Genomic DNA, 230,686 nt, shown 5'->3' with positions numbered 1-230,686 from the left:
CGACCGAGACTGTCTTTCAGCGTGAACTCCACTTTCGGGCCATAAAAGGCCCCTTCGCCCGGCAACAGCGACCAGGGTTTGCCATAGGCATCCAGCGCCGAGGCCAGTGCCTGCTCGGCACGATCCCAGTCTTCATCGTTACCGACGCGTTTTTCAGGGCGAGTCGACAGTTTCAGAATGACTTCATCGAACCCGAAGTCGTAATAGACCTCGTTCAACATTTCGATGAACTGAGCCACTTCTGACTGGATCTGGGATTCTGCGCAAAAAATGTGGCCATCGTCCTGGGTAAAGCCCCGTACGCGCATGATGCCGTGCAAAGCACCGGAGGCTTCGTTACGGTGGCAGCTGCCGAACTCAGCCAGTCGCAACGGCAGGTCGCGATAGCTTTTCAGACCCTGATTGAACACCTGAATGTGGCAGGGGCAGTTCATCGGCTTGACGGCGTTATCCCGGGATTCACTGTGGGTGGTGAACATGTCGTCACCGAATTTGTCCCAGTGGCCCGACTTCTCCCACAACGACCGGTCAACAATCTGCGGCGTGCGAATTTCCTGGTAGCCATGTTCGCGCTGTTTCTGGCGCATGTACTGCTCGATCACCTGATACAGCGTCCAGCCGTTGGCGTGCCAGAACACCATGCCGGGCGCTTCTTCCTGCAAGTGAAACAGGTCGAGCTTTTTGCCAATCTTGCGATGGTCGCGTTTGGCCGCCTCTTCCAGAAAATGCAGATGCGCTTTCAGTTGCTTCTTGTCGGCCCAGGCAGTGCCGTAGATCCGCTGCAGTTGGGCATTGTTGCTGTCGCCGCGCCAGTAAGCACCGGACACCCGCATCAATTTGAAATGGTGACAGAACTTCATGTTCGGCACGTGCGGACCGCGGCACATGTCGACGTATTCTTCATGGTGGTACAAGCCTGGCCGGTCATCCCGGGCGACGTTTTGCTCCAGAATCTCCAGCTTGTACGGCTCATTGCGTGCCTTGAAAGCGTCTACCGCTTCCTGCCAGCTGACCTTGTGGCGCACCACCGGGTAATTGGTCTTGGCCAATTCCAGCATGCGTTTTTCCAGCGCGACCAGATCGTCTTCGGTCAGACGGTGCTCCATATCGATGTCGTAATAGAAGCCGTTTTCAATGGTCGGGCCGATCGCCATGCGCGCATCCGGCCACAGCTGCTTGACGGCATGGCCAAGCAAGTGAGCGCAGGAGTGCCGGATAATTTCCAGACCGTCGTCGTCTTTCGGCGTAATGATCTCTACCGCTGCGTCACTGCTGACCACATCGACCAGATCAACACGGGCGCCATCAATACGGCCGGCTACCGCGTTTTTGGCAAGGCCAGGGCCGATGTCTTCGGCAATTTGCAGGATGCTGACGGGTTGTTCGAACGAGCGCTGGGAACCGTCTGGAAGGGTAATTACAGGCATTGTGGTGCTCCTTCAGTGGTGACCCCTACCATGGGCCACGTGTTGGATGTCAAAATCACCCGGCGGGTGAACAGGACACATACATTGAGTCGAACTGTTAACAGGCATCTCACCCGAACCTACCCCTACCAAGGGACCGTATTCGAGCGGGCGGCACGCGCCGCCAGCCAGCCAACAGAGCATCGCAGTCTACCGGAAAGCGAACGCCGGTCATACCACTGTCCCACCTGAAAATAGAGTGTTTGAGTAACATTCACCGGGTGCTTTTACCGAACATTGACCGGCCAGTGCACATTTACTTCACGATTGATGCGTAAACTCCGAGCCAATTACACAACAGGAACTGTCAGAATGTGGAAGAAAGCCGTGGTCGTTGTGGCCCTGTTAGCGATTGGTTTTGCCGGCTATCGCTGGATGAATGCACCGGAAGAATCAACGGCCAGCGAGCAACGCCGGGGCAACGCTGCCATGTCAATGCGTGCCGGCATTACCGGGTCGCGCTGGGGGCGCGACGGCGTAGACAGCTCGGCCATTCAGGTGGAAGCTCTGGACGCATCCAGAGCCGCCCATGCGCCACAGATCCCCCTGCTGGGAACCGTTCAGGCAAAGCGCCAGGAAACCATTACCGCCTCCCAGGAGGGCCGGGTCACTGACATTCTGGTCCGGTCGGGTGAGTCGGTCGCCGAAGGTCAGCCTCTATTACGTATTGACGCCCCAGCGATGGACTGGGCGCTGCGCCAGCAACAAGCCAACATCGACCAGCAACAGGCAGGCATTCGCATCGCCGAGCGTCAGCATGAACGCAACCTCGAAGCCCTGGCCATTGCCGAACGGGATCTGGTGCGCGAACAAAACCTGCTGGAACAGGGTTTTTCCAATGAGACCAATGTTGCCGCTGCCCGGCAAACCTGGCGCAGCGCTCAACTGACCGTTGCCAACTACGACGATGAGGCTGCCCAGCGCCAATCGCAACTGGAACAGGCGCTGATAGCACTTGAACAGGTGCAAGACCAGCAACAGGACCTCACCCCCACAGCGCCATTCAGCGCCGAGGTGGTGTCCATCGACACTGCGGTTCAGGTTCAGGTAGATGCCGGTGAAACCCTGCTCAACCTGGTCGACCGGTCTTCGCTGTTTGTGCGCACCCAGGTCCCCCTGCGGGTTTATAGAAGCATCACCGGGACCGACATTGAAGCTACGGCCTGGTTGAACAAGTCGCCCTACCCGCTGACCCTCGACAACCTGGCCGCAACGTCCAACACCGGATCGGTGGACCTGACACTGAACCTGCCAGACAACATTCCGGTGCTGATTAATGAAACCCTGGAAATCAGTCTGACGTTGCCTGCCGTCGAGAGTTTTGCCATTCCTCAGGATGCGGTTTATTACGGCGATCAGATTTACCAGATTACCGATGGCGTGTTGCAAGCCCTGCCCATTCGCATACTCGGTTACCAGCAACGCGATGGCGAACAATGGGCTCTGATTGACAGTGACGCGCTGGATACCGATGCCACCATTCTGACTACCCGACTGTCACAGCCGACCAACGGAACGCCGGTAACGGTGCTCGAACCAGGTGCAACAGCCGCCATCAGCAGCGGAGACAACAACTGATGAACGGTGTCTACGCTAAGCTGCTCGACCATCGCCTCGCGGCCAACCTATTGATGATGGTCGTCATCGGTGCCGGTATCTGGGGGTTACAACAGGTCCGCTCGCAACTGTTTCCCGATACCGAATTGCCCATAGTTCGCGCCAGTATCGACTGGCCGAATGCCGATGCCGAAGCGGTGCGCACCGGCATCGCCGAACCGCTGGATCGCGCCATACAGGATTCGCGGCGGTTCGATTTTGTGCGTTCAACGGCGCGCGAGGGTGGCGTCAGTCTGTTCGCCCGGGTGTCCGACAGCTACACCGCCGCTGAAGGCCTGACCGCCCTGGAAGAAGCCATCGATGGGCTGAATTTGCCCGACGGGGCCGAGGTGGATGACGTTGAAGCCATCGAGATTACTGAACCCGTCGCCAGTGTGTTGATATACGGCGATGTGCAACGCAGCGAACTCGCGGCTATCGGCTATGAAGCCCGACAGACGCTACTGAACCGGGGCATGGCGACGGTTGAGCTGGATGGTGTGCCCGGTCGCGAACGGCTGATCACCATTGACCTTGCCGCCCTGAACTCGCTCGGCATCACGCTGGACACCCTGGCCACCCGCCTAAGCACCCAGTTTGCCATCTCAACGGCAGGGTCAGTCACGGTCGGCCAGAACACCACAGCATTGGTCACCGACGCCCCCGATTGGACAGTCTCGGATTTACAAGATGCCATTGTTGCCCAGAATGCGGACGGTGGTGTGGTGCGCCTATCGCAAGTGGCCAGCGTAGAAGAGCGGTTCGACACCGCCGACATTCTGCGTTACCAGGGGGTGCCCGCCATCAAGCTCGAGATTGAACGCGTCGCCGGAGAAGATACGCTGGAAAACGCGGAACTGCTTGATCAATGGATGAGCGACTTCGCACTGGAACTGCCCTATGGCGTTGGTTTTCACGCCTACAACGAAGTCTGGCGCGTGGTCGAAGCTCAGTTGAACCTGGTGCTGACCAATGGCATCGGTGGCATGATTCTGGTCATACTGGTGTTGTTTGTTTTCCTGCGCACCCGCCTGGCTGTATGGGTCGCGGCGGGCATTCCCATTTCGTTCATGGGCACCCTGGCGTTTATGGGGTATACCGACACCACCATTAACACCATCAGCCTGTTCGGGTTCATCATCGCCATTGGCATTATCGTCGACGATGCCATTGTGGTGGCCGAAGACACGGCAGCACTGGAATCCGAAGGGCTGGCCCCCAGAGAGGCCGCCAAAACAGCAGCCCTGCGCATGATGCCCGCCGTGGTAGCGTCGAGCCTGACGACCATTGCGGCTTTTTTACCGCTGATGCTGATTGGCGGCAGCTTTGGCAACTTTCTGATCGACATTCCCATCGTCGTCACCGCCGCCATTGTCGCCTCGCTGATTGAGTGTTTCATCATTTTGCCCGGCCACCTGGGCCACCACAAACGCATGCGTGAACCCAGTGCCTGGCGGGCGGGGTTTGACGCAGCCTTCGGGAAATTCCGCGACGGCCCCTTTCGCACCCTGGTGGCCTTGTCGATCCGCAATGGCGCCGTTTTTATCGCGGCGCTGGCAATGATCAGCCTGTTCGCACTGGGGGCCGTCACCAGCGGCAAAATCGCTTTCGAGGCGTCGCCGTCTCTGGATCAGCCGACCATGAGCGTCTCGCTCGACCTGCTTGATGGCACCAGCCTCGCTGAGGCGGAGCAGGCACTGGATGAACTCGAAGCCGTAGTCAAGGACATCGACTCATCCGTCGGTGGCGGCCTGATCGATACTATGGTCCACGAGTACAACCAGCTCGATGTACCCAGTCGCGCCGAATTGAACATTTCGCTGACCAGTGACACCGATCGGCCACTGACCAACGCTGAGATACTGCAACGCGTACAGCAGAACTATGACTTGCCCGCCGTCGTGCGCAGCTTTTCCACAGGCCGGTCGTTTCGGGGTCCGGGCGGTGGTGGCGACCTGTCGATTCGACTTGAAGGCAACGACATTGACGAGCTGAAAGAAGCGTCACTATTGCTACAGGCTCAGCTGCAAACGCTGTCGAACCTCAGCGACGTGACCGATGACCTGCCCTTCGACGCCCAGCAGTACCAGCTAACGCGAACCCGCGCCGCTGAAGCCGCTGCCATTGAAATCAGCGATGTGGCGCATCAGGTTTCCTCTCAACTCTCCGGTCTCGAACTGTATACCGTAGAAACCGGCTTTGAACAAATCCCGGTTCGGCTGCAACTGGAGGATCGACAGCGTGAGAGCGAAAGCTGGTTACAATCGTTGCCGATTCAGGTGAGTGACGGCAGCACCCTGCCACTGGGTAGCCTGGTTGATTTTTCCTATCAGAAGGGGCTCGACCGGATCAGTGCCCGCAACGGTGTCCTGTCGGTTACCGTCTCCGGCAGTTACAGTGGCGATCAGTTATCGGATCTGTATGACGTACTGGAGTCCGACATCATGCCAATAGTAACGTCTCAGTTCCCGGTCGATTACGCCATCGAAGGCCAGGCCGAAGAACTGGATGCGTTTTTCAGCGACACCCTGGTCTCGGTACTGATATCCATCGTTCTCATTTATTTTATTCTGGCCTGGGTGTTTGAATCCTGGCTCTGGCCTTTTGCGGTGCTGATCACCGTGCCTTTCGGGTTGATTGGTGCGGTAGCCGGCCACTGGATCATGGACATGCCGTTATCTACGATTTCGATCTTCGGGTTGATCGGCCTCTCCGGCATTGTCATTAACGATTCGATTATTCTGGTAGCGGTGTTCCGTCGCTTGCACGCCCAGGGTCAGTCTCTTTACGAGGCCACCGTGGCGGCAGCAACGTCGCGCTTGCGTCCGGTCATCCTGACGTCGATCACCACCATGGCCGGCCTGTCACCACTGCTGTTCGAAACCAGCATCGATGCGGCCCTGCTCAAACCCATTGCCGTAGGGCTGGTGTTTGGTCTGGGTTTTGGCACCCTGCTGATTTTACTGATGGTGCCGGTGCTGCTTTATAAGATCGGGCAGCTCACCGATTGGGCCAGTAGCCGCAACGACGACCCGCCGGCAACCCGGGCGGTTAATGTCTGACAGGATGGTTACCGATCCAACTCCGCCTGAGCCAACTGTCCGGTTTGTACCTGCCACTGAGACCAGTAAGCACCCTCACCCGTCAGCAGACTGGCGTGGGTGCCCTGCTCCACAATGCGGCCGTGTTCGAGCACCACGATCTGATCGGCATGCACAATGGTCGACAGCCGGTGCGCGATCATAATAACGGTACGGTCTTCCGCGATGTGGGCGAGCGACCGTTGTATCGCTGCTTCGGTTTCGTTGTCGACCGCGCTGGTCGCTTCATCCAGCACCAGCACCGCCGGGTCTTTTAACAGGGCCCGCGCCAGCGATAAACGCTGACGCTGACCGCCGGACAGCTTGACCCCGCGTTCCCCCACCTGGGTATTGAACCGGTCGGGCAGTCGTTCAATAAATTCCAGCGCTTCGGCTGTTTCGGCAGCGGCCTGAATGTCGTCGAGGCTAGCATCGGGCCGGCCATAGGCAATGTTGTCGGCTATCGTGCCATCGAACAGGAACACATCCTGACTGACCAGGCCAATGTGGGTGCGCAGATCGCGCAATGACAGTTGGTGGATGGGTATGCCATCGAGTTCAATCTGCCCTTCGCGGGGTTCGTAAAAGCGCAGCAGCAGTTTCATCAGCGTCGACTTACCCGACCCGGTTGCCCCAACCAGGGCCAGAGTCTTACCGGCGGGCACCTCAATGCTGACGTCATGGACACCGGCACCACTCTGACCATACTCGAAAAAAACCTGCTTGAACTGAACCCGGCCCGCTACCGGGCCGTTGAATACCTGGTCGCCATCGTCCGGAACCGATACGTCGGTGTGAATCAGCACCAGAATGCGGCGGGTGCTGGCCATGGCACGTTCAAACAAATCAATGGTTTGTGCCAGTTCAGTCAGGGGCCATAGCAGACGCTGGGTCAGAAACACCAGCACACCATAGGCACCCACACCGAGCACGCCGTTCAAGACCTGAAAGCCACCGACAACAAAGGTAAACAAAAAGCCGGTTAAAATGGCCATGCGGATTATCGGAATAAATGCCGAACTGATGGCAATGGCCCGGCGGTTTGCTTCGGCATAGGCATCGCTGTCGGCGCGAATCTGTTTGGCTTCCCGCTCTTCAGCGGTAAAGGATTTGATGGTCGCCATGCCGCCAATGTTATTGCTCAGACGGGTCGCCAGCACACCGACCCGCTCACGCACATCCGCATACAGGGGCATGGCTTTTTTCTGAAAGTAGAACGCTCCCCAGATGATCAGCGGGATCGGCGTGAACGCGAGAAAGGCAATGAGCGGTGACAGCACGAAAAAAACCGCACCCACGGCGACAACGGTCACCAGCACCTGAATGATGTCGTTGGCGCCGCCGTCGAGAAACCGTTCCAATTGGTTGACGTCATCGTTCAAGACCGAAATTAATTGCCCACTGCTGCGCGATTCAAAGAAACTCATGTCCTGTCTTTGAATGTGCTCGTAGGCATCCTGCCGAATGTCAGCTTGAAGGTGCTGCGCGAGATTGCGCCACAGAATCATGTACAGATACTCGAACAGGGACTCCCCGGCCCAGATCACAAAAGTCAGCACCGCCAGCGCAATGATCTGCGACTGGGGTGTAACCAGCCCAAGCTGGGCGACAAAACTGGCTTCCTGATTCACCACCACATCGATGGCAATACCAATCAGAATTTCCGGTGCGATATCAAACAGCTTGTTCAGCGCGGAACACACCGTCGCGGCAATAATGCGTCGCCGGTAACCGCGCGCGTATTTCAACAGCCGAATGAGTGATTGAAAACTGGTTGCCGGTGCAATAAACGTCATGTGCGTCCTTAACAATTAAGTCGATGCCTGCTGAATGCGAGCGATGGAATCTTTCTCTTCAATGGGCCAGTGGAGCCAGGCAGCAATAAGGCCGAGCACAATACCCGCAATCCAGATGCCGTCGTAACTCTGATAGTTTTTATACAGCCAGCCCCCCAACCAAACGCCGCTGAAACTACCGACCTGGTGACTGAAAAACACAACACCGTACAGAAAGGTCATGTAACGCGTACCAAACAATACGGCAACCAGGCCTGAGGTCGGCGGTACCGTCGCCAGCCACAGGAAGCCCATGGTGGCACTGAACACCAGTATGGTTACCAGCGACACCGGAATCAGCAAAAAGGCGGTAATGGCCACCACCCGACCCAGGTATATAAATGCCAGAATGGTTCGTTTGGGGCGCAGGCTGCTTTGCACGCCGGCCACGTAAGCGCCGACGACGTTGCATAGGCCGATCAGACTGATACTCCAGGCACCGACCTTCGCATCGAAGCCAAGGTCAACCACATAGCCGGGCATGTGTACGGTAATAAAGGCAACGTGAAAACCACAAACGAAAAAGCCCAGCACCAGCAAGGTATAGGAGCGCACCTTCAACGCCCGCTTGAGAATGGTCCAGAGTGAAGCGTCGATTTTGGGGCTGGAGGTGTCGTTGGCACCCCCGTAAGGCGCCAGCGGCAACGCCAGTACGGCCATGATGAACGCCGATGCACTCAGCCATTGCAGGGCCCGGAACCAGCCAGCCAGATCGACCAGTTCCTGCATCAGCGGCACCACCAGAAACTGGCCAAAGCTGCCAGCCGCGGTACCAACCCCCAACGCCCAGCCCCGGCGGTCTTCCGGAACCGCGCGCGCCAGCGCCGGCAGGACAATGCCAAAGGCAGTACCCGCCACACCGGCACCCACTAATAGACCAGCGGTGGAGACCATGGCCAGCTCAGTGGTCGAATACGACATGCCCCACATGCCTGCGGCGTAACACAACACGCCGGCCAACAGCACCTTAAGATTGCCAAACCGGTCGGCCAGGCCACCGGCAAAAATGGCAATCACACCCCAGGCGAGGTTCTGTACCGCCAGCGCCAGTGACAGCACATCACGGCCCCAGCCCCGCGCTTCGGAAATGGGCTGCATAAAAAGTCCAAACCCGGCCCGATACCCGAACGACAACATCAACAGCAAACACGCACTGATCAGTACCGGCAACACCGGCATCAAACGACCTTTCATGACACGTCTCCGACAGGCACCAGACTGACAGATTGAAAGAAAACAGGCCCGGAACGATACTCCGACCCGGGAAGGAGAACAACGTTCAGAACGCTTCGTCCCAGTACGTCAGGCATCCCAACAAAACCGCCTCAGGCCTCCAAGTCCCAGGGATGGCGGGAAGAAAGACCGCACTGCCGTATATTGCTGGCGGGTTTCTTAATCGATATAGTCATTTGCCCGTCAGCGTCTTAGGGAGTCGACGGCCTGACCTGGTGTCTCCCCTGTTTTGGAGTGAAGCATGACCGACCGCCGCCGTTTGATTCTTATCTGCCTGTGCTTCATTGCCTTTATTTCGCTGGGCCTGCCCGACGGCTTGCTGGGCGTTGCCTGGCCCGGTATCCGGGCTGATTTCGAGCAGCCTCTGGATGCCCTGGGCTGGCTGCTGGTGGCGACCACAACCGGCTATATGATCAGCAGCTTTTTCAGCGGAGCGGTCAGTCGCTTTTTCGGCATCGGACGGCTGCTGGCCATCAGTTGCACGCTTACAGGCGCCGCCCTGCTGGCCTTTACAGTGGTTCCTGTCTGGGCCGCTTTCGTGATTCTTGGCACGCTGGTGGGTGTGGGCGCCGGAGCCATTGATGCCGGCCTGAATACTTACGTTGCCGAACATTACAGCGAGCGGCTGATGCAGTGGTTGCACGCCAGTTTTGGCGTAGGCATCACGTTGGGTCCGCTGATCATGACCGCCATGCTCAATCTGACCGGGCAGTGGTCGCCCGGCTATTGGCTGGTCGGCAGTGCCCAGATCTTTCTGGGCATCTGTTTCTTCGTCTCTGCGACGCTGTGGGAAGCACCCGCACCCACCAAAGCTGAGCCCAGCCTGACCGAGGACGCCGGTAAAGTCGCCTTGTCACACCCGGCAACAGACGCTGAACCGCATTCGGAAAGAACGTCCGCCAGTTTCGCCTCCTCCCTCGCAACACCGGCAGTTTGGCTAAGCATGGGCCTGTTTTTCGCCTATACCGGGCTGGAGCTGACACTGGGTTTGTGGGGGTATTCACTGCTGACCGAATCCCGCGGGGTAGAGGCTGCTGCCGCAGGTCTGTGGATCGCCATTTACTGGGGCATGTTTACGCTGGGCCGCATGGTTGCCGGTGTGTTTGCCAATCACCTGGGCAACCACCGCCTGGTCTCTTACAGCCTGATTCTGGCGCTGGCCGGTGCGGTTTTGCTTGCCTGGAACCCGGTGGCCTGGGTGGGTTTAATGGCCATTGGCGTGGTCGGTTTTGCCTTCGCTCCCGTGTTTCCCGGCCTGGTATCAGGCACGCGTTTGCGAGTTGGCGAGGCCCACCTCGCCAACACCATGGGCATGCAGATTGCCGCAGCGGGCATTGGCGCAGCCTGCCTGCCGGCCCTGGCCGGCGTATTGGCCGACCGCCTGTCGCTGGAAATTGTGCCCGCCTTTCTGATGGTCTTTATCGCCGTGTTGAGTTTGTTATACGGCGCCTCCCGGCGTCTCGGGCGGCGCCAGATCGACATCAACCCGATTGATCACTGAGGTTTTACTGCCCGAAAGCTTGATGACCGGCGTCTGCAGCATCAGCGAATTAGGGAAGGTCATCAAATCGCCCTTATCGTGCCGGATCATGACGTGAAAGGAGGATATCTCCTCGATCTCACCGGTCAGATCAAAATCGGCATTGAGAATTCGAACGCGGTCACCAATCCGGTACGGAAACTGGAAAAAGATGATCATGCTGGCGGTCAGATTACTGAGAATTGACCATTGGGCGAACATCGCAATGCCGATGACCGCAAACAGCGACGACAGAAATACCGTGAGCTCGCCGTATTCAATGCCAAACGTCAGCCCCACCGCGATCAGGTAGCTGACGGCATGCACCGTTCGCAGCAATTTGCGCACCAGCGCCTTGCGTTGCACCGGTACATCCTTGGTTTCGACCCAGCGACGGATGAAATAGTTCAGGGACTTGTGGGTGATGAAAAAGCCGACTAACAGCGCAAGAAAAACCACGTATTGCCAGGACACTTGCGAAGACTCCTTGCCAGAACGATGAGAGTTTACGACCTTCAGACCCGATATCGGGTGCCTCAGGCTCATGAATTGCTTACACTTTACCGCAAATCATCAGTACGTCGAGAGATAGGCTTTGACTCAGCAACCACAACGCGGCGGTTTTTTCAGTAATCTGCTGTTCAACATCATCATCCCCGTCGTGATACTCAGCAAATTCAGCGGGCCAGACCGGCTCGGCCCTGCCTGGAGCATCGTGGTCGCCCTGGCCTTCCCAATTGGTTATGGCCTCTGGGAAATGCGCCAGACGGGCAAACTGAACGCCATGTCGGTTATTGGTGTGATCAGTGTGTTTCTGACGGGTGGCATCAGCCTGCTGCAACTCGACCCGAAATACATAGCCATTAAAGAAGCCGCCATTCCCGGCCTGTTGGGCCTGGCCGTGCTGATTAGCCAGAAAACCCGGTGGCCGCTGGTGCGCACGCTTATTTTCAACGCTCAGTTGATTGCCATAGATCGCGTCAACCAGGCACTCGACCAACGCGGCACCCACCGGCAACTCGAACAAAGCCTGTCGCTGGTTTCCTATATTGTTGCCACCTCCTTCTTTTTGTCATCCGTACTGAATTATGTGCTGGCCAGAATAATTCTCGTCAGCCCGCCTGGAACCACGGCGTTCAGCGAAGAGCTGGGGAAAATGACGGCCCTGAGTTATCCGGTCATCGCGTTGCCCAGCACCGTTGTACTGATGATTGCTATCTTTTTTCTGCTTTACCGGCTCAAGAAACTGACCGGACTGGATCTCGAGTCTTTGCTGGTTGAACAACAGTCCGCCAAAGACAACGACAAAGAAGCGACAGAGCCCAAATAACCACAGCAACAGGCATAAAAAAGGCGGGGAATCCCCGCCTTGAGCGTATCGAATGTATGAGTGGCACTTACCGGTTAGCCATCAACCAGAGAACGCACCTCCTGACTCACTATCCCCTGACTCACTGCAGGTCGGTGGATATACCCCTCGATACTGATCTATCAGTGCAAGGTCGCACTGCCGACAACGCCGGCGCGACCGTATTCCTGTGTTGCTTCCTGGACAGCACGGAATCGCTCGATTTCGAGGTCTGCCGGGCCACCATTCTGCAAATGAAAATCGTACAGAGTGCTGATCAACGTTGATAACACGTCGTTGTTGTTCAACAACCCTTCTTCAATGCCCGAGGCCGACAGGATATCGGCAATAGGCTCCAGGTTAGCTTGCAATTCACCCTCCTCATCACGACTTATTTCCAGGGCGCCGAAATCAAACGATTCAGAAACGATCAGCTCGAACTGTCTTACATCATTCATAGCCTTACCTCGCTCTTAAGAGCCTCGATCGGAAGCAGCGTGCAGAACCACCCGAGGCTCTCAGGGTGGCTGCGTGGATAGACCGATTGCGAACGCAATCCCCTACACCATACTAGAAAGCGGCGCATCCGCCAAATAACGGGGCCTGGGGGCCTATCGCCCCGACACTCAATACTCTTCACAACCAGCAGATCATGGTTCACCTGCCGTTCAGTCAGTGGGGTCTACACTGAACTCAACGGTCTGCCAATGGAGTTGATTCATGATATTGACCCGCCTGCCAAAAGACGCCGGGGGCCTGGTTGCATGCCTGTTATTGACGGCTTGTGTCACCGCCGCAGACACCGGTATCACCACGACACCGGCCGAATCGACGATCGAGACCCGGCCAGCCGAATCGCAACCGGCACACCGGCTTATCAGCCGGGTCTTTCAGTGGCAATACAGCCTCAATGAAGACGGTTCCCGGGTGCAGCCGGACACCCCGAGCCGCTATCTGCTCCGGTTCAACAGCGAAGGGCGAATCAGCCTGAAAGCTGACTGCAATAACTATGCGGCCTCCGTTCGGCTGACCGACACGGTATTTTCAACCGGACCCATGATCGGTACACGCGCCCTATGCCCGAAAGGCAGCCTGGAGCGACCCTACGTTAACGCCATTGAATCGGCCGCACAGTGGTCATTCAACGGTGAACAGCTGATGCTCAGACAACCCCATGACGGTGGCGTAAGTGTTTTTATCGCTGTATCGGAGGAGGAAAGCGAGGGAAACGGCCAACGTAATTAGGCCCTTACCGGTCAGTCCAATAATAAAAAAAGGGCCCGTACAGGGCCCTTGAAACTGCTGTTGATCCAGCCTTTACTGGCGAACCAGATCCACCAGCACTGTTCCCAGATTTCCAGGGTTCGAGCCGTCGGTTCCAAGACTGAATGAGCCGTAATAGCGCTCACCCGCAACTGAGTCTGGCAGATTGAAGCCCAGGTCCACGCTGAAGGTTTCACCGGCAGGTACAGCGACGGGCACATCCACAGTGAGGTTACCCTCATCGCCCGTCACAGCGGCGGTGTGAATCGTCAGTGCCTGGGGCTCTGCATGCCCGGCTTCCCAGTTCTGCACGACCACCCACAGAGTGCCCGCAGGCGGGTTCTCAATGTTGATATACTCGAGCGCTGAGCCGGTGGCCGCATAGTCGATCAGGCTTCCAAAACCCGGAGAATCGCCAGAGCCCACGAAGACATCCAGGTCACCGGACTCAGACGCCGACACTTCGGCCACAAACCGCGTGGCGTTTTCAGGTACCTCCAGGGTGAAAAAGAAGGTGCCATCAACCGTGGGGTCAAACCCGTCGAAGGGGTTGTCGTTGGTTGGATCTGACACCAGGGCAGCCTCCGTGGCGGTCGATTGGGCCAGACCGGTCATGCTGACCTCGGCTGAGCTGATCTCCACCGCCTTCAACCCATCGAGACGGACGACATCACTGGCCAGCGGCGCGGTAATGGTAATGGCGCCGGGCAGATTGCTCAGCGCGGGTTGAATTGCCACCGGAAAATGGACGTCGGGCACATGACGAGTCAGCGATTCAAGCCCCATCTGGGCATACTGCCACTCACCGATCGGCGCGTCCGCTGCATCCGCTTCAATGGTCAGGACTTGGCTTTCGCCCGGAGCCAACCGAAAGCGTTGCGGAGAAACGGCAAGGCCTGGCTGTCGCTGGGCCCGCCAGTGTGTGCTCTGGTTCGATACGTTGGTTACCGTGCGAGTCCACTGGCAAGTCACCACGCACCTTGCCTGCCCGAGCCCGGTCAGGTTCAGCACTGAAGGCTCGCCACCTACGAACGGATCGGCTGCCAGAAAGGCATCGAGGTGCTCATCGAGAACCAGCGCAGCCTGAGCGGCTCGGGGCAAATCGATGCGGCCGCCACCCATGTCAAACGGATCGGCCTGACGCGTTCCATCCTCCTTAAGGTGCTCTTTAACGGCGGTTGTCATCATTGCAGACTGAATCTGCATCGGCGTCCAGTCCGGATGCAAGGCGGTCAGCAAGGCGCCCGCTCCGGCTATGTGCGGGCTCGACATCGAGGTACCTTGAATGACGTTGTAGTCCTGTTCGGCATCGCTGTAGCCCTCGTGAAAGGCCGCAAAAATGGCTCTGCCCGGAGCCGTGATATTCGGCTTAACCACACTGGGCACAGACGGGTTTACCCCACGCGAACTGAAATACGCCAGTACATCGGCCGTTTCCGGTTTATACACCATTTTGGTACCCGTCAGTCGGCCCTGGTGGTCATTCCCCGAAGCCAGCCACTCCCGCAGCAGAGTGGCATCGGTAAAGGTGATTTGAGTCGCGGGTAAGGCATGTGCATCCGTCTCCAGATAGCCCGATCCATCCGGCGTGGTAGGCTCCCGCGTGAGAATCATCGCACCGCCGCCGTTGGCGGCAACATGCTCACCTTTGGCAACCCGGCCGATTTCACCGGCTTCACACAGAACGATTTCACCGTTAAACCGGGCGCTGAACTCATCGGCCAGGCACAAAGGGTTGCCGAAATCAGCCGCGTCAATAATGGGCGCCGGACCGTACCCTGGTGAAACACCCTGCCCCACAATCTCCACCGGTGGCGATTCCAGTCCTCCACTCAGATCCACCAGGGTATTTTTGTAGAATAGGGGGTGCGCGCTGGCGGCAACCGAGGTGACCCAGGGCGCATCGGCCGGGTTACCCAGGGTCGCGAAATCCGGCCCGGAATTGCCGGCTGAGGTGGCGACAAATATCCCGGCGTCCATCGCAGCCAAAAAGGCCAGGGAATCCGGATCGCCCCAGGGGTCGGAGGCCCCACCGCCTATGGAATAGTTGATCACATCGACGCCGTCGGCGATGGCCTGGTTGATCGCGAACAGAATGGCACTGAGGTAACACCCGGCTTCTGCGCATACACTGTAGGCAACCACATTGGCGCGCGGCGCCACCCCGGCAATGTGTTTGGTCAGAGTGAATCCGGTAGGTGCGGTAACCGTTGCGTTGTACACCAGGTTACCCGCTGCGGTTCCTGCAGTATGTGAGCCGTGACCATCGGTATCGCGCGGGCTGCCCTCGTTGATCAGCTCATACCCCCAGGCGCCGATCAGCTTGCCGTTACAGGGAAAGTCGGGATCGTACACCCCTGAATCGGGATCACAGACGCCCAGATACCCGCTTTTCGGGTTGCGATGCCGGTAGCCGTCGCCATCGACCTCGGCAAAAGAATCACTGACCGGGTTGATGCCGGTATCAATAATACCGACCACCACGCCTTCACCCCGGGTACCGGCCTGGCCTGCCACACCGCGCCAGACTTCAGGTGCTCCAATCCAGGCAAACCCGCCTTCCCACAAGCACCCGGCAAGACCCAGAGTGGCCAGCAAGGAGGCGGTCAGGCCATGCCGACGATTCAGTCGCCCGGTTGCCAGCGCCCAGACCAGCGTTGCCAGCACCAGACTCAGCGTGACCACCACAGACCACCACAGCCAGCCTGTCGAATCGGTATTACCCGTATCGGGCAAGGCAAAACCAGACGCATCGCCGGGGGTTCGTGTCAGTTGTCGCAGTTCATCTTTGTGAATGCTGCGAATGCCCGGCAAGCTTGCCAGTTGGCTGGCCTCAGTGTCGGTCAATTCCACCACCACCGCGTTGACGGCGAGGTGGAACTGGTCGATGACCTCAACCGAACGACCTAGGCGCAGAGAGATTTGCTGCAGCAACTTGGCCTGCTGAGACGCCAGGTACTGCCCGTAGGCCCTCACTTCGGGGGTTTGCACATTCAGCGAAGCGCGGCCTTCCGGGCTGGTCGCCTGGTAGCCGGATACGTCACCGCGATACCGCGCCACGGCAGCGGCATCGCCGGTGATGATGTATCGGTTCAAGGGTTCGGCAAAGCGGCTGAATGGCTGAATGCCTGCTGCATTGCCCGATGCTGACGGGGGTGTTTTCTCCAGCACATTTCGCTGGCCTGAGAGGTTGCGTTCGGAAATTTCAGATTCGGCCAGGGCAGTTGCCGCGACCAGTGACAGGCAGAGCCCCGCTATCACTGCATACAGCGAGGCCCCAGACCATCTGCGACTGTGCCGCAGGGTAAATTGAGACAGGGTCATGTCAGTTCCTTGTTTGTCGAAGTTGAGAAACACGGAGCCCTTCCAGGAACACCGTATTCACAGGCCTGGAGACAACATGACCCAGCAATGCGCTGCCCTGGCGACCTTTTGGGGACCCAGATCAGTCGCGCGCTGGAGCGCCACCTTCCGACAAAACGCCTGCATCCTTGCCCGATTCACGCAACAATCCGTCAATGGATTGAAGACCGGCCGCAAAACGGATGCTTAAAGCACGCTAGCAGCTTGCAGTGGGTTGCGGAAACCTGAGTGGTGAAACTGAGACCGAATTAGCACAATAATTTGCTGGGTGATTTGTAAAGGGGCGCTTACAGAGAGGATTGATGACGCCCGTTGAACAGCGGCGTCATCGGTCGGCCGTTAAAACTGGCAGGACGTTCGCATCGGCTCAATGACCTCGGTAAAACCGGTCATATCAAACACCGCAGTAATGGGGCTGTAGTTATAGGGAGTGGTTCGAAACACCAGCGTGGCGTTGCCTGCCTCGGTTTCGGTCTCAAGTTGATTAACCAGTTCGACCTTGGAAAACCCCGCTGCAACGCCAGGAAAAATGGTGCGTTCACGGAAACGATCGGTTTCCCAGGTTCCGGTGACCGATTCACCCTGGCCAATACGGGTAGTCACCTCGGGCTCATTGCTGGGCAGGAACTCCCCCCAATTGAGCACGAGCTGGTAATCGCCTGGTTGAGTTGAATCACAGGTGAGCTCCAGTTCGATCGGGTTACGACGGCGGTTCAGGCCGCGATCCGACCGCAGGAACACTGAATGCTCGGTTTGCCCGGTGATGGGGTCAGAATTTGATTCGTAATCGAACTTGCCGATGTCACGCGATACGTTCTGCGCATCGGCCAGCACTTGCTCAGCGTCATCGTAACACTGGTAGCGTTGCTGCTGGTCGGTTAGTGAACGGCATTCCCGGATGGATTCGGCAAAGGTTTCAGCCTGGCTAGCGGTTGCGATTGTCAGGCCGCCGGTAGCCAAGCCCAGAATGAGGACGGTTTTGTGCGTATACGATACACCAACGGTCATGTGTGCATGAAACTCCTGTTATTCGGCATGGTACGACTGATATGGCAACCTGAGGCGGGCTGTCCTGGCGCTCAGCGTGTAAATCGACGCTCGTGGCACACGGAATGGCAAGCAACCAGGCCCCATCATGCCCGAGGGCCACTCAAAGCGAAACCGCCGTTTAGCCGGGCATCACTTTAAAGGCCTGTAACCCGCGCTGACGCCCCTGTCGGTGCGATTCATTCAAACAGGATTCTACGAACCCCAAATGCGTTTGCGATGCCTGCTGTGCTGCAGCCGCGTCACCACTCATAATAGCCTCAAGTAACCGCTGGTGCTGCTCCAGCAAACGATCGGCCGTATCCCCCTGACCGGCTATTTGAAAAACACTCTCAGCGATGGACGATGCCAACACTTTGAACAACGCTTTCATGTTATGCAACAGCACGGCGTTGTGACTTGCCTCGGCAATGGCCAGGTGAAATTCCGCGTCTGCTCTGGCTTGCTCTGCTGCGCTGCCTGCCTGATGGCTACGCTCCAGTTCGGTCGCACAGGCCTGAAGCTTGCCGCGGTCTGCATCAGTCGCTCGCAAGGCTGCGTACCAGGCAGCCATGCCTTCCAGAGCATTCCGGTATTCCAGAATATCGTATTGGTAGTCTCTGTCAGTACTGAGCAAGGCCAGTAACGGATCACTGATGCCATCGCCCAGGTGCTGGCAGACGCGATGCCCACCGCCCTGTCGACTCTCGAGCCAGCCTCGGGCGGCCAGAGTACCCAGCGCCTGTCGCAGCGTCGGGCGGGATACGCCCAGCTGGACGGCCAGTTCACGTTCAGGCGGTAACTGGCTCCCCACCGGGTAATGCCCTTCGGTGATGGCTTTTTCCACTAAACGGGCAACCTGATCCGACATGCGCTCTGCTTTCATGACACCCCGCTCACTTGACCGGCCCTCACATGGCGGATTGACAGCCCTGTGAAGTCGGCCTATTCTCACTGGAAATATTTGGTAAATTGGTATTACCAATTAAAAGAGCATCGTACCCCAGGCAGAGCAAACGATGCAACCGTGCACCCCCTTTTCAATGCCGAGGTTCCAATGTCACAGCCCGTTCTGCTCTACCCGAGCAAACCCGACAAGGTCTATTTGTTTGGTACCTGCCTGGTCGACCTGTTTTATCCGGAAGCCGGTCTCGCCGGGGTCGACCTGCTGGAGCGGGAGGGAATAGAGGTTATCTACCCTCAGGATCAAACTTGTTGCGGACAGCCGGCCTATACTTCGGGTCGCAACGACGAAGCCCGGGCCGTAGCGCAAGCCCAGCTGAATTTGTTCCCTGGAGACTGGCCAGTCGTCGTTCCCTCCGGTTCCTGCGCGGGCATGATGCGACACCACTACCCAAAGCTGTTTGAGGGCACAGAAGATGCTGAAAAAGCCCGCAAGCTGGCGGCCAGAGTCTGGGATCTGGCCGATTTTCTGGTGAACGTCTGCCAGATCAAGCTCACTGATACCGGTGAGCCTGTCACCATCGCCTTGCATACCTCTTGCTCATCACGCCGGGAGATGCGTGTTGCGGATAGCGGTCCGGCCCTCCTGCGGCAATTGAATAACGTCACCCTGGTCGAGCCGGCCAAGGTGACGGAATGCTGTGGATTCGGTGGTTCTTTTGCCGTGCGCCATGCCGATATTTCCGGTGCCATGGCCAACGATAAGGTAGCGGCTTTGGCGCAGACCGGTTGCGACCGTTTTCTGAGTACCGATTGCGGGTGTTTGATGAACCTCACCGGTGTGGCCGAAAAACAAAAGACGGGCCTGTCCGGTGAGCACCTGCTGAGCTTTCTTTGGCAACGCTCTCAGTCGAACCGGGAGGTTTAAACGATGTCCCAAACCCGAGAAGACACCTCGCAGCAGGGCCACAACAGCGCCATCAACTTTCAGCCACAGGTAACATCTGCACTGGCCAATAGCCAGTTGCGTGGCAACTTTGATAAAGCCATGACCGGCCTGATGCACAAGCGCAGCAGCGCCTTCGCCGACTGGGATCTGGACGCCCTGCGGGATCTGGGTCAGGCCATCCGGCAGCGGGCACTGCGGCAGTTACCCGATCTGCTGGAGCAATTGGAACGCCAGTGCCAGGCCAACGGTATCCAGGTGCACTGGGCCCGCGATGGCGACGAAGCCTGCCGGGTCATCACTGAAATCTGCCAGCAACGCCAGGCGAAAACGGTGATCAAGGGCAAGTCGATGGTGACCGAAGAGATGGAGCTGAACACCCATCTTGAGCAACGCGGTTACAGCGTGCTCGAATCGGACCTTGGCGAATACATTGTACAAATGGCCAAAGAAACACCGTCGCACATCATCATGCCGGCGATTCACAAGAACACCGCTGAAATCGCCGACTTGATGCACACCATGACCGGCGTCGAGCGGCGCGAAGATGCCCATTACCTGACCGACCAGGCCCGTCAACAATTGCGTGAAAAATTCATGCAGGCTGACGTAGGCATATCCGGCGTCAATTTTGCCGTTGCCGACAGCGGCACCCTGTGCCTGGTCGAAAACGAGGGTAATGGCCGCCTGACCACCACCACGCCGCCTTGCCACATCGCCGTGACGGGCATCGAAAAAGTGGTTCCCAGCCTTACCGATATCGCGCCCTTACTGAGCTTGCTGACCCGATCTGCCACTGGTCAATCGATCACCACCTACGTCAACATGATCAGCCGGCCGCGTCAGCCGGGTGAACAAGACGGTCCGGAAGCCGTGCATTTGGTACTGGTTGATAACGGCCGCTCCGATATCTACCAGGACGACGAACTGGCCCAGACCCTACAGTGCATTCGCTGTGGTGCCTGCATGAACCATTGCCCGGTCTATACGCGCATTGGTGGCCATGCCTACGGCACCACCTACCCCGGGCCCATTGGGCAGGTGCTAATGCCGCAATTGCTGGGGCTAGAGCAAACGCCAGACTTTGCCAGCGCTTCATCTCTGTGCGGCTCCTGCGGAGAAGTCTGTCCGGTGCGTATTCCACTGCCCAGTCTGTTGCTGCGGCTGCGTCGCGAAGCCGTCGATGGCGACAAGACTCGCCCCTCAACCGTACCCGGCCACGGCAGCAAACGTTCGGGGCTGGAATCACTGATTTGGAGGTTCTGGCGCATCGTGCATCGTCACCCGTTGCTCTACCGTCAGTCAACGCGCCTGGCCAGCCAGCTCAGGGCACTGAGCCCGAAACGACTGGGCGGCTGGACTCGCTATCGCAGTGCGCCAAAACTGGCCAAAACAACGCTGCATAGCGCCATGAACGCCCGCTCCGGGAGGCAACAACCATGACCCCTTCTGCCCGCCAAACCATTTTGAGCCGACTGCGTGAGCGCAAACCGCTTCCTGCAACGAGCCAGCCTGATTTTACAGTCATGCAACAACGTCGCTGGTCGCTGCAAGACGGCATCGAACGATTTATAGCCCAGCAAGCGGCCGTGCATGGCGAGGTTCACAGGGTGAGCCAGCCCGAACTGAGCCACGCTATATTGGCACGACTGACGCAGGCGGGCGCTCAACGGGTATTGATCGCGCCCGAGCACCCCGTGCATCACGAATTGACCCGCAACGCGCCCGACCTTCAATTCCACGGGTACGATCAGCCCGTTGAAGCCTGGCAAAGCGCGCTGTTTCACCAGACCGATGCCGCCATTACCGGCTGCCATGCGGGCCTGGCTGATACCGGCTCACTGGTTGTCATTCCCAGCCCCACTGAGCCCAGGCTGATGACTCTGGCACCGCCGCTGCATATCGCCATCCTGCCAGTCAGCCGACTGTTCAGCAGCTGGTACCAACTGATCACGGAGGAAGACTGGACAGGCCCCATGCCGACCAATACCCTGCTGATCTCCGGGCCCTCCAAGACAGCGGACATCGAGCAAACACTCGTCTACGGTGCCCACGGCCCCAAGGCGTTAACGGTTTTTTTGGTCGACGGTTGATGACAAACGGCTAATCTTGAAGGAACGCTGGCCGATAACGCCCCTATACTGCTTTTGGCCAGCTAATTCAGGAATCCGATTTTTATGCGCAACAATCAACCCGTCACTGATCGCGAATATGTCCTGGCGGACGACCAGCAACTGATATCCTCGACAGACCGGAAAGGCCGCATTCAGCATTGCAATCAGGCGTTTGTTGATGCCAGTGGTTATTCCCGGGACGAGCTGATTGGGCAGCCGCATAACCTGATCCGACACCCCGATATGCCACCGGCCGCCTTTGAGAACATGTGGGCCTACCTCAAGGCGGGTAGCCCCTGGATGGGTCTGGTCAAGAACCGGCGCAAAGACGGTGGGTATTACTGGGTCAACGCCTATGTGACGCCCATCACCAAAGGTGGCGAGGTGGTCGGTTATGAATCAGTCCGGGTAAAACCCCAGCGCGAAGACATAGACCGGGCGTTTCGCACCTATCAGCGCATCAACGCTGGCAAAGCAGGCATCGCCCCGCTTCGCCGATTCCGGGATGCCGCCTTTGCACTGGGCCCTGCCGCGGTATTGATTACTGCTATGATTGCAGTGGGAGCTTACAGCGGCCAATGGCTCGCGGCCATCTCCGGTGCCGGTGCCGTCGTTGCAGCGTCACTCTACGGCTGGCGGGTCCACAAGCAGTCACTGGCTACCGTTGCCGGTAAACTGGAAGGCCGTTTCAACGATGCTTTGATCGCCAGTACCTATTCCGATGCATCGCTGTCGGTGGCCCAGGTAGAACTTGCCGCCAGCGTCACCAGTGCGCATCTCAATACCGTCCTGACCCGCATAGACGATGCCGCGCGTCAGGTCTTTCAGCAATCGCAAAAAGCGCACGAACTGGCGGGCCAGTCCGAACACGCCATCGACGAACTGCAAAGCGAAACGACCCAGATTGCTGCGGCCATCAATGAGATGTCAGCAACCATTCATGAAGTGTCGGGTAATGTGCAGGTGACCGCCAACGAAGCCGATACCGCTCACGACCTGGCGGAAAAAGGCACCCGCACCGTTCAGCAGACGCGCGACGAAATACAACAACTGGCGCAAGCCGTGCAGTCGATTGGCGCCACGGTCAGCGAAGTGGTCGCTCAGACCGATTCCATCTCCAAGGCGGCCGAGCTCATTCAGAGTGTGACCGACCAGACCAACCTTCTGGCGCTGAACGCGGCGATTGAAGCTGCACGCGCCGGCGAACACGGCCGGGGATTTGCCGTTGTGGCCGATGAAGTGCGCTCCCTGGCCGTTCGTACCACTGAGACCACTCAACAAATCCAGAACATCATCGACAACCTGAAATCAAAAACCGGCGAAGCTGAATCGGCTGCAGACGCAGGCCGGCATATTGCCGAACAGGGTGTCGCGCGTGTGGAGGAAGCGGACCAGGCGCTGCACGAGATTGCCAGCGCGGTCAGCCGCATTACCGAAATGACGCACCAAATGGCCACCTCCATCGAGGAACAGAGCCAGGTGTCTGAAGAGATCAACCAGCAACTGACGCGCATCAGCGCCCTGGCTGATCACAGCCTCGAGCAGGCGCACAGCTCGGTCAGCGGTGCCCAGGCAATGAACAATCTGTCGACCGAGCTGCATGAACTGGTGGAACTGTTTAGAAAGTAGCCATTAAAAAAGGCCGTTGTAACTGACACCCCAGACCAGAAACACCCGGTTCAACGCGCCGGTGTCCCGCACCAACGGACTATCGGCAGCGTCGCCCTGGTATTGGTTAACGGACGTCAGCCAAATCGTCGACCAGCGTTCCGTATGCTGATAGGAGGCGATCAGACTGAGACTCAGATTCTTTAAACCCGCTGTGGGCTGATAAGCAGCAACACCGGTATCAGGCGTTGCCTCCACCCCAAAAAACGTCGTCATATGGGCCTCGGTTCCCCACTGACTGCCGAGTGAGCCGATCAGCGTCAATTGCTCCGTCACCGGACTGACCCAGCCTACCGAGGGTGCAAAGACAGCCGTCTCATGGCCGCCCGGCAAGGTCGTCACCACATCTGCCGATGCCGTCAGTACACCGGGCAATGGCACGCCAATTACCCGCCAGGGAATGCCAGAGCCGATGGTGACGCCAACCTCTGCAGAGGCGGGGATGTCAGCCTGCTGTTGATACTTTGCCGGCAATTCATCGCTCTCCCGACCGCCTGAATACCGCGCCAGCGGCCCCAGACTCAGTGCCCGGGAAGGCACCAGATCAGCCGCAAGACCCGGGCCCCGCGTGGCCAGCCGATAACCCTCGTACTCGACCGAAAAACTCGGCGCCGGCAGCGCTCGCCAACCTTGCCCAAAAGACTGCTCACTGGCCGTCACCCCAAGCCCCAGACTGAATGCGTTTTCCGCCAAGCTCAGGCCAGAGACCCCGAAACACCCCAAAACAACCAACACCTTTGCGGCCATGCGCATCGCTCACAGTTTCCTTATTCGTTCGTTGACAGTATCCGGACAGTGCCCCCCAGATGGAGGGCGCTGCGTCCACCCACCTGAAGCCCGTATCCTGATCACACACAAATACACAATCCAGCCCGACTTCTGGCGGCCACTAAGACTACCATTACGCAGTTGCCTTCGTTTTGTACCATACCCGAATTCCAACCAGACTGATCAGTGGTCAAATCCGCCCTTGGGTTTCGTGGCGACTGGCCGATAACGTATCATGCCACGGGCGTCCGAACTGTCGGGCGCCAAGACAGTTTCGCGAGGTTTTTATGAGCAGTAAGGCAAAGCATGCCCAAAAGTTACTCCTGTTTACACTGACGGGCCGCCAAACCTTTGCCATCGGCACCCTAAAAGTGCGGGAAATCATCCCGACCGCCAAGCTCACCAAAATGCCTCAGGACCATCCTTCAGTGCTGGGTGTGACGACCATCCGGGGTAAAACCATTCCAGTCATCGATATGGCTTACGCGGTCGGCTACCAGCCATTGTCGCCGGACGAAATTGCCTCGGCATCCATCATCATTACCGATTGCCAGCGCCGTGAAGTCGGCTTTCTGGTTCGAAAAATCGAACGCATTGTCGATACCAACTGGCGCGACATAAAAACGCCGCCCTCGATGCTGGGGCGCAATGCCTTCCTGACCGGTTTGCTGATGGACGAGAAACAGACCATTCAGTTACTGGATGTCGAACTGCTGCTGTCGATTGTCTACCCGGCGCCCGCCGACAAGAAGTTCACCGTACTGACCGACGTTCAGCGCGAAAAACTCAAACCACTGAACATCCTGCTGGTAGATGACTCTCACGTCGCCCGACGGCAATTGTCTGATGCACTCGATAACCTGAACATTACCTATCAGGTGACCAACAACGGCATGGAAGCACTGGAAATCCTAAAGGCCGAGGCCAGCAAGGGCCACCCCATTGACCTGCTGGTCAGTGACATCGAGATGCCCGGCCTCGACGGCTACGAACTGGCCTTCAATATTCGCGACAATCCCGACCTATCGGGTGCCTATATCATTCTGCACACCTCATTAAACAGCGAAATGAGCGTCAGCTATGCCAATCAGGTCGGCGCCAATGAAGCACTGACCAAATTCGATGCCGAAGAGTTGGTTCTGGCGATGCTACGAGGCGCTGAGTCAGTTCAAGCGTCGTAAACTTCATACCGACAGTTGGCAAACCCGAACGCTTCCACCATACTGTATGCATAAACAGTATTTTGGAGGAGTCGTTATGTCAGTACAACTGCTCGGCCGCTGTGAAACAGGCCCGCAACTGAATCTGCCACTTTTCGTCGAAGGCCAGTCCGTCGATGATGATGAAGGGCTCGATCACGATATACCGGGTATTGACCTGGCCAGCCTGTGCATCCGCAATCCGGAATCCAGCATCCTGGTGTCAGTACACAGCATGGCCATGGCCGAGGCTGGCATCATCGCGGGCGACACCCTGATCGTTGACCGCAGTGCCAGAGCCAGCCAGGGCGACATCATACTGGCTGGCTACAATGGCGAACTGATGGTGCGGGAACTGCAATTGACTCCGAGCCCAAGGTTGCTGCCGAGACACCCGGATTTTGACATTCTTATAGTGCCGGAACATGAAACCCTTAGCCTGATTGGCAAAGTGAGCCACATTATTCGGTCACTGTAAGCCTATTGCGGCAATTGAAAGCACTTGCGATATCGACTAATATTCCATCGGCGTTACTTGCCGCCTTTTCGCCGAACAAAGATTGTATTTGTACGATATTATTTCGCGGCGAATTGCATGTGGTTTAACCGCTATTCCCAACGCGGATATACAAGGGTTATTTGTAAACGTCGTTGAGAGAGTCGCGTTAACGGGTTACTGCAACCGCTGTAAACCCCCGCTGATTCAATGGTCAGTCATACAAGTCATAACGCACCGTTGATCCAGTCTGGCAAAGGCAACGGATATAGTCTCTCATTTCTGTTTTTTGCGTTATCCAGTGCACTAATAACCAAGGTGAAAGACAGGCCAGTGCCCGACTCTGGCAGTTACTGATGGCGCTACCAACCCAGTTCGAACCTGCTCAGGTGGTACTGGGTGTCACAAACACAAAGACTCAACGGGTTTGCCAGCAGATGGTCCGGCACTCCCATTACACTGTCACTACTGATAATAACCGTGAACATTGGAAGCCTATGACACAAACACACTCTGCTGTTCGCATCGACGCGCTAAACATTGATGCTGAAATTCAGAAATACGAATCCGAGCTTGAAAACCTGATTCGCCTAAAAGAAACCGCGTTAAAAAAAGAGGCTGGTTTTAACGCCTACATGGAATATCTGGCTACGCTGGAGCGCGAATACGGCATTACCGAAGAAGATTTGTTTTCCCGACGCAGTGTAAAAATCGGTGACTGGATTACCAAAACTCTGGTCCGCCAAAAACAATCCGCCTTGCTAAAACGGCTGTCCAGTTTTTTTGAAGAATACGCCAAAAAACAACCGAAAAAGGTAATAGGTAAAGGCCGTCCACAGCCAGCAAAAGCGCTGGAGCCCGGTGTTTATCGTCACCCAATGAGCCTGGAAACGGTAGAAAAGAAAACCCGTGCGCCCAAATTGCTGAATACCTGGATACTCGAAAATGGGTTGGAAAAGGTACAAGGCTGGCGCGTCAGCGAATAACCAATCCCGCTGCACTCATGCAAACCCCGATCACCCGATGCATGGTGTGATCCGGGTTTGCCCCCTGCATTGCCAACCTCTTGATTTCGATCAGTAAACTTCTAGTCTTCTGCTGATAGCCTACCCGTTCGGCCCGCTGCAAGGACCGCACAACGCAAAGGCCACTCCCATTGCACTTTCAAGAGGCACCACAATGACGTCGAAAGACAGCGACAGTGTATTCCAAAGCTATGGACGCGTTTGCAACAAAGACCGTTTTTTCGTCGATTTCTACGACCATTTCATGAGCAGCTCAGACGCCATTCGCGCGCAGTTTGTCGACACTGACATGAAACAACAGCGTCACCTGCTGCGAAACGGCATCATGCAACTGGTACTGCATGCCCGTGGCATGCCAGACACCAAGCTCAGAGCCCTGGGCAAAAGTCATGACCGGACCGGCTACAACATCAAACCGGAATGGTACGGCCTGTGGCTCGACGCCCTGATGCGTACGTTGAGAAAACACGACCCAGAATTTTCGGATGAGCTGGAAGCCAGCTGGCGCCGGGCCATAGAACCCGGTGTTCGCCTGATCAAAGAGGCCTATTGAACAGCCAGCTCAAGCCCCGCCAAACCCGGTAACTGGTTGAATCCGTTATCTTTTTGCCAAAAAAGGCTTGCACTGAAACCCGGTACAGGTATCATACGCCTCGTTCTTCAGGACTATAGCTCAGTTGGTTAGAGCGCTACCTTGACATGGTAGAGGTCTCCAGTTCGAATCTGGATAGTCCTACCAGATTAGATAACGAAAGAAGCCACCCTGGGGTGGCTTTTTTTGTTATGTCAGCCGGGAAACCCGGCTGCGAACGGTAAGTTCGACCCGAAGGGCCTACTCACCCCGCTTTCGCCGAACCGTGACGGACTCGCCGCCAATTCCCCAATTGTCGGTCTCGACCTCGTCGATAACGACCACGGTCGTCGCCGGGTTCTTACCCAGCACATCTCTCAGCAATTCAGTGGTGCCCTGTATCAATTGCTGCTTCTGCTCGGCTGTAGCACCCTCTCGGGTGATCTTGATGTTTACATAGGGCATGGTGTTTCCTCGGTTAGTCGTTCAGATGCAACCACTGCTCGATTTGGGTATTCACAACCGCTTCATCAGTCAGCGGCGCCATATGACCGCCCGGTGTGCTTAAGACCCTGGCCTCCGGCAACCAGTGTTTAAGCTGCTCTATCAGGGCGCGAGCGCTGGCCCGGGTATGCTCACCGTGCAGCAGCGTCAGCCGATCCGCGAGCGGTGCAAGGGCTTCTGCGGTGAAGGTTGGGTGCATCAGCGCCTGAAAATCAAGATCGACTTTCTTAACCTGATGAGTGAACAGCAGTTGCAGCCGTTCGGGCATGGCATCAAAGGCACCCGGGCCATTCCAGTATTCGATAAATCGCCGGGCCTGCTCCGTTGAGTCTGATGCGGTCGATGCATCGTCGAACACATGCAACACCGATTCAAGATCCTTCAAGCCTGCATGTCCACTCTCCAGAATGGAAAAACACACCGGTTCAAACAGCACGAGCCGCTCTACGCGATCAGGATGTTTTTGCGCAAAGGCCAGTGCGACAGCAGCACCGTAAGAGTGCCCTACCAGCCTTACTGTTCCCTGAATCTTCTCCTGCTCCAGCAAAGCTTCCAGCAACGCCACTTCATGCCACAGCGTGAATGGCTGCGTATTTTCAAGCGCTGGCATCGGCGTTTCGCCGTAACCGTATAAATCCATCGCCAGACACTGCGCACTACCCCGCAGTCGACGAATAAGATCACGCCACTGACCTGATGAACTCAGCGAACTGTGAAGCATCACTACCGTGGGGCCCTGCCCCACGCTTAAATATCCCGGCAGCATTGGATTCTCTGTCAGACTGATTTTAAATGTTCTTTGGCTTCCATCATCTCGTCGCGCAAGGCGGCCGCTTTTTCAAAGGCCATGTCTTTGGCCGCCCGGTGCATGTCGTCTTCCAGCCGGACGATCACTTTAGACAGTTCCGCCGCTGTCATGGTTGCGTAATCGCGAGCTTCGGCATCGATGCGTTCAACCTTCTTGCGGTTGCGTGCAATCTTGCCCTTGCGGCCCGGCGCCACTGCGCCTTCGAGGATGTCTTGCACGTCTTTGACCAGCGCCTGAGGCGTAATACCTTCGGCCAGGTTATGGGCTATCTGTTTCTCGCGACGCCGATCGGTTTCGCCAATGGCGCGCTCCATTGACCCGGTCATTCTGTCGGCGTACAGAATCGCTTTGCCGTTCAGGTTACGGGCCGCCCGGCCAATGGTTTGAATCAGCGACCGCTCGCTGCGCAAAAAGCCTTCCTTATCGGCATCCAGAATGGCCACCAACGACACTTCGGGCATATCGAGACCTTCACGCAGCAGGTTAATACCAACCAACACATCAAATTCGCCCAGTCGCAAGTCACGAATGATTTCTACCCGTTCCACGGTGTCGATGTCCGAGTGCAGGTAACGCACCTTGACGCCGTTTTCATTCAGGTAATCGGTTAAATCTTCCGCCATGCGCTTGGTCAGCGTGGTTACCAGAACTCGCTCGCCCACGTTTACTCGCAAATTAATCTCGTGCAGCAGATCATCCACCTGGGTGGTTGCCGGGCGGATCTCAATAACCGGGTCAACCAGACCCGTTGGTCGAACCAGTTGCTCAACTACCTGCTGGGTGTGTTCTTCCTCGTATTTACCCGGTGTGGCCGACACATAAATGCCCTGGGGCGCCAAGCGCTCCCATTCCTCAAACCGCATCGGCCGGTTATCGAGTGCCGAAGGCAAACGAAACCCGTACTCAACCAGAGTTTCCTTGCGTGATCGGTCCCCTTTATACATGGCACCCAGTTGCGGCAGGGTCGCGTGGGATTCATCGATAAACATCAGCGCGTCTTTGGGCAGGTACTCGTACAACGTCGGTGGTGGATCACCCGGGTTGCGGCCAGAGAGGTATCGCGAGTAGTTTTCAATGCCGTTGCAGTAACCCAGCTCGCGCATCATTTCAAGATCGTACTTGGTGCGCTGCTCCAGCCGCTGGGCTTCGACCAGGCGGCGGTTATCCTCCAGTACCGTCAGCCGTTCCTTGAGTTCAACGTCAATCTTATCGACGGCTGCCAGTATGGTTTCGCGAGGCGTTACATAGTGGGTTTTCGGATACACCGTATAGCGGGTGAGCTTTTGCAGTACTTCACCGGTGAGCGGATCAAACAGGCTGAGGTTTTCCACTTCGTCATCGAACAGTTCGATGCGCAAGGCTTCCAGTTCCGATTCGGCTGGAAACACATCAATGATATCGCCCCGGACTCTGTAGGTGCCCCGACCAAACTCGATGTCATTTCGGCTGTACTGCAATTCCGCCAAACGGCGCAGCACCTGTCGCTGATCAACGGCATCGCCACGCTTCAGATGCAGAATCATTTTCAGGTAGGATTCGGGCGAACCCAGACCGTAAATAGCCGACACCGTCGCGACAATGAGAACATCGCGGCGCTCCAGCAACGCCTTGGTGGCTGACAGCCGCATTTGTTCAATGTGTTCGTTCACCGACGCGTCTTTATCGATAAAGGTATCGGAAGACGGCACATAGGCTTCAGGCTGATAGTAGTCGTAATAGGAGACAAAATACTCGACGGCGTTTTCCGGGAAAAACTCCCGAAATTCGGAATATAACTGGGCTGCCAGCGTTTTATTGTGTGCCAGTACAATGGTCGGGCGTTGTACCGATTCAATGACCTTGGCCATAGTGTAGGTTTTGCCGGAGCCCGTCACCCCGAGCAGGGTCTGGGCGGTCAGGCCGGCGTTCAAGCCGGTTACCAGTTGGTCGATCGCCTTGGGCTGATCTCCCGCTGGCTGGTACCTGGAATGAACTTTAAAGGGTTTCATGGGCATCACTGGGCTGGGAGCTTGGTTTACCGTAGGGGAACAGAGCCGGTTTACCGGTTTGCTCCCCGCCCGGTCTGATTACAATACGTCGACGATGGCGTCACAGACGGCATTGATGTTGGCTTTCGACATGCCCGCGACATTGATGCGACCACTGCCGACCATATAAATGCCGTAGTCTTCACGCAATCGGTTGACCTGGTCGCCGGTCAGGCCAGAAAACGAAAACATGCCGTTCTGGCGCTGAATAAAGCTGAAATCGCGCTTAGCACCCTTGGCCTTGAGGGTTGCAACCAGGGCATCCCGCAATTCATGAATGTGATCGCGCATATCCGCGACTTCCTGAATCCACTCAGCACGCAAGGTGTCGTCCTTCAGAATGGCAGCAACCACCTTGGCACCGTGCGCCGGCGGATTGGAATAATTCCCGCGAATGATGGATTTCACCTGGCTGAAAGCGCTGTCGGCGGTTTCAGCCGAACTGGCCACCAATGTCATCGCACCCACTCGCTCGTTGTACAATCCAAAGTTCTTGGAGAACGAATTGGCAACAATCAACTCCGGTATCCGATCAACAAAGGCGCGCAAGCCGGCGGCGTCTTCATCCATGCCTTTGCCGAAGCCCTGGTAGGCAAAGTCGAACAGAACGACAAAACCCTTCCGTTTGGCCTGCTCGGCCAACTGTTGCCATTGCTCACCCGTCGGGTCGATACCGGTCGGGTTGTGGCAGCAGCCGTGATACAGCACGGCGTCACCGGCATCCACCTGTTCCAAATCAGCCAGCATGCCATCGAAATCAAGCCCTTGCTGTTCGGCATCGTAATACCGGTACTGGCTGATCCCGAGGCCAGCGCTTTCAAAAATATTGCCGTGGTTGGCCCAGGTTGGGTTGGACACGTGAATGCGGCTCACGCCTAATTGACGTTTCATGAATTCGGCCGCCGTGCGCAAGGCACCGGTACCACCGGGCGATTGTGCGGTGCGGGCTCGCTTCTCCAGGATCACCGGACTGTCAGCCCCGAACAACAGAGCCTGAACCTGACGGCCATACTCAACGTCGCCCGATATGGCCAGATAGCTCTTGGTGGTTTCGGAGTTCACCAGCTCGGCCTCGGCCTTTTTAACCGTGTTCAGAATCGGTGTCTGCCCTGCATCGTTCATGAACACCCCGACGCCCAAGTTAACCTTGTGCGGGCGCTTGTCGGCGGCAAAGGCGTCGTTTAACCCAAGTATGGGGTCGGCCGGGGCTGCTTGAACTCGTTCGAACATGACAGTCAGGATCCTTTTATTGTGTAGTCATTAGGTTGGGCTCGGTCACCACCGGTGACGGCCAATTATAGCGCGGTGCCACAATCCCAGCCACGAAAAGCCGGGGCGTTGCATGGGACATTACAACAACGAAAACACCTGCGTCTCTTTAGTAATTGGGCAGTCGAAGCGCATTTCAACCGCTTTCAATTTCAGGTTCTCGTGACTCTCGTTGTTTTTACCATACCGCGGATCGCCCATAACCGGATGGCCAATGCTGTCGAGGTGCCGGCGAATCTGGTGTTTGTTCCGGGTTGTTGGCCAGACATCCAATATCGACCGGTTCGGATGCGCTTCATAACGCTGCTTGCTGAACCGGGTCTGGGCGGGTTTGCCGTCCAGCGGGGTATCAATATTCCCGTCTTCTGGCGCATCGCCCGCCACTTCGACGCGAAATTGCTGGCTCACCGCATTGGGCGTATCAAACAGTTCGGTCAGCAGCGCTGCGGCCTTGCGGCTATGAGCGACAATCACCAGGCCAGAGGCCGCGCTATCAAGGCGCTGCACAACAAAGACTTCCCGGCGCGGTTTGAAGTAAAGCTCTACCAGCCGGATCAGCGATGCATGGTCGCCCCAGTCAGTCCCTTCTATCAGCAAGCCCGGCCCTTTATCCCATACGCTGTAGTGCGTCAGGTCCTGAACCAGACGGGGCAATGGCGGTCGCAACGACAGCAGATCTTCATCATAAAAGACCTCCAGCCGATCGCCGATTTTGAGATCGGTCATCGCCCGGCGCAGCCGCTGCCGGTTGTCTTTGGCATCGACGTGCCAGACCGCCCCCTTATTCATCATGTCTTTTAGGCGGGACTTCGACAACTCAATGTTATCGACCAGAAAATCGATGGCGATCAGTGAGTCGGATGCCTCTACCTCGAGTACTACATCTATGCGCATAGCCGGTTTCCGTTGTCAGGTCGAACCAGCAGCAAACCGGACCGACCTCAATATTTAAAAGCTGGGTAGCTTAAGATCTTCCAGCGCGTCTTCGGCGCGCCGGCGGGCTTCATCTTCGGCACGGCGGCGCTCGGCATCGGCCGCATTGCTTAGGCGGTCACGCTCATCCAGCAGTTCCTGCTCCAGTGCTTCCAGCCGGTCCATGACCTGCTGCTGGAACTCATCAGCCTGATCCCGGACTGCGTCGTCCTGGGCTTCAATTTCATCAAACCGTGCCCGCAAGGGCGCTGTCAGGGTTTCCACTTCAGCATCCAGTCGCGCTCTGGTGGCCTCCAACCAGCGGTTGTATTCCGCCTGCAAGGCCGCCGACAGTGCAGACCGGATCTGATTGTCCAGATCGGACGTCAATTGCAGTTCCGGCGCATCGATGTCGCCGGTGACCCGAATGCCGATATCGAACGCGGCAATGTTTTCAAGCGCATTGCCGAGCGTTGTTGCGATCCGGCCTTCACCGCGGGCTTCAAATTCTGAGCCGCTAAAGCTCAGTTCGATCAGGCCATCGACCTGATCACCGGTTACCGTGACTTCACCACCCAAATCAACCGTGCCGGGTGCCCAGTCGACATCGACGCCGCCCAGGTCCAACGACCGTGGCGAGAACGACAGGTCACGGCCAATCAATTCAAAGCGATCGACCGTGGTCGCTTGCCGGCGATCCAGCACCGCATCAATGCGCATGGCCTCATCACCGGCTTCGCCCCGCATTAATTGCAGTCGAACCGGCTCCCCGGTCAGGCGTTGCTGACCGGTTACCTGACTCATGATCAATGTCCAGGGCCAGTTATCCGCCTCAAAGCTGATCAGCCCCTGGCGCAACAGAAAGTTGGGCGTTGGGTTGGGTGTGTCAAACCGGACATAGCGGCCATCCAGTCGGGCTGGCGCAGCTTCCTCCTGCTCGCCACCCGAAGGCGCGAGTCTGCGTAGCCAGGGAGCGGCCTGAGTATAGTATTTACGGGCCTGATCGTAACGGTCGAATATGGCATCACCAAGCAACAACCGGCCGGCCCGAACCGCAGAGGCCTGGTTCAAGGGGTAGGCTTCGCGCAATGCAGCCCAGTCTTCAGCCGGTGCCGCTAACGCGGCTTCAAGCGCTTCCTGGCTGTCACTAACGGCCGCATTGGCCGCCTGGCGCGCCGCCGCTACTGACAGTTGGTCTTCCACGGCCTGACGCTGCAGTGCTTCCAGGTCTGAGCGGGCCGAGCGAATCGCGTCCAGAGAGTTCAGTGAGCGGCCACGCAGAGCTTCAATGCGTTCGTCGTATTGCGCAATGGACTCATCGGCCGGCAGGTTGTTCAGGGCACTGCCAACCTCAGAACGGGCACGCTCAAAGGTGGTGCTGGCCTGGTCTGTGGCTGACCGGGTTTGGGTCAGAGCCTGCTCGACCGCGTCAGCCGGTTCCGGTAATTCCGCACGAACCGATTCAGCTCTGCTGGCGGCCGCATCCCGGGCTCTCTGCCCCACGCCGGGCCCGGCGTCGCTGGTGTCCACCGGGACGATGCGACCGGGTTCATCACGCTCGGTCCCACTGCTCATGCCTGAGACAGTGAGGTCATCGATGCTGATTTTGCCAAGAAACAACTTGGGCAGATCCATCGCCAGTCGGGCGGTCCCCAGCTCAAACAGGTTGCGCTCGGGGTTTTCCTTGTCGGTGACCTGGACGCCGCGAATATCAAACCCAAGCGGGCTGAGCGACAGATCCACCGAGGCGACATTAACTTCCGCGCCGTGAACCCGGGTACCACCGGCCTCCAGGCCCGATTTAACCCAGTTGTCCAGAAACAGGGCGCCGATCACAATGATCAGTGACAGCACAACCACGAAAGCGATCAGGCCGCTCCATCGAAAAAGCTTCATCTGTGGCGCTCCTTTAGCTCACGCGTTCGTACAGGGAATAGACTTTGCTGGCCTTAACAATTTGCACCAGTTTCAGACGGTTCGCCCACGGCATCAGCCGGGCACGGTACTGCACCACCCCGTACCGCATGATCAGCACCACGGGCATAAACAGCAGCACCGAGACCACAAAGCTTGCGAGTGTAATGGTGTGATTGAATTTGATGATCTGCCAGACATCACTCTGGTACAGGCTCGTCCAGGTGGTGGTCAGGCCGGGATGCGTCAGCCAGGCGTAGCCCCAGGCGTCAAAGGCCGGGTCCAACAGGTAGGCAAACCCGGTGAATACCACCCAGAACACCAGGAAGGTGCCAAAATGCACCCGTAGAATGCAGGCCAGCAGAATGATCAGCAGGTTGTGCACCGACCACAAAGGCGTTAGCCCGATAATGAGCGCCAGACCCACGGCAAAAGACAATTGCCAGGGGCCGGCGTCTGAATTCAACGCTTTAAAAAACTTTAAAAACTGAGTCAGCATGGTGTCCCTCACGCATGGTTGTCTGGTAGCCAGTGTATCGCCCGGACGATGTTAACGACAGCCGCCTGAGACTTGGGAATCACCCGGCTTGATCGGCCGGGTTATCCTGGCGGTCTTTTACCTTCAGCAACTTGTCGACAAGCCGGCTTGCGGCCACCAGGCCGAAACTGGCGGTCACCATCACGGATGCGCCGAAGCCAGTGGCACAATCGAGACGCCGGCTACTGTCGTCGCCAGGCTTGGTGGCGCAGACTTCACCGTTGGCCTGGGGATACAGCAGTTGCTGGGTCGAATAAACACAGTCTACGCCAAATTTTCGTTTCGGATTGCGACTGAACCCATACTCCCGGCGCAACAACTGCCGGGTACGGGCGGCCAATGGGTCCTGCTCGGTGCGCGACAAGTCGGTAACCTGAATCTGCAGCGGATCCGTCTGGCCACCCGCGCCGCCGGTGGTCACCAAGGGAATTTTCTGCCGCTGACAATGATTGATCAGCGCCGCTTTAACGCGCACGCTGTCGATCGCATCGAGCACAGCCGAGGGTCGGGGTGTCAGATGCGAGACCAGGTTGTCCGGCGTCAGAAAATCATGCCGGGTCTCGACCTCACAGTCCGGGTTAATATCGCGCAAGCGCTGGGCCAGTACATCCACCTTCATCTGGCCAACCGTGCTGCTCATGGCGTGGGATTGACGATTGGTATTGGACACACAGACGTCGTCGAGATCGATCAGCGTTATGCGGCCGATGGCAGTGCGTACCAGGGCCTCTGCTGCCCAGCTACCAACACCACCTACACCCACAACAATCACATGCTGCTCACCGAGCCACCGAGTCTGGTCGATGCCATACAGCCGCTCTGTGCCCCCAAATCGTTCCGACGCCATTACTGGAATTACCCTCATGATTACTGTCAGGATCCGTCTTGCCCTGCTCCCGCCCCACTATGGGGCTGGCGGCGGAGTATAACAACTCACGTTTCGGAGTTCGCTATTCGCTATGTTGCCAATCGTCTGCACCGGCCAGCCGGTGCTTGCCACCGGCCAGAACATCGGGCAGCATTTATGACCAAACTGTTCTCTTTACCACCCCTCAGGATTCCCTCCCCGCCATGCCGTTTACTTTCGATACCATAGACCGCAGCGATACCCATGCCATCAAACACGAGCTGTACCGCAGCCAACCGGTACTGCCGATGTGGGTTGCCGATATGGATCTTGCCTCTCCGCCTTGCGTAATAGACGCGCTTCAGTCCAGGGCCGCTCATCCGGTATATGGTTACAGCCATCCCTGGCCGGGGCTAAACCAGGCCGTGGTTAACTGGTGCCAGCGCCAGTATGACTGGGCCATTGACCCGAGCTGGATCGTTTGGCTGCCGGGCGTGGTACCGAGCTTCAATCTGGTTATCGACACCTTTGCCCGGGGTGGCCGCGTGCTGGTGCAGGAACCCAATTATCCACCGCTGCGCAAAGCCGCTGAATTAAGGGGAGCCACCGCCGTTAAATTGCCAGTGTCTACCCGGTCGCCCGCCGGATGGGACTGGACGGCGCTGGAACAGGCGCTGGCAGACCCGGACTGCCATCTGATGATTCTGTGTAACCCGATGAACCCCCAGGGCCTTATGCTTGATCAGCATGCACTGCAGCGTCTGGCTGAGCTGTGCCGCGAACACCAGGTTATGCTGTGTTCGGATGAGATCCATTGCGACCTGATTCTGGAACCGGGAGTCCGCCACTGTCCGGCTGGTTCCCTGCCCGATATCGCCGACCAGAGCATTACGCTGATGGCAGCCAGCAAAACCTTTAATGTGGCGGGGCTGGGCTGTTCTTTCGCCATCATTCCCAATGGCGACCTGCGCCGGAAGCTAGAAGGAGAAGGTCAGGACCTGATGCCCCACCCCAATTTCATGGGGCTGGTCGCGACCGAAGCGGCCTTCAGTGAAGGACACGATTGGCTACTGGCGTTACGGGCTCATTTAAAGGCGAATCGGGACAGAGTGGCGTCAGTCATTGGCGAGCTGGACGGGCTGAACTACGCACCGGCCCCCGCTACCTTTCTGGCCTGGATTGAAAGCGACCTGGCGCCCGGCGAGGCCATGACCCGCTTTAAGGAAGCCGGTATCATGCCAAGCGACGGCAACGATTTCGGTGACCCGCGCAGCGTCAGGCTGAATTTTGGTACCGGTCGCGACACGCTCGATCTGGCGCTGGACCGCCTGGACACTCACTGGCGCCAGAACAGGCACAGTTCGTCCCGGTAAACCTGGTTCAACAACGGGGTCGGGCTGACGCTCGGCTCTGTGCCAGGGTAGCGCTGCCACCGCCCCCGGCTGCCACGGAAATACAGGCGCCAGGTTGCATCGCGCCAGTGCAATAACGCCATGGGCAGTAACACGGTCTCACCGGTTATCGGATGAGGTTGCTGCTCCTGAATCAACAGGGCGGTTTTCTGAAACCGCCCGCGGAACATTGCGGCAGATGACGATTTTTGCAAAAAGCGCTCAAGCGCAACCTGCGCCTGGCGTTGCACAAATTCAGGGAGTCCGTCACTGACGACTAACGAGGTTTCCACAGAATGTCCTTTCAACACGACGATTTGCTGGCACTGGCACGCACGGAAATGCCCTTCGGTAAATATAGCGGAAAACCGCTGATCCGGTTGCCCGAGGAATACTTGCTCTGGTTTCAGAACAAGGGATTCCCTCCTGGCAAGCTGGGCGAACTGATGGCGCTGGCACTGCTGATCCGATCCGAAGGGCTCGAATCCCTGATTGAACCGCTGATGCCTGGCAACCGCCGATGACCGAAACACTGAAGTGGTCGGGCGGTACCATTCCAGTAAGGCGTTCAACGCGTAAGACCGTGGCGTTGCATGTGCGGGACGGATCGCCCGAACTGCGTGCTCCCTGGCACTTGTCCGATACCGACCTGAAACGCTTTCTGGCCGACCGTGAAGACTGGTTAAACAAGGCCTTACACAGCCAGGCCGAGAAGCAACTGCAAAAACCCGACTTTAGCCAACAGTACCGCTGCCCGCTGATGGATGAGCAGTTAACGCTGAGCCTGCAACGTGGTACTCGGTCGCAATGGCGTCGTGAGCAAGACCGGCTGACGCTGGTCGCACCGTTGCTGGATAAACCCCACGTCCACCATGTACTGGCCGATTTTTATAAAACCCAGGCTAAGTATTATTTGTTTAAAAAAACCCGGCAGCTGGTGCTGGCTGAAGGCTGGGAAAATCGCTTGACCGATGTCTGCTTGCGTCGTACCAAAACCAAATGGGGGCACTGTACTGCCACCGGCCGCATTCAATACAACTGGCTGATCATGCTGGCACCAGAGCGTATTGTCGATTACCTGGTCGCCCACGAGACAGCTCACTTGCTGCACCCACACCACGGGGCAACATTCTGGGCCGAAGTGGGCAGATTGCACCCCGGCTGGCAGGCTGATCGACACTGGTTGCACTAAAACGGCCATCGCCTCTGGTTATAACGCAAAACCAGCGCCCGGCTACAACCGATAGCGCCGGATCAGCTCGCTCAACTGCTGCGCCATTTCATCAATGCGCTGTATGCCAGCGACCAGGTGCTGCGTCTCAGAAGCATTCGCTTCCGACAGATCGCTGATACGCACCACGTTGGTGTTCATGTCTTCGGCCACCTTGCTTTGCTCTTCAGAGGTCGTGGCAATCAACTCGTTCATGGATGAGATCGCCGATACTGAATCCAGAATGTGCTGCAGACCCTCGCCAATGGCAACGATTGTTTCTCCGTTACTTCGCACCACCTCGACGCTGTCGCGGGCAGAGCTGGCCGCAGCCTCACTGCGCGTTTGCAGCGAGCGGATGACACTCTCGATTTCCTGAGTGGACTGGGACGTCTTTACCGACAGGTTGCGGACTTCATCGGCCACGACCGCAAACCCCCGCCCCTGGTCTCCCGCGCGCGCCGCTTCAATGGCCGCATTCAATGCCAGCAAATTCGTCTGTTCGGCGATGTCGTTGATCGTTTTGACCACGGTGTTAATGGCATCGGACTGGTCTTTCAATTCCAGAATGTTGTCCGACAGGGTGCTCATCTGCCCCTGCATGGCCCGGGCAGAGCCGATAGCCTGTTCAATGTCCTGACGAGAATGACCGGCATGCTGGTTGGCATCCTGGGCACGGTGCGAGGTTTCTTCCGCGTTCTGTGCCACTTCCCGAATGGTCGCTGACATTTCCGTCATCGCCGTGGCAACTTGTTGCGTTTCCTCAGACTGGGCCTGAGAGCGTTCTGCATAATTGCGACTGGCCGCATTAAATTCACCGGACATGTTGTGTAACTCGGTCACCAGCTGCGAGACCTGCCCCAGCGTATCGGTCAGGCTCTGAGCCAGATGATTGAAATGCCGGGCCAGCTCACCAAATTCGTCTTTGGCATCTGCCTGGGCCCGAACGCCGAGGTCACCCTGTGCCACAGCGGCAAACGAACTGAGTAGATTACTCATGCCTCGCCGCAGTACCCCGCCCAGTGACCAGGCCACCCCCAGAAACACGATCAGGGATACCGCGGCAATGGCGGCAATCACATTGAGCACGGTGGACTGAACTGACTGAATCTGACCGTCAACGGTGGTAATGATGTGTTCGATCACTGCATCGGCATTGGGCTTGTAGGCATCCCAGGCAGCGATGGCCTGTTCCAGGTCCGGTGTAACCTCATCGCCGGGCGGGTGCGCGACGACCAGAGTCCGCAACCGGTCCAGCCGACTGACGATCTCATTGATCGGGCCGACCACCCGCTGATCTTCCTGGAAGGGCCCCTGACTTGTAGCAGCAGCCAGGCGCTCAGCTGTATCGCGCGCCTGAGCCTCGTAGCGGTCTACCGACGCCTGATCACCACTATAAACCGCTACCTGCAGCTCCTTGGCCGCTACCCGCATATCGTTGTACACCTGAATGGCGGGAATCAGGCTGCCGGAATAATAGTTGGCAAGACTGGCGACCACACGGGACCCAATAAACCCTGCCAGTGCCACAACGCACAACAGAACAAAAAGACCAGAGAGGGATAACCGGATACGGGATTGAATCGTCATGGGCGACTTCCTTTAATCAACAACACGACCACCGATTACTTGCGCATCAACGGCCATCTACCAAGGCTCATCGGCGGGTAATCGGGTGACTTTAATCTTAATCAGGATAGTCGCTTGCAAAAAGAGTGTCAGGGCGCCGCCGGCAAGACCAGCCGAAAACGGGCACCGCCCAGCGGGCTGTCGTCGATGCGCAGCGAAACGCCGTAACTGCCCAGAATATCGGTCACCATACTCAGGCCAATGCCCTGCCCCGGCTGCAAGGTATCGAGCCGCTGACCCCGGTTGAGTACCGCATTACGCCGTTCGAGATCGATGCCCGGGCCATCGTCATCGATGTCGACCACCCAGCAATCGGGAAATTCTGGCTGGCGCGCCACCGAAACGGTGATGACCGAGCGGGCGTACTTGAAGCCGTTTTCCAGCAGGTTGCCGAAGACTTCCAGCACGTCGTTGACGTCCATGGCCAGCGTCCATTCCTGATCGGGCTCGGGCAAATCCAGCACTTTGTCCTCGTGATGAAAGGCTTTGCCCAGCGCCCGGCCAAGCCGGTCGAGACTCTGGTTCAGTGAACTTCTCTGGCCCAGCACCGGGCCCTGCCGGGTTTCCGTGACAGCCCGCTGCAATTGGTAGCGCACGATCTGATCCATACGATGCACTTGCTCGTGCAACTCCCGGCTATCGGCTGGCTCCAACGTTCGAATGACCGCCAGTGGCGTTTTCAAGCTGTGCGCGAGGTCAGCCATGGCGGTTCGGTAGCGCTCACGCTGGCTTTGCTCGGCATCGAGCAGGCGGTTCAGGTTATCGGTCAGCGGCTGCAGTTCACTCGGGTAACGCCCCTGCAAACGCCCCTGTTCGCCGGTGCGAATCTTCTGAAGATTCTGCGCCAACTGATGCAGGGGCTTCAGCCCCCAACGGGCGACCAGCCAGAGCGCCATCAGCAAGGCCAGGGTAACCGCGGCCAGGCCACCCCATAATTGCTGGCGAAAGGTTTGAATAATCTGATTCAGGGGGGCAGCGGTTTCCAGCACCCAGAATTCATAGCGTTGTTCGCGCCCGTCTGCTGCTTCCCACAGCACCGCATAGCGCTCAAAGATATAATCGCCACGAAACCCGAAATCTTCCTGCCCGATGTCGATGTTGGCCTGGGCAACGACCCAGTCGAGCTGATCAAACCATTGGCTCGACAGGCTCTGCCAGACGACCTGGCGCTGTTCATCCAGCACCAGCGCGACCAGCCCCGACTCGGGAGAGTTATACCGCTCTTCCGCCAGGTAAGCAGGGAGCCAGAGTCCATCGGTTTGATATTCAGATTCGGCCAGTAACGTCAGAATACGCAAAAACAGGCGTTCCGACTGACCCGACATCTGGCTGCGTTCAAACGCCCGGTCCAGGGCGACACCGGTCACGCCCAGAAACACCAGAAGCACCAGGCTTGCCGACACCAGCAAGCGGCGACGCAGTGAGAACGTGGCTCCCGCTCTTGTTTTGCGTGCTGGGAACACAGACATCAGCCAGTCATTCAGCCACGGCGTCCGCGTTGAATCGATACCCCATACCCCGCTGGGTCGTGATCGGGTTGCGCTCGTTATCGGGATCCAGCTTCTTGCGCAGGCGGCGAATAAACACCTCGATGACGTTGCTGTCCCGATCAAAATCCTGCTCGTACAGATGATTGGTCAGCTCCGTTTTGGAGACGACTTTTTGCCGGTGCATCATCAGGTATTCCAGGGTGTTGTACTCGTAGCTGGTCAACTCGACATCCCGGCCATCGACTCGCACCCGGCGTGAAGCGGTGTCCAGTTCGTAGGGACCGACCGTCAACGTCGCGGTCGCCATGCCCACGCTGCGGCGCAGCAGTGCCTTCACCCGCGCCAGCAATTCGGCGAAGACAAATGGCTTGGCCAGATAATCATCGGCACCGGCTTCCAGGCCAGCGACTTTGTCCTGCCAGTGGCCGCGCGCCGTTAATATCAGTACCGGATACTGTTTATCGGCGGCTCGCAACTGACGAATCAGCTCGATGCCATCCAACCCGGGCAAACCGAGGTCGATGATGGCGACGTCGTAGTCGTTCTCAGTCGCCTGAAACAGGCCGTCGTTGCCATCGGCCGAGGTGTCGACCGCAAAGCCTTCTTTTTTGAATCCGCCGTGCAGGTGTTCGCGTAGACCGGCTTCATCTTCAACGATCAAGAGTTTCATTCACTTCCTCCAGCAGCGCCGGATTGGTCGGCATGCCCGATGTTCGATTCAAATCAACGGTTCGGACACGGCCACCATCGAGCAGCAAGCGCAATCGATAAGCCCAGTCGTTTCCGGCACTGACTCTGTCTACTTTGACCACACGGCCGTCAAACAGGCATTCAGCGGCTTGCACGACCTGACGCTCTGTCGACAGAGGGAGGCGTTCGCCGGTACAGGGATGAGCGCCACTCTCAGCCCGGGCAGCACCCGAGATCATCAGCATCAACAGAATTCCGGTGCCGATTCCCAGGCGCCCGAGGCGCACCGCAACATTGCTTGACATGAACGTGCCTCTTCAATTAACGGGGCGTCACCTCCACAGCAAGCTCGACATAGCGTCCGGGGTGACGGTCCATAAAGGTCATGAATTCTCGACCATTGTACCGGTAGCGCACTTCATAGCCTACCAGATCACTGCGCCGGTGACGGTATTCCACTTCGCACTCGCGCTCGGTCCGGTAGCGAACCGTGGTTTCACCACGACCGCCCAGTTCATGCCCAATCGCACCGCCGATGATACCCCCGGCAATGGCCCCGAATACCTGGGATTCCGGAGAGTTGCCGCTGTGCGAACCGACTGTGGCACCCACGGCACCGCCGATGAGTGTGGCGGCCGGGTTACCGCCGCGATGGCTACGGCTGACTTCCACATCGCGCGTGCGGCATATTTCATAACGGTGTTCGCTGTTGCCCCGGCTGTGCTCCCGGTAATAGTAGGTTTCATAGACGGGTTCTACCTGCACTACCCGGCCTTCCGCAAAAAACTGCTGACGATCACCGCGGTAACGATGATCATCATGATCGGCGACAGCCAGACCGGATGTCGCCATGCCAATGACCAGTGCCAGACCCATTGCTTTGTTCATATTGTGGCTCCTTTATGCGTTGCCAACGTTATTGCCATGGATCCACCTTACCGGCTCTGGCTGAACCATGCCTGAACCCCCTGATCCCGCTTCCCGATCAAAGTATTTCATGCCCGCTAAAAAGCGCCACCATATTGACTGTAAGGCTCGCATACACTCACGCCAGACGCGGCGAGGGCTGGCGCTGAGTGTCCACAAAAACTGTGGATATCTTTGTGAACAACCGCAATTGAACCGGCCCTAGCCGCCATTACTCTGGGCCTTCAACAGATTGATCATTTTTTAACCAACAAAATAAAACCTTTATTTTTCAATAAGTTATAAAGTTTTCTCAAGGAGTTCCACGCAAATTTTTGATCACACGACAAGAATTGAGGGCTGCAAGCGCTGGTTTTCACGACTGGGGATATATCGCCTAAACCCTTTTTCAAAAGTCATCAAGATGCGCCGACTTCTTATATTGTGTCTTTTTGTAAATTGTCATCCAAATGTCGTTTAAGTGTGTCTTTCCAGCGTGCATTGCCAGCCATTCAGGGGCTAATCGACAGCCAAAAAAAAGCCGACCTTAGGTCGGCTGTTTCAATCATTACATCTTATTCAGTGGCTTCCCGCCACTGAGCGACTTCTTCAATGCCAAACGCTTCGATCCACTCATCCAGAGTTTTGGGGTTACGACGCTTCTTCTCGATGCGCTCACCCGTGTTCGGATGCACATACACACCGATCTCCAGCTTAGGACCGGTCGATTTGGCGGGTTTGGCAGCCTTGCGTGAGCCTTTGCTGCCACTCTGGCGCCCAAAGTAGCTTTGCAGCTCCTCAAAGAAAGCAGGCTTGTCGGCTTTCTTGCCATGGGCTTTCAACCAGTCGACGATGGCCTTGGCACGAACATCGAAAATATCGTACTCGGAAATGCCATACTCATCGAAGAGGTTACGCACCTGTTCATGGTACAGGTCATACCCTTCCTGGCGCTTGGCTTGCGCCTCCTTCAACTGACGCAGTTCTTCGATTTTCTCTTCGTGTTCTTTGATCTTCAGATCCAGATCCTGGTCAAACATGCTGAGCTCCTGTTCACTCGCCCGACTGGCGAGGTTTCATATGGGGGAAGAGAATAACGTCCTTGATCGACGGTGAGTCGGTGAAGTACATCACCAACCGGTCAATGCCGATGCCCTCGCCGGCCGTTGGCGGCAGGCCGTATTCGAGCGCATTGATGTAGTCTTCATCGTAAAACATGGCTTCATCGTCACCGGCGTCTTTCTCGGCGACCTGGGCTTTAAAGCGCTCGGCCTGGTCAATCGGGTCGTTCAGCTCCGAGAAGCCGTTGGCGATCTCGCGACCACCGATGAAGAATTCAAAACGGTCGGTCACCTCGGGGTTGTCGTCGTTACGACGCGCCAGGGGTGAGATTTCTGCCGGGTAGGCGGTAATAAAGACCGGGTTACGCAGCTTTTCCTCGACCGTTTCTTCAAAAATCTCAGTCTGAATGCGACCCAGGCCCCAGTTGTCTTTTACCTGAATGCCCAAACCGGATGCCACTGCAGTGGCTGCCTCGCGGGTATCGATATCGGCTGCGGACAAGGTTGGGTTGTACTTAAGAATGGCATCGAACATGGTCACCCGTTCAAACGGCTGGCCGAGATCAAAGGTTTCGCCCTGGTACACCAGTTCGGTCGTGCCCAGCACGTCGCGCGCCAGAGTGCGCAACATGTCTTCGGTCAGGTCCATCAGTTGATGGTAGTCCGCGTAGGCCTGGTACCATTCCAGCATGGTGAATTCCGGGTTGTGCCGGGTGGATACGCCTTCGTTGCGAAAGTTCCGGTTAATTTCGAAGACTTTTTCGAAGCCGCCTACAACCAACCGCTTCAAATACAGCTCTGGCGCCACACGCAGGTACATGTCGATGTCCATGGCGTTGTGGTGGGTGGTGAACGGCCGTGCCGTGGCGCCACCGGGAATCACCTGCAGCATGGGTGTTTCGACTTCCATGAAGTCACGATCCGACAGGTAGCGACGAATGCCATTGATGATGCCGGCGCGAATCTGGAAGGTCCGGCGCGTGTCATCGCTGGTGATCAGGTCAACATAACGCTGGCGATACTTCATTTCCTGATCGGACAGTCCGTGGAATTTATCGGGCAGCGGGCGCAGTGATTTGGTCAGCAGCACCATGTCGTCAATGCTGGTTACTTCGACGTACAGCTCACCCTTTCCCGATTTGGACAGGGTGCCACGCACACCGACGATGTCGCCGATATCCAGCAGTTGCCAGTCTGTGCTTTCTTTCTGCAGGGCTTTGCCGAGGTAAAACTGAATGCGACCGCTGACGTCACGCAAACCGACAAAGGGGCCGCCCCGGCGCATGACCCGGCCGGCAACGCTGACTTCAACCTTCAGATCGACAATGGCTTCTTTTTCCAGCTCGCCGTACTGCGCCTGGAGGTCACCGGCCATCTGGTCGCGTTTGAAGTCGTTCGGGAACGCCTGTGGGCGGCTCTCGGCGAGGGTCGCGAGCTTTTGCTTGCGCTCGGTGATGATGTGGTTTTCATCGTGGTCGGTGTGCTTGTCGGTCATATACAGTCTGTCCAGTGTTGCTCAGCCGCTCTCGGCGGCTGCGGATTAATCGGTGCCCGGCCAAAGCCGAGCTGGCCAGGCTTAAAGGCCTTTTTTCAGCGAGGCTTCGATGAATGGGTCTAGCCCGCCTTCGAGCACGGCCTGGGTATTGCGCGTCTCAACGCCGGTACGCAGATCCTTGATGCGTGAATCATCCAGCACGTAGGAGCGAATCTGGCTGCCCCAGCCGATGTCTGACTTGGAGTCTTCAACCGCCTGTGCCGCTTCGTTCCGTTTTTGCATTTCGAACTCGTACAGTTTGGCCTTGAGCATTTTCATGGCCTGGTCTTTATTCTTGTGCTGGGAACGGTCATTCTGACACTGGGTAACGATGCCAGTCGGGTTGTGGGTAATCCGCACGGCCGATTCGGTCCGGTTCACGTGCTGGCCGCCGGCACCCGAGGCTCGGTAGACGTCGATGCGCAAATCGGCCGGGTTGATGTCGATTTCGATGTCATCGTCGACTTCGGGCGATACGAACACGGATGAAAACGAGGTATGGCGACGGTTGCCCGAATCAAACGGCGATTTACGGACCAGGCGATGTACACCGGTCTCAGTGCGCAACCAGCCGAAGGCGTATTCGCCTTCAAAGCGAACGGTGGCTGATTTAATGCCGGCCACTTCGCCTGCCGATGCTTCCATCAGTTCGGTTTTGAAGCCTTTCTCTTCGCCCCAGCGCAAGTACATGCGCAGCAGCATTTCAGCCCAGTCCTGGGCTTCGGTGCCGCCGGAACCGGCCTGAATATCAACATAGGCATTGGCCGGGTCCATTTCACCGCTGAACATGCGGCGGAATTCAAGCTTGGCCAACTGGGCGTCGAGGCCGTCCAGGTCGGCGATCACCTCGTTGACAGTCCCTTCGTCGTCTTCTGCGTCGGCCATTTCCAGTAAATCGGCCGCGTCGCGAACACCGTCGATCAGGTTGGTCAGTGTTTTAACAATGGTTTCCAGGGAGCTGCGCTCCTGCCCCAGTGCCTGCGCCCGTTCCGGGTCGTTCCAGACATTCGGTTCAGCCAGTTCCCGTTCAACTTCTGCCAGTTGTTCTATCTTCTGGTCGAAGTCAAAGATACCCCCTAAGCACGTCGGTGCGCGCTTTGAGGTCTTTTATCTGTTCTTTAATCGGATTAATTTCCACGTACCGCTCCTGTTCGTGTCTTGATCGTACAAACCCATGAAATTTAGCGGGGCGCGCATTTTAACGAAATTGATATGCCGGGGGTAGTGATATCCCAATAACCTTTTAAAAAACAATGCTTAAGTGGCTTTGGCCGATTTTGTGGCGCGGCTTTGGTGGCTGGGTTTGCTGTACTGCCTAGGGTTCGTGCTGTCCGCCGGGTAGGATTGTGCGGGGTCGGCGTTAACCCGTCCATGGGGCCTAGACCGCAGCATCCATGCTGCGGACTCCCCCGCACAAGCCTACCCGTCAACCACCACTTGCTAAGGTGGTAACGCCTGTCTCAGTGAATTCAATGTTGGAATACTGTCAGGTTTTAATAGCTGTTAATAACAGCCTATATCGTCTCAAGAGGTTTTATTGCATCAAATATAAGCTGCACGGTTTCCCGACCCCTGAATCGATTACAGGATAATTGATAAATACCAGATAAAGCCCTGTTTTGCGTTGGCCAGACATCAATATCAATATTAAAAGCGATGGCCTCAATGCTTTGGCCTTCCTTATCCGACAAACTCAGTTTTAAATGCCGTTCACCGACGATTTTTTGCTGCTCAATCCAGAATTCACCCTGAAAAACCGGTGCCGGAAAGCCCTGTCCGAACGGACCGGCCTGTTCCAGAGCCAGGGCCGTACCCAAATCGCGTTCTTTGGCGCTGAGCTCGCCATCCGTCATAACCGTTGGCTGCAGGGCTTCGGGCTCGCACAGTGTCTGAACCGCCTGTTCGAACCAGTGTTGCAATCGTCCCTCATTGCCCTCGGAAAGCGTCAGGCCGGCTGCCATGGCGTGGCCGCCGAAGGTAATCAGCAGTTCAGGGTCTTGCTTGGCGATCCAGTCGAGGGCGTCGCGAAGGTGAAAGCCGGGAATGGAGCGGGCCGAGCCTTTCAGTCGGCCGTTATCAGAGCCGGCCAGTGCGATGACGGGTCGGTGGGTTTGGTCCTTGATGCGGGAGGCCAAAATGCCGATCACCCCTTCATGCCAGTCGGCCTGGTACAGAACATGGCCGTTGCGGGGTGGTAAATCGCTGATCTGTTCCAGTGTTCGTTGGGCTTCGACCACCATGGAGCGCTCTATAGCCCTGCGCTCGCGGTTCAGGTCTTCCAATTGTGCCGCCAGCTGGCGTGCTTCTCCCGGGTTATTGGTCAGCAAGCAGCGCACACCAATGGCCATATCATCAAGGCGGCCAGCTGCGTTGAGCCGGGGTCCGACGACAAAGCCAAAGTCGGACGCCTGCGCCCTTTGCCATTCTCGCCCGGCGACTTCAAACAGAGCCTGAATGCCCGGTCGGGACTGACCGGCGCGGATTCGACCCAGGCCCTGGTTTACCAGGCGGCGATTGTTAGCGTCGAGCGGTACGACATCGGCGACGGTAGCCAGGGCCACCAGATCCAGCCATTGGGCCAGGTTGGGCGGTTGAACCGACTGTTGCTCGAACCAGCCACGGTCGCGCAGCTCAGCGCGCAAGGCAATCATCAGGTAAAACGCCACCGTGCAGCCGCAGGCGGCTTTACTGGCAAAGTCGCAGCCTGGCTGGTTGGGGTTAACAATGGCCTCAGCCGGTGGCAGGTCGGCACCTGGTAAGTGATGGTCCGTAATGAGCACGGCAACGCCAGCGGCCTGCGCCGCTGCGACGCCATCCAGGCTTGCGATGCCGTTGTCAACGGTGATGATCAGGTCGGGAGAGCGCGTCAGCGCCTGCTCTACGATGGCAGCCGAAAGGCCGTAACCGTACTCGAAACGATTGGGCAGCAGGTAATCCACCTGGGCGCCGAGGGCTCGCAATATCTGAACGACAAGAGCTGTACTGGTAGCGCCGTCGACGTCGTAATCGCCGATCACCAGAATGCGCTGACGGTCATCCAGCGCCTTGATCAACAGCTCAACTGCCGGCTCAATCCCTTTCATCGTCTGCCATGGCAACAAATGCTGCAGGGATGAGTCCAGTTCCTGCGGTGAGCGCACACCGCGAGACCGGTAGATCCGATCCAGCAACGGCTGCTCAGCGACGACGGCTCCGTCAGGAACGGGTCGGGCTTGAAGTTTGGGAAACGGAGCGGCCACGCCGCTCAGCTACCCTCGCCGAAGACGGCGTTGGCGACATAGGCCTGAACCCGGCCGAGCTCGTTGGGCAGAACGTCATAGCGCTCCGGCCGGTCGAACAGGTCGGTTAGGTGGTGCGGTAATTCTGGTGATGTCAGGCCAGCCTGTTTCACCGCATCGGCAAACTTCACCGGATGGGCGGTGCCCAGGGTGATCATCGGGTCGATGGCACTGCGCCGGGTTTCCCGGGCGGCTTTTACGCCGATGGCGGTGTGCGGATCAAGCAAATAGCCGGTTTCTTCGAAGACCTGCTTGATGGTGCTGACCGTGACGGCATCGTCTACGCCGTAGCTGTCGAACACTTCACGGGCTTTGGCCAGGCGGGTTTCGTCCAGGGTGACGGTCTCGGTGTTCATCTTGTTCATCAGGTCGGCCAGAACGGCACCGTCCCGATCGTAGAGGTCAAACAACAGGCGTTCGAAGTTGCTCGATACCACAATATCCATGGATGGAGACAGGGTATGCGCCAGCGGGTGCTTTTCGTAAACGTTGTTGCTCATCACCCGGTGCAGGATGTCGTTCTGGTTGGTGGCGACGATCAACTGGCTGATCGGCAGCCCCATCTTGCGCGCGAGATAGCCGGCGAAGATGTCGCCAAAGTTTCCGGTCGGTACTGAGAACGCCATGGAGCGGTCTGGCCCACCCAGGTTCAACGAGGCGTAAAAGTAGTAAACGATCTGGGCCATGATGCGTGCCCAGTTGATCGAGTTAACCGCAACCAGGCGGCGCTCGCCGCGCAGGAAGGATTGATCCCCAAAGCTGGCTTTGACCATGCTCTGGCAATCGTCAAAATTGCCGTCAACAGCCAGGTTGTAAATGTTGTCGCCGGTAATGGTGGTCATCTGGCGGCGCTGCACATCGGAGACGCGGTTGTGGGGGTGCAGGATGAAAATATCGATATTGCTGCAGCGCTTGCAGCCCTCAATGGCTGCCGAGCCGGTATCACCTGAGGTCGCACCCATGATGACGACTTTCTCGCCACGCTTTTCGAGCACATGGTCAAGCATGCGCCCGAGCAGCTGCAAAGCAAAGTCCTTGAACGCCAGGGTCGGCCCCTGAAACAGCTCCAGCACGTACTCGTTGTGGTCCAGCTGGGTCAGCGGCGCAATGGCCTTGTGGCCAAACACGCTGTAGGTGTCCTTCAGCATGGCCGCCAGTTCGTCGTCGGCGATGGCGCCATCGACAAAGGGCTTGATGATGTGAAAAGCCAGTTCGTGATACGGCAGGCCGCGCCATTGGCGAATCTCGTCCAGTGAGTACTCGGGCAAAGTTTCCGGCACGTAAAGGCCACCGTCTGAAGCCAGGCCGGTTAACAAAACATCTTCAAAACCCAGGGTTGGGGCCTGGCCCCGTGTGCTGATGTATTTCACGAATCAAGTCTCGTTAGAAAGGGTTCTGCCGGGTACAGGCCCGACGGGTGTTCAACTCAAGTTTCACAGTTGGCAACCAATTGAGTGTCAGGTGCCGGGGGTACCTATCCGGGGTAGTCTGCAGCAGGGACTAAAATGCCAGGAGCATTTTAGCACGAGCTCAGCGAGCCCGAAGGGTGAATCCCATGGATGGGATTCATATCCTGCAGTCTAGGCCCCATGGATGGGTTGAGTGGGCGGCATTCCGCCCGACCCCGGATAGGTACCCCCGGTGCCTGACACGGACTCATGGCACCAATGGACAACCAAACTCCGAAACTTGGGCTATAAAACCAATTTAGCCATCCAACTGTTCAACACGAATGCGAACGATCGGTTTGGTGACCGACTCCAGCGCCTGCATGGCACTGATGGCATCGTCCATCCTATGCTCACGTACCGGGTGCGTCAGAAGAATAAGTGGCACGACATCCGATTCATCTTCCGGCTCTTTCTGGATGATGGCCTCGATGTTGATACCCTTCTCGCTCATGATGCGCGCGATGTTGGCCATCTGGCCGATCTCATCCTTCACAGAAATACGCAGGTAATAAGCAGTGACAATCTCACTGACCGGCAATACCGGCATGTTCTCCGTTTCAGAGCTGTAACCCAGGTGCGGCACGTTACCGGCGTTGTCGATTTCACGGGCGATGTCGACGATATCCGCAATCACGGACGAGGCGGTCGCTTCCGAACCAGCGCCGGGGCCGTAATACATGGTTGGCCCAACCGCATCGCCTTCCACCAGTACCGCATTTAATACGCCATTCACATTGGCCAGCAGCCGCTTGGAGGGCACCAGGGTTGGGTGCACCCGCAGTTCGACACCTTCATTGGTTTTTCGGGTAAAGCCCAGATGCTTGATGCGGTACCCCAACTCTTCTGCGTATTGAACGTCTTCCCGGGTAATTTTGGTAATACCCTCGGTATAGACCTTATCGAACTGCAGCGGAATGCCGAAGGCAATGGACGCGAGAATGGTCAGTTTGTGAGCCGCATCGATGCCTTCTACATCAAAGGTCGGGTCGGCCTCGGCATAGCCCAGCGCCTGCGCTTCTTTCAGGACGTCATCAAAGGCACGGCCCTTTTCCTGCATTTCGGTCAGGATGAAGTTACCGGTGCCGTTGATGATGCCAGCCAGCCATTTGATGTCGTTGGCGACCAGGCCCTCGCGAATACCCTTGATGATCGGGATGCCGCCGGCAACGGCCGCTTCATAGGTCACCACCACGCCCTGGGCTTCGGCGGCCTTGAAAATCTCGTTGCCGTGTATCGCAATCATTGATTTGTTGGCGGTAACGACGTGCTTGCCATGTTTAATGGCTTCTAACACCAGTTCTTTGGCGACATCGTTGCCGCCGATCAGTTCCACCAGGATATGAATATCCGGGTCCCGTGCAACATCGAAGATATCGCGCGATACCTTGACGCTGCCCAGGTGACAGGCCGGATTATCCCGACGGGCACCAACGTGGGTAATTCGCACAGGCTTTCCGGCACGGCGCGCAATGTCTTCGAGGTTGCGCTGCATGACGTTGAAAGTACCACTGCCTACGGTGCCGAGACCGCATAATCCCACATTGACTGATTTCAAAACTGACCTCATTAACTGACTGGAATCCAACAACGGCCGGGCAAACGCCGACCGTACGGTAGGGAGTTCAAAACATACTGAGCACGCCGCTGGGTGTCAACGCGAAACCCGCGTCAAACGCGGACTTTGGCTCCCGCGACCGTGATATTTTCGCAACAGGCTGTTTCACGCGCTCAGACGCATCCGCGACGCCAATAAAAAAGGCAGCCGAGGCTGCCTTTTCAAGATCGTCACAGAGCGATAATCGCTCGGCGTATTAACGCTTGTGATCGATTTTTTCCTTGATGCGTGCAGACTTACCTGAACGCTCACGCAAGTAGTACAGCTTGGCCTGACGCACGTCACCACGACGCTTGACTTCCACACTGTCTACAACCGGTGAGAAGGACTGGAAGGTCCGCTCAACACCAACGCCGCTGGAGATTTTACGAACCGTGAAAGCTGAGTTCAGCCCGCGGTTACGCTTGCCGATCACGACGCCTTCAAAGGCCTGCAAACGCTCACGCTCGCCTTCTTTAACCTTAACCTGCACAACCACGGTATCACCCGGGCCGAAGGCAGGGATTTCTTTGTTCATCTGTTCAGCTTCGAGCTGCTGAATAATCAAATTTTTATTGCTCATCAAATCGCTCCTGATCCATTGCGCGAGTTCTGCTCATTGAGATACTCGTCCAAAAGCGCCTGCTGTTCTGCGGTCATTTCCCGGTCAGCCAACAGGTCTGATCTACGTTGCCAAGTGCGCCCCAGTGCCTGCTTAAGCCGCCACCGACGAATGTTATCGTGGTGACCACTGAGCAGTACCTCCGGCACACTCATTCCATCCAGTACTTCAGGTCGTGTGTAATGTGGACAGTCCAGCAATCCATCGGTGAATGAATCTTCAACCGCCGATGCCTCATGCCCCAGTACGCCGGGAACCTGCCGGCCAATGGCATCGATAAACGCCATGGCGGCCAACTCACCACCGCTGAGCACAAAGTCACCCAACGACCATTCTTCATCCACTTCGGTCTCGATCACACGTTCGTCGATGCCTTCATAACGGCCGCAAACGAATATCATGTGCCGATGCCGCGCCAAGCTCTGTACGCCGGCCTGATCCAGTCGTCTGCCCTGAGGCGACAAATAGATCACCCTGGCCTGGTTGCCGCTGGCGGCTTTCGCTGCCTGAATCGCATCCCGTAGGGGTTGCACCTTCATCAGCATGCCAGGCCCGCCCCCGAAGGGTCGGTCGTCCACGGTACGGTGCTTGTCGTGGGTGTAATCGCGCGGGTTCCAGAACCCGACATCAATCAACCCCTGTTTGGCCGCCCGCCCGATCACGCCCTGGTCCAAAAAGGACTCGAACATGTCCGGAAACAGACTCACCACACCGAACCACTGCTTGTGCTCAGGTTGAACAGCCATCTCGGCCCGCTCATCCTCTGACGGTATTGTCAAAACTCCGGATCCCAATCAACTCGAATCTGACCCGCTTCAAGGTCGACGTCTTTGATATAGATATCCGGTACGTACGGAATCAGGCGTTGCTGACGGTCAATACTGTCGGCACTGCCACTGACCACCAACACATCGTTGCTGGCCCCCGCACTCATCATATGATCCACTTTACCCAGTACGACACCTTGCTCATTCACAACGCGCAAGCCTTCCAGTTGATACCAGTAGAACTCGTCGTCAGGTAGCGTCGGCAATTGATCACTTGTTACCCCGATATCGGCACCGCAGTACTGCTTGGCCTGGTCACGGTCATCACACCCTTCAAAGTGTGCCACCATGCCCTTGCCGTGACTGCGCCCCTTATCAACGGTAATCGGTGTCCAGCGGCCGTTCATATTGAGCAACCAGTGACCGTAATCCAGAATCCGGTCCATCGGTTCGGTATAGGAGTAGATTTTCACCCAGCCCTGAATACCGTATACCGAGGAAACCCGGCCCAGCACGATCATTTCTTCCGGTTTTTCCGGCGTCATACATCAACCCTTGACTGGACGGATCAGCCTTGGGCTTTCCGGTACTCTTTAAGCAGCTGGGCGACACGGTCAGAAGTCTGCGCACCCTTGCTGGCCCAGTATTCGACGCGATCCAGAGAAACGCGCAAGCGCTCTTCCTGACCACGGGCGACCGGGTTAAAGAAACCAACACGCTCGATAAAACGCCCGTCACGGGCATTACGGCTGTCGGCTACGGAAATATGATAAAACGGGCGCTTCTTAGAACCGCCACGTGAGAGTCTAATGACTACCATCGCGTCCTCCTGTCTGGGCAAGCTTTGAAATCACCTGCCGTTTTGGATCTTCAGAGGGGTTACCCCTGATCATGAACCGGCTTCAGCAAGCTGAAACACGGGCTCACTAACCCAAAGTTATACCGAAAACCGGGCCCACCCCGGTTTTCAAGGCCGCGAAAGTATACGTATTAGGGGCTGTAAATCAAGTCGTAAGGGGTATGTCGGGCGCGGATGCCCAAGTTTCGGAGTTCGGGTTGGCTGGGTGGCTTGGGCCCGCACCGGGTACCGGGGTAGCCCTTGTGGGGTCGGCGTGAACCCGTCCGTGGGGCCTAGACCGCATAATATGAATCCCCTCCATGGGATTCACCCTTCGGGCTCGCTGCGCTCATGCTAAAACGCTCCTGGCGTTTTAGTCCATGTTGCGGACTTCCCCACAAGGGCTACCCCGGCACCCGCTGCTCGGTTCTCCGGCGAACTCCGAAACTTGAGCTAGATGGATTCCCCTATCAGCCGAAGGGGCCGCGTCCGCCACCGCCCGGGAAACCACCTGGCGGAAGGCCACCGCCGCCGCCCATCATGCCGCCCATGCCACGCATCATCTTGGACATGCCGCCTTTCTTGCCGACCTTCTTCATCATCTTGGACATCTGTTTGTGCTGCTTCAGCAAGCGGTTGATGTCCTGAATCTGGGTGCCAGAACCCATGGCGATGCGGCGCTTACGCGAGCCATTGATCTTGTCGGGGAAATGGCGTTCGGCCGGAGTCATCGAATCGATGATGGCTCCCATTTGCTTGAATTGCTTCTCGGCGCCTTGCATCTGGCTGGCCGCCTGGCCCATCTGGCCCATCCCCGGCAGTTTGTCGACCATGCCCATCAGTCCGCCCATGCTGTCCATCTGGCGCAGTTGGTCGCGGAAATCGGCCAAATCAAAGCCTTTGCCTTTTTTCAGCTTGGCTGCCAGCTGTTCAGCCTTGCCTTTATCGACCTTACGCTCGACTTCTTCAATCAGCGAAAGCACGTCGCCCATGTCGAGAATGCGCGAGGCAACCCGATCGGGGTGAAAGGCTTCAAGGGCATCGGTTTTTTCGCCCATACCCATGAACTTGATCGGCTTGCCGGTAATGTGTCGCACCGAAAGCGCCGCACCACCCCGGGCATCGCCGTCGGCCTTGGACAGCACAACACCGGTCAGCGGCAAAGCCTCGTTGAAGGCCTTGGCGGTATTGGCGGCATCCTGACCGGTCATGGCGTCAACCACGAACAGGGTTTCTATCGGGTTGATGGCCTTATGCAGCGACTGAATCTCGGCCATCATGGCTTCATCGATCGCCAATCGACCGGCGGTATCCACAAGAACGACATCTATGTACTGTTTGCGCGCCGCTGCGATGGCGGCTTCGGCGATGGCCACCGGTTTTTGAGACACATCACTCGGGAAAAACACGGCGCCGACTTCACCGGCCAGGGTTTCGAGCTGTTTAATCGCCGCCGGGCGGTAAACGTCGGCCGAAACCACCATGACCTTTTTCTTATCACGCTCGATCAGATAACGCGCCAGTTTGGCAACGGTCGTGGTTTTACCGGCCCCTTGCAGACCCGCCATCAAAATCACGGCCGGTGGTTGGGTGTTCAGATCAAGTGGCTCGCCCTGAGCGCCCATCACCTCGACCAGTTCAGACTGGACAACTTTCAGGAACTGCTGCCCCGGGTTAAGGGCGTTGCTGACTTCCTGACCAACGGCGCGATCACGCACCCGGTCAATAAAGGCTTTGACGACCGGCAAGGCGACATCGGCTTCCAGCAAGGCCATGCGCACTTCGCGCAAGGTGGCCTTGATGTTGTCTTCCGTCAGTTTGGACTGACCGGAGATCTGTTTCAGCGTCTGGGACAGACGTTCGGACAGGCTTTTAAACATCATGACTTCCGTGCAAGTGAGAATCGGGGCAGTATAACAGTGCGGCGCGCTCGTCTCTATGATGGCTTTTCGACCACCCTGAGCGTGCAGTCCGGTTGGGAATCGCTATCATTTATGCGACACTCAGCCACCCGACCCCGGTCGAACCCCAAACTACCCGATTCAAGGAACCCGAATGCTGATCTGGCTTGCCGTCTTGGGATACATCTTCAGTGGCGCCATCGCCCTGCGTGGCCTTTATCGGGTGGAGCTGCCACCCCGGGCCTGGGTATTCTGGCCTGCCGTTGTGGCGGTTCTTGCTCATCTGTCGACGCTGGCGTCCGAAGTCATTGTGCTCGGAGCGCTGCAAATCAGCCTGACCAACGCGGCCTCGGTCATTACATTTTTCATTGTGACGGTTCTGCTGATCAGTGGCTGGTCCAAGCCGTTGCACAGCTTCTTTGCCTTTGTATTGCCGGCCGCCGCCCTGATCATGATCGTTGTTGCAGTAACGCCGCAGGAATTTGCGCCCAGGCTTTATCAACCGGGCGTGGTATTGCATGTCTTTCTGTCCATGCTGGCTTACAGCGTCATCACCATTGCCACCCTGATCGCCCTCCTGCTGGGCATTCAAAACCGCCAGTTACACGAGCATCACCTGAGTGGCCGGCTGAACCGGTTTCTGCCGCCCTTACAGACCATGGAGCGCTTGCTGTTCGAATGGCTGATGATCGGCTTTATCCTGCTAACCGCAGCGATGATCTCTGGCGGGCTCTTTGTTGATAATCTGCTGACCCAGGATCTGGTGCACAAAACCGTGCTCACCTTTGTCGCCTGGCTGTTTTTTGCCGTGCTGCTGTTTGGTCATTTTTACCTCGGCTGGCGTGGTGCGCTGGCCAGCAAGCTTACGGTGTTTGGTTTCATTTTTCTGATGCTGGCCTTTTTCGGCTCCAAATTCGTGCTGGAATACCTGCTGCACCGCTATGGGTAGGGTTAAAATGTGCGCCAATTCCGGTTATTCCTTGACACTGAACCCCTCGCACCGCTAAAAAGCACACTTATTCGGTAATTTAGGTTCCCCACCTTGAACGATCTACCCATAGGCCTGCTGTTTCTTATGCTGGGCCTGCTGCTGCTATTCTCTGCATTTTTTTCCAGTTCAGAGACCAGTATGCTGTCTCTGAACCGTTATCGCCTCAAACACCTTGCCAATGAAGGCCATCGCGGCGCCACTCAGGCCCGTCGACTGCTCGATACCCCCGACCGGCTGATCAGTGCCATTCTGATCGGCAATAATCTGGTCAATATCGCGGCAGCCTCGCTGGCGACTCTCATTGCAATTCGACTGATGCCCGAACACCCGGACCTGGCGTTGGGCGTATCTACGGTCACGCTAACGCTGGTTGTACTGATCTTTTCCGAAGTCACCCCGAAAACCCTGGCTCAGCGCTACCCTGAGAAAATCGCTTTTCCTGCCTCCTATGTATTGCGTCCGCTTCTTGTCTTTCTGAAGCCTGCCATTTGGCTGGTTAATCTGATTGTGAAGGCCATATTCTGGCTGATGCGCGTAGGTCACTCGCATGCAGGCCAGGAAGCGTTGTCGGCAGAAGAATTGAAAACCATTGTGAACGAGTCTGGCGATAGCCTGCCAGCGCAGCGCCAAAACATGTTGCTCGGCATTCTGGAGCTGGAAAACGTCAGCGTGAACGACATCATGGTGCCCCGTAACGAGGTGTCGGGCATCGATATGGAAAACGACATCGACACCATTGCCGATCAGATCCGTCGCACCGAATACACGCGTTTCCCGCTCTACAAGGGCGATTTGGACAAAGTCATCGGCATTATGCACATTCGCGACGCTGCCGAATTCCTATACGCCGATGAGCCGAGTAAGGTCATGCTGACCAAGGCTGCCAAAGACCCCTATTTCGTGCCGGAAAACACGCCGCTGCACACTCAGTTGCTGAATTTCCAGGCACAACAGCTGCGCATGGGCCTGGTCGTCGATGAATATGGCGATATTCAGGGTCTGGTAACGCTGGAAGACTTGCTGGAAGAGATCGTCGGTGAATTCACGACCGATTTCGCCAACAGCAGCAAGGAGATTCACCCCCAGCGGGATGGCTCTTATGTAATTGACGGTACTGCCAACATCCGGGAAATCAACCGCGCACTGGGCTGGGAACTTCCCATCGATGGCCCCAAAACCCTAAATGGCCTGATTCTGGAACACATCGAAGACATCCCCGATGCCAACCTGAGCATCAAAATCGACCGCTATCTGATCGAAATCCTACAGATCCGGGACAACGCGGTCATCGCCGCCAGAACCCGAGAGTTGCCTGCCAAGCGCAAGTGAGACAGAAATCCGTATCAGCCACCGGGTAAGCTTGTACGGGGTCGGGCGGAATGCCGCCCACTCAATCCTTCCATGGAGCCTAGACCGCAGGATATGAATCCCTTCCATGGGACTCACCCTCCGGGCTCGCTGCGCTCGTGCTAAAACGCTCCCGGCGTTTTAGTCCCTGCTGCGGACTACCCCGTACAAGCTTACCCGGCAGCCGATACTAGCCCAGTGGTTACACCAGAACTGTTAGAAATAAAGTGCTCGTGATTTAAAACCAGCTATCCTTTCACTGCGTATCCAGTTGTACAAATACTGATCAGAGGGGAAGTGTGTCATGAAACGCTGGCTTGGAATCGCAATCATGAGCCTGGGTCTGGCCACCGCCGCCCTGGCCGAAGACACCACCCCGCCGGAGCAGTTTCAACCCCTGATTACCCAGCAACTGGGCGCGTTGCAAAATGGTGACGCTGATACGGCCTACGGCTTTGCCGATGCCGGCATCAAGCGCCAGTTTGGCTCACCCGATCGCTTCTATCGTATGGTCCAGCAAGGCTATCGCCCACTGATCGACTTCACCGTCATGCGCTTCGAAGAGGCGCGGGATGGGGGCGACGCCTGGATACAGCCGATCTGGTTGCGCGACCGTGAAGGCGACGAATACATGGCCTACTACGCCATGCGCCTGAACAGTGAAGACCAGTGGCGCATTGCGGGCGTGCAGCTTACGCCTTATCAGTCCCAGGCATTTTAGGCGTTGAGAGCCTGACCCTCCCCACCCTTTTCAGGTAAACTGCGCCTCTTTTATTTCCAGGGGGCGCTTACCCGTCATGGCCTTAAACATTCGCATTATCCTGATCCAGACCTGGCATCCCGGTAACATTGGCGCGGTGGCGCGAGCCATGAAGAATATGGGCTTGTCCGACCTGGTGCTGGTGAACCCGGTCGATTTTCCGAGTGATGAAGCCTACAGTCGCGCCGGTCAGGCAACGGATGTTCTGGACAACGCGCGTGTCGTGTCCTCGCTGGCAGAAGCGATCAGTGATTGCGTATTGGTGGTTGGTACCAGCGCTCGTGATCGCAGCATACGGTTGCCCGCTTACACGGCCGAGCAATGCGCCGAAGAAGCCGTTACGTTGCAGCAGCAAGCGCCGGTCGCCATTGTGTTTGGTCGTGAACGCATGGGTCTGCATAACGATGATATTCAACAGTGTCATGCCCAGTTGAACATAGATGCCAACCCGGACTACCCGGTGCTCAATCTCAGCCAGGCGGTACAGTTGGTGTGTTACGAAGTGTTTAAGGCAAGTCAGCGGCAAAACCAGCTGCTGCAAGTCGAAGAAGACTATCCGTTAAACGAGGATCTGAACCGGTTTTATGATCACCTGGCACAAACGCTGGATGAGATTGGTTTTACCAACACCAAAGCGCCCGGTCAGGCTTTAGACCACCTGAAGGCTCTGTATCGTCGGGCACGCCCTACGGCTAAAGAATTGCGATTGTTGCGCGGGGTGCTGAGCAAAGCTCAGGAAGCAGCGGATAAAAGCTGAGCACACGAATCTGGCTGTGTGTTCAGCTTTCTTATAAAATGCAAATCGGGCCAGAACTCTGGCCCGTCATTCTTTTGATCAGTCGCCCTTGATCACACCACGGCGAATCTGATCTTCCTCGATTGATTCAAACAAGGCCTTGAAATTCCCTTCGCCAAAGCCTTCATTGCCTTTGCGCTGAATGATTTCAAAAAACACCGGGCCGATAACGGTGTTGGTAAAAATCTGCAATAGAATACCGGAATCTTCCGGTGCACCATCGATGAGGATGCGCAAATCACGCAGCTGGTCGACAGGTTCCTTGTGGCCTTTTACGCGCTCATCAATCTTGTCGTAATAGGTATCCGGCGTTGACATGAATTTCATGCCGCGTTCGCGCATAGTTCGCACGGTCTCATAAATATCTGACGTCGCCAGTGCAATGTGTTGAATGCCTTCGCCTTTGTATTCGCGCAGGTACTCTTCGATCTGGGATTTGTCGTCGCTCGATTCGTTGATAGGAATACGAATCTTGCCACAGGGAGACGTCATGGCTTTGGATACCAGCCCGGTCAATTTACCTTCGATATCGAAGTAGCGAATCTCACGGAAATTACCGATGCGTTCATAAAAGCTGGCCCAAACGCCCATGTTGCCGCGCTGAACGTTGTGCGTAAGGTGATCGACAAATTCCAGACCAACGCTGTTCTCGGCCACTTTTTCTTCCCAGCCCGGATAAAATTCGAAATCGATGTCGTAAATCGACGAGCCGTCATAACGGTCGACAAAATAAAGCGTGCTTTCGCCAATACCAAATACACCCGGAATGTTCAGTTCCATCGGGCCTATTTTTCCAGTAAAGGGTTTGGCACCGGCCGCAACGGCCTGGTCCATAGCCTTAGCAGCATTTTTAACCCGCCAGGCCATGCCATTCACACTGGCGCCGTGCTGGTGTGCAAAGTTTTCGGCGTGCGAATTGGGTTCTGCATTCACGACGAAATTAATATCGCCCTGGCGATAAAGCCAGACGTTCTTGTTCTTGTGCTTGGCCACTTCGGCAAAACCAAGACCAAGAAACAGGTCTTTCAGATTCTGAATGCCCTGGGCATCGGGTGCGGTGTATTCGACAAATTCGAAACCGTCTGTGGCCAGCGGGTTGGCGGTGCCTTGTACCTGCATATCGGTCATGGTGCGTATCTCCAGTTAAGACAAAATCTGTTGTTATTGTCAGCGCTGTTCAACTGTCGGAAACGAAGAAAGCGCGCGCTGTTTTAGGCTGGAGAAACTGTGAACCTACCCGGGGCAGAACGCCAGAGAGTGCCATCAGGTTAGTTGAAGTGCGGTGTCAGCCAATTCCGTAAAGTCTGGCGGACGTTTTTTACAGAGGCCAATAAGTCTATTTATATCAATAGGTTACAGAACCATACTGCCTCTACCACCCTCTCTGAATGGACGCTTTCTAATACAGAGTGCAAACCGACAGGCAGCCGGTAGTTTTAAACTTAAGTTTCGGAGTTCACTTTAGATTAGCGACGGACTGCAGGGATGCTTTTGCGGGGGTATCTGAGGCATGGACTAAAACGCCAGGAGCGTTTTAGCACGAGCGTCGCGAGCCCCTAGGGTGAATCCCACGGATGGGATTCATATCCCGAAGCTAAGCCTACAGGGCGGTCCGACGCTTCGAGGTATTCACGGCGCCCCCGCAGGGGCATCCCTGCTATTCGTCGCGGGCTCAAGGCGCTGTAGCCCATTTGAACTCCGGAACTTAAGTTTCAATACACAGCCTATCGCTTGGCGTGTTTGCCGATGCCGTATTCCCGCAGCTTGTTGGCAATGGCAGTGTGTGAGACACCAAGCTTTTTGCCCAGTTGTCGGCTGCTTGGGTAGGCCGGATAGAGCCGCCGCAACAGGTCGGATTCGAAGCGTTTCATGGCTTCGTCAAGGGAGCCGTCAAAATTCTCCTCGGCATAGCCCCAGCCGCTGGTAAAACTCGGCAATTGCAAATGCTCCGGCTCGAGGATGTCGCCTTCGGCCAGGGAAACCGCTCGCAGCAGGGCGTTTTCCATCTGGCGGACATTACCGGGCCATGGGTATTGTTGCAGTGCGTTCTGGCAGGCTCTCGATAACTTGATGCGTCGCCGCTGGGGTTCGGCAAACCGGGCAATAAATCGCTCGGCCATGGGCAACACATCAGACTTGCGATCCCGCAGCGGCGGAATGTGCAGCGTCAGTACATTCAGCCGATAATAAAGGTCTTCGCGGAATTCACCTTTATGACCCATGTTCAACAGGTCTTTCTGGGTAGAACAGATGATGCGCACATCGGCCCGGTACTCTTTTTCGTCGCCGACCCGCCGGTAGGTGCCATCCTGCAACAGACGCAGAAACTTGCTTTGCAGCACCTTCGACATATCGCCAATTTCATCCAGGAACACGGTACCGCCTTCCGACAGCTCCAGAATGCCCTTTTTGGCCTGGGTAGCGCCCTCAAACGCGCCTGCTGCATAACCAAACAACTCGCTCTCCGCCACGTTATCCGGCAGGGCCGCGCAGTTGAGTACCAGAAAAGGTTTGTCTTTGCGCAGGCTGTGCTGATGACAGGACTTGGCCAGTAATTCCTTACCCGTGCCCGTCTCGCCAGTAATCAGCAACGGTGCATCGAGCCCTGACATCCGCTTGGCCTGGCGGATCACGCGCTTCATCGACTGGCTTTCGGCAATCAGCATTTCGAACTCACCGGTTTGCTGGTGATAAGCGGTCATCTGCCGGCCCAGACGCTCTGGGGATTTAAAGGTAATCACACCGCCTGCAAACAGCGTTTCACCACTTTCGGGGCCTTCACCCGGCAGCCAAATTGGGTAAATGTCGGCCAGAAACGTTCGGCCTTTTAACTGCATGTGGGTCGATTCAGTTGCGGGTTTTTTGCCGCCCAGCCATTTAGTGAAATTAAAACCCTTTACCCAGTTCTTGAGCAGTTTGTTGACTACGTCGGCATCAGGCAGTTGCAGGATATCCAGCGCTGCTTCGTTGGCGATCACCACATAGCCCTTGCTGTCGATTGAAATCACTGGCTCTGGCAAGGTTTTCAACAGAGTTCGCAGTTCCTGCTGCTCCCGCTCGGTGGGCATATAGGGGATCATCGAGACGTCGTGAATGCCAGGAATCAGCCGAATCTCAGGCATTAGGTGCTGAAATTCGTCGAATTCAACGGTAGGGAAATTCAGGTAGATCTCGCCGGTGGGGTCAATCTCGATACCGCGCAAATCGATCTGGTGATTCACCAGAATATCCAGCACCTCGGCACAGATACCAAGACGTTCTTCGCATTCAATTTTCAGCCGCATGCTGCTCTCCGTTATCTACCGTCTGTACGGTGATCTTGCCGGAGGCCTAAGCTGCCGCAGAAGCGATCTATTGTCAACTGTTCTTTACAGCGTTATTAACTCTCAAACAGGGGCGCTCACGGCACCCTGTCGTGGTTGTTGCTGCTCCTTATACCAGAGCATCGGTTTTGGCCGCACAGATAAAGTCATTGCGGTGCAGGCCTTTGATTTTGTGGGTCCACCAGGTCACCGTGGTTTTACCCCACTCAGTAACAATTTCCGGGTGATGGCCTTCGGATTCAGCCAACTCCCCAACCTGATTGGTAAAATCCAGAGCGGCGCGGAAGGTTTTAAACTTGAAACTGCGTTGTAACTGCAACATGCCGTCACGGGTGATCGGCTGCCAGTCAGGAATGTCTTTAATCAATTCCGCCAGTTCGTCGTCTGAAACCTGGGGCGCTCCGGCCTGGCAGGCCTCACAGTGTTCTGTTGCGAGAGTCATGCTGTCTCCTCATTCGATTATCTACCCCAAGTTCGGAGTTTGGGTTACCCGGGAGGTTATCGTCCGCAGCTCGCAGCTCGCAGCTCGCAGTGTGCAAACTCCGAAACTTGAGACTAAGCCACAAATCGCATTTGATTCACACCGCCTGCTTTTGCTCAAACCGCGGGGCAAACAAGCCCAGTCGCTTTGCCTCCTGAACGGCCCCCATAATATCCATGCGGGCAATGTCGTAGAGCTGATCTACCGACTCCAGACAGTAGTAAACCGGCTGCATGATGTCGATGCGATAGGGAGTACGCAGTACCGAGACCAGGTCAAACGGCAACCGCTCGGGCACCTCACTGTTAAAGGCATAATCGGTTTCACCCGGGGATGACAGAATACCGCCACCGTATATGGCCCGACTATCACCCGACTGCAACAACCCGAACTCGACGGTAAACCAGTACATTCTGGCCAGGAAGACGCGGTCTTCTTTCGAGGCGTTCAGGCCCAGCTCGCCGTACAGCTGGGTAAAGTCGGCAAAGGCCTGATGCGTCAGCATCGGGCAGTGGCCGAATATCTCGTGAAAAATGTCCGGTTCCTGCAGGTAATCGAGCTCCCGCTCGGAGCGAATAAAAGTCGCCACCGGAAACTGGCGGCTAGCCAGTAACCGGAAAAACTCGGAGAAATCGATCAGTGCCGGTACCGGGGCTGTCTTCCAGCCGGTGGCTTTGGTCAGCACCGCATCAATGTCGGCCAGTTGCGGTATCCGGTCTTCGGGCAGGTTCAGGTGCTCCAGGCCCTCCAGATACTCCTGGCAAGCCTTGCCGGGAATGGCCTTGTTCTGACGACGGACCAGCCGTTGCCATATATCGTGCTCAGCTGTTTGCCAGGCCACATGCCCCTGAGCATCGGGCTCATGCGCCACATAGCGGCTTGCCTTTGCCATTGTATTCACCCTTATCTTTTTTGTGTTCGGGATCGGAAACCCTGCTGGCCTGTTGGTCCAGTCATCGTTTCAACGACAATGATTGAGACCTCTGTTGTACCTCTGAACCCCTCGGGGCAACAATGGGGGCGTTGCTGGTCGCAGCCTGGGATGTTGTCAACACTGGTGGACGAACAGCCCGCAGAGCCAGTAATGGCAAGGGGCTGTCAATAGGGAATGGCGGTGGACCTAACAGGCGTCAGGCCGCCTGAATAGACTGAGGGGTACTGAATTGGACATCCTGCCAAAGTTCAGCGACCAAGTCGGCCACCGATCGGGTCGGATACTGCTGCAACCAGTCAACGATGGCCTCGGCCACGTTCGGGTAATTCACCAGTTGCCGCTCTCCGGTTGCCAGAAAATAGGCAATGGTCTCGGCGCTCAATTCTGGCATTACTTGCCCGAGACCCAGTTGCTCGAGTGCAGCAGCGTTGGACGATTGCTCCATTTGGCCGTGCAGGGGTTTAACCAGAATGCGTTTACCCAGAGCTAGCGCCTCGCTGGTCAGCTCGAAACCGGCGTTACAGACTACTGAGCCACACTGGTGCAAAGACACCTTGAATCCATCGCGGCTGAAGCCCCGAACCGTTACATTGCCGTATTGCCCGGGCGTGAGATCGCCACAGTGCATAACAAAACGGGTCCGCTTTAACGGTGCCAGCAATTCGATGATGTTGAGGCTGTTTTCAAACGGCAGATAGATCAGTACAGAATCCAGATCACCGGGCTCGGGCTGTGGTACCGGTTCGATGATCGGCGGCAGTATCTCATTGTCAAAATGATGCCAGTGTACGCCAAGCCCCAGCGTAACCGGCGCAAACCAGCGCATAATCGCTTCAGCCACCACTGAGTGCCCTGCCTTGGGAATATCATGCGCAAAGGCATACTGATGCCCAATGCCAATACAGGGCACACCGCGACGACGCGCTGCCCAGGCGACCACCGGTTCAAAATCGGTCAGTACCAGATCGTATTGTTCGGGTGACAGGGTTCGAATATCCCGCCACAAGTCGCTCATGGAGGCATCGTTCATGGTGCGGCGCATGTCAATTTTACCGTTGTGGACCTGAAAGGTCAGACCACGAAAGCAATGGAAGTCGCCAAAGCCTTCCATATCGAACAATTTTTCGCGCTCCCGGCCTGAAAAGACCCAGTCGACTTCGATACCGCGCGATGCCATTGCCTCGGCCATAACCCGTGCGCGGGTAATGTGCCCATTACCGGTTCCCTGAACGCCGTATAACACCTTCATCACAGCCACCCCTGCGTTGTGAACAAACCAAGCATGCCATAACCGACCAGACTGCCCAGGCACGCGCCGACCAGCGTATCCGTTGGGAAATGCACGCCGAGAAAAATACGGGAACCGGCAACGCCCACCGACCAAAGCAGCAGAAAGGGCAATAAGGCCGGTAGCTGGCTGGCTGCCAGAACCGTAAACAGGAACGCACCGGACGTGTGCCCTGATGGAAAACTGAACTTGTCGGAAGGAATGATAAAGCTGGTGAATTCGTCCAGCGCCTGTTGCGGACGATTGCGTCGGCAGGTGTTCTTCATGACCCAGTAGATACTGCGCTCCACACCATAGGCCCAGAATGCCAGCGTCGCCAGGGCAAGGCCGGAATCGCGTTGCACCAGGGCGTAGAAAGCAAAGAACAACAGGTACATCCAGCCATCGGCCGTTCTGGACACCGCCCGGCTCAACGCCGTCAATTGCTCGCGTCGACGCCTTGCCATGCACCAGTTAAACGTCTGGATGTCGAGATGCTGAATCGTCTGCAACCATTTCATAATAAACCTCCATCGTTCAGAGCCTTATTATTCAGTTTCAGATGTCAGCTATCTGACAATTGCGTGAACCTTCAATGACACCGAGCGGTGTCAGGCTGGCGGCAACTCAGCAGGCTTGAACGTGGAGGTTTCAAATGCGGCTTGCAATTGCTCTACCCGGTGACGCAACGCATGCCGGCTGTAGGCTTTGGGCGGCACAGCGCCCCAAACGGGGTTCGGCCAAGCGGCGTCGTCTTGCTTGCGCATCACATGGTGAATGTGCAATTGCGGTACGACATTCCCCAGCGCTGCGATGTTCATTTTATCGCCGTCGTAAGTAGCCATCAGGCGCTCGGCCACAAACGAACTTTCCCAGATCAACTGTTCCTGATCGTCGACATCCAACTGGTAGATCTCGCTGATACCCTCACGCTGCGGCACCAGAATCAGCCAGGGGTAATTGGCATCTTTCATCAGCAGAATGCGGCTGACCATTAGCGAGCCTACTTCCACACAATCATTTTGCAGTCGATAATCCAGTTCAAACATGATGTCCTCCTTCGACCGGTCATTCTACCTTAAGCGGCCCGGGCATTGCGATGTCGGCTTGGAACCTGTCTGGCTGTCCCTATAATAACCGCACGTTTTTTGGAAACCGATTATGCCAACCGTTACCTGGCACGCCCACTGGGCCGCTGCAAGCGGCACTCAGCACAACCCATTCCTGCGGTCTTCGTTTCTATCGACACTTGAGCAAACTGGCGTTTGCAGTGAAAACTCGGGTTGGCAGCCGGAACATCTGAGCCTCAATGAAGGCGACCAGCCCCTTTGGATGCCGATGTACGCTAAAACGCACTCCTGGGGCGAGTACGTTTTTGACTGGTCCTGGGCGCATGCCTATGAGCAGCACGGCCTGCCCTACTACCCAAAGCTAGTGGCGGCCATTCCCTATACCCCCTCTCAGGGACCGCGCGCTACCCAACCATTGACTGCAAGCCAGGTGATTACGCTGGCGGGCGCGATTGAAGACAGGGTTCGGGGCCAGGCTTACAGCGGTGCCCACCTGTTGTTTCCGGATACTGAAACGGCCGAACTCTGGCGTCAAACCGGCTGGGCAGAACGCTGTGATGTCCAGTTTCACTGGAAAAACCGGAATTACCGGGATTTCGACGATTTCCTGGACCGGTTCAGCTCACGTAAACGCAAAAATACCCGTAAGGAACGTCGCTCTATTACCGACCAGGGCCTCAATTTGCGCTGTTATGAAGGCACCGACATCAGCCTTGAGACGCTGCATCGCTTTTATGTGTTTTACCACGCCACCTATCTGAAACGGGGCCGTCAGGGTTACCTGAACCGGGCGTTTTTTGAACAATTGCTGGCCCGTCAACCTGAAACCCTGGTGCTTTTCATGGCCTATGAGGGTGAGGAAGCCGTGGCGGGTGCCCTCTGCTTTCGCGACGAGACCTCGCTCTATGGGCGTTACTGGGGGTGCCTGGCCGAATACAACAACCTGCACTTTGAAACCTGCTATTACCAGGGCATCGACTATTGCATTCGTAACGGCCTGCAGCGTTTCGATCCGGGCACCCAGGGCGAGCACAAGGTTGCGCGCGGCTTCGAGCCGACGCTGACCCACTCCTTTCACTGGCTGGCACACCCGGACTTCAAAGACGCGGTGCAACGCTTTTGTGACGAAGAAGCAGAGATGGTGGCAAACTACCGCCAGCAAATGATTGAAGCCCTACCCTTTAAAGCCACCGCGGACGGAGAATAACCTTGAAGTATCTGCATACCATGATTCGCGTCACCGACCTCGACGCCTCACTGCATTTCTACTGTGACCTGCTCGGCCTGCAGGAAATTCGCCGCAAAGACGTACCCGCCGGCAAATTCACCCTGGTATTTCTGGCCACCGAACCCGGCGAGCCGGAAGTTGAGCTGACCTACAATTGGGAGTCGGATGAAGTACTCGGCGGCGGCCGGAACTTTGGCCACTTGGCCTATCGGGTCGACGACATCTACGCCTTGTGCCAGCACCTGCAAGACAACGGCGTAGCCATTCTGCGCCCGCCCCGCGACGGCCACATGGCCTTCGTGCGCAGCCCGGACAACATCTCGATAGAGCTGCTGCAAAAAGGCGACGCCCTGCCCAGCCAAGAACCCTGGGCATCAATGCCCAACCAGGGCGAGTGGTAGCCTGACGGCTTGGCGGAAGGCGTCCGTGTCAGGCACCGGGTGTACCTATCCGGGGCCGGCGTAGACCCGTCCATGGGGCCTAGACTGCAGCATCCCTGCTGCAGACTTCCCCGGATAGGTACACCCGGAACCTGACACTCAGTTGGGTGCCAACTCCGAAACTTGGGCTTGTACTTATAACTCAAATTTTGGAGTTCGGTCGCAAAGCACTAGCACCGGATGCCAGGTAGGGCTATCGAGGGTGGTCCGCAGCAAGGACTAAAACGCCGGGAGCGTTTTAGCATGAGCGCAGCGAGCCCGAAGGGTGAATCCCATGGATGGGATTCATATCCTGCGGTCCAGGCCCCATGGATGGGTTGAGTGGGCGGCACTCCGCCCGACCCTCGATAGCCCTATCTGGTGGCCGGTGCGGACGACTGGCAACATAGCCAATCGCGAACTCCAAAATTTGAGTTATAAGGGCACCACTACACCTTCAGGCGTATTGTCCCTACAATACGCCGCCAACACTCATTGCAACCCAGAGATCTCCAATGCGCGCAAGCAAGTACCTGATCGCCACCGTCAAGGAAACCCCGGCCGATGCCGTTGTTGTCAGCCACAAACTGATGCTGCGGGCCGGCATGATTCGCAAACTGGCCTCGGGCCTGTACACCTGGTTGCCGACAGGGTTGCGGGTATTGCGCAAAGTAGAGCGTATCGTGCGCGAAGAAATGGACCGCTCAGGGGCTCAGGAAGTGCTGATGCCTTCCATCCAGCCCGCGGAACTGTGGCAGGAAAGTGGCCGCTTCGACGCCATGGACGGCCTGATGCTGCGCATGAAAGACCGCCATGAGCGAGACTTTGTGTTCGGCCCGACCCACGAAGAAGTCATCACCGACATCGCGCGTAATGAACTGACCAGCTACAAGCAATTGCCGGTTAATTTTTATCAGATTCAGACCAAGTTTCGCGACGAATTCCGGCCCCGCTTTGGCGTCATGCGCGCCCGCGAGTTCATCATGAAGGACGCCTACTCGTTTCACATCGAGCCGGAATCATTGCAGGCTGAATACGACAACATGTACGCCACCTACTGTCGGGTGTTTGACCGCCTGGGCCTCGACTACCGCCCGGTACTGGCCGACTCTGGCGCCATGGGCGGCGCAGCCTCGCATGAGTTTCAGGTTCTGGCCGACTCCGGTGAAGATTACATCGCTTTTTCCGACAGCAGCGATTTTGCCGCCAACATCGAAATGGCCGAAGCGCTGATGCCATCGGAACCCCGGGGCGAAGCCACAGAAGCATTACGCAAGGTCGATACTCCGGACACCAAGACCATTGAACACCTGGTCACACGCTTCAACCTGCCCATTGAGAAGACCATCAAAACACTGATCGTCGAAGCGGAAGAGGACATTGAGGGTGGCCTGATCGCGTTGATCGTCCGCGGTGACCACGAATTGAACGAGATCAAGGCCGAGAAACAGCCTGGTGTTAAGGCGCCGTTGACCATGGCCAGTGAGGAAGCCATTCGCGCGGCCGTAGGCGCTGGCCCGGGGTCACTGGGCCCGGTTGGCTTGCCGATTCCGATGATCATCGACCGCTCCGTCAGCGTCATGTCTGATTTTGGTGCCGGTGCGAATGAAGACGACAAGCACTGGTTTGGCGTCAACTGGGAGCGCGACGTCGCCCTGCCAACCGTTGCCGACTTGCGCAGCGTGGTCGAAGGCGATCCAAGCCCGGATGGCAAAGGCACCCTGCTGATAAAGAAAGGCATTGAAGTCGGCCACATTTTTCAGCTTGGCAAAAAATACGCCAAGGCATTGAACGCCACCGTGCTCGACCAGAACGGCAAGAGCCAGATCATGAACATGGGTTGCTATGGCATCGGCGTCAGCCGCATCGTCGCGGCCGCCATCGAGCAAAACCACGATGAGAACGGCATTATCTGGCCCAACGCCCTGGCACCATTCCAGGTCGGCATCGTGCCACTCAATGCGCACAAAACACCGGAGGTAATGGAAGTCGCCGAGCAACTCTACGCCGACCTGCAAGCAGCCGGTATCGAGGTATTGCTGGATGATCGTGACAAGAAAACCAGCCCGGGCGTCAAGTTCGCCGATATGGAGCTGATGGGCATTCCGCACCGCCTCGTTGTCAGCGACCGCGGCCTGGCCGATGGTGAGCTGGAATACAAGGCACGCGGCGCCGACGACAAAGTGGTGTTGAAGAAAGAAGACGCCATCGCACACATCCTGACCAGCTTGGGCCGCTGAATTTTACAGACGCTCGGCCGCCTACTAAGCTAATACCGGGTGTCTCTGACCTGGGCACCCGATCTGCGAAGCGCACCGGCATCGGCCGTTGCGCTTCCCGTTAGCCTGGAAGGAGAAGTCCATCATGAAGCAGGAGTCCCTCACCGTTGCTGACTGCATGACCCCGGCTTGGGTCACTATTCCGGCAACAGCAACCGTCACCGAAGCCGTCCAGAAATTGTTGAAAAACAAGATGCTCGGCGGTGCAGTGGTTGACGAGCACCACCATCTGGTTGGCTATATTTCCGAGCAGGATTGCCTGAAGCATCTGATTACCGACAGCTACTTTCGGGAAAACACCACCCTAGTCTCGGACATTATGCGCCATGATGTGCTCACCATGTCGGGTGAGATGAGCATCATCGATCTCGCCCAGATCATGACCCAGGACAAACCCAAAAAATACCCCGTCACCGATCACCGCAAACTCATCGGTGAAATCACCCGTACTGATGTGCTCGCCGCCCTGCTGCGGCTTCGGGCCTGGCACAAAGAAACGGCCTAGGGGAGCCGCTGGCCCAGAAACTCAAGAATCAGAGTTCGCTGCAATGACAAGCGGCGGGGGCCGGGGGTGCCTCAAAGGCAAGCCGAACTCTGATACTTGAGTTTCAGACCCGTGCTCCCCTAGCAACGTTAACCACCCTCAATTTACACCCTAGCGTCAACTGACCTCGAATTTGGCGGGTATTTCGTTAGAATACCCCCCGTCGTTGTCGCCAAGTGTCCCAGTTCATGATTCCACGCCTGAAAGATGTTTCACCGGTCCAGAGCCATTACCTTGCGTTTATCGATGCCCTTCGCAAAACCGGGTTTGAGGGTGAACTGAACCCGGATTACGCCAATCGCACCGTACTGGCGACCGACAACTCCATTTATCAGGTGTTGCCTCAGGCCGTGATCTATCCGCGCCATCGCGAAGATCTGCAGCGCCTGACCCGACTGCTCAGCCAGCCCGACTGGCACAGTATCGTTATCAGCCCGCGCGGCGGCGGTACCGGCACCAATGGCCAGTCGCTAACCGATGGCATCGTGGTCGACCTGTCACGCCATATGAACCGGATTCTGGAAATCAACGCGGAAGAAGGCTGGGTGCGGGTCGAAGGCGGCGCGGTTAAAGACCAGTTGAACGCTGCGCTGAAGCCCCACGGCCTGTTTTTCGCACCGGAGCTGTCGACCAGTAACCGGGCCACCATTGGCGGCATGATCAATACCGATGCCAGTGGTCAGGGTTCGGTCATGTATGGCAAAACCCGGGATCACGTGCTGAGTTTGAGTACCGTGCTTCTGGATGGCACTTTGCTGGAAACCGGACCGCTGGACGAAGACGGCCTCGCTGACGCGAAAGCACAGCCGGGCCTGGCCGGGCAAATTCACAAGACGGTCGACGATATCCATCAACGTCGCCAGCAAGACATCGAAGCCCGCTTTCCAAAACTGAACCGCTGTTTGACCGGCTACGACCTGGCCCATATTCGTGATGACCAGGGCCAATTCAACCTGAATAATATTCTATGCGGCTCGGAGGGAACCCTCGGCTTTATTGTCGAGGCCCGGCTGAATGTACTGCGCATTCCCAAGGTGTCTGCACTGGTCAACGTGCGCTATGACAGCTTTGAAACCTCACTGCGAGATGCACAGACATTGATGCAGGCTCAGCCTACGTCCATCGAAACGGTCGACAGCCGCGTGCTGGAGTTGGCCAAGGGCGACATCGTCTGGAACACCGTGGCCGAGTATTTCCCGTCGGCCGAGGGCGAAATCGTCAATGGCATCAACTTGGTCGAATTTACGGCCGACGACGATGCCACCCTGGAGGCTGGCGTAAAACGCCTGACCGACTCCCTCGATGCCTTGCAGGGGCAGCCTGGCAAGTGCAACGGCTACTCAGTAGCCTGGGGCAACAAAGCAGTCAATCAAATCTGGGGCATGCGCAAGAAGTCTGTTGGGTTGCTGGGCAATGCCCAGGGCGAGGCAAGGCCTGTACCTTTTGTGGAAGATACGGCAGTACCTCCCGAAAACCTGGCCGACTTCATCATGGCGTTCCGCAAGGTCCTCGACGACGAAGGCCTGACCTACGGCATGTTCGGCCATGTTGATGCCGGTGTCTTGCACGTACGGCCAGCGCTGGACATGAAAGACCCGGAGCAGGTCAAAACGGTGCGCCGGGTGACGGATGCTGTCGTTGAGCTGGTTCAACAATACGGCGGCCTGCTCTGGGGTGAGCATGGCAAGGGCGTGCGATCCGAGTTTGCACCGGCCTTCTTTGGCGATCTCTACCCGGAATTGCAGGCGATCAAACGCGCCTTCGACCCGCATAACCAGCTCAATCCCGGCAAAATTGCCACGACAGCACCTGAGCTTAAGTTACTGGCGATTGATGCAGTGACCCTACGCGGCGACTACGACCGCACCATCCCGGTAGAAAGCTGGTCTTATCAGTCGGAGGCTATGTACTGCAACGGTAACGGTGCCTGCTACAACTACGACCCCAACGACGCCATGTGCCCCTCCTGGAAAGGCACCCGTGAGCGCAAGCATTCGCCCAAAGGGCGTGCCTCTCTGGTACGCGAGTGGACACGACTGCTGGGCGAACAGGGGCAAAACACCCAGAGTCTGGCTGCAGCGGAAGCGCGTCGTGCGCCACTGTTGCACTGGCTACCACGCGCCTGGAATACCTGGCGCCGGGAACGGGGTGATTACGACTTCAGTAACGAAGTCTACGAGTCGATGTCTGGCTGCCTGGCCTGCAAATCCTGCACCGGTCAGTGCCCGATCAAAGTCGATGTGCCGGAGTTCCGTGCCAAGTTTCTGCACCTGTATTACGGTCGATATCTGCGTCCACTGAAGGATTACTTCATTGGCACCCTGGAATTCGTCATTCCCTGGCTGGCAAAGCGCCCCTTCAAATGGGTCTACAATGGCTTGATGGCGACAAGGCCGGTTCAGTGGTTTCTGGAACATGGAGCGGGCATGGTCGACAGCCCGCGCATCCACCGTCATCAGCTGGGCAGCCTGATGCACAAGTTGGGCATCGACTGGGCCGAGGCTGACATTCTTCAGGGGTTGCCAGCGGCCGAACGCAAGCGGTCTGTGGTGATCGTACAGGATGCCTTCTCCAGCTTTTTCGATACCGATACCGTGGCCGATATTCTACGCTGCCTGCAGCAACTGGGTTTCCGAGTCTGGGTCATGCCCTACCGGGCCAACGGCAAGCCCCTGCACGTTCACGGCTTTTTAAAGACCTTTACCTGGGTGGCCAAGCGGCGCCAGAGAGATTTTGCAGAGCTGGAAAAAAGCGGCATTCCACTGGTCGGTATCGACCCGTCAATGACCCTCGCTTACCGGTCGGAATACAAAAAGTACCTGGAAGGCGACGTAACGCCCGTGCTGTTGTTGCAGGAATTTTTGGGCCAACGACTGGCACAATTGGAATCACTGCAAAGCCGGTTTAAACCGGGTACGGTCAAATTGCTTGGCCATTGCACGGAAAAAACAAACGCTGCGGCCAGCATGAAAGACTGGCAATCGGTTTTTTCTGCCCTGGGGCTAACGCTTGAGCATGAAGCCGTGGGCTGCTGCGGCATGGCCGGAACCTATGGCCACGAAACCCGCAACAAAGGCACTTCAGCCACAATTTATGACCTTTCCTGGCGCCCCCTGCTGGAAAATCAGCCCGCCGACCAATGGGTAGCAACCGGCTATTCCTGTCGAAGCCAGGCACAACGTCAGCAGGGTGTTACGCTGAAGCACCCACTGCAGTATCTGGCCGGACGATTTACAGGCTGATGGTCTCCCCGGAAACGGGGCGATCATTACCAGAACAACGTCGGCGCATACCAGCATTGCCGAATCATCAATAGCAATCGTGAATCGATCGCATAAAATGCCATGACGTGAAAACTGCATCCATCAGGTTATGCTGAAACCTCACCCGCGAACCTAACCCGGAACTGAATCAAAGGACACCTCATGACATCCTGGAGCCCCGAATCCTGGCGCCAAAAAACCATACGCCAACTGCCCACCTACCCGGACCAGGAGGCATTGAACGCCGTTGAGTCCGAACTCGCCCACCAGCCCCCGCTGGTGTTTGCTGGCGAGGCCCGTGCCCTTAAAAAGCAATTGGCACGCGTCGCTAAGGGTGATGCGTTTTTACTGCAAGGCGGTGATTGCGCGGAAAGCTTCAAGGAGTTCAATTCGAACCAGATTCGCGACACCTTTAAAGTGCTGCTGCAAATGGCGGTTGTGCTGACCTTTGGCGGGCAAAGCCCGGTGGTCAAAATCGGCCGCATGGCCGGCCAGTTTGCCAAGCCACGCTCGGCCGATGATGAAACCATCGGCGGCGTCACCCTGCCGTCCTACCGCGGCGACATCATCAACGGCATCGATTTCGACGAAGCCAGCCGCGTTCCCGACCCGGCGAGAATGCTGAAGGCCTACCACCAGTCATCCTCAACCCTGAACCTGCTGCGCGCATTCGCCCAGGGTGGTCTCGCCGACCTGCACCAGGTGCACCAGTGGAACCTGAGTTTTGTCGACAAGAGCCCTCAGGGCGAACGGTACCAGCATCTGGCCGACATGATCGACGACACCCTGGCGTTCATGAGCGCCTGTGGGATCTCCCCGGACAACACGCCGCAGATCCGCGAGACCCAGTTTTTCACGTCTCACGAAGCGCTGTTGCTGCCCTACGAACAGGCCCTGACCCGTCAGGACAGCCTGACTGGCGACTGGTACGATTGCTCAGCTCACATGCTCTGGATCGGCGACCGCACCCGACAGCTCGACAGCGCCCACGTCGAATTCTGCCGTGGCATCCACAACCCGCTCGGGTTGAAAGCAGGCCCCAGCACAGACCCGGAAGACCTGATCCGCCTGATCGATATTCTCAACCCAAACAATGAACCAGGCCGACTGAACCTGATCGTGCGTATGGGCGCCGACAAAATCGCCGACCATTTTCCCGCCCTGTTACAGCGAGTAAAAGCGGAAGGTCGCCACGTGGTCTGGAGCAGTGACCCGATGCACGGCAACACCACCAAAACTGGCAACGGGTACAAAACGCGCGCCGTTGATTCGATTCTGTCTGAGGTAAAAGACTTCTTCCAGATTCACCGGGCCGAAGGCACACACGCCGGCGGGGTTCACTTTGAAATGACCGGCCGCAACGTAACCGAGTGCATTGGCGGTGCTTTCGAGATTACCGAGCACGACCTGGCAGAACGCTACCACAGCCACTGCGACCCAAGGCTGAATGCCGACCAGGCCCTGGAACTGTCATTTCTGATTGCTGATGCTGTTAAGCAGGCAAGAAAGGGATAAAGCCATTAGCTTCGGGTTCAAGCGGAAAACGTTGTGACCCAAGACAGAGTGTCTGCTGCCGGCTAGACCTACCCGGTAACTGACGCGGGCTCGTGACTCAAAATAGCCCCTGTCTCAGACACAAAAAAAGCGGGCTCAGCCCGCTTTCTTTAACATGTCTTGTGTCTCAAACAACCCGAATATGCCAAGGTTCATAGCGCACGCCGTACTCATTGTCGGTAGTGTAGCGAATCTTAACGAAACCCAGATCCTGGAGTCTCTTGAATTCATCCGTCTGGGCGAAATCGGCGGTGAAATTACTGAGCCCACCGTTGACCCGGCCTACGTCAAAGTCGCCAATGGCATGATAGGAATGGCCCGGGGGTGCCAGAGAGCGAGAGGCACGTGACAAATTCCCCTCCGCCTGTACTGCTTTAGCCATAAACAGGTGATATTGCTTGACCACACCGCGCACGCCGCTGGTCAACAACAGCGTATCCCCTACTTTCTCACGAACTTTATCGTAGAAGGCTTCCGAGTCGCCGCGCAGCAAATAGTGCCCGCTGCCGGGAATCTTGGAAATGTCATTTTCTGCGTAACTGTGTGTCAGATCGGAAATCACCCGCTCACCAAAAAAGCCCAGGCGTGAGACGTCGTCGTAAAAGAGTTTTTCCAGGTAATCGAGTTCTGCCGTTGTAAAATCGCCAATACGTGGCTGATAACGGGCATAACGCAGCATGTCATCGAACGACAACACATTGAAATGGCCATGACCGACATAGGACTGAACCCGATTTAAACGCTCCAGTGCCGACACCAGGGTGGTATATTCGGTGTCTGTCATCAGGACGTCATCCGAGAAGTCGTATTCGAAATGCTCGACTTTCTGTCGCACGCGCTCTGCTTCGTCTTCCACTTCAGCAACGTATACCGGGGCTTCAACCGCTGCGGCGGTTTCATCCAACACCGGCACTTCTTGCTGTGCGGGCGTCATGGTGGCGAAGTCGGGGGTCAGGGTGTCTGCAATGGCCGGTGGTGGTGACACAGCCGCTACTGCCTCGGACGAGGATGGTACTTTCAGGCCGGTAGCCTCATTCGGTGTTTCATAGCGTGGGCCCATCGATTGCATGGCCCTCGCCGGCTGGGCATAGCTGAGCCCCTCACGATCAGGCGCCGCCGCAAAGGGTGTCGCACTGTGTGACACCGCTTCATCAACCAGGGGAGCTCCTTTCAGAGCCTGTTCTACTGCAGCTTTTGCCTGCTCGGCCTCGGTCGGACCCCAAACCTTGGACGAACGCCGTATCATGTCAACGGAGGCATAGCCTGTTCCAACTAACACTGCCGATGCAGACAGCGTCTGGTACAGGAATTGTCTTCGATTCACGCATGTACTCCAGAAAATGATGTATCAGGCACATTAACCATGCTTGATGGCGGCCGGGGCACTCTAATCTTTAGTATGAGACTCCGGTCACAGCGCAGTATCGGTTGCCTTTGCGCCATTTGCAACGCACCGCTACCTATTGAAGTAATAAATTAAATACTTGATTCGAAACCGGGGTCGGGGTGTCAATAATTTGTCTGTTGTGGGGTCAATCTACCTCCATAGCCAAGTGCTTCGCCCTGATAAAGTGGCTATGGTGCAAATACAGGAGATCTGCCAAACGCCGGATCATGTGATCTTCGTGCTTGTCGATCACCCCATCGGCCAGAGCCGTGCGCCATAGATCGACCATAAGATCCATTTTTTCATCGACGCTCAACTGCTCATTCAGTAACTTGGTAAACTGATACAGATCGTGACTGTCTGCGTGGGTCTGCCGGGCCCGGGTAACCAGGGCCTGTATGTCATCGCGCGGCTCTCCGGTGCGTTCCATCAACTGGTCAATGATGGCCGCCTGTTCACGGTCGTCCGGGTCGTGATCGGACATCATGATCTCGACCATCAGGACGGTTATGGCTTCTTCCACGGTCAATTCGGGAATCGGCTCTTCGGGAGTATCAAACCAGGCCATGATTTTAGATAACATAGCGACCTCTTTGTCATTATTCACGTTTCTGGCCGGTGGCCTCCGGCCATCGCATTGGAACTGCTTACACGGGAGTCTAGCAAGCAGATGAATCTGACCACACCGGCTTTACTGTTTCCGGCCATTTCCCTGTTGTTACTGGCCTACACCAATCGTTTTCTGGTCATTGCCCAGCTGATTCGATCCCTCTACAAGCAAAATGCGGAACATCCGGACCGGGATTTGCGCGAACAAATCCTGCATCTGAAAGTCCGGATCATCGCCATTCGGCGCATGCAGGTACTGGGCATCATTGCGTTCATCTTTTGCGTTCTGTCGATGCTGCTGCTGTTTTTGCAGTTACCTGGCCCCGGCACCGTGCTGTTTGCGGCCTCACTGGTGTTGCTGGTGGCATCACTGGGTTTCAGCCTATACGAGGTACAGATCAGTGGCCAGGCACTGCAACTGCAGCTTAAAGGTCTGCAGGACCCTGCCGCTACGACGCAGCCGGGTCCGTCAGCAAATTCTCCATAATCGCCAGATACAGGTCTGTTAGAGTATCCAGATCGGCCATGGATACGCATTCGTTCACCTTATGAATGGTTGCGTTGACCGGGCCGAGTTCAACCACTTGCGCGCCGGTCGGGGCAATAAAGCGCCCGTCCGACGTGCCACCAGCCGTCGATAACTCGGTGGCAAACCCCTGCACCTGTTCAACGGCTGCGGTTGCGGCTTGAACCAAAGCACCCCGGTCGGTCAGGAACGGGTGCCCTTTTACTTCAAACCGCAGGTCATAGTCGAACCCCTGCTGATCGAGCAGTGCCCGGGTACGTTGCTGCAATTGCTCGACCGTGACTTCCGTGCTGAACCGGAAGCTGAACATGATCTCGGCATCACCCGGAATCACATTGGTGGCGCCGGTACCGGATTTGATGTTGGAAATCTGAAAGCTGGTCGCCGGAAAATAGTCATTGCCCTGGTCCCAGACTTCAGTGCTCAGCGCGGCAATCGCCGGGGCCACCAAATGCACCGGGTTCTTGGCCAGGTGCGGGTAAGCTACATGCCCCTGAACACCCTTTACCGTCAAATACCCCAGCATGGAACCACGCCGGCCGTTTTTAATGGTATCGCCCACCACAGCCGTGCTGGACGGCTCACCAACCACCGCCCAGTCAATCTGCTCTCCCCGTTCGGTCAGGGTTTCGACAACCCGGACGGTGCCGTTATAGGCATCGCCCTCTTCATCCGAGGTGATCAGAAACGCCAGCCGACCATGATGCGCGGGATGACGCGCTGCAAACCGCTCGGCAGCGACGACCATCGCGGCCAGACTGCCTTTCATGTCGGCCGCGCCGCGACCGTACAGCATGCCATCATGCTCTGTTGGTTCAAACGGCGGAAAGGTCCAATTAGCAGCCTCGCCGGTCGGTACAACATCGGTGTGGCCCGCAAACACCAGCAACGGCTGGCCGTCACCATGTACCGACCACAGGTTATCGACGTCTTCGAACCGCATTGACTCGTTCACGAACCCAACGGCTGCCAATCGTTCGGCCATTATCGCCTGACACCCCTTGTCGTCGGGGGTTACCGAGTCGCGTGAAATCAGTTCTTTTGCCAGAGTCAGCGTTGCAGAGGACATAGACGACCTTTTTACGAATAGAATGATGGCGCGTATGATACGGGTAAATGACCCGGGCGTTAACCGGCCCGTTCAACCCTGGGAGTACCGCACTCAGCAATGACAGCTCCACCTTCCCGGCGAACCCGATGGTATCATTGGCTGCAAGCCCGAACGCCCGAACCTGAGGTCGCGTTGAAACGCTTTACCACGGGTGGCTTTGTATTTTGTGCTGGCCTTATGGTGATATTGATGGCAGACGCCATGCTCACGCCCAGCCTGCAGCAGGAACTTACAACGCTGCTCGGCCTGTTTTTAGTGGGGCTGGGTTCCTTTTTCGCGCTGATGGGGTATCTGGCCATCAGCCTGTTACGCATACTGCTTTTCTTACTGGAGCCTTCGCATGACCGAAGCGACCGACATTGAAATATACATTGCGAGCACCTCCGCCGACGTTCTAAAAAGCTGGCTTGCAGAACATCTGGACAATGTTGAAGCAGCCGAACGTCAGCCGGGAATGCCCAAAAATGCCGCAGCGATGACCGGCTACTGGCACGGCCAGTCATTTTCCATTCTGGTGCTCGAACGGGTGGTTGGTCGGTTCACCAGCCTGTGGTTGAACAGCAGTCACCTTCCCTGGTCTGACGACGCAGCCTGTGCCCGCGCCGCCAGCAAACATTTCAATCAGGAAACCCGCATCGCCGCCGGCGGCTGGACGGAATCTGACGATCCCGATGCCTGGGTGCAAATCATGCCAGATGGCACAGAAGCCGCCATTACCTGGAAAACCGGCCAGGCATAAAACAGGCACAAAAAAGGCGGGTTTAACCCGCCTTTTTTGTGCCTGAATGCCGCGATTTATCGTTGTCGAACCACAGTAACATCTTCAGCCTGCAAACCTTTTGTACTCTCTACCACACCAAACTTCACGCGCTGACCTTCCTGCAGTGAACGGTGGCCGCGTCCGCGAATGGACCGGAAATGCACAAAGACGTCTTCCTGATTATCCCGAGTAATAAAACCAAACCCTTTGCTCACATTAAACCACTTGACGATGCCTTCTTCGCGATCGTCTTTTTCGGCTTGTCCCAACAACGGCTGAGCCATATATTGCGCCAGAAGGGCCAACACACACACCACAACCAACACCGCTGCAAAAGCCGACCACTCTGCCCCACTGATCTGGCTATCGGTCAGTTCGGCCAGGGTCATGCCGCCACCGACACCAGACAGAACCAGGGCAGCGGCCAGAATAACCGGTGCCGGAAGGGCTACCAGCAGCGCCACGCCGGCACGAATCAAAAATATTCTTGCGTTCATAATTACCACTCAACTGTTCGAATTGTTGTCATTTTTACGCTCAATCCCTGGATACGCTGTTATTATAAGTACATTACTTCTATCAACACCTGGCACCAAACTGATGGCAATGGCTACCCAGGCAGGTTCCAGTGCAAAACCGCCGTGACTGGGCTTCCTGCTCGATACCCCGGGCACACAAAAGCCCGTGATCTGTCACCGCAAAGCCCGTCATAATGCCAAAAATCACGCCAAAAACCAGCCCCGGACCACGATTATGAGCCAGCAAGACCGCCTGACAGACCTGGAAATACGTTTAACCCACCAGGACGACACGATTGACCAGTTGAACCAGGTCATCGCCGATCAGCAACAACGACTGACCCGCCTAGAGCTCGCCTTGCAACGCCTGGCTGCGGAACATCGGGACCTCAAAGACGGCCTGTCACCCGACATTGTCGACCAGCCGCCGCCACATTACTGAGTGCCGGGTAAGCGGGCGGTTCTGCGTTTTTGCCTGGGTTGAGGTAAACTAGCGCCACTACATTCTGGCAGGCAGGTGCCCCACTATGCGTTCGTTGCTCGATATGATCAGTCGCTGTGTTCAAAGCGTCTTGTTTTTATGGGTCAGAACCGACAACAAACCCGCCCGGGTAGACTTAAATGCCCTCACCCAGGCCACGCCAGTGGTTTATGTGCTGGAACAACAGTCCACCGCCGACGCCATGGTGCTCGACCATCAGTGCCGTAAGCTGGGGTTACCTGATCTGTCGCGACGCCTTAAATTACCGGGCCTTGAAGGCAGCCGACCGTTGATCTGCATTCATGCGCGGCGGTCTGTGCTGAGGCGACATCGCAGCGGTGTCGCACCGCTCATCCAGCCCATGCTGAATTACCTGACGGAAAACCCCGACGAGGATATTCTGCTGGTGCCAGTTGCCCTGTTCTGGGGCCGCGGTGCACGCAAAAGCGATAACCTGCTCAAGGTGCTGTTCAGCTCGAACTGGAATCTCGCCGGCCGCATTAGAAAGTTGTTTACCGTGCTGATTAACGGTCGCAACACCTATTTTGAAATTAATGAACCGGTGTCATTACGCCAACTGGTAAACGATGAACCAGATACCGATATTGCCAGCCGCAAGGTCGCCCGGGTATTACGCGTGCATTTTCGCCGTGTCCGCACGGCAGTCATCGGGCCAGACCTGTCTCACAAGCGCGTGCTGGTTAGTCACCTGCTGCATACGGCTCCGGTTCGAAAAGCCATCGAAAACCATGCAGCGGCCAAGGGCATCAGCCGTGAAAAAGCACAACGTTTGGCTCAGAAGCACGCCAATACCATCGCGGCTGACGTCTCCTACAACGTTATCCGTTTTCTCGATGTTATTCTGACCTGGCTGTGGAATAAAATTTTCAACGGTGTACAGGTCAATGGCCTTGACCCGGTCAAGAAGCTGGCTGAAGACCACGAGATCGTCTATGTGCCCTGCCACCGAAGCCATCTCGACTATCTGTTGTTGAGCTACACCCTCTATTATCAGGGCTTGAACGTGCCTCACATCGCGGCTGGCGAAAACCTGAACATGCCGGTTGTTGGCGCCTTGCTGCGACGTGGCGGGGCCTTTTTTATTCGTCGCAAATTCGGTGGTGACAAACTCTATACGGCCGTTTTCAACGAATACATGCACTCGGTGTTCTCCCGGGGCTATCCGGTAGAGTACTTTGTGGAAGGTGGCCGCTCACGCACTGGCCGGATGCGTTCTCCGGCGACGGGAACACTGGCAATGACCGTGCGTAGCCATTTGCGGGATCACAGCCGGCCCATCGTTTTTATTCCGATCTACATCGGCTACGAAAAAGTGTTCGAATCTCGTTCCTACCTCGGTGAACTGCAGGGTCAGGAAAAGAAAAAAGAAAATCTGTTTGATCTGGTCAAATCCGTGCGTCGACTGAAAAATTACGGACAGGTTTTCCTGAACATAGGTGAGCCACTGCACTTGAACACCCTGCTGTCCACGCTTCAGCCCGGTTGGGATCAACACAGCTACGGACCAGACGACCGGCCAAGCTGGATGGTGCCTTTTGTCGATGAGCTGTCTCGCACGGTGGTCACCCGCATCAATTCAGCCGCTGCTCTTAACCCGATCAACCTGGTTGCCCTGACACTGCTGGCCACCCCCCGACAAGCGATGGATGGAGAACTGTTACGGCAACAATTAACGTTGTTAACGGATCTGCAAAAACACCTGCCTTACGATACCCACATCACCCTACCGGAAGGCGATGCCAAACAATGGGTCGACTATACCGAGCAAATGGGCATGTTGCGCCGTATCCCCCAGAAACTGGGTGACCTGTTTGGCCTGGACAGTCAGAACGCTGTACTGATGGCCTACTACCGCAACAACGTCCAGCACCTCTACGCCATTCCGGCACTGGTTGCTGCGCTGCTCGGGCAGGGACAGGGCATCAGCCTCGACAAGCTCAGAGAGCGAGTGGGCCTGATTTACCCCTATTTGCAAAGCGAACTGTTTCTCGCACCCAGCGCCGAGGAAGCCCAGCATCAGGTGCCAGTCTGGATCGATTTCTTTCACCAGGCCGGCCTGATTCATTGCCAGGACGATCGCTGGTTTGCTTCCCTGATGGGCACCGCCAGCCGGCTGAAACTTGAACTGCTGGCCGCCATCATGGTGCCGACACTGGAGCGCTATCTGCTGACGTTGGCCGTACTGATTCGCGCCGGTTCGGGCGAGGCAACCAGTACCGAAGTGGAAAATCAATCGCAACAGATGGCACAGCGTCTGTCAGTACTCAATGGCTTGAATGCCCCAGAGTTTTTTGACAAGGCCCTGTTCAAAAATTTCCTGCAGACCCTGAAAGCCCGCCAGGCAATCACGGTCAATGATCAGCATTGTCTGGAATTCGATGACCGCATCCTGAACATTGTACTGGCCTCTGACAGCGTGGTGCCTGCTCAGGTGTTGTACTCAATCATGCAAGTAACCGGGCTGCGCGAAGGCGACGAAAAACGCAGCCATTAAGTCGCCGGGTCGTCGCCTTGCGCGATGGACCTGAGCGGGTAGATGTCGAAGCGACTGCTTTTACCGGCAAGCACCATTCCGGGAGCTTTTCCGGCCAGCGGAGGCGCAATCCTCGGGCGTTTTACCACCACCCGACGCTGCGCACAGGCCAAAGCGGGTGCCAGTAAGGCATCCGCATCCTCGTCGGCACCTACCAGGGAATGAAACAGCGCCATGTCTTTTTTAACCGCCGCTTTGCTGCGGCGTTCGGGAAACATCGGATCCAGATACACGACATCGGGAGATACCGTGTTCGCATGGCTATCCAGCGTGCCTGAGAGCAGGCTCATTCGGTCAAACAGGGGGTCGCCGCTGCTGCGAGCCCGTTCCAGACCGTCACTCAATAACAGCCGTACGACGGGGTGTCGCTCCAGCATCATAACCGTCGCGCCCAGGCTGGCGAGCACAAAGGCATCTCGACCGAGGCCCGCCGTGGCATCCAGAACCAGCAGATCTTTGCGCTGATGCAGGCCGACAGCTCGGGCGATGGCCTGAGACCGACCCCCTCCATATTGTTGACGATGCCGCGCTGCGCCACTGATAAAATCGACACTGACGGGATGCTGCTTTGGTGCTTCACCGCTGGCCAAGCCCAGGGCACCCTCAACAACGGTCAGATAAAGTCCGGTTGGTCGCGTCGTCACCGTTCGGCACAGGGCGGCCAGTTGAGGTTCCGTCTGCGGGGCCGCCAGCTTACCGGACTCACCCGCTTCGATGTAAAGGTCTATCCAGTGCGTGAGTTCGGTCATAGGTTATTGGCTGTACCGCTGCAGGTATCGAATCACAGTGAAAAATAGATAAAAAACAATACGCCGCCCAGCACAAAGCGATAAAGCACAAACGGGAAAAAGCCAATTCGCTCAATCCACGTCAGAAACAGCGCAATGCAGGCATAGGCACTGATAAAGGAGAGCACGGATCCTATGAACAGCTGGTTCCAGTACACCAGATCCGGTTGCTGAATCAAACTGACGGTTTTCAGCACACCAGCCGCAAAAATCAGCGGTATGGACAACAAAAAACTGAACCGGGCCGCGTCTTTTTTGCCATAACCGAGCGCCATGGCGGCAGTCATGGTGATACCGCTGCGCGACGTTCCCGGTATCAGCGCGACGGCCTGCGCCAATCCAATCAACAGCGTATGTTTCCAGTTCAACTGGCCTAGGGTTCGCGTCTCTGCCACGCCAACGTCCGACCACCACAAGGCTGCACCGAACAGACTGGTGGTGATGGCGATCACCAGAATACTGCGTAAGTGAGTCTCGATTTGGTCCTGAAACAGATAGCCAAATATCACCGCAGGAAGGGTTGCCAGAATAATCCACCAGGCCAGCGTCCGTTCGCTGGCATCGTGTGGGCGTCGCGCCAAATGCAAGCTCCAGTGCAACAGCATGCGGCCAACATCGGCGCGAAAATACCAGAGCACTGCCAGCAGAGAACCGACATGCACTGCGACATCGAAAGCCAACCCCTGATCGGGCCAACCCAGTAGCTGAGATGGTAATATCAGGTGAGCTGAGCTGGAAATGGGTAGAAACTCGGTAATTCCCTGAATCAGAGCCAGAACGATGATTTGCAGCTCAGACAACATGTATGCATCCCTAATGTGTTAAAGACCACCTCGAGCACCGAAGACGGTCGAAGCTAAAATAAAACCGGCTACTCGCCAACTTTGGGCTTGTTGTCCCAGGTTACTTTGTCGCGCAAATACACTGGCAGGGCAAGCTCAGGGGCAACGCTCACAGTGGGGTCTCGTTGCAGCAACGCCAAGGCCAGTTCAGCAGCCCAGATCGCTCTGGGTAATCTCAGGCTTTGCACTTGTTGCGCCAGGCAAGCTACCCAGGCATCGCTGAACCCATAGTCTGTTTGCCAGCCATTACCCGCCAAACGAAAAGCCGACCGGTTTTCCATGGCTGGTGGCTCGGGCAATTGGTCGGGCGACAACAGTGATTCGTCGCCCTGCAGCACAGGCAAGCCTTGCACTACCTGATAACGGGCAACATAAAGCTCGCGCATGCGCGCATCGAGCGCAACCCAGATCTGGCTGGCATCGGGTTCGGCAGAGGAAGCCTCCATGGCCAGTGTCTGCAACGTACTGACCGGAATGACGCCACAGTCGGCGCCCAGAGCAATGCCCTGAGCAATACCGGCTGCGATACGAATGCCGGTAAAAGAGCCGGGGCCACGCCCGTATACAACGGCATCCAGGCTGGTTCTCGCCCAACCGGATTCGGCAAATAATTGGTCGAGTAACGGCAGTACTTGGCGTGCATGCTGCCTTGGCAGATTCTGGTGACACTGTAAAACACGGTCTCCGTCTTTCAACGCCAGTGAACAGTAATCACCCGTCGTATCGATGGCCAGTAATCGTGTCATAGGATCGACCCCTGAAAAACCGGGAGTTTAACACAGTGAATAGCACCCTCAGAATACAAAAAAGCCACCTTACGGTGGCTTTTTCAGTCTTTCTTCAGGTCAGAAAGGCATCGCTGCTCAGCTTGCTGCAGCGGCTTTCGCCTTTGGCGGACGACCCGGACCTGGCCGACGACCGCGCTTTTTGGGGCCTGGCTTTTGCTTGGCCGCTTCTTTCTTGGCAAGTGACTTGACCTTTGCCTTGATTTTGCGTGCCGCTGCCTTGCTCTTGGCTTCTTCTTTGGCGCGGAAAGCTTTCAATTTCTTGGCATCCTTACGGACCCGTGCCTGGCGCCACTTGGACTCGAATTTGGCGATTTCTTTCGCCAGATCTTCTTCCTGCTTGGCAGTCAGATTCATCTCGAATTCGGCCGCTTTCAGTTCAACCTTGGCTTTCAGCTCTTCAGCCTGAGCTTCGATTTCAGCAACCTTATGATCGAACTTCGCCGCTTTTACGGCCTGCTTCAATTTGGCAACGGCTTCTTTAGCTGCCTTTTCCTGGGCTATGGCTGTATCCAGCGCACGCTTAGCCGCAGCAGACTTAACCGTTGCAACCTTGGTTTTAGCGGTGGCCTTTTTGGCTGCAGCTGCATCCAGTTTGGCTTGCGCTTTCACCAAATCGGCTTCGGCTTTATCGAGCTTCTTGGCGGCCGAGACAACGGCTGTATTGACTGCAGAGGCAGTGACCGTTGCTGCCGCACGAGGACGACCCGGCGCTTTCTTGGCCGCTGCTTTCTTGGCAGGTGCCTTTTTAGCAGTGGTTTTCTTGGCAGGTGTCTTACGCGCTACTGATTTTTTGGCAGTGCGTTTTGCACCGGGCTTTGGGCCACGCTTGGCGGCGGTTTTCTTTTTGGCAACAGCCATGGGTATCTCCTTCTCATTTATTACTTTGGCATCTGGAATGAAAACGCATTCCAAAAGAGCAATTCAATAACGCTAATTTAGTCAGATGCCCTTAAAGATGCAAACTATAATTTAACAAAAAGTGATATTAAGAACATTTTTTACCGCATAATTTTCGCAAAACCGGGAAAAACCATTTTAGTCAGTCTTAATTTCATCGCCTGTTAATTCGACAGCCTGTCCAATTACACCTTTATGGATTGTCGGGTTAAAGAAAGAATTGAATAACTCACTGCTTTATCCGATAAACGCGCCGGAGTAATTCACGTATAAAAACTATTCGACGTGACGATATCTATCGCATTGTCTTCCTTATATTTTGGGTTTACGTCAACGCTCAGGTTTCCGATAGCCGTCTATTTTTGCCGAATCGCAAAATGCCCTGAGGGAAAACGCTCGGTCAGCCATTCGAAGCCATGGCCAATCAAGCAACAAACCCGGTCGTCGCTGTCTCCTTTGCTCGCTCCCAACGACGGATCTACACCCCCACTGACTCGAATGTTTCTTCATCCCAGTTAGTTACAAAGATACACAAAGAGTCTGGCCAGAACGCTCAAGGCCTGCCCTGTGAGCATTCACTCACTCTGAGTTATTGACATCTTGTACACACCCTCTCCCCAAGGTTATGCATTGCCGGATGCCCAGCACCGGCGTAGCTTGACGGGTCGTTGAGTCGAAACAGGAGGCTGTCAATGACTGGTTACCATGCCGCGACCGAAGCGCCGGCGCCATCCCTCGTTTTTCTGCGCAGGCATCAGGTGGCCGATATGATCGTCAGCCTGGCATTTAACGAGTGCGCGCAGCGCCGCATGCCGGAAATGAAAGGCCTATTGATGGATGCACTGCATGAATTGCCACCGGAGTGCTTTATCGCGGATGACTGGTCAGATATTTTGGTTCAGGTCATCCAAGCCTTGCTGGCCGAGGAACCGACACTGAATGCGCTGTTGATGCCGACGGCATTAAAGGCGGCCATATTTCAGTTGAATCAGCGACTGTGTAAGGCCCACCCGGGTCACTGAACCGGAAAGGCGACCAGTTCATTCAATGTCCAGCCCTGCGCCAGCGGGTCCCATACCAGTTCAGCCGACCCCGGTATGGGCGTTTCCGCACTCGCTTTTATACGGGTCAGGCGTGCGTCGCTATCAAAAACCGGTGCCCATACCCACTCGGCGAGGTTGTCCACTTGCCAGGTAAAACTGATCCGAGCCTGAGTATCGCCTCCGGGTTGTGGGTCGAGCGTTATCTCCCCCAGGCGAAGCAGCTCTGCTTCGCCATAGCGGATGGTCGGATGCAACACCCCGGCGACCGGTAAATACTGTACCCCTGCTGTATTACGCGTTACCCACCCCTGGGTGGTTAATTCCCGTTGTTCAGCGACAACGGCTTCACGCTGCAATAGGCCCTCGGCAACCAGAACATCCAGCTGCTGTCGCAATCTCTGTGGTTCGGTATCGAGAATCACAAAGGGCAGATCGGGCACACTGACGGTCAGTGCCTGCCGGTTTAGGGCGGGCCGAATCAATTCGGACGCGAGCAGCCGCAATTGCTGGCTGGCGTGGCCGACGGTACCGTAACCGTGGCCAACAACGGGCATGACACCCAGCGCCAGAAAAACGGCAATGCCCGCTAATTTGCTCAGTTTAACCATGTATCCACCCTGTTATGACACAACCGTCTATGACGCGCCCCGGCAAATAGGTCGGTTGGTAGTTAAAAAGCTTAAGTTTAGAACGCATTAATTCTATATAAAGCCTGCGAATCCTGAGGCAGTCACTATACTTCAGAGACTGTTGGTAGCAGCAGTATGGTGACTACTCCCATGTGGGCCCAGCCCCATGTTTATACGGACATCTTCCCCGGTGTCCGTTTTTTTACGCTCACCTTTTGCGACGACCATAGTCGATTTCGAGCACTGCACCAACCAAACCGCCCGCTCATGAGCCTGTCCCTGGCCATCACTAGTTTGCTAAACTCTGCGTTTTTAAGGACCGATCACTTATGCACCCAAGCTGGCAACTGCTTGAACGGCACCAGACTCATTTCTCCGCGCTCAACGTTCTCTGGCTTGATGCGCCTGAGGGCAACGGACTGATCAAAACGTCCGATCAGGCTGTTTGTCTGGACCGCAGTGTGTTCAACACACCCGGGTTGAATACTTTGGCGGCCGACGATGACTGGCCAGAACAGACAGAAGGCATCGTTCTGTTCTATCCCAAAGCCAAAGAACGCCTGGCTTGGTGGCTGCATCGGATCGTCCGTTTCGTGAAGCAGCATCCTCATTGCCAGGTCTGGGTGGTCGGCGAGAACAAGGGTGGCATAAAAAGCCTGCCCAAGCGCGTGCTCGATTGGGCAGAAACCGAAAAATGGGACAGCGCCAGGCATTGCGTGCTGCACCAATTGCATATCACGCCCGGTGCCGCCTTGCCAGAGGCGCCTAACTGGACTGAATTTGACTATCAGGGCCAGCTGTTACAAGCCGCTCCCGGGGTATTCAGCCAGAACCGCCTCGACAAAGGCACCGACCTATTGCTGAGTGTTCTGCCCGTCATGAAAGGCCACTGTCTGGATTTTGGGTGTGGCAGTGGTGTCATTTCCCAGGCGCTGTTGGGCCGCTCTGAGCAAGTCACCGTCACGGCTCTGGATATCGACTGGCTGGCGGTTTGTTCCACCGAGCAAAACCTGGCCAGGGTGGCGACCGACGATCGCTACCGGGTGGTTTGGTCGGATGGGCTGGCACAACTGGATCGAACCCGTTTCAACGCCATCATCACCAACCCACCCTTCCATACCGGCATTCGCACGCACTACGAAGCCAGTGAAGCGTTATTCAGGGCCAGTGCCGACTGGTTGGTATCCGGTGGCACCCTCTGGTGGGTTGCCAATGAGTTTCTGGATTACCAGTCATGCCTGCCAGCGACGGTTGGCATGGTTGAAGAGATGGCCCACGGTCGCGGGTTCAAGGTGTACCGGGCGAAACGCAAGTAATCTGAAACCGGGTCAGTGCTTGAATACCTCCCCCACAAACAAATAACCTTTGCTGCGCACGGTTTTGATGCGGCGGGGGTGTTCGGGATCATCCCCGACTTTGGGGCGGATGCGCGATACGCGCACGTCCACCGACCGGTCCTGACCGTCGTATTCAATGCCACGCAAGCGGTTGAATATTTCTTCACGCGTTAGAATCTGCCCTGCGTGGCTGGAAAGCAGCCACAGCAGGTCGAATTCGGCACTGGTCAGGTCGATGGTGGAGCTGCCCAGCCAGGCTTCACGCATGGTGTTGTCGATGATCAGGTCGCCGAACTGAAGTCGCTCGGTCTTGGCGGGTATCTCGGCTACACGGGCACGATCCGAGCGTCGCATCAGGGCCTGGCAGCGCGCCAGAATTAACCGGTGCGAAGCCGACTTTAGCAGGTAATCATCGGCACCCAGGTCCAGCCCGAGTACCTGATCGAGTTCATCGGCCGTGTCGTTTAACAGGATAATGCCGCCTTTGAACTCCTTTCGGCTCAGCTTGCACACGGTGAGGCCACTGTCCCCATGCAAATCGACTTCGATCAGCACCACACTGGGTTGCTCGTCCCGTATTCGGCGCAAGGCGACGGATGAATCGGATTCCACATCAACATCGTATTCATTGCTCGCAAGGTAGTCCCTAAGCTTGCGTGCATAGTCGAGATTGTCGTCAACAATTAACAAACGCTGTTTTTGCATGATTTTAGCCCGATATCCCACAGCACTGACTCCGTCAGGCTGATATTAGGTGCCTGCCTCGTCCGGTGCCACCAACTGCCTCCGGCGAGGACTCGGCCTGCCACACCCCCTACTTTAGACTCTATTTCCAGTTTTGCAGCAAATTAAATGGTCATCACCGGTTTGGCAAGCCGTTCTCAGCGCGTCCCGAATATCTTGTCACCCGCATCGCCCAAGCCAGGAATAATATAACCCTGATCATTCAGGCGGTCATCTACGGAGGCCACATAGAGATCGATATCCGGGTGGGCGTTCAGAACGGTCTCAATGCCTTCCGGCGCCGCAACCAGGAACAAACCCATAATTCGCTTGCACCCTTTGGCTTTCAACAATTCAATCGTGGCAATCAATGTGCCCCCGGTTGCCAGCATGGGGTCAACAATCAATGCTGTCCGGTCTTCGACATCTTCGATGACCTTATCGAAATACGGCACCGGTTCCAGCGTTTCTTCATCCCGGTACAGCCCGACAACACTGACTTTGGCATTGGGAATAAGCTGCATAACCCCATCAAGCATGCCAAGCCCGGCTCGCAAAATAGGGACCACCGTAATTTTTTTGCCCTTAATCCGTTGCACCTTCAAGGGCAAACCGGTCCAGCTTTCGATTTCAACGGTCTCGGTTTCAAGCTCCCGTCCCGCTTCATAGGTCAGCAAATTGCCAACTTCACCGGCCAGTTCCCGGAAGTGCTTGGTACTGATGCCCGCTTCGCGCATCAAACCCAGTTTATGCTGAATCAGTGGGTGTGTAATTTCATGTATTGCCATTTATAGTTCCTTAGCCGCCTATTGCCGCTACCCGTTAAACCGCTGGACTGTATAGTAGTCAAACTTCGGAGTTCGAGGTTGACAATGTTGCCAGTCGCCCGCACCGGCTACCAGGTAGGGCTATCGAGGGTCGGCGTAAACCCATCCATGGGGCCTGGACCGCAGCATCCCTGCTGCGGACCACCCTCGATAGCCCTACCTGGCAACCGGTGCTAACCCTTTGCCAGCAAACTCCGAAACTTGAGTAACTAAAGTAAGGCGCCCAATCGGGTGGATTTACCGTAATATTCATTCAAATTTTGGAGCACGCAACCTAGTGAGTGCCAGGTGCCGGGTATACCCGGTGCCTGACACGGACTCCTGGCACCGAGGAACAATTGACCTCCGAACTTGCCTTATTTATTCAATGTCTGCCATGAAATCCAGTTCGGCCTGTTGCCGGATCACCTTGCGGTGGTTGGCCCAGAGTGTCCGGATTTTATCCTGATTGCATTTTTGCCGGTCGACCAGCACACGGGTATTCAATTGCCCTACCCGGTTACCCTGGGCCAGCGGCACCTTGGAGAATACAAACTGATTGGAAATCATGTCCATAAAGGGTCCGGATTTACTGGTCGGCATAATGAACAACAATTGCAATCCGAGGGATTCGGTCAGATAGCGAATGACCTCTTTGGATCTAGTTTCATCCATTTTGGAGAAAGCTTCATCCACCAGCACCATGCGCAGGTGCGAATCGCCTTCGTTAAAGCGGAAGGCCGAGGTGATGGCCGCCGACCGGATGATGTAGGCCGGGGTTTCCAGCTGACCGCCGGAGCCGGTGCCGTATTGGCTCAGCGCGATCGGTTGCTTGCCTTCCGGTTGCTTGTAGATTTCGTAATTACGGTAATTACGGTAATCGGATATCCGCTCCAGCTCGCGCAGGGCCCTTTGCTCATCGTCATCGAGCAACATCTCCATCAACTGGTCGCGGACCTGGGCTGAACGAGTGCTCAATTCGGTATCGAACAGGGTTTGCCCTTCGCCGAGCGATGGGCTTTTGATTACTTCATCGAAGAAGTGCCAGTACTCCCGGTATTCCGGCACCCAGTCCCAATCGAACCAGTAACGTTCGCGGTCGGCGCCAAACCGGTGGTGTTCAAGCTCGGCGTTCAGATCTTCAAGTACTCGCTTACCATCATTGATCGATTGATAAATGGCGTGGCACAGGTTGGTGACAAATGCATTGTTGAAGCTGTCTTTGAGCGCACCCAGGTTGTCGACTTTTTCGACCAGAATGTTGTTCTTCAGGCGGTTGTGCACCTGGTCGACCTGGCGGCGAAGCGACACGATGCCCTTGAAGAAATCGGCGCTGTGCAGTTCGCTGTAGTTCAGGTCGAGTGCGATGGCATCCTGTGGCTGACAATCCTGGTTGTGATCCTTAAGCAACTGTTCCAATTCGTGTGCGCGGGCATTGAGCTCACTTTCCAGTGATTTGCGCAGGTTTTCCTGGGTATCGGCATCGGCGGTCTCGGCCGCTGCATCGGCTTCTTCGAGCCGTGCTTCGACATCAAATTCAGGCCACACGCTGACCAGATCGCGCAGGTAATTTTCCTTACGCTCGCTGTGCAATTCCGTGGTTTCCTGCTGATCACTGAGGGCCTTGCACTGGCGCGACAGGGTCTCGATGCGCTCGCCCAAACTGCCCTTGCGTTCGATCAATTCGCGAATGCGCGCATCCAGTGCTTTCAGCTGTTCACTGACTTCCCGGTACTCGTCCTCCAGGCCCTGGGCGTCGCTCAGATCCAGTGAGGTCAGCGCCTGCTCGGCCATGCGCAAGGCACGCTGGGCTTCGAGCATGTCACGCATTAAATCGGCATGGTTCAGATGCGCCAGTTGGTTCACCGACTGGTAGAGCGCGCTGACTTCCTGCACCTGGGTTTGCCAGTCGTTGGCTTGCTGAGCCAGGGTCATCAGTTCGTCTTTCTTGGCGGCCATGGCGCGCTCGCGCGCACCCTGCCCGAACACCAGGTCCGAGACAGGCATGTCACAGCGATACATCGCGTAGGCGCCGCTGCCGAGGCCCTGATGAGTCACCCCGCGACGGGTCTTTTTCAACGCCTCGGCGTCTTCGCATTGCTCAACCAGGCCGTAGCTTGCGGTTAAGTAGGCGCGCGCTACGGAATGATCGAACTCCATCAGGTGGACCACCGAATTGGCGGGCAAGGTGACCCGTTCGGCATCCTGGCGGGCCTTGCTGCCCTGAATGACCCGGGCGCGGTTATCCTTGGGCAGGTTGCGCACAATTTGAATGGCGTCCGCCTCGTATTTGGCTTCTACCAGAATCGCAAAGCGGGCACCGCCAATATAACCTTCCAGTGCCGACTGCCATTTCGGGTCGCGAATCTCGACGTGGTCGCACAGCACACGCGGGTCGGCCTGGGGCAGTTCCCGACGAATCGCTTCCAGCGCGGTGCGCACGTGATAGGGGTAGTTCAGTTGCTGGCCTTCGAGGCTGTCGATGTCCTGCTGCTTGCGGCTGATCGACTGGCGGATCTGGGCGAGTTTCTGTTCCCGCCGGTCCTGCACGCGCTGTAACTGATCGCGCAGACTGACACCCGTACTCGACCAGCCATCGCTAAACCAGGCTTCACGCCACTGGTTCATCAGACTTTGCTGGGCAATGACATCGTCCAGATGCTGTTCCAGCGGCGACAAGTCAATCCAGTCGCGGTTCATCAGACTGCGAAAGTCGACGGGGCTGTCCGACTGTTGCATGACCGACTTGCTCAGTTGCCCGAGTTGTTTGCCAGCCAACTCCGGAAGCTCGGTCGCCAGGCTGGTTTTCAACAGGCTTTGCTGGATCTGGGCGCTGGCTTTCAGGCTACGTTGCAGAGCGTCGTCTTGCTTCAACAAGGGGGTTGCCAGTTGCGTTAGGGTTTTCTTGCACTGCTCGGCCTGGGTTTCAAACTTGTCTTTGTCCTGCAGCGCGCCCACGCCCCGACGCTGCGCTTCCAGCGACACCAGCTGCTCGTGTGACTGGTCCCGGCGCTGCTCGGCGACATCCAGATCAGACTGCACGGTATCGCGTTGCTGCAACAGATTTTGTTGCTCCTGCTTGGCGGTCAGGTAGCGTTTCTGGTCGTTCACAAAGCGGGATTTAGCGGCGATGTAATCGGCCAGGTTGTAGTCGAGCCACTGGTCGATGTAGCGGTCACTGTGAGCCCGCGACGTAGTCAGCCGGTCAATGGTATTTTTCAGTCGGTTGGCTTCGGCTTCCATGCCGCTGATGGTTTTCATCAGGTCGGACACAGTGCGAATGGCTTCACCCAGATCCTTTTGTTCCAGAATTTCCTGGGCTACAAAGGTGTTGATGCCTTTCACTGGTTTGTAGGCCATAAACCGGGAGAAAGCGCGTGCGGCGTTCATCGCTTCGCGTTCACTGACGGCATCGTTACGGCCTCTAATGGCGGCGTAAAAACGGCGTAGATATTGTTTTTTGGTGTCGTACTTTTCTATCGAAACGGTCTGTGCTTTTAAGCGGCCAACCAGGGCATCCAGCTTTACCACGCTGCGGCCCGTATCGCCTTCGATGACGAAATCTGACTGGCTCAGTTGCTCGCCCGGAGCAATCATATAGCTGATGTCGCCCAGCCGGGCGATCGGCTGACTGCCGGCTTTGTCGAGAAAGGCACTGGCACCGATTATGGCGGTAAAAGGCTCGGCCGGCTCACCCTCTGTGGGGTGAAACACGGCGGCCAGGTAGCCGACGGCACCATCCGGCCGAGCGTAGGAGCCGTCATCACATCCCAGCACATAAGAGGCTAGCGTGCGTACCTGTTTGCCGCGGCCGCGCTGCGTCGCCTCGTCTTGCCCCGGGTTAAAATGAAACAGTGTATCATGCGCGGCGGTCATGATGGTTTGCAGCGCATCGGCGGCCGTTGTCTTGCCGGAACCGTTACCGCCACTGAGCAGGTTGATTGGCCCGAAATCGAATTCCAGCAGCGGAATATTGCCCCAGTTTACGTAGATGAATTTTTTTAAAAACATGGTCAGTCCTGTGCAAAAACGGAGGCAGTGGGGTCAGTCACAGTAATGCGATCCAGGTGTTGAATGTCTTCATCTGCGTCGCTTTCTTCCGGGCTATTGTCAGCCGCCGATGGGCCGGCTGTGTCGGGCAATTCCGTTCCTTCAAGCAAAGCGCCGAGCACGTCATCGGAGACGTAGCTCATGATCATAGGGCGAATGCGCACCCAGAAGTCGCCGCTGTCTAAGGCGTCGTCCTGGCTCAGTTGAATCAATCGTAACTGGCGCAGACGCTTGAACAGGTGTTTGCGCTCGGTGACGTTGTCGGGCAGTGACCGCTTCAGCAGATTGCGCAAGGAGATAGTGATGTTTTCGAGCGAGGCCAGCACGCAGCCATTGTCGTCGACCTGGCCTTCACGCAGGGCGCGGTCGTAGAGGCTGCGCAATACCAACACCAGCGCCACCTCCTGTTGATTAAGGCGCACCCGGAACCCCTGGTTGAAGGGCCCTTCGCCGCTGTCGTCCAATCCAGGCACTTCGGCGCCGGGTGGGAACAGACGCACGAAGTTGAAGCGGCGATCGTGCTGAATTTGAACCCCGATCAGTTCCAGATAATCCTGCACCTGTCCTTCCAGACGCAAATAGCGATCGTACAGCTGCTGTTCAATCTGGCTTTCATCCCGGCAAATCACCCCATAATCGAGCAACCGAATCAGCAGTTCGCTGTATTCCTGACGACTGAAACCAGCGGTTTCGAGCCGGTGATCGAGATCATCAAACATGGTCTGACTCCTGTTCGGGAACATCGCTCGTGCGCTGGGGCTCGAGCCGGATGCTGAAGTTATCCTGGGATTCAAAGTATTCCGAGGCAACCGAATCACCGGTCCACTCGACGATAAAGCGATAATCGGACGACAGTGAGCTGGCTGCGCCGACTTCAATGGCGTGCGCCAATGCCAGCAAGTCGTCGGCCGTCTCAACGGGCAGATCGGCGGTGGAGACGGTTTCGCCCCGGCTGAGCTGGTTGATCAGATAGTTGCGAACCCGGTTGTCGTTGATCAGGAAAGCCTGGTCCAACACCTGCTGCACATAGAGTTCCTTGCGCGCTTCGGTGTCGAAGTCGTCCTGGTTGTCTTCGGTGACGTCCATGGCGAAGTGACGCCGGGTTCGGGCAGCGTGCATGCGCACACTCCCCGGGTCGATAAAGCCAACCCGGGTGACCGACATGGCGGCACCCGCCCGCGATAGGCCGGCATCCCGATCGGCGGCATCCAGCTGGCTCAGGCGCTGGCACACCTTGACCACGTCGTTATGTTGTTGGCTGGCCAGGTAGCTGATCTGGCGAATGATGATATCAGCCCGCTTGGTGAACCCCTGCAGAGCACGGCGCAGGGCCGGCACCATGATGTCGCTGGCGGCTTTTAGCCGGCTTTCGATGTTGTCGAGCACAGACCAGAGCAGGCTCTGCCCTTCCTGAACCTGATCGGGCAACAATTCGCGCAAGCGGCGCTCGGCACGGGCTTTGAAGCTGCGGTCCTGGGCGCGAATCTGGCGAATGCAGGTGGCGATATCGTCGCGGTACTTTTCGACGTTATCGGCGCTCAGCCGTATGGACAGGTCCGGCTGGAAGCGTTTTTCCATGAAGTCGAAAAAGTCCTGGCTGACGCGCTGGATCATGACCTGGCTTTCCATTTCCCGCACCAGCGCCCGCTTTCGCTCGTCTAGCTCGGCAATAATGTCGGTAAAATCGCTGATAATCCGCTCCGAGTACTCCCAGGCGTCGAGCACGTCGTACACTTCACCACGCTCCAAAAACGCCTGCAAGGCGTTACGGACGTTGCGGGTGTTGCGATGGCGGGTGCGAATCTGGTCCAAGTCCCCGGCAACAAACGGCTCGGTGAACTGGCGGCCGCGCCGGCTGAAGTTGAAGGTGCTCTGCAGGGTGGCTTCATCGACTTGTTTTTCCAGCCAGCCATGCTCGACCAGCGTGTTCAGCGACCAGACGGCCTGATCCCGGCTGGTGCGGAAGCGTCCCTCCCGGTCACCATCGTCGGTGGCCATCTCCGGCGCACGCACCAGTGCTCCCTGAAAAGTGTCGACCACATCATCCCGCGACAGAGCATGGCCATAGTCGGCACTGGAGCTGCTGTAGAGTCGCCGGTACAGCTCGGTCAGACATTCAACCAGCTGAGCCCGGTATTTACCGGTCATCGGTCGGAAAAACTGATTGCGTTCATTCTCGAAAAACATAAGAAAATCAATGCGTTGAAGGTGGCCTCACCGGGGCAGTGAGGATACCTTAAATCGGGCGGTTTCGACAGTCACAAACCGGGTCAAACACTGGGGAAGTCGGCCACTGGTTGAAGCCCTCTACTGAGGCCCTATTATTAGACTGTGGCTACGTATCTCACCCCACAGTAAGTGCCTGCAAGCCGTGCCAGCCACCGGGTCGACCTATCCAGGGTCGGGCGGGATGCCGCCCACTCAACCCAATCCACGGGGCCTAGACTGCAGCATCCATGCTGCAGACTTCCCCGGATAGGTCGACCCGGCAGCAGTCACTCAGTCCGTGGTTACTTCAGCCATGCGATGATTAACGAATCCATAGCACCAATTATCGGCGTATTAAATCCGATCTTATGCGCTACAAACCGGTATACGACTACAGGACATTCAACTATGAGCACCTTAAACCTCCCCAAAACCGGCGCCCCCGCGCCAGAGTTCACAACCGTTAACCAAAACGAAGAAACCGTGTCACTCAAGGATTATCGCGGCAAGAAGGTGATTCTGTATTTTTACCCCAAAGCGATGACTCCCGGCTGCACCACCCAGGCCTGCGGCCTGCGCGACAGCAAGGCAGAACTGGAAAAACGCAACGCCGTCGCCCTGGGCATCAGCCCGGATGCGCCCAAGCGACTGGTCAAGTTTATTGAAAAGGAATCCCTGAATTTCGATCTGCTCAGCGATGAAGACCACAGCATTGCCGACAAATTCGGTGTCTGGGGCCTGAAAAAATTCATGGGTCGAGAGTTCGATGGCATACACCGCATCACCTTTATCATTGATGAAGAAGGTAAACTGGCCCACGTGATGGAGAAGGTTAAGACTAAGAGCCATCACGATGATGTACTGGCTGTTCTGGACAGCCTTTGAGTCTGGCACATCGATAGCGCACTTCAATCATCCAAGGCCAGCAGACTGTCGTATACTGGCAGTCTGTATTTACTAGAGCGGTTACATGACTGACACCCTGCCCAAGCTATACCAAACCCTGATCAACGATCTCGGGGAAGATCCATCTCGCGATGGCCTGCTCGACACGCCGGAACGGGCGGCGAAAGCCATTCGATTTTTGACGGCTGGCTACTCTCTGGATCTCGACACTGTTACCAATGGCGCGGTTTTCACCGCGGATACCGATGAAATGGTGCTGGTACAGGATATCGAGTTCTATTCGCTGTGCGAGCACCACATGCTGCCCTTTTTTGGCAAGGCGCACATCGCCTACATTCCGCAGGGCAAGGTGCTGGGGTTAAGCAAGTTTGCGCGCATTACCGACATGTTTGCGCGCCGGTTGCAGATTCAGGAGCAACTGACCAAGCAGATCGCCAATGCCGTGCTCGAGGTAACCGGTGCGGCCGGTGTCGGTGTGGTTCTGGAGGCGCAGCATCTGTGCATGATGATGCGCGGCGTTGAGAAACAGCAGTCGAAAACCACGACATCGGTGATGCTGGGCAGTTTTCGCAAGTCGCAAAATACACGCAATGAATTCCTAACCTTGCTGGGACGTCGATGATGATTCACGAAAACACTGAAGCCTGTATCCGTATCAAGGATCTGCGTCTGCGCACCTATGTGGGCATCAAAGAAGAAGAAATAAAAAACAAGCAGGACATTCTGCTCAACATTACCATTCGATTCGACGCCAGCGATGCCATTCACTCGACCGAGATCGAAGACACGCTGAACTACCGGGTGATTACCAAGCAAATCATTGCCTTTGTTGAAGACAACCAGTTCCTGCTGCTCGAACGCATGACTCACGAGGTCCTGGCGCTGATCATGGAGCATAAGGAAGTCCGTTTCGCTGAGGTGGAGATCGACAAACCTCACGCCTTGCGGTTTGCCGAGTCGGTATCAATCTCACTTTCCGCCACCCGCCAGGCACAGTAGCCATCAGGGGGCTGCATTGCATTTGCAAGCCTCCCTGATCAATGGTTTGATAGCGCGTTTTTTTGAGGCAGCACCCCTCACTATCCACTGATCAGAGGCTTGGCAGGCATGGCGCATTACCTAATCATCAATACCGGTGGCACCATCGGTATGGCAGAAACTCCCTCGGGCCTGGCGCCTCAACCGGGGTTATTGAAATCCACACTGCTCAGTGATGATCGTCTGGTTGCCTGGCAAGAGCACAACCTGAGCTGGCAGGAATGGCAACCGCTGATCGACTCATCGGACATCCGCCCGGGCCACTGGTATGAGCTGCGCGATCAGATCATCAGTGCAGACTGTGACGGCGTGCTGATTATTCACGGTACCGACACCCTGGCCTACAGTGCCGCCGCACTGAGTTTTCTGCTGGCTGGAACGGGCAAAACGGTGGTCATCACCGGTGCCATGCGCCCTTTGATCCAGGCAAGCAGCGATGGCTTTGGCAACCTGACCCTGGCGCTCGATATTCTGACGCGACAACAGCCCGAAGTGTTTGTTGCATTCAACGGCCGCTGCCTGCCCGCCAGCCGGGTGAGCAAGGTCGATACCGCCGCCGACAGCGCCTTTATGACGCCCAACTGGTCCGACAGTCTCTGGTCACAACCACCCGGCACGAACAGCCTGGAACTTAACCGGCCGTGGCGCCCCTCGGCGCTGGGCGTTCAGACCCTGTTCCCGGGCATGCCGATGGATGGCCTGATGAGCATGGTCGACCGGAACTACCGCGCCCTGGTGCTGAACACCTACGGCAGTGGCAATGTGATGACCGATTCGGCGCTCGAGCGCATTCTGGAAAAAGCCAGCGATCAGTCCATACCCGTTTTTGTGCGCAGCCAGTGTCTGTTCGGAGAAGTACACCTGGGCCAGTATGCAGCCAGCGGCCTGCTCAGCAAGGTGGGGGCGGTCGCCTGCGGCAGCATGCCGCTGGAAGCGGTACTGGCCAAGTTGCAGATTCTCTGCTCCCAGTACAACAGTGCCAGCGACGTGGTCGAAGGATTTACTCAGCCCTGGGCGCGGGAGTGGCAGTCTCTGTAAGGTGATCCAAGGCTAGGGGGTGACCGCCTTCGGCAGCCAGTCTTAAATAATGGTCTGCCCGGCTGGCGTCGGCGGAGAAGCCAGGCACATTGCCATCGCGATAACACTGGTGCATTTGCCAGGCGGCTTTGGGCCGGTCAACACTGGCAACGCGGCTTAAATACCGTGCCCCGCTGGCCTTATGACCAACATCCGACCCCCGGTGCAGTAACAGAAAACCATAAAGCTCCTGGGCGTCGGCCAGATCCCGGTCGGCGTAATGGCGGAAACCGCGCATCAGCCGGTCGTGAACCCAGCGGTATCGGGTTAACCAGCGCTGATGAAAAACCTGTTTCAAGCACCAGAAACCCAGCTGATCACGTCGTATGTTCATTGTTTTCCCTCTTGAATCTACCCAATTAGATGGGGCCGCGCGCGGCGGGTTCAATTGGCCGGCTGCTGCGATATACTGCCACCCTCACCTTTTCTACGGAGCCTCTATGTCTCTTGGCACCTGGACACCCGATAATACCGCACCCCAACCCCCGGCCCGCGACACATTGATTCAGGCTGCAACGCTTGGGCAGGCTGACGCCGAATTTTTTCCGGCGCAGACCCCCGATGCCCTGAGCGAGTTGCAAGGGTGGATGAAACAACCCCAGTCCCAGTGGCAGCCGGAGCTGGAGCCGCTGGAAACCGAAACCCTGATTGCACTGGTCCGGTTTTTTACACTGGCCGAGCAGCACTGGGCTGGCTGGGAGGCGGGTGACAAAAACCCGGCTATCTGGATCTGCAAAACTCTTAAACCCCGGGGGGCGTTCCCCGACGTCGAGCTGACTCGCTGGGTCAAGGCTCACACCGATAACCGTTTTCTGCCCTATGGTAATCCGCTGGCATGAAGCCGGCTCTGCCTGTTGATGCCATTCGCGAAGACGTTGTAACGAGTTGGCAAACAGGCGGCTGTCTGGTGCAGTCGCCCCCAGGCTCGGGAAAAACGACCCGGCTGCCACTGTGGCTGCTGAAGGAGACCGGCCAGGAAATCCTGTTACTGCTGCCTCGTCGGCTGCCCGTCAAACTGGCCGCGCATCAGCTGGCCCGCCAACTGGATGAACCGGTTGGCCAGTCGGTAGGCGTCAGCCTGCGCGATGAGACCCGGCGTAGGGCCTCTACCCGCCTGACGGTCACCACCTATGGCGCCTTCCTGCGCCGCCTGACCCGTGACCCGGAACTGACCGGCGTCAGCACGGTCATTCTGGATGAATTCCATGAACGTCAGCTCGACCAGGATACCTGCCTGACTCTGCTACACAGCTGCAGAGCCTTGTTCCGGCCCGACCTGAAATTGCTGGTCATGTCGGCTACGCTGGCCATGGATACCCTCCACCAGCGGCTCTCCCTGCCAAAAGTTGAATCAGACGGGCAATTGCACCCACTGACCTTGCATTACCGGCCCGTTCGGACAAAAGACTGGCTGAGTGAGTTGCTCGGGGTCATTGATGAGGCCCGCCATCAGTGTAACGACCACATTCTGGTCTTTCTGCCCGGGTTGCGCGACATTGAACGCGTCAAACAGCGATTGCCAGCCGATTGCCTCAGCTACATCGTACACAGTCAGGTAAACAACGACGATCTGATCGATCAGCTGCGCTCCAGCAACGCCGCCGTGATTCTCAGCACCAACCTGGCGGAAAGCAGCGTAACCCTGCCTGGCGTGCGCTGCGTAATCGACCTGGGTCGTGAACGCTATGCCCGGGTCGACCCGCACACCGATCTGACGGAGCTGGTCACCCGGCGCATCAGCAAATCCAGTGCCGATCAGCGTGCCGGTCGTGCGGCTCGCGAGGGGCCAGGCCTGTGTTACAGACTCTGGTCGGAGTCCGAACACAATGCCCTGGCGCCCGATCAACCCGCTGAAATTACTCAGGCCGACCTTAAACCGCTGGTGTTGAATCTTGCTGACTGGGGCCTGCAACGCGAGGATGCCTTTTGGCTAACACCTCCCAACCCGGGCCGCTGGCAGGTCGCACTGAGTCAACTTCACGCCTGGCAGGCCGTCGACACCATTGGCGCGCAACTGACCGATCATGGCCGCACGCTGATTCGTGTCGGGCTTCCCCCAGCGGTGGCACACCTGGTCAGTCTGGCCACCGAGGCTGGACTGGTCAGCGACGCCCTTTGGTTTGCCGCCCTGCAGAGCCTGGAACAGCCTCTGCCTGAGCCGGTGCGAGATGCATTTTTCAGTTTGGTGGCACAGGGCGATGCGCGCCTGAAACAGGAAACCCGGCGACTGGCCCGCTCACTGGGTGTAACGCTCAACAATCAGGCCGACACCCTACCCGATGCCTTGCTGATCAGGGCATTTCCGCAACGCCTGGTCCGGGTAGATTCAGAAGGCAACGCCCGACTGGCCGCCGGCCGACAAGTCCGGAGCCGGGACCAGGCACCCAAACCCGGTTGGTATCTGCTGTTGCACGGTCAAGATCAGGGCTGCAGCGTTCTGGCCCATACTCTGTGGCCGCTGAATGAAACCGCCATCGAAGCCGCACTGCCTGAGACGGAAACCGTTCGTTACCGGCCCGAACAGGACCGGTTTGAAGCCGAGCAACGTCGCGGTGACTTCGTGATGTCTACCCGACCCACCCGGCCAGACGCCCGCCAAAAAGTCGAAGCCTGGCGGCAGTGTCTGATTCAGACACCCGTTGGGCAATGGCCTGACGCCGAATCGCTCGGTTACTGGATTGATCGCTATCAATTGGTACGCCATTACCTGCCGGATGACTGGCCCGAACTGCCGACTCCGGAGGTTCTCGTGCGCTGGGCGGAGCCCTATTTGAGCGCTCTGACGCGTTTGTCCGGGCTCAATACCCCCGAAGTACTCAACGCCTGGCTTGGTTACGACAGACTGCACCAATTGCATCGGCTGTGCCCGTCACGCTGGACAGCGCCCTCCGGCCGAGTAATTTCGCTGGTCTACGATGCGGATGCCAGCCGGGTATCTGCTGATCTGAAATTACAGGAAGCCTTTGGTTTGTCGGAATCACCCCGGTTGGTTGACGGCCATTTGACGCTGACACTCAACCTGCAGGCGCCCAACGGCCGCACGCTCGCCAGTGTCATCGATTTGCCACATTTCTGGGCTAGCGTTTACCCTGAAATCCGCAAGGAAATGCGCGGCCGCTATAACAAACACCCCTGGCCAACCGAGCCGATGGATGCGCCGGCAACACAGGCCACCAACCGCCAACTGGCCAAACAACGCACGTCATAACGAGGCAACTCCCACTATATGGACTCCTATTCACGCATCAGGGACCTTCGCAACCTGCCAGCCAGAGGCTTGCAACGCTGGATCAATGCCACCCGATACAGCTGGCAGGGGTTGCGCAGCGCGGTCAAGCACGAAGAGGCTTTCCGCCAGGAAACCATCGCGTTGTTCATCGGCCTACCCGCCGCTCTGTGGATAGCACCCACCCTGTGGCAAGCGGCCATTCTAATCGCGTCGCTGTTGCTGATTATGGTGGTAGAGATGATCAACAGTGCGCTCGAAGCTCTGGTTGACCGGGTCAGTACGGAATTTCATGAATTGTCGGGACGCACCAAGGACATGGGCTCCGCTGCGGTCTTGCTGACGATTTTCATCGCCATGGTTGTATGGGGCGCCGCCATCTGGCAAAAATGGCTGGCGGGCTGATCCTGTTTACTTCCTATCACTTAACGGATGAAGCCAGTCGTGGCGTCTGTCAGAAATCACTGAACGCCTGATAGGGCCATACCTGCGCCGGGCGATCTTCCACCCGCTCAATCAGCCCGTACTCGGCTTCCAGGCGCGCCATGATGGTCATCGCCAGTTCAAATTCTGCCTGCTCGCCAATGTCTTCTCCGGTAATGGCAAAGCACAGCTTCCGGTTGGACCGCATAAAGCCGCGTGTCGTTATTGCTTCCGTATTGAAGCGCTGAATAAAGCTCTTGATGGGTTCGCTCTGAGTATCAGGCGCCTGACTGAGTGTCAAGTTCCAGACACGCTCCCAGCAACGGGCAGCGAGTCGGATTCGGGGTGGCAATGGCGGCAGCTCACTTGAGCTGTACCGGGGTGCGTGCAGTCTGCTGACATTGGCATCAAGTCTGGGTTTTGCTTCGGTCATGTTCGCCCTGTCTGGTCAGTCGAATGGTACTGTAAAGCGACCGCATACCCTCCTGGGGTAGCCAGCCTGCCTGGTACACCTCGTCTTTCCGTGACTTGCAACGCTGAATAGTGTGGTCTTACCGGTCATCTTCTCCCTGACTAAAAAGTAACCTATACACTTTCACAGCAAAGTCAATTCCCCTGCCCCCAAACTGTGCTTCACAACGCAGTTAAAACGCAGGTTCCGGCCATGCTCGTCAAAATAACGTCGGCTTTCAACCCCGCAGGTTATTCGCAATAGAGCTTGTGCATCAGCCCAATGACCTGCTCTGCCTCGTCGCTGGCGATGCGGTAATAAACCGTTTGTGCCTGTTTGCGCACTTTCACCAGGTTATCGCGACGCAATCGCGCCAGGTGCTGCGATAACGCCGACTGACTTAGGTCAATGCGCAGATTCAGCTCGGAAACGGATTTTTCACCGTCGAGCAGATTGCACAGAATCAGCAACCGGCATTCGTTGCTTAATGCTTTCAGTAGCAGAGAGGCATCGTGTACGTTCTGCTCCATGTCATCAACGACCCGTTGCTTCCCGGTGGCCATTGCATCGCGCTCCTTGGTTAGGTGAACGCAAATGATAAACGACTACCCTCTACTTTCTCTACCGATAACTGTTCTTTTTTGCCCATCGACAGCCCCCGGGCCGCCGGTTGAATCTTGGCAAGCCACACGCATTGCATTACCCTGCCGACCGTTCCGATTGACAGGTACCCCCCATGACCGACGCTCTACCCCTCCGGCCCGCAGGACTGATCCGCCTGATTGGCAGCCTGATTTACGACTGGCTGGTGCTATTGGGCGTGCTGATGTTGCTTGGCTTTGTGGCTGTCGCGTTCAATAAATTCCTGACCGGCGCCGATGCCATTGCCCCCGGCAACCCCCTGTTCATACTCTGGAACCTGTTGATCATCTATTTCTATTTTGCCGGGTTCTGGGTCACCAAAACCCAGACCGTCGGCATGCGTGCCTGGCGCATTCACCTGGCCTCAACCAATCACCGGCCGTTGGGCTGGATGCACGCGACCTTGCGGCTACTGGCAGCCATTCCCGCCTGGGGACTGGCCGGCATGGGCGTCTTCTGGCGCTACACCAACCCGGACCGAGCCGGCTGGCAAGATCAGGCAAGCTGGACTCAGGTTTACTATCGGCCCAAGCGCTGACCGATCAGCGTTAGCTTCTGCTGACACCCCTACGGCAAAGAATTTTGCCCGTGCACCGCGCCAGCGCTGCCAACTGGTGGCTCCATTGGCTATGATGGGCCTAAGAACCGGGCCGCTACCCGGTCAATTCCAATTGTTCACCGCTTATTAGGTTGGAGATATCATGCAATTTACCGTTTCATCCGCCACACTCGGCGCTACCAGCACAGACGCCCTGGTTATTTTCCATTTTGAAGACACTGACAGCGCCGCCCTGACGGCGCTGACCGAAACGCACCCCAAGCTGATACAGTCGCTGCGCGACGCCAAACTGCTGTCTGCCAAAACCGGACAGGTCACCCCGCTGCTCGGTCACACCGATCTGCCGGCTGGTCAAGTCTTCGTTATCGGCGCTGGCAAACAGGCCGACTTCCGCGAAAACCAGTTCATTAAAGTCATTAAAGCGGCCATCAGCACGCTGAAAGGCACCCAGGCAAAAACCGCCAGCATCGCCCTCGACGACATTCAGGTCGCCGGGCGCACCCTGCCCTGGACGGCCCAGAAAGCAACCGAGGTCATTCTGACCGGCCTATACCAGTACGACACCACCAAATCCAAGAAAGCCGATGCCAGCACCCTGACAGCGCTGACTTTCCTGAGTAAAGACGATTCCCTCGAAGCACCGGTTCGCACCGGCAAGGCCCTGGCTCACGGTGTCAACGTTGCCCGCGAGCTGGGCAACCTGCCCGCCAACATCTGCAACCCACAATACCTGGCAGAGCAGGCCCAGAACCTGGCCGATGCTTACGATGAAATCAGCGTCGAGATTCTCAGCCAGAAAGAAATGGAAGCGCTCGGCATGGGCTCCTTCCTGGCTGTGACCCAGGGCAGCGCCAACCCACCCTACGTTCTGGTAATGAAATACCAGGGCGCGGCTGCCAGTGAGAAGCCCCACGTTCTGGTCGGCAAAGGCCTGACATTCGACACCGGCGGCATCTCGATCAAGCCGGCTCAGGGCATGGAAGACATGAAATTCGACATGCTGGGCGCTGCCTCGGTGTTCGGCACCCTGAACACCATTGCCGAACTGAAACCGGCACTCAACGTCATTGGCGTTGTAGCCGCCGCTGAAAACATGTGCTCGGGCACCGCCACACGCCCGGGCGACGTGGTCAGCAGCATGTCGGGCAAGACCATCGAGATCATCAACACCGACGCCGAAGGCCGTCTGGTACTCTGCGATGCCCTGACCTACGTTGAACGCTTCGACCCGGCCAGCGTCGTCGACATCGCCACCCTGACCGGCGCCATCGTCATCGGCCTGGGCCACCACCCGCTGGCGGTCTACGCCAACGACGACAGCCTGCAACAGGAACTGGTCAGCGCCGGCACCACGGCCTGGGACCGCGGCTGGCCAATGCCACTGTGGGACGACTACCGCGACGAACTAGACAGCCCCTACGCCGACCTGCGCAACATCGGACAGGGTCGCGCTGGCGGCTCCATCACCGCTGCGGTCTTCCTCTCCCAGTTCACCGAAAAATACAAATGGGCCCACCTGGACATTGCCGGCGCCGGCTGGACCTCCGCCAAAGAAGGCGCAACCGGCCGCCCGGTAGGCCTGCTAACCCACTATTTGCTGAGTAAGCTGAGCCAATAACCGGGCTTTGCCCGGCTATTGGCTCCTACTTCGGAGTTTCGATTTACTGTCGCGCTTCGAACCCGCGACAGATGGCTCGGCAGCTCCTGCGGGGGCGCCGTGAATACCTCCATGTAGGCTTAACTTCGGCATCCATGCCTCAGATACCCCCGCATGAGCTGCCGTGCCACCCGTCGCTAATCAACTGTGGTTTTCTTGACTGAGGTTTTAGCCTCAGGATTGATGGTTGCCTGGGAGACTAGCGGCGGGTACCGGGTGTGCCCCTGTGGGGTAGTCCGCAGCAGGGCTGCTGCGGCCTAGGCTCCATGGATGGATCCACGCCGACCCCACAGGGGCATACCCGGTATCCGACGCGGTCCAATGGCTGTATCTCTCTTCCTGCTGCCAGCCGCTTTAGGTACCATGGCGTTTTCGCGCTGATGAACCCGACTCATGACCCAGGTAGATTTCCATATTGTTCCGGTGCTGCAAGCCGCCGACCGCTATGCCTATGCCGCGCGTCTGGTCAATAAAGCGCGCAGTCACAAGCACCGGGTGCTGCTGGCTGTGGACGATGAAGCCATGGCCCGGTCCGTCAGCGAGATACTCTGGTCGACTCCGGTCGAAAGTTTTCTGGCGCACAGTTTACTCGTAGGCAGCGACGATGATGTGCAGATTGGCTGGCACGCAGAGCCGGGCCAGCATCATGATGTTCTGATCAATCTGGCCGCTGAGATTCCGGAGTACTTTTCCCGGTTCGAACGCGTCTTTGAAGTCGTCAGCCAGGACCCTGCCGTCCTGAACGCCACCCGGTCGCACTACAAGTTCTATCAGGACCGGGGCTATCCGCTGAAGCGGCACGACCTGCGAGACCGGGTATAAATGGATCAGAAGGATTCCAAACAAAGCCTGCTGCAGGATCTGGAAGACATTCGCCAGAGCCTCGACCGGGTTGCCCGGTCGGAATCGCAGATTCCGTTGCTCGACGAAATCGTCGACAAACGCAGCCCCACGCACGTCAACCCGGACAACCCTTTTCTGTCGAGTCAGTCGCTGTCCGAGCTGATTCGCATCCGCAATGAAGCCGAAGCCCGGGCGGCCGAAGAGCTGGCGTCACTGGCACCGCTGCGACCGATCACCGAGATCGTTCGCAAAGAGCAAGACGCGCCTGCCGCACCGGAACCACCCAAACCACCTCCGGGCCCCGATCCGGAACAGGTTCTGACACAACTGGAAACCGTCTTCGATCACTGGATCGAAGAAACCGTAACGGACTACCTGACGTTATTTGAACGTGACCTGCGCAACCGCCTGCAGCAGGATTTCCGGTCACTGGTCAGCCAGTGGTATGAAGACAACGACTTGCCGCTGCCAGAGTCTTTCAAACGCACCGACAGCGAAGATCCAGCCACACCGGACGATTAGTTTCGCACCTCTGACCATGTATAATGGCAAGCATCAGACTCCGGGGCCAAACCACAAATGCCCCCTTTTTTTCACCGTCAGCCAAGCGAGTTAAGAGCCCTCATGGAGAAGACGTACCAGCCGCAAGCGATTGAAGGCAAGCATTACCAGCGTTGGGAAAACAACGAATGGTTCAAACCCTCGGGTCAGGGCGACGCCTATTGCATCATGATTCCGCCGCCCAACGTCACCGGGTCGCTGCACATGGGTCACGCCTTTCAGCAAACCATTATGGACGCGCTTACCCGCTACCACCGCATGAAAGGTTGCAACACGCTCTGGCAAACCGGCAGTGATCATGCTGGCATCGCCACCCAGATGGTGGTGGAGCGTGAGCTGGCGCGCGAAGGTAAAACCCGCCACGATCTAGGCCGGGAAACCTTCATCGACCGCGTCTGGCAGTGGAAGGAGCAGTCGGGGGGTACCATCAGTTCGCAGATGCGCCGACTGGGCGATTCAGTCGATTGGACACGCGAACGCTTCACCATGGATGACGGCCTGTCCAACGCCGTGCGCGAAGTGTTCGTGCGCCTGTACGACGACAACCTGATTTACCGTGGCAAACGCCTGGTTAACTGGGACCCGGTATTTCACACGGCTATTTCCGATCTGGAAGTGGAAAACAAGGAAGAACAGGGCTCACTTTGGCACTTCCGCTATCCGCTGGCCGATGGCGCCACTACCGCCGAAGGCAAAGCCTACATTGTCGTGGCCACGACACGCCCGGAAACCATCTTGGGCGATACCGCTGTTGCGGTTAACCCCGACGACGAGCGCTATCAGTCCCTGGTCGGAAAATTCGTTGATTTGCCATTGCTTGGCCGTCGCATTCCCATCGTTGCCGACGATTATGTCGATTCGGAGTTCGGCAGCGGCTGCGTGAAAATCACGCCAGCCCACGATTTCAACGATTACGAAGTCGGTAAGCGCCACGGTGCCACCCTGGTCAATGTGCTCGATCAGGACGCCAAGATACTGCACGCCGCCGAAGCCTATACGTACGATGGCAAACCGATCGACGATTTCGATGGCGCTCTGCCTCAGGGGTATGGCGGACTCGACCGGTTCGATGCTCGCAAGAAAATCATTGCCGATTTCGACGCGCTGGGCCTGCTCGACTCGATTAAAGACCACAGCCTAATGGTGCCCCGTGGCGACCGTTCCGATGCCGTGATCGAACCCTGGCTCACCGATCAATGGTACGTCAGTGCCAAGCCACTGGCTGAACCAGCCATCAAGGCCGTGGAAAACGGCGATATCCAGTTCGTACCCAAGCAATGGGAAAACACCTACTTCTCCTGGATGCGCGATATTCAGGACTGGTGTATTTCGCGCCAGCTGTGGTGGGGCCACCAAATTCCCGCCTGGTACGACGCGGACGGTAACGTTTACGTTGGTCGCAGCGAAGCCGAGGTGCGCAGCAAGTACAACCTCGATGCCAACCTGACACTGACGCAGGACGAAGACGTACTGGATACCTGGTTCAGCTCTGCCCTTTGGACGTTTTCCACACTGGGCTGGCCGGAACGCGATGATCTGGTGAAAACCTTTCACCCGACCGACGTGCTGGTGACCGGTTTCGACATCATCTTTTTCTGGGTTGCCAGAATGATGATGATGACCCTGCACTTCATCAAGAATGACGATGGCACCCCTCAGGTTCCGTTCAAGAAGGTCTACGTCACCGGTCTGATTCGCGACGAGAACGGCCAGAAAATGTCGAAGTCGAAAGGCAACGTGATTGATCCGATCGACCTGATTGATGGCATTGACGTTGACGATCTGGTGGCCAAACGCACCAGCGGTTTAATGCAGCCGAAACTGGCGGCCAAAATTGAAAAGATGACTCGCAAGAGCTTCCCGGAGGGCATGGCTTCATCCGGTACCGACGCCTTGCGTTTCACCCTGGCGTCACTGGCCAGCCAGGGCCGGGACATCAATTTCGACGTCAAACGCCTTGAAGGGTATCGCAACTTCTGCAACAAAATCTGGAATGCGGCACGCTACGTGCTGATGAACACCGAAGGCCAGGATTGCGGCCAGAACGGTGGCGAGGTAGAGCTGAGTCTGGCCGACCGTTGGATCAGTTCACGCCTGCAGGGGCTGGAGCAGGATGTCGAGCGTCACTACACGAACTACCGCTTCGACCTGATGAGCCAGGCCTTGTACGAGTTTATCTGGAACGAATACTGCGACTGGTACCTGGAGCTGTCCAAGCCCGTGCTGTGGGATGAAAACGCCTCAGCCGAGGTTCAGCGCGGCACCCGGCGCACCCTGGTTCGCGTTCTGGAAGCCTTGCTGCGTCTGGCTCACCCGATCATGCCGTTCATTACTGAAGAGATCTGGCTGTCGATCCGGGATCTGGCGGCACGAGAAGGCGATACGGTAATGTTGCAACCCTTCCCCAAGGCCGACCCGGACAAAATTGACGCTGCTGCCGAAGCCGATATTGAATGGGTAAAGGGCGTTATTGTTGGCGTGCGTAATATTCGTGGCGAAATGAACATCGCCCCGGGCAAACCCTTGCCAGTGTTGTTCCAGAAAGGCAGCGATGAAGACAAACGCCGACTCAGCGAAAACGAAAACTTTCTCAAAACGCTGGCCAAGCTTGAAAGCGTTACCTGGCTGGAAGACGGTGATGAAGCGCCCGTATCAGCCACTCAGTTGGTGGGCCAACTCAAGGTGCTGGTACCCATGGCGGGGCTGATTGACGTCGCGGCCGAGCAAACACGCCTGACCAAGGCGCTGGAGAAAACCCGCAAGGAACTGGCCAAAGTTGAAGGCAAGCTGAACAACGAGAATTTTGTCTCCAAAGCGCCAGATGACGTCATCGCCAAAGAACGGGAAAAAGCTGATGGTTATGCTCACAGCGTTCGTGAGCTGGAGCAACAGCTGGAGCAACTGGCGGCGTTGAAATAACACCGCTATCCGATTCAGTAACGCCGCTTGCGATTATCCGGTTGCTTGGGGCGTTGCTGAGCCGGTTTGGCGGGCTTGGTCAGCGCTGCTTTCTTCTTGCCGGAAGGATCATTGGCATAATCTTTGTTGACCGGTATTTTCTTCTTGGGTTTGTGACGCCTGATCATGGCGTAGTGAATCCAACGCACGAACAATAGAAATACCAGGGCGCCTATGGCGATGCCACCCAGCCAGAGCCACTGAATGTTTTCAGCCGATTCATTCATAAACAGGGCCATGCCCTGCACCCGGTCACTCTGGTTGACACCACCCGACCAGGCCGGCAAAGCAGCGGGCAGTGCCAACGCGACGGCAACGGCCTTATGTAGTGGTTTTACCTGATTCATTATTTCGCCTGTTTCAACAGGGTTTTTATCCGGTTGTGCATGGTTTCGCGCAGATCGGCATCTTTCGAGTGCGTGACATCCAAGTCCTTTAGAATGCCGTTATCCAGACCGTAAATCCAGCCGTGTAACGACACAGCCTGTCCACGCTCCCAGGCGTTCTGAACAATGGTGGTTTCGGCCAGGTTCAGCACCTGCGCCATCACATTCACTTCACAGAGCCTGTTCAGTTTAGTCATTTCATCAGGCAATGCATCAAAATAGCGACGGTAGATTTTCAGCACATCCTGAATATGGCGAAGCCAGTTATCGATCAGCCCCAGCCGCTGATTGCTCAAAGCGGCCGCCACTCCGCCACACCCGTAGTGCCCGGTCACGATAATGTGTTTGACTTTTAACACATCGACGGCGAATTGAATAACCGAGAGACAATTCAAATCGGTATGTACCACCAGGTTGGCCACATTGCGGTGCACAAATACCTCACCCGGCATCAACCCCATAATTTCATTGGCCGGCACCCGACTGTCGGCACAACCGATCCATAACAACTCGGGCTTTTGCTGACGCGCCAGTTGCTTGAAAAAATCCGGCTGCTCAGCGGTAATTTGCTCTGCCCATTGGCGATTGCTTTCCAGCAAGTGATCCAGATTCAAACGGTTTCTCCCAGGGTTAAGTCGTTATGCGTCTTCATCCTTGAGAACACGGTCTATAAGATTCGATCGTATAAGCCAGAACAACAGAGTAGACGCTTAATTCGTTGGCTGCCGCGTACTTACAGCGGCTTTATGCCAGCCAGAAACCAAGCAGGAAAAAACGCGCCCCTTTGCCCAGCGTCAGCCAAAATGCAGACGCTGCCAGTGGCATGCGCAACCACCCGGCGGCCACCGGCAACACATCGCCCACAACCGGCAACCAGGCCATGGCCAGCAACGGTGTTCCCCAGCGTTGCAGGTAACGCTCTGTCGTCTGCGCCGGTTGCCAGCGTGATGATACGACACCCGACTGGCGCGCCCAGCGGGCCAACATCAGCATCAGCCAGGCACCCAGTACGTTACCGGCCGTTGCCACGAACCAGTAAGCAATAAACAGCTGGCCCGATTCCCGCACCAGGCCCATAAACAGCAATTCTGTGCCCATTGGCCACAGCGTGGCAGCCACAAAGGCAACGGCGAACAGCACCAGAAAAGACACCCTTTTCAGCCAGGCCGTTCAATGTCGAAGGTATCGCGTGTGGTGCTGTAGGTGTTGCCCGCCATACGGCCGACGGCATCCAGTTTATCGGCCAGAATGCGCCCCTCGTCGTAGAGCGGGTCGGCAACCTGTACATGCACAATGTCTCCCAGCACCAGCCGACCGGCCATGGGTTCATCACCAAAGCGCTGGATCTCACGCAACCGGCATTCAAAATGGATCAACGCTTCGGCGATGCGCGGTGGTTGGACGGTCAAAGCCGGTGTGGTCGACAACCCGGCGTAACCGATCTCGCTGTCACCCCTGGCCAGAGGTGCCGAGGTCTGGTTCATCTTTTCAACCACGGAATGGCTGACAATGTTCAAGGTGAATTCAGGACAGGTTTCCAGGTTTAGCACCGTGTCTTTTTCACTGCCATCGGGTTTACGCAACGGGGCAAAAGCAACAATCGGCGGGTTAACGCTGACCAGGGTAAAAAAGGAAAACGGTGCCAGGTTCAACACCCCTTGCTCGTTGCGGGTGCACACCCAGGCGATTGGGCGCGGTTGAATCGAGCCTACCATTAACTTGTAAATGGCGGTGGCATCCAGGTCGGCAATGGCCAGTTCCATGGGAGTATCCTGTAACGAAAAAGGTGTCGGCCCGGCTCATCACTCGGGCGTCGGAAAGCCGGCCAGTTTCAGGTCAGCCAGGTCGATTGGTCGAGCAGATGGCAAGATAGTCTTCAATAACTGCTGCCATGCCACGCTCTATGCACTCAACGGTCAGTACATGGCCAATCGATACCTCCAGAATACCCGGAATCGTCAGAAACGTCGGCAGGTTGTTAAGGTCGAGATCGTGACCGGCATTAACACCCAGCCCAAGGCGCCGGGCCAGTTCGGCCGCTTCCCGGTACTGCGCCAGCACGCTGCTTGCCGAGTCAGTGCCATGAGCGCTGGCAAAGCCTTCCGTATAGAGTTCAATGCGCTGGGCACTGGACTTTGCCGCGCGTTGTACCTGGTCGGTGTCGGGGTCAAGAAATACCGAGCTGCGCACGCCGGCGGTGTGTATGCGGGTCAGCACCGTTTCAAGAAACTCAGCGTGCTGGCTGAAATCCCAGCCATGGTCGGACGTCAGCTGGTTCGGTTCATCCGGCACCAGGGTGCATTGATGGGGTTTTACGGTGTCAATCAATGCCAGAAAATCTTCGGTCGGGTAGCCTTCAATATTCAGTTCTACATCCGGGTAGGCGGCCAGTGCGGCTTTCAAATCGTGCGCATCCTGTGCCGTGGCGTGGCGCGCATCCGGCCGCGGGTGGATCGTAATGCCGTGCGCACCCAGCGCGATAAACTTTTCGGCAAATGCCACCACACTCGGGAAATCACGACCACGGGAATTCCGCAGCAAGGCGATTTTATTTAGGTTAACACTCAATTGCGTCATTCAGATTCCTGCAGGCTCTTTCGACCGTTTGCCCTAGTGTATCAAAGTTTCCCGGCTTCAAACCGCTTCAGCATCAAACTGCCAGTAAAGCCCACTTGCCCCGGCTTCACTGCTAAAACCAGGCAAGGTTCTATCGAGATAGACAGCACTGGCAAACAAAGCAAAGAGCGTGTCGTTTTCAACCAGATCTTCATTGGCCAGAAACGCAGTCGGTGGTGGTTTAAAAGCCTCACAATACCGATACCAGAGCGCATCGAATTGTTCACAGACCTTTGCTGGAAGGTCGAACCACAGCGACCCGTGCTTGAGCATCCACACCCGGTGTACCCGGGGCTGCAAAAACAACTGGGTCAGGGTTACCTGCCTCGGCTTCATGCGTCGGCGGGCAGCAGCACCCGGTAGTCGCCCGTCAGCACGGCAACCACATCGCCTTCGGCATCACGGGCCGTCACTTCAACCAGTGCGCGCCAGTGCCCGCTTGGCCGCACATCTGGCAGCGCAGTAAAGTGAGCCTGGACGTCCAGATCGGAGCGGGCGGCCTTCGGGTAGCGTACCTGGCTGTCTTTGATGGCAACCTGTTCGGGCAAGTCGTTTAGGCCTGCCCAACGGGCGGTGTGGTACCAGCCCGCTATCACCAGAGCTGCGTACTGGCTGCCGGCAAACACGGTACCCTTGTCATTCCGATTGCCCTGCAAGGGAATCCGGAAACGAGTGGCATTGTCGTCACTGCCAACCCAGTCAATACCCAGCTTGGCCAGCGGCTCAATGCGGTCCAGCTGCATCATTGGGTGACCTCCGCGCCTGCGCCATCAAGCCAGCCTGGGAAGGCTTCCAGAGAGGTCAGTGTCGCGGCCAGCTGCCCCGCCCACTCAGGGTCAGTCGGCACCAGGTCCGGCACATGCAGTACATTGCAACCAGCGGCCAGCCCGGCCAGCACGCCATTTGGGCTGTCTTCAATCACCAGGGCGCTGGCTGGCGCTACGACCAGTCGGGTGCAACCGGCGAGATAGGGTTCGGGGTGCGGCTTGCCCCGGCTCACCTGGTCGCCGCCCAGCAACGATTCGAAATAACCCCGTAAGCCAACGCGCTCCAGTTTGGCCTCGGCCAGTTCGGTGCGAGTGCTGGTCACCACCATCTGGCGTCGGCCGCTCCGGGCTACGTGCTCAAGCGACTCGATCACGCCGGGTTTTAACACCAGGTCGGTCTTGGCTCGTTCGGTGTAACGGTCACCGGTCTGATTGATCCAGTAGACCGCGCTGTCCACGGAATCAACGTAGTTCAGAAACCATTCGATCAGACCGGCCTTGTTCAGGCCAATGGTTTCGAGATAGCGGCGCTCGGCGTCCGGCACTGGCCCACCATTGGCCATGACTTCGGTAAACACCGACCGCACCAGTCGTTCTGAATCCAGTAACACTCCGTCCATATCCCAGAGGACGGCCTCGTAATCAGGTACTGCCATCAGGCATCTCCCAGGCAAGCGGCCAAATCGCTGGCCAGTCGCAGCATCATATCAGCATAGAGTCCGGTACCGGGTTCGGATAATTGGCCCAGAGGGTCAATGGTACCCAATGTTGCCTTGTCGAGATTATCCACCAGCGGCATCAGCCAGCGCTCGCTGTACTGGGGTTCACGAAACAGACAGACGCGCTCGAGCGGTGCCGCCATATCACGCAGCCGGGCAATGGTTCTTGGCCCGGGCGGTATGTCCGGGTTCAGCACCAGGGCACCCAGCCCGTTCAGATCCTGGTCGTGCTCGAAATATTGAAAACCATCGTGAAACAGAATGTAGGGTGTGTCGCGGCTTGTGCTCAAGCGGTCATTCAGTTGTTCGCCCAGTGTGTCCAGACGGATTCGGGCCTGCTCGGCATTGCTCCGATACCGATCACGATTGTCCGGGTCCTGCTCAACCAGCCGGGCTTCCACGAAATCGACAAATCGCTGCGCATTGTCGAGTGACAGCCAGAAATGCGGGTCGATGTCGCCGTGGTCGTGGCCATGGTCATCACCGGTACCCGGCACCGAAAACAGCGTTTCGCGCATCGGCAGCAGCGTCATGCCGGCATCGAAGTCGTGCAATTCAAAGGCTTGAGCATTGTCTGAAAGCCGCGGCAGCAAGCGGGCAAGCGCTGTTTCAAGCTCAGGACCGATCCAGAACAGCACATCGGCCTCAACCACTGCTTTTAGCTGGCGCGGCGTCATGGCACTGGAATGGGGAGACTGACTGGCCTCATACACCAGCGCCGGCTCGGCCACGCCCTCCATCACCTGGGCGACCAGGCTGTGCAGCGGTGCAATCGACACCAGTACCCGGGGCGGTTCAGCCAAGGCCCGGGCCGGGCTTACCAGTAACACCAGCAGCGCCAGTGTCCAGGTCCGGCGGGTCAGGGTTTTCAACAACATAATCAACTCTTGCAATTGGGTTCTGGGAGAATCATCAATAGTTGGTATGATACACTGTAACTTCAAGCCTGTGTTGGCTCAGGCGGTATCGCCAGTCAATCCATCATCGCCCGACGGCCAGGAGACATAGCACCCGTGCCACGCACCCAACCTCTCATTGAAGCCCGACAACTGGGCGTTCGTCTCGGTGGTGAAACCATTATCCGCAACGTCAATCTCAGCGTCTTCGACGGTCAGATCGTAACCTTGATCGGCCCTAACGGCGCGGGAAAATCAACCCTGATCAAAACACTGCTCGGCGTGCACCGGGTCAGTGAAGGCCAGTTGACGCTGGCACCGTCACTGACCATCGGGTATATGCCGCAGCGCATCAGCATCGACGATTCTCTGCCCTTGTCGGTTTACCGGCTGATGACGCTGACCCATCGCGCCGCACGAACAGCGGTAATTGATGCGCTGCGCCTGACCGACGTTCCACACCTGATCGACCGGCCTGTCCAGCAACTCAGTGGCGGCGAATTTCAGCGGGTCATGCTGGCGCGTGCGCTGTTAAAGCAGCCCGATGTCCTGGTGCTCGACGAGCCGGTACAGGGCGTGGATTTCAACGGCGAGGTGGACTTGTACCGGCTGATTCAGCGCATACGCGACGAGCGGGGCTGCGCCATTCTAATGGTCTCACACGATCTGCACCTGGTCATGGCCGCAACCGACGAGGTTGTCTGTCTGAACGGTCATGTGTGCTGCACGGGTGCGCCGGAAACCATCACCCGCCAACCGGAATTTACCCAGTTGTTCGGGCACAAACATGCCGATGCTCTGGCCTTTTACAGCCACCATCACGATCACAACCACAGCCTGGCTGAGCAGGGAGGCCATGTTCATGATTGAAATGCTCTGGCCCGCCCTGCTCGCTGGTACCGGCATCGCGCTGCTTGCGGGCCCGCTGGGCAGTTTTATGGTGTGGCGCCGCATGGCCTATTTTGGCGATACCATGGCGCACTCCGGCCTGCTGGGGGTAACCCTGGCCGTGGTACTGAACCTGAATTTAACCGTCGGCATTGCTCTGGTCACCACCGCCCTGGCATTACTGCTGTTCGGCCTGCAACGCCAACGCCGTCTGCCGTCCGATACCTTGCTGGGCATTCTGTCGCACGGCTCACTGGCGATCGGCATGCTGGTTCTGGCGTTTTCCGAATCGGTTCGAATCGACCTGAGTGGCCTGCTGTTCGGGGATTTGCTGGCGGTCAACCGGGGCGATGTACTCTGGGTGGCGGCTATTCTGGTTGTGGCGTTACCCGTCATGGCAGTGATCTGGCGGCCCTTGCTTGCCATCACCGTGCACGAGGATCTGGCTCGGGCCGAAGGGATTGCCACCGAGCGCATTCGTATTGTCTATCTGATCCTGATTGCTCTGGTCATCGCCGTGGCGATGAAGATAGTCGGCATTCTGCTGATCACCGCCCTGATGATCATTCCAGCCGCCGCCGCTCGCTGGCTGTCCAAAACGCCCGAGCAAATGGCATTGGGCGCCTCTGTGCTGGGTGTCATCTGTGTCTGGGCCGGCTTGGGGGGCTCCTGGCTAACCAACGCCCCCAGTGGCCCGGCAATTGTGGTGACAGCGGTGATTGCCTTTGCTGTATTGCTGGCCGTCAGTCAGGTCAGGCAACGCTTGGCAAACCGGTGACCCGGGTACGGCGCGTACCGCCATTAAATACCCATACTGGCCAGTGATTCCAGAATGTTTCTGGCCACAGCCGCACTGCGCGGATGATCGACGCTTAGATCCTCGATCAGCATCTCCATCGATTCCCGCAGCGTGGGCTCTTCCGGGTCCGGTTCATCCGTGTTGTGGATGTGGTACTCAACCTTGGCCAGCAATTCCTGCTGCTGTGGGCTGATTTCGCCTTCATCCATTGTCGCTCGTAACCGCTCAAGCAAGGCTCGCAAATGGTCTTTTGGCATGATGGGACCCTTGTAGTGATGGAACACGTGAATATCCTGAGACCGGCTAGTCTGGTCGATACAGACCCGCTACAACCGTATACCCTAACTATAGCAGAGCCAGACCACTGCGCTGGTAAAAGCAGCCGGTTTAGGCTTGACATTCCCGGGGCTGGAAGGTCAAAACTGTGTGTTAACGCCCGGCCAACAGGGGGACATCATGTTGATTAAAGACGCCGCGATAGCATCCGGCTTACCGGCAAAAACAATTCGTTACTACGAAAGCCTGGGTCTGATTGAGTCCCGTCGGGCCAGTAATGGTTACCGCCAATACAGCAGCAAGGACATCGAACGGATGCAGTTCCTTGCTCGCTCAAGAACGCTGGGTTTCTCGCTGGACGAATGCCGCTCTCTGCTCGACTTGTATGATGACCCGACCCGGGCAAGTGCCTCCGTCAACGCGCTGGCCAGGCAGCATCTGGATGAGTTGAATGACAAGATTCGCGAGCTGACCGCGATGAAACAAACGCTGATTCATCTGGTTTCCCAGTGCCCGGGGGATGAGTCATCCGACTGCGCCATCCTGGAGTCACTGGCCCATGGGCAGACCAGCGAATAATCTGAAATCCAAGGCTTTGCTTTATTTAGCGTTAGCGATAGGCTAGATGGTATCCAAACCCTGAAGGAAGCCTGCACATGATCGACTGGATCGTCAATTTTTGGGTCGAAAACTCGCCCTTTATACTCAGCGTCGGCTATAACCTGCTATTGGTCATAGCGGTGTTCATTGTTGCCAGCATTGTCTCCAATGCCGTTAAGAAATCGATCCGCAACAGCGGCAAACGCATCAAACGCATGGACCCGACTCTGATTCCCCTGTTCGCCGGTATCGCCGGTTATGCGGTCTACATCGTCGCCGTGGTTATTGTGCTGGATATCTTCGGCGTTAATACCAATTCCATCGTCGCCTTATTGGGTGCCGCTGGCCTGGCTATTGGTCTGGCCTTGAAAGACACCCTGAGCAACATTGCCTCCGGCATCATGATGCTGATTCTGCGGCCCTTCCGGGTGGGAGACTACATCACCTTTAACGGCACCGGCGGTACGGTGGAAGAGATCAGCCTGTTTACAACCATTCTGAAGACGCCGGATGGCCAGTACATCTCAGCGCCCAATTCCAACGTCTGGAACGCTACCATCCAGAATTCCACCCGCAACGGTACCCGCCGGATGGATGTGGTTGTGGGCGTTGCCTACGACGATGATCTCGATGCCGGTTTCCGGGCACTGCAGCAACTGGTGGATGAAGAATCCCGTTTTCTCAAAGACCCAGCCCCCCAGGTTATGGTGCAGTCTCTGGGAGACAGCTCGGTGAACCTGCAAATTCGCGCCTGGGCAACGGTGGATGACTACTGGACAATCTGGTGGGAAATGCAGAAAAAAGTGAAAGTCGCCGTCGAAGCAGCCGGCCTCAGCATTCCGTTTCCGCAGCGGGATGTTCACCACTACAACGTGGACAACCTGCCTGCGCAAGCTGACAACGCACCCAAGTCGTAACGCAAGACAGGCCTAAAAAAACCGGGTTCAGCCCGGTTTCTTTTATTACCAGAATCGTAACCGCCGCAGTATCAGAAACTCGATGACGGCCACCACGCCCAGCCCAATGCAGGTGTACCAGAACGCCATGCTTTCATCGACGCCGGGCATCCCACCCACGTTAATCCCAAACAGACCGGTCAGGAACCCCAGCGGCAGGAAGATGCCGGCAATCACTGACAGCCAGTAGGTGTTGCGGTTCATTCGTTCGGCCAGTACTTGCTGCTGTTCATCTCGGACCAGTTGAATCTGCTGCAGTAGCATTTCAATGGTTTCCAGCATGCGCAGCGTCACATCACGCTGGTTGGCCAGCAACATAAGATCCCGATCAGACAGCCATTCACCGGCCTCGCCCGCCAACCGGTCAAGCGCGCCCATCTGAGGTCGGATAAACCGGTTCAGACGTAACAGGCGCTTGTGAAAATGCGTCAGATCCGACAAATACTGCTGCGGATTCACACTGCTGTCGCGACTTTCGAGACCTTCCAGTTCGCGCTCCGAGGCTTCCAGCAATTCACCAATTCGATCATTCAGTGCTTCGATGATTGTCACCAGCAAGGCACTGACTGACGCCGGGCCCTGCCCTTGCTCCAGCCGCTCTCGTACATTGGCGATGGCCTTGAATGGACGTTTGCGCAGTGTGATCAACCCATCCTTGTACCACAGCATGCGCAGGCTCAGCATGTCATCAGGCGCGGCACCCGGTGTCAGGTTGACGCCCCGCAAAATAAGCAAAAAGCCGTCCCCCACGGGTTCAAACCGGGGCCGGGTGTCTTCCGCCAACAAGGCCTGGCGCAACCCGCGACCAATATCCAGATGCGAAAGCCAGCCCGGCAATCCGGCATCGTCCCGCTGACAATGCACCCAGCGCCGACTTAGGTCATCGGGCGCACCCGACTGGGACTCAGGGGGCTGCACATCAAACCGCCAGTGGTCGATAACAAAGGAGTGATCTGAAGTGTTATTTGCCATATTGGTTGCTCACGCATAACCCTTTACTTCCGGGGTTAGGGGTTTTTTGGTTGCCGGGAGTTCGTACTGGTCACCGGGTAGGCTTGCTAGGGTGGTGCGACACTCGCTCGGCATGAACCCAACCATGGGGCCTAGACCGCATGATATGAATCCCATCCATGGGATTCACCCTTCGGGCTCGCTTCGCTCATGCTAAAACGCTCCTGGCTTTTTAGTCCCTGCTGCGGACTGCCCCTACCAGGCCTACCCGGCAACCAGCACTTAATGTGCTGCCAACCTAGCCTTTATTTCATTTAGTGCAACGCATCGCCTTTGGCATCCACGTCCAGCTCAGGTTCATCCAGGAACAGTACGTCCAGCGCCGTTGCGTGTTCAAGCACATTCAGGGTGCTCCCGGTCACTGCGCTGAGAAAGGCGTTGAAATAGGTCGGCGACAACTCGGCAGCGATCAGAATGCCGCTGATGACGAGACGGGGAATTTCGTCGTCATGAAGGTTCAGCGTTACCTTCACCAGCGGGTGCTCGAAATTCACCAGGTTCAGGCTGCCGTGCAAGGGCAATACGGCTGACGGGCGTATGGGCAGCTCGGTGGAAATGATGATCATGCCCTCGTCCAGAAAGACCCGGCTTTCCAGAACGCCCAGCTGTTCTTCCAGATCCGTCAGATGAATGCCTTCGCAATTCGGGCACAGGTAATGCCGGACCGACAGGTCCTTTAACCAGTTTTCCAGATGATCTCGTGTGAAATCGGACATGCAAGGGTCGCCTATCGGGGTCATACAAAAACGGAGGGGCATTGTACGGCCATTTTGCCCCGGTCTCCACCGGGTTCACAGCAACGGCAAAGGCCCCTGTTGCTTAACGGCCCGAATCGCAAAGCTGCTGTCGATGGTATTGACCGCCGGAACTTTCTGCAGGCGCCGCACCCATTGCTCGTAACCCGGCAAATCGGCCGTGACGACCTGCAACAGGTAATCGAATGCTCCGGACACCGTGTGGCAATCGATCACTTCGGGCATGTCCCGCAGGGTGTCCTCAAAGGCTTCGACCAGACTGTCCTGGTGTTGGTTGAGCCGTACGTGCACGAAGATGGTAATGCCCAGGTTGAGGCGCTGCCGGTCGAGATGCGCACGATAACCGCTGATGTAGCCTTCGTCTTCCAGCCGGCGTAGCCGCCTGGCACAGGGAGATGCCGACAACCCTACCCGCTCCGCCAGTTCCGCCGTGGTCAGGCGGGCATTGCGTTGTACCGCATCCAGCAGCCGCCGATCGATCCGGTCAAGCATCTTCGCCCACCCTTAGCAACAATCGTCATTAATTTCGGAAACCATAGCACAGCCAGCTAATTTTGGTGAAATGTCTGCACACCTTCACTCAAAACCACCCGAGCGATTAGGTCACACTATGCCCCTCCATTCGATTGCACAGCCAGCGGAGCAACGCGCATGACACACCAACTTCACAGCACAGCCACGGCCTCCCTGCCTCGCCGGGGCCTGACGGATGTGCTGCCACAATTGTCCACCCCTGGCTTGCGTCTGGCCGGTTATGCGGCAGCGCTGGCGACGGTGTTGATCTGGTCCTGCTATTTTCTGTCGCTTCGCTATGGTGCCCTGTCTGCGCTCGGCACCTTCGAGCTGACGCTGTTTCGCTTCGCTGTGCCGGGGCTGATTCTGCTTCCCTGGTTTATCCGCCGGCGCCACTCTATTCTGGCCGTCCATCCCGTTTGGCTGGCTGGCATTCTGGTTGGCGCGGGTTTGCCGTTTTTCCTGCTCAGCGCACACGCCATGGGGCTGGCACCGGTGGTTCAGGGCAGCACGCTGATTCCCGGCACGGCACCTCTGTTTGTGACCGCACTGGCGGTGGTTGTTTTCCGGCAGCCCCTGACCCTGGCACGCTTTGTTGGCCTGGGCAGCGTTGTTCTGGGCATTGTGCTTATGCTGGCGGCGACGGGACTGGATAGCGGTGGCGCAGTACTTCAGGGGCAACTGATGTTTCTGTTGTGCAGCCTGTGTTGGGCGTTGTTTACACTCAGTGTCCGCCAGAGTGGACTGGCCCCGCTGGAAACCGCCGCGGTGCTAACCGTACCCAGTGGCGCCTTGTTGATACTCTGGGGGCTCGCCAGCGGAACCGGAATAGACCTCGGCACCGTACCGCCCCGTGAGTGGCTGCTGCAACTGGTCGTTCAGGGGCTTGCCGTGGGCCTGGGAGCAGGTTTTCTATACGGCTATGCGATTCGCGCCCTCGGGGCTGAAATCACCTCGGCCATCGGCTCCCTGACCCCAGTATGCGCGACGGTACTGGCGGCGGTCTTTTTGCACGAAAGCGTCGAACTGATCACGCTGTTGGGGTTATCCTTGGTGACCCTGGGCGTAATCGCTGCCAGCGGGCTGATCCGGTCACGGTAACAGCCCGGCCCGAACCTGCCACCTTCTCTCATTTAGCGGAGTGATCGAATGTTTGAACGTCTCAATGCCCCAAAACAAGATCCGATTCTGGGGTTAACCCTCGCCATTATGGCCGATCAGCGCAGCGACAAGATGGACCTGGGCATTGGGGTTTATCGTAACGCCGAGGGTGCCACCCCAATCATGGCCGCGGTTCGACAAGCTCAACGCGAACAGGCCGAAAACCAGACCACCAAGAGTTACATTGGTCTGGCCGGCAATGAAACCTTCAATTCCGCGCTGATCGATTTGCTTCTTGCTGACACGGCTGCCCACAGCCGAGCCGCTGGTATTCAGACGCCGGGGGCCAGTGGCGCGCTGCGCATGCTGGCGGAACTGATCAAAAGCGCCCGGCCCGACGCCACCGTCTGGATCAGCAACCCCAGCTACGTGAACCATCGCCCCGTCATGGAAGCCGCGGGCCTGAAAGTTGCCGACTACACCTATTTCGATGTGGCCACCAAGCAAGTCAACGAAGCCGCCATGCTCGACCAAATCGCTACCCTGGGCGAACAGGATGTTCTTCTGTTACACGGTTGCTGCCATAACCCGACCGGGGCTGACATTTCCCTGCAAGCCTGGCAGCGCATCGCCGAGCTTGCCGAACAGCAGGGCTTTCTGCCCTTTGTCGACATCGCCTATCAGGGCTTTGGCGATGGGTTGATGGAGGATGCTGCCGGCTTGCGGCTGCTGGCCGACCGACTTCCCGAACTGATCATCGCCACCTCGTGTTCCAAGAATTTTGGCCTCTATCGCGAACGCACTGGCGCGGCCATCGTCGTGGGACATACCCTCGAAGAGAGCCTGAAAGCCAAGGGTCGCATTCTGGAAGTGGCCCGGGGCAGCTATACCATGCCACCCGATCACGGTGCAGCGCTGGTCGCTGCCATTCTGGGGCGGGACGATCTGAAAACGCTGTGGATGGATGAGCTGACGGTGATGAACCAGCGCATTAATCATCTTCGTGCCGAACTGGTGCGCCAGTTCCGTGACCGGAGCGACAGTGATCGCTTCGACTATTTTGGCGAGCACCGGGGTATGTTCTCGGTCACCGGGCTTGGCAATGAACACATCGATGCGCTGCGTGTTGAGCATGGTATTTATATGGTCGGTGGCGGCCGGATGAACGTCGCCGGTCTGGCTGAACGTGATATTCCCCGCCTGGTCGACTGCTTTCTGGCGGTGGGCGCCTGAGGTAAACCCACTGTGCGGTGTACATCAACGCCGCACACGGGCATAGTCTGCACTAGGGAGCCTTCTGCCGATGGCATTACCCTGCCACAGGACAAGGACGCTCCCAATCCGCAGCATTAACACTTGGCGCCTATGACCCCGACTCCGCTTCTGACACTCCTGAAACGCTGGTTTCTACCCGCCATCCTGGTGGCCTGCATTCCCTTTTTCTTCTACAGCGCTGGCCTTGGGCTGGAGTCGGAACTCGAACGTACCCTGCTCAATTTTGGGCACATTGTGTTTTTTGCCCTGGCCATTTTTGCACTGCGCAACAATCTCGACATGCGCACCTGGCCGCACTGGCTGGCGATCAGCATTGCCGTGTTTCTGGTCAGCATTATCGTCGAGTACATTCAACACAATACCGGCCGCACCCGCAGCTGGGAGGATGTTGAGCGCAATCTGATCGGTGCCTGGCTGGCCATGTTCTGGCTAAACCCGCCCAGCGCTCAAGTCTGGACTGGCCGGCTGATTGCCAGCGGCCTGTTTGTCAGCCAACTGGTGATGGTCAGCCAGGCCAGCATGACCGAGTACCGGCTACACAATACGCTTCCGATTGTGTCCGACTTCGAGAACGACTATGAAATTGACTGGTGGCAAGGCGATGTTACCCGAACAGACACACGTGCCTGGCATGGCCACCAGAGTATGGTGGTCCGCCTGACCACCCAGACGTATTCAGGCGCCCGGATGACACGCATGCCAAATGACTGGAGCGGCTACAGCAGCCTGAATTTTGCTGTCTACAACCCGAGCCTGCTGCCGATGCCCTTAACGCTGCGCATTAACGACAAAGCTCATGAGCGTTCCCTGTTGTATCAGGATCGTTTCAATAGCACCTTTATCGTCGAATATGGCTGGAACCTGATTGAATTCTCCCTGGAGGACGTGCGCAATGCGCCGTCCGGCCGTGACATGGACATGAGCAATATCAGTCATCTCGAGTTGTTCGCCTTCGAGCTCGACCGCCCCCGTGAGATTACCGTTGATTATCTGAGGCTGAAATAGCCACCCTTACCGGGCTTCACTGGAAATCAGTGCGCGCCGGTCTTGCCAGAACGCCTGGCAGACCTGAATGAAATCCCGCGTGACCGGGCTCAGCTCCCGGTCAGACCGGTAAAACACCCCGACCTGGCGTTCAATACTGGCAAAGTCAAACTCCAGCAACGGCCGGAAATGCTGGATCTGGGGGAGCTGTCGTGTCACCTCGGTACTGATGTACCCCACCGCCAGACCCTGATCGATCAAATTCAGGCGTACATTCAAACTGCTGATTTGCCAGATCATCTGAAAGCGGTCGCGCAGTTTTTCCTGATAAGGCCGCTGGTCGGGTTCATCAAGAGACGACACCACCAAAGGGATACGCCGCAAGTCGGCCAGCGTTAGGGCGCCGCTGTGTATCGGCTTGGTGGGATTAATCATCAACAGGCGTTTTTCCCGGTACAGGGGCACGCGTTCAAACCGGTCCATCCGGGTTTGAAAAGGCCCCAGCCCCAGTTCGACTTCACCGCTGATGACCGATTGCACAATGGTCCGCGAGGGCTGCTCGATAATGCGCAATCGCGCCTCGGGCCAGCGCCGGTTGAACACGGAAATCAGCTCGGCGCCAGCAAAGCGATTGTTGGTGCTGTCGATGGCAACCGTCAGCCGCTGGTCCAGCCCGCGGGACAGTCGGTTCAGATCGCTGAACACCTGCTGCTCCTGCTGACGCTGGTCATCGGCGTACCGATAGAGTCGTCGGCCGGCCGGGGTTAACCGGACCGGCCGCTCACGAATCAATAAAGGTACCCCCAGTTTGGTCTCGAGCTGCTTTACCGATTGGCTGACCGCCGATTGAGTCAGGTGCAAATCAGCGGCGGCCGAACGAAAACCACCGGTTCTGGCCACGCTCAAAAAGATACGCAGTTCACTGTTTTCGAAGCGCATGATTAGCCCTGCTTATCATAAATTAATAAAGTTTAATTAGATTAACCAAAACCGGGCGCGTTTAATAGCGCCCTCACAGCGTATTGAAGGTGATTTTATGACTACCGATATCAATTCAGGACTCGAAGGCGTCGTCGTCGGCGCAACCCGACTGTCCAATGTTGAGGGCGAAATCGGCCGTCTGACTTACCGGGGTGAAGTGGTTGAAGAGCTGGTAAAACAGCCATTCGCGGGCGTTGCCTACTGGTTGATGACCGGTGAACACCCGACCGAAGACGAGGTTGGTGCCCTGGATCTCTGGCTGGCGGCCGAATCTGAACTTACCGCCACAGAATTGCGCCTGCTGGAACAATTGCCGCGCACCCTGCACCCGATGGCGGTGCTGCAAAGTGTGGCCCCGGTTGCCAATCTGACACCCAACCAGCCCGCGCCCGACTTTGTCTCAGCTCAATGGCAGGATGGACTGGTATTGGCGGCCCGATTGAACGGTGTCGTTCGTGTCTGGCACAACCTCTGCACGCTGGGTCAGGTACGGGTACTGCCTGCCGGCCTGGGGTTTCTGGAAACGCTGTTGTACGGCATTCAGGGCCAGAAGCCCTCAGCCGAAGCGCTGGGTGCCATCAATGCCACCCAGATCCTGCAGTTGGACCACGGCTTTAATGCCGGAACCTTCGCCGGCCGCGTCATCGCCAGCACCCAGGGCAGCTTGCAAGCCAGCGTTGCCGGTAGCCTGGGTGCCCTCTCCGGTGCCTTGCACGGCGGTGCCGACGAAGCCGCGGTAATCATGGCGCAAACCATTGGTTCGCCGGACCAGGCTGACGCCTGGGTACGTGATGCACTGGCGAACAAAGTCAAGATCATGGGCATGGGCCATCGCGAATACAAAGCACTGGATCCGCGCGCCGCTATTCTGAAGCCGATGGCGCGCCAGTTCTGTGAAGGCACTGAATGGGAAAACCTGATGGAAACGCTGGTGGCAGTGGAAGACACCTGCCAGTCAGTCTTCAGCGAAAAAGGTAAGGAAATACACGCCAACCTGGAGTTCTACAAAGGCGCGGTTTACCTGGCGCTGGGCATTCCGGAGCAGTATTTTACGTCCTTCTTTGCCTGCAGCCGGGTCTTCGGCTGGGTCTCGCATTACCACGAGTTCCAGACCGATGCCCGACTGATTCGCCCACGCGCGCTTTACATCGGCGCCTGATCGGTTGCCGGCTTCGGCCGGCCAAACCGGATCAACCGGGTGGTGATGGCGGTCCCAAACAGGGTGATCGCCATCCCCAGCCAAACGGTCAGACTGATCGTCTCTCCAAGAAACACATACCCCCACCCCAGCGCACTGACCGGGACCAGAAAGGTCACAGTAGAGGTTGCCGTAGCCCCCGCGCTCGACAACAACTGGAAATACACCAGAAAGGCCAGCGCCGTACTGAACAGAGCCAATGCCAGGGTGTTCATCCAGGCCTGTGTCGAAGGCATGGTTTCCGGCCAAAGCAACAGACCCGGTATCAGCAGAATCAACGCCGACAAAGCGGTGCTGCCACCGGCGACCACCTGCACCGGCAAATGCGACAGACGTTGCTTGGTAAAATTACCGGCCACGCCATAGCACAGCGTTGCAGCCAACGCGGCCAAGATCGACCAGCCATCACCACCCACAGAGAAATCCAGCCGGTTCCCCGACAACACATAGACCCCGACAAAAGCGATGGCCAAGCCCAGATACTGTTGCCGGGTAACAGCCGTGGCGAAAAACATCATGCCAATCAGTGCGGTAAACAGAGGGGTCGTGGCGTTAATCAGCGAAGTGAATCCCGCTTCCAGACTCAGAGTCGCGTACGCCAGCAAGGAGAACGGCAGAACATGATTCGTCACCGACAATACAGTCAGTGGCGCCTTGTATTGCCAAACCAGTGCCAGGTGACGGCGGACCAGCAGCAACGGCGACAACAACAAAGCTGCCACACCCATCCGAATAAAAATGAGGCTGACCGCACCGAATTCCGGTGCCGCTACCCGCATGAAAATAAAGGACACACCCCATAGGGTAGACAGCGCCAGCAGGCGCAGTACATCTAACGGCAACATTCAGTGACTTCCTGATTAGGCAGCGGGCATTCCCGAGTTGGGGTCTGTGGTCAGCGTTACACCGTCGGGTGTCAGCTCATAAAAAAAACAATCGCGGCGGTTGGTGTGGCACGCCGGGCCTTGCTGATCAACCTGCAGCAACAGCGTATCGCCGTCGCAATCGAGCTTCATGCTGACCAGGCGCTGGCGGTGACCGGAACTTTCGCCCTTGCGCCAATAGGTCTGGCGTGAGCGGGACCAGTAGCAGACCTGACCTTCTGTCAGAGTCTCCTCGATCGAGGCCCGGTTCATCCAGGCCATCATCAACACTTCACCGGTATCGTGTTGCTGGGCAATCGCCGGAATTAGCCCGTCTTCATTGGTTTTCAATTCACTGAGAACTTCATCGAGACTCAGTTGGGTACCGCGGGGAGCCTGCTCCCATTGCTTGAACATGGTCCTGCCTTTTTGGAATTCGATTATCGAGGGGTTGGGCCGTCTGTTTCACACGACTTGTGCACTTAAAACACCGTGCTCCAGTTTACCTGAATCCGGGAGGGATACACGCCGTACTCATCCAAAATCCGGGGCTCATCATCAATGACCTCAGGCCGCTCCGCCAGGGCATGCATGAACGTCAGATCGAGTGTGCTGTTGTTGCCCATACTGCGACTGAACGCTCCGGTGAACAGGAGGCCACCATCACTGAGATTAACGGCTTGCCCGAGCGATGCCTGCCACAGTGGCGACAGCGGCTTCGACGCTTGCAGGCTGAGGTAGTGTCGCCCCCAGGGAGAGACCAGGCCGGTTTGATGCCAGCCGGAATTGCTTATCTCTGCGTAGTCCCCGTCGACACCCAGGCTGTTGAAATGGTATTCAGCGACCACGTAAACGTCGCCCAGAATCTGCTGATCCACCCCCAGGGTGGCCCGAAAGCCGGTACCACCATCAGGCTCCTGCTCAGTCGCAAGAAGCGCCATTTCCTGCCACAACCCCCAATCGCCCATCGAGGTTTGGGTACCCAGCCCCAGAACCTGGTGCTCCTGGTTTACTGTCAGCGCGGTGGCCTCCCAGGTAAAGCGACCGGCCTGCGTATAACCGCGGGCAAACACCACTGAATCGTCGCCAAACACCCAGCCTAGATCCAACTCGGACACTGCCCCCAAAGGCACCAGCCAGCGCACTGCATCAACACCCGCGCGATAATCAGGCTCCTGCGCCAGCAGTCCGGTCGGCAATATCACATCAACCGGCGAATACACTCGTGCAAGCCCAAAGCTGATGGGCTGACGCCCCAGCGTGATATCCCCCAAGCCGGGGTAGGCACGCACATAGGCGCGATCCAGGTTCTGGCGAATGCGAACCGGGTCGTCGTCAACCAGCGTGGCATCGAGGTCACGCCATCGAAAATTGGCCGGGTCCGATTCCAGCGCCCGCTGCAAGGCGTCGTCACCGTCCGCCTGGGCCAGCCGGGCCTGTTCAGCCAGGCCATAGTGCACCCCCACTTCCAACGAGGTCGTGGGATACCAGGCCAGATTCAAACGGCCGCTCAGGGTTTGATCCAGTGCCCAGCCCGGGGGTTGCGACTCGTCGGGCAAGCCCTTTATCTGGGGGTAAGCCACGGCTTCAGCGCCGGCGGATAAATCCCACCAAACATCCACTTCGGCCTGGGCACTACCCGCCAGCCCAACCAACGCAGCCACAACGCCATGCCCAATAAACCCCCTGGCAACCACGAGGCGGTTTCTGCCGTTACGCTTCACGTTCAGACTCGGAATCAATGCAGCCGTCCTTCAGCCGAATCAGCCGGCTGGCTCGTTCCATAATCATCGGATCGTGGGTGGAGAAAACAAACGTCATGCCTTCGTTGCGGTTCAAGTCGTGCATCATGTCGAGCAAATCCGACCCGGTTTGCGAATCCAGATTCGCCGTCGGTTCATCGGCCAGAATGATGTCTGGCCGGCTAACCATCGCTCGGGCCACCGCCACCCTCTGTTGTTGCCCGCCCGACAATTGATGCGGAAAACGCCCTTCCCGGCCCGCCAGCCCAACGCGCTCGAGCATGGCATAAACCCGCTCACGTCGCTCGGCCTCGGGAACCCCCTGCAACAGCATGATGTATTCACAATTCTCGGCAGCGGTTAACACCGGAATTAAATTGTAAGCCTGAAAAATAAAGCCAATGTGGTCGCGCCGAAAATCCGACAGTTCCCGTCCGGACATCTGCGTGATGTCCTTGTTCGCCAGATGCACCTGCCCGTGAGTCGGGTTGTCCAACCCACCCATCAACTGCAACAACGTCGACTTGCCCGAACCCGATGGCCCGACAATGGCGGTAAACTCACCCGGCGCAATGCCAAGGCTCACCCGGTCGAGCGCCTTGACCAGCGTATCGCCTTCACCGTAATGCTTGCTGACGTCCCGGGTTTCGATCACCGACGACATAACTGTCTCCCTTTGATAATTGCCCGATTACGAACCTTTGGGGTGTACGAAGCAAGCGTCGGATGCCAGTGATGCCTCTGTGGGGAAGTCCGCAGCATGGATGCTGCGGCCTAGGCTCCAGGGACGGATTCACGCCGACCCCGCAGAGGCATCACTGGTAGCCGACGCGAACCATGGCCACCAGTGATTTTGAAACCGTCGACCATGAAAGCGCCACCACTACAAACTCTTGTGCAGTGCCTTCGCAGGCACAATTCTCGCTGCGTGAATGGCCGGGTAAATACAGGCCACCAGGGTCATTACCAGCACCCAAAATGGCAAGGCACTGTATTGCATGAACCGGTGTTGTGGCCGGATGATTTCGGCCAGCGCAACGCCGGAGACTTCCATGGAGCCATAATCAATACCGACTGAGGCAGACCAGGTAATCAGCAAAACGCCAAGTATCAGGCCGATAACAATAGCTCCCAGCGCCAGAATAAGCCCTTCGGTCATAATCAGTTTAAACAGCTGGCGCCGGCGCGTGCCGATCGCCAGCAAGACACCGAATTCGTAGGTTCGCTCGTAGATCGACATAAACAGCCCGTTGATCACGCCGAGGCCCGCCAGAATAAACAGCACGATCCCGGCGATGATCGTGCTGCTGTTGGTCAGTTGCAGCATGGTCGCCAGTTGCGGCATCAGCTCTGTCCAGCCCTGGGCAACCCAGCGGTCATTGCTCAGACGCTGCCATAAGCCGAGGCTGGTATCCGTCGCCAGGGAAGCCGAGGTCAGGTTGAAGGCAATTTCATGCACAGCGCCGTCCAGCCCCATCATCGACTGGGCTTCGGGCAAGCGGATAAACGCCAGGTTTTCGTCCATGGCGCGGGCGTTAAGATGAAATATCCCGCTGACTCGAAACAATTGCTGCTCGGCGGCTTCAGAGAGCTGGTTGTTCACCGAGACCACGATGCGGTCACCCAGATCGGCTTCCAGCAGTTCGGCGAGTCGATCCCCAATCAGTAACTGAGTGACCGGCCCTGCTTCCGATAAATAGTCACCGGCGATCATCGCACCGGCAATTTTGGACACCCCGGCTTCAGCCTCCGGGTCGATGCCCACCACCTGCACGGCACGGTTGTTGGCCGCGCTCGATACCATGCCAAAGGCCAGCGTTCGGGCGGCGAAACCGGCCACCTCGGGCTCCCGGGCCAATTGCTCCAGCACGGCTTCCGGGTCATCGATCACCCGGCTTTCGTCCTGACGCGCCAGAAAATCGCGATGGTGAATTTGAGCGTCACCGGAATACAATCGTGTCGCTGACCGCACCATGGTGTCGGTCATGCCTTGTATCAGCGCGTCGGTAAACATCAGTGCAGTCAGGCTCAGGCTAATGATCATGGCGGTGAGCAAGGTACGTCGCCGGTTTCGTGCGAGGTTGCGCAATGCGAGTCGGCCAGTTATGCCCATACTAGAGGGTCCTCATGGCATCGACCGGCACAATGCGGGCTGCTCGAATACCCGGCATGAGGGCGATCAGCGCGGCAGCGATCAGTATCACCAGCATCGGAAAACCAAACACGTACGCCGACATCTGGCCCCGATAATGAGAGAACACGATACCGGAAATGTCCATCGGCTCTGCCAACGCAATGCCTTGCAGGGTGAACCAGAGGTTAATGGGTAACGCCACCAAGCCACCCAGCAAGCACGCAATCACCGCCAGCAACAAGGTCTCGAGCACAATCAACCAGAACAGTCGCGCGGGCGATGTCCCGATGGCTTTCAATACACCGAATTCGCCGGTACGCTCCAATACAGACATCAATACGGTATTGAGAACACCAATGCAGACCAGAAAGACAATCACGTAGAGGGTGATCATGCCGCCCTCTTTATCGGCGGTCATGGTTTCATGAAATTCCCTTGCCACCGTTTGCCAGGGGCTTGCACTCAGCTCCTGACCTGGCAACACCTCACCGATGCGTTCCGCCAATCGCGGCGCACTCCGATAATCAGCACCCAGAATGACCAGCCGGTGCACTTCGCCCGGCAACACGAAAAAGGCCTGAGCGGCGGCTAGCGGCATCACCACCCAGCGTTCTTCCGCATCACCGGGTTGCCCCAGAATACCCTGCACCCGGTAGAGATCATTGGCCAGAGAGCCATCTGCCCCCTGCGATACCAGTATCAGCTCTTCACCGACATCCAGTGACAATTGCCGCGCGACCTGTGCACCGATCATGACACCGGCGTAGCCCTGGCCATCGGGTTCACTGGTGAGATAGCGCCCGGCGCTGACCTTGTCGGCCAGATAAGACAGAGCCGCCTCACGTTCGGGGTCGACGCCTCTAACGCTTACCGGGAAACTGCGAGTGTCACCATAGCCCAGCGCGCTGCTTTCGATACGCGGCGCCGAGGCCTGAACACCGGGTACGGTGTCGATGGCGCGTTGCAGGTCGCCGGTTAAACGGAAGGCTTTGTAGAGCGTCGGCGTCTCTACAAAGCCGTCAACGGTCACCTGAACATGACCGGTGGTGTCGCGTGTGTAAAAATCGAGCACCTGATCATAACTGCCTTCAGTAACGGACAACTGCACAGAGACCAGCAAGTAGCCGCCAGCCATGCTCAGAACCGTCAGCAAGGTCCGCCGCCGGTTGCGCAGAATGTTCCGAAAGGCAAGCTTGAGCATCATCATGGGAGAGGCTCAGAACGGACGGCGCAGGTTATTGAGCGTGAAGAAATCCTCGGTAAGGTCTACGCCAAAATCCAGTTCCTGATAGGTTACGGTGGTTTGGTGTCCGGTCTTGTTCATCGGTGTCAGCGTCATGGTGGCAGGCAAGGTGATGTCACCGTAGTCGGTAATGTCGCTGAATTCCATGACGCGCATCAGGGTTCCGTCTTCATCGAAGTAGCGCTGGCGAACCGGAAGCAAGTCCTCTTTGCGGATTGTGATGTCGATGCCCCCCCAGACGGTTACGGTTTGCTCGCGGGGCGTTAAATCCAGCTGAAATTCCGCGTCTGTCTCGCTTAGCTGTACCCGATATTCCTCCACCAGGGAGACGTCTCGCATCAGGTCGTCGTTGGTGAAATCAGACCCCATCCAGCTGCCCATCATCATCGAGGGTGGCACTTTAACGACCTTGCGAATTTTGGGCAGATAATTCCACATTTCGTTGTCGCGTTGCAGTGTACTGACGCCTCGCTCGCGCTGCGGCTCAAGCACTCTGACCAGCGCGTAATCGAGCCCGAGCGACCAGGACTCCAGCGACAATGACCGTTCGAAATCCGGGGTAACAATGCTCATGGTCATGATGGCCCGTGCCGAATCTTGCTGGTAGAGAGTATCGATTCGCTCAAGCAATTCGATGGCCCGCGGGTCGGTATCGGTCGATTCAGCCCAGCATCCGGTAGCAAGTACCAACAATGACCACCGAGCCCAGATAACGCCGTGACGGATAAACACGTTCAGTTCCATTTATGCACCTTCCTTGAAGCCACAACGCCTGGCTGTGCCAGACGGGTCAGTCGGTATTGATCGGGCTCGCGCCATTTTCGCCACTGCCTTCCTCGTAGAAGAGGTTGTTCCAGCGCATCAGCAATACGGTCATCTGTTGCGCCTGGCGGGCCAGCGACTGCAGTTCTTCTTCGCTGTTTGGCGTGCCCCGGTACAGTTCCAGTTTGCGCATGTCACGGCTAATTACATGATTGGGTTGCTGCATGCGGTAGACTTCCAGCTTCCAGCGGGTGTTGGCCACCACCATGCGATAGAACAGAATTTTGGTGTGCCGGCGTACCCGGGTGTAGTCGTTCAGCTCTCCAAAACCGGTCCCATCGATGGTGACCAGTTTCACTTCACCGCCGCTGGGGTCAGCAACCAGTGTGGCGGTGCGATCAACGTTGCAGATCATTGCCAGCGCGCCGAACACATGCCCTGGCGTAATAATACTCAGCGGCTCGCCCTTAATATGATCGTCGTCCGGGTACACCAGCAATTGACCGCGCAACAGAAAATAAAAGCTGGGATCATGATCTCCATGGTGGATCACAATTTCACCGGGGTCGGCAGCCATTACCCGGGCATAAGTGGCCAGAAACTCGGCTTGTTTCGGGTCGACTTCGCGCAACTCCCGAAAGAATGAAATTCCGCCCAGCAAGTCATCGATTGAGACGGCTGATATGTCTTTGAGTGCCAGGGTCTTCATTTTATTTTAGGTACCTTATTAGGTGCTCAAATTGTAAACCGGCTGCGCTTTACAGCTTGCTTCAAACCTAATGCTAGCCCCTAAGGTCGCAACTGTGAATTCAATGCACTCACATTGACGTGGTTTCGACCAAAAGCCAGTACATCGTCACAGTTTTGACGGTTTCCATGGCTGTGTATCGATACAACGGCCACCCCTTGCTTAATTGCCATGGAAGCGCATTGGGGGGATAACCTAAAGCGGCTTTACACCACTCGACCACAGCATGACTTCAAAACCTCACCCAGTCTGGGCATTATGCGCACTGGCTTGTAATCCGTCGGACTCTTCTCGTAATGACGCCTACCGCTCCTGTTTTACGTTCCAGCGCCTCGCTGGCACTGTTATCGCTGTTCTCCGGCATCCTGCTACCTCTGTCACTAGCGCCATTCGGTTTCTGGCCTTTAGCCTGGCTCAGCCTGATTGGGTATTTTTGGGTGACGGAACGCGCTCAGTCGCCAAAGCAAGCCTTCTGGCTGGGCTGGTGTTACGGCGCTGGCTTGTTCGGACTGGGTATTTCCTGGGTCTATGGCAGTATGCGGACCGTGGCCACTCCGATCCCCCTGTCGGTTCTGATGACCACGGTATTTTGTCTGGCAATAGCCTTGCTACCAGGCCTTCAGGCCTGGTTGTATCATCGTTTTTTCAAGCAGGGCCGTGGCAGCCAGTGGCTCGCCGCGCCCCTGCTGTGGCTGGTGTTTGAATGGGTCAGAAGCTGGTTGTTTACCGGCATGCCCTGGCTGTTTGCTGGCTATGCGCTGACCGATACACCGGCCGGGCAGTTGGGGGCTGTGCTCAGCGTTTATGGCTTGAGTGCGATTATCGCGTTCTCCTCCGCTGCGCTGGCGATGGCCTTGCCTGCCCAACTGAACCGCTCCCTGCGCTGGGCACCCGGGCTGGGCGTGGCCATCATCGTATTGTCGATGGGACTGGGCGTTGTGCTGCCCGCCGAGCGCTGGACAACCGCTGTCGACAGTGCCGATGTCGTCGCCATTCAAAGCAACGTTGCTCAGGCGCAAAAGTGGCAAAGCAGCCAGGTACGGCCCACGCTGGAATTTTACAGTGAGCAGGCGCGCCGCTACGACAGCGCCGACCTGATGATCTGGCCCGAAGCAGCGCTGACGGTAAGGCCGGAGCGCATTCCAGCGTATCTTGAGGACCTGGAACGCGTTGGCAATGAGCGCCAGCAAGGCATCATCACCGGCATTGTCACTCAGCAGGAGGGTCGTTACTTCAATGCTCTGCTCGGGTTTGGCACAGCCGATGGCGAATACCGCAAACAGCATCTGGTGCCTTTTGGTGAATACCTGCCGTTTGAACAGCAATTGCGCGGCCTGATCAATTTTTTCAGTATCCCGATGTCGACGCTGACACCAGCGCCCGAGCCGCAAACACCCATGCCCTGGATGCACCGCGGCGAGGAACGCTACCTGGCACCGGTGATTTGTTATGAAGCGGCTTATCCGGGCCTGACGATGGCCCTGGCCCGGGAATCGGACCTGATGATCATGGTCAGCAATGATGCCTGGTTTGGTGATTCCCTGGCGCCACACCAGCATTTGCAGATTACCCGGATGCGGGCAATTGAAAACAGTCGGGCCATCGTGCGCTCGACGCAGAATGGCATCACCGCGCTGATTGACGCCAACGGTGAGATTCTGGAGCGCAGCAGACAGTTTGAAGTGGCTGCCGTCACCGGCAGTATCAATCTGAGGCAAGGCATGACCCCTTATCAACGCTGGGGTGGACCGTACTGGGCCCTGTTGCCGCTGGTCGGGTTGATGATGCTTGGCTGGCTCAGGCGGCGGGACGACTGATCACCCCCGGCCTGTAGCACCCTTGCCTGGCGTGCCTTTGACCGGATGGCGACGAATACGGAAAAAACCATCCTGAGGCACCTGCAACGCCGACATCAGATCAGGCATGACCTCTTCCAGCACCGCATCCAGGCCCCAGGGCGGGTTCAGGACCATCAGGCCGCTGGCGGTCATGCCATGTTCACGCGAATCCGGCGCGATGCCCAATTCAAAGACCTGCATTTCTGCCAGTCCGGTCAGTTGTCGCTCCAGCTTTCTGACCCGCTCACGCTGCACCACCGGAAACCAAACGGCGATGACGGCCGTCGACATCCGCTGCATGGCGCGTTTGACGGCGGTGGCAACGTCGTCGTATTCCGCTTTAACTTCGTAGGAAGGGTCAATCAGTACAAAAGCTCTGCGCTCCGGTACCGGTAATTCAGAAACCAGGCGCTCGAGGCCATTCTGGCGAGCCACTTTGACCGGCTTTTGCCGCTTGAATTGGGACTCCAGGGCGTCGTAATCCTTACTGTGCAACTCGGTCAGCACCAACCTGTCTTGCGGGCGCAAGCACTGCCGCGCGATCCAGGGTGAGCCCGGGTACAGGTTACCCGCTGCCGAGTCATTCGCCAGAGCGACCAGGCTCAAATACCGTTTGATCAGTGGATGATTACCAGGCTTGGCCTGTAATCGAACGATGCCTTCTGTGGCTTCACCGGTTTTTTGCGCTTGCGGTGCGGTGAGTGAGTACATGCCTGCGCCAGCATGGGTATCGATGTACCGCAGGGGCGAGTCCTTGCGCGTGAGATAATCGAGGCACTGAATCAGGACCAGGTGTTTGAGCACATCGGCATGGTTGCCTGCGTGGAAGGCGTGTCGGTAACTGAGCATGGGGTACGGCTTTATGGAAACGGGTCGCGCAGTATAGGGGACAGGGGACCGGGCTGTCATGCCACCGGTTAGCCATCCAACCCGATTGTCACGCTGACGCTACACGCGAACCTGCCCCTGTGGTTGAAAATACAGGCTGGGAGCCCTGATTTACCCGGCTTTCCTTTTGATTTTACAGGTGTACAAGGTAGAATCGCCGGGATTTTTTATCTTAGCCCCTTGCAATCGGGTAAGGTTGCGGGGCATCAAAACGACAAGAAGTGACCGGCCATGCCGTCAACACTTCGGGCGTCCTCACTGACGCAACGATCAACAATAAAAAATCAAACATTGATCGAGCTTCCAATTCTCGAGCGTGATCACGACCAGCCAGACGAACCGGGTACCAACAGGGTTGACCAATCTCTATCCCTGACTACCCGTTATTGTACAGCGGCTATCACCGACCGGAACCTTATCCCTCGGGCCGGCGGTGTGTTTACAGAATTGGACAGCGCGATCACTTGATGCGACCAGTTGCCGCAGAGTGACGGTTGAAGACTGAATGTGGGAGGGTTAATGGGATCCATCATCGAAGTACAGGGCGTATCGAAAGCCTTTGGCGGCTTGCACGTCATTAATGACTGCTCCATCGCCGTTGAAGAAGGTTCGATCACTGGCCTGATTGGCCCCAACGGGGCTGGTAAATCAACCTTGTTCAACCTGATCGCCGGTGCGTTTCCGGTTGACCAGGGCACCATCACGCTGGCGGGCGAAAACATCACCAACCTGCCGTCCAACGTCCTGTTTGAAAAAGGCCTGCTGCGAACGTTTCAGATTGCACAGGAATTCACGCACATGTCGGCGCTGGAGAACCTGATGATGGTGCCGCCCAATCAGCCGGGCGAGAACATCTTCAATACCTGGTTCCAGCCCGGCAAAGTGCGCGACTTTGAAACCGGCGTCCGCCAAAAAGCCATGGAAGTGATCGACTTCATCGGCCTGGATCATGTCAAGAACGAACTGGCTGGCAATCTCTCTGGCGGACAGAAAAAACTGCTGGAACTGGGCCGCACCATGATGGTTGATGCCAAGGTCGTACTGCTCGACGAAATTGCGGCCGGTGTAAACCGCACCCTTCTGCAAGACCTGGTGGGCAATATCAAGCGCCTGAACCAGGAAATGGGCTACACCTTTCTGGTGATTGAACACGACATGGACATGATCGCCGAGCTGTGTGACCCGGTAATCGTACTCGCCCAGGGCAGTGTCATGGTCGAGGGCACCATTGAGGAAATTCGCAATAATCCCCAGGTGATTGAAGCCTATTTTGGCAGTGATCCGAACGAGGCCGGAGCGTAATATGGCACTGATTGAATGCAAAAACATTCACGCCGGTTACGGCGGCATGAACATCCTCAATGGCGTCAACATGGCCATTGAATCCAGTGAGATTGGCGTGATCGTCGGCCCCAACGGCGCCGGTAAATCAACCACCCTGAAAGCCATTTTCGGCTTGCTCAACGTCAGTGAAGGCAGCATCGAACTGCGAGGCGACAACATCACCAACCTGTCTCCCGATAAACTGGTGCACAAGGGCATGGGTTTTGTCCCTCAGGAGCACAATGTCTTCGTCAGCATGACGGTAGAGGAAAACCTGGAAATGGGTGCCTTTATCCGGCGCGATGATTTCAACTACATGCTCGAACGCGTCTACAGCTTTTTCCCTGACCTGAAAGACAAACGCAGACAACCGGCCGGCGAATTGTCGGGCGGTCAGCGTCAGATGGTCGCCATGGGTCGCGCCTTAATGGTTGAACCCAGCCTGCTGTTGCTCGATGAACCGACGGCCGGTCTGTCCCCGCTGTACATGAACGAGATTTTCGAGCGGGTGATCGCCATCAATGAAAGCGGTGTTGGCGTGCTGATGGTGGAACAAAACGCCAAGCAAGCGTTGCGCATTGCACACAAGGGGTTCGTACTGGCAGCGGGCAAGAACCGCTTTACCGATACAGGCCAAAACCTGCTGAACGATCCGGAAGTGGCGAAAAGCTTCCTGGGTGGCTGACGGTTAATAGGAGTCCGTTGTGAACGAGTTTATTTTCTTTTTTAACAGTGTGGTTATCAACGGCGCAGTGATTGGCTCGATCTACGCCATGGGTGCCATTGGTGTCACCCTGGTGTTTGGCATTCTGCGCTTTGCCCATTTTGCCCATGCCGACATGATGACACTGGGCGCTTTTCTGGTATTGATCCTGACGGCGCTTTTCCCGGCCGTCGGCCCGGCTATCGGGTTACCCACCGCTTTTGTCATGATGCCCGTTGCCATGGTGGCTACGGCCTTTATCGCCGTGGGCATCGACAAGTTGTTCTACAAAAAGCTGCGGGAAAACAACGTCAAACCGGTCGTCATGGTGATGGCATCGGTTGGCGTTACGCTGATGCTGCAGGGGCTGATCCGCTTTTTCGCCGGTACCGGCACGCAGAGCCTCTACATTGATGATCGCAAGGCGATCTTCCGCATCGACCTGCCATTTGAATCGGCTTCGCGCAATCTGGTGGTCACCGAACCTCAATTGTTGCTGTTTCTGTTTCTGGCATTTGCCGTCATTGCGTTGCACCTGTTCCTGAATAAATCGCGGCTGGGCAAAGCCATGCGCGCCATGTCGGATAATCCGGATCTGGCTAAGGTCTCCGGCATCAACACCAACACCGTCGTCGGTGTCACCTGGATCATCGCCGGTGCACTGGCCTGTGCGGCTGGCACCTTGCTGTCACTGGACGTAACGTTGAAGCCTGACCTGAGTTTCATGATTTTGCTGCCCATATTTGCGGCGGCCATTGTTGGTGGCGTCGGCAGTCCTTACGGCGCATTGGCAGGCGGCTTTGTGGTTGGCCTGACGGAGACGCTGGCAGTATTCAACTGGACCTTCGTACTGCGCCCACTGGAGCGAGCCATCCCCGCGCTGGACTTGCCCAATACCCTGGCGTTTGTGCCCACCGAGTACAAAATCACCATTCCGTTTTTCATCCTGTTGGCGATTCTAATCTGGCGACCAACCGGCCTGTTTAAAGGGAAGATCATCTGATGCAACTGCCAAAGAAAGACATCATCCTGTTCAGCCTGTTGGCTGCTTTGATTCTGATCGTATTTGCCTCTCAGGGCTCTGCTTACAGTGTTCGGGTGCTAGCTGAAGCCAGCTGCTATGCCATTCTGGCCCTGGGCCTGACCATTCAATGGGGTTATGCCGGCCTGTTCAACGCGGGCATCATGGGGTTCGTCGCCCTCGGTGGCTTTATAACCATGTTGTTCAGCTTCCCGACCAACGACGACTTCTGGAGCACCGACCTGCCCGGCCAACTCGGCGGCGTTGGCCTCAAGGCGTTGCTGTCGATCGCCATCGTGTATGGCCTTACCCAACTGAAGCGTTTCGGCGTTAGCAAGAAGGTTCGCTTGCCGCTTATCATTATTGCTTCCGCGATTCTGTATCTTTGGGTCGTCACCTCACTGGGGCCAGTGGCCGAAGCCATTGAGTCCGAAGCCGGATTCATCGGCGGTTTTGGCTTGCCAGTCTGGGTCGGCTGGCTGGTTGGTGGTGCCATTGCAGGCGGTATTGCTTATTTCATCGGCCACATCTGCCTGGGCTTGCGCAGTGACTATCTTGCCATTGCGACGCTGGGTATTGCCGAAATCATCAAGGCGTTTCTCAAGAATGCCGACTGGCTGACCCGGGGTACACTGACGGTATCGCCCCTGCCCTGGCCAGTGCCACAAGCCGGAGACATCGGCTTTATTGCAGCCCGGGCAGCCTATCTGTCGGTCACCGCGGTAATGATTGCGGTCATCTACTTCCTGCTGTACCGCGCTTATAATGCCCCCTGGGGCCGCACCATGCGCGCCATCCGCGACAACGAGAACTCCTCGGCCGCCATGGGCAAAGACGTCAACCGTCGACGCCTGGAAGTCTTTATTCTGGGCTCCGTGCTGATGGGCATTGGCGGTGCTGCTCTGGTCACCTTTAACGGCATTTTTGACCCCAGTGGCTTCCTGCCTCTGAACCACACCTTTCTTGTCTGGGTGATGGTGATTCTGGGTGGCGCCGGCAACAATAAAGGCACCATTTTTGGCGCGGTGTTTATCTACATCATCTGGACCATGTCAGAACCCGCGGCGCTGTTCCTGATCGACATGGCGCGCCAGTTGGGCACCGCCTGGTTTGAGTGGCAGCCACCCGGTGACCTCGACAGCCGAGCGCTTCAGGCACGGGTATTCGTGATCGGACTGACCATCAGCCTGGTGCTGCGTTACGCCCCCAAAGGGCTGTTTCCAGAGAAAGTGGCGCATCACGCCTGATCTGATGAACGCAGGTCCTAAAGGGAGCTTTCAGCTCCCTTTTTTGTGTCCGCCTGTCAGAGTCACGTAAACTATTGCAGCCGAATAACAGACAACGCTACTGAGCACTCCATGACTCTCTCGAACTGGCCAAAAACCACAGGCGACATTTCCTTCTGGTATCAGGATATCGGTGGCTTCCCGCCATCCAGACCGGCGCTTGAGGGCGATACCACAGCCGATGTCTGTATTGTTGGCGCAGGCTACACCGGCTTGTGGACGGCCTATTACCTCAAGAAAGCCAAACCGGATTTGAATGTCATCATTCTCGAAGCCGAGTTCGCCGGATTTGGCGCATCAGGGCGTAACGGTGGCTGGCTGACAGGTGGCTTTGCCTGGGATCATGAAAGATACCTGAGTAACGGTGATGCAGCGGGTGTTCGGGCCATGGTTGATGCGATGGGGTCCAGCGTCGATGAAATTCTGTCTGTGGCATCGGCCGAGGGCATAGACGCCGATATCCATCGCACCTGCGAATTGCTGATCGCCACCAATCCGGCGCAGCTGCACCGCATGAACGCTGAAATTGAACACCGAAAGACCTGGGGCGAAGCGGGCCGGATTCGGGCACTGCGCCAGGAAGACGTTACCGCTCGAATCTCGATACCCGGCGCACTGGGCGCGATGGAAATCGATAACGTTGCCCGCATTCAACCTGCCAAACTGGTGCAGGGGCTGGCTCGGGTGGTTGAAGGTCTGGGTGTGCGAATCGCCGAGCAAACGAGGGTTAACGCTCTGGAGCCAGGCACCGCTGTAACCGACAAAGGACGCGTTACAGCACCCACCATTCTGCGAGCCACCGAAGGTTTTACGGCCACGTTGGCCGGCTCGGAACGGGACTGGCTGCCCCTCAATTCAGCCCAGATTGTCACCGAACCCTTACCGCCCGATGTTTGGGAACAGATTGGCTGGAACGGCCGTGAGATCGTAGGTGATTTCGCCAACGCCTACTGTTATTGCCAGCGCACTCGTGAAGGCCGAATCGCGGTTGGCGGCCGTGGCCTGCCCTATCGTCTGGGCAGTAAAATTGACCACCGCGGCACGCCTGACTCCGACACCATTCGCCACCTGATCCGAATTCTGAACCGGCACTTCCCGGCAGCCAGTAAGGCTCGTATTGACCACGCCTGGTGCGGTGTATTGGCGGTACCCCGCGACTGGTGTGCCACCGTCGGGCTGGACCCGAAGACCGGCCTCGGCTGGGCCGGCGGGTATGTCGGCGTGGGCGTCTCTACGTCTAACCTGGCCGGACGCACGCTCTGTGATCTCACTCTGGGCCGGGACACCGACCTGACCCGTCTACCCTGGGTTGGTCGCCGGGTTCGGCGATGGGAGCCAGAGCCTCTGCGTTGGCTCGGTGTCAGAGGCATGTACGCCCTCTACAATGCGGCCGATCACCACGAAGCCAAAGGCGGGCTGGCACCTTCAAAACTGGCGACGCTGGGCGACTGGCTCACCGGACACTAAACCGACTCGGGCACCGACTCGCGGCCGGGATACACCAGCCGCTCGAGACTCAGCGCCTCATCCAGTTCCGCCTTTTGCATCAACCCCTCGGCCAAAACCAGATCCCTGACGCTGTGTCCTGTGGCCAATGCCAGACTGGCCAGGCGGGTTGCATTGTCATAGCCGATGTAAGGGTTCAACGCGGTAATGACACCGATAGAAGCATTAACTTGCGCAAGGCAATGCGCCCGGTTGGCCGTAATGCCTTCGATGCACAGGGTGCGCAGCATATCCATGGCCCGACGCAGCAGGCGCATTGAATCGAACAGTTTATAGGCAATCAGCGGCTCCATCGCATTCAATTGCAACTGCCCGCTTTCGGCCGCCATGGTGATGGCCAGGTCATTGCCGATCACCTGATAAGCGACCTGGTTTACCGCCTCGGGAATCACCGGGTTTACCTTGCCGGGCATGATGGAGGAGCCTGGCTGACGGGCTGGCAGATTGATCTCACTGAACCCGGCCCGGGGGCCGCTCGACAACAGGCGCAAGTCGTTACACATCTTCGACAGCTTGATCGCCAGCCGTTTGGTCATGCCGGAAAACAACACGAATGCGCCCATATCCGAGGTGGCTTCAATCAGATCATTCGCCAGCCGCATCGGGTGCCCGCACAGTCGCGACAAATGGGCCACCGCCAGCAGCGCATAGTCCGGGTGGGCATTCAGACCGGTGCCGATGGCCGTGCCACCGAGGTTCACTTCCCGCAGCAGATCAAACAGGCCGGCAATGCGATCGATGTCTTCACCCAGGGTGGTGGCAAAGGCGCCAAATTCCTGGCCCAGTGTCATCGGTACCGCATCCTGTAACTGGGTACGGCCCATTTTCAGGACATCGGCAAACTCATCGCGCTTGTCGGCCAGCGCATCCCGCAGCAATGCCAGGCTATCGACCAGCTCTGCGTGCGACAATTGCAAGCCCACCCGAATCGCCGTGGGGTAGGCATCATTGGTCGACTGGGACGCATTGACGTCGTTATTGGGATGCAGGTGCTGGTATGCGCCTTTTGCATGACCGAGCCATTCCAACCCCAGATTGGCAATGACTTCGTTGGCGTTCATATTGGTGGACGTACCGGCACCGCCCTGAATCATATCGACAATGAACTGGTCATGATGCTGCCCGGCCACCAGTTGATCACAGGCCGCGCTGATCGCCTGAAACCGTCTCTCCTCAAGCAACCCGAGTTCCGCATTGGCCGCAGCGGCGGCTTTTTTAACCATGGCCAGCCCAATGATGAGCTTGGGGAAGTGAGCCAGTGTTACGCCCGACAGATCAAAGTTTTCGGCGGCGCGTAACGTCTGAATGCCATAGTAGGCCGCGGCCGGGACGGTCCGTTGACCAAGCAGGTCGCGTTCCAGGCGCGTTGGCTGAGGGGATTCAGGGGCAGTGCGAATGGCGGTGGTGTTCTGCGTTGGCAGCATGGTGGTTTTCTCTGTCCTCCGGTGTGTCCGGCTTGCCACATTGGCGACCGGAGAACGCATTGTGCCGCTTCGCAGGGTTCGCCGACCAATGCCGTTTTCAGCTATAGTATGCAAATATTGCATACCATGGAGCTGAGATGGACTTCGAAACACGCTGGCTGGAGGACTTTATTGCCCTGGCCGATACCCTGAGCTTTTCCCGCGCGGCGGAGCGACGCTTTGTGACTCAGCCAGCTTTCAGTCGACGCATTAAAGCGCTGGAAACCACACTGGCGGTTCCCCTGGTAGACCGTTCAACAACCCCGGTGCGCCTGACCGACGAAGGCCAGCTGTTTCTTCTGACGGCGCGAACCGTGATGTCTCAGTTGCGCGAAACCGTCAGCCGATTGCGCGGGCTGGATGCCAACCAGCAAGCCACGCTGCGTGTAGCCGCCGCACACTCCCTGGCCTTCTCTTTCTTCCCCGACTGGATGACCGAGCATCGGGATGTGATGAATAACCTGAACATGCGCCTGGTGGCAATGAACGTTGAAGAAGCCTTGCATGCCCTGCGCGAAGGCCAGTGCGATTTACTGCAAATCTATTACGACTCGTACGCCACTCTGCAACTCGACGCCAATACCTTTCCCTCCATTACCCTGGGCCACACACGCCTGGTTCCGGTGTCTGTCCCCTTGCCAGGCACCGACCAGCCACGCTATTCACTCGACCGTGAAGGCCAGGATGAAATTCCGTTGCTGGCCTATACACCCGGCGCGTTTCTGGGCCGCACACTGAGGCTGATGTTAAAACAGGATCCGATCCGATTGCGGCTAAAAACTGTCTACGACACGGCCATGGCGGAGGGACTAAAAGGCATGGCATTAACCGGCGCCGGCATCGCCTGGGTACCGGAGCTATGCATTCGACGGGAGTTGCGAGAGGGTGAACTGGTCATCTGCGGGGCAGAGCGCTGGCATGCGCCACTGGAGATCCGGCTGTATCGATGTGCGCTGGTTCGGAACCCATCGGTAAACCGGCTTTGGCAGCGATTGGCCGCCCAATAAAAAAACCGGCCAAAAAGCCGGTTTTAACGATCACAGTCGCTATTCGTGGAGCAGTAACCCGTTCGTTTTACTGGATTTCGCCCACTTCGACAAACGCACCGTTACGCACGGTCATTTCAACAATCACGCCAGGAACGTCACCGCTGTCATCGAATTCGTGCTGGCCGGTTGCGCCTTCGTAGTTGATGTCCTGACCCGCTGCCAGCAGACGCTTGGCTTTGCTCCACTCACCCGGCAGGATCACTTCGCCCGGCGCAGTCGCTACGCGGCGGACATGGTCGCTCAGGCCTTCACGGCTGTCTTCGCCCATTGATTCGATGGCCAGCGCAATAATGAAGGCGGCATCGTAAGACTGACCGGCAAAGGTCGCGTTCGGATCCAGCTCAACCGCTTCGGCCAACCCGGCAAACACAGCTGATCCTGGCAGATCCGGGGTGCCCGGCTTGGTAGCAATCATGCCTTCAAGCACATCGGCGCCCACAGCCCGGACCAGGCCGTCACCGACCATACCATCACCACCAACGTAAGTGACGAAGTTGCCACTCTCGTTCGCCTGACGCAGGATCGTCTGACCAGACCCGTCGGCATAGGCCAACACGACCAGGTTTTGTGAACCGGTAGACGCCAGAGAAGCAATTTCGGCACGGTAGTCGGCTTTGCCGTCTTCATGCGCTTCATTGGCCATGACCATGCCACCTTCGTTCTCATAGGCCGCCGCGAAGGCATCGGCCAGGCCCTTGCCATAGTCGTTGTTCACATAAGTGACCGCGGCATCGTTAATGCCTTTGGAGATCAGTAACCGTGCCAGAACTTCGCCCTGATAAGCGTCAGACGGCGGTGTACGGAAAACCTGATCATTATCATCCATCTCTGTAATCGCCGGCGAGGTGGACGCCGGTGAGATCATCACCACACTGGCAGGAATGCCTACGTTGTTGGCGGCGGCAATGGTCGCCCCTGAACACAGGGCACCGACGATCGCAGTCACATTTTCCGAGTTGATCAGTCGGTCGGCACCGTTGGTAGCGGCCGATGAGTCAACACAGGTGGTATCAGCGCTGGGCATGACCAGAATGTCACCATCCAGAATACCGCCCTGGCCGTTCACATGCCTGACGGCCAGACGCGCAGCGTCGTAAATGGGAGGTGTCAAACTTTCAATCGGGCCGGTAAAGCCACCCAGAAAGCCGATTTTTACTTCTTCAGCCTGTACGGCACCGACGAGTGCTGCAGCGGTTGCTACGCCCAAGAGTGTTTTTTTAATCATAGAGTTCTCTCTCGCTGTTATTATGTTTCCCAAAGGGACCACTTCATGTTGAGGATTTTTTGTCAGAAACACAAGCCTTCAAACGGCGCATAGGCCCGCATTGTCGGCTTTGTTCACTTTCTGTTCAGACATGACCTGCAATCCGGTGATCGCGTGAGCTGTGCACAGTGCCAGTCTTGTTCTTGTTGTTAGACGGTATTGTTTCACTGCGCCATCGCAGCTTCTCCTATTTTTCAAGCGACATCACCCCTGACCAAAGAAAAAGCTTTACGATGCATTGTAAAGCCACGGTTCCAACTCAGGGAAAGAAGCCATTGGTCAGGAAAAAGGCCACCCAGAACCGCACGTCCTCATCGTTCATGATGAAGGTATGACCTGCCTCTGCCAGACGGAAGCCATCGGCCTCGCTCAGGCGGGCACTGGCCACCGATACCTTGCCATCATGATCACCCTGAAACAGAACATTGAACCAGGGGTCGCTGGAGCGGGTTCCGGTGATCACGCCCACGGGCACATTAATGGGATCCAGCTGGTTCACCAGCGCCTCGTCATCGGTCGACAGTTCCAGCGCCGCAGGGCCCATAATCCACTGAAACCAGGCCTGGTCTCCCAGGGCATCGATCACTTCACTGCCGTGGTTGGGCGGGCTCAGCATCACTACCCGCCCCTGCCCCGGCAGATCCGCACGCTGCAGCCAGTAACGGGCCAGTATGCCGCCAAGTGAATGGGTCACCAGATGAACGGTGTCGTAACCCTGCCGGTTTACCCGCTCCACCGCGTTCGCAACGTAGGCCGACAACTCCGGGACGGTCTCCTTTCGGCTTGGGTATTCCTGATTACAGGTGGCAAAGCCTGCCTCCTGCAGAGCACCCGCCAGCCTGGCCATGGACCTATCGGTTCGGCCCAGTCCATGCACCAGTACCACAACCTGATCGCCCTCGCCTTCCACGGTGCACAATTCCTCCTGTTCCGGCACCATCAACCCGGCGTCGATGCGCACATCGGCCAGACTTACGCGCCAATCTAGATGCGGCCCGGTGCTGCGACCGGTTGTGCCCACCGCTGCGATCAATTCACCCTGTTCAACCTGATCGCCCACACTGACATGCACACCGGATAAATGCAGAAAGCTGGACGTCAGCCCCATACCGTGGTTCAGCAACACCGTGCCACCGCTGAAATACAAATCCGGTTCTGCCAGCGTCACAACGCCGGAGGCTGGCGCGTATACCGGTGTGCCAGTGGGTACCGCAACATCAATGCCCCAGTGCGGCGCTGAAGGCGTGCCGTTCAGAATACGCTGGCTGCCATAGACCCCGGAGATTCGCCCATAGGCGGGCCAGACAAAAGGCTCAAGCCAGCCTTCACTGTCGACCCGGCGAGCACGGGCTGCTTTGACGCGTTCCGCTTCGGCCAGTATGCGGGCAAGCTGTTCTTCAGGCGGGGTCACCCGCGACGGATCCAGACCATCGACGCGCTGAATTCGATAGTCCCGCCCTTCAATGTCCAGCTGAAACCGCTGCTCTGCCTGCCCGGGCACATTCACCGATAACGGGTACTCGCCCTCCATCATACGCTCGAAACCCAAAATGAAGCGGCCCTCAGCGTCGACCGGTACAGACTGTCCGGCGAACCTTATATGGCTTTCGGGCTCGGCCCGGCCGACAAAATAGCCACCGCCCTGCAGTACACCATACCCTTCCGGCAGGGCCCAGGCTGGCCTCGTCAGCAAGCAACACAGAGCGGCAGCAATCAATGGCAGGAGGCTGCGGCGAAGGCTTCGCCAGTCGATGCGCATCGGGACCTGATGCAGGTCATTACCCAAGGTAGCTCTCATCTTATATACTCATTTTCAGGTTCACGACTTGCCGAACTCCGGCATGCTAATGGCGCGCTGAATCTGCGTCAGTCTGTAGGCGTCAGCACGATCTATCTTACACACTATTGGCTCCCTGTTGGGCCCGCCATCAAACCGGTTAAGGATTCAACTCCATGGCTGTAGTTCCGGTGCTTGTTATTAATTCCGGCAGTTCATCGCTCAAATTTTCGCTGTTCGACATGACCACCGGCAACGACATTTTGTCGGGGTCAGTCGATCGACTCAACACGCGCAATGCCGAACTGAACTGGCATCAAGCCCAAAAAAAACACACCACTCCCCTGCCCGACCAGGGTCACTCGGGAGCCTTGCAGGCGGTCAACAACCTCGTCACCCGCCTTAGTTTGAAAGAGCCTCTGGCGGGCATCGGCCATCGGGTTGTACACGGTGGTGAAACCTTTACCGATTCTGCCCGGATCACCGAGGCTACCCTGCACGGCATCGAAACCTGCGCCAATCTTGCCCCCCTGCACAACCCGGCCAATGTGCTGGGCATTCAGGTGATGCAGGCCTTGTATCCATCGGTACCTCAGGTAGCTGTTTTTGATACGGCTTTTCACCAGTCGCTGGACCCGGAAGCCTTTCTCTATGCCGTGCCAATGAAACTCTACCGGGAGCAGGGCGTTCGACGTTACGGGTTTCATGGCACCAGTCACAAATACGTAGCGCAACAGGCGGTGCAACAACTGGCGTTGAACCCCGAGTCGCATGCCATTATCACGGCTCACCTGGGTAACGGCTGCAGTGCAACCGCAATTTCCGACGGGTTTTCGATTGACACCACCATGGGGATGACCCCCCTTGAAGGGCTGGTCATGGGCACGCGCAGTGGCGATATCGACCCAGGCTTGCATGAATACCTGAGTGAGCAACTCGGTTGGAGCATTGCCGATGTAACCCAGATGTTGAACCGCGACAGTGGCCTGCTGGGACTGTCGGAACTGTCGAACGACATGCGCACGCTTACCGAAGCGGCAGCCGGCGGGCACCGTCAGGCGCGTCAGGCCATCGACGTATTCTGTTTCCGCCTGGCCCGCCAGATTGGCGGCCTGGCAGCCTCGCTTGGCCGGCTGGATGCCCTGATCTTTACCGGAGGTATCGGTGAAAACGCGGCGGACATTCGCGCTAATGTACTGCAACGCCTGGGTGTATTCGGGTTTGAACTCGACCATGACCTGAACATGGCGCATGGTGACAGCCGGGGCCAAATTTCAACAAGCAAAGGCCCGGTTGCTGCCGTCATTCCCACCCGGGAAGAATGGATGATCGCGCAGGACACCCTGCGGCTGATCAACGAAACCCCGACTAACTGAGTACCAGGGAGCGCCTGTGCAACATACTTTTTTCATGACAGCCATCGGTGCCGGTACCGGTCTGACCTCTGTGTGTCTGGGCCTGGTTCGGGCCCTGGATCAACTCGGCATTCGGGTGGCGTTCTGCAAACCCATCGCCCAGCGTTATGGCACGGACCCGGGGCCGGAACGATCGACACACCTGATCAACGCCACGCTCGGCCTGCATCCAGCCGCGCCGATCAGCCTGGCGACAGCGCAGCAGGCGTTATCTCAGAACAAGACGGATGATTTAATGGAAGACGTCATCCAGCTGTTTCAGCAATCGGCAGGCGAGGCGGATGTCGTCATCGTCGAAGGGCTGGTGCCGCTGGGTGATGAAAGCTACATCGGCAAGCTGAACGTGAACATGGCCCGGGCACTGGATGCCGACGTCATTCTGGTGGCCGCCAAAAACGCAGAAAGTACGGCGCAGTTGAACGAACGCATTCAGGTCAGCGCCAGCCTGTTTGGCGGCATCGACAACGCCCGGGTGATCGGCTGCATACTCAACAAGATCGGGGCGCCAGAGCCCGACTACCAGCAAATATTACCGAGTGAAGACGGCGAACAGCATCTGGCTATTCCTACCGACCCCGACAAGATCATCGCCTCGCTTCCGGTCTTTTCGAAGCCGTCGTTCCGGTTTCTGGGGGGTATTCGCTGGAATCCGCTGCTGGTAGCCCCCCGCACCCGGGATGTTGCCGACCATCTGCAAGCAACACTGCTCAATCGTGGTGAGCTGGAGACCCGCAGAGTTCAGGCCATCACGGTCTGCGCGCGAACCATGCGCAATATGCTGCATACCCTGAAAGCTGGGACCCTGGTGGTGACCCCGGGCGATCGCGAAGACATCGTTCTGGCCAGCTGCATGGCCGCGCTGAACGGCGTGCCCCTGGCAGGCCTGGTACTGACGGGCGGACTGAAGCTTGATGACGCCGTGATCGATCTGTGCCAGGCCGCCTTCGCCACCGGCCTGCCGATGATGGAAGTCAGTTCCAATACCTTCGTGACCGCCCAGCGGTTGAATGCCATGAATACCGAAGTACCGGTCGACGATGTCGACCGCATGGATGCCGTCATGAACGCGGTTGCGGCAGACCTTGACGGGGACTGGCTGGCCCAACGCGCCCGGGTTGGCCTCGAACCGAGACTGTCGCCTCCAGCCTTTCGCCACCGGCTGGTCGGTCGAGCCCGGCAAGCCAAAAAGCGCATTGTGCTGCCTGAGGGGGATGAACCCAGAACCGTGCAGGCGGCCATTGCCTGCCAGCAACGTGGCATCGCTCACTGTGTGCTGCTGGGCAAGCGTGACGACATAGAGCGCGTCGCCGCCAGCCGCAACCTGACATTGCCGCCGGACCTTGAAATCATTGACCCGGACCGGGCCCGCCCGCGTTACATACAACCCATGGTTGCCCTGCGTCAGCACAAGGGTCTGACGGCGCCAATGGCCGAAGCACAACTGGAAGATACCGTGGTACTGGCCACCATGATGCTGGCTGAAGGCGATGTGGATGGCCTGGTGTCCGGTGCGGTGCACACGACCGCCAATACCATTCGCCCGGCGCTGCAGCTGATCAAGACCAAAGCGGATGCCAGCCTGGTGTCGTCGGTATTTTTCATGCTGCTGCCCGACCAGGCGGTGGTCTATGGCGACTGTGCCGTTAACCCGGACCCGAATGCCGAACAACTGGCCGACATTGCCATTCAAAGTGGCGACTCGGCCCTGGCGTTCGGCATAGAGCCACGCATCGCGATGATCAGTTATTCCACCGGCGAATCAGGCTCTGGCGACGATGTGGAAAAGGTACGAGCGGCGACCAAACTGGCACAGTCAAAACGCCCGGACCTGCTCATCGACGGGCCTTTACAGTACGACGCCGCTTCAACACCCTCAGTCGCTAACAGCAAAGCCCCGAACAGCAAGGTGGCCGGGAAGGCCACGGTATTCATCTTCCCGGATCTGAACACCGGCAACACCACCTACAAGGCAGTTCAGCGCAGCGCCAATGTGGTCAGCATCGGCCCCATGCTGCAGGGGTTGAGCAAGCCAGTGAATGATCTGTCGCGCGGCGCCACGGTCGACGACATCGTCTACACCATCGCCCTGACTGCCGTGCAGGCCAACCAGCCCGGCTGAACGAGTCACCGGTTTCAAGAAATTGGCCGAATTGCCATTACCTGATCTATAAATTAGGTAGCGGTCATTCAAATGCGAATGACCTGGTATTACTTTTCCTTGGAGCCCGACTCATGACGTCCTGGACTATTCGCACCCGCCTGATGGTCGGGGTGGCGCTCAGCGTACTGGTGCTGGTCGCCATCAACGGCATTTACAACTACCAGCAAGCCCGGTCAGCACTGGTTGAGTCGGTATCCGACACGGTGCAACGCAGCGGCACCGGCACCCGCCGCTTTGTCAGTACCTGGCTGACCAGCAAGGCACAGGTGGTCGAGTCAGCCGCCCAGGCCATTGCCAACGCCCCGGACCCAATTCCGGTGCTGACGCAAGGCAACAACGCGGGTAACTTTCTTTATATGTACCTGGGTACCCGGGCCGGTGACATGATCATGTTTCCGGCGGAATCCCTACCCGATGACTACGACCCCCGCACCCGGCCCTGGTTTATTCAAGCTCAGGAGGAACAACAACGCATTGTTACCGCCCCCTATATTGATGCGTCTTCTGGGGATCTGGTGATGAGTTTTGCCCAACCGGTGGGCGCTAATGTGCTCGCTGCCGACGTAGCCCTGACTGATATCGTTCAGGAAGTGCTGGGGGTTGAACTGGGCGAATCGGGTTATGCGGCACTGGTCGATGGCGCCAACCAGTTTCTGGTTCACCCAGACGAAAACCGGCTCGGAGAGAATCTCAATGACTTGATCGGCAATGCCCAACTGACTACAACCACCGCTGGGGTTTCCGTCAATGGTGAAGGCTGGCTCAGTGCCGCCTACCCGATTGAAGGCAGCGACTGGCAGGTCGTTTTAATGGTTAGAAGCAGTGAGGCCTTCGCCGGACTTGGCGCTCTGGCACTCAGCAACACCCTGGTATCTGCCCTGACCATCCTGATCGTGACCATCGTTTCCGGATTTCTGATTTCCTATCTGCTGCGACCCCTGGCCGGGCTCGATTCAGCCATGTCTGATATCGCCCAGGGCGAAGCCGACCTGACACGCCGGCTTACTGTGGTCCGCGACGATGAGATCGGCTCACTCAGCCAATCGTTCAATCAGTTCGTTGAATCGGTGCATCAACTGGTGTCGGAAAGCCTGGGCTATTCCCATGAGCTGGAAACCCTGTCGGATTCCTCACGCAGGAATGCCAAGGCCAATAACGATGCCATTCAGTTGCAGCAGAGCGAAATCAGTCAGGTAGCCGCTGCCATCAACGAAATGTCGTCGACCTCGGCCGAGGTGGCACAAAACGCCGGAGATACCGCCGAAGCGGCTCAGAAAGCCTCGACTGAAGGCCAGAACGGCATGGGAAATGCCGCCGAGAATCGCCAGCGCATGGGTAAGCTGACCGGGCAGATCGACACCGCCACCGGTGTTATCGGCAAACTGGACGAGCAGGCACTGGAGATCAACACCATTCTGTCGACCATTCAGAACATCGCCGAGCAAACCAACCTGCTGGCTCTGAATGCCGCCATTGAGGCGGCTCGCGCCGGAGAACAGGGGCGTGGTTTTGCCGTGGTTGCCGATGAAGTGCGGGCTCTGTCACAACGCACGCACCAGGCCACCGGCGAGATTCAGACCATGATTGAAACCCTGCAAGAGCAAACCCAACAAGCCGTATCAATCATGAACAGCAGCAAAACTCTGACCGACGAAACCGCCAGCAGCGCCCAGCAGGTAACCCACAGCCTGTCTGTTATTGCCGAATCGATAGAGGACATTTCTTCCCGGGCACAGAGCATTGCGGAGGCTTCTCGCGAGCAAAACATCGCGACAGAAGAGATCAGTCGCATCGCCACGGCCATTCAGGATGCCTCCAATCAATTGGCCGACAACGTCGATCAGGCAACCGCCCAGTCGGACGAGCTGCATGGCGTCAGCCGCAAAATCCGGCAGAATTTGTCGCGTTTCAAGGTTTAAGACTCAGAGTTGTCGGCTGAATAAAACGGAGCCGGTGCCTTCAAGGTGGGCACCGGTTCTCAGAATAGGGTACATTCAGAAGCACAGAGTCACCGCTGACGGAGCCCTCATGAAAGCCGTATTCCTCGACGCCGCCACCTTCCCCGACGAACTAACTCTGACACCACCAGACGCCGTAACCGACTGGCAAAGCTTCGACAAAACGTCACCCGAACAGCGCCTCGAACGCTTGCAGCAGGCCGACATCGCCCTGGTCAACAAGGTGGTGCTGGATGCGCCCCTGCTGGCGCAGCTTCCCGACCTCAAATGCATTGGCGTAACAGCCACCGGCACCAACAACGTTGATCTGGAGGTCTGCCGGGTCCGGGGCATTGCCGTGTTCAATGCCACCGGTTACGCCGTTGACGCTGTGGGTGAACATTGCATCATGATGATACTGGCATTGGCCCGAAACCTGAAGGCCTACCTCAGAGATGCCGACAACAAAGGCTGGAGCCAGAGCCCGTTTTTCTGCAACCGCATCGCTCCGATCAATACCCTGAGCGGCAAGCGCCTGGTGATTGTTGGCAAAGGTGACCTGGGTACGGCTGTTGCGACCCGGGCTCAAGCCCTCGGGCTCTCGGTGACTTACGCTGAACGGCCTGGGGCAGAGACGGTCAGGCCGGGTTATACCGCCTTCGAAACGGCGCTGTCGTTAGCCGACATACTGAGTTTGCATAGCCCGCTGACCGACCAGACCCGGGGCATGATCAACCAACACACGCTGAGCCTGATGCAGCCGCACGCCCTGCTCATCAACAGCGGCCGGGGCGATCTGGTGGTTGAATCCGATTTACTGGATGCCCTGACCCGGGGCGTCATTGGCGGGGCGGCGCTGGATGTGGCCAGCAGTGAACCACCCCCGCCAGACCACATCATCTGGCAAGTGGCGGCCCTGCCGAACGTCATTGTAACGCCCCATGTCGCCTGGTCTTCAGATGGCGCCATGGCCCGTCTGCTGCGCCAGTTGGAGGAAAAACTGAATCGCTGGGCCCGGCAGGAACCCGGCGCACTGGACGACTCGCTGACCCACGACAGTTAATAACTCAATTTCTGGAGTTCGGGAACCTTGGGTGCCTGTCGTTCGCGTCGGATACCGGTGGTGCCTCTGCGGGGTCGGCGTGAATCCATCCATGGAGCCTAGACCGCAGAGGCACCACCGGCACCCGCCGCTAGTACTGTGCGAACTCCGTAACTTGGGTTATGAATCAGGCTGCTTCTTGCTGGTGGCCATCTCCGGCTTGTGAGCCAGCTCACAGGCTGTAAAAAAAGCCCCATCAGTGACCTACATTCATCGCACTCATTTCCCTCCAGACTAAGCGATACGGGGGTTTTGGCGTATAATCCCTCTTATTACCGCTGGACCAGCCTCTGTGTGAAATGGATTCCCGGACATGAGTGTCATCGATTTAATCAAAGAAAAGAAAGAACGCCTGAGTCAGAACCAGGCGGAATTCAGGGAGCTTATTGCGCCGCAATGGCGCGAGTACTGGAACGAACTCTGGCAAAGCGCCCGCAATCACGAGTGGGTCAACTGGGTTCTGGACCAGGATCGCAAACCGGTCGATACCCCACAGGATTCACTGACAGAATGCGACAACCCGCGCGCTGAGGCCATGCGCCAGACCTTGCTGAGCCAGTTGGGTGATGTCGTCTATGAGGGCGAGTGGCTGACTCTGGAACAAGACCGTATCAACGCCTTTGCCGAGGTGACCGAAGACCAGCAGTGGATTCACACCGACCCGGCGCGGGCTGAACAGGAATCTCCGTTCAGGGCCACCATCGCCCATGGGTTTCTGACCCTGTCGATGATTCCCAAACTGACCAACTCGGTCGACCCGGCCAATCCGCCCTACCCTGGCGCGAAAATGGTGGTCAATCTCGGCCTGAACAAGGTGCGTTTTCCCTACCCGCTAAAAGCAGGCAGCCGGGTACGGGCTACCAAGAAGATCGTCGCGGTTGAAGTAGTGCGTCGCGGGCTGGAAGTCACGGAAGAAGTCACCGTCAATATCGAACACACCCGACGCCCAGCCTGTGTGGCTGAAACCGTGGTTCGCCTGGTCTACTAAGTCAAGTTCCGGAGTTGGGGACGTTGGGTGCCTGTGGTCCGCGCCGGTTACCGGTGGTGCCTCTGCGGGGCCGGCGTAAATCCGTCCATGGAGCCTAAACCGCAACATCCATGTTGCGGGCTTCCCCGCAGAGGCACCACCGGTAACCGGCACTCGCATTATGCGAACTCCAAAACTTAAATTAGTTAAAGACTCCACTGTCCAAAGCTAACCCGATCCCGGTTCCCCATATCCTGCACAGTTGCTACTGAGCCATAGCCTTGGCTTTCAAAACACGCTCTGACTGCCTTGCCCTGGGTCCAGCCATGCTCCAGAAACAACCAGCCACCTGGCGCGAGAACCCGTCGCCCCTGCTCAATCAGAATTCGAATATCGGCCAGTCCATCCTCGGCGGCAACCAGAGCAGACCGAGGTTCAAAGCGCACATCGCCTTGCTGCAAGTGAACATCATCGGCGGCGATGTAAGGAGGATTCGATACCAGCAGATCCAGGCTGTGATCCGCCAATGTATCGCACCAGTGGCTTTGACCCACAGTCACTGGCAAACCCAGTTGGTGCGCATTCTCTTGCGCCAGGGCCACGGCATCCGGTTGAACATCAAAAGCGCTGATGCTCCAGCCAGGTCGTTCACTGGCCAGCGCCAGTGCAATGGCACCCGTTCCGGTGCCCATATCGGCCACTCTTAGGGATGGTTGGTCAAAGCGACTCAGAATAGCCTCGACCAGCGTTTCGGTATCCGGCCTGGGAATCAGGGTGCTGGCATTAACCTTGAACGGCAGAGACCAGAACTCGCGCGTACCGAGAATATGAGCGACTGGTTCACCGGCTAGTCGGCGGCGCACGAGGTCTTCAAAGCGGTGCTGCTGGTCATCGCTCAGTTCCCGTTCGGGCCAGGTAAAAAGCCAGGTCCGGCTTTTATCGAGCACAAAGGTGAGCAACAGATCGGCATCGAGCGCTTCCAGGCCCTGTTGTTGCGCCCATTGCTGGGCCTGGCGCACCTGATTCAGGCTGGAGTCTGACATGGGTGAGGGTTCCTGTAGGGTCAGCGCAGATCAGGACTGCGACATATCAGCCAGAAGTTGTGCCTGATGTTCCTGCACCAGCGGGTCCACTACCTGGTCCAGCGCGCCCTGCATTACTTCATCGAGCTTGTAGAGCGTTAAATTGATGCGGTGGTCGGTAATGCGCCCTTGCGGGAAGTTGTAGGTACGAATGCGCTCGGAACGATCGCCACTGCCAACCAGGCTGCGCCGGGTATCGGCCTGTTCACGAGCGGCGGCACTGGATTGGGCATCCATGATCTTGGCGGCCAGCAGCGACATGGCCCGGGCCTTGTTCTTATGCTGAGAGCGTTCGTCCTGGCATTCCACCACAATGCCGGTGGGCAGGTGCGTCAGACGCACCGCCGAATCGGTTCGGTTAACGTGCTGACCGCCCGCGCCCGAGGCGCGGTAAGTGTCGACCCGCAAATCACCCTTGTCGATCTCGACGTCGGCCAGCTCATCGGCTTCAGGCATCACCGCTACGGTGCAGGCCGAGGTGTGTATGCGCCCCTGGCTCTCGGTTTCCGGGACGCGCTGAACGCGGTGGGCACCGGATTCAAACTTGAGATGCGAATACACCTGGTCACCGCTGATGCGGCTGATGATTTCCTTGAAACCACCGTGCTCGCCTTCACTGGCCGACAACACTTCAAGACGCCAGCCCATGCGTTCCGCATATCGACCGTACATCCGGTGCAGGTCACCGGCAAACAGGGCGGCTTCGTCACCACCGGTGCCGGCCCGCACTTCAAGAAAGACGTTACGTCCATCGTTCGGGTCTTTGGGCAGCAGCAAAATCTGCAGTTCATCGGTCAATTGTTCCAGGCGCTCTTCGCCTTGTTTTACTTCGTCGCGGCCCATGTCGCGCATCTCGGGGTCGCTGTCGTCCAGCAACTGGCGTGCATCGTGAATATCGCGCTCAACGCCCTCATAGCGCGCAAAGCAGCCAACGACGTCTTCAAGCTCCGCATATTCCTGGGAATACTGACGGAACCGAGTCTGATCGGTGATCACCTCGGGTTGGGAGAGCAGACGTGCCAGTTCGTCATAGCGTTCTGTCAATTCAGACAGCTTCTGGCGGATGGAGTCTTTCATAGACGCTTGGGTGCCTTATAAATCAAACAGACGCGAAGCCCAGTCACTGGCTTCCTTGTCATCACCGTCCCCATGGGCCTTGCGCAAGGCCACCGTGGGGGCGTGGAGTAATTTGTTGGTCAGCCCCCGGGCCAGTTGCTCGACCACCCGTTGGGCGTCGACACCCTGTTCCAGAGCTCGCCGGGCTTTTTCCAGCTCGACGTCCTTCAAGGCTTCGGCCTGGTGACGCAGAGCGCGAATGGTGTCAGCCGCCTGGCGTTCTTTCAACGACTGACTGAATGCATCGGTCGAACGGGCGATGATGTCCATCGCTTCGCGGGCGGCTTCCTGCCGGCTGCGTACGTTGGCTTCGATGACGGTTTTGAGATCATCCACCGTGTATAGATAGACGTCTGACAGATCCCCCACTTCACTCTCGATATCCCGCGGGACAGCGATGTCGACCATGAATACCGGCTTGTGGCGGCGCTTCTTCAGCGCCCGCTCCACCATGCCCTTGCCAATGATCGGCAACTGACTGGCGGTTGAGGAAATCACGATGTCGGCGCCGGGCAGTTCATCGGGGATGTCCGACAGCAGCACGGCACGGGCCCCGAATTCCGACGCCAGGCTTTGCGCCCGGGCCAGCGTTCGGTTGGCAACGACGATGTCGGTTACGCCCTTGTCGCGCAGGTGGCGTGCCACCAGGTCAATGGTTTCACCAGCGCCAATCAGCAGTGCCCGGCACCGATCCAGGCGGTCGAAGATGCGGGTACTGAGGCGCACGGCGGCGTAGGCGACACTGACGGCATTCTCCCCAATAGCGGTGTGGGTGCGCACTTCCTTGGCAACACGGAAACTGTGTTGGAACAGGTGGTGCAACTGTTGACCGACGGAATCGTATTCCTGGGCGACGGCGAAAGCCGACTTCAGTTGCCCCAGAATTTGCGGTTCGCCCAGCACCATGGAATCGAGCCCGGCCGCGACGCGCCCCAGATGAGAGACTGCATCGGCATCGGCATGAATGTAGAGCGCAGCGCGCAGTTCGTCGGGGGAGATGCGGTGTGTCAGTGCAAGCCATTGAATCAGGGCTTCTATGCCAACGGCAGGTTCGGTCAGGGAGCAGTAGATTTCACTGCGATTGCAGGTGGAGAGAATCACCGTCTCTTCGATGCCCGGAATCGCCAACACCGACGAAAGGGAGTCGGGCATGGTTTCGGGAGCGAAACTGACTTTCTCCCGAACGTCTACTGACGCCGTGTTGTGATTAATACCTAGGGCCAGCAATGACATGTTTGGACGGGGCCTGCTCACTTCGTTGATCAAACGCGTAGTCTACCGATTTTCCAGTCCCGAGGCGACTGTGATAACGCCCGGCACTCCAGCTCTGGCACGCCTGAAGACTGCCATCTTTACACGGATTTACGCTTCGTCTGCTGTACCCGGCAGCCACCCACAGGTCACTCTAACCAGGCACTGGAAGGCAGTATGAGGGCAGCCGGGTCACAAACAATGCCGCGGCCGCTATACTCACGATTGCCGATAGCTATGAGGCATGATGGGATGCATTGTCCGAGCCACCCGAGACTGAGCTGTACCATCGCCCTGTGCGTACACCCTAACCACGATGTTAACTGCACCGGCTGTGATTCAGTCCGTGCATCCCAGGGCAACACCCCGGCAGCAAAGCCCCGGAGTAACCTGTGTGTTAACCCAGGTCGTAACCCTCATCATCAGACTGCGAAGCCGAGACACATGACATCAACAGCACCTTTTAAACGCACCATGCTGGCCACTCTGGTTCTTAGCCTGGCCTTAAGTGGCTGTACCACGACAGCCTCCCAGGCCGAGTCATCGGACAATGCCGCGCCTCAAACCGATTCATCCGACGCGCAAGCATCCCGGTCCGACACGCCTATTGCGACAACACCGCTGACCGGAGAAGCTTTTTACACCCTGCTACTGGCAGAAATTGCCACTAACCGTGGCGACTACGGCGCAGCCGCACAGCTCTACAGCCGCCTCGACCGGCAATACGACGATCTGGAAGTGGCCCAACGCGCCACCGCGTTGAACCAGGTGGTGGGCAATTACGATGCCATGGGCGAACATGCCGGCCACTGGTTACGGCTCGAACCAGAGAATGCCGAAGGCTGGCAAGCGCTGACCATCGCCAGCCTGGCGAATGCAGATAAGGTCACCGCCAGCCGGGCTCTGAATCAGTGGCTGGCGCTCGACCCGGACGCCAAAATTGAAGGGGCACTCGCCGGCATTACCACCCTGACGGCCGACCAGCAAAAAGGTTTGCTGCCAGTATTGGCCGAGGCCGAGGCCAACCACCCGGAGAACACCAGCATCGGGTTTGCCAATGCCCAGTTGCTGTCGACGCTGGGCCAGTACGAACAGGGGCTGGAGGCCATCAGGGCCAACCGGGCACAGCAAGACAGTCCAGACAAAGGCCTGCTGGAATTCCGGCTCCACCTCGAACTGAACGACATTGAACAGGCCCGCACGGTAATCAGTGATCTGGCCGAGCGCTATCCTAACAACAGCCAGGTTGCCACGACGTTCGCTGGCTTTGCCTATGCCGATTCGGATACCAACAAAACGGAGACGCTGGAATCTCTGTTCAACCGCTTCCCGAACGAACCGGTGATCGCCCGCGCCTTCGCCCGCGAATCGTTCGACAATGACGATTACGACACCGCCGAAGTGCTGTTCGAACGGCTGGTAAATTCTGAATTCAGCGATGAAGCCCACTATTTTCTGGGCAGAATCAGTCGCATTAATCGTGTACCCGATGAAGCCGCCCAGCGATTTTTAAGCGTCGAAGCACCCCCCTACCTGGTATCTGCCCTGGCTGAGCTCAGTGAAGTCTGGCAAGGCACTCGCCCCACCGATGTCCAGGAAGCCCTGCATCAGGCCCGCCAGAATTACCCGGCCCAAAGCCCGGTATTGTGGCGCATTGAAGCGGACCTGTTTCGCAGACTGGGTGATACTGACCAGGCCATGGCCGTGTACGGGCAAGCCCTGTCAGCCCACCCGGGTGATACCAGCCTGCTTTACGACCAGGCTCTAATGGCGGCCAACCTAGGCCAGTATGAATTGCTTGAAAAAAACCTAACAGAAGTTCTTGAGCAGGAGCCGGATAACGCCTCGGCACTGAACGCACTGGGTTACACCTGGGCAGACCGCAACATGAATCTGGACCAGGCAAAGCGCTACATCGACCGGGCACTGGAGCAGCAACCGGATGACCCGGCAATTCAGGATTCCAAGGGCTGGGTGGAATACCGCCTTGGCAATCTGGAAGAAGCCGAGCGCTGGTTACGTCGCTCTCTGGAGTCGATGGAATCGGACGAAGTTGCAGCACACCTGGCGGCGGTATTGTGGGAGCAGAACAAACAGGAAGAAGCTCAACGCTGGCTCGACCAGGCGTTTAGCTGGAACAGCAACAGCCCGACCGCCAGGAACATCATTGAAACGCTGGACATCGACCGATGAAGTCGTTTCTCTTTGTTGCTCTGGCGACTCTGGTACTGACGGGCTGTGCCGGTTTCGGCAAGCAGCCCGGAGCCAGTGAGCTGACCGAAAACTGGGCGCTGTCTGGCAAGATGGCGGTTCGCAACGCCACCGAAGCCAGCAGTTTCAATGTGGACTGGGAGCAACGGGCGCAGGACTTTGAGATCGAACTGAGCGGCCCGCTGGGGCAAGGTGCCGTTCAGATTAGCGGTGAACCGGGCGAAGTGACTCTAACGAAAGGGTCCGATCAGGTGACCCGCAGCACCCTGCGCGAGCTAGCCTACGAAATTACCGAACTGGATCTGCCGCTCGACTACCTGCAATTCTGGGTTCGAGCCAGGCCCTACCCGGGCATCGACGCCACCATCGACCGGGATTCCACCAGTCAGCAGGTTCAACGCATCACCCAATCGGGCTGGCAGGTAGACTACCCGGTGTATTTCGATGAAACCGGAGAATCCCTACCTCGAAGAATCGACTTCGCGCGCAACGGCAGTAGCGGCCGACTGGTAATTCGCAACTGGATTAGTGAGCTGTAACCCCAGTTTCGGAGGCCGCGCCAATGAAGGCTAGTGACGGGTGCCGGTTAGGCTTATCCAGGGTGGTCCGCAGCAGGGAGCTGCGGTCCAGGCCCCATGGATGGGTTCATGCCGACCCTGGATAAGCCTATCCGGTGCCCGGCACGGGTTATAGGCAACTCGCCTGTCGCGGCCTCCGAAACTGGGGTTACTTCCCCAAAACGCCCACGACTATTGATCCTTAGTATCGTCAGGTTCTGGCGCAGCAACGTCCATTGCCGACGTCAGGGCCGGTAACCCCCTCTTCATTTGCACCGCATTTGCATACTGGCGCAGCATATAGGGTTTGAGGGTATCCCGCGTTACCGCTACTCGCTCAGCCAGCTTCACTGCATCCGCATTGGTCGGTTCGGTGTGGTCACCATGAAGAGTGGCGTGGGCCCATTTGTTGGATTCGTACAGGCGGTAATGTTTGTGCACCTGGGCGTCGATCGCTGCGGCGACATCAGTGTCTTTTTCGTAGTTGCCGTTCAGTACCTCACCAAAGGCCAGATGCACCCGCCCTTTCCAGCCGGTCATGCCGCGGGCAATGGACTGAACGTCTTCGTGGGCTTTTTTCTTGTAGCCGCCCTTGTGTTCCTGGGCATAGAGCTCGCGGGCCTTGGAAAGGTCCAGCGGGTCCACTTCATAGCTGATGGTTACCGGCACAATGTTCAGTTCGCGAATGTAGCTGGCGTAATCGCGGTCTTTGGGTTTGCTCAGGCTGAACATGCCAATAACCGCCGGGTTGGTTTTGTCGTAACCGTCTTTGGCCCGGCCTTCCCGCTGCGCAATCCAGACATTCGCCCGGTCTTCGGTGATGCAGTGGTGTATATACCGCGACAGGACCTGGGCTTCTTTCAACTTGGCCTTCATGCCCTTGACCGAGCGACGCACGATAAAGCTTTTGTTCAGCCGCATTAGATCACTGACAAAGGGTTTGCTCAGCAGGTTGTCGCCAATGGCGATACGAACGGTCTGGAAACCGGCGTGATAGAGCGTCCAGTTCACCATGGCCGGGTCCATGACGATGTCCCGGTGGTTGGAGACGAAGAGGTAACCTTTGGTCGGGTCGAGCGATTCGAGCCCCGAGACAGTCAGGTCGGCGACGCTTTTATCGAGCATGCGCTTCAGATAACCGCGCAACCGGGGTTGAAAGTCGTCCACTCGGCGGATGCCGCGAAATTGCCAGGCCAGACCCAGGCGAATCAGGGGGCGCAATAGCCAGGGCGCTTTGCGGTTCAATCCCGGGGCGACCCAAGCGCCGATGGCAGCGTGCATTTCCGGGTCAGCCAACACTCGTTTTAGTACGAGCGGTACTTCGTCGTCGTTAAAAGGACGAATGTCGTCAAATTCAGCAGTCATACAGCCCTACGAGACCAGTAAAAGGCGGCTACTGTACTCTAACCCGGCGTTAAAATCAGGCCTGGCGTTCAGAATGCAGTCGTTAGGACTCACTGGGCACCTTCAGACCAATGCCCTTTAGAATCACATGCGTCAGCGTACGTTCAGCCGCCTCGAAATCGGCTTCCGTCAGACCGTCGCTGTCGAGCGCCCATTCGATCTGGGTGGCGAAGTCGGCATAATGCTGGGTGCTGCCCCAGATCATGAACATCAGGTGCAGTGGGTCAATCGGGTCTATTTTGCCAGCGTCGATCCAGGCTTTGATCACCTCTGTGCGGCCCAGGGCCCAGTGGTGCATGTCTTGCGCCAGATACTTTTTCAAATGTGGCGCGCCCTGGATCACCTCGATGGCGAAGATCTTCGACGCCAGAGGGTGACTGCGGGAATAGCGTATTTTTGATCGAATGTAAGCGTAGATCGTATCCGCCGGGTCTTCGTCGGCGGTGGTGGTGTTGAAGGCCTGGTTCCACATGCCCAATATGTCTGACAACACCGCGCCATACAGGCCGATTTTGCTCTGAAAATAATAGAGAATGTTGGATTTGGGCAGGCCGGCGCGTTCGGCAATGGCATTGAGCGAGGTTCCCTTGAAGCCATGCTGCGCGAATTCAATTTCGGCGGCTTCAAGAATAATGGCTTCGTTCTGTTGCCGGATTCGCCCTGCCTTTTCCTTGGTCTGGAACTCTTCTTTCAAGCGTTTCTGGGCCTGATCGACCATGATGACTTCCCGCACTGAGGTGATAGAGAGGGCGAAGCCAGTGGCTCACGACCAGCGCTCACCGGCCAGTCTAACCCACTGATTCCGCGTACATTTCGAGCTTAAGCGGCTTCCCAGTTCAATGCAACTGGCTGGCTAAGCGCCGAAGCGCAGCTCGCCGGCGACCCAGGTAGCGCGCGTCAGACGTTCATCGCCCAGAATCAGGGTCGCAAACAAGGCTTCATCAAGCGATGTTGCTTGCGCCAGGCGCGCGCTGAGGTTGGCGCTGCGGTTCGGGTCGAGCACAACCAGATCCGCCATTTTACCGCTGTCCAGGGTGCCGATGTCAGCCTGCAGGTGCAGCGCCCGGGCATTGCCCGCAGTCATCTGATACCACAGCTGGTTGGCCGTCAGTTTGTAGCCCTTTAACTGACCGACTTTATAAGCTTCAGCGGCCGAGACCAGTTGCGACAACGAGGTGCCACCGCCGACATCACTGGCCAGGCCCAGCACAACGCCCTCCTGCTCGGCGCGGGCAAAGTCGAAGAGGCCACTGCCCAGAAAGGTATTTGAGGTGGGGCAGACAGCAATGCGCGTCTGGTGCTCGCGCAGGGCAGTCCATTCGCGATCGGTCAGGTGCAGCCCGTGCGCCAGCACAGACCGGTCGTGCAGCAGACCATAGTGCTCATAGACATCCACATAGTCTCTGGCCTTCGGAAACAGTGACTGTACCCAACTGACTTCATCCGGGTTTTCGGACACGTGAGTTTGCATGTACAACCCGGCGGCCTCGCTGTGCAAGGCACCTGCACGCTCCAGTTGCGCTTCGGTCGAGGTCGGCGCAAAGCGGGGAGTGATGGCGTAGTGCAGGCGGTCGGTGCCGTGCCAACGATGTATTAGCCGGGCGCTGGCTTCAAACCCACCGTCGGCAGTGTCGCTGAGGTAATCCGGGCAATTTCGGTCCATCAGTACCTTGCCGGCAATCAGAGCCATGCGGCGCTCGCGGGCTGCTTCGAACAGGGCATCAGTGCCCGCCTCATGCACGGTGCCAAACACCATGGCGGTGGTGGTGCCATGTGCCAGCAGCGCATCCAGAAAGACATCGCTTTGCTGACGAGCGATCAGCGGGTCTTCAAAGCGGCGCTCGGCCGGAAAGGTGTAGCGGTTTAGCCAGTCGAGCAGTTGCTCGCCCCAGCTGGCCATCACCGGCATTTGGGCGGCGTGGACATGGGTGTCGATCAGGCCGGGCAGAATCCAGGCATCGCCATAGTCTTCAACGCGGGCAAAGGCCTGTTGCGCCACTGGCAATTCCGCGGCGGGGCCTTGCCAGGCAATACGCCCCTGATGGATCACCAGGGCAGCGTTTGGGCACTGGCGAATCGTGTCAGGCTCGGGGAAATCGATGCTGTGACCCAGTAGCAAGGTTGCCTGGGCAAGCTGTTCGGGCGTCAGACTGGCCGACACATCAGGTGCCGGTGAGGTGTTCTGTTCGGGGCTGGTCATGGCGAGTCACGGGTAGTTCATACAGGAAGACTGTACCAAAGCTGACCAAAAGGTCAACTAGGAGCCTATCGGACATAGGGGATCGAAGCGAGGGAGTAGACGGCGAGACCCAATGTTTGCAAATTTCGAGTGCATCGTGGGCCTATGTGCTCGAAATTTGCGGATATTGGGGCCGATGTCCCGCTTCCGCAACCGATTCATCCTAAGTCCGACGGGCTCCTAGGGTAGCCACAAGGTGAACACTGCCCCGCCATGCTCAGGATGGTTGGTCAGTTTGATGTAGCCTTCGGCGTCTCCCTGGCGATGCAATTGGGCGATCTGCTGGCAGAAATACAGCCCGAGGCCGGTGCTGCCATTCTGAAAACTGAGTTCGCCCTGGTTTGGGGTTTCACTCATGAAGTTCATCATCTTCGCGGGGTAGCCTTCACCATTGTCGGTGAGGGTAATGCACAGCCCACCGTCGGCCATAAAGGCCCGGAAGTCGAGCCGGTCTTTGGTGTAACGAATGCTGTTGGTCAGAATATTGGCCAGTACGCCTTCGATCAGCACCGGGTCGATGACCCAGGCAATGTCAGGGTCTTCCAGTTCAATGCCCAGATGAATGCCAAGAGACTCCAGCGTTTGTTGATAGCGGGAGGTGGCATCGTGAATGACGTCTTCGATCAGCACTTCATCAAAATCCGGCCGGAAGGTGTCGGTGTTCATGCGATACAAGCCGAGCATGTGCACCAGATCGTTGTTGATGCGCCCTGCTTCCAGTCGCAGCCGGTTCAATTTCAGCGTACTGTCCGGCTCGCGCTCGTGAATGCTGTCGATCACTTCACGCAGTTCGTTATCGATCAGGCTAAGGGCATTTTTCACATCATGGACGGTAGCGGCCATGATGGTGTGCATATCAACTGGGTTGCTCATGTTTCACCTTGGCATGCAGCGCAATGACTTTGTCTCGAATGCTAGTATAGCGCTCGTACTGATAGTGGTCGGCGGGCAGATAGTTCAACCGGTTGACGATATCGAGACAGCGATCAAGCTGTGACAAAGACACGCGGGTCTGCCCCATCAGCAGCAAACTCGATTGAACAAAATTCAGAATAATGCCCGGGTGGCGGGGCGAGAATTTAAGGGCGTCTTCAAACAGCTTGGTCGCCGCCTGATAATCCTTGTGTTTGTACAATTCGATGCCTTCGGTGTTCACTTTGTGAGCATGACGCCGAGCTTCCTGGGTGATGGGTTCGGCCTGCAACTGGTTCAGCCGTTTTACAAAGTTACCGGATTCCTTATGGTACTGACGCAATTCCTCGACCAGGGCGTCGGCCTCTTTCGACAGCCCTTTTTCATAAAGAATGTCGACGATATCCAGTGCACTGTCCTCACCGAGGTCCCCCATGTGTTCCCGAGCTGCCTCGGCGACCGATTCCAAAAACACCCGATCGGTGGATTCGGCATCACCTGCATCGGCCAGGTAAGCCCGATAGGCTTTGCTGAACAATTCGGTATCCGGCTCATCCGGGTATTGCTTGATCAGTTTTTTCAGCAGCGACTGGGCATCCTTCTGCAACCGGCGCTTGAGGGCGTCATCATCCAGGCTTTGGAGTTGCGTTCGGGTAGAGCGCAGCACATCTTTATACCCACGGGATGATTCATGCATGGTGCCGTCCGCCAGGCTAACGATTTCCTTGTAGGCTCGGGTGGCAGCAACATGGTCGCCGTTGTCGCTGGCCAGCCCGGCGAAGACACGTTGACGGGCAATGTTCCGCGGCGATCGAACCAGTGCCTGCGACAGTGTTTCCTGTGCCTTCTCGGGCTGCTTGATCTGCATTTGCACATCAGCCAGCAGGTCATAGGCTTCAACCATGTTGGGCTGCAACATGATCAGCGTTTTCAGGCCGCGCTCGGCGGCTTCGAGTTTGCCTTCCTGAACATCGATCCGGTGGCGTTCCAGTCGCGCCCAGGGCAAGTCCCGTTTATCGAGCAGTGCTTGCAGAAAATGAGCAGCTTCGGTCATCTGGCCCTGGTGGAAGAGCGCTTCGACATATTTTCGTTGTGCCCAGCCCCGGTATCTCGGTTTGGTTTCCATCACTTCCCGCGCTGCCTTGGCCAACGCCGGGTAGTCTTTTCTATCCAGCGCCTGATTGATCGGTCCTAACGCCGACTGTCTATCCAGCCAGCGGTCCAACCGGTTTTGCAGGGTATCCATGGCGAAGGGTTTGGCCAGATAGTCATCGGGCTGAAATTCGAGGGCGCCCATCACAAAATCGCGCGAGGTCTCGGCGGTGATCATCACAAACACAGTCTGGTAAGACAGCCACCCACGGGTGCGCCACTCTTCCAGCAACTGAGATCCGTTTTTGCTTTTTCCAAGGTTGTAGTCACAGAGAATCACATCAAACGTCTGATCACGAACGCTTTTGGTTGCTTCTGTTCCATTGGACGCCTCGGAGACATGGCTGACCCCCAGTGAGTTCAGCATACCCTTGACCGACTTGCGCACATTGGAAAAATCGTCAATCAGCAAAAACTTTTTGTTCAAAGACTGGTTCAATTCCAAATCACTGTTTCCTGTCGGTTTCAAATTGTCTGGGAGTCTCGGGTTCCCACCAGACCCCAAACCAAGTAACGACTGTGTCGTTTTGACCTCTGTTCAAACACGCTGCTGCCCTTAGGGTAGCCTCAATTTCGTTTTTTTGCCCGGGTCAGACTGCCAGAGCGACGACGTTTGAGGCTATACTGTCACCACGTTCGGTCAACTGAGAATGTCGGCCGGGTGTACACACACCGTTGGCGCCAGCGGCGGTGTAAAACCAACAGATACAGGGCGGAACCGCTGCATTATGACTGTTGCTGCATTGTCCGAGTACCGGGTTTACGCCCAACGACTGTTCACCCCTCTTTTTCGGCTTAGCCTTGGCCTCCTCGCTGCCCTGACGCTGACGACCGCCTTCGCAGAATCTGATTCGACCGCTTCGACTGACCCGGCAGCGCCTCAGTCGACGCAACGCAGTGACCCTGATGCAGAACCAACGGCACCTTTGTCGGCCGACACTGCAAACGAAGAGTCCGCCCTGGCAAAGTTCGTAGCCATGGTCGACGCTCAAGACTGGCTCAACGCCCGGGTGATGGCCAGCGAGCTACGAAGCCGTTTCGAGGGCACCCCCCGGTTTGATCTCTACTACGCCCGCGTGCTGATTCAGGAAGGCCGGGCACAAGAGGCCATTTTCGCACTGGAGCGAGTACTGGCCTTCGCACCCGAGCGGCACAGAGTGCGGCTCGATCTGGCGCGAGCCTATTTCATCAATAACAATCTGGAACGGAGCCGAACCGAGTTTGAGCGGGTTCGGGCCACCAACCCACCGGTCAATGTCCGTAATAACATCAACGATTTTCTGGCGCGAATCGATGCCGCCCAGCGGGCTCAGATCCAGCAGTTTCAGATGTTTGCCGGGCTTGATGTGGGGTACGACACCAACATCAACGGCGGCGCAACGCTCGATGAGCGTTTGGCCCCCAACCTGCTGGGCCTGACGAACTTGAGCGAGTCGTCGAAAGCCATCGACAGCAGTTTTGGGCGTTTTCGACTGGGCAGCACCTGGGTGCGACCTACTCACCTCCGGGCGGCCAATATTTATAGCCTGCAGGGCTTTACCACCCTCTATCCCGGCAACAATGGCTACAACCAATTGGGCCTGAACGGCCAATGGCGGTACCAGAGTAACACCGACCGGTCGCGTCAGACGCTGGCCGTCAATGCCGGGCAGCTGTGGCTGGACAACACTCCCTGGCAATTCAGTCTCAACCTGAGCGGCGAAGCAACCTACCCGGTTTGGGAGACGGTATGGCTCGGGCCGGTAGCATCGACCAACGTGGCGTTTGCCCAGCAGGATGGCCGCAGCAACAGTGTTCGGGATGCACTCGGTCTGGTTGCCACGGTGCAGGATGCGCCCCGCCGTCACCGCATTAGCAGTCAATTTGTTCAATACAGCCGGGCCGGAACCGAAAACGGTTACAACGAATGGCGCGGGTTGGCACAACGCTATCAGCTCGACTGGCGCTGGCCGAACCGGTTAACGTCGACTTTGGTGCTGGAGCACCAGTGGCATCGGTATCAGGCCGATGACCGTCTTTTTGTGGAACAGGGCACGACTGATAACAAGCGACGCTCTGATCAGCTGTTGTCGTTCGATGCCAGCCTGACCTGGGTTCCCGAGCCCTGGCTGACCAGCCGCAGCGGGCTGCGCTATGACTGGCTCGACAGCAACATCAATGCCTACAGCCGGGATCAGTGGGTGATTAGCCAGTCCCTGACCCTGACGTTTTAGGAGCCCTGACCATGCCAACATTACACCTGTTTCACCACGCGGGCCTGGCTCGATCAACGCAATTATTGCTGAGCCTTGTTTTAATGCTGCCGCTTACCGCGCTGGCCTCGGCTGGCAAGGTGGTCATCGCCCAGGGTGAGGTTTATGCCCTCGACGCCAATAACGAACAGCGTACCCTGGCACGGCGCTCCGATGTGAACGAAGGCGATACCCTGGTAACCGGTACCGATGGCCGTTTGCAGATTCGCTTCAACGACAACGCGGTGCTGGCCCTGAGCCCGGATTCGCAGTTGAGAATCAGCGAATACCACAGTCGCGGTGCCGGCAACGACCAGGAGCAGGTATTGATGGACCTGCTCGCCGGCGGCTTTCGCACCATCACCGGCAGCATTGGCAGCACGGATCGCGATGCCTACCAGGTACGCACCCCCAACGCCAGCATTGGTATACGCGGTACCCACTATGAGGCTGTTCTGGCCGAATCCAGCCTGTTGCTGGGTGTTTATGACGGCGGCATTGTCGTCAGCAACGAAAACGGCCGTCTGAATGTGGGTCTGGGTGGCAACTTTCTGTTTGCAGAAGTCGGCCCGGCCAGCGCGCCGCGGGGGCTGCTGGAACCACCTGCTCGCTTAAATCAGTCCCCTGTACCGGGGACAGGCCAACCCGGCCAACCGGCACCAGACGATGAGCCGGAAGCAAACCTTGTGGATGACGATGAGGGTGGCCTCTCACTGGAAGAGGCCTTTGCCGGCGATGAACCGCCACCGACCATTCCTCAGTTAACAGACGAGCAAGAGGCTCAATTGCTGGCATTGCTGTCTGAGCTCGACGATGAACTGACCGATCTGGGCGAAAAGGCTGAAAACCAGCCCATAGCGGCGGATGTTCGCCTGACAGAGGCACAGCAAACAGCACTGACCAAAGACCCCGGCAAAGGCTTTATTGTATTAACCGACAGCGACGGCGATGCCGTGCACTTCGTATACCGGGTTGACGGCGGGAATGGCCCGGTTTTTGTCAATTACGAGGGTGAAACCCTCGCCGAGCTGGACACGGGTTATGTGTCGCCCGACCGAGTTTACAAAGGGCCAACGCAGACCGATCCACAAAGCCTGGTCACGCTCGAACGTGAGGATCAGACGGTTGAATGGGGAATCTGGAACGCCAGCCCCAGCGATCCGGCCACCTTACTCGAGAGCAGTACCTCACTGTCGGAGTCCAGCCTGGATACGACACCCTTCTTTTATGTCTTTGCCGAACCGGCAGATCTGACCTCGCTCACGGGTACCCGTTATCTGAGCCTCTGCTCGAGTATGGATTGCATCAATGTCTTAGCATCCAACGGCGAGACACTCTCGAGTGCCGACGGCTATATGGATGTGAATCTGGACGACCTGACGACCTTGGCGGGCATGAATTTGAACATGTCGGACGGCTCCCAGTGGAGCCTGTACTTCAGTGGCGAGGTTAACAACTCTCTGCTCAACACCAATGACCTGTTTATCGACTATGGCCAGGGTGAGCAAGACGTGAGCAGCTACAACCCGGGCGATCAGTCTCCGCAGGCAACAGACCTGACCGGGGAGTTCCAGGGCCTGTTTATCAACAGCGAAAGTCAGGGTCTGGAGTTTGTAGGTGGCTTTGGCGTCTCAAGCGCTGACGCCGATCAGTCCATTTCAGGGGTCTTTCTGATGTCCGGGTCGGGCAGTGAATAAACGACAACCCCTCAATAATAGTGCCTGACCAGGCCGTCAGAGACCGCCTGGCCAGGGTGCACCCCTGCCCCCGCCTTCACTCACTTTTTCCCGCACAGCATGGAATAGCCAGGGGTATTCCAGTATTGTCGGTCAACAGATAACGCGGATGGCACCGCAGCGCCACAAAAATAACATCGGGTAAGTGCTAAACTCATCCCCGACACGCTGAGCAATGCCACCATGCGACCTATATTCTTAAAAACGTTACACTCAACTCATTACTTTCAACTACACGGAATCCGACAGTTATGACAGATCGCCCCTCCTCCCTAGACAAAGCGGACCTGATCGAATGCGGTTACGGACGCATGTTCGGGCCGGGTAATGCCCAGCTGCCGGTCGATAACATGCTGATGATGGACCGCATTGCCCTGATCACCGATGAAGGTGGCCAGTACGGCAAAGGCGAAATCATTGCCGAACTCGACATCAATCCGGATCTCTGGTTCTTCCAGTGCCACTTCCCCGGCGACCCGGTTATGCCCGGCTGCCTGGGCCTGGATGCCATGTGGCAACTGGTCGGCTTCTTCCTCGGCTGGCGTGGTAATGCCGGTAGAGGCCGTGCCCTGGGCGTTGGCGAACTGACATTCAAAGGCCAGATCATGCCGGATGCCAAGAAAGTCGTGTACAAGCTGAACATCAAGCGTGTGATGGAATCCCGCCTGGTCATGGGCATTGCCGATGGCGTGGTTGAATGCGACGGCAAACCCATCTACTTTGCCAAGGACCTGAAAGTCGGTCTGTTCAAACCTGAACAAATGGGAGCCTGAACGTGAGAAGAGTCGTAGTTACCGGCCTTGGCATAGTCTCTTGCCTGGGCAACGATGCCGAGACCGTCACCGAAAGCCTGCGTGAAGGCAAATCGGGCATTCGTTTCAACCAGACATACGCCGATATGGGCATGCGCAGCCACGTCAGCGGCACGCCCGACATCAACCTGGCAGATCACATTGACCGCAAAGCCATCCGTTTTATGGGCAAGGCAGCAGGCTATGCCTACATTTCAATGGACCAGGCCATCAAAGATTCAGGCCTGACCCCCGAGCAAGTCTCAAACATCCGCACCGGCCTGATCGCCGGTTCGGGCGGTGCCGATTCCGACAGTCAGACCGAAGCGGCTGATATTCTGCGCGAAAAAGGCCTGAAGCGGGTTGGCCCCTACCGCGTGACCCAAACCATGGGTTCTACGGTATCAGCCTGCCTGGCCACCCCGTTCCAGATCAAAGGCGTGAACTATTCCATCACTTCAGCCTGTTCCACCAGCGCTCACTGTATTGGTAACGCGGCAGAGCTGATTCAACTGGGCAAACAGGACATTGTCTTCGCTGGCGGCGGTGAAGCCGAGCACTGGACCATGAGCTGCCTGTTCGACGCCATGGGTGCCCTTTCAACCCAGTACAACGACGAACCGGAACGCGCCAGCCGCGCTTACGACGCCAACCGTGACGGCTTTGTCATCGCCGGTGGCGGCGGCATGTTAGTGCTCGAAGAGCTGGAACACGCCAAGGCCCGCGGTGCCAAAATCTACGCGGAAGTCGTCGGCTATGGCGCCACCAGCGATGGCTACAACATGGTCGCACCAAGTGGCGAAGGCGCAGTTCGCTGCATGCAAATGGCGATGAGCACGGTCGATGGCGACATTGATTACATCAACGCCCACGGTACCTCAACACCGGCTGGTGACGTCACCGAACTGAAAGCCGTGCGCACCGTCTTCGGCGATGCGATGCCGCCAGTCGCCTCAACCAAGTCACTCTCCGGTCACAGCCTCGGCGCCGCCGGCGTGCAGGAAGCCATCTACTCCCTGCTGATGATGCAAAACAACTTCATCGCCGCCAGTAAAAACGTTGAAAACCTGGACCCGGAAGCCGGCGATGCCAACGTCGTCATCGAACGCAAAGACAACGTCACCCTGAACCGGGTCATGTCGAACAGCTTCGGTTTCGGTGGCACTAATGCGACCCTGGTTATGCAGCGGTATCAGGGCTAGTTTAGTTGCCGGGAAATCGTGCGGGCCACCGGGTTAACCTGTCCGGGGTCGGCGTAAACCCGTCCATGGGGCCTAGACCGCAGCTTCCTTGCTGCGGACTACCCCGGACAGGTTAACCCGGCAGCCCGCACTTGGTTCGTCGCAAACTAAAAACTAAAGAAATCGGCAAATAAAATCTAGGCGATAACCTCCTTACTGCATACTTATAGACTCCCTCATGAAACTACCAACATCACCATGAATTGTCTTCCAGTCATAAAATTCAACATCATATATTGTCATAGAATATAGAACTCTAAATTCAGGAAAAATCCCCTTAATATTACACACAGACAATTCATTGTAGCAAACAACAAAATAAGCCGAGCCGTCTCTAGGAGTGTAGAGAGATACAGGCTTTCCAGAAGATAAAGATTGATACTCTTGATAATCCCCCCTATCCCTCAAAAACTCTCCATCACGTATATACCTACTTTTAAGGCTGTTTATCATCTCTATCGTTGGCCCAAATGAAAAAGCGACTCTCGCCTTAACCAGACCACCATCTTCTACTGCATGATAGTCACCATCTATCACTTCTATGGGAGGTATAAAACCAGGCATAAACATTTCTAACTCGACACTCGTTTTTGAGCGTTCTCTCCTATTTAAGTAAGAGGCTCTATCCATCTCTCTAGAATACAAACAATCTTCAGAATGACTGAAAGTCACTTTAAAATCTTGAAAGATTATATCCTGATTTATAATACTGCCATCCAAACATCCTATTTCCTCAGAATATACCGGCTCACTAACCAAAGTTAAAAAAGCAACAAAAATTGGAAAAAACCCCTTTAAATTAAGCAAGCACTTATAATTGGAGGTGTTCGCATGAGGTCGATAGGTGAATATCAAATTACTCGTTTCAAAGTTGGCTCGGATCTGAACGTGCGTAAAAAGATAATCCGGCATTCCATTCTCCCTAAAATTTTATCTATTCAATCAAAATATTTTCCACGAATCTTTCGACTTTAGAATATAGTAGCATCCAGTCAAAACTCTTTGGATCCTCAACTTCTGAAACCAAGTACCCATACTGAATATTGCTATCAGATACGAAAACACTAAAAGTACAATAAATCGTCACTCCTCGTTGCAAAGCACAATCCACATAGAAAGACGCATTATTAGCTGGCAACAATCGAGTTCTACCATTTTCGTACTCTGCTACCTTATATTTATAACCATTAACAGTCACTTCCGAAATATTTTCAGTACTTCTTTCCATAAGAAGTGGCTCAGTTACACTCCGAAAGCTGTTACTTTCCAAGCTGTATAAAGTCAAACCTCTAGCATTCAGACCACTACCAAAAATATGCTGTTGCATTTCCTCACCTCGAAAAAGTGCAGCTATTGGCACGTTTAGGACTACAGAACCTACTCCAATCCGTCGGCTAAAACATAATTCGTTTATTAGAATAGAATATGCATAAACCTCTTTGCGCATGATGCTATATTCTGTAAGGTTTCCATCAAGACAAGATTCTGCACTCCCCAATACTTCATTGGTAGATAAAGTTACACATATCAATACAAGATAAAATATAGAATTCTTCATTTCACACCCCTAACCTTCTTAGTATTCACCGAGATATCGCTAGCTGAGTATCTACTTGGGAAAAAATGCATTCCCGAACTCTTTACCTATATTGATTCACCGCCCCTACTACCGCTATAGCATTAACTTCAGATATCATTCCAATAACAACAGTTGCAAAGTAAATAACAAAGATCCCTGCTGCAAATTTACGTAAAAAAATATCATGCGACCTTGTATCCACTTTCTTCCCTGGTGTATTTATCAAAAACTAACTTTAGCTCAAGGCCTCATTACCCATGCGTCGTTTGACCATGAAAGAGCTGTCGAAAATTTAAAGTAAAAAACAAGACACAAGCAACTATCGCTTACTTTTGCGATCGACATCTCAAAAAATGTAATAGCAAAACTATCAGACCCTGAAGCTTAGATTCAACAACCAATAATTCGGTCTATTTTGGAAATCAATTACCCAAAGTCTCAATACAACTAAGGCCATACACAAGTATATGGCCTTTTAATCTCAAACATGTTGCCAAGATTCAGTGCCACTCCATACTGCAACACCGAACATTACACTCAGTTCAAATTGCCCTTCTTATACAACTCTTCAAAGCAATAATTCGTCGCTTCAACAAAGCCTTCAACCGAGCCACAGTCAAACCGGGTGCCTTTGAACCGGTAGGCCATAACAACGCCATCCTGTGCCTGGGTCATCAGTGCATCGGTCAACTGAATTTCATTGTTTTTGCCCGGCGGTGTATCACGCAGTATGTCGAAAATATCCGGCGTTAAAATGTAGCGCCCGATAACGGCCAGGTTGCTGGGGGCGTCTTCTTTCTTGGGTTTTTCGACCATGCTTTTCACGCGGTAGAGACCGTCTTTCATCTCTTCGCCTTCAATGACACCGTATTTGTGAATCTCGTCTTCCGGCACTTCCATCACCGCGACGATGGAGCAGCGGAATTGTTTGAATACCTTGACCATTTGCGCCATGACGTTGTCGCCATCGGCTTCCGGAATGCACAAGTCATCGGCTAGTACGACGCCGAAGGGTTCGCTGCCGATCAGGGTCTCGCCGGCCAGAATGGCGTGGCCGAGGCCTTTCATTTCTTTCTGACGGGTAAAGGAGAAGACGCCTTCGTGCATAACGTGGCGAATGGAGGTCAGGTATTTTTCCTTGTCGGAGCCGTTGATCTGGTGTTCCAACTCGTAGGAAATATCGAAGTGGTCGGCAATGGCGCGTTTGCCGCGGCCAGTTACAAAGCCAATTTCAAACAAGCCGGCTTCAATGGACTCTTCCACCCCGTATTGCACCAGGGGTTTGTTGACGATGGGCAGCATTTCTTTGGGGAGGGCTTTGGTGGCCGGTAGAAACCGGGTGCCATAGCCACCCACGGGAAACAAACATTTGCGGATCATGTTACGTCCTCTTCCAGTGTGTTTAGCGCCACTGAGCTGACCGGTTCGGCCTGGTCTGGCTCAGCGAGTCTGTGTTCAGTCTTGCAATTCCCTGACCAGTAACATTTTTGGCGCGACCTTTGCGATGCAAAACAACAAGGTCACTGTCTCTACAGCCCTTGTTGGGCGGGAGCGGTGCCCGGGTCAGCCAAAGGGAACGGCCAGCCCTTAAATCGACCATCATTCTGCACCAAAATGGTCGGCAGCACCAATACGGTGCATGCCGGATCAAGTCGTGCCAAACTCAGACTGAATTGTGACGCAAAAGTATAACCGCGAACAAGAGGACGCATTATGACAAGCCAGGACGGTTCACTGGACCGGTTGAAAATATCAGCCCACACGCGGCTGGCTCGGCTGTATGGTGCCCACCGTGCGGAAGCGATTACCGACCAGTTGATGGGTCTGGTACAACGCTACCAGCCTGTCATCTACCATCACACCCGGGACCCCGGGCTGGACGAAACGGATACCCTGCTGATCACCTATGGTGATGCCATTCGCCAGCGCGAAGAACCGGGGCTGATGCAGCTGGAGCGGTTTCTGGAAGATTTCTACCCCGACCTGATCACCAATATTCATCTATTGCCCTTTTACCCCTACAGCTCCGACGACGGCTTTTCGGTCATCGATTTCAAACAGGTTCGCCCCAGTGTTGGCCAATGGGACCACATTGATGCCCTGGCCCGCCGCTTCGGCATCATGTTCGATCTGGTTCTGAACCATTGCTCGCGCGAAAACCTCTGGTTCATCGAGTACATTCAGAATCAGGAACCCGGCTGCAATTACTTTATCGAGATGGACCCGCAGACCGATGTCTCCGAGGTGGTAAGGCCACGTTCCAGCCCCTTATTGGCCCCCATCCATACGCATAGGGGCACGCGTCATGTCTGGGCGACGTTCAGTGAAGACCAGATCGATCTGAACTACAGCAACCCCGATGTGTTGCTGGCGATGATGGATATTTTTCTATTCTACCTGTCAAAGGGCGCACGGCTGGTGCGACTCGATGCGGTGGCGTTTCTGTGGAAGGAACTCGGCACCTCCTGCATTCACCTGCCGCAGACCCACGAAGTGGTCAAACTCATGCGGGATCTGGTCGATGCCATTGCGCCCTGGGTGGAACTGGTGACCGAAACCAATGTGCCGCATCAGGAAAATCTGTCGTACTTTGGCCAGGGCGACGAAGCCGCCATGGTCTATCAGTTCGCCCTGCCCCCACTGATTCTCTACACCCTGAACCGGGGCAATGCCGACCTGCTCACCAACTGGGCGCTGACACTCGCCCCGCCACCGGAGGGCGGCACTTATCTGAACTTCACCGCCAGCCACGACGGTGTGGGTCTGCGTGCACTAGAGGGTATTCTGCCGCCTTATGAAATCCAGAGCCTGCTGGACTGCATGCACCAGTTCGGTGGCTACGTCAGCATGAAAGCAAACCCCCGCGGGCCGGACAGCCCCTATGAAATCAACATCAGTTATTTCGATGCACTCAGGGGCACCCGAACCGGCCCGGATCAATGGCAGATTGAGCGCTTTCTCTGCTCACAGACGCTGATGATGACGCTTCAGGGCGTTCCGGCTTTTTACCTGCAATCACTGATCGCCACGCCCAACGACATTGCCGGCGTCGAGCGCACCGGCCGGTTGCGTTCCATTAACCGCAAAATCTGGGACTGGGGACCACTTACCGAAGCCATGAAGGATGCACGGCATCCATCTCATCTGGTCAGCCAGGAACTGGCACACCGGCTTCGTTTGCGTAAAGGCAGTAAGGCGTTCCACCCGGCCAGCCGGCAGCGGGTACAGGATCTGGGGTCGAGCTTTTTCGTGGTGATACGCGACAGTGAACAACAGCGGGTATATGGCGTTTTTAACGTTACCTCAGTCACCCAAACGCTGGCACTGATGCGACTGGTCCCAAAAAATGAAGATCACCAATACCGGGATTTGATCAGTGAAGCGGTTTACAACGAAGAAGATGATTTGGTATTGCAGCCCTACCAGTGCCTTTGGCTGGTTGCTGCCGATAAACCGTAAAAAACCTCGCACGACTAAGGAGGGTTTCGTCGGCGAGGATTGGGTAACTGAGTCACTCACGTGTCGGCGTTCGCCCAGCGACTAGCGGTGGCTTCCGGGGGTGTCTCTGCGCTCCAATGGCACCTGGCAGCCTCCAGCTCCGACATTTGATCAAAGCAAAGGGCATTACATTAGGATGAACACCACACACAATGCAGTCAAAATGCCCAACACCAGATTGAACATCCTTAGTCGTGCCGGATCTTCCAGCCAGCGGCGTAACTGGGAGCCAAGCACTGCCCAGACGCAACTGCACGGGTACGTCATCAGCGCGAACATAAAAGCCACGGTCAACGCACTTGGCCAATAAGCATCGCCCGGCAAACTGAAGGCGGCTATGCCGGTAATCGCCATGGCCCAGGCCTTGGGGTTCACGACCTGAAACAAGGCCGCGTGCCACCAGCGCATCGGGCGAGCTTCGCCGTCGACCCTTGCCATACCGCCTGCCGTGGCAATGTTCCAGGCGAGCCACAGCAAGTAGATCGACCCAGTGATTTTCAACGCCCAATGCAGTTGCGGCATCGCCAGCAACAGCGCGCCTATGCCACTGGCAACCACTAAGTTGAGCGTTAGAAACCCGATGCATATACCGGTAATGTGCGGCATGGTACGGCGCAACCCGAAGTTCATGCCGGAGGCCGTTACCATTAATACATTGGGCCCCGGTGTTATCGTTGTACTGAAGGTGTAAATCGCGATCGGAAGTAAAAACCCGAGGGTTAAAGCGTCCATTTAGTCAGGCCTCTCAGGCTGCAACGTCAGCCCCGGTTTAAGAAGGGTCAGTCGACCAATTCGATATTGATCCGTTTGTTTTGCTTGCCTTTGCTTTTGATACTGGGAATTCGCACCTTCCCTATTTCAGCAATGTTATTCACGTGAGTACCACCACAGGGCTGATAATCCAAGCCTTCAACCCGCACCATCCGAATGGCACCGTGTCCACGCGGTGGTTGCACACTCATGGTCCGCACCAGCTCCGGCTGTTCATCCAGAATCGATTCAGGTAACCACTCGGTCGATACCAAAGCCCCCTCGGCAATGGTGGCGTTCAACCGTGCTTCCAATTCGGCTTTGTCGAGTGGTTCCGACAGATCAAATTCAGCCCGGCTCAGGTCGGTACCAACATTACCGCCGGTAACCGGGTCTTTGATCAGGTAGCACAGCAAATGCAGGCAACTGTGCATGCGCATGTGACGATGGCGGCGTGCCCAGTTCAGGGTGATCGTTACCCCATCGCCTTCGCTAAGACCAAGCCCTTCGCACGCGGCTTCATCCAAAAAATGTTCAATGGCTGACCGGTCCGGACTGTAGCGAGTGTCAACAATGGCAATGCGCTGATCACCGACGATCAGTTCGCCGCTATCGCCCGGCTGACCACCGCCATGCGGATAAAAAATCGTATCGGTCAACACCAGCCGGTTGCCCTCGAGGCGAACCACCTGGGTATCAAGTTCGGTTTGATAGGCATCCTGATAGAAACGATAAGGGTTCATAAACCTTCCTTTGTATCGATACAATATTTTTTTGAATATCCTAAATCAGACGCAAAGATCAATCATGCTAACTCTAGTTTCGGAGTTCGCGATGGGTAAGCGCCGGGTGGTGGGGCTGCTTCTGTGGGGGTATCTGAGGCATGGATGCCGAAGTTAAGCTTACATGGATGTATTTACAGCGACCCCACAGAAGTAGCCCCACCACCCGGTGCGGACTCATGCCAATACACCTGATTCGAACTCCGAAACTTGGAATGCCGGATATAAGCATCAATGACACATTGGATCTGTATTTGTGTTCGACAAAAGCAAACAATTGCAGTGTAATACGACGACAATTCACTGCAAGCAGTTCTTTGTCACCATGACAATCCTAACACTGACCGGTCAAACCGGCCCCAAATACAAGGCGCTGGCCAACAGCATCGAACGCGCCGTTCACGATGGCGAACTCAAGCCCGGCGACCGTCTGCCAACGCACCGGCAGCTGGCCGAAGAGCTGGGTGTTACTGTTGGCACCGTCACCCGCGCCTATGCCGAGGCGGAGCGTCGCCGGTTGATCGAAGCCCGGGTCGGCAGCGGCACCTTCATTCGCGGTTTGAACCCCGGCACCGCCAGCTTCAAAGTCACCGATTCAACCGTCGACACCGGTATCGATCTGGGTTTTAGCATTGCACTGGAAATGGATCAGTCTGAACAACTTACCCGCACCCTGGCAACGCTGCAGCACTCTGATGTATTGCCTCACCTGTTGCGCTACCAGTCTGAATTTGGCCTTGCGCATCACCGTGAAGCAGGCCGTCGCTGGCTGCTAAAAACCGGCCTCGGCGACTTCAACAGTGACGATTTACTGGTCACCCTGGGCGGCCAACACGGGTTCTACGTTGCGCTCAATGCCCTGCTGCAACCCGGCGATGGCCTGGCCTGTGAGGGGCTGACCTATCCGGGGCTAGTCGCAGCGGCAACGCAGCAGAACCTGCGACTGATGCCGCTGGCGATCGACGACCAGGGCTTGACGCCCGACGCACTGGAAAGCCAGTGCCAGCGCCACCCGCCACGGGTGCTGTACCTGATGACCCGGATGCAGAACCCAACCGGCGGTTCAATGTCGCAACAGCGAATTGATGAGCTGGCGCTCCTTTGCCGACAGTACCAAATCACCGTTGTTGAAGACGACGTACAGGGTTGCCTGGGCGATCCGGCCCAGCCTTCCTTTAGCCTGCGCCACCCGGACATCACCGTTACCATCGCCAGCCTGTCCAAGGCGTTGTGCGGTGGCTTGCACGTCGGTTTTATGCGCGCCCCCGAAGAATGGGTGAATGCCATCGGCGCGGCTTTTCGCGCCACCTGCTGGATGGCCATTCCGCTGACCACAGAAGTTGCCTGCGACTGGCTGAACAACGGCTATGCCGATCAACTGCTGGCCCGTCAGCAGGCCGAGATCGACTGGCGCCAAAACGCAGTCTGCGAACGGTTGAAACAATCAGGGCTCACCCCGCGCGGCGGCGGCTTCAACGTCTGGCTGGACTTACCCGCACCCTGGCGCGCGGTCAACCTGGTTGCGCGCGCGGCCGAGCATCGCATTCAACTGAAACCGGCCGAAGTGTTTGCGGCGGGGCAATTCGCTGCCCCCCAGGCAGTACGCATCTGCATCGGTGGCCGGCTAAAACGCGATACGCTGCTCAGCGCCATCGACACCCTGATCGACCTGATCCAGAGCCCTGGCAACGCCCAGGATTCACTGACCAACATTTGAGGCAACTATGATATCCGCAACGCGCAGCGGCGCTTTTTACGCACTGACCGCCTACATTCTGTGGTCAGTAGCCCCCATCTATTTCAAAGTTATGGGCGACGTCGCAGCAGCGGAACTGTTGTCGCACCGCATCATCTGGTCGTTTCTGTTAACACTGGGTTTGATATTCCTGTTTCGCAAACGCGATGCGCTGATGACCGCGCTGCGCTCATCACGAACCCGCTGGAATTTGCTCGCCTCGACGATACTGATCGGGTTTAACTGGGGGTTGTTCATCTGGGCGGTGCAAAGCAATTACATGCTCAGCGCCAGCCTCGGTTATTACATCAACCCGCTGATGAACATTCTGCTCGGCATGATCTTTTTCCGGGACCGGCTCGACCGGGTACGCACCATCGCCGCGTTGCTGTGTGTCGCCGCCGTCGCGTTCGAACTGATCCAGTTCGGTCGCCTGCCCTGGGTTGCCTTACTATTGGCCACCAGCTTTGCGCTGTACGGCCTGGTGCGTAAAAAAATTGGCGTCGACAGTTTCACTGGCATGGCACTGGAAACCGGTTTACTGCTGCCCGTTGCCGCCGGCTATTTGTTGTTGACCACCAGCCCGACCAGTAATCTGATCGAAAACACCTGGTCAATCAACCTGCTGCTGTTCGCCGCAGGCCCAGTCACCATGGTGCCGTTAATGTGCTTTGCGGCCGCGGCCAATCGCATCAGTCTGACCGCACTCGGTTTCTTTCAATACATTGCCCCGAGCGGCATGTTTCTGCTGGCGGTGTTCGTTTACGACGAAACCCTGAGCCCGGGCAAGCTGGTTACGTTCGGTTTGATCTGGACAGCCTTGCTGCTATTGACGCTCGACTCGTTGCGTACCCTTGGGCGCAACCAGTCTGCCAAACGCGCCCTCAAAGCATCCAACGCTGCCACCAGTCCCAAATAAACAGCAACGACAAGGCAACAAAAATCACCCCGGCGCCCCGGTCGATCCAGTGGCGCCGGGTTAAAAACCGGCGTTGCAAAACCGGTTGCGACAACACCCAACCAACCAATCCAAACCACAAGCTGGTGACCACAAACACATAGCCAACCAGCGCAGACTGCATCCATCCGTTCAGGCCGTCTACCAACTGCAGCAAGATGGCCGAGAAAAACAGCAGCGCTTTCGGGTTCAGCACATTGGTCAGAAACCCCTGCCAGAAATCACTGCGGTCGCTAACCCTGGCGGAACTGTCGAGCGGTTGCCCCGGCGGTGTCGGTTGCGCACTCAACCCACCCCAACCGAGATACAGCAGATACCCTATCCCCAGCCAGGGAAGCGTCATCGCCAACCAACGGCTCGACTGCACCAGAGCAGACACACCCAGCACAGCAACCAGGGTATGGAGAGTAACCCCCAAACCTATGCCCAGGGCATTCAGCGTGCTGGCACGCTTACCCCGGGTAAGCGCCGATTTAACCACCAGCGCAAAATCCGGCCCCGGGCTAATTACCGCGGCGGTATACACCAATACAAAAGGCCACCAGGCGGGCATAACACTCTCCAACACAATGAGTAAACAACGTTCGAAGACTACCAGAAGCCGGAACAGAATGGCGAGCGAGGCCGGGCATTCGCCAAACTGGGAGCTCGCCCCTTATACTGCGAACAAGACCCTGCAGAGATTCGCGCCATGCATACCCGCCCGATTCAGGACCGCATCGACTGGCTGCTCGACCTGAGCCGCACCCACTCGGAACGCTTTTGCGACCCAGAAAATCACCTGGCGCGACAGCGTTACCAGGCTGAACACAGCACTGAAATCATCGCACTGAAATGCATGGACGGTCGCATCCACCTGCCCCACGCCACCCAAACCCCCCTGGGTATCATTCGCCCGTTTCGCAACCTCGGTGGCATCTTCGACCTGGGCTGGCCTTACTTGGGAGATCTTCTGGCGGATATGGTCAGTGATTCGATTCGTCAGGGTCGCCGCGTACTGGTGATCATCACCTATCACTTTTCCAGAGGCGATACCGCGCGCGGCTGTGCGGGGTTCAATTGCGATCACGAAGCGGCGCTGGCCCACGCGCAAGGCATTAAAGCGCAAGTCGAGGCCATTTTCGGGGCTGGTCATCAAAGCGTTTACCCACTGGTCTGTGGATTCGAGACCGACGAAGATGCCCTCATCCTGCACAACAAGGCAGACAACCGGCTCGACCTCTCAACCCTGGTTTCAGTCCAGCACCCAGACTTGCCCGCCCGTCTGGAGGCCATGTTTACTGATATGCCCGGTCAGGTACGGCATGACCTGATGCCCCTATTGGCGGGCAACATCCGCCATATCGCTGAGATTCGCAGCAGCAACCGTGAACTGGCCGTCGAGCACCGGGAATGGACACTGTGCGTGGGTCGCGGCTTTGATTTTCTGCACGTCCCTAACATCGCGCTGATCATCGGCCCTTTCAGCCCGGATTTATCGCACCCCATTCAAAAGGCGGCGGGCATTATTCAGGGCAATATGGATAAGGGCCGCATCCCCGATGACGGCTTTCTGCTGCTTTCGTCGGCCCCCTATCAGGAACCCGGCCCCGATCGGGCACGCGCTGAAATGAAGGCGCGCTTTATGGCCGACTTTACCGCAACCGTGATTCGGGATTGCCAGCCACAGCTGGCAGAAAAGATGATCAGCCGTACCGCCATTCTGAACTGGCCAACCCGACGGCTTGAAGTATTTGAATAAGCCGCACCCGGCACAGTGACAGTTTGGCTAGTCTGTATCACGGGCCAGCTTGCTGGCAAAATCCGCAGCCGGCATCGGGTGACCCAGGAAATAACCCTGACCAAAATTGCACTGCAATCGGGTCAGTGTTTGTTGCTGTGCCCGTGTCTCCAACCCTTCGGCAACACTCTGTATTCCCAGGCTGGACGCCAGTTGAATGATGCTGGTTACAATGTCCATCGCACTGGGGTGCTCATCAATGGCGCTGATGAAAGAGCGGTCAATTTTCAGCTGATCGACCGGAAAGCGATGCAGGTAAGACAAGGATGAATAGCCGGTTCCAAAATCGTCCAGTGACAACTGCACGCCCAGCCGCTTGAGCTGATGCATGATGGCAATAATGCTGTCGGAATGATGCAGCAAGACCGTCTCGGTGAATTCCAGCAACAACTGATCGGCCACCAGGCCCGAGTTAGCCAGAGCCGTTTTCACCGATTGCAGTACATTGCCCCGGTAGAACTGGTCTGCCGCCAGGTTCACCGAAACCCGACACGGCAAGCCCTGCTGATGCCAGTTCGCCGCTTCAGCGCAGGCCGTTTGCAACACCCAGTGACCCACTTCCACCATCAGCCCATGTTCTTCGAGCAGGTACATGAACTCGCCGGGCGCCAGAACACCACGGTCGGGATGGTTCCAGCGCAGCAAGGCCTCGGCACCGGTCAGGCGGTTATCCGAAAGACGATACAAGGGCTGATAATACAACTCGAATTCATTGTTGCGTATGGCATGCTGCAACTGGGACAACAACACTAGGTGTTCATGGGCTGCCTGGTTCAGTTCATGCGTAAAATAGCAGTACTGGCCCCGCCCGCTCTTTTTCGCCGAATACATGGCGGTGTCGGCGGTACGCAACAAATCGTGAGCGCTGTCACCGTCTTCCGGGTAGAGGCTGATGCCAATGCTGGCGCCCAGCTTGAGCGGTTGATTCCTGACGAAAAACGGGGCTTCCAGCTCATGCATCACCTTGGCAGCCACTGTTGATGCGATTGTGTCAAAACCGATATCGGGCAAACAGATAACAAACTCATCACCCCCCAGGCGGGCGATGGTATCGCTGCTGCGAACACAGCGCTGAAGCCGCACGGCTACTTCCCTAAGCAAAACATCACCGGTTTGATGACCCAGGGAGTCGTTCACGTGTTTAAACCGGTCGAGGTCGATCATCAACACCGCGGTTCGAGACTGCCGACGCCTCGCCAATTCGATGGCCCCGTCAACGCGATCCTGCAACAGCGACCGGTTAGGCAATCCAGTCAGCTCATCGTGATGCGCCATGTACTGAATCCGAGCTTCGGCCCGGGCCCGATCAATCGCAATGCCGGCCAGATGAACGGCCGACGCAATGAGTACCCGCTGTTCTTCGCCGGGGCCTCTCACATCGCGGTAATAAATGGCAAAGGACCCCAACACCTGGTTTGACTGAGTAGTGATGGGGGTGGACCAGCATGCTTTAAGCCCGGCGCCAAGTGCCAGCTCACGATAGTCATCCCAGAGCGGGTCGGTCGCGATGTCAGTGACTTCAATCGTCTGGTTCAAATACATGGCGGTACCGCAGGAACCCGCCCTGGGTCCAATAGCGGCACCAATCAGCGCGCGGCAGTATTCTTCCGGCAAACTCGGCGCAATACTTTGTCCTATGGATTGACCACTGTCATCAAGGAGCACGATCGACGCCAGCCCAACATGCCCCTGAGCTTCCACCCAATGCGCCAATTGACGCAAAATGGATTCCAGCGGCGCGTGGGCGGCAATCAGTTCCAGAACGTCATACTGACCGGTGCGCAAAGCCTCTGCCCGCTTGCGCTGATCAATCTCCTCTTTTAAGTCCCGTGTCAGCCGGTAGAGGTTCTCGGTGATGTGCTCGTTGTATTCCAGCGCTCGCGCCAGTTCCTGGGTACGCTGCTGCACCGTTGCTTCCAGTGTCAGCGCCGTCTGAAACAGCCCAAAATCAGATCCCTGTTGCGACATGCTGCGTTCGGATCGGTCCATCAGGGCGTCGATGATTTTGTGGAGCCGGCGAATCTCAGCGTCTGGCCCTGGCTCATCGGCCTCTGTTGCATGACCCGCCGGCGACCTGGGCTTCATGGTTGCGCCTCCTCCGGATACCCAATCGCCAGACCGGTAAAGGTCTGGTTTACGTGCACACCGCCGAACTGCTCGCCATAGGAATTGAAGCCAAGGGTATTGCAGGCCTGCGTCAGGGCACTCGCCCGGGCAGTATCGTCGTTTTGCCCCATCTCGAGCTTGCGCAGCACACAATCAAACGCCAGCAACACTTGCGGCGAACCCAGGCTCTGCCGCACAGATTCCAGAGAGAGTCGCAGGTTTTCAATCAGATCCACGCCCCGGGCAACCCGGAACACCAGGCCAGCTTCAATGGCGCAGTAAAAGCTCAGGCTGCCATCCGGGTTAGCCTGCCGAATGGACCGCACGTACTCCTTGCCTTCGATCATCACCACCACCGGTGACGCTGCAAACCGCATCAGGTTCAGATCATCCACATCAACACCGGTCAGGCGTGCGTATTCGGCGGCAGCGGGCAATCCGTTGATTTCAGTGACCAGCCGCCGCTCCGGGTCTGCAGCCGTGATCACCAGTCGCTGATCGGTCGCAACAAAGTGCTGGGACTTCACCAGCGCAATGGAACATTGGGTCGACATCAGCAACATCAGCGCGCTGTTGGTATGAAACTGGCCCTGATGAAACACCCAGGTATCCTCGAACACCAGGTCATCACCTGTCGACCCTCCCACAATGGGAATGGTGGGTAAACTATTAAAGAGCGTTCGGGTTACCGCGTCTTCGCGCTGGGAGACGCCATCGATCAGTAACATGGCAAAGGTATTGGGTAACTCGCCTTTTTGGTTCTCATGGCGCAGCACCAGACTGTGAGCAAAGGTTTGCAAGCGGCCGACTTCTGCTAACTTCAGACTGTCGAGCCGCGCCACGGAGGCCACAAAATGATCGGCCGGGAAGCTGGCCCCGCTGATACTGTGATCACAATACCCTTCAGGCCCTATTTCTCCGGCGGTGGTACAGCCAATGACTGGGGTGTCACTAAACAGCTGATTAATCGTATTGGCCAGAATAGCCAGGTCATAGCGACTCGAACAAAAAAAGATCACCAGACTGGCGTTAGGCTGACTGATTTGCTGGTGCAAGTCCCGAACGGCCGCTTCGGGATCGGACAGAGTGGATTGGCCAAGCTTCACACAACGCGTCAATTGAAACCCTCCGATCACAGGCGCACGTCCAACCCGGACGACTAAGAACTTGCCATCGCCAAAGCCTAGTCCAGAAGCGGCTGCTCAGCCAGACAACCATAAAGGTCGCGCATTCACAAAGTGACGGCGTGCTGCTGATAACTGCTGTGAGCGCAGCTCAGTAGACTGCGTGCATCGCCTGGTTTGACCACCAGGCCAACCCCTTTACTCGCTGGAGACTTAGATGAAGATCGACGCGTTTTTTGACAACCTGTGGCAGGACTACATCAACATGACCCCCCAGGCAGAGGCCATTGCCAATGCCCTCATCGCCCGGGGTGAGGTGGTTCAGAACGACCACGTTGCCTTTCGCACCTTCAATACAGGCCCCATCCAGCTGAAACACCTCGAGCCCTTTATTCTCGACATGGGCTACAGCCGGTATGAACCCTACCACTTCCCCTCGAAGAAGCTCGATGCGTTCGGATACATTCCGCCGAGCCCGGACATGCCGCGCATCTTTCTCAGTGAGCTGCGCGTTGAAGAGCTGACCGACACCGCCCAGACCCTCGTTCGTCGCCTGGTCGACCAGATCAACCCGGATGACGTGGCTGATGCGTCCATCTTCTGGCGTGGGCCGCTGTGGCAAACACCGTCTTATGAGGACTACGAGCAGCTGGCCAGTGAATCTGAATACGCCGCCTGGCTGAGCGTGATTGGCCTGCGCTGTAACCACTTCACCATCAATGTGAATGCCCTCAATGGCATAAACGACATTGAACAGATGAACCAGATGATTGAAGAACTGGGGTTCAGCATCAACGACGCTGGCGGACGAGTTAAGGGGTCACCTGCGGTGCTCCTGGAACAGGGTTCAACCAAAGCCAGCGTACAGCCTTTTACCTTTGCCGATGGCAAGCAACACGACGTAACCACCTGCTACTACGAATTTGCCAAGCGCTACCATGACGACGAAGGCAACCTCTACCAGGGTTTTGTAGCGGCCAGTGCCGACAAGATTTTCGAATCGACCGACATGCGCAAAGACGCCTGACACAGACTGTCTTTCCGGTGGCCTGACCGCACTTGCGGGCCACCGCTTCCTCCCGTCACTTTCGGGCCTGGGATCTTGGTGCTAGACTGCTTGGGTTGTTGACAGGTTCAGCATTTACTCAAACAGGTCAGGTACAGGGATGAAAGGTTCAACACTGTTTACACTCACTGTGGTCACACTTGCCATTACGGCTCTGTATATGGCGCTTGGGCAGCCTGAGGTAACACCCGGTTACTTCATGAGAAACCCGGTCAGTGCCGACGCTAACGGCCAACACCCGCTGACCTGGATCGACCAGATTCAACAGACCCTGGCTTCCTGGTTGTAAGCCCGCCTGTCTCGCTTACCGTTCGGGCGGTGTCGCCTTGGTTAGCGCCTGATATTCCGTAATTGATCTGGTCCCCCTTATGCCCCCACTGATTCGCTCAAACCCGCTCGTCTGGCTGGACATTCCCGTTGTGGACCTCGACCGGGCCATCGCCTTTTACCAGCCCGTGCTCGACTGGACGCTCGACGATCAGCGACCACAGGCCGATATGGCGGTTTTCCGGCATGGCCGGGGTGAGGTTGCCATAGCGCTCATTTTGCAATCGTCAGCGCCGGGCGGGCTGGGCCCACTGCCCTACCTTAACTGCCATGGGCGGCTGAAACTGGCGATGGAGCAGGTTGAACCGCGGGGCGGCATCATCGAACAACCCATCCATTCCCTGGCGCCCTTTGGTTTTCGTGCTGTCATTCGTGACAGCGAAGGCAATCGGGTGGCCCTGCATAGCATGGGAATGAACGATTAATGTGTCTTTGCGTAGTGAATTACCGACCCGAGCACGACTGGCCTCTGTTACTGACCGCCAACCGAGATGAATTTCTGGACCGGCCAGCCGAAGCCATGCACTGGTGGGAGCAGCCATCCGTATCGCACGATACGCCTATCCTGGGCGGTCGGGACCTCAAAGCCGGAGGCACCTGGCTGGCAGTAGACGCCAAAGGCCGAATCGCCATGCTGACCAACATCCGCCCGGGGTATCTGGGTAGGTCGGGCCAGCGCAGCCGGGGCGAACTGCCGCTGGCGTTTTTGCGGCAATCGCACGACATCCGCACCTTTCACCGGTCCCTGCTTCCCGAGATCGATCAGTACGCTGGTTTCAACCTGGTGTTATTTGATGCAACCGGCCTGTTTTGGTTCAGTTCCGACCACCCCAAGGGTCAATGGCTGACGCCGGGCATTCACGGGCTCAGCAACGATGCCCTGAACACGCCCTGGCCCAAAGTTGAGTTGGCCCGCGCACAGATGGCTGCGCACCATGCCCGGCTGGAGGTCATGCCGTGGCAACCGGCCGACCTGGCTAATTTGCCGATACTGGCGGATCCGCAGACCCAGCCCGATGAACAATTGCCGGATACCGGCGTTCCCAAAGACTGGGAACGCACCCTGTCTGCCCAGACCATCGCCTCGGAGCGTTATGCCAGCCGGTGCCGCACCTGGATTGCCCTGCATCGCAGCGGCCAGCTACAGGTCAGCGAAGCACAACTGAGCCCGGAAGGCGCCATCGATGAACCCCGGTTGTTTTCCTGGCTGGTTTAGTACACAACGCTACAGTCGGCGATGCTCCTGCGTCGGCATTTTCAGCCGCACGGACTCAACCCGCTCAAGGTCGGTCGTCAGGGTAACCCCCTGCTCGCCTTCACCGATACTGTCAACTTCCCCCCAGGGGTCGACCATCAGGCTATGGCCCCAGGTGTGGCGTTTTTCATCGTGTTTTCCACCCTGATTGGCGGCGACCAGATAACACGCATTCTCGATAGCCCGGGCGCGGCATAGCACCTCCCAGTGCGCTTGCCCGGTAGACCAGGTGAAGGCCGAAGGCACCACAAACGTATCCACCCCCCGGTTGCGTTGCAGCCGGTATAACTCGGGGAAGCGCAGGTCGTAACACACACTCAGGCCCCAGTGCCCCCAGGGGGTTTCCAGGGTAACGACCTCACTGCCGGGCTGGTAGTGGTCGGATTCACGATAGCGGCCCTGAGCATCACCCACGGCGGCATCAAAGAGGTGGATTTTATCGTAGTGGGCCCGCAACTCGCCCTGATCATCGAGCACATGCATGCGCGCCCGGGGTTTGGCCTCGTTCGGGGCGTAGACCGGCAGTGTTCCGGCCACAATCCAGACTTTGTAGCGGCGCGCGGCATCGCGCAGGTGCTGCCCAACCGGCCCGGTAAACTCTCCCTCACTGGCGGCCAGTTCCTTCGCGACACCGCCGCCGAACACCGCAAACATTTCAGGCAGTTGCACGGCATCGGCACCTGTCTCGGCGGCCGCTGCCAAATGCCGGTCAACCGTATCGAGATTTTCCTGCAGGTACCGCGAACTGATCATCTGGGCCAGATACCATTTCATGCGTCGCTCTCCTGGTTGGGTTCACACCAACGCGCAGCCTTCAGGGTGAACCCGGACTGCCCGGGTTCGTGGGCACCACATTACGCAACCGGTCGCCAACACTGGGGTTCAATGAGCTGCCGCTGTTGTTATCAAACACACGATAAAAGCGCAGCTCAGGCTCCTCAAGCGAACCGGTCACGTGCATGCGGGCTGAACTCAGACGTTCCAGTTCGTTGTTAAACACGCGTTCGGTCACGTAAATGGCCGCCGCCGCCTGAGGCGTCACCCCGGCCAACAGGGCGACCAGCGGAAAGGTACTCGACAGCGGGACGGTCATCACCATATCAACATCGAGCACATCCCGCACCAGATCGGCATCGCCACTGAAACGGAACTTGGTCGAGGGCCCGTCAATCAGCAGCCGGTCGCCTACCCGGGCAAAGCCCCGGTCAAACAACAATTCGCCTTCGATCACATCGTAGCTGATGCCGTCGCGAATCAGGTCGGAAAAATCGAGGGCGAGACGGCGCAGCACCCGGGTAAAGTTGAGCAACCCCACCAGTTTCACGCCTTCGTATTCATCCAGCTCCAGTATCGAGCCATTGGTCAGGCGCAGCTCGATGCGACCGCGCAAGCGCTCATAGTCGAAATAAGCGGGCGTGCCTGGCCATTCAAAATCCAGATCAAACTGGCCGGAGCGGCTTTCGAGTACCGGGGCGTAATCCCAGCTTTGCAATACGCTCAGGATGTTCCCGGTCCTGACCTGCCCCTTGAACGCCGTGCGATGTTCGTTATTGAGATAGCGCCAGGTCAGCTCACCATCCAGACGAGCCTCGGGCATTTCGACTCTCAGGTTGCGCAAAACGGCGCTGTCGCCGTCACGACGAATCTCCGCCCGCCAACTGCCCATATCGCGACCGTCGATCGACAGCCGGGCGATCTGTATATTCGCATCCGGCAGCTCATCCGGCCGCAGCATGGCCATCGGGTCTGGTGCGGATGCATCGTCAGCTTCCGCTCTTGTCGTGTCGGCAGGTTGCTGCGTCCGGTTGATGTTCACAAAATCAAAGTCAGCGAAATGCGGATCGCCGTTGAACGGGATCAACACCCGGCCACTGAGCTCCCGGGCTTCCAGCGTTGCCAGCCAGCCTTCATCACTACTGAGTATCTGAATGCGGGGTTGAGTCCAGTTCAACCCTTGACCGCGCCACAGTGCACCGCGCAAATTCACTTCGCGAATCGGTTGCGCACTCGCCTCTGCACCGAGCGCCACCAGGGGAGACCCGGCCTCCCGATAAACGTCACTGACAGCTTGCAAGGCGTCGCGCCATTGATCGATGTCCGCCTCGGGCAGAAGTGCATCGACATAAATCCCGCTTTGAATCCGCCGCTCCAGCGGCGTGTTCAGGGCCACGGTTCCCGCCTCAAGCTGGCTATCAGGTGAGACGTCGAATGCCCATTGCACCACCTCGTTGTAATGACCGGAGATACCCAGCCCTTCGCCATCGGTAAACACCAGGTCCAGCGCGAGCGGTCGGGCCGCCTCTGCTGTTTTACCCAGAGCCGCCGGAAACGCCAGTGGCAGGTTGACCAGATCCGACGTCAGGGCAATGCGGGTCTGGCCAGGCAGAAAGTCCAGCTGTGCATCGGTGGCAATGCGGTACGGCTGGCCTGCCAGCCAGGGGTCTTCAAGCCATCGGCCCCAGGCATCCAGCGGCGTTTCACCGGAAACCGCGAGACTGACCCGGGCATTAGCCCCGGTCAGATCGGACGTCAGTTGTGCCCGATGCCGGGCGCCGAACAGTTCACCATCCAGGCGGTTCGAGTAGAGCCCTCGCTGGCTGTTGTAGCCAATGTCACCATTGAGCGCCGACAGAGTCAGATCCAGGTCGGTCAGTTCAAGCGCGCCATTGCTGAGCTGACTGGTCAGCGCAATACCCAGCGGCGCGTCGCTCAACGGCACTCTGAGTTCCAGGTCAGCTTGGGTATCACCGGTGAGTGTCCAGTCACTGACAACATCGGCCGCCAGAAACTCGAGCGGCCCGTCCTGCTGAAACAGCGCCAGGGCGTCGCCCGCGTCTGAACTCACATCGAGGTCGATTAGCAGTTGCCGCTCGGCAAATGGCAAGTGCAATTGGCCGCTGTCGAGCGTTATCCCGGCCAGGGTGCCCTGTTGCGCTTCAACGCGCAGGTCATCGAGGGTTAGCCGAACCTGTCCAGCCCCCCCGGAAATAGCTGGCCAGGCGTCATTGAAGCGGACCACGGCCTCGTCGAAATCCGTCACCAGGGCGAGCCCGCTGTCGGTCATCTGCCCCTTGCGAAAGCCAGCGACAAAGGAGAAATCCAGATCCGAAAACCGGCCCGATTGAATGTTATCGACGATCCAGGGTTTGACCGGGTCGGGTAAACGGTTATCCGGCGTCAGCCGCTTGGCCCAGCTGGCATTGGTTGCGTCGGTCGCCACCGCCAGCCGGAACCCGATTTCGCGCTGAGCGGACGCCAGGTCGCCGCCATTGACTAGATCAACCCGCCAGTGACCGGTTAGCGGTTGAGCCGACTCCCCCTGGGTTTGTTGCGTTGCATCGGGGGCAATGGCCGCTCGATGCTGCCCTTCCAGTTGCACACCCGCACCGGCCGACCATCGAGCATCCAATATCCCCTCGATTCGCTCGAACAGGAACGGCTGGTCATAAATAGCGGGCAACTGGAAGTCGACGCCGCTGTTGTTGAACGTCAGCCGCGCCCGTGACCCTTCGGCCCGCAGCTCACCATTGATACCGCTCAGACCCGGGATACCCGAGTAAGGTTGCATGCGTACATCCCTGACACTCGCCGTCATACGCAATGAATCGTGCTGACCGATGCGGTAAGACACCTTGCCCTGGTCAATACTGGCTTGTGGAAAGGCCTGCTCCCAGTAACCACTGCCATCATTGACCGCCAGAAAGGCGCTGATCGGCGCAAGGGGCAATTGATCCCACTGTATCTGCCACTGAGTTTGACGCAGGCTGGCCCGGGCCACGAACTCACCCTGAACCTCGGGCTCATCAGCGGCGGACCGCTCCAGGTCATGGGAAAAATGGTGCAACCAGACATCCACCCCTCCGGTACTTCGCTCGGCAAACAGCTCCATATCCAGATTGCGCAGGGCCATGGCACTGCGGCGGCCGCTGAGACGGGTCGCCGGGCTTTGCAGGCGGGCCTGGATCGATTGCCATTGATCGCGGGTCAGGCTCACCCAGTACTCGCCCGCTACAGCGGCCTGGCGCACATCCGGCAGCCATTCTTGCAGCCAGGGTGCCATATCGAAAGCCCCGTGCCGGGCATACAGATCCACCTCGTATTGATCGTCGCGCCGGCTGCTTTCCAGTTGCAACTCAATGGGCACCGACAGGCCATCGTAATTGACACTGGCTTCAGCACGCATCCAGTTGTCGTCACCCGACCCGGTCAGTTGCGCTGACTCCATTGCAACGGTCATCCCCGGCAACAGCAGCGGCTCAATGTGCAAGGCCATATCGGTAAAGCGTACTTCACGTTGCTGGCGGATCAGCGCGATAACCCGCTCCAGCGACATATCCGGTGTGTTGGTTGCACCGGACCCCGCGTTTACGCCAGCAAAGCTCCAGCCTGCATCGGTTTGCTCCAGATTGGCTTCAAACCCGGTCAGCTCAAACCGCTTGAACACCGGAGACAGCGTTATCAGCGACTGCATCAGCGCCGGTTCCAACAGCATTCGGTCGACACTGAGGGTCGAGCTGATGTGCACATCTTCGGCAATCAGGATGGGGTTAAACTGACGCCACTCTCCGGTGAGACTGCCAATGGAGACCGAGGCATTGAGACGGTCGCTGAGCAACAACGCCAGTTCGGCGTTATAGCGTTCGACGTGCGGGAAGAACTGCCGGCCAAGCGCGAGATAGGCGGCCACCAACAGTATCCAGAACGCGCCAATCTTGAGCAACACCGTGCCCAGGGCTTTCAGAATGCGATAACGGGCCATAAGTCAATATGTCAGCGTAAAGGCAGTGGTACCGCCATTACTGTCAAAGCCGGTGAATGGGGTCAAACCGAACGTCTGCCTACTGCAAAATGACATCAAATTGTTCCTGGCTGTACATGGGCTCAACCTGAAACCGAATCGGTTTGCCGATAAACTCCTCAAGGTCGGCCAGATTGGAGGATTCTTCATCCAGCAGACGGTCGACGACTTCCTGCGATGCCAGCACCAGATACTGGTCGTTGTTGTAGGCACGCTCTTCGCGCAGTATTTCCCGAAACACTTCATAGCAGACGGTTTGGGGCGTTTTAACACGACCGCGACCGTTACAGACCGCACAGGTCTCCGTCATCATGTGTTCCAGGCTTTCGCGGGTTCGTTTGCGCGTCATCTCCACCAGCCCGAGGTCGGACACGCCAGTCAGCTTGCTTTTCGCATGGTCTTTTTCCAGGTACTTCTCCAGCATGCGCAACACCTGGCGCTGATGCTCGGGGTCGTCCATGTCGATAAAATCGATGATGATGATACCGCCCAGGTTACGCAGGCGCAGTTGGCGCACGATGGTGGTCACGGCTTCCAGATTGGTCTTGAAGATCGTCTCTTCCAGATTACGATGCCCGACAAAGGCACCCGTGTTGACGTCAACCGTGGTCATCGCTTCGGTCTGGTCAATGATCAGGTAACCGCCCGACTTCAGTTCGACCTTGCGCCCCAGCGCCCGACGAATTTCATCTTCGACCGCAAACAGATCGAAAATCGGCCGCTCACCCGGGTAATACTCAAACACGGGCTCCACTTCGGGCGTGTACTTGCGCACGAAGTCGATTACTTTGGTGTAGGTTTCTTTCGAGTCTATGCGTATTTTTTCGACGTCGGCACGCACCAGATCCCGGGCTACGCGCAGATACAGCGGCAGGTCTTCGTAAATGGTGGCCGGCCCCGGGGTCTCCACAATGCGCTCGCCCAGCACCCGGAACACACGCTTCAAATAGTTCAGATCCGACTGGATTTCAGCCTCGCCAATGCCTTCCGCGGCGGTTCGGAGAATGTACCCACCCTTTTCGATGCCTTCATCCGCTTTCACCTTCACCACCAGAGCGCGCAGGCGTTCACGCTCCTCTTCGCCGTCAATGCGCTGGGAAACCCCAATGTGGTTGGAGTCTGGCATGTACACCAGGTAGCGCGAGGGGATCGATAAATGGGTCGTCAACCGAGCACCTTTGGTGCCGATGGGGTCTTTAATGACTTGCACCGTGATCGATTCACCCTCACGGACCAGAGCCTGAATGGACTTTTGCGCTTCACCTTCCCGTTTGGGCTGGTCAAAGTCCGAGGCGTGAATGAACGCCGCCCGCTCCAGACCAATATCAACAAAGGCCGCCTGCATGCCCGGCAAGACCCGAACCACCTTGCCCCGGTAAATGTTGCCGACGATACCGCGCGTTTGCTCCCGCTCGATGAATATCTCCTGGACGGCGCCGTTTTCAACAACAGCCACCCGGGTCTCCATCGGCGTTACGTTTACCAATATTTCTGAATTCATAACTGAGCCTGTTCGTACCTGTCGATTCAAGCGCTGGCGCACTGCTAATACCCCAGGCTCACACTGTCTGGCCGCTCTACTGTAACCATCACCCGATCAGATTGACACCAGGGCTCCATCCCAGACCGTCACACCACGCCGGGTCAGCAACTGGGCCGTTTCGCGCAGTGGTAGACCTACAATAGCAGAATAGCTGCCTTCAATCCGTTTGATAAACACCGAGGCCAGCCCCTGTACCGCATAGCCTCCGGCTTTATCACAGGGTTCCTGGGTATCCCAGTAGGCGCGGGCCTGTTCCGGCATCAGCTCGGCAAAAACCACCCTGGAGGTCACCACCTCAACGTCCACCTGATCGTGGCTGGCCAACGCAACTGCAGTCATCACATCGTGCGCCCGACCAGACAACCGTTCCATCATGTCGAGAAAATCGTCCCGGTCGCGCGGTTTGCCGAGAATATCCCGGTCGACGACAACGGCGGTATCGGAGCCCAGCACCAGGGCACCGGATTCGCCCCTTTCTGCAACAACCGCCAACCCGGCGGCCGCCTTTTCGCGGGCCAGCCGGCTGACGTAATCGGCTGCACTTTCCAGCGACTGCATGCGCTCATCAATGTCGATAGGCAAAATGGAAAACTCAACCCCCAGCCCGCTCAGTAATTCACGTCGGCGGGGGGATTGTGAAGCCAGGTACAGGGACATGAAGACTCCTTCCAATAAAAACGAGGTCAAAAATCGACCGGCCGATCAAAGCGTGCAGCGACGGCGCACAGCGCACAGCGCACAGCGCAAGCATCAACACCTACTGAACCCGGAAGCGCAATTGCAACGCCCGCAAAATGACGTAAACCCAGGGCCACAGCAAGGCACTGACCAGCGATGGCAGCAAATGCATCTCGCCGGTGATGCCCGACCCCAGAAAATCACGACACCACTGCACCAGCAACTGACTGACCGCAATGATCAGAAACACGACCAGTGCCTGCTGTAAGATCGGATACATGCGCAGCCGTTGATGCAACAGCAGCACCAGATACACCAGCCCGCTGTACGACAGAGCAAACACCCCAAGATAGGTACCCAACACCACGTCTTGCAACAAGCCCACGCAAAAGCCAACGGTAATGCCAACCCGGTCGGGCAACACCAGAACCCAGAAAATAAGAAACAAACCAACCCAGTCGGGTCTGGCCAGCGCAATCATCTGTGGCAGCGGAACCGCGGCAAGCAAATAAGCGATAAAGAAACTGAGGGCGATCACCCACAAGCCCTTGGCGGGTTTGGTTTTCATTCCGACTCCCGCTTGAAGATGAGCAGTAAATTTCGACTGCGTGACAATTCAGCCAGCGGTTTGGCGCGAATGGTCGCAAAAGGCTCGCCGGTATCGTATTCGATGGCCTGAACTTCAGCGACCGGGTAGCCTTCCGGGAATCGCCCGGCCAAACCGGAGGTGATCAGCAGGTCTCCAATCTGTACATCGGCCGTGCTGGGTACAAACTCCATTTCCAGCACGTTCAGATCACCGGTTCCCACCACAATGCTGCGCATGCCGTTGCGGTTAATTTGCACCGGAACCGCATGGTTGGCATCCGCCACCATCAAAACCCGGGAAGTAAGGGAGTTGACCTGAATCACCTGGCCAAACAACCCGGTGGCGTCGAGCACTGCCTGGCCTACATAAACACCATCCTGGGCGCCGCGGTTAATGATCACCTGATGAGTGAACGGGTCCGGGTCGACACTGAGCATTTCGGCGGTCAGATAGTCGGCCTCGAAGCGCGGAGTCGCATCCAGCAAACGACGCAAACGCTCGTTTTCAGCTTCAAGCACGGCCAGCCGCTGCGCCTGCTGCCGGAGCACGAGCACCTGATTGTTCAGTGAACGGTTATCTTCGATCAGCTCATCTCGCTCGGCGAAAGTGCGGCTCGACCACTCCACCATATCGGTGGGCAGGCTGATCAGAGATTGTACGGGAGATACCAGATAAGACAGGGTCTGTCGCAGATAATCGACCTGGGTGTAGCGGGCATCCAGAGCCATCAGCGCGACAGAGACCACCACAGCTACCAATAGACGATAACCGTGCTGTGGGCCGGCAGAAAACAGCGCTTTGATGACAGACTCTCCTATGAAATTCGGGTCGCACGAACAGTGCAGTCAGGCCGGTTTCAGGCCGGCACTGACTGCAGGCGACCATTATTCACTGAAAAAGTCGAACACACGTTCATCCATCATTTCCAGTGCACGGCCGCCACCGCGGGCCACGCAGGTCAGCGGATCGTCAGCCACCAGCACCGGCAAGCCGGTTTCTTCGCTCAACAGCTTGTCGATATCCCGCAACAGGGCGCCACCACCGGTGAGCACAAGACCGCGCTCGGCGATGTCGGAGGCCAGCTCGGGTGGTGTTTGTTCCAGCGCGCTTTTCACCGCCTGAACGATCGCGGAGAGACTTTCCTGCAAGGCTTCAAGCACTTCATTGGAATTCAGGGTAAAGCTTCGTGGAATGCCTTCGGCCAGGTTGCGACCACGCACATCGATCTCGCGAATCTCGGTTCCCGGGTAGGCACAGCCAATTTCGATCTTGATGCGTTCAGCCGTCGCTTCACCAATCAGTGAGCCGTAATTGCGACGGATATAGGCCACAATGGCTTCATCGAACCGGTCACCACCGACGCGAACGGATTCGGCATAGACCACACCATTGAGGGAAATAACAGCAATTTCGGTGGTACCACCACCGATGTCCACCACCATGGAACCACGGGCTTCCTCGACCGGCAGTCCGGCACCAATCGCCGCCGCCATGGGTTCTTCAACCAAAAACACTTCACGGGCACCGGCACCGAAGGCCGACTCGCGAATGGCTTTGCGTTCCACTTGTGTGGATTTGCACGGTACACAGATCAACACTCGGGGGCTCGGTGCAAACCAGCTGTTTTCGTGTACCTTGGCAATGAAGTGCTGCAGCATTTTTTCAGTGACGTGAAAGTCGGCGATCACACCGTCTTTCAGCGGCCGGATCGCCTGAATGCTGCCCGGTGTGCGGCCGAGCATGCGTTTGGCTTCTTCGCCGACGGCGGCAACGGTTTTCTGGTTTCCGGTCAGGCGTACAGCCACAACCGACGGTTCATTCAAGACGATATCGCGATCGCGCACATAAATCAGCGTGTTTGCCGTACCCAGGTCAATCGACAAGTCGCTTGAAAAAAGTCCCCGAATCTTTTTAAACATTTTTTGATGATTCCAATTCTGATGGGTGCGGTACAAGAGGGTATGGGAAACCGGCTACAGGATTTCCTGATGACAACCCAATAAATCCACACTATTAAAGCCATGACACAGCCCGGCAATGTATCAATGGCAGGGATTTTGGGCAAGCTGTAAATATGATAACTTATGCCTCATCAATGATTTATTGGGTAGAGTTAAAGCGTTAATACATCCGGATGTGAATTGAACACTGGTGCAGATTCTCGAGTTTGAATCACGCCTGTTATCAATTCTGGTTGGGAAGGCAAGCGCCAGGCTCGGCCCGTAATAATGCACCAGATTTGTCATCCACCCGCCCGATGCCGCAAGAAGCCGTGTGTAAAGCCTGCTTCAACCGCATTGACCGGCGTGGTTTGGCCCCTAATTTAGCCCCAGGAGATCCACAACCATGAGCCTAGACCGCTCCCAGGTGGAAAATGTAGCCCAACTGGCACGCTTGCAGGTCACGGAGGACGCCATGGCCGCCACTGTAACCAGTCTGTCGAGCATTCTCGATCTTGCCGACCAGTTGCAAAAGATCGATACCGAGGGTGTCGAGCCGCTGTCGAACCCCTTGGATGCCACCGCGCGGCTGCGCCCCGATGACGTCACCGAGCACAATCAGCGCGATGCCTACCAGGCCATTGCACCAAGCGCGGCCGATGGCCTGTACCTTGTCCCCAAAGTCATAGAGTGAGCCAGACCCGACATGTTAGATAAAACACTGACCCAGCTTGCCGCCGGTCTGGCCCGGGGCGATTTCAGCAGCGTGGAGCTGACACAGGCCTACCTGGATCGCATCCGGCAGCACAACGCCGACCTCAATGCCTATATTACCGTAACCGACGATATAGCCCTGGCGCAGGCGGCCACAGCCGATGAACAGCGCGCCGCCGGCAATGCTGGGCCGCTGACCGGGCTACCGATCGCGCACAAAGACATTTTTTGCACCCAGGGCGTGCGCACCAGTTGTGGTTCTCGCATGCTCGACAACTTCATCGCGCCTTATGAGTCAACGGTCACTGCCCGCCTCGCTGGTGCTGGTGCGGTCATGCTCGGTAAAACCAACCTCGATGAGTTCGCGATGGGGTCTTCTACCGAGTCCAGCTACTACGGCCCCACCCGCAACCCCTGGAATCGGGATACCGTGCCCGGTGGCTCCTCGGGCGGCTCGGCAACGGCGGTGGCAGCGCGTCTGGCGGCGGCGGCCACCGGTACCGATACCGGTGGCTCCATACGCCAACCCGCCGCCTTCACCGGCATTACCGGCCTGAAGCCGACCTATGGCCGGGTTTCGCGCTGGGGCATGATCGCCTACGGCTCATCGCTCGATTGCGGCGGCCCAATGACGCAAACGGCTGAAGATGCGGCGCTGATGCTGAATGCCATTGCTGGCTTTGACCCGAAAGATTCTACCAGCATGGACCGGCCCGCAGACGATTATCAGGCGCGCCTGAACGAACCCCTGGCGGGCCTGCGCATCGGCTTACCGAAAGAGTATTTCGGCGATGGCCTGAACGACGGCATCCGGGCCGCGGTGATGGCCGCGGTCAGCGAGCTGGAAAAACTCGGTGCAACGGTCAAGGAAATCTCGCTGCCTCGCACCGAGTTGTCGATTCCGGCCTATTACATCATTGCCCCGGCTGAAGCCTCAACCAACCTGTCGCGCTACGACGGTGTTCGCTACGGTTATCGCTGCAAAGACCCGGTAGACCTGGAAGACCTCTACAAACGCACCCGTGCTGAAGGCTTTGGCGCGGAAGTTCAGCGGCGCATTCTGGTTGGCACCTACGCGCTATCTGCCGGCTACTACGATGCCTACTACAAGAAAGCCCAGCAACTGCGCCGCCTGATTCGCGACGACTTCCAGACGGGCTTTCAGGAGGTTGACGTCATCCTCGCACCCACCACGCCTTCGCCGGCCTGGACGCTGGGTGAGAAAAGCAATGACCCGGTGGCCATGTACCTTGAAGACATCTATACGCTGTCGACCAACCTGGCAGGCCTGCCCGCTCTGGCCCTGCCCTGTGGCCAGGTCGGTGGGTTACCGGTGGGCCTGCAGCTGATCGGGAACTACTTCGAGGAAAGTCACTTGCTGAACATTGGCCACCAGTACCAGCAGGCAACCGACTGGCATCTGCAGGCGCCGGTGCTCTGAGGCAGGTTTTTGAGCCAATGGCACGACAAACACGCATCCATTAATCGCACGTGAGCAGCAGGCCCCAGCGCCCGCTGCCAGCAGAGGACCCAAAGATGGAATGGGAAACCGTAATCGGGCTGGAAATACACGTTCAGCTTTCAACCCGATCCAAAATATTCTCCGGCTCCAGTACCCAGTACGGCGCCGAGCCCAACACCCAGGCGAGCCTGGTCGATCTGGCCATGCCCGGCGCCTTGCCGGTGTTCAACGAGAACGCCCTGCGCAAGGCGGTCGCCTTTGGCCTGGCAATCGATGCGCACATTGGCAAACGCTCGGTGTTCGACCGCAAGAACTACTTTTACCCCGACCTGCCCAAAGGCTATCAGATCACCCAGATGGATGACCCCATCGTCGGGCTGGGCGAAGTCGAGATCGTGCTCGACGACGGCAGCACCCGCACCATTGGCGTGACCCGGGCGCACCTGGAGGAAGATGCCGGTAAATCCCTGCATGAAGACTTCGAGGGCATGACCGGCATTGACTTGAACCGGGCCGGTACGCCTCTGCTGGAGATTGTCTCCGAGCCGGACATGCGCTCGGCCAAGGAGGCCGTGGCCTACCTGAAGAAAATTCACAGCATCGTTACCTACATCGGCATTTCCGACGGCAACATGGCTGAAGGCAGCCTGCGTTGCGACGCCAACGTCTCGGTGCGGCCGAAAGGCCAGACAGAATTCGGCACCCGGACCGAAATCAAGAATATCAACTCCTTCAAGTTTGTTGAAAAAGCGATCAACGTTGAGGTTCAGCGCCATATCGATGTCATCGAAGACGGCGGCACGGTTACCCAGGAAACCCGGCTGTACGATGCCGACAAGAACGAAACCCGCAGCATGCGCTCGAAAGAGTTCGCAAACGATTATCGCTATTTCCCCGAACCCGACCTGCTGCCGGTCGAGATCGACGACGCCTACATTCAGGACGTAAAAGACCGCCTGCCGGAACTGCCGGATGCTAAAATCCAGCGGTTCAAGGCCGACTATGGCCTTTCTGACTACGATGCCACGGTATTGGCCGCCAGCCGCGCCATGGCCGATTATTTCGAGGCCGTGGTCGACGTCACCAAAGACGCCAAGCTGGCCGCCAACTGGTGCATGGGTGAACTGGCCGGCCAGTTGAACCGCTATGAACAGGACATCGCCGACAGCCCGGTATCGGCGGCAGACCTGGGGCTGCTGATACAGCGCATTCAGGACAACACCGTCTCCAACAAGATCGCCAAAACCGTGTTCGAAGCCATGTTCCGGGGCGAAGGTTCAGCGGACGAGATCATTGAGGCACAGGGCCTGAAACAAGTCAGCGATTCCGGCGCCATTGAGGCGATGATCGACGAGGTGATCGCCAACAACCCCGGCCAGGTGGCCGATTACCGCAGCGGCAAAGACAAACTGTTCGGTTTTTTTGTCGGCCAGGTAATGAAAGCCTCCAAAGGCCAGGCCAACCCGGCCCAGGTGAATGATATTCTGAAAAGCAAGCTGCAAGGCTGATCGGCCAGCGCCGGATCAACCCGTCTGGGGATTGATCCGGCGTATTTTCTGATCAACACCCTCTCCATGCGATCCTCACAATGCCCATCGCCCCTAAACCCTCGCGCGGCCTGGCCGATAGCCTTCAGTACCCGGTCAACAAAATTGTCACAGAACAATAACTGACCGATCGATCAAATAACGGCATAATCACAGTTCTCACACGTTCATCGGTGCCCGGTCACGGCCGGCCCTATCAGGTTTTGGATCAACACTATGAAGCTGTCCCTGATTGCCCGGGTTATTGCCGGTTTTACCACTCTGCTGATCTTGTTTTCGATGATTACGCTCTACTCGCTGGTCGTTGAAAACCGTCTTGCCGGACAACTGGAGCTGACGTCAGGTCAGTTGGGCCCCTTGCTGGATGATACCAACCGGCTGCGTAACACCCTTCAGGAGGCGAACCGGGCGGTCATCCTGCACGCCAATGCCGACGATGCAGAGCGCCGAACCCTGCTGGAGGCCCAGTTCAGTGACGCGCGCAGCGGCTACGACAGCCTGTTTCAGAGCCTGATGCAACGGCTCGAAGCCTATCCGGACATTCGTGATCAACTGGCTGCCAGCCAGCCCCTGGCTGACTCGCTCTTCGCAACCGGCGCCAACCATCTGGCGCTGCAGAATCAGCGGGTGCAGACCCGCCTGAATGCTCTGGAGCAAGCCCAGCAATTTGACGATGAATGGATATTCTTTACCGGGGATCTGAACGCCATTGGTTCCAGGGCCACTGCTCAGGGGGATTCGGGTCTGCAATGGGAAATCGATTACATCATTGCCCAGGCTGAGGGCGCTCAGGCTTATTTGCAGCGGGCGCTGGCCATCAATTCGTCCGAACGCATGGGCGAAATCGAGTCCCAGTTAACCACAACTCTGGAACAGCTGAACGCCAAGGCGGAATCGATCGAATCGAATTTTACCCGCTATGCCGCCGACACCAATGACTATATCGATCTGTTGCGCACCGCCATTGCCGGCGAATCGGGGTTGTTTCAAAGCCACAAGCGCTATGTTGAACTGAACGAGCAAAGCACCCTGGTTCTGCTTGAACTGAACGACACCATGGATTCCAACCTCACAGCACTGGACAGTCTGGTCGGCGCGACGCGCAGTGTGTCGGCGCGGGCCACCCAGGAAGGCAATGCCATGGCAACCCGGGCCATTGCCATCACCCTGGGCTTGCTGGTGATGGCGCTGGTCATATCGGTGCTCATCGGGTTTTCCATCGTCCGCTCTATTCGCAAGCCCATGGCCGAAACCCTGGCCGTGCTGGACCAGTTGGCACAGGGCCATCTGGGCGAACGCATCAAACACACCTCCAGTGACGAAATAGGACAGATAGCCCGCAACGTGAATACCCTGGCCGACCGGCTCAGCGATGTCATTCGCGACATCCGGACGTCTTCCGAGCAGGTGGCTGAATTGTCGGCCAGTACGTCGGAAGTCAGCGCAACCACGCGCGCCAGTGTCGAGCAACAGCAGGAGCAGACCCAGTCGGTGGCCACAGCCATCACCGAAATGGAAAGCGCCATTCAGGAAGTGGCCGCCAATGCGGAGCGCACGCGCACCGAAGTGTCTGAAGTGACGGAGTCGGCCGAGCAGAACATGGCCAGCATGACGCAAAACATTGACTCGGCGCGGCAATTGAACGACTCCCAGGCGCACGCCAAAACCGTGATTGAGACCCTGCGGGATGAAAGCCAGCAGGTGGCTACCATACTCGATGTCATTCAGGCCATCGCCGAGCAAACCAACCTGCTGGCCCTGAATGCCGCGATTGAAGCCGCGCGGGCCGGCGAGCAGGGCCGGGGCTTCGCCGTGGTGGCCGACGAGGTCCGCACGCTCGCGACCCGGTCACAACAGTCGGCAAACGACATTCGCGTGATGATTGACCGGTTACAGCAGCAATCCGAACAGGCCGTAGCCATCATGTCGAGCAATCAGTCATTGGCGCAGGCCTCGGCCCGCCAGTCACAACAGACCGGCGACTCGCTGGCGGCCATGGTCAAACGCCTGGCAGACATCAACGACATGAGCCATTCGATCGCGACGGCGTCGGAAGAGCAAAGTGCCGTGGCCCGTGAAGTCACTGAAAACGTGGTGCATATTTCCGATATGGCGGAATCCCTGGCTGAAACGGCCCGCCAGGCGGCCAGCAACAGCCAGCAACTGCGCGAACTGGCCCGAAACCAAACCGCACTGGTGGGCCGGTTTCAGTTAACCTGATCAACGCACACGCCGGAGCGACTGAACCAAAGCCGGCGTGGTGTGCGTATCAACGAGCCACGTTTCACAGGAAGGCTGCATGCAATTACTGTCGTTCGGAGCACCTGTTCCGGCCCGCGCTCTGACAACTCTGACCATCACACTGCTGGCATCCGCACCGGTTTTTGCGGTCGACAGCGCGGCACTCAGATCCGGGCTGCAATCGGCAACCGGATCGTTAGCCACCCTGAAAACCATCCATATCGCCCATCAGGGCGAGATCATCTGGGCCGAGGCTTACAACGGGGCCAGCCTGTCAGCCTCCACCAACATCAAGTCAGCGTCAAAGACACTGGTCGCTACGTTGGTCGGCATAGCCATCGACAAGGGCATTCTCGACGGCGTTGATCAACCCATCGCGCCCCTGCTGCAAGACCAGCTTCCAGAGAACCCCGACCCGCGGATAAATGACATTACCATTGGCCATTTGCTGTCGATGCAGGCCGGGCTGGAACGAACCTCCGGGCGCAACTACGGCGCCTGGGTCGTCAGCGATAACTGGGTGAAAAATGCTCTCGCCCGCCCGTTCGAGGAAGAACCCGGGGGCGACATGCAATACTCCACCGGCAGTACCCACCTGTTGTCGGCCGTACTGATGCGAGAAGCCGGAGAGTCCACTCACAGCCTGGCCAACCGCTGGCTCGCGCCCGCTGGTATACGCGTAGACAGCTGGCTGAAAGACCCCCAGGGCATTCCCATGGGTGGCAACCAGGTAGGCATGACCCCGGAATCCCTGCTGGCACTGGGTGAACTCTTTCGCCGGAACGGGCAGACGGAAGGCGGCGAGCAACTGCTGTCGCAAGACTGGATTGACGCAAGCTGGGAACGACGTACCCGGTCCCGATTTCATGGCGGTGGTTACGGTTATGGGTGGTTTATGCAAACCTTTTCTGGCGTCGATGGTTACTATGGCTGGGGGTACGGTGGTCAAATGATCTATGTCTTGCCCGAGCTTGAGCTGACCATCGCCATCACTTCCGAGGAAAACGAACCGTCAGGCCGCAGCGGTTATCGCGACCAGTTGCATCGCCTGGTCAGTCAACAGGTTGTGCCTGCGGTTCGTGATTCTTAAGTGGCTATCCAAAAAAAAAGCGGCTGCCCTCTCGGACAGCCGCTTTTTTTCTTAGGTACTATCGCTCTATCGCGACTTTTTAACCGACCGGTTGTCCATCGGCACCTGAAAAACCTCGACTTCGCCTTCCAGATCGCCCGCCAGCCGGTTCAGGGTGTTAACCGCATTCTGATTCGCCTTCAGGGCGGTAATCGATTTACCCGAACTCTCGGTAACGCCTTCCATCGACGCGACCAACTCATTGATGTCACCAACCTGCACGCGAATCACTTCGACAATCTGACGAACTTTTTTCAGCGAATCATTCGCCTGATTATCGATGGTTGTCAGCACCTCATTGGACGATTCACTGAGTGACAAACCATGTTCGATTTGCGGCAAGGTTGATTCCATGGCGGTCACCGATGCCTGGGTTTCCTGACGAATCTGTCCCAGCATTGATTCGATCTGACCGGTGGCATCGCCAGTGCGCTGCGCCAGGGTGCGCACTTCATCGGCTACCACCGCAAAACCTCGGCCGGATTCGCCAGCGCGGGCGGCCTCGATGGCCGCATTCAGTGCCAGCAAATTGGTTTGCTCGGAAATACCGTTGATCACACCGGCTATGTTGGCAATCTCGCCGGTACGGGCTTCCAGCTGACGAATCTGATCAACCGCCGCGTGCACCACATCGGATACCTTACGAATTTCTATCGCCGTCTCGGCAATCAACCTACGACCGGATTCAGACTGCTCAACCGTCTTCGACGAGTTTTCTTCGGTATCTTCGAGCAATTCAGCGGTATGGAGCACACTCTGGCGCATGGTTTCCAGGCGATTGGCGGCATCGGTCGTCGACTCGCCCTGCTGCTCGGCCATCGTCAGGGCATCACTGGATTCCCGCGACAATACCACCGCTTCTTTACCCAGTTGCTGTGAGGCATTCACAATATTAGTCACCACTTCACCCAGCCGATTCTGCATCAGATGCACCGAATGCAGCACACTGCCTTCCGGTGAGGTACGAATCGTCTGGCTCAGATCGCCTTCCTGAACCTTCGACAGGATATCAGCCACTTCACGCGGTTCCCCGCCCAGCGAGACTTTCAGGCTGCGTTCGATCAAAATCGCCAGCACAATCCCGAACAGAATGGCGAAGCCGGTTAGCAGCAGCATAAAGGCCGTGAAGCCTGCCGCGCCTTCTCGTATGTCGTCGGTAATGGCCTGACTCTGCGCTTCCTGGTAGTCAATGAAGGCGTTGATCGATGCCAGCCAGTCGATGAAGGCGGGCTTGGCTTCAGTCAGCATGAGTTGTTCGGCTGCCTCGCGCTGTCCGGCCTGCCGCAACTCAATAACCTCTGAAATCAGCGGTTCTGTGCGTTGTTCGACGGCTTGAATGCGGCTGAGCAGTTGCCGCTCACTGGCGGACACATCGCCACCATTGTTCAGTAACCGGTTTAACGGACCTGCACTTTCCTGATAAAAGCGCTCCAGCCGCTCGATGATCGCAATTTCTTCATTCAGAGCCGCCGTATCGGGCGCCAGAACCACATCGCGTATGGCGATAGCACGGTCGTGTACACTGCCCCGAAAATTAATGGCATAGCGTTGTTTCACCGAGTTCTGATCGGTGATGGCCGTTAGCCCCTGATCAATGGTTTGTACATTACGCACACCGATCACGGTAATCGCGAGCATGACCGCCAAAACCAACCCGAACCCAATGACCAAACGCCTTCGTACCGACATCTGGGAGAACAACTTAATCAATCCCATTTCTACCACCTCATTGTTTACTGCACTGCGCCAACGACGCACTTTTTTCAACCCGGACCATATGCGTGATCTGGCTCACAAAATAGAATCTTTACCTGTGAGTATCCGAACGCCGCTCCGACTGCCCCATTCTCTTTTCAGTGACCCATTAGGGACGACTATTGATGACTTTTTAACCGGCAGTGTGGCAAAACCGTCACAGTTCAACAAAAACCGCTGAAAGGGATAGTCAATCATTTGACGACCCGTATTGTTCGCCAAACTTCGACACAGAATGGGACAGCCTATACGCACCTTACTAGCGACCCGACCACTACCGGTTTCAATATAATTTTGAACAAGGTGTTCACATCCATTCACCAAAGCTAGAACAGCCAACGGTGAGAGCGCCATTTACGCCAGAGCGAACAAAGAACTTGTAGCTAGAAGACGCTGCTGTTGAGCATTGGGTGGGCAGGCAAGCGGTCTATACCAACTTCTTACACGCTGGAATACCGCCGGGTCATGAGGGGCGTCTATCATCTGTTGGCGTGTCGGTGTCGTATAAAATTTGATCATGCAAATGGTGGTTCAAAGGCTGTTTGTCCGACAGAAATCGTAACATCCACCAATTGGTTGACCGACTCCTGGGAGGAGCTCTCATGACACATACACCCGCACCTGCATTAGCAACGACCCCAGCCCAACCGCATCTACCCATTCCGCAGCAAGCCTTCGAGTGGTACGACGAGTACGCCCATGGCCTGATCGACCGTCGCACCTTTATGAACCGGCTGATGTCATTGTCGGCCACCGGCATTGCCATGGGCACGCTGACGGCCGCACTGACGCCCAATTACGCCGAAGCCGAGCAGGTGTCCTTCAATGACCCGGACATCAAGGCCACCTATACCAGGTTTCCCTCGCCCCGGGGTCACGGCGAAGGCCAGGGGTATCTGGTGGTGCCCACCAACCTTGAAAGCCGGGCACCGGTCGTACTGGTCGTTCACGAAAATCGCGGGCTTAACCCCTATATTGAAGACGTGGCCCGGCGACTGGCCAAAGCGGGTTATATTGCCTTCGCACCGGATGCACTCTACCCGCTCGGCGGTTACCCCGGCTACGACGATGAAGGCCGCAGCATGCAAGGGTCGCTGGACTCAGCCAAGATGGAAGCCGACTTCATGGCCGCCGCGGAGTTTTTGAAGAATCATGAAACGTCGACTGGTAAGCTCGGTGCAGTGGGCTTTTGCTATGGCGGCTATATTGTGAACATGCTGGCTGCAAGCATGCCAGAGCAGTTAAACGCCGGCGTCCCGTTTTACGGTACCCCGGCCGCTGCAGACATCCGAGACCAGGTACAGGCCCCGCTGATGCTGCAATTTGCCGAACTGGACAACCGGGTTAATGCAACCTGGCCGGATTATGAAGCCACCCTGAAAGAAAACGGTGTCGACTACACCGCACACATCTACCCGCAAACCAACCACGGTTTCCACAACGATTCGACCGCCCGTTACGACGAAGCGGCCGCCGAGCTGGCCTGGGAACGGACCCTGGCGTTTTTCAACACCCACCTCGGTTGAATGGAAACACCGTCACATCAGGTAGCGCCAACCGGCAGCTACCGAAATGCCGGCTGCTATGGCTGGCATGGGCCGACGCACGGCCAGCATCACTGCTGCTGTCGCCAGTAGCGCCATTCTCGCCGCCATATCCCCCTCTACGGCCACAGGCACCAGAATGGCGATAAGCACCGAACCCGACATGGCATTAATGAAACTTTCAACACGCTGATTGATCGGAACCACCGACATCACCAACACCCCGCCGAAGCGAGTCAGCAACGTCACTGCGCCCATCAGACAAATGACCAAGAGACCGTTCAGACCGTCGGTTGCCATCATTTGTCTGCCCTCCCGGCCTTGGGTTCTGCTGGTTTCTCCATCCAGAATAACCCTACCAGACCTCCCCCAATGGCGCCCACGACGACATGGGTGTTTTCAGGCAAATACCGGTAGGCCAGCCAGGCCGTCAACGCCGCCACACACCAGGCCAGCACCATGCGCAGACTTTTGCGGCCGCCAAACACCATCGACAGCATGAAACAGCCCATGACCATATCCAGCCCAAACCGGGCCGGGTTGGCGATCAGATTGCCAAAGGTCATACCCAGCAGCGTACCGCCCATCCAGGTAACCCAAAGCGCCATCCCGCCGCCAACTAATAAGCCGAGGTTGGGTTTGCCACGCTGGCAATCGTTCAGCGTCATGGCCCAGTTGGCATCGGACAGCACCAGCATTGAGCCGAATCGCTGGGTTGCCGGTACCTGTTTCAGCCAGGGGTACAGACTGGCCCCCATCAGCAAGTGCCGGGCGTTGATGGCAAAGGTGGTCACCAGTAACGGGATGACGGGGATCTGCCCTCCCCAGAGCTCCAGTGCCGCGAACTGTGCGGTTCCGGCAAAGACAGCAAAGCTCATAAACACCGTTTGCAGCGGCGTCAGGCCGGTTTGTACAGCGGCAAGACCATACGCCAGACCAAACACCACAACAAACATCGACAACGGCAACAGGCGCCAGAAACCTTGCCCGATACCCGCTAGCGTGAGGCCGGGCATGACAGAGACGGCGGTGGACATGACAACTCCGAAAGGTAAGGATTAATTCAGCATTGAACCAGCTTGGCCGGGAGCGGCCAAGCCTGAAGCCGAACAGGGTTCAATCTCGATTGTAAAGGAATATGGTCAGGCTTCAGGCCTGACCTCCACTGTCACTGAGAAAGGTTTTATCGATGCCCAGCCTGCGCAAAGCCGCGTCGTAACGGGTTTCCAGCCCTTCTTCAAATATCAGGGCCAGATCACCTGGTACAGTCAGCCAGGCATTGCCCTTCAACTCCCCTTCCAATTGACCCGGCGACCAGCCTGAGCACCCCAGGCACACCAGATAATCTTCAGGCCCGGCGCCACGGGCGATGGCCTGCAGAATATCCGGACTGGTGGTAATGCTCAGGTGACCGTTGTTGACGGTACTGCTCCAGGGGCCTTCGTTGGAGCGATGAATGATAAAGCCGTGTTCGGGCATCACCGGCCCGCCTGAATACACCGGGCGATCCAGCAAGTCGGCGTTATCGCACTCGATGTCGAGTGATTCAAACACTTCGCCCAGGGTCATGGACGTCAGCCGATTAATCACCAGCCCCATGCAGCCTTCATCGTCATGCTGAAACAGGTAGGAAACGGTGCCGGTAAACCAGGGGTCGTTCATATCGGGCATGGCCACGATGAACTGATGGCTCAAACCGGTGTCATTATGAAAGAAGGTGTCCATCATGGTACTCCTGTAGCGCTGAAACGATCGACTAACGACTCAATACCACCGACCGCTCAAGTCGGGGATGCCAACCGGTCACCACGCGTTCAGACGCACGATACGGCGGCGGAAGGAAACCTCATTTACCGGGTAATGCCTCATAGAATAGTAACTTATTACTGAGCTTGCACCAGTGTCCCTAGCGTTGCTGACAAACCGGGCAATCAGGCTGACGCTTAAACTGGAACCGCTGCCAGCTCATATCGGTGGCATCCAGTGTCAGCAGGGTTCCGACCAGGGGGTCACCAAACTGTGCCAGTATCTTCAGGGTCTCAACCGCCTGCACTGACCCAACGACACCCACCACCGGCCCCAGCACGCCTGCGGTGGCGCAGCTGACATCGTCGTCCTGACCGTCGGGAAACAGGCAGCTGTAGCAGGGGCTGTCCTCACGCCGAAAATCAAAGACGCTGAGTTGCCCCGATAAACCGATCGCCGCCCCGGATATCAGCGGTATACCAAGAGCCATACAGGCCCGGTTGGCGGCATAGCGGCTGCTGAAACTGTCAGTGCCAATAACCACGGCATCACAGCCCCGGGCCCAGGCGAGCATGCTGGCCTCATCGAGATGGCTATCGATCTCAGTAACCTTCACGTCGGGGTTCAGTTCCGCCAGCGTGGCTCGGGCGCTCGAGGTTTTTTTGTCACCCACGGCCCGGGTGCGGTGCACAATCTGACGTTGCAGATTGGTCTCATCAACCCGGTCGCCATCGGCAATCAGCAGTTCACCAACGCCTGCCGCAGCAAGGTACAACAAGATTGGGCTGCCCAATCCACCAGCGCCGAGCACAAGCACGCGGCTGTTTACGATGCGTTGCTGCCCCACAATATCCACCTGTGGCAACAGGATGTGCCGGCTGTAGCGCAGCAATTGGTGATCGGTGAGTTCTTCGGGCGGCTGAGTCATGGCAGGGGCCTTGTTAGGCAGATCAGTGGGTAACCTTATCGGCCACCCACTGTCGGTTCAGACTGAGCCGATCAGGCTTCTTCGTCGGGTACAACGTCATCGATCAGGGATTTAAGCTCACCCTTCTGGTGCATATCGGTAATGATGTCACATCCACCAACCAGCTCACCGTTGACCCAGAGTTGCGGAAAGGTCGGCCAGTTGGCGTATTTCGGCAATTCGGCACGGATATCCGGATTGGACAGCACATCAACATAGGCAAACTTCTTGCCGCAGCTCATCACGGCCTGCACCGTCTGCGCAGAAAAGCCGCACATAGGCTGGTTCGGGTTGCCTTTCATATACAGCAATACCGGGTTGGATTCGATTTGCTCTTTGATGTTGGCCAGGGTGTCGGTCATGGTTTCATTCCACAGGTTGCTTCAGATGTCGCTATTGTACGCCAATCCTGTTGAATCGACAGGGGATGACAGTGGCAATAGCAGCTTGCCCTGTTAGTTAGGGTTTAATTGCCCATTTTCAATTGCACAATCCCTAGACTGGTCGCCTGAATTGCCTACAGGGCGGTCTGGCCTTTTTGCCAAGCGTCCGTGGCGGATACCGGGTTGGCCTGTCCGGGGTCGGCGTGAACCCATCCATAGGGCCTAGACCGCAGCAACCATGCTGCGGACTTCCCCGGACAGGCCAACCCGGCACCCGTCACTTGTTGCATTACCAATTCAAACTCTTACTAAGTGCAAAACATCGCTGCAAATATCGCAGGCGGCTTGCAATTGCTCTGGACCAGCCTCTTCCGTAAACTTGACGGTTTTCCCGCTCAGCGGCAGAACCCCACTAACCCCAGAACGGAGTCACCCACCCATGTCCGTCAGGCACTTTTTGACCCTGAATGATCTCACCCCGGATGAATTGCGGTTCCTGATTCAGCGCTCAGGTGAACTGAAAAGCCTGTTCAAGCGCGGCGACGTGTTCGAACCGCTGAAAAACCGGGTGCTGGGCATGATTTTCGAGAAATCCTCGACGCGGACGCGGGTCTCGTTCGAGGCGGGCATGATGCAACTGGGCGGTGGCGCAATTTTTCTGTCGCCGCGGGATACCCAGCTTGGGCGGGGCGAACCCATTGAAGACAGCGCCCGGGTGCTGTCGCAAATGGTCGACGCGGTGATGATTCGCACCTTCGAACATGAAAAAATCGAAACCTTTGCCGAGTATTCAACGGTGCCGGTGATTAATGCCCTGACCGATGACTACCACCCCTGCCAGCTGCTGGCCGACATGCAGGCATACCAGGAAGCGCGCGGCTCGATTCAGGGCAAAACCGTTACCTGGATCGGCGATGGCAACAACATGTGCAACTCCTACATCAACGCCGCCATGCTGTACGATTTCAAACTGAACATCGCCTGCCCCGAAGGCTTTGAACCCATGGCAGACCTGCTGGCTAAAGCCGGTGACCGCGTCACCATTCTGCGTGACCCGGTAGAGGCGGTGCAGAATTCACACCTGGTCACCACCGATGTCTGGGCCAGCATGGGTCAGGAAGAGGAAGCCGACGACCGGATTCGAGTGTTTGAATCCCTGCAAGTCTCCCCGGAGTTGATGGACAAAGCCCACAAAGACGCCGTCTTTATGCATTGCCTGCCCGCCCACCGCGGCGAGGAAGTCAGCATGGATATGCTCGACGATCCGCGTTCTGTGGTCTGGGAACAGGCGGGTAACCGCTTGCATGCGCAGAAAGCGTTGTTGGAATTTTTGCTCTGCAGTGAGTAGTAACACCGACTTTTCCATACGATGTAATTTGCCGTATAGGTTTTTCCGAGTTTGCACGAACCTGAGCGCCGGAGGGCAGGGATGCTCTTGCGGGGGTATCTGAGGCAGGGATGCCGAAGTTAAGCTTACATGGATGTATCTACAGCGCCCCCGCAAGAGCATCCCTGCCCTCCGGTGCGGGCTCATGGCGATACATCCCAAATTGGCTCAAGGCGTCACACTGCCCTGCCGTACTGGCAGTTTGGCTCGCTTGCGCTCTTTCAGCCCAATCAGAATCAGCGGTACCACGATCATGCTCGACCCGATGATAAACCAGAGATCGGGCGCCTCGTCGAAGAACACCCAGCCTCCCAGCAAGGCCCACAGCAAGCCGGTGTATTCCGCACTCGTGACTTCATTGGCCGCGACCCAGCGGTAGGCCATCAACACCGTGAAGTTGTAGCACAGGATGAAAAACGCCGAGCCAAAGGCCGTGAACAGAATCGTCCAGTCGAACGGCTCGCTCTCCCACATCATTAATAAAAAGGCGGCCGGCAGCATGAGCAGGTGGGTCAGTTGCAGCGTATGCACCATCGACTGACCCCCCGGCAATTTGCGAATCAACACGATGTTGATCGCCAGTGAACACGCAACCCCAATCGCGCTGAGGCTGCTCCAACTGATTGCTACCGGACGCAAGATAACCAGAATGCCGACAAAGCCGCTGATCACCGCAAACAGACTCAGCGGCGTCAGCTTTTCATTAAAAAACACCACCGCGATGACCATCACCAGAATGGGCGCTGCATAGAACAGCGCATTCGCCGTGGCGAGTGGCAGAGTACCCAGCGCCACCACCATGCAGGCAATGCCCATCAGACTGATGTGCGCGCGTATCAGATGCATGCGCCAGCCCGCAAACAACCGCTGACGATCGATCATCGACATCAGCGGTAACAGGATGGCCATGGCACAAAGGGTACGGACAAAAATGAACTGAAAGATCGGGACGTCGCTAACCTGCCACTTGATCAGGGCATCGGAGACCAGCGCCAGCGCATTGCCGATGACCAGCAACCAGATTGCGCTGTTGATGGTTCTACCCGGCATGACGATACACTCCCGATTGACAATCCTGATTACTGAGAGCGCGCCAACCGGAACGATCCCACTCCATGCCGGGAGTCTAGTACTACTCAAGTATTGAGAAAAATGATATTTTCTTTATGGTATTAGTATTTTAGATACTAAGTGGATCATCTGCCGATGAAGTTACCACCCCTGAAAGCCCTGCCCGTTTTTGAAGCCGTGGCCCGACTCAACAGCTTCAGTCGGGCGGCCGGCGAATTGGCGGTTAGCCAGAGTGCTGTTAGCCATCAAATTCGCCTGCTGGAAAGTTACCTGGGCGAGGATCTGTTCACCCGCCAGGGACGTTACCTGGCACTGACAGAACCCGGCCGGCACTATCTGGAAGGGGTGACCAATGCCCTGCTGCAGATCGAGCGCGCCAGCGAGCAGTTGCAGGGCAAGCCGGATACTCAACTGCGCATGGCCCTGTTCAGCTCGTTCGCGGTTCGCTGGCTCATCCCCAACCTGCCCTACCTGCAGCGTCAGCACCCCGAGATCGACCTGCAACTGGAAATGATGAACGAGTCACCACAGCTCTCAGACCGGGTCGCCGACTGCTTTATCACCCTGCACGACGATCAACGCGGTTTTACCACCGACCTGCTCTACACCGAGCGGCTGTTCCCCATATGCAGTCGGACCTACTGGCAGCAACTGTGCAGCGACTTGTATCAGGAAGGGCTGATTGACACGCCGGAACCAGCCACCATAGATCCGCTATTACTGATGCGTTGCCCGCTTCTGTCGACTTACTCCCTCTTCGGAGAGCAGAAAGACGACTGGCGACGCTGGATGGCCGAAGGCGGCTTAAGCTTGCCAGCAAACGCCCGGTATCAGCATTTCAGTCACATGCTGCTGGCTCTGGAGGCGGCCCGGCATCACCAGGGCCTGGCCCTGACCAACGACTACATGTACAACGCCAGTGAAGACCCGGACCTGATCCGCCTACCCTGCCATACCCTGATTACCGGTGACCGTTTCTATTTTGCGTACAAAACCAGCCGCCGGCAGGAAGCCGGCATTCAAAGGGTACGCCAGTGGATTCGCCAGAGGGCCGCCAGTACCGGCTTGCTGGATGCGATTCGGGAAAACTGATGTCGCAGACAAAAAGAAGCCCGCGAAAAGGGGAAGAAAACGCGGGCTGGGAGCAGTGGGAGCAGGGTCGACTCAGCGGGTAACCCCGTGACTGCACCTACTCTCTTACTCTGAAGACTGTCTGTTTACTTACTCGGATGTCTGCTTGTCTGCCTTACCAAAACTACGAAAAAAGCTCACCACAGGATGTTTCAAAATGTTATCCAGAAACACCTGCTGACTCAGCTGACGCAAGCTGTCTGCATAAGTAGGGTAAGGATGGATCACTTTCTGCAATTTGCCAAAATTTAGATTCAGGGTTTTCATGACCTGCACCTCGGCAATCAACTCACCGGCACGTTCGCCTATAATGTGAGCCCCAAGCACCTTGCCCCGCCTGCTGACAATCAGCTTGATCAGGCCGACATCGCCGGCTTTTGTCTTGGCGCGGTCCAGCTTGGCAAAGTCGTAGCGGTAGACGCGAATGCTGTCGCCATGCAGCTCCCGGGCTTCCTGCTCGGTCAGCCCGGCCCGGGCAAATTCCGGGTCAGTAAAGGTGGCCCAGGCAACGTGGCTGTAATCAACGGAGCGGTTTATCGGCAGAATCGCGTTCATGGCAGCAATCTTGCCCTGAAAGTTGGCCATGTGACTGAGCAGATAAGGCCCTGCCACATCACCGCAGGCGTAGATGTTTTTAACACTGGTTTGCAGATGCTGATTAACCTTCACCCCTTTGTCGACATCGACACCGATGTCCTCTAGGCCCATGCCGTTCACATTGGGGGCCCGGCCAATGGCCACCAGCAGATTGTCCGCTTCCAGGGCACCAGTTTCAGAGCCTTTTTCGGTGTTCAGCCGCACACCAGCAGCTGTCTTCTCAACGCCAACCGCCTTGGTGCCCACTTCAAACCGCACCCCTTCGGCCGACAGGCGCTGACGAATCAGTGCCGAGAACTCCGGCTCTTCGCGTGACAGTATTTCCGGCATCATCTCTACCAGCGTAACCTGCACACCCAGCCGGTTCATGGCCTGGGCCAGCTCCATACCGATAGGCCCGCCCCCCAGCACGATGACCGAAGCGGGCAAGGTGGCTTGCTGAAAAAAGTTTTCATTGGTGAGGTAATCGACCTGATCCAGCCCCGGTATGGGTGGCACAAAGGGTGAGCTGCCCGTTGCCAGCACAAACTTCTTACCTTCGTAAGTCTTGTCCCCCACTTCAATCCGCGTCGGGCTGATAAAGCGGGCAAAGCCATTCACGTAATCAGCCCCGGCTTTTTGCAGTACCTCGGGGGTTTCCTCTTCATAAACGTGCTCGCTGACGGCTCGCACTCGCTCGAGAATGGCGCCAGAATCAACGGTTATGGTCGCGAATTTGCGGGCAATGTGGACCTCTTTGGCCTGATTGATCAGCGCCTTGCTTGGCACACAGCCCGACCAGGTGCACTCACCACCCGGCCGGTCTTTTTCAACAATCAGTACCCGTTTGCCAAACCCCAGGGCGGTAAAAGCCGCCGTCAGGCCACCGGCGCCGCTGCCGATTACAATCAGATCATAAGGTTTCATAACCATCCTACTGTCAGTTAGTCCTGAATTTGCTGGTACAGCGTTGTCAGTTTTTCATGGCGCTGACGATTCAGCCCCCGATCGGAATAGCCTGCCCGGCTGGACGACCGGAAATGCACTTCCCGGGCATCGGCATCGAGGTAGAACTCGGCATCGTCGTGAAACTTCATCAGGTCGGTGGTGAAGACGACATAAAGGTAATCGGCTTCCTGTTTTTTGACTTCCGCCCCACCATAGCTTTTCACCGCGGTGAGAATAGCGGCCATCGTGGCTTCCTGATCGGCCTTGAATGGCCAGGGTGCAACTCGCTTGGCGACATCATCTGCCTGGGTCGATACCGCATTCGGCTTCGATGACAGGGGTTTCAGACGCCCCTGACTATGGCCCAGAGCAGGTGCCCGGCTGTTCTGCACATAAATCATGATAAAAGCCAGAACGATCAGTACGGCCAGAATGATAAAAAAGGTTCTCATGGTTGCTTCCCTTGTTTGCAGTGAATTGGTCGGAGCATCGAACCAAAACTTACAATGCCGATGCTTTATCTTGCTTGCATGTATCTTGTGTACAAAATAATAGAGGGTATGCCTTGACCCGTCAATACCTTGTGCGCAAACTATAAGCCTAATGACCACCACCGGATGCCTACGTGACTGACAACGCCGACGCCCTGCCCCAATTGAAGCTGACAAATCAGATTTGTCACGCGCTCTATTCTGCCACCAACGCCCTGATTCGCGCCTACCGGCCGCTTCTGGAACCACTGGACCTGACCTATCCGCAATATCTGGTGATGCTGTCGCTCTGGGAGGAGGACAGCGTTCCCATTCGCAATCTGGTGCATCATACCCGGCTCGATTCGGGCACCCTGACCCCCATTCTGAAACGGTTGGAACAGAAGGGCCTGCTGATTCGCGGCCGCGCAGCGACCGATGAACGGAGCAAGACCATCACGCTGACCGATGCTGGTTTGGCCTTGAAACAGCAAGCAGCGGATGTGCCAGCCGCGCTGGTGTGTCAGACCGACATGACCGCCGACCAGGCGCTGGAACTGAAAGCACTGGCTGAAACCCTCTACCAGCAGTTACAGAAAGCGCCAAGATAGATAACGGTATAAGTAATGAATTTGAGATTAGCGGTAAGATTGAGAGCCCTGGTTTCCAGAGTTGGCTGGCCAGCCTGAGTTCAGGCCATTGCTCGCCGGGCGCGACGGTGGCTTTGCCACAGGCCCGCCATAAAGAAACCCATGGCGATCCAGATCAGCACGAAAGTCAGCAGTCGCTGCGGTGGGTAAGCTTCGTCGAGAATGAATACTGCCGAGAGAAATTGCAGCGTCGGGTTCAGGTACATGATGAACCCGACGACGATCAGATCCAGCCGACGGGCAGCAGCGGCAAATAACAACAGTGGCACGGCCGTTACCGCGCCCGCTGCTATCAACAGGACCGTATCGCTCAGCGATTGCGCAAACATCATTTGGCCCGCCGACCAAAGCCAGGCAAGGTATAACAAGGCAACCGGCACGACGACCATGGTTTCAACCTGCAAACCGTTCAGGCTGTCGACCGGTTGCATCTTGCGCACCAGCCCATACAACCCGAAACTGCCCGCCAGCACCAGGGAAACCCAGGGCAAACGACCAATGGCAATCAGTTCGAACAGCACGGCTATCAGAGCCATCAACCCGGCGACTACCTGCCACCGGTTCATGGATTCTTTCAGTAACAAGCGGCCCAGAAACAAACTGACCAGCGGTGTAATGAAATAACCCAAACTCGATTCCAGCACTCGCCCCGCCGACACTGCCCAGATAAACACCAGCCAATTAATGGTGATCAGTGCGGCCGATAATGACAGCCAGGCCAAAGCACGTCGATTGGCAATCAGGGCGGCCAGTTGCTTGCGTCTACCCAACACCAGGATAACCAGACCCGTAAACACATAGGCCCATACGATCCGGTGTGCCAGCACTTCAAACGCCGACACATTGGCCAGCAAACTGAAAAATAAAGGAAAGCAGCCCCAAATACCGTAAGCACTGATGGCCAGCAACAAGCCCCGCATGTTCACCCTCCAAATCGACGAGTGGACAGTGTACGGGGTTTGTCAGGTGCCTGCCTTAGCGGAGCACAATAAAACGCAGTGTTTCAGCCCAGCTTGCCCAGCAACCCACGGTAAAGCTGATCGTCACCAATCACTTTGAGTGAACGGTCGTTGCACTCAACCAGCACGACAAACCCCGTCCGGTGGCGTATTTCCAGCGCTTCATGAAAACTTGCACTGGCACTGACAAGTGTCGGAGCCTCGATCAAGTCGTTCATCGAGTCGCCTTCCTGCCAGCGCTGAACTTTTATTGTTTGGTTCTGACATTGTGCATCACCGGTGTCGGCATTGAACCAACAATCCTGTTTTGTATCGATACAATAGTGGTCGTCTTTTGCTGGCAACACGGTTAGCGGGTCAGCTATATCGCCGCACAATAGAACGTGCAAGGGATTGGTGTGCGCCACAAAATCCTCAACGTACTGAGTCGCCGGGTTCAGCACAATATCCTGCGGGTTGCCCTGTTGCACAATGCACCCATCTTTCATGATGGCAATGGTATTGCCGAGCTTGAGTGCTTCATCCAGATCGTGGCTGACGAACACAATGGTTTTTTGCAAGCGTGATTGCAGTTGCAACAGCTCTTCCTGCAATTGCTGTCGAATCAGCGGGTCAAGCGCAGAAAAAGGCTCATCCATCAGCAGAATGTCGGACTCGGTCGCCAGTGCCCGGGCTAAACCAACTCGCTGTTGCATACCGCCGGACAACGCACTGGGTTTATGGTTACGCCACTCGGTCAGCCCAACCAGCTCCAGCTGTGCATCAACCCGGCGGGCAATTTCTTCTTTTGACAACCCCTGAACATCCAGGGCGAAGCCAATGTTTTCAGCGACGGTCAACCAGGGCATCAGCGCAAATTTCTGAAACACCATGGAGATGCGTTTCATGCGAATGTCGCGCTGGGTCTGATGATCGGCATCGAAGAAATTCAACACCTCACCTTTATGCTCAATCAGCACTTCACCCCGGGTAACCGGGTTCAAACCGTTTACACAACGCAGCAGGCTTGATTTGCCGGAGCCGGAAAGGCCCATCAATACACAAATCTCGCCCTTATTCACTTTCAGATTCGCCTGGCTGACCCCAAGCACGAGCCCGGTTTCACTTTGCAGCCGATCGCGATCATAACCCTGGTCGAGCAAGGGCAGTGCCCGTTCCGGGTTCTTGCCAAACACCAGGTCGACGTTTTTAAACTCAATCATCAGCTCACCTCGTGTTTTTGTTTCAGCAGGCGGTCCAGCACAATGGCCAGCAAGACGATGGCAAGGCCCGCTTCAAACCCGCTGGCGATGTCTACGGTGTTGAGCGCCCGAACCACGGGTCGGCCCAGGCCGTTGGCACCCACCAGTGCAGAAATAACCACCATCGACAGAGACAACATGATGCACTGGGTTATGCCGGCAGCAATGCTGGAAGCCGCTGCAGGCAATTCGATGCGCCACAACAGCTGGCGATTGGAACACCCAAAGGATTTACCGGCTTCCACCAGTTCTTTAGGCACCTGAAAAATGCCCAGATAGGTCAACCGAATCGGCGCAGCGATGGAAAATACAATGGTGGCTATCAACCCGGGGACCACACCCAATCCAAACAGCGTCAGCGTTGGAATCAAATAGACAAAGGTGGGTACGGTCTGCATCAAATCCAGAACCGGGCGCAACAGGGTATAGAGCAAGGGCCGGTGTGCCGCGGCAATGCCAATCGGAACACCAATCAACACACAGAGGCTGGTGGCGCACACTACCATCACCAGTGTTTCAATCGTCGCTTCCCAGTAACCCAGATTCCAAATCAGTAAAAAAGATAAAACGGTAAAGACCGTAAGCCCGGTGTTGCGACGCAACCACTGGGCCATCACACCCGTAATGGCAATGAACAACCAGGGTGGCAGCAAAAGCAGGTTGTCGGTTGCGCCGTCTATTAACCATTCCAGTGCAATCGCCAGGCTATCAAAAAACCAGGCACCGGAATCGACCAGCCAATCGACAAAGCGCTCCATGGTTCTACCCAGGGGCAGTTTATAAGCTTCCATAGTCAGTCTCAGTCTCGTTGAAAGGAGCGGCCACAATGGGCCGCTCGGTCATCGGGAGGGGGAATTACTGCAGCGCGGCTTTTGCCACTGGTGCAGCCGCTTCACCGTCCAGGGTGGTTACACCGTCGAGCCAGACGTCGAGCACATCGGAATTGGCAGAAAGCCATTGGGTAGCGGCATCATTCGGGCGCATGCCTTCATCCAGAATCAGCGCCATCACTTCGTTTTCCATGGCCAGCGTAAAGGTCTGGTTGGTGAGCAGGCGACCCACATTGGCACATTCTTCAGCGTACCCTTTGCGAACGTTGGTGTGGACAGTCGCGCCACCGTAGTTCGGGCCGAAGAAATCGTCGCCACCGTCGAGGTAGGCCAGATCAAAATTAGCGTTCATCGGGTGCGGTTCCCAGCCCAGAAACACGATCCAGTTGTCGCGACGATCGGCGCGGCCAACCTGAGACAACATGCCCGATTCACTCGATTCAACCACTTCAAAATCACCCAGGCCAAACGCATTCTGATCGATCATGCTCTGGATCAGGCGGTTACCATCGTTGCCGGGTTCGATACCGTAGATCTGGTTATCAAATTCATCGGCGTATTCGGCGATGTCTGCGAAGGATTGAACGCCCGCGTCATACACATACTGCGGCACGGCCAGTGTATACTTGGCGCCTTCCAGGTTGGTGCCCAGAATGTCGATGGTGCCGGCATCCCGGTAGGGTGCGATGTCTGCTTCCATGGTAGGCATCCAGTTACCCAGAAACACGTCGATGTCACCGTTTTCCAGTGAACGGTAGGTAACGGGGACTGACAACAACTGGCTTTCAGTTTCATAGCCAATGCTTTCCAATACTACGGAGGTCAGCGCTGTGGTTGCGGTAATATCCGTCCAGCCTACGTCGGCAAAACGCACTTCTTCACAGCTATTGGCCATGGCAATGCCAGCAGTGCCCGTCAGGGCAATGGCAACGGTGAGTTTCTTTGCGATTGAAACAGTCATCTTTTCTATCCTCTTTTTACTCGGTTAATGTCTTCTATGACGATCCTGAGGGTCAGGCATCCCTTGTTGCCAGCCTGACAAGTTGCCTTACTGGCCTGACCCTACACTTCTCTTTACCTCATCCTACAAACGTCGTAACTCAAGATTCGGAGGTCAGGTCTGCTTAGGTGGCATTGGTCCGCTGCAGTTACCGGTGGAGCCCCTGTGGGGTCGGCGTAGATCCGTCCATGGAGCCTAGGCCGCAGCATCCCTGCTGCGAACTACCCCACAGGGCCTCCACCGGCACCTGCTGCTTGTCATCTCTGCGAACTCCGAAACTTCAATTCAAAAAATTGTTTAACGCCTTAGCGCTGCGCCGTTTTCCAATTAGGGTGTTCCCATACCGCCGCTGTCGACTGTGCGATTGGCGTACGACCACGAATATGATCTGCACATTTCTCGGCCAGCATAATGGTCGGTGCATTCAGGTTACCGCTGACGACACTTGGCATGATGGACGCATCGACAACACGCAAATTATTCACGCCGTATACACGGGCCTCGCTGTCCACCACTGCCATCGGGTCATCCGCCGCGCCCATTTTGCAGGTGCAGGACGGGTGGTAAGCGCTGTCAGCTTTTTCGCGTACGAAGGCATCAATCTCTTCATCGCTTTGCACATTTGGGCCGGGTTGCAATTCTTCACCACGAAACGGAGCGAACGCCGGTTGCGCCAAAATTTCCCGGGTCAGTTTTACCGCCTGACGCATTTCCCAGCGATCACGTTCGGTGCTGAGCAAGTTGGGCTGAATGATTGGGTGGTCGGCCGGGTTCGCGGATTTCAGTTTCAAGTAGCCGCGGCTGGTCTGGCGCATCGGGCCGACGTGGCACTGGTAAGCATGCACTTGAGGATCTACCCGGCCATGATCGATGACCTGGGAAGGCAGAAAATGAAACTGGAGGTCCGGGTGACGAACACCGGCTTCGGACCGAATAAAGCCACCGGCTTCAAGGTGGGCTGTACGGCAGGCGCCCTTGTCGTTGTTGATGAACCAAGTAACACCGGCGATTGTCTTGTGAGGCTGATGCGTGTACTTGTACAGCGTCAGCGGTTGTGTGCAGGCCTGCTGCACATACAGTTCCAGATGGTCCTGCAGGTTTTGCCCAACGCCCGGGCGGTGTGCGACGACGTCGATGCCGAGTGCTTTAAGATCGGTTTCATCGCCAATGCCGGAGAGCATTAATAGTTGCGGTGAATTAATGGCGCCGCCGCTGAGAATGACTTCCCGCTTTGCTTTGACGCGCACGGTTTTATTATTCTGAACGTACTCAACGCCAACGGCGGTATCACCTTCAAACAGAATTCGCTGCACCATGGCACCGGTTTCCGCACGCAGATTGGGGCGGTCGAGTACCGGGCGCAAGTAGGCCTGAGCGGTGTTCCAGCGCTTGCCCTGCTTGATGGTCATGTCCATGACCCCGAAGCCTTCCTGCTGATAGCCGTTCATGTCGCTGGTGTGCGGGTATCCGGCTTGCTGGCCGGCTTCAATGAAGGCACCAAACAGGGGGTTTGGCTGATCCCCGGTGTGAACGTTCAGGGGCCCGTCGCCACCGCGGTAATCGTCGGCACCCACTTCCCGGGTTTCGGCCTTGCGAAAATAAGGCAGCACATCGGCGTAAGACCAGCCTTCGGCGCCCTCTTCCTGCCAGCGATCGTAATCGTAGGCGTGGCCGCGAATATACACCATGGCATTCAATGAGGAACCGCCGCCCCACACCTTTCCGCGCGGCCAATACAGCTTGCGGTTGTTCATGTGGGCTTGCGGTTCGGTGTGGTAATACCAGTTGTATTTATCATCGCCGAGGTTGTAGGTCAGCGCTGCGGGCATGTGTATTTTCCAGGTGTCGTCCTTACGGCCGGCCTCCAGCACCAGTACCTCGACGTTGCTGTCTTCCGACAGTCGATTGGCCAGCACGCAACCCGCCGAGCCCGTGCCCACAATGATGTAATCCGTTGTCTGATCGAACGAAACAGTCATATCCAATAAATACCCACTCAATTCATATCATGCAGCGCGCTGGCGCGTTGCTGTTTAAAACGGCGACTCAACCGGCCCCATACCCACGTAAACCGATTTGATCTGGGTATAGTGGTTCAGGGTTGCCAGGCCATTCTCGCGGCCAATGCCCGAATGCTTGTAACCGCCCACCGGCATCTCGGCCGGGGAATTTCCGTAGGCGTTGATCCAGCAAATACCCGCCTGCAATTGGCCAACCAAGCGATGCGCGCATTGAATATTGTTGGTGAAGACTCCGGCCGCCAGGCCGTAGTCGGTCTTGTTGGCACGCGCGATTACCTCGGCTTCGTCCTCAAATTTCATAACAGACATCACCGGGCCAAATATCTCATCGCGCACCTGAGGCATATCATCGGTGCAATCTGCGAACACGGTCGGCCGCACAAAATAACCTTGCTCAAAGCCTTCGGGGTGAACGGCATCGCCGCCCGTCACCAAACGGGCACCGGATTCGACACCGGCTTTGATGGCGGCCAAAACCTTGGCCTGATGGTCTGCGGAAATCAGCGCACCCATGTTGGTGTCCGGATGCATTGGGTCGCCAAAGACGACATTGCGCTCGGTCCGGTCTTTGACCTTTTCAAGAAAGGCGTCGTAGATATCCGCATGTACGAAGACGCGGGTGCCATTAGTGCAGACTTCGCCCTGGGTATAGAAATTGGCGAGCAATGCCGCGCCCACGGCGTTGTCGAGATCGGCATCGGGGAAAATAATCAGCGGTGATTTGCCACCCAGTTCCATGGTGACATCTTTTAAGGTGCTCGCTGAATCGGCCATGACTTTTTTGCCCGTACCGACTTCACCGGTGAAGGAGACTTTGGCAATGTCCGGGTGAGCCGTCAGTGCCTGGCCGACACGATGATCGCCCTGCACCACGTTAAACACACCAGCCGGCACGCCCGCCTCGATGAAGATTTCAGCCAGTTTGGCAGCACCCCTCGGCGTTTCTTCCGAAGGCTTGAACACCATGGCGTTGCCGCAGGCTAGTGCCGGTGCGGCTTTCCAGCAGGCGATCTGCAAGGGGTAATTCCAGGCGCCAATACCCGCACACACACCCAGAGGTTCACGCCGGGTATAGAAAAAATCACCGCCCAGGTCGTGGTGTGTGCCTTCAATAGCGGACGTTAGCCCGGCGTAATATTCAATGGCATCGGCTCCGGTGACGACATCAACCACACTGGCTTCCTGCCAGGGTTTGCCGGTATCGAGTACCTCGATGCGTGCCAGTTCATCATTGCGTTCACGCAACAGCGCTACGGCTTTGTTCAGAATGCGGGTACGCTCCATGGCACTCATGGCCGACCAGGTTGCAAAGCCGC

The 230,686-nt window shown here is 57.0% G+C and carries 211 protein-coding genes and 1 tRNA gene (2 of these 212 cut by a window edge); 90 read left to right on the top strand and 122 right to left on the bottom strand.

What is annotated here, in order from left to right; translation table 11 throughout:
- Positions 1-1,427, bottom strand: the 5' portion of a protein-coding gene (gene thrS, locus EP166_RS01930; protein WP_127555124.1) for a threonine--tRNA ligase. It extends 511 nt beyond the left edge of the window; 1,427 of the gene's 1,938 nt are visible here — the first part of the coding sequence; it begins with the start codon at positions 1,425-1,427; its stop codon lies off the left edge, out of view.
- Between the two features lie 351 nt (positions 1,428-1,778).
- Between thrS and EP166_RS01925 the strand changes: the two genes are divergently transcribed.
- Both EP166_RS01925 and EP166_RS01920 read left to right on the top strand, forming a co-directional pair.
- Positions 1,779-3,044 carry an efflux RND transporter periplasmic adaptor subunit gene (locus EP166_RS01925; RefSeq protein WP_164743777.1) on the top strand — a complete coding sequence of 422 codons (1,266 nt, stop codon included), beginning with the start codon at positions 1,779-1,781 and terminating at the stop codon, positions 3,042-3,044.
- Positions 3,044-6,124 carry an efflux RND transporter permease subunit gene (locus EP166_RS01920; RefSeq protein ID WP_127555122.1) on the top strand — a complete coding sequence of 1,027 codons (3,081 nt, stop codon included), beginning with the start codon at positions 3,044-3,046 and terminating at the stop codon, positions 6,122-6,124. Before EP166_RS01925 ends, EP166_RS01920 begins: the two co-directional genes overlap by 1 nt.
- Positions 6,125-6,132: 8 nt before the next feature.
- Here EP166_RS01920 and EP166_RS01915 read toward each other — a convergent pair whose 3' ends face one another.
- Positions 6,133-7,938, bottom strand: a complete 1,806-nt coding sequence (locus EP166_RS01915) for an ABC transporter ATP-binding protein (RefSeq protein ID WP_127555121.1) — start codon at positions 7,936-7,938, stop codon at positions 6,133-6,135.
- A gap of 15 nt (positions 7,939-7,953) precedes the next feature.
- Positions 7,954-9,171 (bottom strand): MFS transporter, encoded by a 1,218-nt coding sequence (locus tag EP166_RS01910; RefSeq protein WP_127555120.1) that lies wholly within the window; start codon positions 9,169-9,171, stop codon positions 7,954-7,956.
- A 280-nt stretch (positions 9,172-9,451) separates the two neighbouring features.
- Here EP166_RS01910 and EP166_RS01905 point away from each other — a divergent pair, with 280 nt between their 5' ends.
- A complete protein-coding gene (locus EP166_RS01905) occupies positions 9,452-10,711 on the top strand; it encodes an MFS transporter (protein WP_127555119.1) in 1,260 nt (419 codons plus the stop codon).
- Here the strand turns inward: EP166_RS01905 and EP166_RS01900 are convergent.
- The gene (locus EP166_RS01900) at positions 10,649-11,203 is read right to left on the bottom strand and encodes a mechanosensitive ion channel family protein (protein ID WP_246026196.1); all 555 of its coding nucleotides are present in this window, start codon (positions 11,201-11,203) and stop codon (positions 10,649-10,651) included. The two genes, EP166_RS01905 and EP166_RS01900, sit on opposite strands and share 63 nt — an antisense overlap.
- A 121-nt stretch (positions 11,204-11,324) precedes the next feature.
- Here EP166_RS01900 and EP166_RS01895 point away from each other — a divergent pair, with 121 nt between their 5' ends.
- On the top strand, positions 11,325-12,059 hold the full coding sequence (locus EP166_RS01895; RefSeq protein WP_127555117.1) for a VC0807 family protein: 735 nt from the start codon (positions 11,325-11,327) through the stop codon (positions 12,057-12,059).
- A 161-nt stretch (positions 12,060-12,220) separates the two neighbouring features.
- On the opposite strand, the gene EP166_RS01890 is transcribed toward EP166_RS01895, so the two are convergent.
- Entirely contained in the window at positions 12,221-12,535 is a 315-nt protein-coding gene (locus EP166_RS01890) for a hypothetical protein (protein WP_028669587.1), read from the bottom strand.
- A gap of 262 nt (positions 12,536-12,797) precedes the next feature.
- On the opposite strand from EP166_RS01890, the gene EP166_RS01885 reads away from it, so the two are divergent.
- Positions 12,798-13,322 carry an META domain-containing protein gene (locus EP166_RS01885; RefSeq protein WP_127555116.1) on the top strand — a complete coding sequence of 175 codons (525 nt, stop codon included), beginning with the start codon at positions 12,798-12,800 and terminating at the stop codon, positions 13,320-13,322.
- A gap of 72 nt (positions 13,323-13,394) precedes the next feature.
- Here EP166_RS01885 and EP166_RS01880 read toward each other — a convergent pair whose 3' ends face one another.
- The 3 genes from EP166_RS01880 to EP166_RS01870 form a co-directional block, all read right to left on the bottom strand.
- Complete coding sequence (locus tag EP166_RS01880; RefSeq protein ID WP_127555115.1) at positions 13,395-16,664, bottom strand: S8 family serine peptidase; 3,270 nt, start codon at positions 16,662-16,664, stop codon at positions 13,395-13,397.
- Positions 16,665-17,042: 378 nt separating this feature from the next.
- Positions 17,043-17,711 carry a hypothetical protein gene (locus tag EP166_RS01875; RefSeq protein WP_127555114.1) on the bottom strand — a complete coding sequence of 223 codons (669 nt, stop codon included), beginning with the start codon at positions 17,709-17,711 and terminating at the stop codon, positions 17,043-17,045.
- 160 nt (positions 17,712-17,871) lie between these two features.
- Complete coding sequence (locus EP166_RS01870; protein ID WP_127555113.1) at positions 17,872-18,615, bottom strand: FCD domain-containing protein; 744 nt, start codon at positions 18,613-18,615, stop codon at positions 17,872-17,874.
- 171 nt (positions 18,616-18,786) lie between these two features.
- Between EP166_RS01870 and EP166_RS01865 the strand changes: the two genes are divergently transcribed.
- The 4 genes from EP166_RS01865 to EP166_RS01850 all read left to right on the top strand — a co-directional run bounded on the left by EP166_RS01865 (position 18,787) and on the right by EP166_RS01850 (position 23,321).
- Positions 18,787-19,560: a (Fe-S)-binding protein gene (locus tag EP166_RS01865; protein WP_127555112.1), complete on the top strand. Its 774-nt coding sequence runs from the start codon at positions 18,787-18,789 to the stop codon at positions 19,558-19,560.
- A gap of 3 nt (positions 19,561-19,563) precedes the next feature.
- Positions 19,564-21,021 (top strand): LutB/LldF family L-lactate oxidation iron-sulfur protein, encoded by a 1,458-nt coding sequence (locus EP166_RS01860; RefSeq protein WP_127555111.1) that lies wholly within the window; start codon positions 19,564-19,566, stop codon positions 21,019-21,021.
- Positions 21,018-21,671, top strand: coding sequence for a LutC/YkgG family protein (locus EP166_RS01855; RefSeq protein WP_127555110.1), 654 nt, complete (start codon positions 21,018-21,020; stop codon positions 21,669-21,671). Before EP166_RS01860 ends, EP166_RS01855 begins: the two co-directional genes overlap by 4 nt.
- An 84-nt stretch (positions 21,672-21,755) precedes the next feature.
- Positions 21,756-23,321 carry a methyl-accepting chemotaxis protein gene (locus EP166_RS01850; RefSeq protein WP_127555109.1) on the top strand — a complete coding sequence of 522 codons (1,566 nt, stop codon included), beginning with the start codon at positions 21,756-21,758 and terminating at the stop codon, positions 23,319-23,321.
- 3 nt (positions 23,322-23,324) lie between these two features.
- Here the strand turns inward: EP166_RS01850 and EP166_RS01845 are convergent, their stop codons facing one another.
- A complete protein-coding gene (locus EP166_RS01845; RefSeq protein ID WP_127555108.1) occupies positions 23,325-24,113 on the bottom strand; it encodes a MipA/OmpV family protein in 789 nt (262 codons plus the stop codon).
- A 302-nt stretch (positions 24,114-24,415) separates the two neighbouring features.
- Between EP166_RS01845 and EP166_RS01840 the strand changes: the two genes are divergently transcribed.
- The 5 genes from EP166_RS01840 to EP166_RS01820 all read left to right on the top strand — a co-directional run bounded on the left by EP166_RS01840 (position 24,416) and on the right by EP166_RS01820 (position 27,587).
- Entirely contained in the window at positions 24,416-25,309 is an 894-nt protein-coding gene (locus EP166_RS01840; protein ID WP_127555107.1) for a chemotaxis protein, read from the top strand.
- Positions 25,310-25,385: 76 nt separating this feature from the next.
- Positions 25,386-25,805, top strand: coding sequence for a S24 family peptidase (locus EP166_RS01835; protein ID WP_164743776.1), 420 nt, complete (start codon positions 25,386-25,388; stop codon positions 25,803-25,805).
- A gap of 374 nt (positions 25,806-26,179) precedes the next feature.
- The gene (locus tag EP166_RS01830; protein ID WP_127555105.1) at positions 26,180-26,809 is read left to right on the top strand and encodes a hypothetical protein; all 630 of its coding nucleotides are present in this window, start codon (positions 26,180-26,182) and stop codon (positions 26,807-26,809) included.
- Positions 26,810-27,002: 193 nt separating this feature from the next.
- Complete coding sequence (locus EP166_RS01825; RefSeq protein WP_127555104.1) at positions 27,003-27,401, top strand: globin; 399 nt, start codon at positions 27,003-27,005, stop codon at positions 27,399-27,401.
- Positions 27,402-27,510: 109 nt separating this feature from the next.
- Positions 27,511-27,587: transfer RNA gene (locus EP166_RS01820), tRNA-Val, on the top strand.
- A gap of 93 nt (positions 27,588-27,680) precedes the next feature.
- On the opposite strand, the gene EP166_RS01815 is transcribed toward EP166_RS01820, so the two are convergent.
- The 8 genes from EP166_RS01815 to tcdA all read right to left on the bottom strand — a co-directional run bounded on the left by EP166_RS01815 (position 27,681) and on the right by tcdA (position 36,238).
- Entirely contained in the window at positions 27,681-27,884 is a 204-nt protein-coding gene (locus EP166_RS01815) for a 2-hydroxymuconate tautomerase family protein (protein ID WP_127555103.1), read from the bottom strand.
- A gap of 13 nt (positions 27,885-27,897) precedes the next feature.
- Positions 27,898-28,644 (bottom strand): alpha/beta fold hydrolase, encoded by a 747-nt coding sequence (locus tag EP166_RS01810; protein WP_246026236.1) that lies wholly within the window; start codon positions 28,642-28,644, stop codon positions 27,898-27,900.
- A 56-nt stretch (positions 28,645-28,700) separates the two neighbouring features.
- The gene (uvrB, locus tag EP166_RS01805; protein WP_127555101.1) at positions 28,701-30,719 is read right to left on the bottom strand and encodes an excinuclease ABC subunit UvrB; all 2,019 of its coding nucleotides are present in this window, start codon (positions 30,717-30,719) and stop codon (positions 28,701-28,703) included.
- 78 nt (positions 30,720-30,797) lie between these two features.
- The gene (locus tag EP166_RS01800) at positions 30,798-31,988 is read right to left on the bottom strand and encodes an amino acid aminotransferase (protein WP_127555100.1); all 1,191 of its coding nucleotides are present in this window, start codon (positions 31,986-31,988) and stop codon (positions 30,798-30,800) included.
- 120 nt (positions 31,989-32,108) lie between these two features.
- The gene (locus tag EP166_RS01795; RefSeq protein WP_127555099.1) at positions 32,109-32,921 is read right to left on the bottom strand and encodes a pseudouridine synthase; all 813 of its coding nucleotides are present in this window, start codon (positions 32,919-32,921) and stop codon (positions 32,109-32,111) included.
- A 54-nt stretch (positions 32,922-32,975) separates the two neighbouring features.
- On the bottom strand, positions 32,976-34,835 hold the full coding sequence (locus EP166_RS01790; protein WP_127555098.1) for a TIGR03545 family protein: 1,860 nt from the start codon (positions 34,833-34,835) through the stop codon (positions 32,976-32,978).
- Positions 34,836-34,848: 13 nt separating this feature from the next.
- Entirely contained in the window at positions 34,849-35,352 is a 504-nt protein-coding gene (locus EP166_RS01785; RefSeq protein ID WP_127555097.1) for a TIGR03546 family protein, read from the bottom strand.
- A 79-nt stretch (positions 35,353-35,431) separates the two neighbouring features.
- Positions 35,432-36,238, bottom strand: a complete 807-nt coding sequence (tcdA, locus tag EP166_RS01780) for a tRNA cyclic N6-threonylcarbamoyladenosine(37) synthase TcdA (protein WP_220432471.1) — start codon at positions 36,236-36,238, stop codon at positions 35,432-35,434.
- 224 nt (positions 36,239-36,462) lie between these two features.
- Between tcdA and EP166_RS01775 the strand changes: the two genes are divergently transcribed.
- Positions 36,463-37,611: a MalY/PatB family protein gene (locus EP166_RS01775; RefSeq protein ID WP_164743775.1), complete on the top strand. Its 1,149-nt coding sequence runs from the start codon at positions 36,463-36,465 to the stop codon at positions 37,609-37,611.
- On the opposite strand, the gene EP166_RS01770 is transcribed toward EP166_RS01775, so the two are convergent.
- Complete coding sequence (locus tag EP166_RS01770) at positions 37,575-37,922, bottom strand: DUF3024 domain-containing protein (RefSeq protein WP_127555094.1); 348 nt, start codon at positions 37,920-37,922, stop codon at positions 37,575-37,577. The genes EP166_RS01775 and EP166_RS01770 overlap by 37 nt on opposite strands.
- Positions 37,923-37,925: 3 nt before the next feature.
- On the opposite strand from EP166_RS01770, the gene EP166_RS01765 reads away from it, so the two are divergent.
- Together EP166_RS01765 and EP166_RS01760 are read left to right on the top strand one after the other, a co-directional pair.
- Positions 37,926-38,153 (top strand): DUF3820 family protein, encoded by a 228-nt coding sequence (locus EP166_RS01765; protein ID WP_127555093.1) that lies wholly within the window; start codon positions 37,926-37,928, stop codon positions 38,151-38,153.
- Entirely contained in the window at positions 38,150-38,821 is a 672-nt protein-coding gene (locus tag EP166_RS01760; RefSeq protein ID WP_127555092.1) for a M48 family metallopeptidase, read from the top strand. The genes EP166_RS01765 and EP166_RS01760 overlap by 4 nt, the downstream gene beginning before the upstream one ends.
- A 42-nt stretch (positions 38,822-38,863) precedes the next feature.
- On the opposite strand, the gene EP166_RS01755 is transcribed toward EP166_RS01760, so the two are convergent.
- The 16 genes from EP166_RS01755 to ffh form a co-directional block, all read right to left on the bottom strand.
- The gene (locus EP166_RS01755; RefSeq protein ID WP_127555091.1) at positions 38,864-40,429 is read right to left on the bottom strand and encodes a methyl-accepting chemotaxis protein; all 1,566 of its coding nucleotides are present in this window, start codon (positions 40,427-40,429) and stop codon (positions 38,864-38,866) included.
- A gap of 128 nt (positions 40,430-40,557) precedes the next feature.
- On the bottom strand, positions 40,558-41,937 hold the full coding sequence (locus tag EP166_RS01750) for an ATP-binding protein (RefSeq protein WP_127555090.1): 1,380 nt from the start codon (positions 41,935-41,937) through the stop codon (positions 40,558-40,560).
- Positions 41,938-41,944: 7 nt separating this feature from the next.
- A complete protein-coding gene (locus EP166_RS01745) occupies positions 41,945-42,628 on the bottom strand; it encodes a response regulator transcription factor (protein WP_127555089.1) in 684 nt (227 codons plus the stop codon).
- Entirely contained in the window at positions 42,609-42,953 is a 345-nt protein-coding gene (locus tag EP166_RS01740) for a PepSY domain-containing protein (protein ID WP_127555088.1), read from the bottom strand. The genes EP166_RS01745 and EP166_RS01740 overlap by 20 nt, the downstream gene beginning before the upstream one ends.
- Before the next feature lie 16 nt (positions 42,954-42,969).
- Positions 42,970-43,536, bottom strand: coding sequence for a glycine zipper 2TM domain-containing protein (locus EP166_RS01735; protein ID WP_127555087.1), 567 nt, complete (start codon positions 43,534-43,536; stop codon positions 42,970-42,972).
- 593 nt (positions 43,537-44,129) lie between these two features.
- Positions 44,130-44,594, bottom strand: a complete 465-nt coding sequence (locus EP166_RS01730) for a DNA binding protein (protein ID WP_127555086.1) — start codon at positions 44,592-44,594, stop codon at positions 44,130-44,132.
- A 13-nt stretch (positions 44,595-44,607) separates the two neighbouring features.
- Positions 44,608-46,110 (bottom strand): lysine--tRNA ligase, encoded by a 1,503-nt coding sequence (lysS, locus tag EP166_RS01725; protein ID WP_127555085.1) that lies wholly within the window; start codon positions 46,108-46,110, stop codon positions 44,608-44,610.
- An 81-nt stretch (positions 46,111-46,191) separates the two neighbouring features.
- Positions 46,192-47,287 (bottom strand): peptide chain release factor 2 gene (prfB, locus tag EP166_RS01720; protein WP_127555084.1). Its coding sequence is split into 2 segments (ribosomal slippage): positions 46,192-47,214 and positions 47,216-47,287, totalling 1,095 coding nucleotides; the frame shifts between segments, so codons are not numbered across the junction.
- A 376-nt stretch (positions 47,288-47,663) separates the two neighbouring features.
- The gene (gene recJ, locus EP166_RS01715) at positions 47,664-49,388 is read right to left on the bottom strand and encodes a single-stranded-DNA-specific exonuclease RecJ (protein WP_127555083.1); all 1,725 of its coding nucleotides are present in this window, start codon (positions 49,386-49,388) and stop codon (positions 47,664-47,666) included.
- 5 nt (positions 49,389-49,393) lie between these two features.
- Positions 49,394-50,797 (bottom strand): threonine synthase, encoded by a 1,404-nt coding sequence (gene thrC / locus EP166_RS01710; protein WP_127555082.1) that lies wholly within the window; start codon positions 50,795-50,797, stop codon positions 49,394-49,396.
- A 337-nt stretch (positions 50,798-51,134) separates the two neighbouring features.
- Positions 51,135-52,433 carry a homoserine dehydrogenase gene (locus EP166_RS01705; RefSeq protein ID WP_127555081.1) on the bottom strand — a complete coding sequence of 433 codons (1,299 nt, stop codon included), beginning with the start codon at positions 52,431-52,433 and terminating at the stop codon, positions 51,135-51,137.
- Positions 52,434-52,689: 256 nt separating this feature from the next.
- Entirely contained in the window at positions 52,690-53,055 is a 366-nt protein-coding gene (gene rplS, locus EP166_RS01700) for a 50S ribosomal protein L19 (protein WP_127555080.1), read from the bottom strand.
- The gene (trmD, locus tag EP166_RS01695) at positions 53,055-53,840 is read right to left on the bottom strand and encodes a tRNA (guanosine(37)-N1)-methyltransferase TrmD (RefSeq protein ID WP_127555079.1); all 786 of its coding nucleotides are present in this window, start codon (positions 53,838-53,840) and stop codon (positions 53,055-53,057) included. Before trmD ends, rplS begins: the two co-directional genes overlap by 1 nt.
- A 29-nt stretch (positions 53,841-53,869) precedes the next feature.
- The gene (gene rimM, locus EP166_RS01690; protein ID WP_127555078.1) at positions 53,870-54,406 is read right to left on the bottom strand and encodes a ribosome maturation factor RimM; all 537 of its coding nucleotides are present in this window, start codon (positions 54,404-54,406) and stop codon (positions 53,870-53,872) included.
- Between the two features lie 23 nt (positions 54,407-54,429).
- Entirely contained in the window at positions 54,430-54,681 is a 252-nt protein-coding gene (gene rpsP, locus EP166_RS01685) for a 30S ribosomal protein S16 (protein WP_028669622.1), read from the bottom strand.
- A 488-nt stretch (positions 54,682-55,169) separates the two neighbouring features.
- A complete protein-coding gene (ffh, locus tag EP166_RS01680; protein ID WP_127556216.1) occupies positions 55,170-56,579 on the bottom strand; it encodes a signal recognition particle protein in 1,410 nt (469 codons plus the stop codon).
- A gap of 175 nt (positions 56,580-56,754) precedes the next feature.
- Between ffh and EP166_RS01675 the strand changes: the two genes are divergently transcribed.
- From EP166_RS01675 to EP166_RS01660, 4 genes are all read left to right on the top strand, one after another.
- Positions 56,755-57,549 (top strand): cytochrome C assembly family protein, encoded by a 795-nt coding sequence (locus tag EP166_RS01675; protein WP_127555077.1) that lies wholly within the window; start codon positions 56,755-56,757, stop codon positions 57,547-57,549.
- A 126-nt stretch (positions 57,550-57,675) separates the two neighbouring features.
- Positions 57,676-58,920, top strand: a complete 1,245-nt coding sequence (locus tag EP166_RS01670) for an HlyC/CorC family transporter (protein WP_220432509.1) — start codon at positions 57,676-57,678, stop codon at positions 58,918-58,920.
- A gap of 322 nt (positions 58,921-59,242) precedes the next feature.
- Entirely contained in the window at positions 59,243-59,659 is a 417-nt protein-coding gene (locus EP166_RS01665) for a DUF4864 domain-containing protein (RefSeq protein WP_127555075.1), read from the top strand.
- Between the two features lie 76 nt (positions 59,660-59,735).
- Positions 59,736-60,455 carry an RNA methyltransferase gene (locus EP166_RS01660; protein WP_127555074.1) on the top strand — a complete coding sequence of 240 codons (720 nt, stop codon included), beginning with the start codon at positions 59,736-59,738 and terminating at the stop codon, positions 60,453-60,455.
- A gap of 78 nt (positions 60,456-60,533) precedes the next feature.
- Here the strand turns inward: EP166_RS01660 and hppD are convergent, their stop codons facing one another.
- From hppD to EP166_RS01625, 7 genes are all read right to left on the bottom strand, one after another.
- Positions 60,534-61,622 carry a 4-hydroxyphenylpyruvate dioxygenase gene (hppD, locus tag EP166_RS01655; RefSeq protein ID WP_127555073.1) on the bottom strand — a complete coding sequence of 363 codons (1,089 nt, stop codon included), beginning with the start codon at positions 61,620-61,622 and terminating at the stop codon, positions 60,534-60,536.
- Between the two features lie 596 nt (positions 61,623-62,218).
- A complete protein-coding gene (gene tyrR / locus EP166_RS01650) occupies positions 62,219-63,778 on the bottom strand; it encodes a transcriptional regulator TyrR (RefSeq protein ID WP_127555072.1) in 1,560 nt (519 codons plus the stop codon).
- 148 nt (positions 63,779-63,926) lie between these two features.
- A complete protein-coding gene (locus tag EP166_RS01645; RefSeq protein WP_127555071.1) occupies positions 63,927-64,259 on the bottom strand; it encodes a 4a-hydroxytetrahydrobiopterin dehydratase in 333 nt (110 codons plus the stop codon).
- 136 nt (positions 64,260-64,395) lie between these two features.
- Positions 64,396-65,223: a phenylalanine 4-monooxygenase gene (gene phhA / locus EP166_RS01640; RefSeq protein WP_342775602.1), complete on the bottom strand. Its 828-nt coding sequence runs from the start codon at positions 65,221-65,223 to the stop codon at positions 64,396-64,398.
- Between the two features lie 205 nt (positions 65,224-65,428).
- Positions 65,429-66,481 carry an MJ1255/VC2487 family glycosyltransferase gene (locus tag EP166_RS01635; RefSeq protein WP_127555069.1) on the bottom strand — a complete coding sequence of 351 codons (1,053 nt, stop codon included), beginning with the start codon at positions 66,479-66,481 and terminating at the stop codon, positions 65,429-65,431.
- Entirely contained in the window at positions 66,481-67,020 is a 540-nt protein-coding gene (locus tag EP166_RS01630) for a phosphatase PAP2 family protein (protein ID WP_127555068.1), read from the bottom strand. Before EP166_RS01630 ends, EP166_RS01635 begins: the two co-directional genes overlap by 1 nt.
- A 90-nt stretch (positions 67,021-67,110) precedes the next feature.
- Entirely contained in the window at positions 67,111-67,548 is a 438-nt protein-coding gene (locus EP166_RS01625) for an HIT domain-containing protein (RefSeq protein ID WP_127555067.1), read from the bottom strand.
- 112 nt (positions 67,549-67,660) lie between these two features.
- On the opposite strand from EP166_RS01625, the gene EP166_RS01620 reads away from it, so the two are divergent.
- From EP166_RS01620 to EP166_RS01595, 6 genes are all read left to right on the top strand, one after another.
- Positions 67,661-68,776 carry a GNAT family N-acetyltransferase gene (locus EP166_RS01620; protein WP_127555066.1) on the top strand — a complete coding sequence of 372 codons (1,116 nt, stop codon included), beginning with the start codon at positions 67,661-67,663 and terminating at the stop codon, positions 68,774-68,776.
- Between the two features lie 2 nt (positions 68,777-68,778).
- The gene (locus EP166_RS01615; protein WP_127555065.1) at positions 68,779-69,198 is read left to right on the top strand and encodes a VOC family protein; all 420 of its coding nucleotides are present in this window, start codon (positions 68,779-68,781) and stop codon (positions 69,196-69,198) included.
- A gap of 533 nt (positions 69,199-69,731) precedes the next feature.
- Entirely contained in the window at positions 69,732-71,456 is a 1,725-nt protein-coding gene (locus tag EP166_RS01610; RefSeq protein ID WP_127555064.1) for a proline--tRNA ligase, read from the top strand.
- Between the two features lie 124 nt (positions 71,457-71,580).
- On the top strand, positions 71,581-72,000 hold the full coding sequence (locus tag EP166_RS01605) for a CBS domain-containing protein (protein WP_127555063.1): 420 nt from the start codon (positions 71,581-71,583) through the stop codon (positions 71,998-72,000).
- A 227-nt stretch (positions 72,001-72,227) separates the two neighbouring features.
- Positions 72,228-75,281, top strand: a complete 3,054-nt coding sequence (gene ydiJ, locus EP166_RS01600) for a D-2-hydroxyglutarate dehydrogenase YdiJ (protein WP_127555062.1) — start codon at positions 72,228-72,230, stop codon at positions 75,279-75,281.
- 183 nt (positions 75,282-75,464) lie between these two features.
- Positions 75,465-76,817 carry a class II 3-deoxy-7-phosphoheptulonate synthase gene (locus tag EP166_RS01595; protein WP_127555061.1) on the top strand — a complete coding sequence of 451 codons (1,353 nt, stop codon included), beginning with the start codon at positions 75,465-75,467 and terminating at the stop codon, positions 76,815-76,817.
- 166 nt (positions 76,818-76,983) lie between these two features.
- Here EP166_RS01595 and EP166_RS01590 read toward each other — a convergent pair whose 3' ends face one another.
- Together EP166_RS01590 and EP166_RS01585 are read right to left on the bottom strand one after the other, a co-directional pair.
- Complete coding sequence (locus tag EP166_RS01590; RefSeq protein WP_127555060.1) at positions 76,984-78,180, bottom strand: D-alanyl-D-alanine carboxypeptidase family protein; 1,197 nt, start codon at positions 78,178-78,180, stop codon at positions 76,984-76,986.
- 208 nt (positions 78,181-78,388) lie between these two features.
- Positions 78,389-78,826, bottom strand: coding sequence for a tellurite resistance TerB family protein (locus tag EP166_RS01585; protein ID WP_127555059.1), 438 nt, complete (start codon positions 78,824-78,826; stop codon positions 78,389-78,391).
- An 87-nt stretch (positions 78,827-78,913) separates the two neighbouring features.
- Here EP166_RS01585 and EP166_RS01580 point away from each other — a divergent pair, with 87 nt between their 5' ends.
- Positions 78,914-79,339, top strand: a complete 426-nt coding sequence (locus tag EP166_RS01580; RefSeq protein ID WP_127555058.1) for a DUF2721 domain-containing protein — start codon at positions 78,914-78,916, stop codon at positions 79,337-79,339.
- Here EP166_RS01580 and dapE read toward each other — a convergent pair.
- Positions 79,302-80,447, bottom strand: a complete 1,146-nt coding sequence (gene dapE / locus EP166_RS01575) for a succinyl-diaminopimelate desuccinylase (RefSeq protein ID WP_127555057.1) — start codon at positions 80,445-80,447, stop codon at positions 79,302-79,304. The two genes, EP166_RS01580 and dapE, sit on opposite strands and share 38 nt — an antisense overlap.
- A 99-nt stretch (positions 80,448-80,546) precedes the next feature.
- On the opposite strand from dapE, the gene EP166_RS01570 reads away from it, so the two are divergent.
- Together EP166_RS01570 and EP166_RS01565 are read left to right on the top strand one after the other, a co-directional pair.
- Complete coding sequence (locus EP166_RS01570) at positions 80,547-80,852, top strand: hypothetical protein (RefSeq protein ID WP_127555056.1); 306 nt, start codon at positions 80,547-80,549, stop codon at positions 80,850-80,852.
- Positions 80,830-81,228, top strand: a complete 399-nt coding sequence (locus EP166_RS01565; RefSeq protein WP_127555055.1) for a hypothetical protein — start codon at positions 80,830-80,832, stop codon at positions 81,226-81,228. Before EP166_RS01570 ends, EP166_RS01565 begins: the two co-directional genes overlap by 23 nt.
- A 56-nt stretch (positions 81,229-81,284) precedes the next feature.
- Here EP166_RS01565 and EP166_RS21595 read toward each other — a convergent pair whose 3' ends face one another.
- Positions 81,285-81,746 carry a cold-shock protein gene (locus EP166_RS21595; RefSeq protein WP_127555054.1) on the bottom strand — a complete coding sequence of 154 codons (462 nt, stop codon included), beginning with the start codon at positions 81,744-81,746 and terminating at the stop codon, positions 81,285-81,287.
- Positions 81,747-82,002: 256 nt separating this feature from the next.
- Here EP166_RS21595 and EP166_RS01555 point away from each other — a divergent pair, with 256 nt between their 5' ends.
- Complete coding sequence (locus EP166_RS01555; protein ID WP_127555053.1) at positions 82,003-82,209, top strand: SlyX family protein; 207 nt, start codon at positions 82,003-82,005, stop codon at positions 82,207-82,209.
- Between the two features lie 85 nt (positions 82,210-82,294).
- Entirely contained in the window at positions 82,295-84,763 is a 2,469-nt protein-coding gene (gene plsB, locus EP166_RS01550; protein ID WP_127555052.1) for a glycerol-3-phosphate 1-O-acyltransferase PlsB, read from the top strand.
- Here the strand turns inward: plsB and EP166_RS01545 are convergent.
- From EP166_RS01545 to EP166_RS01530, 4 genes are all read right to left on the bottom strand, one after another.
- Positions 84,760-85,551, bottom strand: a complete 792-nt coding sequence (locus EP166_RS01545) for a class I SAM-dependent methyltransferase (protein WP_127555051.1) — start codon at positions 85,549-85,551, stop codon at positions 84,760-84,762. The two genes, plsB and EP166_RS01545, sit on opposite strands and share 4 nt — an antisense overlap.
- Before the next feature lie 32 nt (positions 85,552-85,583).
- Entirely contained in the window at positions 85,584-86,393 is an 810-nt protein-coding gene (locus EP166_RS01540; protein WP_342775575.1) for an undecaprenyl-diphosphate phosphatase, read from the bottom strand.
- Between the two features lie 68 nt (positions 86,394-86,461).
- Positions 86,462-87,178, bottom strand: a complete 717-nt coding sequence (gene tsaB, locus EP166_RS01535) for a tRNA (adenosine(37)-N6)-threonylcarbamoyltransferase complex dimerization subunit type 1 TsaB (protein WP_127555050.1) — start codon at positions 87,176-87,178, stop codon at positions 86,462-86,464.
- Between the two features lie 117 nt (positions 87,179-87,295).
- On the bottom strand, positions 87,296-88,132 hold the full coding sequence (locus EP166_RS01530; RefSeq protein ID WP_127555049.1) for a hypothetical protein: 837 nt from the start codon (positions 88,130-88,132) through the stop codon (positions 87,296-87,298).
- Positions 88,133-88,809: 677 nt separating this feature from the next.
- On the opposite strand from EP166_RS01530, the gene EP166_RS01525 reads away from it, so the two are divergent.
- Positions 88,810-89,139, top strand: coding sequence for a hypothetical protein (locus tag EP166_RS01525; RefSeq protein WP_127555048.1), 330 nt, complete (start codon positions 88,810-88,812; stop codon positions 89,137-89,139).
- Here EP166_RS01525 and EP166_RS01520 read toward each other — a convergent pair.
- The gene (locus tag EP166_RS01520; RefSeq protein WP_127555047.1) at positions 89,133-89,768 is read right to left on the bottom strand and encodes a hypothetical protein; all 636 of its coding nucleotides are present in this window, start codon (positions 89,766-89,768) and stop codon (positions 89,133-89,135) included. The genes EP166_RS01525 and EP166_RS01520 overlap by 7 nt on opposite strands.
- Before the next feature lie 350 nt (positions 89,769-90,118).
- Here EP166_RS01520 and EP166_RS01515 point away from each other — a divergent pair, with 350 nt between their 5' ends.
- Positions 90,119-91,105: a class I SAM-dependent methyltransferase gene (locus tag EP166_RS01515; protein WP_127555046.1), complete on the top strand. Its 987-nt coding sequence runs from the start codon at positions 90,119-90,121 to the stop codon at positions 91,103-91,105.
- A gap of 12 nt (positions 91,106-91,117) precedes the next feature.
- Here EP166_RS01515 and EP166_RS01510 read toward each other — a convergent pair whose 3' ends face one another.
- From EP166_RS01510 to EP166_RS01490, 5 genes are all read right to left on the bottom strand, one after another.
- Complete coding sequence (locus tag EP166_RS01510) at positions 91,118-91,831, bottom strand: winged helix-turn-helix domain-containing protein (RefSeq protein WP_127555045.1); 714 nt, start codon at positions 91,829-91,831, stop codon at positions 91,118-91,120.
- A gap of 176 nt (positions 91,832-92,007) precedes the next feature.
- Positions 92,008-92,637, bottom strand: a complete 630-nt coding sequence (gene upp / locus EP166_RS01505) for a uracil phosphoribosyltransferase (protein WP_127555044.1) — start codon at positions 92,635-92,637, stop codon at positions 92,008-92,010.
- Positions 92,638-93,036: 399 nt separating this feature from the next.
- A complete protein-coding gene (locus tag EP166_RS01500) occupies positions 93,037-96,666 on the bottom strand; it encodes an ATP-binding protein (RefSeq protein ID WP_127555043.1) in 3,630 nt (1,209 codons plus the stop codon).
- Between the two features lie 2 nt (positions 96,667-96,668).
- On the bottom strand, positions 96,669-97,424 hold the full coding sequence (locus EP166_RS01495) for a DUF4194 domain-containing protein (RefSeq protein ID WP_127555042.1): 756 nt from the start codon (positions 97,422-97,424) through the stop codon (positions 96,669-96,671).
- A complete protein-coding gene (locus tag EP166_RS01490; protein ID WP_127555041.1) occupies positions 97,417-98,892 on the bottom strand; it encodes a Wadjet anti-phage system protein JetA family protein in 1,476 nt (491 codons plus the stop codon). Before EP166_RS01490 ends, EP166_RS01495 begins: the two co-directional genes overlap by 8 nt.
- Positions 98,893-99,321: 429 nt before the next feature.
- Between EP166_RS01490 and bcp the strand changes: the two genes are divergently transcribed.
- From bcp to EP166_RS01470, 4 genes are all read left to right on the top strand, one after another.
- Positions 99,322-99,798, top strand: a complete 477-nt coding sequence (bcp, locus tag EP166_RS01485; protein ID WP_127555040.1) for a thioredoxin-dependent thiol peroxidase — start codon at positions 99,322-99,324, stop codon at positions 99,796-99,798.
- Between the two features lie 85 nt (positions 99,799-99,883).
- Positions 99,884-100,441 (top strand): GTP cyclohydrolase I FolE, encoded by a 558-nt coding sequence (gene folE, locus EP166_RS01480; protein ID WP_127555039.1) that lies wholly within the window; start codon positions 99,884-99,886, stop codon positions 100,439-100,441.
- On the top strand, positions 100,438-100,818 hold the full coding sequence (folX, locus tag EP166_RS01475) for a dihydroneopterin triphosphate 2'-epimerase (protein WP_127555038.1): 381 nt from the start codon (positions 100,438-100,440) through the stop codon (positions 100,816-100,818). Before folE ends, folX begins: the two co-directional genes overlap by 4 nt.
- A gap of 108 nt (positions 100,819-100,926) precedes the next feature.
- Positions 100,927-101,895: an asparaginase gene (locus EP166_RS01470; protein ID WP_127555037.1), complete on the top strand. Its 969-nt coding sequence runs from the start codon at positions 100,927-100,929 to the stop codon at positions 101,893-101,895.
- On the opposite strand, the gene EP166_RS01465 is transcribed toward EP166_RS01470, so the two are convergent.
- Positions 101,858-102,268, bottom strand: coding sequence for an SEL1-like repeat protein (locus EP166_RS01465; RefSeq protein ID WP_127555036.1), 411 nt, complete (start codon positions 102,266-102,268; stop codon positions 101,858-101,860). The genes EP166_RS01470 and EP166_RS01465 overlap by 38 nt on opposite strands.
- Positions 102,269-102,374: 106 nt before the next feature.
- On the opposite strand from EP166_RS01465, the gene EP166_RS01460 reads away from it, so the two are divergent.
- The 3 genes from EP166_RS01460 to EP166_RS01450 are packed head-to-tail and all read left to right on the top strand — an operon-like array spanning position 102,375 to position 105,565.
- Entirely contained in the window at positions 102,375-102,773 is a 399-nt protein-coding gene (locus EP166_RS01460) for a hypothetical protein (RefSeq protein WP_127555035.1), read from the top strand.
- A complete protein-coding gene (locus tag EP166_RS01455) occupies positions 102,770-105,142 on the top strand; it encodes an ATP-dependent helicase C-terminal domain-containing protein (RefSeq protein WP_127555034.1) in 2,373 nt (790 codons plus the stop codon). Before EP166_RS01460 ends, EP166_RS01455 begins: the two co-directional genes overlap by 4 nt.
- Before the next feature lie 18 nt (positions 105,143-105,160).
- Positions 105,161-105,565, top strand: a complete 405-nt coding sequence (locus EP166_RS01450; protein WP_127555033.1) for a diacylglycerol kinase — start codon at positions 105,161-105,163, stop codon at positions 105,563-105,565.
- 49 nt (positions 105,566-105,614) lie between these two features.
- Here the strand turns inward: EP166_RS01450 and EP166_RS01445 are convergent, their stop codons facing one another.
- Entirely contained in the window at positions 105,615-106,016 is a 402-nt protein-coding gene (locus EP166_RS01445) for a hypothetical protein (RefSeq protein WP_127555032.1), read from the bottom strand.
- Positions 106,017-106,285: 269 nt separating this feature from the next.
- Positions 106,286-106,597: an ArsR/SmtB family transcription factor gene (locus EP166_RS01440; protein ID WP_127555031.1), complete on the bottom strand. Its 312-nt coding sequence runs from the start codon at positions 106,595-106,597 to the stop codon at positions 106,286-106,288.
- A gap of 173 nt (positions 106,598-106,770) precedes the next feature.
- Here EP166_RS01440 and EP166_RS01435 point away from each other — a divergent pair, with 173 nt between their 5' ends.
- The 5 genes from EP166_RS01435 to EP166_RS01415 all read left to right on the top strand — a co-directional run bounded on the left by EP166_RS01435 (position 106,771) and on the right by EP166_RS01415 (position 113,215).
- The gene (locus tag EP166_RS01435) at positions 106,771-107,214 is read left to right on the top strand and encodes an RDD family protein (protein WP_127555030.1); all 444 of its coding nucleotides are present in this window, start codon (positions 106,771-106,773) and stop codon (positions 107,212-107,214) included.
- 163 nt (positions 107,215-107,377) lie between these two features.
- Entirely contained in the window at positions 107,378-108,853 is a 1,476-nt protein-coding gene (locus tag EP166_RS01430; RefSeq protein ID WP_127555029.1) for a leucyl aminopeptidase, read from the top strand.
- A gap of 432 nt (positions 108,854-109,285) precedes the next feature.
- Positions 109,286-109,714, top strand: coding sequence for a DNA polymerase III subunit chi (locus EP166_RS01425; RefSeq protein WP_127555028.1), 429 nt, complete (start codon positions 109,286-109,288; stop codon positions 109,712-109,714).
- Positions 109,715-110,257, top strand: a complete 543-nt coding sequence (locus EP166_RS01420; RefSeq protein ID WP_127555027.1) for a hypothetical protein — start codon at positions 109,715-109,717, stop codon at positions 110,255-110,257. It begins immediately after the preceding gene.
- A 102-nt stretch (positions 110,258-110,359) separates the two neighbouring features.
- Positions 110,360-113,215, top strand: coding sequence for a valine--tRNA ligase (locus EP166_RS01415; protein ID WP_127555026.1), 2,856 nt, complete (start codon positions 110,360-110,362; stop codon positions 113,213-113,215).
- A gap of 14 nt (positions 113,216-113,229) precedes the next feature.
- Here the strand turns inward: EP166_RS01415 and EP166_RS01410 are convergent, their stop codons facing one another.
- From EP166_RS01410 to EP166_RS01370, 9 genes are all read right to left on the bottom strand, one after another.
- Positions 113,230-113,601 (bottom strand): hypothetical protein, encoded by a 372-nt coding sequence (locus EP166_RS01410; protein WP_127555025.1) that lies wholly within the window; start codon positions 113,599-113,601, stop codon positions 113,230-113,232.
- Positions 113,601-114,254, bottom strand: coding sequence for a carbonate dehydratase (gene can / locus EP166_RS01405; RefSeq protein WP_127555024.1), 654 nt, complete (start codon positions 114,252-114,254; stop codon positions 113,601-113,603). Before can ends, EP166_RS01410 begins: the two co-directional genes overlap by 1 nt.
- 130 nt (positions 114,255-114,384) lie before the next feature.
- The gene (locus EP166_RS01400) at positions 114,385-114,792 is read right to left on the bottom strand and encodes a YqaA family protein (protein WP_127555023.1); all 408 of its coding nucleotides are present in this window, start codon (positions 114,790-114,792) and stop codon (positions 114,385-114,387) included.
- Between the two features lie 5 nt (positions 114,793-114,797).
- Positions 114,798-115,403 carry a flavin reductase family protein gene (locus tag EP166_RS01395; protein WP_127555022.1) on the bottom strand — a complete coding sequence of 202 codons (606 nt, stop codon included), beginning with the start codon at positions 115,401-115,403 and terminating at the stop codon, positions 114,798-114,800.
- A gap of 73 nt (positions 115,404-115,476) precedes the next feature.
- On the bottom strand, positions 115,477-116,217 hold the full coding sequence (locus tag EP166_RS01390) for a pyridoxine 5'-phosphate synthase (RefSeq protein WP_127555021.1): 741 nt from the start codon (positions 116,215-116,217) through the stop codon (positions 115,477-115,479).
- Between the two features lie 57 nt (positions 116,218-116,274).
- Positions 116,275-116,592 (bottom strand): hypothetical protein, encoded by a 318-nt coding sequence (locus tag EP166_RS01385; RefSeq protein ID WP_127555020.1) that lies wholly within the window; start codon positions 116,590-116,592, stop codon positions 116,275-116,277.
- On the bottom strand, positions 116,589-117,002 hold the full coding sequence (locus EP166_RS01380) for a YiiD C-terminal domain-containing protein (RefSeq protein WP_246026195.1): 414 nt from the start codon (positions 117,000-117,002) through the stop codon (positions 116,589-116,591). The genes EP166_RS01385 and EP166_RS01380 overlap by 4 nt, the downstream gene beginning before the upstream one ends.
- Positions 116,999-117,679 (bottom strand): HAD family hydrolase, encoded by a 681-nt coding sequence (locus EP166_RS01375; protein ID WP_127555019.1) that lies wholly within the window; start codon positions 117,677-117,679, stop codon positions 116,999-117,001. The genes EP166_RS01380 and EP166_RS01375 overlap by 4 nt, the downstream gene beginning before the upstream one ends.
- The gene (locus EP166_RS01370; protein ID WP_127555018.1) at positions 117,679-118,620 is read right to left on the bottom strand and encodes a zinc ABC transporter substrate-binding protein; all 942 of its coding nucleotides are present in this window, start codon (positions 118,618-118,620) and stop codon (positions 117,679-117,681) included. The genes EP166_RS01375 and EP166_RS01370 overlap by 1 nt, the downstream gene beginning before the upstream one ends.
- Before the next feature lie 135 nt (positions 118,621-118,755).
- On the opposite strand from EP166_RS01370, the gene EP166_RS01365 reads away from it, so the two are divergent.
- The gene (locus EP166_RS01365; protein ID WP_220432469.1) at positions 118,756-119,508 is read left to right on the top strand and encodes an ATP-binding cassette domain-containing protein; all 753 of its coding nucleotides are present in this window, start codon (positions 118,756-118,758) and stop codon (positions 119,506-119,508) included.
- Complete coding sequence (locus EP166_RS01360) at positions 119,501-120,304, top strand: metal ABC transporter permease (RefSeq protein WP_127555016.1); 804 nt, start codon at positions 119,501-119,503, stop codon at positions 120,302-120,304. Before EP166_RS01365 ends, EP166_RS01360 begins: the two co-directional genes overlap by 8 nt.
- Before the next feature lie 23 nt (positions 120,305-120,327).
- On the opposite strand, the gene EP166_RS01355 is transcribed toward EP166_RS01360, so the two are convergent.
- The gene (locus tag EP166_RS01355; RefSeq protein ID WP_127555015.1) at positions 120,328-120,582 is read right to left on the bottom strand and encodes a DUF4404 family protein; all 255 of its coding nucleotides are present in this window, start codon (positions 120,580-120,582) and stop codon (positions 120,328-120,330) included.
- 199 nt (positions 120,583-120,781) lie between these two features.
- Between EP166_RS01355 and cueR the strand changes: the two genes are divergently transcribed.
- Positions 120,782-121,180 carry a Cu(I)-responsive transcriptional regulator gene (cueR, locus tag EP166_RS01350; RefSeq protein ID WP_127555014.1) on the top strand — a complete coding sequence of 133 codons (399 nt, stop codon included), beginning with the start codon at positions 120,782-120,784 and terminating at the stop codon, positions 121,178-121,180.
- 77 nt (positions 121,181-121,257) lie between these two features.
- Entirely contained in the window at positions 121,258-122,118 is an 861-nt protein-coding gene (locus tag EP166_RS01345) for a mechanosensitive ion channel family protein (RefSeq protein WP_127555013.1), read from the top strand.
- A gap of 45 nt (positions 122,119-122,163) precedes the next feature.
- Here the strand turns inward: EP166_RS01345 and EP166_RS01340 are convergent, their stop codons facing one another.
- The 3 genes from EP166_RS01340 to EP166_RS01330 all read right to left on the bottom strand — a co-directional run bounded on the left by EP166_RS01340 (position 122,164) and on the right by EP166_RS01330 (position 124,415).
- Positions 122,164-123,129, bottom strand: a complete 966-nt coding sequence (locus EP166_RS01340; protein ID WP_127555012.1) for a zinc transporter ZntB — start codon at positions 123,127-123,129, stop codon at positions 122,164-122,166.
- Positions 123,130-123,422: 293 nt separating this feature from the next.
- On the bottom strand, positions 123,423-123,884 hold the full coding sequence (locus EP166_RS01335; RefSeq protein WP_127555011.1) for a YbjN domain-containing protein: 462 nt from the start codon (positions 123,882-123,884) through the stop codon (positions 123,423-123,425).
- A gap of 75 nt (positions 123,885-123,959) precedes the next feature.
- Positions 123,960-124,415, bottom strand: a complete 456-nt coding sequence (locus EP166_RS01330; RefSeq protein WP_127555010.1) for an Lrp/AsnC family transcriptional regulator — start codon at positions 124,413-124,415, stop codon at positions 123,960-123,962.
- A gap of 159 nt (positions 124,416-124,574) precedes the next feature.
- Between EP166_RS01330 and EP166_RS01325 the strand changes: the two genes are divergently transcribed.
- The 3 genes from EP166_RS01325 to EP166_RS01315 all read left to right on the top strand — a co-directional run bounded on the left by EP166_RS01325 (position 124,575) and on the right by EP166_RS01315 (position 127,817).
- Entirely contained in the window at positions 124,575-125,537 is a 963-nt protein-coding gene (locus EP166_RS01325) for a DMT family transporter (RefSeq protein ID WP_127555009.1), read from the top strand.
- A gap of 48 nt (positions 125,538-125,585) precedes the next feature.
- Positions 125,586-126,770, top strand: coding sequence for an amino acid aminotransferase (locus EP166_RS01320; protein WP_127555008.1), 1,185 nt, complete (start codon positions 125,586-125,588; stop codon positions 126,768-126,770).
- 132 nt (positions 126,771-126,902) lie between these two features.
- Complete coding sequence (locus tag EP166_RS01315; protein ID WP_127555007.1) at positions 126,903-127,817, top strand: VanZ family protein; 915 nt, start codon at positions 126,903-126,905, stop codon at positions 127,815-127,817.
- Positions 127,818-127,823: 6 nt separating this feature from the next.
- Here EP166_RS01315 and EP166_RS01310 read toward each other — a convergent pair whose 3' ends face one another.
- A complete protein-coding gene (locus EP166_RS01310; RefSeq protein WP_127555006.1) occupies positions 127,824-128,735 on the bottom strand; it encodes a LysR family transcriptional regulator in 912 nt (303 codons plus the stop codon).
- A 97-nt stretch (positions 128,736-128,832) separates the two neighbouring features.
- Between EP166_RS01310 and EP166_RS01305 the strand changes: the two genes are divergently transcribed.
- Positions 128,833-129,936 carry a citrate/2-methylcitrate synthase gene (locus EP166_RS01305; RefSeq protein WP_127555005.1) on the top strand — a complete coding sequence of 368 codons (1,104 nt, stop codon included), beginning with the start codon at positions 128,833-128,835 and terminating at the stop codon, positions 129,934-129,936.
- Here the strand turns inward: EP166_RS01305 and EP166_RS01300 are convergent.
- The 8 genes from EP166_RS01300 to EP166_RS01265 all read right to left on the bottom strand — a co-directional run bounded on the left by EP166_RS01300 (position 129,921) and on the right by EP166_RS01265 (position 137,428).
- On the bottom strand, positions 129,921-130,820 hold the full coding sequence (locus EP166_RS01300) for a DMT family transporter (RefSeq protein WP_127555004.1): 900 nt from the start codon (positions 130,818-130,820) through the stop codon (positions 129,921-129,923). The genes EP166_RS01305 and EP166_RS01300 overlap by 16 nt on opposite strands.
- Before the next feature lie 15 nt (positions 130,821-130,835).
- Positions 130,836-131,255, bottom strand: a complete 420-nt coding sequence (gene hisI, locus EP166_RS01295) for a phosphoribosyl-AMP cyclohydrolase (protein ID WP_127555003.1) — start codon at positions 131,253-131,255, stop codon at positions 130,836-130,838.
- Positions 131,256-131,320: 65 nt separating this feature from the next.
- Positions 131,321-132,580: a hypothetical protein gene (locus tag EP166_RS01290; RefSeq protein WP_127555002.1), complete on the bottom strand. Its 1,260-nt coding sequence runs from the start codon at positions 132,578-132,580 to the stop codon at positions 131,321-131,323.
- On the bottom strand, positions 132,552-133,244 hold the full coding sequence (locus tag EP166_RS01285) for an ABC transporter ATP-binding protein (RefSeq protein ID WP_127555001.1): 693 nt from the start codon (positions 133,242-133,244) through the stop codon (positions 132,552-132,554). The genes EP166_RS01290 and EP166_RS01285 overlap by 29 nt, the downstream gene beginning before the upstream one ends.
- A gap of 219 nt (positions 133,245-133,463) precedes the next feature.
- The gene (locus tag EP166_RS01280; protein WP_127555000.1) at positions 133,464-134,693 is read right to left on the bottom strand and encodes an ABC transporter permease; all 1,230 of its coding nucleotides are present in this window, start codon (positions 134,691-134,693) and stop codon (positions 133,464-133,466) included.
- 1 nt (position 134,694) lies between these two features.
- Positions 134,695-135,921: an ABC transporter permease gene (locus EP166_RS01275; protein ID WP_127554999.1), complete on the bottom strand. Its 1,227-nt coding sequence runs from the start codon at positions 135,919-135,921 to the stop codon at positions 134,695-134,697.
- 9 nt (positions 135,922-135,930) lie between these two features.
- Positions 135,931-136,701: an outer membrane lipoprotein-sorting protein gene (locus EP166_RS01270; protein ID WP_127554998.1), complete on the bottom strand. Its 771-nt coding sequence runs from the start codon at positions 136,699-136,701 to the stop codon at positions 135,931-135,933.
- Between the two features lie 46 nt (positions 136,702-136,747).
- Entirely contained in the window at positions 136,748-137,428 is a 681-nt protein-coding gene (locus EP166_RS01265) for a cyclic nucleotide-binding domain-containing protein (protein ID WP_127554997.1), read from the bottom strand.
- A gap of 335 nt (positions 137,429-137,763) precedes the next feature.
- Between EP166_RS01265 and lnt the strand changes: the two genes are divergently transcribed.
- Positions 137,764-139,284 carry an apolipoprotein N-acyltransferase gene (gene lnt / locus EP166_RS01260; protein ID WP_127554996.1) on the top strand — a complete coding sequence of 507 codons (1,521 nt, stop codon included), beginning with the start codon at positions 137,764-137,766 and terminating at the stop codon, positions 139,282-139,284.
- Here lnt and EP166_RS01255 read toward each other — a convergent pair whose 3' ends face one another.
- Complete coding sequence (locus EP166_RS01255; protein ID WP_164743774.1) at positions 139,285-140,154, bottom strand: 23S rRNA (adenine(2030)-N(6))-methyltransferase RlmJ; 870 nt, start codon at positions 140,152-140,154, stop codon at positions 139,285-139,287. It abuts the gene before it with no gap.
- Between the two features lie 558 nt (positions 140,155-140,712).
- On the opposite strand from EP166_RS01255, the gene EP166_RS01250 reads away from it, so the two are divergent.
- From EP166_RS01250 to EP166_RS01230, 5 genes are all read left to right on the top strand, one after another.
- Positions 140,713-141,495 carry an ABC transporter ATP-binding protein gene (locus tag EP166_RS01250; protein WP_127554994.1) on the top strand — a complete coding sequence of 261 codons (783 nt, stop codon included), beginning with the start codon at positions 140,713-140,715 and terminating at the stop codon, positions 141,493-141,495.
- A 1-nt stretch (position 141,496) separates the two neighbouring features.
- Positions 141,497-142,201, top strand: a complete 705-nt coding sequence (locus tag EP166_RS01245) for an ABC transporter ATP-binding protein (RefSeq protein WP_127554993.1) — start codon at positions 141,497-141,499, stop codon at positions 142,199-142,201.
- Between the two features lie 19 nt (positions 142,202-142,220).
- Positions 142,221-143,222: a branched-chain amino acid ABC transporter permease gene (locus EP166_RS01240; protein ID WP_127554992.1), complete on the top strand. Its 1,002-nt coding sequence runs from the start codon at positions 142,221-142,223 to the stop codon at positions 143,220-143,222.
- Entirely contained in the window at positions 143,222-144,487 is a 1,266-nt protein-coding gene (locus EP166_RS01235; RefSeq protein WP_127554991.1) for a branched-chain amino acid ABC transporter permease, read from the top strand. Before EP166_RS01240 ends, EP166_RS01235 begins: the two co-directional genes overlap by 1 nt.
- Before the next feature lie 111 nt (positions 144,488-144,598).
- The gene (locus tag EP166_RS01230) at positions 144,599-145,993 is read left to right on the top strand and encodes an NAD(P)/FAD-dependent oxidoreductase (protein WP_127554990.1); all 1,395 of its coding nucleotides are present in this window, start codon (positions 144,599-144,601) and stop codon (positions 145,991-145,993) included.
- On the opposite strand, the gene EP166_RS01225 is transcribed toward EP166_RS01230, so the two are convergent.
- The gene (locus tag EP166_RS01225; protein WP_127554989.1) at positions 145,990-147,456 is read right to left on the bottom strand and encodes an aspartate ammonia-lyase; all 1,467 of its coding nucleotides are present in this window, start codon (positions 147,454-147,456) and stop codon (positions 145,990-145,992) included. The two genes, EP166_RS01230 and EP166_RS01225, sit on opposite strands and share 4 nt — an antisense overlap.
- Before the next feature lie 137 nt (positions 147,457-147,593).
- Here EP166_RS01225 and EP166_RS01220 point away from each other — a divergent pair, with 137 nt between their 5' ends.
- Positions 147,594-148,502 carry a LysR family transcriptional regulator gene (locus EP166_RS01220; protein ID WP_127554988.1) on the top strand — a complete coding sequence of 303 codons (909 nt, stop codon included), beginning with the start codon at positions 147,594-147,596 and terminating at the stop codon, positions 148,500-148,502.
- Positions 148,503-148,569: 67 nt separating this feature from the next.
- Here EP166_RS01220 and EP166_RS01215 read toward each other — a convergent pair whose 3' ends face one another.
- Together EP166_RS01215 and EP166_RS01210 are read right to left on the bottom strand one after the other, a co-directional pair.
- Positions 148,570-149,769 carry an ABC transporter substrate-binding protein gene (locus tag EP166_RS01215; RefSeq protein WP_127554987.1) on the bottom strand — a complete coding sequence of 400 codons (1,200 nt, stop codon included), beginning with the start codon at positions 149,767-149,769 and terminating at the stop codon, positions 148,570-148,572.
- Between the two features lie 298 nt (positions 149,770-150,067).
- Positions 150,068-151,606 (bottom strand): peptidoglycan DD-metalloendopeptidase family protein, encoded by a 1,539-nt coding sequence (locus EP166_RS01210; RefSeq protein WP_220432468.1) that lies wholly within the window; start codon positions 151,604-151,606, stop codon positions 150,068-150,070.
- A 155-nt stretch (positions 151,607-151,761) separates the two neighbouring features.
- Between EP166_RS01210 and EP166_RS01205 the strand changes: the two genes are divergently transcribed.
- The 5 genes from EP166_RS01205 to EP166_RS01185 all read left to right on the top strand — a co-directional run bounded on the left by EP166_RS01205 (position 151,762) and on the right by EP166_RS01185 (position 159,188).
- Positions 151,762-152,961, top strand: a complete 1,200-nt coding sequence (locus tag EP166_RS01205; protein ID WP_127554986.1) for an acetate/propionate family kinase — start codon at positions 151,762-151,764, stop codon at positions 152,959-152,961.
- Between the two features lie 34 nt (positions 152,962-152,995).
- Positions 152,996-155,119, top strand: coding sequence for a phosphate acetyltransferase (pta, locus tag EP166_RS01200; RefSeq protein ID WP_127556212.1), 2,124 nt, complete (start codon positions 152,996-152,998; stop codon positions 155,117-155,119).
- A gap of 113 nt (positions 155,120-155,232) precedes the next feature.
- A complete protein-coding gene (locus EP166_RS01195; RefSeq protein WP_127554985.1) occupies positions 155,233-157,080 on the top strand; it encodes a methyl-accepting chemotaxis protein in 1,848 nt (615 codons plus the stop codon).
- A 109-nt stretch (positions 157,081-157,189) separates the two neighbouring features.
- The gene (locus EP166_RS01190) at positions 157,190-158,161 is read left to right on the top strand and encodes a D-2-hydroxyacid dehydrogenase (protein WP_164743773.1); all 972 of its coding nucleotides are present in this window, start codon (positions 157,190-157,192) and stop codon (positions 158,159-158,161) included.
- Between the two features lie 352 nt (positions 158,162-158,513).
- The gene (locus tag EP166_RS01185; RefSeq protein ID WP_127554983.1) at positions 158,514-159,188 is read left to right on the top strand and encodes a MaoC family dehydratase; all 675 of its coding nucleotides are present in this window, start codon (positions 158,514-158,516) and stop codon (positions 159,186-159,188) included.
- A 185-nt stretch (positions 159,189-159,373) separates the two neighbouring features.
- Here EP166_RS01185 and prmC read toward each other — a convergent pair whose 3' ends face one another.
- From prmC to hemA, 3 genes are read right to left on the bottom strand one after another with little or no spacing between them, the layout of a single operon-like run.
- Complete coding sequence (gene prmC / locus EP166_RS01180) at positions 159,374-160,210, bottom strand: peptide chain release factor N(5)-glutamine methyltransferase (protein WP_127554982.1); 837 nt, start codon at positions 160,208-160,210, stop codon at positions 159,374-159,376.
- A gap of 30 nt (positions 160,211-160,240) precedes the next feature.
- Positions 160,241-161,326 (bottom strand): peptide chain release factor 1, encoded by a 1,086-nt coding sequence (prfA, locus tag EP166_RS01175; protein WP_127554981.1) that lies wholly within the window; start codon positions 161,324-161,326, stop codon positions 160,241-160,243.
- Positions 161,327-161,341: 15 nt separating this feature from the next.
- The gene (gene hemA / locus EP166_RS01170; protein WP_127554980.1) at positions 161,342-162,598 is read right to left on the bottom strand and encodes a glutamyl-tRNA reductase; all 1,257 of its coding nucleotides are present in this window, start codon (positions 162,596-162,598) and stop codon (positions 161,342-161,344) included.
- A 462-nt stretch (positions 162,599-163,060) separates the two neighbouring features.
- On the opposite strand from hemA, the gene EP166_RS01165 reads away from it, so the two are divergent.
- Positions 163,061-164,809, top strand: a complete 1,749-nt coding sequence (locus EP166_RS01165) for a tetratricopeptide repeat protein (protein WP_164743772.1) — start codon at positions 163,061-163,063, stop codon at positions 164,807-164,809.
- Positions 164,806-165,366, top strand: a complete 561-nt coding sequence (gene lolB, locus EP166_RS01160) for a lipoprotein insertase outer membrane protein LolB (protein WP_127554978.1) — start codon at positions 164,806-164,808, stop codon at positions 165,364-165,366. The genes EP166_RS01165 and lolB overlap by 4 nt, the downstream gene beginning before the upstream one ends.
- Positions 165,367-165,576: 210 nt before the next feature.
- Here lolB and EP166_RS01155 read toward each other — a convergent pair whose 3' ends face one another.
- From EP166_RS01155 to EP166_RS01135, 5 genes are all read right to left on the bottom strand, one after another.
- Complete coding sequence (locus tag EP166_RS01155) at positions 165,577-166,749, bottom strand: 1-acyl-sn-glycerol-3-phosphate acyltransferase (protein WP_127554977.1); 1,173 nt, start codon at positions 166,747-166,749, stop codon at positions 165,577-165,579.
- 82 nt (positions 166,750-166,831) lie between these two features.
- Positions 166,832-167,506 carry a TetR/AcrR family transcriptional regulator gene (locus tag EP166_RS01150; RefSeq protein ID WP_127554976.1) on the bottom strand — a complete coding sequence of 225 codons (675 nt, stop codon included), beginning with the start codon at positions 167,504-167,506 and terminating at the stop codon, positions 166,832-166,834.
- A gap of 135 nt (positions 167,507-167,641) precedes the next feature.
- Entirely contained in the window at positions 167,642-168,988 is a 1,347-nt protein-coding gene (guaD, locus tag EP166_RS01145) for a guanine deaminase (protein ID WP_127554975.1), read from the bottom strand.
- Between the two features lie 219 nt (positions 168,989-169,207).
- Positions 169,208-169,900, bottom strand: coding sequence for a sensor histidine kinase (locus EP166_RS01140; RefSeq protein ID WP_127554974.1), 693 nt, complete (start codon positions 169,898-169,900; stop codon positions 169,208-169,210).
- A complete protein-coding gene (locus tag EP166_RS01135) occupies positions 169,884-171,518 on the bottom strand; it encodes a tetratricopeptide repeat-containing response regulator (protein ID WP_127554973.1) in 1,635 nt (544 codons plus the stop codon). Before EP166_RS01135 ends, EP166_RS01140 begins: the two co-directional genes overlap by 17 nt.
- 301 nt (positions 171,519-171,819) lie before the next feature.
- On the opposite strand from EP166_RS01135, the gene EP166_RS01130 reads away from it, so the two are divergent.
- The 4 genes from EP166_RS01130 (at position 171,820) to fabB (ending at position 177,051) form a co-directional block, all read left to right on the top strand.
- The gene (locus tag EP166_RS01130) at positions 171,820-173,304 is read left to right on the top strand and encodes a tetratricopeptide repeat protein (RefSeq protein WP_164743771.1); all 1,485 of its coding nucleotides are present in this window, start codon (positions 171,820-171,822) and stop codon (positions 173,302-173,304) included.
- 11 nt (positions 173,305-173,315) lie between these two features.
- Positions 173,316-175,019 carry a FecR family protein gene (locus tag EP166_RS01125; RefSeq protein WP_127554971.1) on the top strand — a complete coding sequence of 568 codons (1,704 nt, stop codon included), beginning with the start codon at positions 173,316-173,318 and terminating at the stop codon, positions 175,017-175,019.
- A gap of 290 nt (positions 175,020-175,309) precedes the next feature.
- A complete protein-coding gene (gene fabA / locus EP166_RS01120; protein WP_028669714.1) occupies positions 175,310-175,831 on the top strand; it encodes a bifunctional 3-hydroxydecanoyl-ACP dehydratase/trans-2-decenoyl-ACP isomerase in 522 nt (173 codons plus the stop codon).
- Between the two features lie 2 nt (positions 175,832-175,833).
- The gene (gene fabB, locus EP166_RS01115) at positions 175,834-177,051 is read left to right on the top strand and encodes a beta-ketoacyl-ACP synthase I (RefSeq protein WP_127554970.1); all 1,218 of its coding nucleotides are present in this window, start codon (positions 175,834-175,836) and stop codon (positions 177,049-177,051) included.
- Between the two features lie 192 nt (positions 177,052-177,243).
- On the opposite strand, the gene EP166_RS01110 is transcribed toward fabB, so the two are convergent.
- The 3 genes from EP166_RS01110 to galU all read right to left on the bottom strand — a co-directional run bounded on the left by EP166_RS01110 (position 177,244) and on the right by galU (position 180,049).
- Positions 177,244-178,002, bottom strand: a complete 759-nt coding sequence (locus EP166_RS01110; RefSeq protein ID WP_127554969.1) for a hypothetical protein — start codon at positions 178,000-178,002, stop codon at positions 177,244-177,246.
- A gap of 22 nt (positions 178,003-178,024) precedes the next feature.
- Positions 178,025-178,648, bottom strand: coding sequence for a hypothetical protein (locus EP166_RS01105; protein WP_127554968.1), 624 nt, complete (start codon positions 178,646-178,648; stop codon positions 178,025-178,027).
- Positions 178,649-179,206: 558 nt separating this feature from the next.
- Complete coding sequence (gene galU / locus EP166_RS01100) at positions 179,207-180,049, bottom strand: UTP--glucose-1-phosphate uridylyltransferase GalU (RefSeq protein ID WP_127554967.1); 843 nt, start codon at positions 180,047-180,049, stop codon at positions 179,207-179,209.
- A 333-nt stretch (positions 180,050-180,382) separates the two neighbouring features.
- Here galU and EP166_RS01095 point away from each other — a divergent pair, with 333 nt between their 5' ends.
- A complete protein-coding gene (locus EP166_RS01095) occupies positions 180,383-182,128 on the top strand; it encodes a sugar phosphorylase (RefSeq protein WP_127554966.1) in 1,746 nt (581 codons plus the stop codon).
- A gap of 165 nt (positions 182,129-182,293) precedes the next feature.
- Here EP166_RS01095 and EP166_RS01090 read toward each other — a convergent pair whose 3' ends face one another.
- Both EP166_RS01090 and EP166_RS01085 read right to left on the bottom strand, forming a co-directional pair.
- Positions 182,294-182,899: a LysE family translocator gene (locus tag EP166_RS01090; protein WP_127554965.1), complete on the bottom strand. Its 606-nt coding sequence runs from the start codon at positions 182,897-182,899 to the stop codon at positions 182,294-182,296.
- A gap of 47 nt (positions 182,900-182,946) precedes the next feature.
- Positions 182,947-183,660 carry an alanyl-tRNA editing protein gene (locus EP166_RS01085; RefSeq protein ID WP_127554964.1) on the bottom strand — a complete coding sequence of 238 codons (714 nt, stop codon included), beginning with the start codon at positions 183,658-183,660 and terminating at the stop codon, positions 182,947-182,949.
- Between the two features lie 364 nt (positions 183,661-184,024).
- Between EP166_RS01085 and EP166_RS01080 the strand changes: the two genes are divergently transcribed.
- Both EP166_RS01080 and rarD (EP166_RS01075) read left to right on the top strand, forming a co-directional pair.
- Positions 184,025-185,416 (top strand): aminotransferase-like domain-containing protein, encoded by a 1,392-nt coding sequence (locus EP166_RS01080; RefSeq protein WP_127554963.1) that lies wholly within the window; start codon positions 184,025-184,027, stop codon positions 185,414-185,416.
- A 7-nt stretch (positions 185,417-185,423) separates the two neighbouring features.
- Complete coding sequence (gene rarD / locus EP166_RS01075; protein ID WP_127554962.1) at positions 185,424-186,353, top strand: EamA family transporter RarD; 930 nt, start codon at positions 185,424-185,426, stop codon at positions 186,351-186,353.
- Here the strand turns inward: rarD (EP166_RS01075) and EP166_RS01070 are convergent.
- Positions 186,319-186,945, bottom strand: coding sequence for a LysE family translocator (locus EP166_RS01070; RefSeq protein ID WP_127554961.1), 627 nt, complete (start codon positions 186,943-186,945; stop codon positions 186,319-186,321). The two genes, rarD (EP166_RS01075) and EP166_RS01070, sit on opposite strands and share 35 nt — an antisense overlap.
- 138 nt (positions 186,946-187,083) lie before the next feature.
- Here EP166_RS01070 and EP166_RS01065 point away from each other — a divergent pair, with 138 nt between their 5' ends.
- Positions 187,084-188,133 (top strand): carboxysome shell carbonic anhydrase domain-containg protein, encoded by a 1,050-nt coding sequence (locus EP166_RS01065; protein ID WP_127554960.1) that lies wholly within the window; start codon positions 187,084-187,086, stop codon positions 188,131-188,133.
- Between the two features lie 27 nt (positions 188,134-188,160).
- Here the strand turns inward: EP166_RS01065 and EP166_RS01060 are convergent, their stop codons facing one another.
- Positions 188,161-190,257, bottom strand: a complete 2,097-nt coding sequence (locus EP166_RS01060; protein WP_127554959.1) for a putative bifunctional diguanylate cyclase/phosphodiesterase — start codon at positions 190,255-190,257, stop codon at positions 188,161-188,163.
- Complete coding sequence (locus EP166_RS01055) at positions 190,254-191,396, bottom strand: FIST N-terminal domain-containing protein (protein ID WP_127554958.1); 1,143 nt, start codon at positions 191,394-191,396, stop codon at positions 190,254-190,256. Before EP166_RS01055 ends, EP166_RS01060 begins: the two co-directional genes overlap by 4 nt.
- Positions 191,397-191,619: 223 nt before the next feature.
- On the opposite strand from EP166_RS01055, the gene EP166_RS01050 reads away from it, so the two are divergent.
- From EP166_RS01050 to EP166_RS01035, 4 genes are all read left to right on the top strand, one after another.
- Positions 191,620-192,429, top strand: coding sequence for a DUF1338 domain-containing protein (locus tag EP166_RS01050; RefSeq protein ID WP_127554957.1), 810 nt, complete (start codon positions 191,620-191,622; stop codon positions 192,427-192,429).
- Between the two features lie 139 nt (positions 192,430-192,568).
- A complete protein-coding gene (locus EP166_RS01045; RefSeq protein WP_127554956.1) occupies positions 192,569-192,757 on the top strand; it encodes a hypothetical protein in 189 nt (62 codons plus the stop codon).
- 79 nt (positions 192,758-192,836) lie between these two features.
- Complete coding sequence (locus EP166_RS01040; protein WP_127554955.1) at positions 192,837-193,220, top strand: VOC family protein; 384 nt, start codon at positions 192,837-192,839, stop codon at positions 193,218-193,220.
- Positions 193,220-194,011 (top strand): NRDE family protein, encoded by a 792-nt coding sequence (locus EP166_RS01035; protein WP_127554954.1) that lies wholly within the window; start codon positions 193,220-193,222, stop codon positions 194,009-194,011. Before EP166_RS01040 ends, EP166_RS01035 begins: the two co-directional genes overlap by 1 nt.
- Positions 194,012-194,020: 9 nt before the next feature.
- Here the strand turns inward: EP166_RS01035 and EP166_RS01030 are convergent, their stop codons facing one another.
- From EP166_RS01030 to EP166_RS01000, 7 genes are all read right to left on the bottom strand, one after another.
- Entirely contained in the window at positions 194,021-194,824 is an 804-nt protein-coding gene (locus EP166_RS01030) for a carbon-nitrogen hydrolase family protein (protein WP_127554953.1), read from the bottom strand.
- A 40-nt stretch (positions 194,825-194,864) separates the two neighbouring features.
- Complete coding sequence (locus tag EP166_RS01025; protein ID WP_127554952.1) at positions 194,865-198,809, bottom strand: YhdP family phospholipid transporter; 3,945 nt, start codon at positions 198,807-198,809, stop codon at positions 194,865-194,867.
- 79 nt (positions 198,810-198,888) lie between these two features.
- Positions 198,889-200,349 (bottom strand): ribonuclease G, encoded by a 1,461-nt coding sequence (gene rng / locus EP166_RS01020; RefSeq protein ID WP_127554951.1) that lies wholly within the window; start codon positions 200,347-200,349, stop codon positions 198,889-198,891.
- 96 nt (positions 200,350-200,445) lie between these two features.
- The gene (locus EP166_RS01015; protein WP_127554950.1) at positions 200,446-201,048 is read right to left on the bottom strand and encodes a Maf family protein; all 603 of its coding nucleotides are present in this window, start codon (positions 201,046-201,048) and stop codon (positions 200,446-200,448) included.
- A 100-nt stretch (positions 201,049-201,148) separates the two neighbouring features.
- The gene (gene mreD, locus EP166_RS01010) at positions 201,149-201,637 is read right to left on the bottom strand and encodes a rod shape-determining protein MreD (protein ID WP_127554949.1); all 489 of its coding nucleotides are present in this window, start codon (positions 201,635-201,637) and stop codon (positions 201,149-201,151) included.
- Complete coding sequence (gene mreC / locus EP166_RS01005; protein WP_127554948.1) at positions 201,634-202,452, bottom strand: rod shape-determining protein MreC; 819 nt, start codon at positions 202,450-202,452, stop codon at positions 201,634-201,636. Before mreC ends, mreD begins: the two co-directional genes overlap by 4 nt.
- 90 nt (positions 202,453-202,542) lie before the next feature.
- Complete coding sequence (locus EP166_RS01000; protein WP_127554947.1) at positions 202,543-203,577, bottom strand: rod shape-determining protein; 1,035 nt, start codon at positions 203,575-203,577, stop codon at positions 202,543-202,545.
- A gap of 427 nt (positions 203,578-204,004) precedes the next feature.
- Here EP166_RS01000 and gatC point away from each other — a divergent pair, with 427 nt between their 5' ends.
- From gatC to EP166_RS00975, 5 genes are all read left to right on the top strand, one after another.
- Positions 204,005-204,292, top strand: a complete 288-nt coding sequence (gene gatC / locus EP166_RS00995) for an Asp-tRNA(Asn)/Glu-tRNA(Gln) amidotransferase subunit GatC (protein ID WP_127554946.1) — start codon at positions 204,005-204,007, stop codon at positions 204,290-204,292.
- 12 nt (positions 204,293-204,304) lie between these two features.
- Positions 204,305-205,753: an Asp-tRNA(Asn)/Glu-tRNA(Gln) amidotransferase subunit GatA gene (gatA, locus tag EP166_RS00990; RefSeq protein ID WP_127554945.1), complete on the top strand. Its 1,449-nt coding sequence runs from the start codon at positions 204,305-204,307 to the stop codon at positions 205,751-205,753.
- Between the two features lie 95 nt (positions 205,754-205,848).
- On the top strand, positions 205,849-207,282 hold the full coding sequence (gene gatB / locus EP166_RS00985) for an Asp-tRNA(Asn)/Glu-tRNA(Gln) amidotransferase subunit GatB (protein WP_127554944.1): 1,434 nt from the start codon (positions 205,849-205,851) through the stop codon (positions 207,280-207,282).
- A 255-nt stretch (positions 207,283-207,537) separates the two neighbouring features.
- Positions 207,538-209,541, top strand: a complete 2,004-nt coding sequence (locus EP166_RS00980) for a methyl-accepting chemotaxis protein (RefSeq protein ID WP_127554943.1) — start codon at positions 207,538-207,540, stop codon at positions 209,539-209,541.
- 79 nt (positions 209,542-209,620) lie between these two features.
- Entirely contained in the window at positions 209,621-210,652 is a 1,032-nt protein-coding gene (locus tag EP166_RS00975) for a serine hydrolase domain-containing protein (RefSeq protein WP_127554942.1), read from the top strand.
- A 66-nt stretch (positions 210,653-210,718) separates the two neighbouring features.
- Here the strand turns inward: EP166_RS00975 and EP166_RS00970 are convergent, their stop codons facing one another.
- Positions 210,719-212,329: a methyl-accepting chemotaxis protein gene (locus EP166_RS00970; protein ID WP_246026194.1), complete on the bottom strand. Its 1,611-nt coding sequence runs from the start codon at positions 212,327-212,329 to the stop codon at positions 210,719-210,721.
- On the opposite strand from EP166_RS00970, the gene EP166_RS21090 reads away from it, so the two are divergent.
- Positions 212,328-212,627, top strand: a complete 300-nt coding sequence (locus tag EP166_RS21090; protein ID WP_164743764.1) for a hypothetical protein — start codon at positions 212,328-212,330, stop codon at positions 212,625-212,627. The two genes, EP166_RS00970 and EP166_RS21090, sit on opposite strands and share 2 nt — an antisense overlap.
- A gap of 421 nt (positions 212,628-213,048) precedes the next feature.
- The gene (locus EP166_RS00965) at positions 213,049-213,972 is read left to right on the top strand and encodes a dienelactone hydrolase family protein (RefSeq protein ID WP_127554940.1); all 924 of its coding nucleotides are present in this window, start codon (positions 213,049-213,051) and stop codon (positions 213,970-213,972) included.
- A 12-nt stretch (positions 213,973-213,984) separates the two neighbouring features.
- Here the strand turns inward: EP166_RS00965 and EP166_RS00960 are convergent, their stop codons facing one another.
- From EP166_RS00960 to grxD, 5 genes are all read right to left on the bottom strand, one after another.
- Positions 213,985-214,293 carry an AzlD family protein gene (locus EP166_RS00960; RefSeq protein ID WP_127554939.1) on the bottom strand — a complete coding sequence of 103 codons (309 nt, stop codon included), beginning with the start codon at positions 214,291-214,293 and terminating at the stop codon, positions 213,985-213,987.
- Positions 214,290-215,027: an AzlC family ABC transporter permease gene (locus EP166_RS00955; protein ID WP_127554938.1), complete on the bottom strand. Its 738-nt coding sequence runs from the start codon at positions 215,025-215,027 to the stop codon at positions 214,290-214,292. The genes EP166_RS00960 and EP166_RS00955 overlap by 4 nt, the downstream gene beginning before the upstream one ends.
- Positions 215,028-215,139: 112 nt before the next feature.
- A complete protein-coding gene (locus tag EP166_RS00950) occupies positions 215,140-215,718 on the bottom strand; it encodes a YqgE/AlgH family protein (protein ID WP_127554937.1) in 579 nt (192 codons plus the stop codon).
- Positions 215,719-215,896: 178 nt separating this feature from the next.
- Positions 215,897-216,664, bottom strand: a complete 768-nt coding sequence (locus EP166_RS00945) for a HesA/MoeB/ThiF family protein (protein ID WP_127554936.1) — start codon at positions 216,662-216,664, stop codon at positions 215,897-215,899.
- 71 nt (positions 216,665-216,735) lie between these two features.
- Positions 216,736-217,065: a Grx4 family monothiol glutaredoxin gene (gene grxD / locus EP166_RS00940; protein ID WP_127554935.1), complete on the bottom strand. Its 330-nt coding sequence runs from the start codon at positions 217,063-217,065 to the stop codon at positions 216,736-216,738.
- A gap of 460 nt (positions 217,066-217,525) precedes the next feature.
- Between grxD and argF the strand changes: the two genes are divergently transcribed.
- The gene (gene argF, locus EP166_RS00935) at positions 217,526-218,434 is read left to right on the top strand and encodes an ornithine carbamoyltransferase (protein ID WP_127554934.1); all 909 of its coding nucleotides are present in this window, start codon (positions 217,526-217,528) and stop codon (positions 218,432-218,434) included.
- Positions 218,435-218,641: 207 nt separating this feature from the next.
- Here argF and EP166_RS00930 read toward each other — a convergent pair whose 3' ends face one another.
- Positions 218,642-219,523, bottom strand: a complete 882-nt coding sequence (locus EP166_RS00930) for a DMT family transporter (protein ID WP_127554933.1) — start codon at positions 219,521-219,523, stop codon at positions 218,642-218,644.
- A gap of 156 nt (positions 219,524-219,679) precedes the next feature.
- Between EP166_RS00930 and EP166_RS00925 the strand changes: the two genes are divergently transcribed.
- Positions 219,680-220,636 carry a LysR family transcriptional regulator gene (locus tag EP166_RS00925; protein WP_127554932.1) on the top strand — a complete coding sequence of 319 codons (957 nt, stop codon included), beginning with the start codon at positions 219,680-219,682 and terminating at the stop codon, positions 220,634-220,636.
- Between the two features lie 129 nt (positions 220,637-220,765).
- Here EP166_RS00925 and EP166_RS00920 read toward each other — a convergent pair whose 3' ends face one another.
- Together EP166_RS00920 and EP166_RS00915 are read right to left on the bottom strand one after the other, a co-directional pair.
- Entirely contained in the window at positions 220,766-222,178 is a 1,413-nt protein-coding gene (locus EP166_RS00920; RefSeq protein ID WP_127554931.1) for a dihydrolipoyl dehydrogenase family protein, read from the bottom strand.
- A gap of 17 nt (positions 222,179-222,195) precedes the next feature.
- Positions 222,196-222,651: a DUF1499 domain-containing protein gene (locus tag EP166_RS00915; protein WP_127554930.1), complete on the bottom strand. Its 456-nt coding sequence runs from the start codon at positions 222,649-222,651 to the stop codon at positions 222,196-222,198.
- 173 nt (positions 222,652-222,824) lie between these two features.
- On the opposite strand from EP166_RS00915, the gene EP166_RS00910 reads away from it, so the two are divergent.
- Positions 222,825-223,280 (top strand): MarR family winged helix-turn-helix transcriptional regulator, encoded by a 456-nt coding sequence (locus EP166_RS00910; protein ID WP_127554929.1) that lies wholly within the window; start codon positions 222,825-222,827, stop codon positions 223,278-223,280.
- Between the two features lie 80 nt (positions 223,281-223,360).
- On the opposite strand, the gene rarD (EP166_RS00905) is transcribed toward EP166_RS00910, so the two are convergent.
- From rarD (EP166_RS00905) to betB, 6 genes are all read right to left on the bottom strand, one after another.
- Positions 223,361-224,239, bottom strand: coding sequence for an EamA family transporter RarD (rarD, locus tag EP166_RS00905; protein ID WP_127554928.1), 879 nt, complete (start codon positions 224,237-224,239; stop codon positions 223,361-223,363).
- An 83-nt stretch (positions 224,240-224,322) separates the two neighbouring features.
- Positions 224,323-225,480: a choline ABC transporter ATP-binding protein gene (choV, locus tag EP166_RS00900; protein ID WP_127554927.1), complete on the bottom strand. Its 1,158-nt coding sequence runs from the start codon at positions 225,478-225,480 to the stop codon at positions 224,323-224,325.
- Positions 225,480-226,310, bottom strand: coding sequence for a choline ABC transporter permease subunit (choW, locus tag EP166_RS00895; protein WP_127554926.1), 831 nt, complete (start codon positions 226,308-226,310; stop codon positions 225,480-225,482). Before choW ends, choV begins: the two co-directional genes overlap by 1 nt.
- 64 nt (positions 226,311-226,374) lie before the next feature.
- Positions 226,375-227,310 (bottom strand): choline ABC transporter substrate-binding protein, encoded by a 936-nt coding sequence (locus tag EP166_RS00890; RefSeq protein ID WP_127554925.1) that lies wholly within the window; start codon positions 227,308-227,310, stop codon positions 226,375-226,377.
- Between the two features lie 344 nt (positions 227,311-227,654).
- Positions 227,655-229,328 carry a choline dehydrogenase gene (gene betA / locus EP166_RS00885; RefSeq protein WP_127554924.1) on the bottom strand — a complete coding sequence of 558 codons (1,674 nt, stop codon included), beginning with the start codon at positions 229,326-229,328 and terminating at the stop codon, positions 227,655-227,657.
- Between the two features lie 54 nt (positions 229,329-229,382).
- A protein-coding gene (gene betB / locus EP166_RS00880; protein ID WP_127554923.1) for a betaine-aldehyde dehydrogenase crosses the window boundary here: on the bottom strand, positions 229,383-230,686 show its 3' portion. 172 nt of this gene lie beyond the right edge of the window; only the last 1,304 of its 1,476 coding nucleotides appear in the window; its start codon lies beyond the right edge, outside the window; it ends in the stop codon at positions 229,383-229,385.

The organism is Saccharospirillum alexandrii (assembly GCF_004000275.1).
GTDB classification, from domain to species: Bacteria; Pseudomonadota; Gammaproteobacteria; order Pseudomonadales; family Natronospirillaceae; genus Saccharospirillum; species Saccharospirillum alexandrii.
The sequence above is the reverse complement of the archived record's forward strand: the minus strand, read 5'-3'. Positions and strand labels throughout refer to the sequence as shown.

Coding starts and splice junctions, on each gene's coding strand:
- EP166_RS01605 (WP_127555063.1), top strand. CDS start 71,581: ATGAAGCAGGAGTCCCTCACCGTTGCTGACTGCATGACCCCGGCTTGG.
- uvrB (WP_127555101.1), bottom strand. CDS start 30,719: ATGAAACCCTTTAAAGTTCATTCCAGGTACCAGCCAGCGGGAGATCAG.
- EP166_RS01355 (WP_127555015.1), bottom strand. CDS start 120,582: ATGCCAAAAGACCATTTGCGAGCCTTGCTTGAGCGGTTACGAGCGACA.
- EP166_RS01810 (WP_246026236.1), bottom strand. CDS start 28,644: ATGCTTCACAGTTCGCTGAGTTCATCAGGTCAGTGGCGTGATCTTATT.
- EP166_RS01315 (WP_127555007.1), top strand. CDS start 126,903: ATGACCCCGACTCCGCTTCTGACACTCCTGAAACGCTGGTTTCTACCC.
- EP166_RS01665 (WP_127555075.1), top strand. CDS start 59,243: ATGAAACGCTGGCTTGGAATCGCAATCATGAGCCTGGGTCTGGCCACC.
- EP166_RS01025 (WP_127554952.1), bottom strand. CDS start 198,809: ATGGCCCGTTATCGCATTCTGAAAGCCCTGGGCACGGTGTTGCTCAAG.
- EP166_RS00970 (WP_246026194.1), bottom strand. CDS start 212,329: ATGCTCGCGATTACCGTGATCGGTGTGCGTAATGTACAAACCATTGAT.
- EP166_RS01370 (WP_127555018.1), bottom strand. CDS start 118,620: ATGTTGTTGAAAACCCTGACCCGCCGGACCTGGACACTGGCGCTGCTG.
- EP166_RS01035 (WP_127554954.1), top strand. CDS start 193,220: ATGTGTCTTTGCGTAGTGAATTACCGACCCGAGCACGACTGGCCTCTG.
- folE (WP_127555039.1), top strand. CDS start 99,884: ATGACTGACACCCTGCCCAAGCTATACCAAACCCTGATCAACGATCTC.
- EP166_RS01085 (WP_127554964.1), bottom strand. CDS start 183,660: ATGAACCCTTATCGTTTCTATCAGGATGCCTATCAAACCGAACTTGAT.
- EP166_RS01330 (WP_127555010.1), bottom strand. CDS start 124,415: ATGCTTGACCGGATCGATCGGCGGCTGCTGGATGCGGTACAACGCAAT.
- EP166_RS01840 (WP_127555107.1), top strand. CDS start 24,416: ATGAGCAGTAAGGCAAAGCATGCCCAAAAGTTACTCCTGTTTACACTG.
- EP166_RS00965 (WP_127554940.1), top strand. CDS start 213,049: ATGACACATACACCCGCACCTGCATTAGCAACGACCCCAGCCCAACCG.
- EP166_RS01445 (WP_127555032.1), bottom strand. CDS start 106,016: ATGACCGAAGCAAAACCCAGACTTGATGCCAATGTCAGCAGACTGCAC.
- EP166_RS01060 (WP_127554959.1), bottom strand. CDS start 190,257: ATGAAGCCCAGGTCGCCGGCGGGTCATGCAACAGAGGCCGATGAGCCA.
- EP166_RS01905 (WP_127555119.1), top strand. CDS start 9,452: ATGACCGACCGCCGCCGTTTGATTCTTATCTGCCTGTGCTTCATTGCC.
- EP166_RS01760 (WP_127555092.1), top strand. CDS start 38,150: ATGACCGAAACACTGAAGTGGTCGGGCGGTACCATTCCAGTAAGGCGT.
- EP166_RS01435 (WP_127555030.1), top strand. CDS start 106,771: ATGACCGACGCTCTACCCCTCCGGCCCGCAGGACTGATCCGCCTGATT.
- EP166_RS01920 (WP_127555122.1), top strand. CDS start 3,044: ATGAACGGTGTCTACGCTAAGCTGCTCGACCATCGCCTCGCGGCCAAC.
- EP166_RS01275 (WP_127554999.1), bottom strand. CDS start 135,921: ATGATGATGCTCAAGCTTGCCTTTCGGAACATTCTGCGCAACCGGCGG.
- plsB (WP_127555052.1), top strand. CDS start 82,295: ATGCGTTCGTTGCTCGATATGATCAGTCGCTGTGTTCAAAGCGTCTTG.
- EP166_RS00980 (WP_127554943.1), top strand. CDS start 207,538: ATGAAGCTGTCCCTGATTGCCCGGGTTATTGCCGGTTTTACCACTCTG.
- EP166_RS01885 (WP_127555116.1), top strand. CDS start 12,798: ATGATATTGACCCGCCTGCCAAAAGACGCCGGGGGCCTGGTTGCATGC.
- galU (WP_127554967.1), bottom strand. CDS start 180,049: ATGATCCGCAAATGTTTGTTTCCCGTGGGTGGCTATGGCACCCGGTTT.
- EP166_RS01460 (WP_127555035.1), top strand. CDS start 102,375: ATGTCTCTTGGCACCTGGACACCCGATAATACCGCACCCCAACCCCCG.
- hisI (WP_127555003.1), bottom strand. CDS start 131,255: ATGTTCAAGCAATGGGAGCAGGCTCCCCGCGGTACCCAACTGAGTCTC.
- EP166_RS01420 (WP_127555027.1), top strand. CDS start 109,715: ATGGATCAGAAGGATTCCAAACAAAGCCTGCTGCAGGATCTGGAAGAC.
- EP166_RS01610 (WP_127555064.1), top strand. CDS start 69,732: ATGCGCGCAAGCAAGTACCTGATCGCCACCGTCAAGGAAACCCCGGCC.
- EP166_RS01105 (WP_127554968.1), bottom strand. CDS start 178,648: ATGAAGAATTCTATATTTTATCTTGTATTGATATGTGTAACTTTATCT.
- ffh (WP_127556216.1), bottom strand. CDS start 56,579: ATGTTTAAAAGCCTGTCCGAACGTCTGTCCCAGACGCTGAAACAGATC.
- EP166_RS01340 (WP_127555012.1), bottom strand. CDS start 123,129: ATGGCAAATAACACTTCAGATCACTCCTTTGTTATCGACCACTGGCGG.
- betA (WP_127554924.1), bottom strand. CDS start 229,328: ATGACTGTTTCGTTCGATCAGACAACGGATTACATCATTGTGGGCACG.
- mreD (WP_127554949.1), bottom strand. CDS start 201,637: ATGAAAACCAAACCCGCCAAGGGCTTGTGGGTGATCGCCCTCAGTTTC.
- EP166_RS00945 (WP_127554936.1), bottom strand. CDS start 216,664: ATGACTCAGCCGCCCGAAGAACTCACCGATCACCAATTGCTGCGCTAC.
- EP166_RS01150 (WP_127554976.1), bottom strand. CDS start 167,506: ATGGTCGATCAGGCCCAGAAACGCTTGAAAGAAGAGTTCCAGACCAAG.
- EP166_RS01910 (WP_127555120.1), bottom strand. CDS start 9,171: ATGAAAGGTCGTTTGATGCCGGTGTTGCCGGTACTGATCAGTGCGTGT.
- choW (WP_127554926.1), bottom strand. CDS start 226,310: ATGGAAGCTTATAAACTGCCCCTGGGTAGAACCATGGAGCGCTTTGTC.
- EP166_RS01450 (WP_127555033.1), top strand. CDS start 105,161: ATGGACTCCTATTCACGCATCAGGGACCTTCGCAACCTGCCAGCCAGA.
- EP166_RS01795 (WP_127555099.1), bottom strand. CDS start 32,921: ATGCGCATAGATGTAGTACTCGAGGTAGAGGCATCCGACTCACTGATC.
- EP166_RS21595 (WP_127555054.1), bottom strand. CDS start 81,746: ATGAACGCAAGAATATTTTTGATTCGTGCCGGCGTGGCGCTGCTGGTA.
- EP166_RS01430 (WP_127555029.1), top strand. CDS start 107,378: ATGCAATTTACCGTTTCATCCGCCACACTCGGCGCTACCAGCACAGAC.
- EP166_RS00920 (WP_127554931.1), bottom strand. CDS start 222,178: ATGAAACCTTATGATCTGATTGTAATCGGCAGCGGCGCCGGTGGCCTG.
- cueR (WP_127555014.1), top strand. CDS start 120,782: ATGTTGATTAAAGACGCCGCGATAGCATCCGGCTTACCGGCAAAAACA.
- EP166_RS01875 (WP_127555114.1), bottom strand. CDS start 17,711: ATGACCGTTGGTGTATCGTATACGCACAAAACCGTCCTCATTCTGGGC.
- hemA (WP_127554980.1), bottom strand. CDS start 162,598: ATGTCATTGCTGGCCCTAGGTATTAATCACAACACGGCGTCAGTAGAC.
- argF (WP_127554934.1), top strand. CDS start 217,526: ATGTCCGTCAGGCACTTTTTGACCCTGAATGATCTCACCCCGGATGAA.
- EP166_RS01815 (WP_127555103.1), bottom strand. CDS start 27,884: ATGCCCTATGTAAACATCAAGATCACCCGAGAGGGTGCTACAGCCGAG.
- EP166_RS01850 (WP_127555109.1), top strand. CDS start 21,756: ATGCGCAACAATCAACCCGTCACTGATCGCGAATATGTCCTGGCGGAC.
- EP166_RS00950 (WP_127554937.1), bottom strand. CDS start 215,718: ATGATGGACACCTTCTTTCATAATGACACCGGTTTGAGCCATCAGTTC.
- EP166_RS01625 (WP_127555067.1), bottom strand. CDS start 67,548: ATGTTTGAACTGGATTATCGACTGCAAAATGATTGTGTGGAAGTAGGC.
- EP166_RS01860 (WP_127555111.1), top strand. CDS start 19,564: ATGTCCCAAACCCGAGAAGACACCTCGCAGCAGGGCCACAACAGCGCC.
- hppD (WP_127555073.1), bottom strand. CDS start 61,622: ATGACCGATATGCAGGTACAAGGCACCGCCAACCCGCTGGCCACAGAC.
- EP166_RS01425 (WP_127555028.1), top strand. CDS start 109,286: ATGACCCAGGTAGATTTCCATATTGTTCCGGTGCTGCAAGCCGCCGAC.
- EP166_RS01095 (WP_127554966.1), top strand. CDS start 180,383: ATGACAAGCCAGGACGGTTCACTGGACCGGTTGAAAATATCAGCCCAC.
- EP166_RS01830 (WP_127555105.1), top strand. CDS start 26,180: ATGGCGCTACCAACCCAGTTCGAACCTGCTCAGGTGGTACTGGGTGTC.
- EP166_RS01050 (WP_127554957.1), top strand. CDS start 191,620: ATGAAGATCGACGCGTTTTTTGACAACCTGTGGCAGGACTACATCAAC.
- EP166_RS01070 (WP_127554961.1), bottom strand. CDS start 186,945: ATGCCCGCCTGGTGGCCTTTTGTATTGGTGTATACCGCCGCGGTAATT.
- choV (WP_127554927.1), bottom strand. CDS start 225,480: ATGATTGAGTTTAAAAACGTCGACCTGGTGTTTGGCAAGAACCCGGAA.
- EP166_RS01220 (WP_127554988.1), top strand. CDS start 147,594: ATGGACTTCGAAACACGCTGGCTGGAGGACTTTATTGCCCTGGCCGAT.
- EP166_RS01030 (WP_127554953.1), bottom strand. CDS start 194,824: ATGAAATGGTATCTGGCCCAGATGATCAGTTCGCGGTACCTGCAGGAA.
- EP166_RS01670 (WP_220432509.1), top strand. CDS start 57,676: ATGCTGGGCCTGCTGCTGCTATTCTCTGCATTTTTTTCCAGTTCAGAG.
- EP166_RS01230 (WP_127554990.1), top strand. CDS start 144,599: ATGACTCTCTCGAACTGGCCAAAAACCACAGGCGACATTTCCTTCTGG.
- EP166_RS01110 (WP_127554969.1), bottom strand. CDS start 178,002: ATGCCGGATTATCTTTTTACGCACGTTCAGATCCGAGCCAACTTTGAA.
- EP166_RS01410 (WP_127555025.1), bottom strand. CDS start 113,601: ATGAATCAGGTAAAACCACTACATAAGGCCGTTGCCGTCGCGTTGGCA.
- EP166_RS01790 (WP_127555098.1), bottom strand. CDS start 34,835: ATGAAGCTTTTTCGATGGAGCGGCCTGATCGCTTTCGTGGTTGTGCTG.
- EP166_RS01620 (WP_127555066.1), top strand. CDS start 67,661: ATGCCAACCGTTACCTGGCACGCCCACTGGGCCGCTGCAAGCGGCACT.
- EP166_RS01580 (WP_127555058.1), top strand. CDS start 78,914: ATGAATCTGACCACACCGGCTTTACTGTTTCCGGCCATTTCCCTGTTG.
- EP166_RS01630 (WP_127555068.1), bottom strand. CDS start 67,020: ATGAAATGGTTGCAGACGATTCAGCATCTCGACATCCAGACGTTTAAC.
- EP166_RS01465 (WP_127555036.1), bottom strand. CDS start 102,268: ATGAACATACGACGTGATCAGCTGGGTTTCTGGTGCTTGAAACAGGTT.
- EP166_RS01845 (WP_127555108.1), bottom strand. CDS start 24,113: ATGCGCATGGCCGCAAAGGTGTTGGTTGTTTTGGGGTGTTTCGGGGTC.
- prmC (WP_127554982.1), bottom strand. CDS start 160,210: ATGTCAGACTCCAGCCTGAATCAGGTGCGCCAGGCCCAGCAATGGGCG.
- EP166_RS01750 (WP_127555090.1), bottom strand. CDS start 41,937: ATGTCTGTGTTCCCAGCACGCAAAACAAGAGCGGGAGCCACGTTCTCA.
- EP166_RS01595 (WP_127555061.1), top strand. CDS start 75,465: ATGACATCCTGGAGCCCCGAATCCTGGCGCCAAAAAACCATACGCCAA.
- EP166_RS01880 (WP_127555115.1), bottom strand. CDS start 16,664: ATGACCCTGTCTCAATTTACCCTGCGGCACAGTCGCAGATGGTCTGGG.
- EP166_RS01500 (WP_127555043.1), bottom strand. CDS start 96,666: ATGTTTTTAAAAAAATTCATCTACGTAAACTGGGGCAATATTCCGCTG.
- EP166_RS01250 (WP_127554994.1), top strand. CDS start 140,713: ATGGGATCCATCATCGAAGTACAGGGCGTATCGAAAGCCTTTGGCGGC.
- EP166_RS01635 (WP_127555069.1), bottom strand. CDS start 66,481: ATGAAGGTGTTATACGGCGTTCAGGGAACCGGTAATGGGCACATTACC.
- EP166_RS01065 (WP_127554960.1), top strand. CDS start 187,084: ATGCATACCCGCCCGATTCAGGACCGCATCGACTGGCTGCTCGACCTG.
- EP166_RS01735 (WP_127555087.1), bottom strand. CDS start 43,536: ATGAACAAAGCAATGGGTCTGGCACTGGTCATTGGCATGGCGACATCC.
- EP166_RS01800 (WP_127555100.1), bottom strand. CDS start 31,988: ATGTTCGAACGAGTTCAAGCAGCCCCGGCCGACCCCATACTTGGGTTA.
- EP166_RS00915 (WP_127554930.1), bottom strand. CDS start 222,651: ATGAGAACCTTTTTTATCATTCTGGCCGTACTGATCGTTCTGGCTTTT.
- EP166_RS01440 (WP_127555031.1), bottom strand. CDS start 106,597: ATGGCCACCGGGAAGCAACGGGTCGTTGATGACATGGAGCAGAACGTA.
- EP166_RS01415 (WP_127555026.1), top strand. CDS start 110,360: ATGGAGAAGACGTACCAGCCGCAAGCGATTGAAGGCAAGCATTACCAG.
- EP166_RS01225 (WP_127554989.1), bottom strand. CDS start 147,456: ATGCTGCCAACGCAGAACACCACCGCCATTCGCACTGCCCCTGAATCC.
- EP166_RS01320 (WP_127555008.1), top strand. CDS start 125,586: ATGTTTGAACGTCTCAATGCCCCAAAACAAGATCCGATTCTGGGGTTA.
- gatC (WP_127554946.1), top strand. CDS start 204,005: ATGAGCCTAGACCGCTCCCAGGTGGAAAATGTAGCCCAACTGGCACGC.
- EP166_RS01645 (WP_127555071.1), bottom strand. CDS start 64,259: ATGACTCTCGCAACAGAACACTGTGAGGCCTGCCAGGCCGGAGCGCCC.
- EP166_RS01310 (WP_127555006.1), bottom strand. CDS start 128,735: ATGCGCTTCGAAAACAGTGAACTGCGTATCTTTTTGAGCGTGGCCAGA.
- fabA (WP_028669714.1), top strand. CDS start 175,310: ATGACAGATCGCCCCTCCTCCCTAGACAAAGCGGACCTGATCGAATGC.
- EP166_RS01525 (WP_127555048.1), top strand. CDS start 88,810: ATGACTGGTTACCATGCCGCGACCGAAGCGCCGGCGCCATCCCTCGTT.
- EP166_RS01585 (WP_127555059.1), bottom strand. CDS start 78,826: ATGTTATCTAAAATCATGGCCTGGTTTGATACTCCCGAAGAGCCGATT.
- EP166_RS01270 (WP_127554998.1), bottom strand. CDS start 136,701: ATGGAACTGAACGTGTTTATCCGTCACGGCGTTATCTGGGCTCGGTGG.
- EP166_RS00960 (WP_127554939.1), bottom strand. CDS start 214,293: ATGATGGCAACCGACGGTCTGAACGGTCTCTTGGTCATTTGTCTGATG.
- guaD (WP_127554975.1), bottom strand. CDS start 168,988: ATGACCAGCCCCGAACAGAACACCTCACCGGCACCTGATGTGTCGGCC.
- rarD (WP_127554962.1), top strand. CDS start 185,424: ATGATATCCGCAACGCGCAGCGGCGCTTTTTACGCACTGACCGCCTAC.
- EP166_RS01915 (WP_127555121.1), bottom strand. CDS start 7,938: ATGACGTTTATTGCACCGGCAACCAGTTTTCAATCACTCATTCGGCTG.
- lnt (WP_127554996.1), top strand. CDS start 137,764: ATGACGCCTACCGCTCCTGTTTTACGTTCCAGCGCCTCGCTGGCACTG.
- EP166_RS01745 (WP_127555089.1), bottom strand. CDS start 42,628: ATGAAACTCTTGATCGTTGAAGATGAAGCCGGTCTACGCGAACACCTG.
- EP166_RS01325 (WP_127555009.1), top strand. CDS start 124,575: ATGACACACCAACTTCACAGCACAGCCACGGCCTCCCTGCCTCGCCGG.
- lolB (WP_127554978.1), top strand. CDS start 164,806: ATGAAGTCGTTTCTCTTTGTTGCTCTGGCGACTCTGGTACTGACGGGC.
- prfA (WP_127554981.1), bottom strand. CDS start 161,326: ATGAAAGACTCCATCCGCCAGAAGCTGTCTGAATTGACAGAACGCTAT.
- EP166_RS01140 (WP_127554974.1), bottom strand. CDS start 169,900: ATGAGCAACCCAGTTGATATGCACACCATCATGGCCGCTACCGTCCAT.
- EP166_RS01335 (WP_127555011.1), bottom strand. CDS start 123,884: ATGTCCGATTTCACACGAGATCATCTGGAAAACTGGTTAAAGGACCTG.
- dapE (WP_127555057.1), bottom strand. CDS start 80,447: ATGTCCTCTGCAACGCTGACTCTGGCAAAAGAACTGATTTCACGCGAC.
- EP166_RS01245 (WP_127554993.1), top strand. CDS start 141,497: ATGGCACTGATTGAATGCAAAAACATTCACGCCGGTTACGGCGGCATG.
- gatB (WP_127554944.1), top strand. CDS start 205,849: ATGGAATGGGAAACCGTAATCGGGCTGGAAATACACGTTCAGCTTTCA.
- EP166_RS01870 (WP_127555113.1), bottom strand. CDS start 18,615: ATGAAAGCAGAGCGCATGTCGGATCAGGTTGCCCGTTTAGTGGAAAAA.
- EP166_RS01740 (WP_127555088.1), bottom strand. CDS start 42,953: ATGTCAAGCAATGTTGCGGTGCGCCTCGGGCGCCTGGGAATCGGCACC.
- EP166_RS01520 (WP_127555047.1), bottom strand. CDS start 89,768: ATGGTTAAACTGAGCAAATTAGCGGGCATTGCCGTTTTTCTGGCGCTG.
- EP166_RS00955 (WP_127554938.1), bottom strand. CDS start 215,027: ATGTCCACCGCCGTCTCTGTCATGCCCGGCCTCACGCTAGCGGGTATC.
- EP166_RS01565 (WP_127555055.1), top strand. CDS start 80,830: ATGACCGAAGCGACCGACATTGAAATATACATTGCGAGCACCTCCGCC.
- tcdA (WP_220432471.1), bottom strand. CDS start 36,238: ATGGCGTCGGAACGATTTGGGGGCACAGAGCGGCTGTATGGCATCGAC.
- tsaB (WP_127555050.1), bottom strand. CDS start 87,178: ATGACACGATTACTGGCCATCGATACGACGGGTGATTACTGTTCACTG.
- rpsP (WP_028669622.1), bottom strand. CDS start 54,681: ATGGTAGTCATTAGACTCTCACGTGGCGGTTCTAAGAAGCGCCCGTTT.
- trmD (WP_127555079.1), bottom strand. CDS start 53,840: ATGGCTGTTCAACCTGAGCACAAGCAGTGGTTCGGTGTGGTGAGTCTG.
- EP166_RS01835 (WP_164743776.1), top strand. CDS start 25,386: ATGTCAGTACAACTGCTCGGCCGCTGTGAAACAGGCCCGCAACTGAAT.
- EP166_RS01390 (WP_127555021.1), bottom strand. CDS start 116,217: ATGACGCAATTGAGTGTTAACCTAAATAAAATCGCCTTGCTGCGGAAT.
- EP166_RS01455 (WP_127555034.1), top strand. CDS start 102,770: ATGAAGCCGGCTCTGCCTGTTGATGCCATTCGCGAAGACGTTGTAACG.
- EP166_RS01205 (WP_127554986.1), top strand. CDS start 151,762: ATGGCTGTAGTTCCGGTGCTTGTTATTAATTCCGGCAGTTCATCGCTC.
- folX (WP_127555038.1), top strand. CDS start 100,438: ATGATGATTCACGAAAACACTGAAGCCTGTATCCGTATCAAGGATCTG.
- EP166_RS01300 (WP_127555004.1), bottom strand. CDS start 130,820: ATGTTGCCGTTAGATGTACTGCGCCTGCTGGCGCTGTCTACCCTATGG.
- EP166_RS01255 (WP_164743774.1), bottom strand. CDS start 140,154: ATGCTCAGTTACCGACACGCCTTCCACGCAGGCAACCATGCCGATGTG.
- EP166_RS01125 (WP_127554971.1), top strand. CDS start 173,316: ATGCCAACATTACACCTGTTTCACCACGCGGGCCTGGCTCGATCAACG.
- EP166_RS01515 (WP_127555046.1), top strand. CDS start 90,119: ATGCACCCAAGCTGGCAACTGCTTGAACGGCACCAGACTCATTTCTCC.
- EP166_RS01925 (WP_164743777.1), top strand. CDS start 1,779: ATGTGGAAGAAAGCCGTGGTCGTTGTGGCCCTGTTAGCGATTGGTTTT.
- EP166_RS01130 (WP_164743771.1), top strand. CDS start 171,820: ATGACTGTTGCTGCATTGTCCGAGTACCGGGTTTACGCCCAACGACTG.
- grxD (WP_127554935.1), bottom strand. CDS start 217,065: ATGACCGACACCCTGGCCAACATCAAAGAGCAAATCGAATCCAACCCG.
- EP166_RS01080 (WP_127554963.1), top strand. CDS start 184,025: ATGACAATCCTAACACTGACCGGTCAAACCGGCCCCAAATACAAGGCG.
- EP166_RS01510 (WP_127555045.1), bottom strand. CDS start 91,831: ATGCAAAAACAGCGTTTGTTAATTGTTGACGACAATCTCGACTATGCA.
- EP166_RS00930 (WP_127554933.1), bottom strand. CDS start 219,523: ATGCCGGGTAGAACCATCAACAGCGCAATCTGGTTGCTGGTCATCGGC.
- EP166_RS01855 (WP_127555110.1), top strand. CDS start 21,018: ATGACCCCTTCTGCCCGCCAAACCATTTTGAGCCGACTGCGTGAGCGC.
- EP166_RS01195 (WP_127554985.1), top strand. CDS start 155,233: ATGACGTCCTGGACTATTCGCACCCGCCTGATGGTCGGGGTGGCGCTC.
- EP166_RS00890 (WP_127554925.1), bottom strand. CDS start 227,310: ATGACTGTTTCAATCGCAAAGAAACTCACCGTTGCCATTGCCCTGACG.
- rng (WP_127554951.1), bottom strand. CDS start 200,349: ATGAATTCAGAAATATTGGTAAACGTAACGCCGATGGAGACCCGGGTG.
- EP166_RS01495 (WP_127555042.1), bottom strand. CDS start 97,424: ATGTTTGATGATCTCGATCACCGGCTCGAAACCGCTGGTTTCAGTCGT.
- EP166_RS01190 (WP_164743773.1), top strand. CDS start 157,190: ATGAAAGCCGTATTCCTCGACGCCGCCACCTTCCCCGACGAACTAACT.
- EP166_RS01280 (WP_127555000.1), bottom strand. CDS start 134,693: ATGGGCATAACTGGCCGACTCGCATTGCGCAACCTCGCACGAAACCGG.
- EP166_RS01305 (WP_127555005.1), top strand. CDS start 128,833: ATGACTACCGATATCAATTCAGGACTCGAAGGCGTCGTCGTCGGCGCA.
- EP166_RS01675 (WP_127555077.1), top strand. CDS start 56,755: ATGCTGATCTGGCTTGCCGTCTTGGGATACATCTTCAGTGGCGCCATC.
- EP166_RS01890 (WP_028669587.1), bottom strand. CDS start 12,535: ATGAATGATGTAAGACAGTTCGAGCTGATCGTTTCTGAATCGTTTGAT.
- EP166_RS01470 (WP_127555037.1), top strand. CDS start 100,927: ATGGCGCATTACCTAATCATCAATACCGGTGGCACCATCGGTATGGCA.
- rplS (WP_127555080.1), bottom strand. CDS start 53,055: ATGAGCAATAAAAATTTGATTATTCAGCAGCTCGAAGCTGAACAGATG.
- EP166_RS01825 (WP_127555104.1), top strand. CDS start 27,003: ATGACGTCGAAAGACAGCGACAGTGTATTCCAAAGCTATGGACGCGTT.
- EP166_RS01785 (WP_127555097.1), bottom strand. CDS start 35,352: ATGCTGACTCAGTTTTTAAAGTTTTTTAAAGCGTTGAATTCAGACGCC.
- EP166_RS01730 (WP_127555086.1), bottom strand. CDS start 44,594: ATGTTTGACCAGGATCTGGATCTGAAGATCAAAGAACACGAAGAGAAA.
- EP166_RS01555 (WP_127555053.1), top strand. CDS start 82,003: ATGAGCCAGCAAGACCGCCTGACAGACCTGGAAATACGTTTAACCCAC.
- EP166_RS01385 (WP_127555020.1), bottom strand. CDS start 116,592: ATGAAGCCGAGGCAGGTAACCCTGACCCAGTTGTTTTTGCAGCCCCGG.
- EP166_RS00975 (WP_127554942.1), top strand. CDS start 209,621: ATGCAATTACTGTCGTTCGGAGCACCTGTTCCGGCCCGCGCTCTGACA.
- EP166_RS01040 (WP_127554955.1), top strand. CDS start 192,837: ATGCCCCCACTGATTCGCTCAAACCCGCTCGTCTGGCTGGACATTCCC.
- EP166_RS01215 (WP_127554987.1), bottom strand. CDS start 149,769: ATGATTAAAAAAACACTCTTGGGCGTAGCAACCGCTGCAGCACTCGTC.
- EP166_RS00925 (WP_127554932.1), top strand. CDS start 219,680: ATGAAGTTACCACCCCTGAAAGCCCTGCCCGTTTTTGAAGCCGTGGCC.
- EP166_RS01015 (WP_127554950.1), bottom strand. CDS start 201,048: ATGTCCCTGTACCTGGCTTCACAATCCCCCCGCCGACGTGAATTACTG.
- EP166_RS01165 (WP_164743772.1), top strand. CDS start 163,061: ATGACATCAACAGCACCTTTTAAACGCACCATGCTGGCCACTCTGGTT.
- gatA (WP_127554945.1), top strand. CDS start 204,305: ATGTTAGATAAAACACTGACCCAGCTTGCCGCCGGTCTGGCCCGGGGC.
- EP166_RS01360 (WP_127555016.1), top strand. CDS start 119,501: ATGATTGAAATGCTCTGGCCCGCCCTGCTCGCTGGTACCGGCATCGCG.
- EP166_RS01755 (WP_127555091.1), bottom strand. CDS start 40,429: ATGACGATTCAATCCCGTATCCGGTTATCCCTCTCTGGTCTTTTTGTT.
- tyrR (WP_127555072.1), bottom strand. CDS start 63,778: ATGCGGCTGAAAATTGAATGCGAAGAACGTCTTGGTATCTGTGCCGAG.
- EP166_RS01660 (WP_127555074.1), top strand. CDS start 59,736: ATGGCCTTAAACATTCGCATTATCCTGATCCAGACCTGGCATCCCGGT.
- EP166_RS01540 (WP_342775575.1), bottom strand. CDS start 86,393: ATGTTGTCTGAGCTGCAAATCATCGTTCTGGCTCTGATTCAGGGAATT.
- EP166_RS01570 (WP_127555056.1), top strand. CDS start 80,547: ATGACAGCTCCACCTTCCCGGCGAACCCGATGGTATCATTGGCTGCAA.
- EP166_RS01285 (WP_127555001.1), bottom strand. CDS start 133,244: ATGTCGTCGGTGATCGAAACCCGGGACGTCAGCAAGCATTACGGTGAA.
- rimM (WP_127555078.1), bottom strand. CDS start 54,406: ATGACGCCGGAAAAACCGGAAGAAATGATCGTGCTGGGCCGGGTTTCC.
- EP166_RS01235 (WP_127554991.1), top strand. CDS start 143,222: ATGCAACTGCCAAAGAAAGACATCATCCTGTTCAGCCTGTTGGCTGCT.
- EP166_RS01375 (WP_127555019.1), bottom strand. CDS start 117,679: ATGGCAGTACCTGATTACGAGGCCGTCCTCTGGGATATGGACGGAGTG.
- EP166_RS01210 (WP_220432468.1), bottom strand. CDS start 151,606: ATGAGAGCTACCTTGGGTAATGACCTGCATCAGGTCCCGATGCGCATC.
- EP166_RS01045 (WP_127554956.1), top strand. CDS start 192,569: ATGAAAGGTTCAACACTGTTTACACTCACTGTGGTCACACTTGCCATT.
- lysS (WP_127555085.1), bottom strand. CDS start 46,110: ATGACCGACAAGCACACCGACCACGATGAAAACCACATCATCACCGAG.
- EP166_RS01155 (WP_127554977.1), bottom strand. CDS start 166,749: ATGACTGCTGAATTTGACGACATTCGTCCTTTTAACGACGACGAAGTA.
- ydiJ (WP_127555062.1), top strand. CDS start 72,228: ATGATTCCACGCCTGAAAGATGTTTCACCGGTCCAGAGCCATTACCTT.
- EP166_RS01765 (WP_127555093.1), top strand. CDS start 37,926: ATGTCCTTTCAACACGACGATTTGCTGGCACTGGCACGCACGGAAATG.
- bcp (WP_127555040.1), top strand. CDS start 99,322: ATGAGCACCTTAAACCTCCCCAAAACCGGCGCCCCCGCGCCAGAGTTC.
- EP166_RS01000 (WP_127554947.1), bottom strand. CDS start 203,577: ATGTTTAAAAAGATTCGGGGACTTTTTTCAAGCGACTTGTCGATTGAC.
- EP166_RS01490 (WP_127555041.1), bottom strand. CDS start 98,892: ATGTTTTTCGAGAATGAACGCAATCAGTTTTTCCGACCGATGACCGGT.
- EP166_RS01265 (WP_127554997.1), bottom strand. CDS start 137,428: ATGAAGACCCTGGCACTCAAAGACATATCAGCCGTCTCAATCGATGAC.
- EP166_RS01090 (WP_127554965.1), bottom strand. CDS start 182,899: ATGGACGCTTTAACCCTCGGGTTTTTACTTCCGATCGCGATTTACACC.
- EP166_RS01545 (WP_127555051.1), bottom strand. CDS start 85,551: ATGACCGAACTCACGCACTGGATAGACCTTTACATCGAAGCGGGTGAG.
- rarD (WP_127554928.1), bottom strand. CDS start 224,239: ATGCGGGGCTTGTTGCTGGCCATCAGTGCTTACGGTATTTGGGGCTGC.
- EP166_RS01775 (WP_164743775.1), top strand. CDS start 36,463: ATGCCGTTTACTTTCGATACCATAGACCGCAGCGATACCCATGCCATC.
- EP166_RS01185 (WP_127554983.1), top strand. CDS start 158,514: ATGAGTGTCATCGATTTAATCAAAGAAAAGAAAGAACGCCTGAGTCAG.
- upp (WP_127555044.1), bottom strand. CDS start 92,637: ATGGCAATACATGAAATTACACACCCACTGATTCAGCATAAACTGGGT.
- EP166_RS21090 (WP_164743764.1), top strand. CDS start 212,328: ATGACCGCCAAAACCAACCCGAACCCAATGACCAAACGCCTTCGTACC.
- EP166_RS01345 (WP_127555013.1), top strand. CDS start 121,258: ATGATCGACTGGATCGTCAATTTTTGGGTCGAAAACTCGCCCTTTATA.
- pta (WP_127556212.1), top strand. CDS start 152,996: ATGACAGCCATCGGTGCCGGTACCGGTCTGACCTCTGTGTGTCTGGGC.
- EP166_RS01865 (WP_127555112.1), top strand. CDS start 18,787: ATGTCACAGCCCGTTCTGCTCTACCCGAGCAAACCCGACAAGGTCTAT.
- EP166_RS01380 (WP_246026195.1), bottom strand. CDS start 117,002: ATGATGCAGCTGGACCGCATTGAGCCGCTGGCCAAGCTGGGTATTGAC.
- EP166_RS01395 (WP_127555022.1), bottom strand. CDS start 115,403: ATGGAACTGGCCATTGCCGACCTGGATGCCACCGCCATTTACAAGTTA.